Origin of the sequence: Bradyrhizobium sp. ORS 111, from assembly GCF_045571485.1 — a bacterium.
GTDB lineage: Bacteria > Pseudomonadota > Alphaproteobacteria > Rhizobiales > Xanthobacteraceae > Bradyrhizobium.
Window position 1 is genome coordinate 6037536 of record NZ_CP120701.1, and the last position, 230686, is coordinate 6268221.

208 protein-coding genes, 1 tRNA gene, 1 other RNA gene, 10 pseudogenes and 1 riboswitch (2 of these 221 only partly in view) are annotated in these 230686 nt (G+C 61.2%); of the genes and pseudogenes, 62 read left to right on the top strand and 158 right to left on the bottom strand.

The window, feature by feature from the left end:
- From P6U30_RS27775 to P6U30_RS27875, 21 genes are all read right to left on the bottom strand, one after another.
- A protein-coding gene (locus P6U30_RS27775) for a hypothetical protein (RefSeq protein WP_407166039.1) crosses the window boundary here: on the bottom strand, positions 1-760 show its 5' portion. It extends 608 nt beyond the left edge of the window; 760 of the gene's 1368 nt are visible here — the first part of the coding sequence; it begins with the start codon at positions 758-760; its stop codon lies off the left edge, out of view.
- Positions 760-1917, bottom strand: coding sequence for a glycosyltransferase family 4 protein (locus P6U30_RS27780; RefSeq protein ID WP_407166040.1), 1158 nt, complete (start codon positions 1915-1917; stop codon positions 760-762). The genes P6U30_RS27775 and P6U30_RS27780 overlap by 1 nt, the downstream gene beginning before the upstream one ends.
- Complete coding sequence (locus P6U30_RS27785) at positions 1918-3003, bottom strand: glycosyltransferase (protein ID WP_407166041.1); 1086 nt, start codon at positions 3001-3003, stop codon at positions 1918-1920.
- Positions 3000-4298: a glycosyltransferase family 4 protein gene (locus tag P6U30_RS27790; RefSeq protein WP_407166042.1), complete on the bottom strand. Its 1299-nt coding sequence runs from the start codon at positions 4296-4298 to the stop codon at positions 3000-3002. Before P6U30_RS27790 ends, P6U30_RS27785 begins: the two co-directional genes overlap by 4 nt.
- Positions 4299-4464: 166 nt before the next feature.
- Complete coding sequence (locus P6U30_RS27795; protein ID WP_407166043.1) at positions 4465-5652, bottom strand: glycosyltransferase; 1188 nt, start codon at positions 5650-5652, stop codon at positions 4465-4467.
- Positions 5639-6982: a glycosyltransferase gene (locus P6U30_RS27800; RefSeq protein ID WP_407166044.1), complete on the bottom strand. Its 1344-nt coding sequence runs from the start codon at positions 6980-6982 to the stop codon at positions 5639-5641. Before P6U30_RS27800 ends, P6U30_RS27795 begins: the two co-directional genes overlap by 14 nt.
- A 55-nt stretch (positions 6983-7037) precedes the next feature.
- A complete protein-coding gene (locus P6U30_RS27805; RefSeq protein WP_407166045.1) occupies positions 7038-8027 on the bottom strand; it encodes a glycosyltransferase family 2 protein in 990 nt (329 codons plus the stop codon).
- 17 nt (positions 8028-8044) lie between these two features.
- Positions 8045-10225, bottom strand: a complete 2181-nt coding sequence (locus P6U30_RS27810; protein WP_407166046.1) for an NAD-dependent epimerase/dehydratase family protein — start codon at positions 10223-10225, stop codon at positions 8045-8047.
- Positions 10226-10373: 148 nt separating this feature from the next.
- A complete protein-coding gene (locus P6U30_RS27815) occupies positions 10374-11333 on the bottom strand; it encodes a glycosyltransferase family 2 protein (protein WP_407166047.1) in 960 nt (319 codons plus the stop codon).
- A gap of 81 nt (positions 11334-11414) precedes the next feature.
- Positions 11415-12359, bottom strand: coding sequence for a class I SAM-dependent methyltransferase (locus P6U30_RS27820; RefSeq protein WP_407166048.1), 945 nt, complete (start codon positions 12357-12359; stop codon positions 11415-11417).
- A 27-nt stretch (positions 12360-12386) separates the two neighbouring features.
- The gene (locus P6U30_RS27825) at positions 12387-13505 is read right to left on the bottom strand and encodes a glycosyltransferase family 4 protein (RefSeq protein ID WP_407166049.1); all 1119 of its coding nucleotides are present in this window, start codon (positions 13503-13505) and stop codon (positions 12387-12389) included.
- Positions 13506-13606: 101 nt separating this feature from the next.
- A complete protein-coding gene (locus P6U30_RS27830; RefSeq protein WP_407166050.1) occupies positions 13607-14731 on the bottom strand; it encodes a DegT/DnrJ/EryC1/StrS family aminotransferase in 1125 nt (374 codons plus the stop codon).
- A gap of 31 nt (positions 14732-14762) precedes the next feature.
- Positions 14763-15389 (bottom strand): class I SAM-dependent methyltransferase, encoded by a 627-nt coding sequence (locus P6U30_RS27835; RefSeq protein WP_407166051.1) that lies wholly within the window; start codon positions 15387-15389, stop codon positions 14763-14765.
- Positions 15390-15448: 59 nt separating this feature from the next.
- Complete coding sequence (locus P6U30_RS27840; RefSeq protein WP_407166052.1) at positions 15449-16309, bottom strand: sulfotransferase domain-containing protein; 861 nt, start codon at positions 16307-16309, stop codon at positions 15449-15451.
- On the bottom strand, positions 16306-17652 hold the full coding sequence (locus P6U30_RS27845; protein WP_407166053.1) for an ABC transporter ATP-binding protein: 1347 nt from the start codon (positions 17650-17652) through the stop codon (positions 16306-16308). Before P6U30_RS27845 ends, P6U30_RS27840 begins: the two co-directional genes overlap by 4 nt.
- An 8-nt stretch (positions 17653-17660) precedes the next feature.
- Complete coding sequence (locus P6U30_RS27850; protein WP_280978403.1) at positions 17661-18509, bottom strand: ABC transporter permease; 849 nt, start codon at positions 18507-18509, stop codon at positions 17661-17663.
- A 77-nt stretch (positions 18510-18586) separates the two neighbouring features.
- Complete coding sequence (locus P6U30_RS27855; protein ID WP_407166054.1) at positions 18587-19372, bottom strand: FkbM family methyltransferase; 786 nt, start codon at positions 19370-19372, stop codon at positions 18587-18589.
- A gap of 61 nt (positions 19373-19433) precedes the next feature.
- On the bottom strand, positions 19434-20576 hold the full coding sequence (locus P6U30_RS27860; RefSeq protein ID WP_280990764.1) for a glycosyltransferase family 4 protein: 1143 nt from the start codon (positions 20574-20576) through the stop codon (positions 19434-19436).
- Positions 20522-22354 carry an asparagine synthase (glutamine-hydrolyzing) gene (gene asnB / locus P6U30_RS27865; protein WP_407166055.1) on the bottom strand — a complete coding sequence of 611 codons (1833 nt, stop codon included), beginning with the start codon at positions 22352-22354 and terminating at the stop codon, positions 20522-20524. The genes P6U30_RS27860 and asnB overlap by 55 nt, the downstream gene beginning before the upstream one ends.
- A gap of 6 nt (positions 22355-22360) precedes the next feature.
- Positions 22361-23395 carry a UDP-glucuronic acid decarboxylase family protein gene (locus P6U30_RS27870; RefSeq protein WP_407170552.1) on the bottom strand — a complete coding sequence of 345 codons (1035 nt, stop codon included), beginning with the start codon at positions 23393-23395 and terminating at the stop codon, positions 22361-22363.
- Positions 23396-23423: 28 nt separating this feature from the next.
- Positions 23424-24272 (bottom strand): glycosyltransferase family 2 protein, encoded by an 849-nt coding sequence (locus P6U30_RS27875; RefSeq protein ID WP_280978401.1) that lies wholly within the window; start codon positions 24270-24272, stop codon positions 23424-23426.
- A gap of 1118 nt (positions 24273-25390) precedes the next feature.
- On the opposite strand from P6U30_RS27875, the gene P6U30_RS27880 reads away from it, so the two are divergent.
- Both P6U30_RS27880 and P6U30_RS27885 read left to right on the top strand, forming a co-directional pair.
- Entirely contained in the window at positions 25391-26071 is a 681-nt protein-coding gene (locus P6U30_RS27880) for a metallophosphoesterase family protein (RefSeq protein ID WP_407166056.1), read from the top strand.
- Between the two features lie 397 nt (positions 26072-26468).
- Positions 26469-26741, top strand: coding sequence for a hypothetical protein (locus P6U30_RS27885; protein ID WP_407166057.1), 273 nt, complete (start codon positions 26469-26471; stop codon positions 26739-26741).
- Between the two features lie 156 nt (positions 26742-26897).
- Here the strand turns inward: P6U30_RS27885 and P6U30_RS27890 are convergent, their stop codons facing one another.
- From P6U30_RS27890 to P6U30_RS27900, 3 genes are all read right to left on the bottom strand, one after another.
- Entirely contained in the window at positions 26898-27902 is a 1005-nt protein-coding gene (locus P6U30_RS27890; protein ID WP_407166058.1) for a YHYH protein, read from the bottom strand.
- Between the two features lie 253 nt (positions 27903-28155).
- A complete protein-coding gene (locus tag P6U30_RS27895; RefSeq protein WP_280978397.1) occupies positions 28156-28866 on the bottom strand; it encodes a hypothetical protein in 711 nt (236 codons plus the stop codon).
- Between the two features lie 278 nt (positions 28867-29144).
- Entirely contained in the window at positions 29145-29420 is a 276-nt protein-coding gene (locus tag P6U30_RS27900) for a hypothetical protein (protein ID WP_407166059.1), read from the bottom strand.
- A 406-nt stretch (positions 29421-29826) separates the two neighbouring features.
- Between P6U30_RS27900 and P6U30_RS27905 the strand changes: the two genes are divergently transcribed.
- The 4 genes and pseudogenes from P6U30_RS27905 to P6U30_RS27920 form a co-directional block, all read left to right on the top strand.
- Complete coding sequence (locus tag P6U30_RS27905) at positions 29827-31209, top strand: O-antigen ligase family protein (RefSeq protein ID WP_407166060.1); 1383 nt, start codon at positions 29827-29829, stop codon at positions 31207-31209.
- Positions 31210-31437: 228 nt separating this feature from the next.
- On the top strand, positions 31438-31830 hold the full coding sequence (locus P6U30_RS27910; protein WP_407166061.1) for a phage tail protein: 393 nt from the start codon (positions 31438-31440) through the stop codon (positions 31828-31830).
- Positions 31758-32021, top strand: coding sequence for a hypothetical protein (locus P6U30_RS27915; protein ID WP_280978394.1), 264 nt, complete (start codon positions 31758-31760; stop codon positions 32019-32021). The genes P6U30_RS27910 and P6U30_RS27915 overlap by 73 nt, the downstream gene beginning before the upstream one ends.
- Positions 32022-32397: 376 nt before the next feature.
- A pseudogene (locus P6U30_RS27920) lies at positions 32398-32666 on the top strand (IS3 family transposase); the annotation flags it as partial.
- 79 nt (positions 32667-32745) lie between these two features.
- Here the strand turns inward: P6U30_RS27920 and P6U30_RS27925 are convergent.
- The 8 genes from P6U30_RS27925 to galE all read right to left on the bottom strand — a co-directional run bounded on the left by P6U30_RS27925 (position 32746) and on the right by galE (position 44250).
- On the bottom strand, positions 32746-33531 hold the full coding sequence (locus tag P6U30_RS27925; protein ID WP_407166062.1) for an outer membrane protein: 786 nt from the start codon (positions 33529-33531) through the stop codon (positions 32746-32748).
- A 2580-nt stretch (positions 33532-36111) separates the two neighbouring features.
- Positions 36112-37263 carry a glycosyltransferase gene (locus P6U30_RS27930; protein ID WP_407166063.1) on the bottom strand — a complete coding sequence of 384 codons (1152 nt, stop codon included), beginning with the start codon at positions 37261-37263 and terminating at the stop codon, positions 36112-36114.
- Between the two features lie 33 nt (positions 37264-37296).
- Positions 37297-38070, bottom strand: coding sequence for an FkbM family methyltransferase (locus tag P6U30_RS27935; protein WP_407166064.1), 774 nt, complete (start codon positions 38068-38070; stop codon positions 37297-37299).
- Positions 38071-38073: 3 nt separating this feature from the next.
- Positions 38074-38958 (bottom strand): hypothetical protein, encoded by an 885-nt coding sequence (locus P6U30_RS27940; RefSeq protein WP_407166065.1) that lies wholly within the window; start codon positions 38956-38958, stop codon positions 38074-38076.
- Positions 38959-39157: 199 nt separating this feature from the next.
- Positions 39158-39910, bottom strand: a complete 753-nt coding sequence (locus tag P6U30_RS27945) for an ABC transporter ATP-binding protein (protein WP_407166066.1) — start codon at positions 39908-39910, stop codon at positions 39158-39160.
- A gap of 6 nt (positions 39911-39916) precedes the next feature.
- Complete coding sequence (locus P6U30_RS27950; RefSeq protein WP_407166067.1) at positions 39917-40747, bottom strand: ABC transporter permease; 831 nt, start codon at positions 40745-40747, stop codon at positions 39917-39919.
- Positions 40748-42063: 1316 nt separating this feature from the next.
- Positions 42064-43131 carry a glycosyltransferase family 4 protein gene (locus tag P6U30_RS27955; protein WP_407166068.1) on the bottom strand — a complete coding sequence of 356 codons (1068 nt, stop codon included), beginning with the start codon at positions 43129-43131 and terminating at the stop codon, positions 42064-42066.
- A 114-nt stretch (positions 43132-43245) separates the two neighbouring features.
- Positions 43246-44250, bottom strand: coding sequence for a UDP-glucose 4-epimerase GalE (galE, locus tag P6U30_RS27960; protein ID WP_407166069.1), 1005 nt, complete (start codon positions 44248-44250; stop codon positions 43246-43248).
- Positions 44251-44412: 162 nt separating this feature from the next.
- On the opposite strand from galE, the gene P6U30_RS27965 reads away from it, so the two are divergent.
- The gene (locus P6U30_RS27965; protein WP_407166070.1) at positions 44413-44724 is read left to right on the top strand and encodes a hypothetical protein; all 312 of its coding nucleotides are present in this window, start codon (positions 44413-44415) and stop codon (positions 44722-44724) included.
- Positions 44725-44746: 22 nt separating this feature from the next.
- Here the strand turns inward: P6U30_RS27965 and P6U30_RS27970 are convergent, their stop codons facing one another.
- The 3 genes from P6U30_RS27970 to P6U30_RS27980 form a co-directional block, all read right to left on the bottom strand.
- On the bottom strand, positions 44747-45868 hold the full coding sequence (locus P6U30_RS27970; protein ID WP_407166071.1) for a glycosyltransferase: 1122 nt from the start codon (positions 45866-45868) through the stop codon (positions 44747-44749).
- A 118-nt stretch (positions 45869-45986) separates the two neighbouring features.
- Positions 45987-47450, bottom strand: a complete 1464-nt coding sequence (locus tag P6U30_RS27975) for a coproporphyrinogen-III oxidase family protein (protein ID WP_407166072.1) — start codon at positions 47448-47450, stop codon at positions 45987-45989.
- Positions 47451-47497: 47 nt separating this feature from the next.
- Positions 47498-48718, bottom strand: a complete 1221-nt coding sequence (locus P6U30_RS27980) for a radical SAM protein (RefSeq protein ID WP_407166073.1) — start codon at positions 48716-48718, stop codon at positions 47498-47500.
- Between the two features lie 153 nt (positions 48719-48871).
- On the opposite strand from P6U30_RS27980, the gene P6U30_RS27985 reads away from it, so the two are divergent.
- Genes P6U30_RS27985 through P6U30_RS27995 form a run of 3 tightly spaced genes read left to right on the top strand, consistent with a single transcriptional unit; the run spans position 48872 to position 52171 of the window.
- On the top strand, positions 48872-49891 hold the full coding sequence (locus tag P6U30_RS27985; protein WP_407166074.1) for an amino acid ABC transporter substrate-binding protein: 1020 nt from the start codon (positions 48872-48874) through the stop codon (positions 49889-49891).
- Positions 49892-49899: 8 nt separating this feature from the next.
- A complete protein-coding gene (locus P6U30_RS27990) occupies positions 49900-51030 on the top strand; it encodes an ABC transporter permease subunit (protein WP_407166075.1) in 1131 nt (376 codons plus the stop codon).
- 52 nt (positions 51031-51082) lie between these two features.
- On the top strand, positions 51083-52171 hold the full coding sequence (locus P6U30_RS27995) for an amino acid ABC transporter permease (protein ID WP_407166076.1): 1089 nt from the start codon (positions 51083-51085) through the stop codon (positions 52169-52171).
- Here P6U30_RS27995 and P6U30_RS28000 read toward each other — a convergent pair.
- From P6U30_RS28000 to P6U30_RS28025, 6 genes are all read right to left on the bottom strand, one after another.
- A complete protein-coding gene (locus tag P6U30_RS28000) occupies positions 52137-53213 on the bottom strand; it encodes an efflux RND transporter periplasmic adaptor subunit (RefSeq protein ID WP_407166077.1) in 1077 nt (358 codons plus the stop codon). The genes P6U30_RS27995 and P6U30_RS28000 overlap by 35 nt on opposite strands.
- A gap of 131 nt (positions 53214-53344) precedes the next feature.
- Entirely contained in the window at positions 53345-55717 is a 2373-nt protein-coding gene (locus P6U30_RS28005) for an ABC transporter permease (protein ID WP_407166078.1), read from the bottom strand.
- Between the two features lie 7 nt (positions 55718-55724).
- On the bottom strand, positions 55725-56459 hold the full coding sequence (locus P6U30_RS28010) for an ABC transporter ATP-binding protein (RefSeq protein ID WP_280978376.1): 735 nt from the start codon (positions 56457-56459) through the stop codon (positions 55725-55727).
- Between the two features lie 13 nt (positions 56460-56472).
- Positions 56473-57357, bottom strand: coding sequence for a DMT family transporter (locus P6U30_RS28015; protein WP_407166079.1), 885 nt, complete (start codon positions 57355-57357; stop codon positions 56473-56475).
- Between the two features lie 18 nt (positions 57358-57375).
- Positions 57376-58647, bottom strand: coding sequence for a class I SAM-dependent methyltransferase (locus P6U30_RS28020; protein WP_407166080.1), 1272 nt, complete (start codon positions 58645-58647; stop codon positions 57376-57378).
- An 83-nt stretch (positions 58648-58730) separates the two neighbouring features.
- The gene (locus P6U30_RS28025; RefSeq protein ID WP_407166081.1) at positions 58731-59480 is read right to left on the bottom strand and encodes a hypothetical protein; all 750 of its coding nucleotides are present in this window, start codon (positions 59478-59480) and stop codon (positions 58731-58733) included.
- A gap of 382 nt (positions 59481-59862) precedes the next feature.
- On the opposite strand from P6U30_RS28025, the gene P6U30_RS28030 reads away from it, so the two are divergent.
- Positions 59863-60462: a hypothetical protein gene (locus P6U30_RS28030; RefSeq protein ID WP_407166082.1), complete on the top strand. Its 600-nt coding sequence runs from the start codon at positions 59863-59865 to the stop codon at positions 60460-60462.
- A 38-nt stretch (positions 60463-60500) separates the two neighbouring features.
- Positions 60501-61613: a glycosyltransferase family 4 protein gene (locus P6U30_RS28035; RefSeq protein ID WP_407166083.1), complete on the top strand. Its 1113-nt coding sequence runs from the start codon at positions 60501-60503 to the stop codon at positions 61611-61613.
- A gap of 80 nt (positions 61614-61693) precedes the next feature.
- Here the strand turns inward: P6U30_RS28035 and P6U30_RS28040 are convergent, their stop codons facing one another.
- Positions 61694-61927, bottom strand: a complete 234-nt coding sequence (locus P6U30_RS28040) for a hypothetical protein (RefSeq protein WP_280978606.1) — start codon at positions 61925-61927, stop codon at positions 61694-61696.
- A gap of 199 nt (positions 61928-62126) precedes the next feature.
- Here P6U30_RS28040 and P6U30_RS28045 point away from each other — a divergent pair, with 199 nt between their 5' ends.
- Positions 62127-63554 (top strand): TolC family outer membrane protein, encoded by a 1428-nt coding sequence (locus tag P6U30_RS28045; RefSeq protein ID WP_407166084.1) that lies wholly within the window; start codon positions 62127-62129, stop codon positions 63552-63554.
- Positions 63555-63961: 407 nt separating this feature from the next.
- Positions 63962-64243 carry a hypothetical protein gene (locus P6U30_RS28050; RefSeq protein WP_280978604.1) on the top strand — a complete coding sequence of 94 codons (282 nt, stop codon included), beginning with the start codon at positions 63962-63964 and terminating at the stop codon, positions 64241-64243.
- A 255-nt stretch (positions 64244-64498) separates the two neighbouring features.
- Here P6U30_RS28050 and P6U30_RS28055 read toward each other — a convergent pair whose 3' ends face one another.
- Positions 64499-64708 (bottom strand): hypothetical protein, encoded by a 210-nt coding sequence (locus P6U30_RS28055; RefSeq protein WP_407166085.1) that lies wholly within the window; start codon positions 64706-64708, stop codon positions 64499-64501.
- Positions 64709-65301: 593 nt separating this feature from the next.
- Between P6U30_RS28055 and P6U30_RS28060 the strand changes: the two genes are divergently transcribed.
- Both P6U30_RS28060 and P6U30_RS28065 read left to right on the top strand, forming a co-directional pair.
- On the top strand, positions 65302-65697 hold the full coding sequence (locus P6U30_RS28060) for a helix-turn-helix domain-containing protein (RefSeq protein WP_280978602.1): 396 nt from the start codon (positions 65302-65304) through the stop codon (positions 65695-65697).
- Positions 65694-65891, top strand: coding sequence for a hypothetical protein (locus P6U30_RS28065; protein WP_280978601.1), 198 nt, complete (start codon positions 65694-65696; stop codon positions 65889-65891). The genes P6U30_RS28060 and P6U30_RS28065 overlap by 4 nt, the downstream gene beginning before the upstream one ends.
- A 980-nt stretch (positions 65892-66871) precedes the next feature.
- Here the strand turns inward: P6U30_RS28065 and P6U30_RS28070 are convergent.
- The gene (locus P6U30_RS28070) at positions 66872-67042 is read right to left on the bottom strand and encodes a hypothetical protein (RefSeq protein ID WP_407166086.1); all 171 of its coding nucleotides are present in this window, start codon (positions 67040-67042) and stop codon (positions 66872-66874) included.
- Positions 67043-67403: 361 nt separating this feature from the next.
- Positions 67404-67703, bottom strand: coding sequence for an integration host factor subunit beta (locus P6U30_RS28075; RefSeq protein WP_407166087.1), 300 nt, complete (start codon positions 67701-67703; stop codon positions 67404-67406).
- Between the two features lie 415 nt (positions 67704-68118).
- On the opposite strand from P6U30_RS28075, the gene P6U30_RS28080 reads away from it, so the two are divergent.
- The 4 genes from P6U30_RS28080 (at position 68119) to P6U30_RS28095 (ending at position 71324) form a co-directional block, all read left to right on the top strand.
- A complete protein-coding gene (locus P6U30_RS28080) occupies positions 68119-69261 on the top strand; it encodes a hypothetical protein (protein ID WP_407166088.1) in 1143 nt (380 codons plus the stop codon).
- A 135-nt stretch (positions 69262-69396) separates the two neighbouring features.
- Positions 69397-69783 carry a TadE/TadG family type IV pilus assembly protein gene (locus P6U30_RS28085; RefSeq protein ID WP_407166089.1) on the top strand — a complete coding sequence of 129 codons (387 nt, stop codon included), beginning with the start codon at positions 69397-69399 and terminating at the stop codon, positions 69781-69783.
- Positions 69780-70163, top strand: a complete 384-nt coding sequence (locus P6U30_RS28090) for a TadE/TadG family type IV pilus assembly protein (protein WP_407166090.1) — start codon at positions 69780-69782, stop codon at positions 70161-70163. Before P6U30_RS28085 ends, P6U30_RS28090 begins: the two co-directional genes overlap by 4 nt.
- A 765-nt stretch (positions 70164-70928) precedes the next feature.
- Positions 70929-71324: a helix-turn-helix domain-containing protein gene (locus P6U30_RS28095; protein ID WP_280978595.1), complete on the top strand. Its 396-nt coding sequence runs from the start codon at positions 70929-70931 to the stop codon at positions 71322-71324.
- Between the two features lie 110 nt (positions 71325-71434).
- Here P6U30_RS28095 and P6U30_RS28100 read toward each other — a convergent pair.
- Positions 71435-71687: pseudogene (locus P6U30_RS28100) on the bottom strand (transposase); the annotation flags it as partial.
- Between P6U30_RS28100 and P6U30_RS28105 the strand changes: the two are divergent.
- The gene (locus tag P6U30_RS28105; RefSeq protein ID WP_407170676.1) at positions 71578-72120 is read left to right on the top strand and encodes a hypothetical protein; all 543 of its coding nucleotides are present in this window, start codon (positions 71578-71580) and stop codon (positions 72118-72120) included. The pseudogene P6U30_RS28100 and the gene P6U30_RS28105 sit on opposite strands and share 110 nt — an antisense overlap.
- Here P6U30_RS28105 and P6U30_RS28110 read toward each other — a convergent pair whose 3' ends face one another.
- On the bottom strand, positions 72121-72294 hold the full coding sequence (locus P6U30_RS28110) for a hypothetical protein (protein ID WP_407166091.1): 174 nt from the start codon (positions 72292-72294) through the stop codon (positions 72121-72123).
- Positions 72295-72342: 48 nt separating this feature from the next.
- Here P6U30_RS28110 and P6U30_RS28115 point away from each other — a divergent pair, with 48 nt between their 5' ends.
- On the top strand, positions 72343-72549 hold the full coding sequence (locus P6U30_RS28115) for a hypothetical protein (protein WP_407166092.1): 207 nt from the start codon (positions 72343-72345) through the stop codon (positions 72547-72549).
- Positions 72550-72839: 290 nt separating this feature from the next.
- Here P6U30_RS28115 and P6U30_RS28120 read toward each other — a convergent pair whose 3' ends face one another.
- Complete coding sequence (locus P6U30_RS28120) at positions 72840-75311, bottom strand: putative bifunctional diguanylate cyclase/phosphodiesterase (RefSeq protein ID WP_407166093.1); 2472 nt, start codon at positions 75309-75311, stop codon at positions 72840-72842.
- 588 nt (positions 75312-75899) lie between these two features.
- Between P6U30_RS28120 and P6U30_RS28125 the strand changes: the two are divergent.
- Positions 75900-76346: pseudogene (locus P6U30_RS28125) on the top strand (response regulator); the annotation flags it as partial.
- Positions 76347-76543: 197 nt separating this feature from the next.
- Here the strand turns inward: P6U30_RS28125 and P6U30_RS28130 are convergent.
- From P6U30_RS28130 to P6U30_RS28145, 4 genes and pseudogenes are all read right to left on the bottom strand, one after another.
- A protein-coding gene (locus P6U30_RS28130; protein ID WP_407166094.1) for an IS630 family transposase occupies positions 76544-77486 on the bottom strand; the annotation gives its coding sequence in 2 pieces (ribosomal slippage) (positions 76544-77146 and positions 77148-77486; 942 coding nt in all).
- Positions 77487-78058: 572 nt separating this feature from the next.
- Positions 78059-79234, bottom strand: a complete 1176-nt coding sequence (locus P6U30_RS28135) for an 8-amino-7-oxononanoate synthase (RefSeq protein ID WP_407166095.1) — start codon at positions 79232-79234, stop codon at positions 78059-78061.
- A gap of 88 nt (positions 79235-79322) precedes the next feature.
- Positions 79323-79433, bottom strand: a pseudogene (locus P6U30_RS28140) (aspartate 1-decarboxylase); the annotation flags it as partial.
- A gap of 249 nt (positions 79434-79682) precedes the next feature.
- Positions 79683-80273 carry an NYN domain-containing protein gene (locus P6U30_RS28145; protein WP_407166096.1) on the bottom strand — a complete coding sequence of 197 codons (591 nt, stop codon included), beginning with the start codon at positions 80271-80273 and terminating at the stop codon, positions 79683-79685.
- A gap of 397 nt (positions 80274-80670) precedes the next feature.
- On the opposite strand from P6U30_RS28145, the gene P6U30_RS28150 reads away from it, so the two are divergent.
- On the top strand, positions 80671-81024 hold the full coding sequence (locus P6U30_RS28150) for a tripartite tricarboxylate transporter substrate-binding protein (protein WP_407166097.1): 354 nt from the start codon (positions 80671-80673) through the stop codon (positions 81022-81024).
- A 679-nt stretch (positions 81025-81703) separates the two neighbouring features.
- Here the strand turns inward: P6U30_RS28150 and P6U30_RS28155 are convergent.
- A complete protein-coding gene (locus P6U30_RS28155) occupies positions 81704-82963 on the bottom strand; it encodes a Glu/Leu/Phe/Val family dehydrogenase (protein WP_407166098.1) in 1260 nt (419 codons plus the stop codon).
- A 610-nt stretch (positions 82964-83573) separates the two neighbouring features.
- Here P6U30_RS28155 and P6U30_RS28160 point away from each other — a divergent pair.
- A complete protein-coding gene (locus P6U30_RS28160; protein WP_407166099.1) occupies positions 83574-85280 on the top strand; it encodes an MFS transporter in 1707 nt (568 codons plus the stop codon).
- Here P6U30_RS28160 and P6U30_RS28165 read toward each other — a convergent pair.
- From P6U30_RS28165 to P6U30_RS28180, 4 genes are all read right to left on the bottom strand, one after another.
- The gene (locus tag P6U30_RS28165) at positions 85257-85415 is read right to left on the bottom strand and encodes a hypothetical protein (RefSeq protein WP_407166100.1); all 159 of its coding nucleotides are present in this window, start codon (positions 85413-85415) and stop codon (positions 85257-85259) included. The genes P6U30_RS28160 and P6U30_RS28165 overlap by 24 nt on opposite strands.
- A gap of 1494 nt (positions 85416-86909) precedes the next feature.
- Positions 86910-87749, bottom strand: coding sequence for an ABC transporter ATP-binding protein (locus tag P6U30_RS28170; RefSeq protein ID WP_407166101.1), 840 nt, complete (start codon positions 87747-87749; stop codon positions 86910-86912).
- Positions 87746-88546 carry an ABC transporter permease gene (locus P6U30_RS28175; protein WP_407166102.1) on the bottom strand — a complete coding sequence of 267 codons (801 nt, stop codon included), beginning with the start codon at positions 88544-88546 and terminating at the stop codon, positions 87746-87748. The genes P6U30_RS28170 and P6U30_RS28175 overlap by 4 nt, the downstream gene beginning before the upstream one ends.
- Positions 88546-89907: an ABC transporter substrate-binding protein gene (locus P6U30_RS28180; RefSeq protein ID WP_407170553.1), complete on the bottom strand. Its 1362-nt coding sequence runs from the start codon at positions 89905-89907 to the stop codon at positions 88546-88548. The genes P6U30_RS28175 and P6U30_RS28180 overlap by 1 nt, the downstream gene beginning before the upstream one ends.
- Before the next feature lie 380 nt (positions 89908-90287).
- On the opposite strand from P6U30_RS28180, the gene P6U30_RS28185 reads away from it, so the two are divergent.
- A complete protein-coding gene (locus P6U30_RS28185; protein ID WP_407166103.1) occupies positions 90288-91124 on the top strand; it encodes a Crp/Fnr family transcriptional regulator in 837 nt (278 codons plus the stop codon).
- Here P6U30_RS28185 and P6U30_RS28190 read toward each other — a convergent pair.
- From P6U30_RS28190 to P6U30_RS28205, 4 genes are read right to left on the bottom strand one after another with little or no spacing between them, the layout of a single operon-like run.
- A complete protein-coding gene (locus P6U30_RS28190) occupies positions 91114-92085 on the bottom strand; it encodes a HEAT repeat domain-containing protein (RefSeq protein WP_407166104.1) in 972 nt (323 codons plus the stop codon). The two genes, P6U30_RS28185 and P6U30_RS28190, sit on opposite strands and share 11 nt — an antisense overlap.
- Position 92086: 1 nt before the next feature.
- Complete coding sequence (locus P6U30_RS28195) at positions 92087-92320, bottom strand: ferredoxin family protein (protein ID WP_291711105.1); 234 nt, start codon at positions 92318-92320, stop codon at positions 92087-92089.
- Positions 92321-92334: 14 nt separating this feature from the next.
- Positions 92335-94071 carry a fumarate reductase/succinate dehydrogenase flavoprotein subunit gene (locus P6U30_RS28200; protein WP_407166105.1) on the bottom strand — a complete coding sequence of 579 codons (1737 nt, stop codon included), beginning with the start codon at positions 94069-94071 and terminating at the stop codon, positions 92335-92337.
- Positions 94072-94080: 9 nt separating this feature from the next.
- Positions 94081-94326, bottom strand: a complete 246-nt coding sequence (locus P6U30_RS28205) for a gamma-butyrobetaine hydroxylase-like domain-containing protein (protein WP_407166106.1) — start codon at positions 94324-94326, stop codon at positions 94081-94083.
- A 1066-nt stretch (positions 94327-95392) separates the two neighbouring features.
- Here P6U30_RS28205 and P6U30_RS28210 point away from each other — a divergent pair.
- Both P6U30_RS28210 and P6U30_RS28215 read left to right on the top strand, forming a co-directional pair.
- Complete coding sequence (locus P6U30_RS28210) at positions 95393-97126, top strand: GMC family oxidoreductase (protein WP_407166107.1); 1734 nt, start codon at positions 95393-95395, stop codon at positions 97124-97126.
- Positions 97127-97137: 11 nt separating this feature from the next.
- Positions 97138-97359 (top strand): hypothetical protein, encoded by a 222-nt coding sequence (locus P6U30_RS28215; RefSeq protein ID WP_407166108.1) that lies wholly within the window; start codon positions 97138-97140, stop codon positions 97357-97359.
- Here the strand turns inward: P6U30_RS28215 and P6U30_RS28220 are convergent.
- Positions 97319-98224: a LysR family transcriptional regulator gene (locus P6U30_RS28220; protein ID WP_407166109.1), complete on the bottom strand. Its 906-nt coding sequence runs from the start codon at positions 98222-98224 to the stop codon at positions 97319-97321. The two genes, P6U30_RS28215 and P6U30_RS28220, sit on opposite strands and share 41 nt — an antisense overlap.
- Before the next feature lie 578 nt (positions 98225-98802).
- On the opposite strand from P6U30_RS28220, the pseudogene phnK reads away from it, so the two are divergent.
- The 3 genes and pseudogenes from phnK to P6U30_RS28235 form a co-directional block, all read left to right on the top strand.
- A pseudogene (gene phnK, locus P6U30_RS28225) lies at positions 98803-98953 on the top strand (phosphonate C-P lyase system protein PhnK); the annotation flags it as partial.
- Positions 98954-99124: 171 nt separating this feature from the next.
- On the top strand, positions 99125-99292 hold the full coding sequence (locus P6U30_RS28230) for a hypothetical protein (RefSeq protein ID WP_407166110.1): 168 nt from the start codon (positions 99125-99127) through the stop codon (positions 99290-99292).
- A 325-nt stretch (positions 99293-99617) separates the two neighbouring features.
- Entirely contained in the window at positions 99618-100529 is a 912-nt protein-coding gene (locus P6U30_RS28235; protein WP_407170554.1) for a LysR substrate-binding domain-containing protein, read from the top strand.
- On the opposite strand, the gene P6U30_RS28240 is transcribed toward P6U30_RS28235, so the two are convergent.
- On the bottom strand, positions 100493-100912 hold the full coding sequence (locus P6U30_RS28240) for a DUF2274 domain-containing protein (protein WP_407166111.1): 420 nt from the start codon (positions 100910-100912) through the stop codon (positions 100493-100495). The two genes, P6U30_RS28235 and P6U30_RS28240, sit on opposite strands and share 37 nt — an antisense overlap.
- A gap of 857 nt (positions 100913-101769) precedes the next feature.
- Here P6U30_RS28240 and P6U30_RS28245 point away from each other — a divergent pair.
- Entirely contained in the window at positions 101770-102105 is a 336-nt protein-coding gene (locus P6U30_RS28245; RefSeq protein ID WP_407166112.1) for a hypothetical protein, read from the top strand.
- Here P6U30_RS28245 and P6U30_RS28250 read toward each other — a convergent pair.
- The 11 genes from P6U30_RS28250 to trbB are packed head-to-tail and all read right to left on the bottom strand — an operon-like array spanning position 102069 to position 111789.
- Entirely contained in the window at positions 102069-102326 is a 258-nt protein-coding gene (locus P6U30_RS28250; protein WP_407166113.1) for a DUF2274 domain-containing protein, read from the bottom strand. The two genes, P6U30_RS28245 and P6U30_RS28250, sit on opposite strands and share 37 nt — an antisense overlap.
- On the bottom strand, positions 102323-103531 hold the full coding sequence (locus P6U30_RS28255; protein WP_407166114.1) for a TrbI/VirB10 family protein: 1209 nt from the start codon (positions 103529-103531) through the stop codon (positions 102323-102325). Before P6U30_RS28255 ends, P6U30_RS28250 begins: the two co-directional genes overlap by 4 nt.
- Positions 103522-104601 (bottom strand): P-type conjugative transfer protein TrbG, encoded by a 1080-nt coding sequence (trbG, locus tag P6U30_RS28260; protein ID WP_407166115.1) that lies wholly within the window; start codon positions 104599-104601, stop codon positions 103522-103524. The genes P6U30_RS28255 and trbG overlap by 10 nt, the downstream gene beginning before the upstream one ends.
- Positions 104598-105287, bottom strand: a complete 690-nt coding sequence (gene trbF / locus P6U30_RS28265; RefSeq protein ID WP_407166116.1) for a conjugal transfer protein TrbF — start codon at positions 105285-105287, stop codon at positions 104598-104600. The genes trbG and trbF overlap by 4 nt, the downstream gene beginning before the upstream one ends.
- A gap of 3 nt (positions 105288-105290) precedes the next feature.
- The gene (gene trbL / locus P6U30_RS28270; protein ID WP_407166117.1) at positions 105291-106652 is read right to left on the bottom strand and encodes a P-type conjugative transfer protein TrbL; all 1362 of its coding nucleotides are present in this window, start codon (positions 106650-106652) and stop codon (positions 105291-105293) included.
- Entirely contained in the window at positions 106649-106969 is a 321-nt protein-coding gene (gene trbK-alt / locus P6U30_RS28275) for a putative entry exclusion protein TrbK-alt (RefSeq protein ID WP_407166118.1), read from the bottom strand. The genes trbL and trbK-alt overlap by 4 nt, the downstream gene beginning before the upstream one ends.
- A gap of 10 nt (positions 106970-106979) precedes the next feature.
- On the bottom strand, positions 106980-107735 hold the full coding sequence (gene trbJ, locus P6U30_RS28280) for a P-type conjugative transfer protein TrbJ (protein ID WP_407166119.1): 756 nt from the start codon (positions 107733-107735) through the stop codon (positions 106980-106982).
- The gene (gene trbE, locus P6U30_RS28285) at positions 107732-110170 is read right to left on the bottom strand and encodes a conjugal transfer protein TrbE (protein WP_407166120.1); all 2439 of its coding nucleotides are present in this window, start codon (positions 110168-110170) and stop codon (positions 107732-107734) included. Before trbE ends, trbJ begins: the two co-directional genes overlap by 4 nt.
- Positions 110171-110177: 7 nt before the next feature.
- A complete protein-coding gene (locus tag P6U30_RS28290; protein ID WP_407166121.1) occupies positions 110178-110453 on the bottom strand; it encodes a VirB3 family type IV secretion system protein in 276 nt (91 codons plus the stop codon).
- Positions 110453-110794 carry a TrbC/VirB2 family protein gene (locus P6U30_RS28295; RefSeq protein ID WP_407166122.1) on the bottom strand — a complete coding sequence of 114 codons (342 nt, stop codon included), beginning with the start codon at positions 110792-110794 and terminating at the stop codon, positions 110453-110455. The genes P6U30_RS28290 and P6U30_RS28295 overlap by 1 nt, the downstream gene beginning before the upstream one ends.
- The gene (gene trbB / locus P6U30_RS28300; protein WP_407166123.1) at positions 110791-111789 is read right to left on the bottom strand and encodes a P-type conjugative transfer ATPase TrbB; all 999 of its coding nucleotides are present in this window, start codon (positions 111787-111789) and stop codon (positions 110791-110793) included. The genes P6U30_RS28295 and trbB overlap by 4 nt, the downstream gene beginning before the upstream one ends.
- A 1149-nt stretch (positions 111790-112938) precedes the next feature.
- On the opposite strand from trbB, the gene P6U30_RS28305 reads away from it, so the two are divergent.
- A complete protein-coding gene (locus tag P6U30_RS28305; RefSeq protein WP_407166124.1) occupies positions 112939-113295 on the top strand; it encodes a hypothetical protein in 357 nt (118 codons plus the stop codon).
- A gap of 73 nt (positions 113296-113368) precedes the next feature.
- Here the strand turns inward: P6U30_RS28305 and ltrA (P6U30_RS28310) are convergent, their stop codons facing one another.
- On the bottom strand, positions 113369-114400 hold the full coding sequence (gene ltrA / locus P6U30_RS28310; protein ID WP_407166125.1) for a group II intron reverse transcriptase/maturase: 1032 nt from the start codon (positions 114398-114400) through the stop codon (positions 113369-113371).
- A 17-nt stretch (positions 114401-114417) separates the two neighbouring features.
- Here ltrA (P6U30_RS28310) and P6U30_RS28315 point away from each other — a divergent pair, with 17 nt between their 5' ends.
- The 3 genes from P6U30_RS28315 to P6U30_RS28325 all read left to right on the top strand — a co-directional run bounded on the left by P6U30_RS28315 (position 114418) and on the right by P6U30_RS28325 (position 117261).
- Entirely contained in the window at positions 114418-114684 is a 267-nt protein-coding gene (locus P6U30_RS28315; RefSeq protein WP_407166126.1) for a DUF5372 family protein, read from the top strand.
- A 59-nt stretch (positions 114685-114743) separates the two neighbouring features.
- On the top strand, positions 114744-115082 hold the full coding sequence (locus P6U30_RS28320; RefSeq protein WP_376960332.1) for a DUF6788 family protein: 339 nt from the start codon (positions 114744-114746) through the stop codon (positions 115080-115082).
- Between the two features lie 115 nt (positions 115083-115197).
- Entirely contained in the window at positions 115198-117261 is a 2064-nt protein-coding gene (locus tag P6U30_RS28325; protein WP_253624530.1) for a recombinase family protein, read from the top strand.
- A gap of 18 nt (positions 117262-117279) precedes the next feature.
- Here P6U30_RS28325 and P6U30_RS28330 read toward each other — a convergent pair.
- The 6 genes and pseudogenes from P6U30_RS28330 to P6U30_RS28355 form a co-directional block, all read right to left on the bottom strand.
- Positions 117280-117525: pseudogene (locus tag P6U30_RS28330) on the bottom strand (group II intron reverse transcriptase/maturase); the annotation flags it as partial.
- Between the two features lie 518 nt (positions 117526-118043).
- Positions 118044-118985 (bottom strand): reverse transcriptase domain-containing protein, encoded by a 942-nt coding sequence (locus P6U30_RS28335; RefSeq protein WP_407166127.1) that lies wholly within the window; start codon positions 118983-118985, stop codon positions 118044-118046.
- A 292-nt stretch (positions 118986-119277) separates the two neighbouring features.
- Positions 119278-120540, bottom strand: coding sequence for a group II intron reverse transcriptase/maturase (ltrA, locus tag P6U30_RS28340; RefSeq protein ID WP_407166128.1), 1263 nt, complete (start codon positions 120538-120540; stop codon positions 119278-119280).
- 766 nt (positions 120541-121306) lie between these two features.
- Positions 121307-121645: a hypothetical protein gene (locus P6U30_RS28345; RefSeq protein ID WP_407166129.1), complete on the bottom strand. Its 339-nt coding sequence runs from the start codon at positions 121643-121645 to the stop codon at positions 121307-121309.
- Between the two features lie 200 nt (positions 121646-121845).
- Complete coding sequence (locus P6U30_RS28350) at positions 121846-122919, bottom strand: ribonucleotide-diphosphate reductase subunit beta (protein ID WP_407166130.1); 1074 nt, start codon at positions 122917-122919, stop codon at positions 121846-121848.
- Positions 122910-124838 carry a ribonucleoside-diphosphate reductase subunit alpha gene (locus P6U30_RS28355; RefSeq protein ID WP_407166131.1) on the bottom strand — a complete coding sequence of 643 codons (1929 nt, stop codon included), beginning with the start codon at positions 124836-124838 and terminating at the stop codon, positions 122910-122912. The genes P6U30_RS28350 and P6U30_RS28355 overlap by 10 nt, the downstream gene beginning before the upstream one ends.
- Before the next feature lie 102 nt (positions 124839-124940).
- A riboswitch (cobalamin riboswitch) is annotated at positions 124941-125153 on the bottom strand.
- Positions 125154-125267: 114 nt separating this feature from the next.
- On the opposite strand from P6U30_RS28355, the pseudogene P6U30_RS28360 reads away from it, so the two are divergent.
- Positions 125268-126007 (top strand): annotated as a pseudogene (locus P6U30_RS28360) (IS6 family transposase); the annotation flags it as partial.
- Positions 126008-126213: 206 nt separating this feature from the next.
- Here the strand turns inward: P6U30_RS28360 and P6U30_RS28365 are convergent.
- The 15 genes from P6U30_RS28365 to P6U30_RS28435 form a co-directional block, all read right to left on the bottom strand.
- Entirely contained in the window at positions 126214-127152 is a 939-nt protein-coding gene (locus P6U30_RS28365; protein ID WP_407166132.1) for a class I SAM-dependent methyltransferase, read from the bottom strand.
- A gap of 786 nt (positions 127153-127938) precedes the next feature.
- Positions 127939-128370 carry a CopG family transcriptional regulator gene (locus P6U30_RS28370; RefSeq protein ID WP_407166133.1) on the bottom strand — a complete coding sequence of 144 codons (432 nt, stop codon included), beginning with the start codon at positions 128368-128370 and terminating at the stop codon, positions 127939-127941.
- 7 nt (positions 128371-128377) lie between these two features.
- On the bottom strand, positions 128378-130360 hold the full coding sequence (locus P6U30_RS28375; RefSeq protein ID WP_407166134.1) for a conjugal transfer protein TraG: 1983 nt from the start codon (positions 130358-130360) through the stop codon (positions 128378-128380).
- A 41-nt stretch (positions 130361-130401) separates the two neighbouring features.
- Positions 130402-132141, bottom strand: a complete 1740-nt coding sequence (locus P6U30_RS28380) for a relaxase/mobilization nuclease domain-containing protein (protein WP_407166135.1) — start codon at positions 132139-132141, stop codon at positions 130402-130404.
- A 354-nt stretch (positions 132142-132495) separates the two neighbouring features.
- On the bottom strand, positions 132496-133404 hold the full coding sequence (locus P6U30_RS28385; RefSeq protein WP_407166136.1) for a lytic transglycosylase domain-containing protein: 909 nt from the start codon (positions 133402-133404) through the stop codon (positions 132496-132498).
- 4 nt (positions 133405-133408) lie between these two features.
- Positions 133409-133744 carry a DUF736 domain-containing protein gene (locus P6U30_RS28390; protein ID WP_407166137.1) on the bottom strand — a complete coding sequence of 112 codons (336 nt, stop codon included), beginning with the start codon at positions 133742-133744 and terminating at the stop codon, positions 133409-133411.
- Positions 133745-133779: 35 nt separating this feature from the next.
- Positions 133780-134325, bottom strand: a complete 546-nt coding sequence (locus P6U30_RS28395; RefSeq protein WP_407166138.1) for a S26 family signal peptidase — start codon at positions 134323-134325, stop codon at positions 133780-133782.
- On the bottom strand, positions 134322-134840 hold the full coding sequence (locus P6U30_RS28400) for a DUF2840 domain-containing protein (RefSeq protein ID WP_407166139.1): 519 nt from the start codon (positions 134838-134840) through the stop codon (positions 134322-134324). Before P6U30_RS28400 ends, P6U30_RS28395 begins: the two co-directional genes overlap by 4 nt.
- Positions 134827-135090 carry a hypothetical protein gene (locus tag P6U30_RS28405; RefSeq protein WP_253639143.1) on the bottom strand — a complete coding sequence of 88 codons (264 nt, stop codon included), beginning with the start codon at positions 135088-135090 and terminating at the stop codon, positions 134827-134829. Before P6U30_RS28405 ends, P6U30_RS28400 begins: the two co-directional genes overlap by 14 nt.
- Positions 135087-135725 (bottom strand): ParA family partition ATPase, encoded by a 639-nt coding sequence (parA, locus tag P6U30_RS28410; protein WP_407166140.1) that lies wholly within the window; start codon positions 135723-135725, stop codon positions 135087-135089. The genes P6U30_RS28405 and parA overlap by 4 nt, the downstream gene beginning before the upstream one ends.
- A complete protein-coding gene (locus P6U30_RS28415; protein WP_407166141.1) occupies positions 135722-136807 on the bottom strand; it encodes a replication initiator protein A in 1086 nt (361 codons plus the stop codon). The genes parA and P6U30_RS28415 overlap by 4 nt, the downstream gene beginning before the upstream one ends.
- A 13-nt stretch (positions 136808-136820) precedes the next feature.
- Positions 136821-137072 (bottom strand): AlpA family transcriptional regulator, encoded by a 252-nt coding sequence (locus P6U30_RS28420; RefSeq protein ID WP_253639140.1) that lies wholly within the window; start codon positions 137070-137072, stop codon positions 136821-136823.
- A gap of 207 nt (positions 137073-137279) precedes the next feature.
- Positions 137280-137795: a DUF2285 domain-containing protein gene (locus P6U30_RS28425; protein ID WP_407166142.1), complete on the bottom strand. Its 516-nt coding sequence runs from the start codon at positions 137793-137795 to the stop codon at positions 137280-137282.
- 61 nt (positions 137796-137856) lie between these two features.
- Entirely contained in the window at positions 137857-138066 is a 210-nt protein-coding gene (locus tag P6U30_RS28430) for a transcriptional regulator domain-containing protein (RefSeq protein WP_253639138.1), read from the bottom strand.
- A gap of 133 nt (positions 138067-138199) precedes the next feature.
- The gene (locus P6U30_RS28435) at positions 138200-138463 is read right to left on the bottom strand and encodes a DNA -binding domain-containing protein (RefSeq protein WP_310882653.1); all 264 of its coding nucleotides are present in this window, start codon (positions 138461-138463) and stop codon (positions 138200-138202) included.
- A gap of 217 nt (positions 138464-138680) precedes the next feature.
- Between P6U30_RS28435 and P6U30_RS28440 the strand changes: the two genes are divergently transcribed.
- Positions 138681-138914 (top strand): helix-turn-helix domain-containing protein, encoded by a 234-nt coding sequence (locus P6U30_RS28440; RefSeq protein WP_253639136.1) that lies wholly within the window; start codon positions 138681-138683, stop codon positions 138912-138914.
- Positions 138915-139069: 155 nt separating this feature from the next.
- A complete protein-coding gene (locus tag P6U30_RS28445) occupies positions 139070-139483 on the top strand; it encodes a hypothetical protein (RefSeq protein ID WP_407166143.1) in 414 nt (137 codons plus the stop codon).
- Positions 139484-139597: 114 nt separating this feature from the next.
- Here P6U30_RS28445 and P6U30_RS28450 read toward each other — a convergent pair whose 3' ends face one another.
- Positions 139598-139924, bottom strand: a complete 327-nt coding sequence (locus tag P6U30_RS28450; protein WP_407166144.1) for a DUF736 domain-containing protein — start codon at positions 139922-139924, stop codon at positions 139598-139600.
- 602 nt (positions 139925-140526) lie between these two features.
- On the opposite strand from P6U30_RS28450, the gene P6U30_RS28455 reads away from it, so the two are divergent.
- Positions 140527-142770, top strand: coding sequence for a hypothetical protein (locus tag P6U30_RS28455; RefSeq protein ID WP_407166145.1), 2244 nt, complete (start codon positions 140527-140529; stop codon positions 142768-142770).
- A 3-nt stretch (positions 142771-142773) separates the two neighbouring features.
- Here the strand turns inward: P6U30_RS28455 and P6U30_RS28460 are convergent.
- A pseudogene (locus P6U30_RS28460) lies at positions 142774-143127 on the bottom strand (hypothetical protein); the annotation flags it as partial.
- 154 nt (positions 143128-143281) lie between these two features.
- On the opposite strand from P6U30_RS28460, the gene P6U30_RS28465 reads away from it, so the two are divergent.
- The 3 genes and pseudogenes from P6U30_RS28465 to P6U30_RS28475 all read left to right on the top strand — a co-directional run.
- A complete protein-coding gene (locus P6U30_RS28465; protein ID WP_407166146.1) occupies positions 143282-144373 on the top strand; it encodes a type II asparaginase in 1092 nt (363 codons plus the stop codon).
- 92 nt (positions 144374-144465) lie between these two features.
- A pseudogene (locus P6U30_RS28470) lies at positions 144466-144794 on the top strand (IS3 family transposase); the annotation flags it as partial.
- Positions 144764-145549, top strand: a pseudogene (locus tag P6U30_RS28475) (DUF3422 family protein); the annotation flags it as partial. The pseudogenes P6U30_RS28470 and P6U30_RS28475, both read left to right, overlap by 31 nt.
- A gap of 131 nt (positions 145550-145680) precedes the next feature.
- Here the strand turns inward: P6U30_RS28475 and P6U30_RS28480 are convergent.
- Positions 145681-146007, bottom strand: coding sequence for a DUF736 domain-containing protein (locus P6U30_RS28480; RefSeq protein WP_407166144.1), 327 nt, complete (start codon positions 146005-146007; stop codon positions 145681-145683).
- 593 nt (positions 146008-146600) lie between these two features.
- Positions 146601-147038, bottom strand: coding sequence for a hypothetical protein (locus tag P6U30_RS28485; RefSeq protein WP_407166147.1), 438 nt, complete (start codon positions 147036-147038; stop codon positions 146601-146603).
- A 607-nt stretch (positions 147039-147645) separates the two neighbouring features.
- Between P6U30_RS28485 and P6U30_RS28490 the strand changes: the two genes are divergently transcribed.
- Positions 147646-149427, top strand: a complete 1782-nt coding sequence (locus P6U30_RS28490) for an outer membrane beta-barrel protein (RefSeq protein ID WP_407166148.1) — start codon at positions 147646-147648, stop codon at positions 149425-149427.
- 783 nt (positions 149428-150210) lie between these two features.
- Here P6U30_RS28490 and P6U30_RS28495 read toward each other — a convergent pair.
- The 7 genes from P6U30_RS28495 to P6U30_RS28525 form a co-directional block, all read right to left on the bottom strand.
- A complete protein-coding gene (locus tag P6U30_RS28495; RefSeq protein WP_407166149.1) occupies positions 150211-151140 on the bottom strand; it encodes a DUF2493 domain-containing protein in 930 nt (309 codons plus the stop codon).
- Between the two features lie 325 nt (positions 151141-151465).
- Positions 151466-152524 (bottom strand): toprim domain-containing protein, encoded by a 1059-nt coding sequence (locus tag P6U30_RS28500; RefSeq protein ID WP_407166150.1) that lies wholly within the window; start codon positions 152522-152524, stop codon positions 151466-151468.
- Entirely contained in the window at positions 152524-156498 is a 3975-nt protein-coding gene (locus P6U30_RS28505; RefSeq protein ID WP_407166151.1) for a strawberry notch-like NTP hydrolase domain-containing protein, read from the bottom strand. Before P6U30_RS28505 ends, P6U30_RS28500 begins: the two co-directional genes overlap by 1 nt.
- A 275-nt stretch (positions 156499-156773) precedes the next feature.
- Entirely contained in the window at positions 156774-157187 is a 414-nt protein-coding gene (locus tag P6U30_RS28510; protein ID WP_407166152.1) for a hypothetical protein, read from the bottom strand.
- A gap of 102 nt (positions 157188-157289) precedes the next feature.
- The gene (locus P6U30_RS28515) at positions 157290-159434 is read right to left on the bottom strand and encodes a ParB/RepB/Spo0J family partition protein (RefSeq protein WP_407166153.1); all 2145 of its coding nucleotides are present in this window, start codon (positions 159432-159434) and stop codon (positions 157290-157292) included.
- Positions 159435-159540: 106 nt separating this feature from the next.
- Positions 159541-159930, bottom strand: coding sequence for a DUF2958 domain-containing protein (locus P6U30_RS28520; protein ID WP_407166154.1), 390 nt, complete (start codon positions 159928-159930; stop codon positions 159541-159543).
- Positions 159927-160877: an ArdC family protein gene (locus P6U30_RS28525; protein ID WP_407166155.1), complete on the bottom strand. Its 951-nt coding sequence runs from the start codon at positions 160875-160877 to the stop codon at positions 159927-159929. The genes P6U30_RS28520 and P6U30_RS28525 overlap by 4 nt, the downstream gene beginning before the upstream one ends.
- Before the next feature lie 1825 nt (positions 160878-162702).
- Here P6U30_RS28525 and P6U30_RS28530 point away from each other — a divergent pair.
- Positions 162703-163689 (top strand): hypothetical protein, encoded by a 987-nt coding sequence (locus P6U30_RS28530; RefSeq protein WP_407166156.1) that lies wholly within the window; start codon positions 162703-162705, stop codon positions 163687-163689.
- 355 nt (positions 163690-164044) lie between these two features.
- Here P6U30_RS28530 and P6U30_RS28535 read toward each other — a convergent pair.
- The 16 genes from P6U30_RS28535 to P6U30_RS28610 all read right to left on the bottom strand — a co-directional run bounded on the left by P6U30_RS28535 (position 164045) and on the right by P6U30_RS28610 (position 181471).
- Positions 164045-164120 (bottom strand) — tRNA-Lys (locus tag P6U30_RS28535).
- 173 nt (positions 164121-164293) lie between these two features.
- Positions 164294-164884: a Spy/CpxP family protein refolding chaperone gene (locus P6U30_RS28540; RefSeq protein ID WP_407166157.1), complete on the bottom strand. Its 591-nt coding sequence runs from the start codon at positions 164882-164884 to the stop codon at positions 164294-164296.
- A gap of 218 nt (positions 164885-165102) precedes the next feature.
- Positions 165103-166392 (bottom strand): TRAP transporter large permease, encoded by a 1290-nt coding sequence (locus P6U30_RS28545; protein WP_407166158.1) that lies wholly within the window; start codon positions 166390-166392, stop codon positions 165103-165105.
- The gene (locus tag P6U30_RS28550) at positions 166392-166964 is read right to left on the bottom strand and encodes a TRAP transporter small permease (RefSeq protein ID WP_407147867.1); all 573 of its coding nucleotides are present in this window, start codon (positions 166962-166964) and stop codon (positions 166392-166394) included. Before P6U30_RS28550 ends, P6U30_RS28545 begins: the two co-directional genes overlap by 1 nt.
- Positions 166965-167254: 290 nt before the next feature.
- Positions 167255-168259 carry a TRAP transporter substrate-binding protein gene (locus tag P6U30_RS28555; protein ID WP_407147868.1) on the bottom strand — a complete coding sequence of 335 codons (1005 nt, stop codon included), beginning with the start codon at positions 168257-168259 and terminating at the stop codon, positions 167255-167257.
- Positions 168260-170347: 2088 nt separating this feature from the next.
- The gene (locus P6U30_RS28560; RefSeq protein ID WP_407147873.1) at positions 170348-170527 is read right to left on the bottom strand and encodes a hypothetical protein; all 180 of its coding nucleotides are present in this window, start codon (positions 170525-170527) and stop codon (positions 170348-170350) included.
- A 252-nt stretch (positions 170528-170779) separates the two neighbouring features.
- On the bottom strand, positions 170780-171028 hold the full coding sequence (locus P6U30_RS28565; protein ID WP_407166159.1) for a hypothetical protein: 249 nt from the start codon (positions 171026-171028) through the stop codon (positions 170780-170782).
- Between the two features lie 306 nt (positions 171029-171334).
- Positions 171335-172294: a LysR family transcriptional regulator gene (locus tag P6U30_RS28570; RefSeq protein WP_407166160.1), complete on the bottom strand. Its 960-nt coding sequence runs from the start codon at positions 172292-172294 to the stop codon at positions 171335-171337.
- A gap of 385 nt (positions 172295-172679) precedes the next feature.
- Positions 172680-174242, bottom strand: coding sequence for a 2-isopropylmalate synthase (locus P6U30_RS28575; protein ID WP_407166161.1), 1563 nt, complete (start codon positions 174240-174242; stop codon positions 172680-172682).
- Between the two features lie 652 nt (positions 174243-174894).
- Positions 174895-175839 (bottom strand): polyphosphate kinase 2 family protein, encoded by a 945-nt coding sequence (locus P6U30_RS28580; protein WP_407166162.1) that lies wholly within the window; start codon positions 175837-175839, stop codon positions 174895-174897.
- Positions 175805-176800, bottom strand: coding sequence for a branched-chain amino acid ABC transporter permease (locus P6U30_RS28585; RefSeq protein ID WP_407170555.1), 996 nt, complete (start codon positions 176798-176800; stop codon positions 175805-175807). Before P6U30_RS28585 ends, P6U30_RS28580 begins: the two co-directional genes overlap by 35 nt.
- 11 nt (positions 176801-176811) lie before the next feature.
- A complete protein-coding gene (locus P6U30_RS28590) occupies positions 176812-177693 on the bottom strand; it encodes a branched-chain amino acid ABC transporter permease (protein ID WP_407166163.1) in 882 nt (293 codons plus the stop codon).
- Positions 177694-177886: 193 nt separating this feature from the next.
- Positions 177887-178591 carry an ABC transporter ATP-binding protein gene (locus tag P6U30_RS28595; RefSeq protein WP_407166164.1) on the bottom strand — a complete coding sequence of 235 codons (705 nt, stop codon included), beginning with the start codon at positions 178589-178591 and terminating at the stop codon, positions 177887-177889.
- A 5-nt stretch (positions 178592-178596) separates the two neighbouring features.
- On the bottom strand, positions 178597-179370 hold the full coding sequence (locus P6U30_RS28600) for an ABC transporter ATP-binding protein (RefSeq protein WP_407166165.1): 774 nt from the start codon (positions 179368-179370) through the stop codon (positions 178597-178599).
- A 271-nt stretch (positions 179371-179641) separates the two neighbouring features.
- Positions 179642-180343, bottom strand: a complete 702-nt coding sequence (locus tag P6U30_RS28605; RefSeq protein ID WP_407166166.1) for an NUDIX hydrolase — start codon at positions 180341-180343, stop codon at positions 179642-179644.
- A 99-nt stretch (positions 180344-180442) separates the two neighbouring features.
- Complete coding sequence (locus tag P6U30_RS28610; protein WP_407166167.1) at positions 180443-181471, bottom strand: ABC transporter substrate-binding protein; 1029 nt, start codon at positions 181469-181471, stop codon at positions 180443-180445.
- A gap of 264 nt (positions 181472-181735) precedes the next feature.
- On the opposite strand from P6U30_RS28610, the gene P6U30_RS28615 reads away from it, so the two are divergent.
- Positions 181736-182185: a cupin domain-containing protein gene (locus P6U30_RS28615; RefSeq protein WP_407166168.1), complete on the top strand. Its 450-nt coding sequence runs from the start codon at positions 181736-181738 to the stop codon at positions 182183-182185.
- 222 nt (positions 182186-182407) lie between these two features.
- Here the strand turns inward: P6U30_RS28615 and P6U30_RS28620 are convergent, their stop codons facing one another.
- Together P6U30_RS28620 and P6U30_RS28625 are read right to left on the bottom strand one after the other, a co-directional pair.
- Positions 182408-183133: an SDR family oxidoreductase gene (locus tag P6U30_RS28620; protein ID WP_407166169.1), complete on the bottom strand. Its 726-nt coding sequence runs from the start codon at positions 183131-183133 to the stop codon at positions 182408-182410.
- A gap of 13 nt (positions 183134-183146) precedes the next feature.
- Positions 183147-184028 carry an SDR family oxidoreductase gene (locus P6U30_RS28625; protein WP_407166170.1) on the bottom strand — a complete coding sequence of 294 codons (882 nt, stop codon included), beginning with the start codon at positions 184026-184028 and terminating at the stop codon, positions 183147-183149.
- Positions 184029-184121: 93 nt separating this feature from the next.
- On the opposite strand from P6U30_RS28625, the gene P6U30_RS28630 reads away from it, so the two are divergent.
- Positions 184122-184970, top strand: a complete 849-nt coding sequence (locus tag P6U30_RS28630) for a helix-turn-helix transcriptional regulator (protein ID WP_407166171.1) — start codon at positions 184122-184124, stop codon at positions 184968-184970.
- Between the two features lie 52 nt (positions 184971-185022).
- Here the strand turns inward: P6U30_RS28630 and P6U30_RS28635 are convergent, their stop codons facing one another.
- Both P6U30_RS28635 and P6U30_RS28640 read right to left on the bottom strand, forming a co-directional pair.
- Complete coding sequence (locus P6U30_RS28635) at positions 185023-185811, bottom strand: ABC transporter permease (protein WP_407166172.1); 789 nt, start codon at positions 185809-185811, stop codon at positions 185023-185025.
- A complete protein-coding gene (locus tag P6U30_RS28640; RefSeq protein ID WP_407170556.1) occupies positions 185811-186632 on the bottom strand; it encodes an ABC transporter ATP-binding protein in 822 nt (273 codons plus the stop codon). Before P6U30_RS28640 ends, P6U30_RS28635 begins: the two co-directional genes overlap by 1 nt.
- A 186-nt stretch (positions 186633-186818) precedes the next feature.
- Here P6U30_RS28640 and P6U30_RS28645 point away from each other — a divergent pair, with 186 nt between their 5' ends.
- Complete coding sequence (locus P6U30_RS28645; RefSeq protein ID WP_407166173.1) at positions 186819-187742, top strand: 2-dehydropantoate 2-reductase; 924 nt, start codon at positions 186819-186821, stop codon at positions 187740-187742.
- A gap of 97 nt (positions 187743-187839) precedes the next feature.
- On the opposite strand, the gene P6U30_RS28650 is transcribed toward P6U30_RS28645, so the two are convergent.
- The 3 genes from P6U30_RS28650 to P6U30_RS28660 form a co-directional block, all read right to left on the bottom strand.
- A complete protein-coding gene (locus P6U30_RS28650) occupies positions 187840-188781 on the bottom strand; it encodes an IS110 family transposase (protein WP_407166174.1) in 942 nt (313 codons plus the stop codon).
- Positions 188782-189084: 303 nt separating this feature from the next.
- Positions 189085-190005, bottom strand: a complete 921-nt coding sequence (gene prpB / locus P6U30_RS28655) for a methylisocitrate lyase (RefSeq protein WP_407166175.1) — start codon at positions 190003-190005, stop codon at positions 189085-189087.
- Between the two features lie 116 nt (positions 190006-190121).
- Positions 190122-190940 (bottom strand): IclR family transcriptional regulator, encoded by an 819-nt coding sequence (locus P6U30_RS28660; protein ID WP_407166176.1) that lies wholly within the window; start codon positions 190938-190940, stop codon positions 190122-190124.
- 133 nt (positions 190941-191073) lie between these two features.
- Between P6U30_RS28660 and P6U30_RS28665 the strand changes: the two genes are divergently transcribed.
- The 7 genes from P6U30_RS28665 to P6U30_RS28695 are packed head-to-tail and all read left to right on the top strand — an operon-like array spanning position 191074 to position 197001.
- Positions 191074-192315, top strand: coding sequence for an ABC transporter substrate-binding protein (locus P6U30_RS28665; RefSeq protein WP_407166177.1), 1242 nt, complete (start codon positions 191074-191076; stop codon positions 192313-192315).
- A 58-nt stretch (positions 192316-192373) separates the two neighbouring features.
- Complete coding sequence (locus tag P6U30_RS28670) at positions 192374-193726, top strand: aromatic ring-hydroxylating oxygenase subunit alpha (RefSeq protein WP_407166178.1); 1353 nt, start codon at positions 192374-192376, stop codon at positions 193724-193726.
- Positions 193723-194529, top strand: coding sequence for an SDR family NAD(P)-dependent oxidoreductase (locus tag P6U30_RS28675; protein ID WP_407166179.1), 807 nt, complete (start codon positions 193723-193725; stop codon positions 194527-194529). Before P6U30_RS28670 ends, P6U30_RS28675 begins: the two co-directional genes overlap by 4 nt.
- A 30-nt stretch (positions 194530-194559) precedes the next feature.
- Positions 194560-195153, top strand: coding sequence for a 3-phenylpropionate/cinnamic acid dioxygenase subunit beta (locus P6U30_RS28680; protein WP_407147893.1), 594 nt, complete (start codon positions 194560-194562; stop codon positions 195151-195153).
- A 16-nt stretch (positions 195154-195169) separates the two neighbouring features.
- The gene (locus P6U30_RS28685; RefSeq protein ID WP_407166180.1) at positions 195170-195364 is read left to right on the top strand and encodes a hypothetical protein; all 195 of its coding nucleotides are present in this window, start codon (positions 195170-195172) and stop codon (positions 195362-195364) included.
- A 23-nt stretch (positions 195365-195387) separates the two neighbouring features.
- Entirely contained in the window at positions 195388-195783 is a 396-nt protein-coding gene (locus P6U30_RS28690; protein ID WP_407166181.1) for a hypothetical protein, read from the top strand.
- Positions 195784-195798: 15 nt separating this feature from the next.
- Positions 195799-197001: an FAD-dependent monooxygenase gene (locus tag P6U30_RS28695; protein WP_407166182.1), complete on the top strand. Its 1203-nt coding sequence runs from the start codon at positions 195799-195801 to the stop codon at positions 196999-197001.
- Between the two features lie 37 nt (positions 197002-197038).
- Here the strand turns inward: P6U30_RS28695 and P6U30_RS28700 are convergent, their stop codons facing one another.
- The 3 genes from P6U30_RS28700 to P6U30_RS28710 form a co-directional block, all read right to left on the bottom strand.
- Entirely contained in the window at positions 197039-197308 is a 270-nt protein-coding gene (locus tag P6U30_RS28700; RefSeq protein ID WP_407166183.1) for a DUF3551 domain-containing protein, read from the bottom strand.
- 138 nt (positions 197309-197446) lie between these two features.
- Positions 197447-198115, bottom strand: coding sequence for a hypothetical protein (locus P6U30_RS28705; protein WP_407166184.1), 669 nt, complete (start codon positions 198113-198115; stop codon positions 197447-197449).
- Positions 198116-198270: 155 nt separating this feature from the next.
- Positions 198271-199107: a metal-dependent phosphohydrolase gene (locus P6U30_RS28710; protein WP_407166185.1), complete on the bottom strand. Its 837-nt coding sequence runs from the start codon at positions 199105-199107 to the stop codon at positions 198271-198273.
- 228 nt (positions 199108-199335) lie between these two features.
- Between P6U30_RS28710 and P6U30_RS28715 the strand changes: the two genes are divergently transcribed.
- The 3 genes from P6U30_RS28715 to P6U30_RS28725 all read left to right on the top strand — a co-directional run bounded on the left by P6U30_RS28715 (position 199336) and on the right by P6U30_RS28725 (position 202052).
- Positions 199336-199551, top strand: a complete 216-nt coding sequence (locus P6U30_RS28715; RefSeq protein WP_407166186.1) for a hypothetical protein — start codon at positions 199336-199338, stop codon at positions 199549-199551.
- A gap of 156 nt (positions 199552-199707) precedes the next feature.
- Complete coding sequence (locus P6U30_RS28720) at positions 199708-200496, top strand: ATP-binding cassette domain-containing protein (RefSeq protein ID WP_407166187.1); 789 nt, start codon at positions 199708-199710, stop codon at positions 200494-200496.
- Positions 200493-202052: an ABC transporter permease/substrate-binding protein gene (locus tag P6U30_RS28725; RefSeq protein ID WP_407166188.1), complete on the top strand. Its 1560-nt coding sequence runs from the start codon at positions 200493-200495 to the stop codon at positions 202050-202052. Before P6U30_RS28720 ends, P6U30_RS28725 begins: the two co-directional genes overlap by 4 nt.
- A gap of 14 nt (positions 202053-202066) precedes the next feature.
- Here P6U30_RS28725 and P6U30_RS28730 read toward each other — a convergent pair whose 3' ends face one another.
- The 5 genes from P6U30_RS28730 to P6U30_RS28750 form a co-directional block, all read right to left on the bottom strand.
- Positions 202067-203029: an ABC transporter permease gene (locus tag P6U30_RS28730; protein ID WP_407166189.1), complete on the bottom strand. Its 963-nt coding sequence runs from the start codon at positions 203027-203029 to the stop codon at positions 202067-202069.
- Positions 203019-204005: an ABC transporter ATP-binding protein gene (locus P6U30_RS28735; RefSeq protein ID WP_407166190.1), complete on the bottom strand. Its 987-nt coding sequence runs from the start codon at positions 204003-204005 to the stop codon at positions 203019-203021. Before P6U30_RS28735 ends, P6U30_RS28730 begins: the two co-directional genes overlap by 11 nt.
- The gene (locus P6U30_RS28740; RefSeq protein ID WP_407166191.1) at positions 204002-205168 is read right to left on the bottom strand and encodes an NEW3 domain-containing protein; all 1167 of its coding nucleotides are present in this window, start codon (positions 205166-205168) and stop codon (positions 204002-204004) included. The genes P6U30_RS28735 and P6U30_RS28740 overlap by 4 nt, the downstream gene beginning before the upstream one ends.
- Positions 205169-205425: 257 nt before the next feature.
- Positions 205426-207138, bottom strand: a complete 1713-nt coding sequence (locus P6U30_RS28745) for a sulfatase-like hydrolase/transferase (RefSeq protein ID WP_407166192.1) — start codon at positions 207136-207138, stop codon at positions 205426-205428.
- 298 nt (positions 207139-207436) lie between these two features.
- Positions 207437-207670, bottom strand: coding sequence for a hypothetical protein (locus P6U30_RS28750; RefSeq protein WP_407166193.1), 234 nt, complete (start codon positions 207668-207670; stop codon positions 207437-207439).
- A gap of 267 nt (positions 207671-207937) precedes the next feature.
- Here P6U30_RS28750 and P6U30_RS28755 point away from each other — a divergent pair, with 267 nt between their 5' ends.
- A complete protein-coding gene (locus P6U30_RS28755) occupies positions 207938-208981 on the top strand; it encodes an adenylate/guanylate cyclase domain-containing protein (RefSeq protein ID WP_407166194.1) in 1044 nt (347 codons plus the stop codon).
- Positions 208982-209154: 173 nt separating this feature from the next.
- A complete protein-coding gene (locus P6U30_RS28760; RefSeq protein WP_407166195.1) occupies positions 209155-210261 on the top strand; it encodes a DUF2336 domain-containing protein in 1107 nt (368 codons plus the stop codon).
- A 185-nt stretch (positions 210262-210446) separates the two neighbouring features.
- Here the strand turns inward: P6U30_RS28760 and ilvC are convergent, their stop codons facing one another.
- The 8 genes from ilvC to miaA all read right to left on the bottom strand — a co-directional run bounded on the left by ilvC (position 210447) and on the right by miaA (position 218730).
- On the bottom strand, positions 210447-211466 hold the full coding sequence (ilvC, locus tag P6U30_RS28765) for a ketol-acid reductoisomerase (RefSeq protein ID WP_280976383.1): 1020 nt from the start codon (positions 211464-211466) through the stop codon (positions 210447-210449).
- Positions 211467-211619: 153 nt separating this feature from the next.
- A complete protein-coding gene (locus P6U30_RS28770; RefSeq protein WP_407166196.1) occupies positions 211620-212228 on the bottom strand; it encodes a LysE family translocator in 609 nt (202 codons plus the stop codon).
- Positions 212229-212235: 7 nt separating this feature from the next.
- Complete coding sequence (locus P6U30_RS28775; protein ID WP_407166197.1) at positions 212236-213129, bottom strand: EamA family transporter; 894 nt, start codon at positions 213127-213129, stop codon at positions 212236-212238.
- A 43-nt stretch (positions 213130-213172) separates the two neighbouring features.
- Complete coding sequence (locus tag P6U30_RS28780) at positions 213173-213868, bottom strand: class I SAM-dependent methyltransferase (protein ID WP_407166198.1); 696 nt, start codon at positions 213866-213868, stop codon at positions 213173-213175.
- A gap of 3 nt (positions 213869-213871) precedes the next feature.
- On the bottom strand, positions 213872-214414 hold the full coding sequence (gene ilvN, locus P6U30_RS28785) for an acetolactate synthase small subunit (protein ID WP_407147913.1): 543 nt from the start codon (positions 214412-214414) through the stop codon (positions 213872-213874).
- Between the two features lie 136 nt (positions 214415-214550).
- Positions 214551-215534 carry a threonine dehydratase gene (locus tag P6U30_RS28790; protein WP_407166199.1) on the bottom strand — a complete coding sequence of 328 codons (984 nt, stop codon included), beginning with the start codon at positions 215532-215534 and terminating at the stop codon, positions 214551-214553.
- 153 nt (positions 215535-215687) lie between these two features.
- Positions 215688-217463, bottom strand: coding sequence for an acetolactate synthase 3 large subunit (locus P6U30_RS28795; RefSeq protein WP_407166200.1), 1776 nt, complete (start codon positions 217461-217463; stop codon positions 215688-215690).
- Positions 217464-217800: 337 nt separating this feature from the next.
- Entirely contained in the window at positions 217801-218730 is a 930-nt protein-coding gene (miaA, locus tag P6U30_RS28800) for a tRNA (adenosine(37)-N6)-dimethylallyltransferase MiaA (RefSeq protein WP_407170557.1), read from the bottom strand.
- Between miaA and serB the strand changes: the two genes are divergently transcribed.
- Entirely contained in the window at positions 218729-219634 is a 906-nt protein-coding gene (gene serB, locus P6U30_RS28805) for a phosphoserine phosphatase SerB (protein ID WP_407166201.1), read from the top strand. The genes miaA and serB overlap by 2 nt on opposite strands.
- Positions 219635-219776: 142 nt before the next feature.
- Here the strand turns inward: serB and P6U30_RS28810 are convergent, their stop codons facing one another.
- The 12 genes from P6U30_RS28810 to P6U30_RS28865 form a co-directional block, all read right to left on the bottom strand.
- Positions 219777-221273, bottom strand: coding sequence for a Do family serine endopeptidase (locus P6U30_RS28810; RefSeq protein ID WP_407166202.1), 1497 nt, complete (start codon positions 221271-221273; stop codon positions 219777-219779).
- A 242-nt stretch (positions 221274-221515) separates the two neighbouring features.
- Positions 221516-221716, bottom strand: a complete 201-nt coding sequence (locus tag P6U30_RS28815) for a DUF2065 domain-containing protein (RefSeq protein WP_407147918.1) — start codon at positions 221714-221716, stop codon at positions 221516-221518.
- Positions 221717-221793: 77 nt separating this feature from the next.
- Positions 221794-222696, bottom strand: a complete 903-nt coding sequence (hflC, locus tag P6U30_RS28820; RefSeq protein ID WP_407166203.1) for a protease modulator HflC — start codon at positions 222694-222696, stop codon at positions 221794-221796.
- Complete coding sequence (hflK, locus tag P6U30_RS28825) at positions 222693-223832, bottom strand: FtsH protease activity modulator HflK (RefSeq protein ID WP_407147920.1); 1140 nt, start codon at positions 223830-223832, stop codon at positions 222693-222695. Before hflK ends, hflC begins: the two co-directional genes overlap by 4 nt.
- A 145-nt stretch (positions 223833-223977) precedes the next feature.
- Positions 223978-224490, bottom strand: a complete 513-nt coding sequence (locus tag P6U30_RS28830; RefSeq protein WP_407166204.1) for a dihydrofolate reductase — start codon at positions 224488-224490, stop codon at positions 223978-223980.
- Positions 224490-224975 (bottom strand): GNAT family N-acetyltransferase, encoded by a 486-nt coding sequence (locus P6U30_RS28835; protein WP_407166205.1) that lies wholly within the window; start codon positions 224973-224975, stop codon positions 224490-224492. The genes P6U30_RS28830 and P6U30_RS28835 overlap by 1 nt, the downstream gene beginning before the upstream one ends.
- Before the next feature lie 8 nt (positions 224976-224983).
- Complete coding sequence (locus P6U30_RS28840; protein WP_407166206.1) at positions 224984-225778, bottom strand: thymidylate synthase; 795 nt, start codon at positions 225776-225778, stop codon at positions 224984-224986.
- Between the two features lie 173 nt (positions 225779-225951).
- Positions 225952-226932 (bottom strand): tripartite tricarboxylate transporter substrate-binding protein, encoded by a 981-nt coding sequence (locus P6U30_RS28845; protein ID WP_407166207.1) that lies wholly within the window; start codon positions 226930-226932, stop codon positions 225952-225954.
- Positions 226933-227064: 132 nt separating this feature from the next.
- A complete protein-coding gene (locus P6U30_RS28850; protein ID WP_407147925.1) occupies positions 227065-228579 on the bottom strand; it encodes a tripartite tricarboxylate transporter permease in 1515 nt (504 codons plus the stop codon).
- A 7-nt stretch (positions 228580-228586) separates the two neighbouring features.
- The gene (locus tag P6U30_RS28855; protein WP_407166208.1) at positions 228587-229087 is read right to left on the bottom strand and encodes a tripartite tricarboxylate transporter TctB family protein; all 501 of its coding nucleotides are present in this window, start codon (positions 229085-229087) and stop codon (positions 228587-228589) included.
- A gap of 84 nt (positions 229088-229171) precedes the next feature.
- Positions 229172-229705: a chromate transporter gene (locus P6U30_RS28860; RefSeq protein ID WP_407166209.1), complete on the bottom strand. Its 534-nt coding sequence runs from the start codon at positions 229703-229705 to the stop codon at positions 229172-229174.
- Positions 229702-230313 (bottom strand): chromate transporter, encoded by a 612-nt coding sequence (locus tag P6U30_RS28865; protein ID WP_407166210.1) that lies wholly within the window; start codon positions 230311-230313, stop codon positions 229702-229704. The genes P6U30_RS28860 and P6U30_RS28865 overlap by 4 nt, the downstream gene beginning before the upstream one ends.
- A 77-nt stretch (positions 230314-230390) precedes the next feature.
- On the opposite strand from P6U30_RS28865, the gene ssrA reads away from it, so the two are divergent.
- Positions 230391-230686, top strand: a transfer-messenger RNA (tmRNA) gene (gene ssrA, locus P6U30_RS28870); it runs 59 nt beyond the window's last position.

Here is a 230686-nt window from a genome sequence, read left to right on the forward strand (position 1 = left end):
GGTGCGATGCTTGCTGAAATCGATCGAGAACACTCGACTGCCTGTACCACATGACTTCGCGCAGCGCGTCGCGCCCGCCCATGTAGGTTACGAACAGCGACAAGGCCAGAAAGATGACGATCGGCGTGGCAAGGTAAATCCATAGTCGCCGTCGGCTGACGACGTATAGAAATGCCAGAACCGACAGCACCCAGGATACGCCGAAACTCAAGAATCCGTTGCTTATCAACGTTGTTGCCGGCAACAGCGGCAGAAGCGCTAGCGTCCGCGAGGCGCGGCGATTATCGTTGGCAATAGCAGAGCTGTAGAGACGCAGCCAAAACCCGATGACCAGCAGCGAGGTAAAGGTGGAGACGACCGCGGTTGATGAAGGGAGGTACGTAGATATCGGGATCACGACCAGATACGCCACGGCGCCGATCAATATCGACCGCCATCCCAGTTGTTCGAGGCTTTCGGCGAGCCCACCCCGGGCCGAATGCAGCCAGCTCCGCATACCGGGAGCGATAAGCCGAGCCGCAATCGCGCCACAGACGAACGCTCCCGCTCCTTCCACAGTCAGTTCGAACCCGAGTTGGGTCGTCTCTCGGTCCGACAGGAGGTCTACTGATCCAAGAAATGGCAATACGCCCGGGACATGAATCAGCGACAGCCCGAGAAAGTAAGAGAGCGTCAGCGCACCGCCGCGGCCTGGTGGACCTACTGCGATCGCGACCAGGGCAACCAAAAGAAACAGCCAAACGATCAGCAATTCGGCCATTACCGGGCGCCCAAGGCCAGACGCGTCAGCTCGTTGCTATACCGCAAACCGTAAGCGCGCCAGCTCAGCGTCTTTCGGTCATCTTCGCTGGGTAGCGGTGGCATCTCGCCAAGCCGCAGTCGATCCCGCCAAGCGGCTATGGCATTGGCGAGAGCGCTCACATCGCCAGCCGGCACTACAACAATGCGAGCCGCCAGCGACTTAGCATGAGCGAGATCGGCTCCACCCGTTCGGTCCGTGCAGATTATGGGCAAACCGCTCGCCAGTGCCTGCGACAATACCATGCCGAAACCATCCTGGCGTGACGCCAGAACAAAAATGTCGGCTCCCGCGTAGAAGTGTCTTACTGCTGGCTGGTTCACGGCATCGACATGAACGAATTGATCTGAGTTGTCCGGAAAGCTCACGTCGCCGATCGTACCAACGTGCGTTAGGCGCACCCCGGGGACTTGGACGATAGCCTTCACCAGCAGGTCGCACCCTTTCTGAAGCGACCATGTGCCTACATAAAGCACCGAAACCGGATCACCGGGTGACTTCCGCGTCCGTAGCGGAAACATATCCAAGTCTACCCCATAGGGATTGAGAAACAGCTTTGAATGGGCTGCTTTATCCGCTCTGAAGCTTTCCGCAACTTGGCCGGAGGGGACTGCGATCCGATCCGCCAACCGATAGCCTGCAAGCTCTCGCTGAACGGCGTGGCGGCTCGGCTGCTCGGCGCCAGGAAGCGCGGCGAGAATCTCAGCCTGCGAAAGGATATGGCGGCTGCCGCGTTCAAGCCATATGCGTGCGCCGTAGCGCTGCTTCGCAAAGCGGGCAGCCTCCAGATAGATGCCCGACATACAGATAAAGATGTCGCATGGCTGCAGCCGCAAGATCGTCGCGTAGTTCAGCAGCTTATAAAGCGATGCCTCGCGCAGTGGCGGAAGCAGCCGGGGCATGCGCAGTTGCCACACAACTGCGGGAAGCGCGAAGGGCAGAAGAGAAACATGACACTCGTCCGGAAGTCCGAACGCGCGCGCGCGGCCGCGCGGGACGTATGAATAGAAATGGACGAGATGGCCAAGCGCATGCAATTCTCGCGCAAGATCGAGAACGTGAAATCGGCCCGCCGTCGCGATCGCGATTCTAAGCCGCTTCATTGCGGGTTCTTTCATTCAGGGCGCCGTTTCCCAGCCGCGACCTGCAGCCGCGAGCATGGTGAGCAACCGATCGCGATAGGTATGCCCGCCGTCGTGAATGAGCTTGCACACGGCTGCTGACATCCGCCGGCGCTCCGCGGCGTCATCCAGAAGGGACCACGCGCACCAGGCGGCATCGGCCGGGGTGCGGAAATAGCGAACTGCCTCACCGTCAGCGCCGAACAACTCGCGGTGTTCGGCGGTATCCTCGACAAGCATGCAGCCGCCTATTGCCGCGATCTCGAAGCTGCGCATGACGTGGCCGTCGCGGTTAGCGCGCCGTACGAGGCAGAGATTGACCCTAGCCGCCGCAGTCAGCGCACACACGACCTCCGGCGGTTGGTGGCCGAGCGCATATGCCCGCATTGCAGCACAGCGCTCCCAATAACCACCCACCAGCGCAACGCCTGGGCAGAGCGCCGCAAACTCGCTCATGAAGGCGATGCGGTCGCGGTCGGCACCGCCGACAAACAGCACGTCGACGGAGTGAGCGCTGGTTTCCGTTGCCGGCGGCCTGAATAGCTCATCGTCATAGGCAAACGGCAGGTACCGTACGTCACGACAGCCGATGCGTCGCAAGCACTCAATATTCGATGTCCGTGTCGTAAAGACGAGGTCGTATTCCGGCAACGCGCGCAGATACCAATTCGAGCGCATCGCCGAGTTCCAGGGATCGTCGGTCGAGTAGTTGATGCAGAGTGTGCCCGCGGTCCTTAAGCGGCGAACCACCGGCGCGGTCAACGGCGCCGCGCCGGTGGCGATCAGAACCGGGGGGCGTGTATCCCTACACTGCTTTATCGTCTCGGCGCCAAACCGGTTCAGCCGCGGCGGCCTGCGGTCCGCGAGCCGCCATAGAGCGGCTCGCAAGAAGCGATTGCCACGCATCGCTTCCCGCATGTCGAGGGCCACAGCCGGAATTTTAAGTTTCGCCGCTGCACGGATCAGGCTTGCGCCAATATGGGTTCCATCGAACGCTCCAACGATCGCCAGGCTTGTTCCCGCAACAGCATGAGTCGACACCGGCGATAACCGATTCAGAGTAGGCACATGATGAGCAGTCATGTGGCCCATGCAGCCGGCGCCGCGATACGCGTCAGCGCTTGTCGCAACCCAACTTCGCACTCTGCGTAACTCCATCGTGAGATCAGGCGTTTGCTCGCTCGTCCCATGAGCCGGCGCATTTCAGCGTTAGCGATCAGCGGCATCAGTGCATCGGCCAGTCCAGTAATGTCGCCGGCAGCAAAAGTACGCCCATTAACACCATTGCGGACCAGATCTCGCGCGCAGCCGATCTCAGATGAGGCGACGATTGGCATACCTGCGCACATCGCTTCGTTGACCGCCAATCCCCAAGGCTCGTTCTCGGAGGGCAGAACGAAGATGTCGCTGGCCGCGTAGTAGCGCGGCAGAGCCGCTTGGTTCACGAACCCCGCAAAATGGATGTTGTCGAGGGACAACGTCTGGGCCAAGAAGCGTAATTCCGTTTCCATCTCGCCTGAGCCGATCATCAGGAGATGAAAATCGGCCTTCTCGTCCCTTAATCGGGACGCTGCGCGAAGCAGGTCATCGGGACGCTTTCTGTGCTGAAACTTCGCGGCGAAAAGAACCACCGGACGATCGTCAGTAACGCCAAACCCTGCGCGCAGTTCTGCGCGCTCCACAGTCGACAAATGTGAGGCAGCGATGAAACGATCATTATCGACCGTATAGGGCATCGTGAAGATGCAGCGCTCGGGCACGCCCATAGCGCGATAAAAGTCATGGTTAGCCGAGCCGATCGCCAAAACCCCATCGAACCAGCGATAACAGGCCCCGATCACGGGTCTGCGCAGCATGTTTTTGACCCTGGAGCGACGCAACCCTAAATGGGTTTCACTGCGCATGAAAACCGGAATGCGTGCAGCTCTTGCGGCCGCCGCCGCTATCAGCGTGGCGACGGGGGTGTGGCCGTGGACGATCACGGCGCTGAAACCTCCGCTGCGCACCTCGCGCCACAACTCGGGCACAACCATCGACAAGAAGCCAGTCGGCGCGCCACGCCGGTCAGCGCCGGGGACAAACCTGACATTATAACCCGTAAGCAGATCGATATCCCATTTGACGGTGTGCGCGAACCCATCATCGACAGCTCCTCGGATCGAGTAGTCTGACAGATAAATGGCCGAAACCGTAAAATCCTCTGACTGATTCAGATAGGCATAGAGGGGCGCGAAATACTGGATTGGGTGAGTATTGATGAACGCGACTCTAAGTTTCTTTCTCGCTCCTGTTGGATGTTTAAATTCCAGCGCATCGAATGAGCCGTCTCGGTGGCGTCGGATTCTCGAAAAGGGTGGTTGGTCGGGCGGGCCGCTCATTTCGCAATCCACCGGATTCGATCTCGAATAGGGAATAGTAAGGCTAAGGCAGAAGAACAATGCAAGGCGGCCCTGGCCGACATCTGATTATTCTGGCTAGCTCGGAAAATCGCCACAGTCGAACCTATCGCCACAGTCGAACCTGATGCGACAAACTGCTTGCTGGTCAAAGGTTCTGGCTCGCTCGGCCGGATAAAGCTGCGAGCAGCGAGGAAAATTCGGTATCATAATTCCATGCCTGCTCGATCATCGAGCGCCCGCGCATCCCCATCGCCTGCCGCTCGACAGGATGATCAATAAACCATTGAAGTGCCGATCCGATCGATTGCGGATCTGTGGGATCGCAGCCGAGGCCATATCCGCGCGTGATGAACATCGCTCGCCAGTCCGGAAGGTCCGAGACGAGCAGTGCCAAGCCCGCCGCCATGTAATCGTAAGGCTTGTTGGAAGCGCCGGTCATGTGGCGCAGGTTAAGGTCGCTGTGGTCATGGGGCACAAGGGCAAGACCGATCTGCGCTTGCGCGGCGGCAGCGAGGATATCCGACCGAGTGGGAAGCTCGCCAGCGTAGTCAATGACCGGCTCGATGCCGCGCACGCGTCCCTGCTCGATCAGATGCCGCACATAGCCCGGCGCACCAGGAGCTTCATAGCCGACCAGGCGTAGCCGGGCGCGTCCAGCCAGCTGCCGCACGGAATCGATGACGGCCTTCGGCAGTCGATCCGGGGTAATGCTGCCGTGATAGTAGAGAAGAAGTGGCGTGTCTGGAGGCGCCGGTGTAATCGACGGCAATTCGCTCCGACGCGGCACGTTCCACACGACCCGCAGCTGATCATCGGCACAGCCGAGGTCGTTCTGGGCGATGCGCGCCCGTGCCTCGTTCGGGAAAACCACAAGCGCTGCTCGCCGTGCCGCAGCGGCGCGGAGTCGCGCCACCCAGGGAGGAAGCGTACCCGGCGCCGGGCTGTCATGTTCGTGATACACGAGCCGCGCGTTGGCGAGCCTTGCTGCGAGCAGTCCCGGTCCCGCACCAAGGACATCGGATGCGTAGACGACATCGGGTTGCAGCTGGAGCGCGAGACATGCCGCCTTGGCAGCGTAGGCGGCATACGACCGCTTGTTCATGACATGGGACGGTCGCGGCGAGATTGCATACGCGGAGATCCGCCGATGACGCGGTAATGTCAATGTGCTCCCGGCGATCGGCGCTGACAGAAAGACGACCTCCCATCCTGCCTCGGCCAAAAGGCTCGCTGCGTGGATCAACGGCGGATAAGCGGCTGGCTCGGTAGCCTGGACGAACAACGCCCGAGGCGCCGCACGACCATTCCATCGCAGCAGATCAGCCTTCTGCATGGCCCAGCAATTGACGATAGAGCCGTGACATCTCTTGCGCCACGTCGTCCATGCTGCGCGGCGGCCGGATGCCGCCGCGTAGCGATGCGACGCGTTGGGGCGCTTCGGCAAGCGCTGCTATTGTGCCGGCCCAGGCAGCGGGGTCCTCCGGCGACACCAGGATGCCGTCGCGCCCCTCGCTCACAAGCTCGGCGATGCCGCCGCGCCGGGCGCCCAGGACAGGTGTGCCGGCGTCGAAGGCCTCGAGCACGACAAGCGGGCCGGTTTCGAGCCAGCGTGAAGGCACCCCAACGAGATCACAGCGTCGCATGCTTTCGCCGACCGCATCAGGCGGCAGCGCGGGTCGGAAGGCGATGCGTGAGTCATGCGCCGCAAGTTGCTGTAAGCGGCGAAAGTAGGCCTCCGATCCAGGCTGGCGTATCCCGTAGATGTCGAGCCGCGCGGGCGCGTGCGGGATAAGCCGCAGTGCGTCGATCAGAATGTCGAGGCCCTTCGTGGAATCGACGCGACCAAAGAAACCGAGGTGAAGCGGTCGCGGGCCCTGGCTACGCCTCCGATCGGGTTCTACCGGCACCGGCAAGTGACTGGGCCGAGACAGTCCTTGCCGGCACAAGACGAGCTTTTCGTCGGGCGCACCATTGAGCCGCAGCGCCTCCTGCACCCAGACACAGACCGCCACGATCAGATCGGCCTTGCGCATCAGTTCTGTGAAACGGTGATGGAGAGCGCCGATCAGGGAAGGCATCCGCAGCACGGTAAATATGTTTCCGGCAAACCCGGCTCGGCCAAGTTGGCAGCCGATTGCAGGCGGCATATGCGCGATCATGTCCCGAACCAGCGGTCCGACGCCGTGTCTTTGCAACACGCAAGCGGTGCACCGGCGCCGTTCCAGTCTGCCGTCGCATGGTGATCGCCCCAGCCGGATCATCGTGCCACGGGCGCAGCTGACCGTCGGGCTGTGATAGGTGAACACGACCTTGGCGCCAGCCTCATGCGAGATATCCACCAGCTGCTCGGACACGCCCGCCGTGTGCGCATGCAGGTGCACGATCTTTGGCTTGAGGCGCGCGATCAGATCTCGAAATGACTCGGCGACGCGATGATCGGGGCGGCCATAAGCGTGCTCGAGCTGAGGGAGGGACTCGCCAGCAAGCCGATAAACCCGGATCCCGTCGTGGTCGTAAGCAAAGTCGCGTTCCGCTGGCGCTGCGACGGCGCTCTCCATGCCCTCATGCCGAAGCGCCGCGGCCAGACCTGCTACATAGATCTCAGTACCGCCGGCAGCATCTGGGAAATAGGTGTAGGGCACGTGGAGGACGTCGATCGGCACCGCCGCATCCAGGCCCGGTTCCGTTGGCTGTGTGAAGCTCGACACCCGAAATCCGCTAGCTCGTTCGACGCTCTTGCAGGCTCAGTCGCGATCGATCGAGCCTTCGCAAGGTGCGCCGCTGTCTCGTCCACAACTCGGCCAGCCGCACCGCCTTGGGCTGCCCCGCAACTGCTGACATCAGCTCCAATATTCGATTGCGCCGGGAGATAGGCAAATCCGCCGCACGTAAAGCGATGAGCGCGCGCCGGAACGCCGGATCGCCCGCGCGGAAAAGGCCATGCGCCACTCCATTGTAGATGTCGCAAAGCGCCATGCGCTGCTTGGACGTGAGCGGCGCGCGGGCCCGCCAGAGCACCTCGATCTGTTGGCCGTTCAACAGGCAGTCGCGCCAGAACCGCGCCGGATCGCGTCGGGACAGGCTCTCTGGCATCACGCGATAGCGTGCGCCCACATGGGGGGAATGGACAAAGCGCGCCCCCTGATGGGCGGCGTCGAAGAGGAAGCGGGCATCCTGGATCACCGGAAGATCGTTCCGGAGGCCGCCAATCTTCTCGACCAGCTCGCGGCGATACATCAGCGCTGCGGTGGTCGCCCAGAAACTCGTGGCGCAAGCGATCTCGGCATCGGCGGCGAGGGCATCCATATCCGCCGTCCTCATCTTGGTATCGGTTTCGGTTCCCTCCCGGACGACGAACTCTTGCCAGTCGCAGACGACGACGTCGGCCGCGACCGAAGCGAGCGCATCGAATCGCTTTTGCAATGTTCCCGCCGTCAAAAGATCGTCCGCGTCCAGGAAGACTATCCAGTCGCCGGCCGTCTCACGGATCCCGCGATTGCGCGCCGCTGAAACGCCGTGATTGGGACCAGTCAGCACGCGGATATCGGATTGGTATCGGCGGGCGATCGCGAGCGACGCATCTGTGGATCCATCGTCGACGGCAATGATCTCGCAATCCACCCCGGTTTGCGCAATGGCGCTCCGTATCGATTCCTCCAGGACCGGCCCCGGGTTGAAGAAAGGAATGATGATAGAGACTCGCCTCATGGCTGCCTCGGCCGCGATCAGTGATCGGAGTCCCGATAGACGTCCGCGTCGCGGAGCCATGCCAGCGTCTTTTCGCGAGCTGCTTCGAGCGGGACTCTCGGTCGCCAGCCGAGGACGGTCTCGGCGCGTTTCGCCGCAAAGCGCACGCGGCTGCAATTATAAACGTCGCTCAGCCACGACGGAGGGCACCCTTCCCCTCCTCCCGTCAAGCTCGCATTGGCGGATGGGGCCTGCGCAGTGGTGCGATTAAAGCGCACGTCCAGTCCGCTTGACTCGGCGATGCCATGGAGCGCCTTCACGAGCCTGCTGCGTTTCAACACCCGTCTGACTTCGGGGCTTTTGACCATTGCGCGAACCGCATCCACGGCCGAAAAGGCGGGGCCGTGATCCTGGATGGCGTCGAGTTCGGCCTTCGTATACGCGGGTATCTTGCGCTGAAGCGGAGCGAGGAAGGGTTCGAGGAATTCGCGCCAGGAAATGACGCCGTCATTGACGATGAAACGCTTGCCAGCGCAGGATGGATTTTCGGCGCCGAGAATAATCGCGTCGACGAGATTTTCGACAAAGATATAGTTGCACAGTCCCGTGCCTCCGTTGATCCAGCAGAACTGGCCCTGTCGGGCGAGCTCGACGGGTAACGAAGTGTAGGCGGCTCCACCCGGCCCAAACACGCAGGTCGGATTGAGCACGATGATCCTAGTTTTTCCCGACGTCTCGGCGCGCTTCAAACACCAGCGCTCCATTCTGGCTTTGCTGAGCCCGTATTCGCCGCCATAGGGCCGATACGGACAGTCTTCATCGACTGTCTCCAAGTTCGCTGGAAACCCAAAGACATACATCGTGCTCAAGACGACGACGGCCTCGACGCCGCGAGCGATCGCGGCATTCACCACATTCTCGGTTCCGCGAATGGTCACGTCAGAGGCATTGCGGCCATCGCGACCATAAGCGAGATGAAATACGACCCGCGCTCCTGCCACCGCTGCCTCGACCTCTTCCTTGCAGAGGAGATTCGGTGCAACGATCTCGACCGGGTATCGTGCGACATTCGCGCAAGAACCCGGCGAGCGGGCGGCTACGCGTATCGCGCCTTGCCGGCTAGAGTGTAGTCGTTCGAGAAGGTGTCCGCCGATGAATCCCGTTGCCCCCGTGATCAGGCAATCTGCCTCGGTCTTCACACCATTGGCACTTTGACCACGCGGCCGCAGCGTGCGCCGCTGGTATGCCCACTCGATGAGACGGGTCGTCGCTTCCGCATCTCTGATGTCGGCGATTTCCGAGGATTGACCACCAATAGCGCGGTCAAGGTCGATCAGCATTTCGCAAAAGCTGCCATGGAAATTCAACGGCCAGTCACTTTTTGAGAACGGCGCTTGCAAGGCAATCCGGCGCGGCTTTCCATGAGGATGCGGCTCGACTAGGACTTCCGCCTCGTCGCTCTTCCTGATGCGGATGGTTGCTTTTTCGCAGTCGATCGCCACTTCGGCCGTTGATCCGCCTAATCGCGACAGATCCATGCAGATCGCAACGTCGCCCGCCCGTAGTTCATACCTGCACGCCGCTTCTACTCCGCCTCGCCAATCGTCTTCATATCTCACCGGCTCCATGGTCTGAACAATGCTCAACAAGAAATCCAGGTAGTGCGATCCCATATCCGCCAGCACTCCGCCGCCGGCTGGCTCAAAGAAGCTGAATGACGTGGGCCGCCAGCGGAACGGACCTCTGTCGATAATCCGAACCTTTCGCGGGCACCCCAGCTCCCCTGTGCGGACAAGCTCTCTTGCGGTCATGAGAGAGGGCAAATAACGCCGGGACATTGCTACCTTCACCAGCCTCTCGCGCTCGACCGCAGCCGATGCGAGGCGACCGCAATCCGCCGCCGACAAGGCAACCGGCTTTTCGCAGAGAACGTGAAAACCACGTTCGAGCGCCCATAACGATGCCTCGACATGGTGTGCGTTCGGCAGGGCGACGATCGCCGCTGTGTCTCTCTGCGAAAACGAATGAAGGTCGACCAAGCTGACATACGGGCGGCATTCGCAGTGAACTTCGGGAAAACTCTGCCGCAAGAGCCGCGTGTTTTCCGCGCTCATGTCGACGACTGTCGTCGAACCGAGCGCTCCCAGACGAGCTAAGGCGGGGGCGTAGTATTCCATAACGACCGCGCCTGCACCGAGGATCACGAAGTTGGATCTCATTGGCTTCCCAGCTGGCAGCATATCATCCCGCTGTTCATTCCGAGCAGCCTGGCAATGTACCGAGGGATCAACCCGAGTCACTGGCTCCCCACTTTCTTGCAGGTCCCGGCGAGCACAGTTCCTCTGTCGACGGCAGTGCCGCCCGCATCTACAACGAGGCGCGTTGCCATTTTTGAATCCCCGCTTTCCGCTCGACGCGGATAAGTCTATCTGGTCGCACTCCAAATAATCTTGGACAAGTCAGAATGAACGCTGCAGCAGCGTGCCGAAATCGCGTCCTTAGCAGGCGTTTCACGAATCCGCGGCCGATACGATATTCATTCTGCAGAATCTGCTGTTCAGCAGCTTTGCGAGCGTCAAATTGAAAGGTCCGCTGATTCGAATACGTCTTCATCTTCGATAAGAGAGCCTCGCAAAGGACGATTTTTCGTGCTTTGCGCAGCGCCGTGCAATGGAATGCGACGTCAAAATTGTAGCTCAATCTCTGATCGAGAGGAGTGGCCCGTTCCAGGAGATAACGGCTGAAGAAAGTCGAGTCTTGAGGAAAATACGGATAGTTAGCAAGGTACCCGATCCAGTTCATTGCCCACCAGTTTTCCGCAAACTGATAGCCGTTTTCGATGTCGTCGAGCGCCCGCACGCCGGAGATCAAATCGACGTTGTCTTCCAGCAGAGCAACTTCGGCGACGACACGCAATGCGAGGGGGAGCAGGCTATCGTCCGAGTTCAACCAGTTGACATAACTCCCGGATACCAAGGCAAGACCCTTGTTGATGGCGTGCGCCTGGCCCTCATCCCTTTCGCTGGTCCAGCGTGTGAGCCATGGTTCATATTTCTTCAGGATTTCTACACTGTGGTCGGTGGAACCACCGTCGATGACAATATACTCAAGGTTCGGATATCCTTGCAGAAGGACCGACCGGATCGTCTCCTCGAGAAAATGGCCGTAGTTGTAGTTGGGTGTTACGATAGAGATCCGCGGCCACGCCGAGCCGTCGGGTCGGGTCTCCGGTAATGGCGAGGTCTCGACGGTCCACGGCCAACCCGTTCTGTTCGGGGGCGGGCAAGGAAGTTCTGCAAGCGTGGGGCACCTCATCGCTTCGACCATTCGCGAGCCACGGGAGCGCCTGGGGCTACCATCTGAAGTCAATCGGCTGGCAACGGGCATTGGCAACAGAATTGCATCCGCTTAAAGCGCTTGCTTCATCGCCTCGTCGAGGTGACGAGCCGTCTGCTGGCCTCGCAACTGGTCCAGTACAATCGACGACGCCTGGACGTGGTCGCGCAACGTAAGGCTTTCACGTTGCTGTGTTCTCGTCATCCCGCCCCAGGCGCGCCTGGCGCAGCGGACAAACCGCGTCAGCGGTAATCCGACGAAAGAGACGGATCGTGCGCGAAGGGTCGTCGCTTCGATCATTGATATCGGGTCGCCACGTGGTGCCAAAACGTGCCAGCTTCCGCCGAGCGAGGAGTAGCTCAGGGACAACCGTCCCGCCAGCACCTGCAGGCTTTTCTGCGTGAAGAAACTAACGTGCTGACCCTCCTCGAGGGCGAAGTACCACCAGTTGCTCGGCTTCGGCCTCTCCTCCGGACAAAGTTCTGTCGTGAAGATAATGCAGCGGCTCCACTCCAGCATCTCGCTGACGCTGCGCCGCGGATCGGGCAGATGCTCAAAGACCTCTATCGCAGTCAACGCGCGGTAAGCTGGAAACGCCTTTTGGTCGGCTACGCAAAACGTCGCAAACAGATTAGCGGCGACAGGCTCGTATAAATGGAAGTGATAGCCCTTGTCCCGCATCAGACGGACAAGCAGCCCGTGTGCGCCACCGAAATCGACGAACAAGTCGGAACGAGTGGTGACTTTTCCGAGCAGCCTTGCGAGGAGCTCTGCGACGTCGAGGTTGCGCGAAACAGAACCGACATCCAGCGATGTTTCGGGAGCCGCGTAAGCTTCTTCCAGCCAATAGACCGGGTCAATGAACACGAACCCGCAGCTGTTACAGCTGAACAGTTGAGACGGATGGCGACCGCGGACGATCACCTCGGCATAGGCATCTGCGCGCTCTCCGCAAATCTTGCAAGCTCCTCTAGCGTCCGCCATTGTCTTCAGTCGTTGCGTCCAAACCTCGGTCACGCCGAGTTTCCGGCAGGACTAGCCGAATCAGCGAGCACCCCAGCAACGGCGGATACGGGCAAACCTGTCCAGGCTCGCGACGATCCCCTTTGCGTAGTCGTCCCAGTGCGCCCGTGTCGCGTGCCGCCGTCCGGCGGCGACCAAGGCATTCCTGACCTCGGCGTCCCGAAGCGAGATGATGGCATCGGCGAGGGCTTGCTCGTCGGTAGGCGGATGCAAGAGCGCTGCGTTTCCCAACTGTTCGGAAGCGCCCGGAATTGCCGAAGCCACGACCGGGCACCCTAGTGCAAAGGCTTCCATCGGAGGCAGTCCTTCCGGCCCACAAAACGTCGGGTAAACTAGACAGAAAGCGTTTTTATAGAGCTGAATCAATTCCGCTTGCTCAACGAAGCCGGTGAACAACGTCTTCTCAGCGAGGCCGAGGCGGCGCGCGTAATCGTCGACGTGTTGCCGGTTCCCCTTGTCCCCGCCCGAAAAGACCACACCGAGGTCCCAGCCGGTTTGTTGCCGAATCAACCGGCAGGCCTCAAGGACGACGACATGATTCTTGTGCGGCCAAAACTGCGCCGGATAAAACAGGTACTCACCTTTGACGCCGAGTCTGCGGACGACGTCCGAATCAGGCGGGACGTCCGCCGCGGCTAGCGCAAGTTCGGGCGCGGGCGATGACAGGACTTCGATGCGGTTGGAGGGAACCTGATAGAAATACTCGATCTGTCGTCGCCCCTCCTCCGTTCCGACGTAGATCACACTGGCGCGGCGCAGCATGCTGGAAGTCCCGTCATCGCGCCTTTCCCACTCCCCGCCGGAACTGATTTCAGGGAACCATGGATTCAGTCGGTACTGCAGATCCCATAGGACAACGCCGTAGGGAATGTCTCCGATGAAGTCGGCATAGGGAGCGAGGCGCACCAGGAACTCGATTCCCTCGCGCAGATACAAGCGTTCGTCCACGCGGTGGGAACCCGACCCGCGCAGGAGCCAACCGGCCAGCTTTCTCGCCCGAGACGGAAGAAGGCTGACGATCCGCTCGTCCAGGTTCATAACGCTCGAGCGTTTAGCGTCGATGTCGATTGCGGGCGCGTCCCGGGCAAGCTCGGCGATGATGTGGTTGCTGCGCTGATGACAGATGACGAATTCGTGCAAGGTTGACCCTTGTTGCCGCAGCAACGCGGCAAGAACCTCCCGGACGAACGTATACCCGCCGCCAGCGGTCGGGGTCGCGTCTTTTGCAATGAGCCCAACCCTCATCCTTCCGCAATCACCTCAACCGCTCTGTTTCGGAGTAACAGCTGTGTCAGCCTACGCGCGATGTAGGTTATCTCGTCGTTGGTTAAAGCGGGAAAACTCGGCAAACTGATGCCACGCCGCGATATCTCTTCCGCGATCGGGAAGTGCTGCTCCCGATAATACATCGGCATTTCATGAGCGCAGGCGAAAACAGGCCGCGTCTCGATGCCAGCGCCGGCCAACGCCTCCATCGTGCAATCGCGATCCACGTCCGCCGGCAACAGGACGCTCATCAGCCATTCGCCGCTGCATGCCTCTGAATGCAGTTGCTGCATGGTCACTCGGCTATCGGCAAGGGCCTGCCGATAACGCTGGGCGACCGCTCTCTTTCGCGTCACGGTCGCCGGCAGACGCTCGATCTGGGCCAACCCCAAGGCAGCGCAGATGTTCGTCATTCGATAATTGAAACCGAGCTCAATGTGCCAATAACGCCGGGTTGGTGACTGGCCATGATTGCAGACGAGACGGAGCCTCTCGGCCAGGCTCGCCTTCCGCGTGACGACCATACCACCTTCGCCGGTCGTCAGCGTCTTGTTTCCATAGAAACTAAAGCAGGCGACATCGCCAAAATTGCCGACATGTTGACCAGCGAAAGTCGATCCTAAGGCCTCGGCGCAGTCCTCGATAACCATCAGGTTATGCTGACGGGCTATCTCGCCGATGGTGTGCATGTCACAAACGGCACCATACAGGTGCACCGCCATGACTGCCTTCGTCTTGGACGTGACCCGACGACGTATGTCAGCGGGATCCAGCTCCCAATCACCATGATTGACTTCTGCAAAGACCGGTATGGCACCGGTTTGCTTGATCGTGTTGACCGAGGCAATGTAAGTTAACGTTGGAACGATGACTTCATCCCCGGGGCCGATCCCGAGGCAGTGCAGCGCGAGGTGCAGCGCGGTGGTGCCGTTGTTTACCGAAACCGCATACGGCACGCCGACATAGTCCGCGAACGCGTTCTCGAAACGCGCCTTGAAATCGCCTCGCGATGATATCCATGCGGTATCGATGCACTCCAGCACATATTGACGCTCTTTGCCGGACAAATCAGGCTGGTATAGAGGTATTAATGGACGCATCGACGCCCAGCCAGAGAATTAGCTTTGGTATTCACGTTGCGTTACTGCAAATCATCCACTTGCCCAATGAGAGGTCATCGGACCATGTCGAGTCGCGAATCTCGACCTGCGCATAGACCGACAGAAACTTTGCCTTCCACCAAGCCAAACTATTGTTTTGGACCGTCTGAAACGTACTAATCCAACCCATATCGTGGCTGCGCCGACTGACGGGAATTTGATGAAATGTCGGCCCTGCAACAACGCGTCGGCACTCCCTCAACACCCCGACTATTTCCTCGTCAGTCAGATAGTGCAGCATGCCGATCGTGTAGCCCCACGCAAATGACTGGTCGGCAAACGGCATCGACGTCGCTTTGGCGACGGCGAGGCGATTGGTTGGCACACCTCTCTGCATCGCACGTCTGACCAGCTTGTCAGAGAGATCGAAGCCATAAACCTCCAAACGGGGAAATCGCGCCAGGCGGCTCATGGCGACTCCTACGCCACAGCCAACATCCAGAACTCGCCCGCTGCCCCCCTCCAGGAGAGTCAGAATTTCGTCCCATGCATCTTCGGCTGCCCAGACTTCGAGCAAGTCGGCAAATTCGTCATTCCAGAAGATCCCCGTGTTGCGGCACGACGCATCGATCTGCTGAGGCGCCGGTTTCCGACGCAACCGGTGTCTCAGGCGCCTGATGGGATCGAGTAGCGATGACGGCATTCTGCCGACCAAACTCATATCACGAAACCCGGACCACGCTCATAATCGGGTTTACCGTGGCATTCGTAGCCGAGGCGCTCCGTGATCGGCCGCGCCGTATCGAGAATTCTGGCACGCAAGACATCGCTTATAAGGCAACGCGGTTCGCGGTCTTCTCTCCTTCTGACAAACTCGAAACCGGAAAGGGCTGGATGGCCGGCATTGAAGCGTTGCTCATCCGCCGCCATCGCGGTGAGGTTCGACCGTTCCGTGGCCGTAGAGATGATGTCATCACTTACGTCGATTCCCCACAACTCATAGAGCTCACGGAGGCAGCGGCTCGGTTGCGTCAGGAAGTCCTCATACCGGATTAGCCGAAAGGATATTTCCGGTCTCGCTTTGTCCAACCACCCGGCAGTATGGCGAACCCAGGCATTGATGCCGAGATGCTCATCTTCGACCATATCTTCGATGCTGCCAGTAAACTGGTTAAGGGCAGTGGAATAGACGTAGTATGACGCCATGACGTGAATCGGATGGCGAACCAGCAGCAGTACCTTTGTGTAGCCTGGGTGATAGCCGCTATGACTTTTTATCACGCGAAACCCAGGTGCCGCCGTTGTGGCGTTGCTAAGGTTGCGATTTGTATGGATATCAGGGATTAGATCGCTGATATTAAAAAGCGTGGCCCGCCTTTGCTGCTCACCCGAGAGCAACAGGTTTACATTCGCCAGTAAGAAGCTGAGCCACGTCACACCCGATTTCGGAAATGCAACGAGATAGAGATCACTGCCAACCGGATTCATTGGCATGGTCGCGGCGAGTCGATCGCGATCCTTGTCGACGGCACCGTGTCTGCGCAAACGTGCCAATGCGCGGGTTACGAGATGTTTCATCTTGCTGGCGCTCCGTTGCATTCGGCCGCTTCCACTGGGCGCGCCGCACTCTCCAAGTCTTGCGACCGGACGACCCATTGCAGGCGCGGACAGACCGCACCCGGCCAGCCCTCGGCAGAGTAAGTGCCTCCCTCGTTGCCTACGCCATCGATCGCAAATCGACCGACATCCACAGGATGAAGGAGGACGCGTTGACCGGGAATGCCCGCCCACACGCGAATGAAATAACTCGTTCGGTTCAGCAATCCCCCGGGAATCCGGCAGATCGACTCGTAGGTCCCGGGCAGGTAAGCCTCAGCGCCACGGGCCGTCTGGTCGATCGAGGCGAAGGCTGTCTCGCCATTGGAAGTCTCCAGCTGGATGCCTACGCGTGCCCCGGTCAATTGCGTGTTATGAGAATAGACTAAACTGATGCTCAGCTCTTCATCCGGCGCGAAAATTGGTCCGGTCGATCGTGTCCCGCGGACCTCGACAGACAACAGGACGAACTCGTCGCCCTTCTGACCTCGACTTCCGTCGATTGACCACTTTGTTGCATTGCCGCTAGAGGCGACACGCCGCAGATAGAGAGCAACCGCAGAGGCCGGTGCCCCATCAAAGGTGATTTCGCCCCTCTCCATCAGCAGGCATCGATCGCACAACCTCGAAATCGCCGTCATATTATGACTAACAAACAGAATGGTGCGGCCCCCGCCGGCAACTTCTGACATTTTGCCAAGGCATTTCTTTTGAAATTCGGCGTCGCCCACGGCCAGCACCTCGTCCACGACGAGGATTTCGGGCTCGACGTGGGCGGCAACCGCAAAAGCGAGACGGACATACATGCCGCTCGAATAACGTTTGACGGGGGTGTCAAGGAATCGTTCGACTTCTGCGAAGGCGACGATCTCGTCGAATTTGCGCCTGATCTCCGCCCGCGTCATGCCGAGGATGGCGCCGTTCAAATAGATGTTCTCCCGGCCCGTCAGCTCCGGGTGAAAGCCGGTGCCGACCTCGAGCAGGCTTGCGACCCGCCCCTTGATGACCACGCGGCCGTCACTTGGCTCAGTGATGCGCGATAGGACTTTGAGCAGCGTCGACTTGCCGGCACCGTTTCGACCTATGATGCCCAAGACCTCGCCGCGCTTGACCTCGAAGCTCACGCCCCTGAGCGCCCAGAACTCCTCCACGGCGCCGGCGACGACGAGCTCCTGCCCGCGCAACAGGCTGGCGGTCTTCCGCCACGCCTTCTTGGCGCCGCTTGTGAGGACATCTCGCAAGGCCACATAGCGTTCACGCTCGGCTTCACCACCGATCACGTATTTCTTCCCGAGTCCTTCGGCGCTGATCGCGAACTTGGTCATGGCTTTAATCAGATTACATCCGCGAAGCGCGACTCGGCGGCTCGAAAATAGATGATGCCGACCCAGAGAAAGAAGACGATCGCGCCCGTGCCGATCAACAAACCGGAAAGATTAAGCGGGCTGTTCGCGCCCAAGAGGCACCACCGAAAGCCGTCGATCGTGCCGACCATCGGATTGAGGCTGTACCATAGGCGCCATTTGTCCGGAACGACGGCACTCGTGAAGCCGACGGGCGAGATGTACAGGCCGAATTGCACGACAAAGGGAACGATGTAGCGGAAGTCGCGATATTTCACGGTGAGCGCAGCCATGAGTAGCGACGGTCCGAGGCTCGCCAGAGACGCCGCCACCACGAGCAGAGGCAGGAACAGTATTCGCCAGGTGGGCCAGAACCCGAACCAGATCATCAGCCCGGCGAGCATCGCCAGATTGACGGCGAGATCGACCAGGGCGGCGACAAGCGTCGCCGACGGAATGATGATGCGCGGAAAATAGACCTTGCCCACCAAACTAGCGTTCGTAACAAGGCTGTTCGAAGCGTCGCTGAGCACGGTCGAGAACAAGAACCACGGCAGCATCCCACCGAAAACCATGATCGGATAGGGCGCATCCCCGGCGCTCGGCAGCTTTGCGAGCCGCCCGAAGACGATCGTGAACACGACCATGGTCAGGAACGGACGAATGACGGCCCAGGCGACACCAATGACGGTCTGCTTGTAACGGACCGATACGTCGCGCCATGCGAGGATCGCGAAGAGCTCGCGATAATACCAGAGGTCTCGCCAATAGTGCCGCTCGGCGCGGCCGGGCTCCAGGATGATACCGGAGTGGCGGTCAGTACCAGCGGCTTCAGTCATGCCGTGCCGAACTTTGTGTCGGATTCACAAAAGATCTCGGCCCGTGCGCCCAGGATGTCCGCAGATGCACAAATGGGTCAACTGCAGGATTGTGTGCGGACCGCGGTCGCCATCGCACGGCCGTTGAGGATATCGAACCCTCGACCCATCAAGAGGCGACGGAACTGCGATATTGAAAACGGCGAATGTAGTTCGGCGATTATGCAATCGACTCTGTCGAGCCAAGCCATGGGGCCTGAAAAGAGGTCAGCTTCAGCCCCCTCTATATCGATCTTGAGCAGGTCTACCCTTCTCTCGGGCGCATACCGTGCAAGTAGGTCATCCATCGAAATTGCCTTCACATACAGGCCCCCATCCCGAGAAATGCCGCGCCCCCACGTTGGACCTGTATCGTTAAATGCAATGTTGCCGCTCTCACTTGTCACCGCCGCCTCGACTACAACGGCATCCGCCAGAGGGGTGAGGTTGCGACGCAATAGATCGGCATTGACCGGCGATGGCTCAACGCAAATGAAACGAGCCTCGGGCGCTCGCGTCGCCAAGTACAACGTGGCCAGCCCAATGTTAGCGCCCAGATCCACAACGGTTCTCAACCTGGATGACGGAAAGGGCGGGGCGTAGCATCCCGAACCAAAGACCTCCGCCAAGACAAAAAAGTCACCACCTCTTGTCCGCAACCAAATATCGTGTGCTTGTCCAATCAGATTGACGGAGTACAGGCGTGGGGCTGACGGATCTACTACTCTAAATGCATTTGACAGATGAAAGCCGAGCGTGGCGCTTGTCAGACGTAGCTTGTCAGACCATCTGCGCCCCACGGAGCAGACAAAAGCTATCTCGCGCACATACTCAGTGACGTTCATCTACGGCCGAGTGAACAGGTCTCACAACACGACCACTCATGTCGGGACAAATAACTGCGCATCATGTGTACGCCACTCTATCCGACATGATACGGCTCATGAGTCCTCTTACCCGGGCATCGAACACTTCTCGGCCAAAGCGTGCCCGGGTGGCGCGCGCGAGACCGTCGGCGTCGCGCCTTGCGGCGAGTGCGGCCAAAATCGCCGCGGCGAGACCGCCCTGCTCGGCGACAACGCCGAGCTCGCCCTCTGCGAGCGCATCGACTGCGCCTCCAATGCCAAATCCCAGCGCTGGCGTGCCGCTGGCCGTTGCCTCGATGAATACGATCCCAAAGCCCTCGCCGGTTGAGGGCATCACGAGAACGTCGGCGGCCTGATAGGCCTCGGCGAGGGTTTGGACCTCGACCGCGCCAAGAAACCTGGTGCGATCAGCCACGCCCAGTTCAATCGCGCGATTCTCGAGCCAGTTGCGATCGTCGCCGTCGCCGATCACGACATAGACCGGATCCTGGCCCTGCGCGGCGAGGGCTCCCAACGAAGACATCACCTGCTCGCGGCCCTTGTAGCGCTCGGTTGCCGCAATCCGCCCAGCTGATAGTAGAATTTGCTTCCCGTGGAGGCCGTATTTCTCGCGAAATCGACCTCCGTCACCCGGCCGAAACACATCGCGGACGGTGTTCGGAACGACTAAGACACGCTCGGGCGGAAGGGCCGCCCAGTTCAAGACGCTAGCCCGTGTGTGACGGGAGACGCACAGCACAAGGTCTGCACGCTCGACCGATAGGCGCCGCATGGGCGAAGGCCGCGACCACACCTCTATGCCGTGAGTCTGAACGATGAACCTGGCTTTAGCCAAGCGCGCGACCGCGTAGCCGAGCGGCGCCAAATGGATATGCCCACAGAACACAACGTCAGGCCTTTGCCGAAGGGCAGCGCGCAGGACCGCGATTGAATAGCGCAAGCGACCTGAGTTGGCTTGCGTCTGTTGGATGGAGAGCGGCGTTTCCACCGCGGCAAGTGCCTGCCGGTGCAACGCGAAGACCGAGACGCCGTCTGCCGCAACAGCCGTAAGGAAATCTCGGTTGTACTGCGCAATCCCGCCAAGGCCGCCGAACGCATCAGTGACCAGCGCCAGTATTCTGCAGTCGCTCACGCGGCAACCGCCTCGCCGTTTAGGACTCTGGCCAAAACCAGACGGGACCACTCCCGGGAGGCCAGGCCTTTCACGTTCGCAGCACTGCGGTCCGCAGCCGCCTCGACCCACCGTCCGGTGGGAACGACAAACCCCGTCTTTGCCCGCGCGACGACGCTTTTCGGCAGGGGCGTTGTAGGCGCACTCGCCAGCGCCGTCTTACCTTCGCCCGGTCCGAGCGCGGCTAGAGCTGGGGAAAGCGTCCGCAACAGATCGAAATCGACCAGAGGAACGCGAACCTCGACGCTATGGGCCATGCCGGCCCAGTCAGCATCGCGCAAAAGCTGGTTGCGCATGTAATGGGCCGCCTCCAGCGCGCGGACGCGTCCGCAGTCGCTCAGAGGATCGGGCATCAGGGATCGGGCGAGGCTAGAGAGTGGCCTTAGCCGCCGCAAGCCCTCGCGAACCAGATCCCGATCGAGAATGGACGACAGCTCCTCGGGCAGATAGAGGCCGCGGCGAAGGAGATATGCCCCCGGCCAGGAGTTGGCGTACCGGAACATTCCCAGCGCCTTGGGTCGTCGCCGGGCGAATTGAGGGGCGATGGCCTGGATCAGCATGCCGGCCAAGACCCCAAAGCCAGGAAGCGCGGCTAGCGGTCCATAATATCTGCGCCAGCGCGGCAGATCGCGGAAGCTGGGGTAGCCGGCAAGTAGTTCGTCCCCGCCAATGCCCGACAGCGCCACTTTGAGCCCCGCTTCGCGAGCCGATTTGGCGACAAACCACATGTTGACGCCATCGATAGAGGGTTGATCCATGGCTTCCAGGAGGCACGCAAGGTCCGCTCGGAACTCCGCCTCGCTGACACGTCGTATCAGATGCTGCGCACCGTATTGCGCTGACACATCCGCGGCAATGGGCACCTCATCTTCGCTTGTTCCTGCGAACTCGTCGAAACCAAGGGTAATGGCTCGCACTCTGGTATGTCCGGCATCACGCATAAGACCAAGGAGCGCGCCGGAATCAATGCCGGCGGAAAGGAAAAGACCTACCTCCACATCGCCTGCGAGATGCGCGCGGACGCTGTCGAGCACACCGGTGCGGATGAGATCGCGCAGTTCGGCGCGCGGCGCCGGTCGCGCTGCCCCTTCGGCGAGCACCGCCGCCAAGTTCGCGAACGGCTTGGGCTCGTGTGGTCCAAGCCAATCAACCCATTGTGTGTGGCCCGCCGGCAAAGCGCGGACGTCTCGATAAAGCGTGAAAGGTTCCGGCACGCTGCCAAAGAGGTGAAAACCCACAACACCGGCTGGCTCGGGGTCCCGCGAGATTCGCCCACCTGCGAGCAGCGCCTTGACCTGTGAAGCGAAACGGAATGTCCAACCATCGTCCGCCGTGTAGAGCGGTTTGATCCCGTATGGATCGCGGGCAAGAAACAGCCTCTGTCTGACCTCGTCCCAGATCGCGAAGGCGAACATGCCGCGAAGCCGATGCACCATTGCGGCCCCGTGCCGCGCGTAAAGATGCAGGAGAATCTCAGTGTCGCCGCTCGTACGCAAGCGGACCCCGTCACGTTCGAGCTCCGCGCGCAGTTGCCGGCAATTATAGAGCTCGCCATTGAAGCTTACGACCGTCGCTCGGTCCGCACTCATCATCGGCTGTGCGGCGCCCTCGGAAAGGTCCTGGATCGCAAGGCGCCGGTTAGCGAAGCCAAAGCGGCGGTCGTTGCTCCACCAAACACCGGCTCCGTCGGGGCCACGAGCCCGCATCGAATCGCGGGTTGCAAGCAACTCTGCCTCAGCCGGCACGCTTGCAGCAGCGTGATAAGCGAATATTCCGTTGATGCCGCACACCTGCGGTCAGGTTCCTTGGCGTATGCCCATCGCGGTTGGCAACGCGGGCCGGTATGACCAGTCATTGAGGTCATCGGCGCCCCTTTCGGTCAGGACAGCCCGGAAGTACGCAATCGTCCGGGGCAGTCCTTGAGCTAGGCTCGTCTTTGGCAACCAGTCGAGCTTAGTCCGCGCAAGGGTAATATCGGGACAGCGCTGACGTGGGTCATCGGCGGGAAGCGGGGCCGAGGTCAGGCCCGCCCTGGTCCCGGTCAATTCAATCACCCTCTCGGCGAGCTCGCGGATGGCAAATTCCTCCGGATTGCCGAGATTGACCGGCCCCGTGAAGTCGCCTGGGCTCTCCATCAGCTTCACCAGCCCGTCGATCAAGTCTTCGACATAGCAGAATGACCTGGTCTGGTTGCCGGTCCCGTAGATCGTTATCGGCTCACCCTTCAGAGCCTGCATGACAAAATTCGACACCACCCGGCCGTCCGCTGGATGCATGCGAGGCCCATAGGTGTTGAAGATGCGAGCGACCTTGATCTCTAGATCATGCTGGCGGTGGTAATCGAAAAACAGGGTCTCGGCGCACCGCTTGCCCTCGTCGTAACAAGACCGCAAGCCGATTGGATTGACCCGGCCCCAATAGTTTTCGGCCTGCGGATGGACTTCTGGGTCGCCATAGACCTCGCTCGTAGACGCCTGCAAGATGCGGCAGCGCAGCCGTTTGGCAAGACCCAGCATGTTGATCGCGCCGTGGACCGAGGTCTTGGTCGTCTGGACGGGATCGTGCTGGTAATGGATCGGCGAGGCCGGACAGGCGAGGTTATAGATCTCGTCGACCTCAACGTAGAGCGGGAAGGTCACATCATGGCGGATGAACTCGAAGCGAGGGTGGCTGCAAAGGTGATCGATGTTCTGCTTGGTTCCCGTGAAGAGATTGTCGACGCACAGAACATCGTGGCCGTCGGCGATAAGCCGATCGATGAGATGTGAGCCAAGGAATCCGGCACCGCCGGTTACCAAGATGCGTTTGCGGCTATCGTAGAGTCGAGTCATGGGCTTTTTCGATTGCAGGATCGCCACGTCATCGTTTTCCGTCATTCGCTCGCATGAACCCATCGCGCGCGGTTCTTGTGCCGCCGGACCGCATTGGCATGGTGGCGATCCGATCGCGCGGCGGCACGTGGCCGACGAGAAAGAACTGCGTGATCTTGCGGAGAGGCTTGGCGATCAGTGCGTAGTCCACAATCCCCGTCCCAAGCCACTTCCGCCGAGAGGCGAGCGCCTCCAAATTGTGGCTAACGTAATTCCACATACTCGCTGTACTGCATCCGCCATGGAGCATATCGACGAGAACGCGGTTGATGGGGCGCGCGGTAAACTTCGAGAGCTCGAAAGCCCGCAGCATGTAGTCGTAATCGGACGCGATCGCGTAGCTGAGATCAAACGTGCCGACCGTCTCAGCAACTTCTCGCCGGCAATAGAATGTCGGATGCGCCGGCATCCAACCACGGCGGAAGGCTCCCTTGCGGTAGGGAGCAGTCCGCCAACGCCGGCTCACTTCTCGCCGGTCGTGATCCAACACGAAATCGAGATGTCCGAAGACCATATCGACCTCGCCGAGCCCCTCTGCAATTGCCGCCAAGGCGACTTCGTCACTGAACCGATTATCTGAGTTGAGGAACCCGATCGCGTCGCCGGCAAAGAGAGCAAGCCCCTTGTTCATGCCGTCATACAGCCCGCGGTCCGGCTCGGAGACCACACGAAGATTAGGCGCCCGAAGAGATTCGACCACCTGAAGAGTCCCGTCCGTCGAGCCGCCGTCGACGATGATCAGCTCCTTGTCGGCATGCGTTTGGCAGAGGAAGGACTCCACCGCATGACCGATGGTCACGACGGAGTTGAGACTCACCATGACGACCGAGATCTTCATCTCGCCCGGCTGAAACGCCCCCCTGCAGCCGCTGAATTCGTTATTGCGCGCCGAAGTCGTTCAAGATGGCGCGAACAGGCGAGCGGCGATCAAGAGCGGAACAGTCGCATGATATCAACCCACGAGCACCCAATTTGCATTCGTCCAATGCGCAGCCATCAAGGCGTCCGGTTACACGGCAGATCAGAAGGTCGATCATTAATGGCCATCACACGAATCGTTCAAAAGAGAGCATCGATTGAACTTAAGAACCTGATTTCACGACGATGATGCAGCACACGAGCAATGCGCTTACCGCACTTTGACCTATCACAATAAAGGACGGCGTCGATTTAAAGAGTTCGGGCCGCGGTCGCTAACTAGACTGCCAATCAGGCGGGTCTCAGATTTGGGGACGCTACCGCACTCAAGGTGAAGCATCACTCCACCTAAGCTAAACTCTCGGTCCAAGAATCTGGACAAACGCACTATCGAGATTTGCAAGTGATAGCAAGAGCAGAATCGACCAAAGGCAAAGGACTCATCAACACAGAACTGCATCCGAGTAGAAGGAGCATCTGAATAGAATGACCTGTGATAATGCGCCCGGTCGCAAATGCTGCCATTAGCGCGAACGCTGCGCTCAAAATGTCCACGACTTTGCGGGGCAATCAAACTAACGTCAGCTTCCAGTCAGCGTCATATGAGAAAATTGATTCTCATCTTATGGGGTGTAGGTAGACGGCTGACATGGTTCGGTACCCGGCATCCAGAGAGCATTTACGGCTTCGCTGTGCCGCGGTTGACGGGCTATCGCGATGTGAGTGGCGCGCTTCTTTGAACGCTGTCGTATTCGCCCTGCTCATCTGCTTTTCACATCGACGAGCGCACTCCACCATCACTCTCTCGTTCATGCACTGGACACACGATTCGAGCAGAGGCTCTGACGCGAAAATGATGGCGTCATCGCCAGTGACCGAAGCTCGGGCACTAAACATCTTGCTATGATCGGTTCGACGCGAACTCTCTGGCGGCGCATCAATGGCACTTTCGGTATCCTCAGGCGGCCCATACAGAGCGAGATGCCTCAGAGACCGAGCGATTTATGTGCCTCACTTACAGATAATGTCCGACTCTATGTGATTGGCGATATCCATGGCCGCTCCGACTTGCTTGACAAGATCGCTGATCTCATCAAACGAGATCTTGCCGAATACCCTGTCGCCGATGCGCTGACGGTTACATTGGGGGACTACGTTGACCGAGGGCCCGACTCCCGAGGTGTCATCGACCGGCTCGCGCAACACATGTTTCCGACTCCCTACATCGCGCTAAAGGGCAACCATGAAGAGATGTTCCAGGCGTTCCTGCTTGATCCGGTGATCGGCGCCGGGTGGCGACATTGGGGAGGACTTGAGACCATTAAGTCGTACGGCGTGGCGGCTGCTCCGCTGATGATCGGAAAGCGCGTCGAGAAGGCATCAGAGGCACTCCGAGCAGCGGTTCCAGAAAAGCATCTTGAGTTCCTCTCATCGTTGAAACTGTCGATCTCTGTCGGCAGATATTTTCTGTGTCACGCCGGCGTACGACCAGGTGTCCCGCTCGAGAAACAACGGTCGACGGATCTACTTTGGATTCGGGACGAGTTTCTCGGAAGCAAAATGGACTTTGGCAAGATCGTCGTTCACGGGCATACGCCCGTCGAGCAAATCGAGATACTACCCAATCGAATCAATGTGGATACAGGCGCGTTTGCGACCGGTCGCCTGAGCTGCCTTGTGCTGGATCGCGAAGCAAGTAGATGCCTTCTGGCGAACTAAGAGCAGTGGCCTTGGCCTGACCATAGAAGCGGTAGCGCCACTCGGGCAATGGGCAATGTTCTCTCTCAGGCCGAGTTTGAGAGGTGACAATGCCGAGACGGAAGCAAGGGAAGCGAACAAGTGTGAAGGACCTCGATCGATCCTGAGGCTGACATATGAGCAAGGCCTGTTCGTTGCGGCCCATCTCGGAACGCTGCAGATCAGCAAGACCTCGGTGCCACCTACCAGCTGCGGGGACGTGAAGCCGCTCAAGCTGGCCGCTGCCGCCGATTTACGGATTTACGAGAGCGAGGCGGCGTTGCAATGGGCCCTGTTCCGGCGGCTCGGCGGCCGCCCCAGGGACTTGAGCGAGCCTGAGTGGCGCAGGTAGCCGCAGGAGCTGAAACGCAAGTGCCGCGTGACGCTGACGCTGCTGTGGCAGGAGTACCGCACGGCGCATCCCGAGGGTCATGGCTATAGGTTCTGCGAGAGGTTTGCCGCCTACCAGCACCTGGCGAACCCGACCTTCCGCCACCGCCCTGCGCCCGACGCGGTCATGCAGATCGATTATGCCGGCCGCACGGTGGAGGTGATCGATCCACACGACCCGATTGCAGAGGCGCTCAGCCTTACGGACCTTGTTTGCCTCAGGCGCCCCCCGCGCGCCAAGCCGCCGATAGTTGCTGTATGATCCGCTAAAGCGATCTTCTTGTGCTTCCTGCATTGCAGGCGAAGGAGCTGCCGCTTTATATGATGGCACTCTAGGCGAACGTTTTGCGAGAGGCTGCGAGACAAAGACGAGGGACGTTCGCCAGCGTTCCCTTCACCCGCTTTCGAGTCGCCCCGATCATTTATGCCGAAGATCCCACAACCATTTCATAAACCTCCCGAAATAGGAGGACGGCGTGATCGGTACTCTCGTGGGTATCCCTCGAAAGCAGCCAATGGTGTATGGATAGTCTCGGGTGAGCACATAATGATACATGTTCACCTCCTTCCCGTCCCACTGGATCAAAGATGTTTTGCCATGACACTCGTCCAGGTCGTCAGTGGTAAGCTCCCGGCCATCTGCGTCGTAAGGACTAAATATTCCAAAACCATCCAGGGCATAGCCAACAAGAGCATTCCTCTCCCGAATGTGGGGAATGCAGTCCGATAACGAGTGATAGTGATAGGCTCCCCCTGGCCTGGGATGCCCGCTACAAACATCCTGCACCTCATGTGCAGGCGCATCGTGACCTTGCACGTCAAGTGCGCTGTAGAACGAGACCCCATTCAAAGAAAATCCCACCATCGCGATCGAAACACACGATGGCGATGGCGCCTCGGTAGGGTTTAGCGGCACCGAGAACGATGTCGACTGCGGTCTGATTGGATTTGGGTTGGTGTCGATAGCGTATGCTGGGTCACTACGCTTAATCGGGAATATCCCCGTAGGTTCATTTAAAGGCAGCTCGTTCCCGGCAAATACTCGCAAGTTACCTTCGACAGTGATCCGATACACTGCTTGTGGCCAGTAAACCTCGCCCTGAACTGAGAGCTTCTGCGTTGCATCCCAGGTAGAGCCGTGAATCCAGGGACCGAAGACATGAGCTCCCAGCGTACCCGAGTAACTCTTTTGATTGCACGGGAATACAAAACCCTTCTTTGGACTGTTGCTGTATTTCTTGTCCCCGAGCGGTAGCTGCGTCGGCTCGATACTTGACGATTGCTCTGTCCAAATGCTCGGGGCACGGCTATCAGCCCGCGAGGTGACGGGCGACAACAACGCTATCAGCCCAAACGCGCCAGCCGCAACGCGGCTGCGCACAGTTCGTGGACGGCTCAAGGCAATATTCACATTGCGAACCATAGTTGGATCGGCGCGGATAGACCAACTACATCAGAGATCACTTCCGAAGTGACAACGCGATCTGACGATTGATTTCCCTCCACCCGAAGTGAGGCGGCACGAACCGCAGCCTCGTTCACCCGATATCGAACGGGACGAAAGCGAACCCCTCAGTCACAAGGCCGCATTTGAAATGACATCGCGTCGCGATGTTCTTCCTTGAGATGTCCATGCAAAGCTTGCCGATGATACCGGTTAATACCGCCGGGCCGAGCTATTTTTGAGTGCGGTTCATATCGATCGATACCTTTGAAACCCACGCACCCGGAGCATCCATGGAGAAGGCTTGCCGATCGGCCTTTGTTTGAATACTAACGAGGGCAGCAACCGTATTGCCCTCTATCCTTGCCTCAACGTTGCCTGCGTTGTTCTTGCCTACAATCTTGCCACCCTGTCGATACTCCCGTTCGAACCAGTTTCCGGACAGCTCGTCGCCGTTCTGTTCGATGTTGGCCTGCAAGTTCAGCTTGTACGCATCGCTGGCACAAAGCAGAGCGAGATCTAACGAGCGGTGCGGCTTTTTGACGGTGTAGGTCGCCCTACAACGTATCCGTTCTCTCGGACCGTCAATCGGCTTCATTGATCCTGTCCCGGTCCACACACCAGCAAGACCATCCAGATCATTAGCGTATACTGAGGTGGGCAGCAAAAGTAGAACCGAAATAGCCAAAGGTGCGAGAAAGCCAAGCTTCATTTTCCAATGCTCCAGCAACAGCTCAACCAGCCTGACCCAAAGTCCCTGCAACCGAAAGCTGCAACCTCTTGTGATCCGATCAGGCATCGAATTCGCGATCAGTAGTTCTCCCGCCCGCGTCCAGGTCGGATAGAACGAGCGAAAAAGGTCTGCGGAAGGGCGACCTTGCTTGCTCGGCTTCGCTCCACATTTCCGGCAAGTGCTCTGCTCTCGAATCTGCAAAATAGACATTAGCGTTCTCAACTTGAGCCGCCGGTTTGACGTAATGAGCATAGCACTATGGACGGAGAGGCCCCTCCTCCCCCGCTTGCGAGAGCGCTGCGCACGGTTAGAAGCGTTTGGCTAAGTAGCACTCGTGCCAAGTATTAACAACGGGTCTCTTCTGGAGCGACCCGCCCACCGACGCACGTCCTGGCCGCGTGCAGTTTGTTGCGCAATATTGCGCCCGAGTATCCGGGAAGCCCGTCTCAGCGATCAGCCGTGAACTGAGCATCTTCCAAAATCCGAATTCACCAAGGTTCAACACGAGGTGGCTGGCCGGGTTGTTCCACGATACGAAAGCTCCGACTACTGCTTGCATTTTCACAATCAACGCGATCGAGTGCGCCTCGATAGTCATTGCCAACTTGGCGATAGGTAAGCGGCGTTAGGCAATCAAAGCCGGCAGCTTGAATTCTATTCCGAAGATCTATTTGCAACTGGACATTCTGAGATAAATCAATCATTTCTCCACGTGCCGCGCCAATCGCCGCCAACCCAAGTAGGACTGTCAGAGATTTTTTCACTCGATTAATCCCCTTTATTGCTGAAGACAGCCATCATCGTACCTGCCATTTGACGTATCTCATAACGACCGTCGTCGCCTCCACGTGCGGAGCTCACAATCGAACGGTGGCCGGCTGACCACTTCGCTCAGGGTGTGGCGCATTCATCTGCTCGCGAACGCCCCCATATGTGATTCTCCTTCTTCAAGCACCCGGTCCCGTCTTTCGAGCTCTATTCTTGTCGCGACACGACTGCTCTGCAACTGTGTCCTAGTCGTGCCACAACTGTGCGATTCGTACATCGCCGACGTCGATCAGGGTCTCGGCGTCGGGCTACGTTCGCGGCTTCCAAGGCCTTGCCGCGTCGAATTGAAATAGGTTAGCAAGGCACCCTGCGCCAATCTCGCGCCAACCTGATAGCCCAACGATGACTGAGGACCGCCCCGACCTTGCCGGCACTTTGCTATCGCCGCGCAGCCTTTTGAACGACCCGCTTTTCGAGCGTATGCATTTATGGCTCTTTGTCTGGAGCGGCCCGCAAGAGCCGCGAGCGCGCGAGCTTCGACAGGTATTCGTCGACATCCTACTCGTCGTGTTCGGTGCCGCCCTTCCCTGGTCGACGACTGTCGCAAGCGTGCTGTCAGTTGCCCTCGTTATCGCGATTCCCCCAATATTGACCGCTCGCGCCGTCGTTGCGGGACTGCGGCGACCGCCGCTACTCCTGCCTATCGTGTTCTTCGCACTCGCCGCGATAGGAACAATCTGGGCTTCTGACGTATCCTGGTGGGAGCGGTTGCACGCGCTGGATAAGACGTCGAAGCTGCTTCTTATTCCATTAGTATTCTTGCATTTCCAAACGTCGCCTCGGCCTGGTTGGACCTTTGTATCCTTTGGGCTCTCGAATTCACTTCTCCTAGCTCTTTCGTTCTCCGTTTATGCATCCCCTGCACTTGCTCGCTATATCGAGCCGCACGCCCTCGGCGTACCCGTAAAAAACTACATTGATCAAAGCCAGGGATTTGCCTTCCTCGCGGTGACCATCGGCGGTTTAGCCACGGAAGCACTTCGTCGGGCAATGTTCGGTAGAACCATTGTACTCTACTTCTCTAGCGCCGCTTTCCTCGCGAACCTTGCTTTCGTCAACGTTGCGCGAAGCGCGTTCTTATATGTTCCGATCATGCTTCTTCTGTTCGCATGGCGCTATGTACGGGGCTGGCGCCTTCTATCTGTGCTCGCGATTTTCGTCATCATCGGCCTGGTATCACTTGCAAGCGCGCCTAACCTTCAGAGGAAGATAGCAAGAATACCTGGAGATCTGACGGCCTATCGAGCGAATTCACTGACGGTCGGTGATGATCCAGCCTCGGGAGCCCAGAGACTGGTATTTTGGCGAAGCTCGTTTGTTTTCGTTCGCTCTGCGCCGTTACTTGGACACGGAACAGGATCGACAAGAAGACTGTTTGAAGCTGAGGCGAACGGCAGAACCGGCCTTGATTCGCTTGTTGTTTCCAATCCGCACAACCAAACACTATCGGTCGCGATTCAATGGGGGCTCGTTGGCTGTCTTGCGCTCTATGCGATGTGGGCAGTTCATTTGTGGCTCTTCCGACAAGGTGTACGATCGGCTAGCGCACCATTTCTTGCGTGGATTGGCTTGGTGGCAGTTGTTCAGAACATCGCGAGTTCGATTTTTAACTCCCATCTTCAAGACTTCTATCCCGGATGGTTGTATGTACTGGCAGTAGGAATAGCCGGCGGGGCATTGCATCGATCGGAAATTGCCGGCAGCGCAGATCACAGAACTAGGTAGGATATGGCTCTGGCCTTGGGCATCCAAATTGAGCCCGTTCCTAGACGTGACTCTTGTCGACCCGAAGCAATGCGCGCCAGAAGGAATTCTGTTCATTTTGGCATTGCGGGTGGTCCGCTAGACTATGAGGGGATTGTTAGAAAGCACAACCCCGCTGAGATCGCCTACCAGGCGCGCCGTGGCGACCGCCTGCAATGAGTCAAACGTTCGTCCGGATTGATGCCAGCTATGTTGAATCGACGTATCTTCCTTGGAGCGCTTGCCGCGCTCTTGTCCCCGCTGCCATTGCAAGCCCAGGAGAAGCCCGGATTGATTGTTCTGGGACCTGGAGTCTCAGGTGAGATTCTGAACTACTGGCACTCTTATGTGGGAAAGTCGCTTGAGGGCTGGTTGGTCTGCAATGGCGCAGAAGTTGATCGCGCGGTCTATCGCGAGCTTTTTACCCAACTCGGTTCACGTGCCGGACCAGGCAACGAAACGACTACGTTCAATTTGCCGACGTTGCCGTTGGAGGATAGAAACGGCAAGGTGGTGAGAGGAACGGCAATATGTCCTTCGTGGGAGTTTGGGTCACCGGCGGGATCAATCATGCCATTCAAGCTAGACCCAACAGGCAACTGACATTTGCGGGAATTTCAACTGGCGTAATTGTCGACGGCGAAATGGATGTGCCGTTGGGCCAGCACATTAGCATCGATGTGACGCAAGGCGACGCCCCCCGGGTAGAGATGGTGGGCCTTGCATTGAGCGATGATGTCTCCGTCGAGCACGTTGAGACCGGCAAAATGCATAACGCTGGTCGTCGTGGGTGACACCCTCGATGTAGCCGAACCCGAGAGAAGATTAGGCGCCAGGCCGTTACGCCGGGCCACCAACTAGACCGTCTCGCCCGGCTCGACAGTCTCCTCGATAATCCGCAGCACCGCAGCCTCGCCTCTGTCGACCAACGCGTCGCTCGGCGGAGCCATATGCCATCGCGACCGGCTTTCCGTAGAAATATCTGTTGCCTCAAATCCTCGCACACCGATCGAACCTGTCGCGGAAATGCCCCCTGCGGGCACACCAAGAGCGAACTATACGAACGCAAGTGCAGCTTTAATATCGGGCGACGATACGAAGTGTACGATTACGAACGTAATTGGAGCACGTTTGCAGAGCGCGCACACATTCCGTTTCGCACAATGCATCGGCGGCATGGACGTTTTCCGAGGCGAACGGCTGAAGGCTTTGGAAGAGGAGAACGCGAAGCTGAAGAAGCTTCTGACTGATGCAGGCAGAGGACCTGTCGGAACGGCGGGCCTGCTCGACCGTGGGCGCGCGGATCGGAAGATGATACATTATCGTCCCAGCCGCGCTCCGGACAGGCGCTGCGCGGCCGGTTGCGAGATCTCGCCAACGAGCGGCGGCTCGGTTACCGCCGGCCGTTCGTCCTGCTGCGGCGGGAGGACGAGCCATCAAGACGCGCCGGACACTCGTGGGCTATCGTTAACCGCTCGCAATCTAGCCTGTCGACAGAGGGCATGGGTCACAGCTAGCCTAGCGCCCTCCACCCCAGCGATAGTTGAGGCCAATGGTAACGAGGTTTACGGCGCCAAAATCGTGGGACCACGTGGGCGTCGCGACGTTGGGCGACGGTGCCAGCCGGACAATGTTTGCAGTATTCGCCAGATCAACAAACATATACTCGGCCTTTGCGCTCCAACGGTCATTGATTGCCCATTCAATGCCTCCCCCAGCCGTCCAACTGTTGATGTCGCGGCTTGCGCTCCCAGCGATTCCGGGCACTGGCGGTGTGACCGTGCTCACAACTTCAGTGAATCCAGCACCGCCTTTGACGTAGAAGAGGACCTGCTTCCAAGCATACCCAGCGCGACCGGTTATCATTGCGTACCAGTTACCAATCTTCGTACTGGACACGATAGCCGTATTGAATTTTTCAGGCCCGCTTCCGGTGAGGCGTAGAGATCCGCCGTTTCCTTCGAGTCCAACTACAACGGGCGATCCGACTATCTGCAGATTGCAACCTAGTGTGCCGCCGGCGACAAATCCGCTCTGGAGTGGATATGTCGCGACATCGCCCGGCTCTTCTACATCCGTTAGGCCTACGTGTCGCGCCCATGCGCCCCCAATGCTGCCCCCGGCATAGCAACCGCTCCAATCGAACGTGGTGAGCTGAGCCTTTGGCAGCGCTTTCGTCATCAGATCTGCGGCCGCAATCTCACCAGGGCACAGCAGTGCTGATATAAATGACGCAGCTATGATTTTCTTCATGTACTGTATCTCCCCCGCCTCAAACGCGAGGAAAACCGTATCATGAAACATGTTGCGAAGTACACCTCGAGGTTCAATTTGTTACGACGCGTCTCCGTCAACGATCACAGATCAACGCAGTGTTCGTGCTGCATCTGCGGTACGATTGAATAAGCGAAGCGATTCTCGAACCGAGGTTCGATTCGATTCGTCCTGTCTGGACCAGGGAGGAGCATGCGGATCGTACGGTACGAAACGTACTGAAATACTGCATCAAGGGCAGCGATTATTGCTTTGTAATCGACCTAGCACCTGACATTTTTTTAAGACCATTTTGGAGCGAGGGTGCGGCCTGGGATGCTCAACACTTGAGGTGTAGGCACATCTTGGACTATGGATGCGACTGCGGAAACGTCTTGCGGCATTTGTTCGATTGCAGGGCATTCTCGGCGTCTACTGCGAAGGTGCCATTGAAGTATGGTTGCGGGTCGCCCCCACCGCTACACCTTCCTACAAATTGCACCGCAGCGTTATCGTCAGCTTCGCTCGCGTCGTCCAGGACTGCGACACTTACTTGAGCGACAACAACCATGAGCACGACTTTCCTCAATCACCTTCTGCACCATTGTCCTCTCCTCGAGTTTGATGGTCGCGGGGCCGCCGCACGAAACCTCTTGCCCAGGAGAAACATAGCCAAACTCAGAATCCATCGCGTCCGGTTCATTGCCCATTCATCGGGGTCAGCGCAGCATTTCCAGGCTCACCCTTTTCTTGGAGTTGTTAAATGAGACGTAGCCTTGTGTTGGTCGTAGCCGGGTGTGCGCTCGTCGCATCAGCCGCCGCAGCCCAACCATTCCCTCCGCCGCCAGGTCCCGGCTTCGGCTTTGGACCGCCGCCGCCGCCACCTCCACCACCCGTATTCGTCGGACCTGGTTCCGCCTATGGAGATTGCTACTACGTGCGGCGGCGCGTGTGGACCGACTACGGTTGGCGATACCGAAGGCTTCGCGTTTGCGAGTGAGATCTAAGTGACCCTGAATGAGGGATCAACGAATACAGGCCCGTTGGGCAAACGACGGGCCTTTTTTGTCTTCTGGAGAGCGCGGATAGGCCGCGGCTTCAGCTTGCGCGGCGTTTGACGCCTGACACACCGTCCCAAATGGGACGCACGCCAAACCGCTCCTTTCCAAGCCAGCGGCGCGATCTCATGGCATCGTCGAGGATCGCGATGGCCGCGGCTTCATCCGCATCACCAGCCAGCTCACTGTGGCAACTTGGCTCGAGGTTATTGGTGAGCCACCGTCGGCGACATCGTCCTGGATCGTATCGCCCACAACGCGCATATCAGATCGAGCTCGACGGCCCGTCGATGGGCACGATCAAAGCCTACGAGGAGTGACTGGCGCCAGCCGCGGCCACAACGCCAGCCACTGGCAAGCCGCCCACGAGAGCAAAAATATGAGGCGCATCACCAGCCCGTCGACCGCCCCGCGCCCGTGGGTCATCAAGGGCCACGCGCGCTGTTGCGTGGCCGTGGGGCACTCCGCGGCGCGCGGGGTCCCTCCTGGTGACTAAGGGAGATCGAGAAATGCACCTGACGGGCACCACCGCACTGGTCGCGATGGATCGGAACGGGTGATCGCAATCCGTCATAGCGAGGGGCCGCGATTGTCGGAATACGCACGTCAGCCCCTCACTTCACATGACACTTTAGTCTGGGCCAACCGCCATAGCGGTGCTCCATCACGCCTGCAGCCGTGTATTAGGTAGGGGCCGCGGGAGCTCCAAACACTGGAGGCATTCGCTTCACCCAATTTGCCGTGCGGCAGCGGCGGAATCAAAGGATCATTCTTCTTCGTCAAATCGGTATTGGCTAATCATCCATTTCGTTGCGAGCGCTGCCAGCGCGAGGAGAATCACTGCTGCAACAGCAACCATAAGGAATTCTCGTTCTCGGTCTGAGTCTTTCCCTGACATGTCGATCGCCAAATTGAGAAGTGAGGTTTTTGGCTCACCACGAGCACGCGCAACTTACTTCCTCGCCGCGCACGCACCACGGGACCATTCCCGGTCGAAAGATGTCCAGCCAGTATATCCACGACCAGCGCGCGTGTCGCGGGCGCGACTTAGTCCGAATCGTACGGACTGACGGTAATCATCCGGGATTGAGGTTGCGCTAGATGACCGTCACCACTGTCCACCAACCCACAGCAATGGCAGAGCTGACGTGAGGCGATGACCAGATGACGAAAACGCAGATAAAATCCAGATTCCTGATCCAGGAGGAATGGAACGCAATCGAGGCGGATGTCCTTGAATGGATAAAGAAGGATGATTGGTTAGCCCGCTTTGTTTCCAGGTTGAAGGCGCTTCTCGTTGGAACGTATCGGTGAAATGCAACCCCGCTTCGACCGGACACCAGCGTTAGCCGGAGGAACCAACTAGACCGGGAACCGCGGTCGTCAAACGCAAGTGGTGAAACAATGGTCGCCATTGGAGCAACGACAAGTGCAAATCACACTTGCTCACGCCAGCAAGCCGTCCGTCTCGAAGGATATGGGCCCCTCACAGGGCGCCACAATGACACTGTAATTGAACAGCTGGCTCTCCTGGGTTCTTCTCGATCTGACAGGCCACCTCACTTGTTCGGGACTATGGCCAGCTTGGCGCTTCGCTACGGCGTCCCAGAACGCCTTCTTTGACATGCAAGCCTTCAATCAGTTCATGCCATCTGTTCAGCACAACGGAAGAACTAAACCTTTGGCGAACATCTTCAAGAGCCGCGTCGCTCATTCGACCCCGAAGGTTCGCATCCTTGATCAAAGCAGCGACAGCTTCGCCGAACGCGAAACTGTCATTTCTTATGAGATAGCCATCTATCCCATCGCGGACAATTTCCTTGGGGCCGGTCGGACAGTCAAACGACACAATGGGAAGTCCGTACGCTTTGGCTTCAATCAGCACCATTGGCAAGCCTTCCATTCGCGAGCCAAGCACGTAGACCGATGCCCTTCTATACCAATCCTCGATCCGGTTGGTCGCCGGATGGAATTCGACGCGTCCTTCCAACTGCAGAAGCTTTATTAGGGTGGCGACGTAATCCAAGTAACCCCAGTCGACGTATCCCTTCTCACCTCCGCCTACTACCACAAGCTTCCAGTCGGGATGATCGATTAACGTCTGTTTCAATGCCCAGAGCAGACGATCGACGCCTTTGCGCGCATCCAAATGTCCGACCGTCAGCAATATCTTCTGCCGATCTTGCGCATTGAGAACAGGAGTGGCGTCGATATAGTTTGGGATGACTTCGGCGTGCTTGGCTATCTTTGCAAGAAGCGGAAGGTCTTCGCGGGTCAGTCCAACGATTGCATCCAGCCTGGGGTACGAGACAGAACGAATGAAGCGCCACGACGGAGTGGCCTGCGAATATGAGATATGCTCGCAACCAACCCGCTTGACCGAGGATGGAAGCGCGAAAGCCGCCACAGTCGCCATGTCGTACCACAGCGCCAACACGGTATCGATTCTTAGTTCACGAACACGACGACGCAGCCTACGTCCCATAGCAACGAGATCAGCTATCAGCCTGCCATGTGATACGCTGTTACGTCGCAACTCCAAGCTTTGAAAATCAAGACCTTCTTCATAGAAGATGGGACTTGCAAGAGGTTCGACTGAAAGCAGCGTCGTTTGGTATCGCTCTCCCAGGTCTCGAACCAATTTGCTTGCAACCCTCTGGATCCCGCCGGCTGCATTCATGTCATTGATCAATACTGCGACGCGGCGACGCGCTGGCAAGGTCATCTGCTTCGGCCACTCATCAACGATGGATTATGACTAGTATCGATCAACGTGCGAGAACGTGACAACCGAGAACGTACTGTGCCACATGTCATAGTGAAATTTCTGCGCAGACAGAACATCAAAGACCTTCTTCATCCCACACCTTCCTATCGTTGGCTGATGGAGCTCGATCATGATTTTTCGTAAACCGGTGAGATCAACGTCATCAAAAAGATCGACTTCACCACCCTCGATATCGACAACCAACATTGTTGGCCGCAACTCATTGAGTCGTCTTTGAAAGGACGTCGTCCGCACCTTGATTGGGGTGCCCAAGAAGCTGTGCGTCCCTGACGCCCAAAAGTCGGGATGTACAAAGAAGTCTGTTTCCCCATCCTCCTTCGCCAATATTTCATTTTGCACGACTGCGCTCACACCGTTGAGGCGATGAGTTAATCTTATCAAGTCGATAAGCCCCGGGTTCGCCTCAACACAATGCACCGCATTACTGTGAGGATTCTTCGCGCAGACCGTTGAAATGAAGCCGCAGCCGGCCCCGATCTCAAGGATAATCTCCCCCTCCTGTATGAGGCCTTCGAGCAGGGCGGCTTCGTGAGCCTCGTAAGTGCCAGCACGGATCGACGCAGCGATCGTCTGCGACGTAATGCCCGGCACGATTGGAATTAGTACGTCGCTGTTTTTGTAACACTCGAGCTGCTCGACCTTGCCCCCATAGAGACACTCAACCAAATGCTTAGCTGCCTGCCGATTGTAAAACGCCTCACCAACGCGTTTGCGCGCGGACCTGATGATCTCATTTGCCTTCATCGTCTATTCCTTGGCTGGATCGACCAGCTGATATTGGAGACTATTCTCGAACCCGTTCACAAGCTCCGGCGAAACGGTTTCGGGCCAGGCAAGAAGGGACGCCAAACGCGCCTTATATTCAGACATCGCTTGGCTCAGCTTTGGATCAACGAACGCCCCCCTAGTTCTTCGATTGACATCGCGCCCGCGCCAAAACTGTTGCTGATAGTCAGACTGCATCGGGATCACCGGGCTTGAAACGTGCTTCACCTTTCGTGCAATCACGCCAATCTGCACCGGCTCTGAATTTACCAACTCGACCCGCCCACCCAGCTCTCGGGGTTCGGCTACGCGAAAGAAAAAGGGGAAGATCCGAAACGGGACAAGATAAATCTCCAGATCGGAGAAGCCGTTCGCAGGAAGATAGCTGAAGAACAGCTCGGGCGAGAATTGGTAGAAGCCATGCCCCATAAAGTTGTTTGCGACCGACATGCTGATGAAGTGGCCACCAACGTCAAGCAAATCGGTGACGTTCTTGATGGCGTTCGGAAAGTGGAAGATGTGCTCCAGCGAGCCAAAATCGACAACCACGGTGTATTTCCGATGAAGCGATTGACTGACTGGCTCATTGAAATCGTGTATAATGCTGGCTCCTTCGTAGTCGGAGGCATCGATGCTGTCGACCAGGGTTGCACCGAGTTTTCTGAAGAGTCCTTCCGAAAAAGGGCCATGCAGGACCCCTGCCTGTTCACCCTCAGTCAACGAAAGTCCAAATCGAACAAACATCGACTGGAGCGTAGCCGCGTCCAGGTAGTGATGTTGGCGTGCGATCGAAATCGTCCGCGAAAAGTTCACTCCCCTCTTTTTTCCCAGGAGGGCAATCTGCAGGCCGTGATATCCGACACCCATTTCACCTACCCTGAACCTTTCATTGACGAGGGAGACAATCCAGTCCTACGATGCTCTTTGCGGACAGCGGACGATTAGGGCAAGGCTGGGCGTGCATGTCCTCCTGAGAGGACCCGTCATCTGCAAGGACAATACTGCCTGACTCGCGCCCCACTCCATTGGCGCAACGCGTGAGGCCCGCACTGCTTTTGCCGCACGATCAACCCGCGCCATTCTTGCCATGGTAGATTGAGAGAATTTCATCGACGGGCCCCACCCCTCTGACCTCACCTTCGGACAGAAGAACAGCTTTGTTGCACAGCTGCTGAATCAAATAGTCGGCATGCGTCGCAATGACCAGAATTTTGGCTCGATCAACCATCTCAGTCATTCGCTTCTGAGCCCGCTCAATGAAGCTTGCGTCGCTCACCCAAATCCATTCGTCCATTAGGAGGATTTCAGGGCTAACGCACGTCGCAACTGAGAAAGCCAGCCTTAGCATCATTCCGCTTGAAAATGTCCGCATCGGCCGATCCAGCTGATCATGGGTCAGACCGCTGAAAGCAACAATATCTTCAGTTCTGGCCCGGATTTCGTCGGGGGTAAGACCGAGAAACAAGCCGCGAAGCATTACGTTGTCCCACCCGGTCGCTTCCCCGTTCATGCCCAGGTACACGTCAAACAGCGTGGAGGTAAAACCGATGCGTTGCACATTGCCGCGAGTCGGCGACATCGCACCCGCAAGCACTCGTAGCATTGTTGTCTTGCCTGCTCCGTTGCCTCCAATAAGGCCAACGCGGTCCCCGTCATCAAACCTGAGATTTATGTCCTTGAGCGCTCCGACACAGGTGACATCTCCTTTCGGACGACGCCCGTTCATTGCAAAGCGGAGCAACGCGTTCTTCAATGATCGATGCCCATAAATTGGATACTCGAGCCATACGCGGTTCAGTTCTATCGAGACGGCACCCATCTTACGTCATACCCAAAACGGCACTCGCGAACGTCGCAAGTGATAAAAGAGACTTGTAACGAGGATCCCACCCGTCGTGATGACGAGAACGACTATCCAGGTTGAGATGGGAGGAGCCTGCCCCAATAGCGGTCCACGCAGAATTTCAAGAAAGTAATAGAAGGGATTGAAGAGAACGACCGCCTTATGGTTGATCAGATCGGAACGCCAAATTACCGGGGTGGCAAGGAATGCAACTTGCAGCACACTGGCCACGATCTGCGGCAAATCACGGAAACGTGCCGAGAGCATACCCAGAAGTGTTGCGCACCATGCAGCATTGAGGAGAAGCAAGAAGAGACCCGGAAGAGCGGCCAGCACGCTCCATCCGACGTGGACAGGAAAGATCAACAAAATGGCAACATAAATTACGAGGTTATGGGCAAAGATAACCAGATTGCGACATACGACCCGCAGCGGAAACATCAGCAGCGGAACGTTCATTTGCCTGATGATCCATTCGCCTTCAATGAAGGTCTGGCATCCTTCCGAAATGCAAGCCTGCATCAAGCCCCATACGAGCAATCCGGCCGTCAGATACGGCATAAAGTCAATGAGGCCAATTCCGAACAGATCACCGTAAACGCCACCCAGCGCAGCTACCGTGAAGCCCATACTCAAGGTCAGCCAGAACGGACCAATGATTGAACGCCGATATCGGAGTAGAACATCCTGCCAGGCGAGGCGGCTCCACAACGGCCATCGGCTAACGGCCTCTCGAAGGTCGCCAACAGTTCCGCGCGCATCGTTGACGTCTGACCGCCAGACTCGATGACGGGCTCGCTGCTCACCACGCAAGCTAACCTCGTTAAGATACGCGCTTACCACCCGCCACCCCTCATGTTGGACATTGCAGCTGCCATCAAAAACGCCGGATATATTTAGCGTCGTAATCTACCTGATGAGACATTCTCAACCAGGACCTCCAACGCGAAATATCGCGCCCGCATCCGCCGTTCGGTTAAGGTTGCAGAAAACTGGATCTCGCTCTGGAGGAGAGCACGTGGCACCCGACAATCCCCCTTGCCCGTGGCCGGCCACTCTCTAGCAGAGCCCCTCAGCGTGCTCAACCCTGCATCGGCGCTGGCGCTCTTGCGCCTTGCATCGTCGGCTGATCCGCCATCCCATATCACGGATCACCCTCGATTGGCGCGCCCGATCGACGTTGAACTAACGTCGCTGAATATGAGACGACGCTGTGGTTTGTGAATCAGTTGGATGATGACCGAGCGGCTCTTGCGGACGCCTATATAAACCGCATCTTGGAGTCGGAGAACCATGACTCTTTGTACGCAGCGTACGATCCGCAATGACCGTGACCACGATCAGACGCGGTGGTAACTGGCGTTCGTCTCTGAGTTTTCATTTGGCCATCATGGAATCTTTTAGAGGACCAAATCATGCCTTTTGCTATCAATGCGGCCGGACCCGCTGGGGCATTTGCATTTCCACCTGCAAGCGCGCAAGACGCTTTTAATAGAATCCTAAAACTTGAGGCCCAGGGTTTCAAAAGCATCGTCATAAAGGACGAGCACGGCAGGGTCATCAGTCGCGATCAACTGGAAGCGCTCAGCCGACAGACTCCTCCAGCGTGAGGCAACGTCTGTCGACGGAGCGGCTGGCCAATTGCCCTGAACGCTTAGAGATTGCCGTCAGCGCGACGAGCGGTTGAAATTCTCCGCTTGTTTCGACTGTACGCATAAGCACAGAGCCATGCTGAAAGCACGGGCGGAAGTGCGGCCGTGCCGGCAATTAGCCAATGGGTGGATACATTGTGCAAGAAGCGCTTGTCGAAGTCCTCCCAACAGGGAGTCCATGCATCGCCTTGCGCCTGGAAGACCCGAGCATATGCTACCAAGCACGCGTCGATCTGAGCGTTCGTGAGCTGGGCTGCTCTTCTAACTGCCCACCCGTTGGCAAAACAACCGGCCAAGACCATCCACGCGGCGGATAGAGCGAACGCGACCCTCATGGCTTTTTCATCCTGTTCCAGCCCCCCGACATAACCTCGGTGATCCGAAGGAGCACCAACTACGTTCGGCGATCTCGGCCGCTGCTCTCTTCATCCTTCCGCGAGCGCCAGCTTTGAGGAAGAGGCGCCGCCGTGCAACGGGTCATCGAGGTGGCATCTCGCGAATGGCGCGCGATGCTGCCAAAATGGCATCTACTGCACGAGAAGTGCTGAACGCGTCTGCCGCGGAAGCTAGCGCTCCTGACGAGCACCGCGCGTAAAGATCTTCGTCTGAAATTAGTTTGGCGATCGATTCGGCAACGGCTTCGGGCGTCACGGCGCGTGCTAGCAATCCATTGTGGCCTGAGAGAACCTGCTCGGTAATGCCTCCAACAGGCGTCGCCACAGCAGGTAGTCCTGCGGCGAACCCGGACATGAGCACGCCCGACTGGCTTGCCTCAATGTAAGGCAGCACAAGGATATCCGCCTCCTCCAGTACGGAAGGGACATCCTCTTCCGGAACCCATCCTTGCTTGATGGTGACCGACGGATCGTCGGCCAGCCAAGCCAGGGCGGGAGACTCTCCCTGTCCGAGGATTTGCAAAGTAACGGAAAACTGCTGCTGCAGAAGCCTGTAGGCCTGAGAGAAGAGTTCGAGCCCCTTGTATTGACGAATGCGTCCAAAGAAAAGCAAACGCCAAGGGCGCGATTGCGGTGCTGTTCGAGGAACTCGCGGGCCCCGAAACTGCGGTGCCGGCAAGGGCATAAAGAATGTTCGCTCTGTGGGATAGTGATAGTGGCGGCGCATCGTCTCGGCGACGGCCTGGCTCATCACCACGATGCCGTCGGTTGCCCGAAGCTCGAGGTTGAAGTGGATGTGCCAAAACGGAAGGGGGTCACCAGGATGCGGCAGCGCGTCGTGAACCACCAATACTACCCGTCTCTTCTGCCGCCGAAGGGCCGAAAACACCAACGGACCGAACGGGTGACGCATAACCGCGAACACGACATCGACATCGTTTAGTCGAACGAACCGAAGAAACTCGCGCATCTGCCTGGACAGACGAACAAGCGCAGCAACCACTCCGAGTCGGCTTGAAAATGTGTCAACGTGATAACCACACGCAGATGCGGCTTCGCTCTCGGCGAAATTCTCCCCATCTCGAGAGAGGGACACCGTCAATCGGACATCGTCGCGTTTGGACAGGCAGCGAATGAGGTCCTGCGTCATCCGCACTGGAAATCCACGCCGCCCCCAATACCACAGCATGAGATTGATTGGATGCAACACCGCGGCTTAAGACTCCAGAGAAGCTTGTTGGTCGACTGCGAAGGCGTCAGCCAACTAGTGATACCCCATCGGGTTCTTTCTTTGCCATCTCCAGTGGTCTCTGCACATTGCATGGAGATCTCGCTCGGCCTTCCAGCCCAGTAAGACCTGAGCCTTTCGCGGATGCGAATAGCTGATTGCAACGTCCCCAGGACGACGGCTGCCGACAATAAACGGAATTTTTCGGCCCGAGATCTCCTCGAATGTCTTAATCACCTCAAGAACACTGTGACCGCGCCCAGCTCCGAGATTTACCTCAAGCAAGCCCGAACCAGTCGTATGCGCGACCGCCCGAACATGAGCCACAGCCAAGTCCACAACATGCAGGTAGTCCCTCACTCCCGTTCCATCAGGGGTCGGATAATCATCCCCCCACACGGTAACTCGTTCGTGTCGTCCGACCGCCGCCTGGGCAACAAAGGGAAGCAGATTGGCGGGAATGCCTGATGGATCATCTCCGATCATGCCGCTTTCATGAGCTCCGACCGGGTTGAAGTACCGCAGAATCGCAACGCCCCAGCGCGGATCAGCTTCGATCTGGGCGCGCAAGATATCTTCGACCAGCAATTTGGTCCGCCCATACGGATTGACGGGGATCAGAGGATGTTCTTCCGTCAGCGGCAGGAATTGTGGCTCGCCATAGACCGTGGCCGACGAACTGAATACAATCCGGCGGACGCCGCTGGCTTGCATCTCAGTGAACAGATTGACGGATCCGACCAGATTGGTCTGGTAATATGCGAGAGGATGCAGCATTGATTCCGCTACACTCTTCAGGCCTGCCAAGTGGATCACGCAGTCGATCGGATAACACTGAAAGACTTTCCCGAGAGTCGCACGATCACAGATGTCCCCTCGCACAAAGTTCAGCGAACCTCGCGCGATTTTCTCAACGCGCTGCAAGCCCTCGATGCTGCTGTTGATCAGGTTGTCGAGCACAACGACAGAGTAGCCAGCATTCAGCAACTCGAGGCACACGTGACATCCAATATAGCCGGCACCTCCAGTGACAAGAATCATCTCTTACTCATAGTTTAACGTATTGTGGAGCTGGGGCCGGAATCGCCCAACCAAAAGGATTAGATAACTTGAAGCAGCTTGCTTTTGTCTTTCTCATGGTCAACTTTATTTCAACATCCCCTATACCTCCGACATGTAAGGAAGCGAGCGAGTAGGCAAGCGATGGTACCTGAGGACGATCCACAGCTTCACGAATTTATTGACGACTGCTGCGAACTCAAGCTGCAGGCGGACGATGTCGAAAGCCTGCACCTCGACAGGCCGGATATTTTACTCGAACTACGGTCGGCGCAGGATGCATACGGTGTATTCTACGCCGCCAAGGGACGCGAATGGGACATCTGGTGCCACCCGGATGACTGGGACAATCCAGGCGGTGTCGCATTTGCGCGCAGACATCCTATCGATGCAGCTCGCCAACTCCTTAAGCGCAGCTGGCGTGCGGATTTCGGCTTTAGCGCTGACGAAGATTAAGACGAGCGCAGACTCACCGACGTCACGCGCTGCGCTCGGCGCTCAATGCCTCCCGGGATCGCCAAAGTGCGCTTGCTTGCAGAAAATACGCAGGGACAAGACGGGTTCGCCATCTGGAAAGGTCCGTGGCCGCCGCTATAAGTGCATCCATCCTCCTGCCGCTTCTAGCCAGCGAAATCTGATGCCGTACGCAGGCGAGCGCGAGTCTGTTGCGCAGGTAAGGCGAGCCGTGCGCTCCCGCCTTGGCGCAGGCCCGGTCGAGATATCGGGCGCCCGATCTGCGGTTCGTTCCGCCATTGTCTGCAAGCAAGCAGGCGGTCAAGCCCCTGACCTCGTCCACCGCGGCCGGGCCAGCTGGTCCGAATGCGGACCGCCAACTCCCGTATGATGTGATCGCCGCGAGGTGATCGACACCAGAGCGACTGAGGAGCCGGTGCCCAACGCTGGCGATCGCAGCCATCCTCGCCTGGCGCAGCTGGTTTCGGACGCTGACCTGCTCTGTGTGACTACGGTACAACAGGAACGGACCCGGCAAATTGTCAAGCTTGCTGACCCGACGCAATCGCAGCCAAAGTTCGTAGTCTTCCGCTCCATCAAACCCAACCCGGTATCCACCCAGCTTCCGAATTGCGGCCAGCCGCATCATCACCGTGGGGTGAATGATGGCACAGCTGACATCCAGAGCTCGGTATAGACGCGCACTGCCCACTGGGGTGCGCAACCTGCGCACCACCTTCCCATCCTCATCAATCAGCATCGCTTGAGTTCCTAAGGCGGCGACGTCGGGATGCCTTCGTAGGAAGGCCAATTGAGCGGCAAAACGGTTCGGCAGGGATATGTCGTCGGCATCCATCCGCGCGACGAACTCCCCGCACGCCTCGCGCAAGCCAGTATTTAGGGCTGCGACGATGCCACGCCCGCTGTTGCGCAGAATGCGGATATTGCGTGCGGTCGAGTTCAATTCACGGATGACGGTCTCAGCATGATGCGTCAATCCATCATCGACGCAGATAATCTCCAGGCGCGTTTCGCACTGCCGATACACGCTTTTGAGTGCGTCTTCGAGAAACCGGCCATCTCCCCGCACCGGCATCACTACAGACACCGTTGGCAACGCGTCACGCCTTCTCGGGGCTAATTCCACCTCACATTCTCCCTGGGCCGTGCCTACCGAGGTGACAGCGTAGCGCCTGAACCCTGGCCGCATCACGAACAAAAGCGGCCGATGACATGCCCGCCGTGTCACTTCGGGATGCGTCGACCTACACTGCCGCTTCAAGCTGCGAGCCGAAGATCTCTGCGTGGTTGAGAGGATGAAGAGGACCCGGCGCATAGTCGTCCGGCGCAAATGGCAGATGATGCGGCTCGAAGAACTGCTGCACGATCTCATCGGCAAAGAAGCAGCCCAGCGTAGTGAGTGTCAGCCCCCATTTGGTATTCGCAACGAGTCCTTCCTCCTTGAGCAGATTGAACTTGTCCGCAAATACGCCGTCCAGCTCGCGGCCGGTCACCCGTCTGAAGTCACGTTCCCGGATCGTGCGATTTTTGAGCGGAAGAATCACGGCCCAACGGATCAGATCTTCCTTGCTCCTGACCAGCCCGCGATTGACGGGCAGCTGCCCGGACTCGATCTTCGCGTAATATTCGTCGAAGTCCGCCGTGTTGAGCACGAAGCGGTCGCGCAGGCTGCTGAATGCGCTCAGTCCGAATCCTACTTCATCGACCAGGCGGCAGCACTGATTGTGCGCATAATGCGAGTAGTGCTCCGGATGACGCGTGAAAACGCGACGAAGGATCTGCTCGCGATAACCATGCCGCGCGAGAATTTCGATCGCCAGCTGCTTCATGACGATGGCGTCCTCGTTGGTCGGCACTGGCTGACGCTTCTTCTCGAGCACCTGCTTGATCGGACCTTGATAGTCGCCATAGGCCTCGACCTTTAGTCGATATAGTTGAATTTCCTCTACATCGAGCTGGCACGCCTCTTCTACCACCTCCGCCCAATTCTCGAGCGTTTGTCCCGGATAGCCGAAGATAAATTCAATATTCACCTGGAAGCCGGCCTTCTTCGTCGCCTCGATGGCTAACAACGCCTCCTCACGCCCGTGATGGCGATTCATGAGGCGAAGGACTTCGGGATTGAGCGACTGAATGCCAATCGTCAGCCGATGCACACCGTAGTCCCGCATCATGCTGAGGCGTTCGGCTCCGTCGGGACCGATGAGCGTATTGGGATCCACGTCGTAGCTGAACTGCGTGCTCGACGAGAGATCAACGCGCTTGTTGAATGAATCGAGGAATCGTCTGAGCTGCGCGGGAGTGAGGAAAGTCGGCGTACCTCCGCCGACCAGGATCGAGCGAGGCTTGATCCGATCCACGCCCAGCCTACGGAGATAGAGATCCATCTCCTTCTCGAGCGCGGTGAGATAGCGGTCTTTCTCCTCGATCATCTTCGGACCGAGCTTCAGCGGATAGTGACAGAATGTACAGCGTGTCTTGCAGAAGGGGATGTGCGCATACACGTCCAGCCGCCCGTCATCGGGCATGACATAGTCGGCGAACATCTCATCTTCAGTGATCGGCGCATATTTCGTTATCGGTGGGTAGTGCACGCCGCTCGGTGAAAAATCCGCGCCCTTTGCCACGATTCCCAGATCTCGCAAGCGATTAAGATCGTCTAAACGGTTGCGCGAACGCGCAATGAGCTCATTCAATCCTGCAATCATGACTTTCCTCACCTCTATAATCGCGACGCAGCGGGAGACTGACCGTATCAGCTCGCGCGACCACTCATGTCACCTTGCATGCGCCTTGATGCAGCGCCGTTCGCACTTCGTGCAATTCCAGACTCCGCGAACATCGTCCGAGGCTTTAAATCAAGGGGCAAGCCGGTCTGTTGAGACACCAACCGTGCTTTTTCGTATCGGACAAGATATCCATCCTGCCGCTTTTCCGCGCCGCGCGCGTATAGCCCATACTGATCTTCAATCTCGGACGGCGTAAACTGAACTGTAATTCCGTTGGCGCCGGCATCGATTCCCAGTGCCTGTCCTGACTTTCGCAACCCCTCGGGTCGCAACAATTGCGGACTGTCCAGATTGCTGGTTGATGGGATTCGCGCAAACGGGAAACAATGGCGCAAAAGCGCAAGGAAGCGCAGGGTCCGTTCAAATAACCCCGTTTCCGTGACCTGCAGCTCTGGCGGCAAATCGTGAGAGGAGGTGAAGGGAGCCGAGCTGGCCATTCGAGAGCTATCGATTCGTCCAAGGAACAGAAGATCGCGAGCCGCGTCTTCGATCGTCTGCCCCGGCAGGCCCATAATATTTCCCGACCCGATGTACATGCCGGATTGACGCGCGAGCAGCATGTGATGGACGCGCTTCGCAAGTGGCTCCTCACGCAGCTTCAAGTGCAATTCGGGGTTCGCCGTCTCATGCTTGATCAGATAGCCGCTTGCGCCAGCGGCGCGAAGCCGCTCGTAAACATCCAAGCGGTGGCTTCCGAGGTTCAGAATGATGTGCCAGTCTGAATGTCGAGCAAGAATCCGATGGAGAGCATCCAGCACCGGCTCGATGATGGTCGTATCCTCACCTGATTGCAGGAACAGCTGCCGGAATCCAAGCGCGTAGGCAGCCTCGCTGGCTTCAACGATCTTGTCCGCACTTGCCTTGGTCGTCGGAAGCTCATGCGAGTTGTCGCGGCGCATCGGACAGAACCCGCAATTGACACGGCACCTGTTGCTCAGGTCGACGACCGCTCGAAGATCAATTTTCGCGCCGACATGACGGTCGCGAATTTGTCTAGCGGAGAAGAATAGCTCCTCATCGAAGCGACCATCAGATGTCAAAATAGCTGAAATAATCCGTACCGCATCGCTCTCGATCGACACGGTCTCCGGAGTCGGCACCATCAGTGGGTTCTGATCACATCCCTCGGCTTGCCACCGAATGATTAGCGTCGACCAACTGCTTCGAAATTCGTCGAGAAGATGCATTAGCACCTGTCCATCAATACAGATGACGCCCTATCAAATGAGTCTTTTCAGCACAAGATTGGTGTGGCGATCGGTACGTTACGTACTAATTTTATGGTTCAATTGTTCTGGCCGGCCGTGGTTAACACGAGGCTGGTGTGGCGAAGGTGCATTATGGTTCAGTTCTTTTGGTTGGCCGTGGTGTTTGCATTGTCTGGTCTTGCAGGAACAGCCGCGGCTCAACAAACGCTGGATCAGGTTCACAAGCGCGGCCGGCTAGAATGCGGGGTTTCGCCTATCGCACCCGGCTTTTCATACCTTGACAGCCAGGGCCGCCGGCGCGGGTTTGATGTCGACCTCTGCCGAGCTGTCGCGGCGGCGATTTTTGCCGACGACACCAAGGTGGATTTCGTGCCGCTCGACACGAACATCCGATACGAGGCGCTGCGATCGACGCGGGTTGACGTGCTGGTCGCGCAAGCAACCTGGACCTTTACCCGAGATACGCGGCTCGGCTTGGATTTCGGACCCGTCGTGTTTCATGATGGTCAGGGCATCATGGCACGATCAGATTTGGCCGCTGCAGATGATATCAATGCCCTCGCTGGCGCGGCAGTTTGCCTCCTCCCTGGGACGACGAGCGAGCAAAATCTCGAAGATTACTTACGGACCCGATCCCTCAAATACGAGCCGGTCGTCTTCCAAAACGCCGACGAGTGGAGAAATGCTTTCCTGTCGGGCCGCTGCGATGCAGTGTCGGCCGACAGGTCCATTCTGGTATCGGTGCGTGCAATGGCGAATGAACCTGAGAAGTTCGCAATTCTGAGCAAAACGATTTCGAAGGAGCCCTTGGCCCCCGTCGTTCGAGCGAACGATTCAAGCTGGCGCGACATTATCAGCTGGGTCGTGTTTGCCCTACTCGCAGCCGAGGAGAAAGGCATCACCACCGAGAACCTGCAGGATCATGCTCACAGCTCTGATCCAGAAACCCGTCGACTGCTCGGCGAGACCGGCACTTTTGGATCGATGTTGTCCCTGTCCGACCGATGGGCCTTCAATGTTCTCAGACTGGTCGGCAACTACGGTCAGATTTTTGATCGTCATTTTGGGCCGGGCTCCACAATGCCTCTGCCACGGGGTCCCAACAAGCTGACGCGAGATGGCGGCTACCTCTATGCACCGCCGTTCCGGTAAGGCAGATCGTGGCTAATACCTCGCCGGCGGCAGCACCACGCAATTGCACCCGGCGACAAGCCTTCGTCAGACGTGCACTGCTGGTACCGGCGGGCCTTTTATGTGTCTGGCTGATCTGGACGAGGATCCCGACGCGGGCTCCATTTGATGACTTGTCCTTCCTGGGTACGCAAGCGGGTTTTCTGATCGGACAATCGCTTATCGAATACCGGCCCACCGATACCATCGCGTGGGCGCTGACCGTGGGCCTCACAAATACATTGCTGGTATCTGCGCTAAGCCTCATGGCGGCGACTGTCCTGGGGTTCTTGGCAGGCGTGGCTCAAATGTCAGACAATCCCGCAATTCGGTTGCTGGCCACTTCTTACGTCGGATTGCTCCGCAGCGTACCTCTCCTGTTGTGGTTGTTTTTCTGGTACTCACTCTTGCTAGTGCAGCTCCCTCCTGCACGGAGCGCCGTAGAACTGCTGCCTCACCTTTTCCTCAGCAACGAGGGAATTTCGTTTCCCTCGATCAACTCTGGCTGGGGCCTCGCAATGCTTGCCGCGGGGATGAGCAGCATCGTGCTGGCCTTGGCGATTCGACGCGTCGCAGCGGCTCCTGCTTCGGCGAAACGACTGCTCGTCGCAATCGGCATTGCCGCAGTTCTCACGGCGTGTTTCCAGCCGGATTTCACAGTCGTTTTTCCAACCAAAACCAAGTTTCGGATCGAGGGTGGCCTGCGAGTGACAACGGAATTCGCCGCGCTGCTGCTCGGCCTATCGCTATCTGCTTCTTCTGCCATCGCAGAAATTGTTCGGGCAGGATTTCGAGCCGTTCCGCCGGGGCAGGTGGACGCCTCACGAGCGCTCGGCCTCAGCTGGGTCCAGAGCATGCGGCTCGTGATTCTACCGCAGGCGATTAAGGCGATCACGCCGCCCCTAACGAACACTTATGCAAGCTTAGCGAAGGCCTCGTCGCTAGCCGTTGCTATCGGCTTTCCCGATCTCGTCATGGTCGCAAACACGATCATCAACCAGACCGGGCGGGCGCTCGAATGCACGGCCATCTATACGTTGAGCTATCTTCTGATCTCCCTTGGCATTTCATCACTAACGCAAAATCTAGTTGGGCAACGTGACTGGACCAGCCGGGTCTAATACCATGGATAGGTTGCGACCACTGCGGCCCTTTGCTCACCGGCCTGGCGCCATGACGAACTATTGGAAGACCCTGCTCGGATCGCCGTTCCGAGCGTCGTGCACAATTTTCGTTTGCTGGATCATTTGGACGCTCGCCGGCCTGGCGTTCGACTGGCTCGTACTTGACGCCACAACCTCGGGAGGACCTGAGACCTGCAAGGCGTCCAGAGGCGCATGCTGGCCCTTCATTGTTGAGAAAATTCGTTTCATGGTGTTTGGCGTCTATCCATTTGACCAGCAGTGGCGCGCGCTTACTGCCATGTCGATCTTCCTTGCCGGTTGCTGCATTTCCATGATGCCATGCTTCTGGGGGAGAAGGCTGCTTCTACTGATTCCGGCCGTGTTTGCAGCGGTCTTCATTCTCCTCCGCGGCGGGCTCTTGGGGCTCCCCTATGTTCCGGCCGAGCGGTGGAGCGGCCTGCCGCTCACGCTTCTGTTGTCGGTCGCAACCTTCAGCACCGCCCTACCGCTAGGCATCCTCCTCGCACTCGCGCGATGCTCAAGTATCCGCGTGGTGCAAACCGTGAGCACCGCATTGGTCGAATGCATCCGAGGCATTCCACTCATTTCACTTCTGTTTATGACTTCAGTCATGTCGCCGATGCTGATGCCTGGCTGGACTGCGAACAACGCCTTCTTGATGGCCCAGATTCCAATCACGATCTTCATTGCTGGATATATCGCGGAGACGGTCAGAGGCGGCCTGATTGCAATCCCGCTGACGCAAGTCGAGGCGGCCGCCTCACTCGGGCTAAACTACTGGCAAACGACGTTTCTCGTCGTCCTGCCGCAGGCCATCACGTCAGTCATCGGCCCGCTTGTGGCGTTGTTCATCGCGTTCTTTCAGGACACAACCCTGGTCGGAATGGTCGGACTGCTGGACTTCCTGTCGACGATCAGGTCCGCACTCCAGGACCCGAGATGGCAAGGCATCGCAACTGTTGAAGGATACCTCTTTGCCGGTTTCATCTACCTCACATTTTCAGTCGGACTGGGCATCTATGGCCGCTTCCTGGAACGGATTGTCGGTCGTGGCGGGAGCAAGGTCCGAGAGACCGAACCTACTATGAACGCAATTTCACCGGTACCCCCGCGGTGATGCGATCGCTTGGATGAAGAATCACCGTCTCGCCCTCTTTGACGCCGTCTAACACCTCCGCCTCAGCCTCGTTGAGATGACCGACCTCAACGTGGACCAGATTGGCCAGACCGCTTTTTACAACATAGCATGCCCATCTGTTCCCATCGCGGAAAAGCCCTCCAAGCGGGACCTTCAACACGCTTTCAGCGGTCCACACGACAATTTTGGCGCTGATGCGATACCCGGTACCGAGATGTTGCAACTGCTCCGGCGGATCAAGGAAGTCGAGGAGGACTCTAACCCTCTGCTCTTCAATTCCCAATGCGGAAATTTTGGTGAAGCCTGCCGGCTCCACCCGCCGCACCCTCGCGCTCAGCCTCTTACCGCCCCAGCCTTCCAGCGTGGCCGAGGCCCCCTCTTCAACCTTCACTGCATCTTCTGAGAGCATCTCGAGCATCACCTCAAGATTCGCAGTATCGCCGAGCTGGACGATCGGCATCCCCGGGCTGACGATCACCTCGCTCTCTTTCAGCACGTTGAGGACACGACCATTGATCGGCGACCGAACTTCAAGATTGGGGACCATGGTCGGCCCCTCGACTGCACCAGGTCCGGAGAGGGAGGCGCGAGCAAGTTCAACCTCCGACATGCGCTGCTTCACAACGTTTTCGGCCACTTGGACCGCCGCCTCCCGCATCTTCGCGTCGCGTTCAGTCTGCTGCAGACTCTTGTCCGCTACTGCGCCGATGCGTGAAAGCTCCCGGTTTCTCTCATTCTCGCGCTGAGCGAATTCATTGTCGGCCTTGGCGCGCGCAAGATCGGCCGTAGCGAGGTCTTGGGCAGCCTCTGCCGCATGCACCTTCGCCTCGAGCTCGGCATTGGAGCGAGAGTCATGGAGCTGAGGTTGAGGTGGTTCGATCGTGAAGATCACCGTCTGGTTGGCAACGACACGATCGCCCGCCTTCAAGGCAATGCGCAGCAGCTTTCCCGCAATGGGCGCCACCAGCTCGTACGGCTCCTTGACGCGCGTCTTTCCTTCCGCCGAAACGGTGACGATCATCTTTCCGCGCGATACTGGGGCGCCGTCGACCGAAATTGGATCCGGCGCGAACAGGATGGCTAGCAGCACAATACATACCGTCGCTGCAGCAACAGACACCAAGCCCCGGAGACGACGCGAACGCATTTTCTCTAGTCTCTCGTTTTTAGTATGCTGATAAGATCGAGTCCAAATACCCGCCGAACGACGACCAGACTGGAGAGAATGACCGTGGCCAGGACAGTCACAATTGTGTAGCCGAAGCTATTCCACTCGACCCATAAAGGCAGCCGGAACATCTCGTTCGACGCGCCGGCGGTGAGCTTCCAGCCCAGCCAATATCCTATGGCGGCTCCAAGGGGAACGGCAGCGAAAGTCAGTAGGGCGAGTTCTCCAAACAAGATGTAGGACACCTGCAGCCGGGAGAAGCCAAGCATCCGCATTGTGGCCAGCTCACGGCTTCGCTCGGCAAGCGAGATCCGGGCGTTATTGTAGACAATGCCGAAGGCAATGATAGCTGCGAACACGACGTTCAGAAGTGTCATCCGGGTTGTTTGCTGCATCATGCGGCGCATTGCCTGAAGCTGCGCCGTATGCGAGACCACGCCAGTCACAGAGGGAACATTCTTCAAGGCGTCGAACAGATTGTAAGCTTGGGTCGGATCGAGCCGCAGGTTGACGCCTGTGAGAACGTCACCGTCTGCCATGATCCGATTCAACTGATGGATGTTCATGTGTAGAACGAAGAAGGTAAGGCCGACATAACTTTCAGCCACCGCCACGATCGGAAGATGAACCAGCGGACGACGTCCTTCCAGAAACTGCACGTCCAGAAAATCGCCGACGCCAGCGCCTAGCCAGCTCGCCATCGAACTCGATACAACGATCCCGCTGCTGGGGATCGCCAGGGCTTCTAGATCTTTCAGGACCGGACGGCTCAGCTGGTTTACCGCCTCCTTGCCAATCACGGTGATCCTGCGTCTCCTCTTCCCGAAGCTGATGTTTGCAAGCGTTGCGCGGAACGGCTCGACGCGCAAAACCCCCGGTTCGTGCTCGATTGCAACGATAGACGCATAGCGCGGACGGACCTGTGCGAAGGCGACGGTCAGGTCTTGTCGTTCCGCCATGAAGAAATGCACCTGGACCATGTGCTTGGCGGAATCGAAGACCGCCATCGGCGCAATCAGGATTGCGGTTGCCAGCGCAATGCCAAGTGATGTCATCAGCGACCGAGCCGGCCAGCGAATGACGTGTCGCAATATCATGCGCGTTGGCTGATCGTTGATCAGGCGCAGGCCAAGCATTTCAAGAATTGTCCGCCTGTATACCGGCGGCGGCGGAGCACGCATCGCCACCGCCGGAGGCAGTCGTACCGCGCTATGGAGGCTTCCGAACGCTCCAATCACCGCAGCCGCCAGTTGGATTACGATTGCGGCGGCAAAAACCGTCGGCGTCAGCGAATACTCAAGGAAAGGAAAGTGATAGTTGGCGGCAAACAGCCGGGTAACGGCGCGGCCGAGCTGCGCGCCGCCGGCGAGCCCGGCGCAAATCCCGACTCCGACGATGACAAGGACTAGCTTCATGTAGTGCCACGCAATCGTACGGTTTCGGTAACCAAACGCCTTGAGCACGCCAATATGCTCGCGCTCAGTCTCGACATGACGCATCATCAGCATATGGAGCAGAAAGGCGACGACGCCGAGGAATAGCGGTGCGGCTATCTCGGTTGTCGTGCGCAACTGCTCAATGTCGCCGTTCAGCGTCGCATGTGAAACATGGTCCTTTCTGGCGTAGGCTCCGACCCCGCCGAAGCGCTGCAGCAGCCAATCCACCTTGTTGATGACATCGTCGATGGAGACAGTGGGCAGGACGGAAAGACTTACGTCGTTCGCCGCCTCACGCAGATCGAAAGCTGCCGCGAGCGCATCCCGATCCATCCACATGACACCGAATCGTCTGTCGTCCGGCACCATCGCGCCCGGCACGCCAAAGAAGATATATTCGGGAGAGAGAGCGGTCCCAACGAGTTTCAGCTCTTTTCTGTGACCCTTGATCGTCGCAGAGAAGTGAGAGCCCAGATGGAGACCATTTGCTTCCGCGAAGGGTTCGATCATCACAACTTCGTCGGCCGATCCGGGACGGACCAGTCGGCCTTTGCGGATATAGATGTTATTGAGCGTCGCCTCACCCTCCCGGGGCGCCGAGATCAGCAAGCTGTTGATCGGCTCGCGCATCCCCCCTACGTCCACGACGACGTTGAAGACGATGCGGGTGGTGACCTGCTTCACCCCGGGAATGCGGACCAGCTCGTTCGCTACGGATTCCGGCGCGCGCCGCACATTGGCAAAGATGTCGGCAAACTTGAAGCGCTCATAGTAAGCCGACTGCGTCTTCTCCAGCGACAGCAGCGTTCCGAGCAGAGTGATGAAGGCTGTCGTTCCCGCAGCGGTCACCAGCGCGATGGCCAGCGCCTGCCCGCGCATGCGCCAAAGATCGCGTATGAGCTTACGGTTGAGGCCTCTCATGACCCTATCACCACGACAGGTCCGAGGGCTGCTTTCTCCTGGCGTTCGTCCTGATATTCACGATGCAGCCGTCGGCAAAGTGCACCACCCGGTCCGCCATATCGCCGATGGCCGCGTTATGAGTAATCAGCACGGTCGTTGTCCCGACCGCCCGACTCGCGCGTTCGAGTGCTTCGAGAACCACTACACCGGTCTTGCTGTCCAGCGCGCCGGTTGGTTCGTCGCACAACAACACGTCGGGCCTCTTGGCGATCGCCCGTGCCACTGCGACGCGCTGCTGCTCACCGCCAGAAAGTTCAGCCGGAAAATGGTCCATCCGATGCGTTAGCCCCACCAGGCCGAGCGCTTCCGCCGCCGGGAGCGGCCTGCGTGCGATGTCGGTGGCCAGCATAACGTTCTCGCTCGCGGTGAGGCTTGGGATCAGGTTATAGAACTGGAAGACGAAACCAATTCGTTCCCTCCGGTACTCAGTGCGCTTCGACTCGGTAAATTGGGTCAGATCATCCCCGCGAAAGAAGATGTCCCCGCTGGTCGGGATGTCGAGGCCGCCAAGGATGTTCAAGAAGGTTGACTTGCCGCTTCCCGACGGCCCAAGCAGCACGATGAACTCCCCTTCGGTCAGTTCGAGATCGACCCCGCGCAACGCATGCACCTCGCCGGCCTCGGTCTGGTACGTCTTAACCAGCTTCCTGGCGACAAACGTCGATCCACGATCGTTTGGCGAGACCGCGTGCTCGACCACCTGCTTTCTCCCCTTACCCGGCCCAGGGCCGAAGCATGATAACGATACCAGACACTGCCAGGCAGCTCCCTGCCACAGCGATCGGCTTGATCGTCTCCCTCAAGAAGATCGCCGCGAGCGGGATCACAAATAGAGGTTCGGTTGATCCGAGCGTGTTGGCGATGGTGACATCCAGAGTCTTCATCGCAAATAGCGAAAGCCAGAACCCTCCGAAGGTGATGACCATGACCGAAAGCAGAAAAAACGCTGCGAACCTAGGATGGCAGAGTGGCTTAAGGGATAGAAAAGCCCCTTTCTGCGCAAGAACAAAAAACAATATTCCAACGGTCCCCGCGAACATCCTGACAAACGCGGCCTGCACGCTTTCCATTGTCGAAAGGGCCTCCTTGGCGATAATCGTCGCCAACGACATGCATATGACCGCACCCACGCCACAGGCTATGCCGATCATTCGCGAATTTGAGCCCTCTGAGATCTGAGCGCAAAGGACGAGAGCCACGCCAGCCACGATTGCAGCTATTCCCACCCAATCCAGTGAACTTGGCATCTCGTGAAGCCAGACCACCGCAAGCATTAGGGTGACGACCTGGCCGAGCGTAAGAAGCACCACAACGGCGTGCGCACCAAGGTTGTCGAGAGCCTTGAAGAATAAGGTGTCACCGACAGCGATGCCAAGAACACCACTGAGGATAAGCATCGACAGGCTCGATACATCCACGGGAGCAGACTGGAGATACAGGACTGACAGTCCGAGAATGACAGTGCCTACAGCACCTTTCGCCAAAGTCAGCGCGGCAGGCGGAAGCTGATCACCCAACTTCTTGAAGAGGATTGACCCCAATGCCCAGCTCGCAGCTGAGATAAGCGCCGCCGCTGCACCTATCAATCGTTGGTCCACGCTCGTCTCGTTTTGGTCCTAGGTGCGATGATGTCGCGCGTGAGCAGACTTCCGCTTCTTGGGCGGCGAGATCTTCTCTGTAGGCTTGGGCGTGGCGCTTTCCGCACCCGGGTTTTTTGGGTCTTGCGCCACCTGCGCCTTCTTGACCTTGAACACCAGCAGATAGCGCTGTGGAATGTACTGATCCTCTTTCACCAGCTCGAAGCCATAGTTCAGCATCTGACCTATGATCAGCTCCCTTGCAACATACGGCCCGTGATAGGGAAGCACGCCAGGAGGGACCAGGCCATTGTCGACCAGAAACAGTCGGCCGTTGTCCGTTAGAGACTCCTTGATGCTTGCGATGAAGCTGTCCCGTTCCGGCTTGGTCGACATCGCATACATGTTGTGATAGAGCGAGCAAAGAAAGATGGCATCGACCTTGGTCTGGATTCCGGCAAGTCCAACTGATTTGCCGTCTGTTTCCACCGTGAACACGTTGTTGACGGCCATCGCCTTTTTCGCCTGCTCGATATAGCGCAGGTGATCGGCATTCATTTCTATCGCGTAGACACGCCCTGCAGATCCTGCCAATTTGGCGAACCGGAACGAGAAGTACCCGGGCCCACTCCCTACGTCAGCAATCTTTTCGCCGGGCTTTACGTCGAGACGCTTCAGCAGCTCGCTGCTCCGCTCCCAGCTTTCGCGGCGCGGATTCTCGAACAGGATTGTGTCCTCGAGCCAGACCTTGCGGTCTTGGCCAGCCTTAGTCTCCTCGTCGCCGATTTCCCGCAGGCGATATTTTCGGAAAAGATATTCCTTCAGGACCGCAAAGTTGTCACCGCCATAAACGTGAAAAAAGAATGCAACCTGGGGATCGCGAAGAAAGCTCGGCCTCTTGGCGGGATCGGCCGCGATATAGTCGGCGAACCATTGGAGAGCCGAGTATTCGCCGCCATAGTTTTCCCGCGGGATGATCTGATCATAGATGCTGCTCGCCTTAACCGCGTCTTCATGAGCCTTGACCTCGTCAGGCTCCTCCAACGCATTCAGTAGCAGCGTGGCGGCCTGACGGCCTTCAGCCGTTATTGCAAAGGAGTCGTTACTTCCCACGTGCACGAGTGACACGTCGGAATTGATCGGCACGTTGATGGTGACGGTTTGTGTGGTCGAACCGACTTGTGGTGGCGGCGAAGGCGGCAGCGGACCTGGATCACCAACCTTCGGGCCAGCCTGAGCATGTGCCGGCCACGGCGAGGCGTACAACAGCACCAGAATGCTCAGGCCCACGAACACCGCTCGTCGATTCATTCAAGCTACTCCGAAAGAACAAGCTACGACTGACCGGCACCGGATAGCCGGGTCTATGGTGGGCCATAGCTTCTGTTGACACATTAATTGCACTCGGGGGGCATCGGAGCAGTCAGCTTAAGCTTTTTGCCAATCAACCGGGTGAACATATCCTTCTGGGTCGATTCCAGCAGCGCCAGGATCTGCTGATCGGCCTGGACCCGAATCGCTTCTACCCGTCGACGATTGTCGACCATCGTGGTGCAATAACTGGCACCCGGCGGCGCCGCGACAAATGCACGCTTCATTTGCGCTGAACGCGTCTCGCATGCCCGGCCGATTGCTTCCTGCTGGAAGCGGTTCAACTTGAGCTGCTCCGCAACGGCTTGATCGATCACGGCGAGGCAGGGCCCTTCCAGCTGCAGCATGATCTGCTGCAGGCGGCCTAGTTGGGCAGGAGTCAGTTCGCGAGCTATCATTCCGCGTGTGTCGCGCACGTGACGCTCGACCGCGGCACGCTGAGCTTCGGGGCTCACACCAGGCTTGGCGACCGAGAGCTCCTGAAGCGTTGTGCGAAAATTCCGAGAAGCACGATTGAGCCTAGCGATTTGATCTCTCGTCAGCCCCAGGTCAGCCTGGACTTCCTCGCTGTTCTCAAGGAGCTGGAACGGATCGGCACCCGGCATTTGGGATCCCGGAACGGGCATCGAGGAATCCGGCAGCCCGAATTCGGGCCTCGGCAAAATCTGTCGCGCGGGCGGACTCTGACCAAGCCGCTCCTGCGCAACGCACTCTACGCCGAACAGGAGGACACCACCAAGCAGCACTATTGTACGAAACGAACGAAGTTTCATTTGCGATAGAAATCCAAACTTGCGTCGCTGTGAGCGCACGCAAGCCAGCGCTATACAACATAGAGCAGCTTATCACTAGACCAGGCAGCACAACTGTACGAAACGAGCGAAGTTTTATTTGCGACGGAAATCAACACTTGCGTCGCCGTGTGCGCACGCAGCGCTAAACGACATTGAAGCCGCTTGTCTCTAGACCAGCTGAATGAAAGTGAGGTATTGGAGCGGAGGTGAAGACGTACAGTTTTGTGCAAGAGCCGCCGTCGGCTTTGATGGCTCTGTGTTGAGCGATTGATATGAATTCTCTGCCAGTGCCCATCGAAGGATTGATACCGTCGCGCGGTCGAGGTCGCTGACCGGTTCAAGCTAGGTTCGGAAAACTCTGATGAAATGCGGACTTCAAATCCTGCTGCTTTCCTTTTCGATCTCTTGCGTACACTTGCCGGCGGCCGCGGAGGAGCAGCTTGTCTTGCGCGGAGCTATCGAAAAGCAAAATGGGCCAGTCTTCGTCCTGAAGACACACTACGGTGCGCAAGCGAAGTTTACGCTCGGCGTTTCCTCCCAACTCGTCGCGGTCGAGCCAGGGTCATTTGAAATCATCAAGCCCGGAACGATGCTACGGGTCGTTGAAAGTGCGAGTGGATCACGAGGTCTCTCAGAACTGCAGGTGCTTTCGCAAGCCGTGCAAAAGGCAGTCCAAAGTCGTTCCGGCGGTCTTCTTTGGTCTGACAGCAGCAACATTGGGATCGTGAGCGATGTAAGCTCATCGGCAGACGGCTACAGGATCTCCATCAAAGACGGCTCACATGAAAGGAGCATTCTGGCACCCACCCGTACGCCGGTGGTGATGTTCGATCACGGAAAGACTGCTGACGTGAACGTCGGAACCGCGGTGGTCGCAGCGGACGGGAAAAAAAAGCCTGAGGGTCTCGTTGAGATCGACCTCCTAATCTACGGCCGCGATGGTGCAGTCCCCAATTTGTGACCAACTGTCCGCGGCCCCCTCCCCGCTCGAGTGATCGATTGAGAAAGCTGCTCTTCCTTGCGAGCGAGGATTGGTTCTTCGCCCGTCATTTTCTGCCAATGGCTCGCAAGGTCCGTACTGTTGGCTTCGAAGTCGCAGTAGCGGCCCGCATAACGGATCACGGGACCGAAATTGCAAATGAAGGACTACGCGTAGTCCCTATCGATTTCAACCGAGGACACTTCCAATCTCTGGTGCCACTACATGCTGTCAAGCAGTTGATCCAGACTATTCGACAAGAGAGACCCGATGTCATTCATTGTATCGGGCTCCCTCTTGTCGTCCTTGGGGGCATAGCAGCAAGGCTTGCCGGCGTTAAAGCGCTGGTGTTGGCTCCGACCGGATTAGGGCATCTCTGGACCGCTGATAGTAAGCGCGCAACACTTCTTCGACCATTCGTTAGAGTCTTGGTAGGACGCACCCTAAATGGCAAGACCACGCACTACGTCTTTGAAAACCATGAGGACCACAAAGAGTTCGGCCTTACGGCCAGGAATTCGAGCCTTACGTTTGTTAGTGGAGCTGGCACAGACCCGACGGTGTTTTGTTGGACTGACGAGCCTTCGTCTCCTCCGGTCAAGGTGGCCGTCGTTAGCCGAATGCTTCGCAGCAAAGGCATTGTCGAGACCGTCCAGGCAGTCAGATTGGCGATTTCGCGGGGAGTCAATCTGGAGCTTCATCTCTTTGGCGCACCGGACCCTTCGAATCCAACAAGCTTATCGACCGAAGAGCTTCAGCAACTCTCAAGCGTCGATGGCGTCTGGTGGCACGGCTACTCCACTGACATTCCTGGGGTCTGGCGCGATCACCATATCGCGATGTTGCTCTCACATCGGGAAGGGCTTCCCAACAGCCTCGTTGAAGCGGCCGCTTGCGGGAGACCGATCGTTACCTGCGACGTTGTGGGCTGCCGCGAAGTCGTTCGCAACGGTGTCGACGGATTCTTGGTTTCGAAGAACGAAATCACGGAAGCGGCGGATAGACTCGCTGAACTTGCAAGAAGCAGTGAACTCCGGAGGCGAATGGGGGCTGAGGCCCGCGGCCGCTTTCTGAATGAGTTTACGGTCGAAAAAGTAAGCGAAACGATTGCATCGCTGTACCGGAAGCTGTAGCAGCCCGTTTCAGCTGAGGCTGAGGCAGACCTATGCTTGGCCCGATCAAGGCCGACCCACGAGGGCACAACCTCGCTTCTTCAAGGCCTTCCGCTTCGGTTCCAGGACTCGCCAGCATCCGTTATGCCGATTGCGCCGTTAGCTGCCACTGAAACGAAGCCCTGGGTTACCAACTCGTCAACAGATTGATTTTTTTCACTCCCATCTTCAAAGAGGTAGAACAAGCGGCTCGCGGCGAGATACTCGCCCGCGCGATAGCTTTCGGTTCGGAGATGATCCATTATCTTTCGAGCACCTTCACTCAATTCTACCATCGAGGCCCCATCTGCAAACTACGTTCTAAATTTGAAAGACTAACTTCGATGCTTACACCAAACGACGTCCACCTTCCACGTTTTCCCGCATCAGACTCGCTTCCAGGGTTTAAATTGCGTTTGTTGGGCGTCGCCGGCTTGTATGCTAGGTCTTTGCTTCATTCGCCGGGCGTCCCAGTCTAATTTGCCAGGCAGCTAGATGAAATCCGGGCTGAAAGTTAGCATTCTTCTCGTCCTGATGTTGTCGGGCCATCCATCTGCGTCAGCCGAGACCTTGGAAGGCGCTCTCGGAAGAGCTTACGAGAACAATCCTCAACTCAACGCGGAACGAGCGGCGGTGAGGCAAGCGGATGAAAATGTCGCACAGGCGCTTTCTGGTTACCGGCCTACCATTTCCGGAACGGCTACCTTAGGAACTCAGTACACCGACACCACGGTTGTTGTGCCGCAGCCCGATGCAACACCATCTGGACCATCAAGGAATTCCGCCGGCGCGAACCAAACCGCCACCTTTCGCGGTCGAACCACCCCCAGAGGCGGGAGCCTGAACGTTTCGCAAAATCTTTTCGATGGCTATCAAACCGGAAACCGGACGCGGGCTGCCGACGTGCAAGTCCTCGCGGCGCGAGAAAGCATGCGAGCTGTCGAGCAATCGGTGCTTCTGTCAGCTGTCATCGCCTACATGGACTACTTGAAGGACGCGGCGTTAATCAAAGTGCAGGAGAGCAATGTTCGGGTCCTTGCTCGAACGCTGACAGACGGACGTGGCCGATTCAAGAACGGTGACATCACAAGGACCCAGCTCTGGCAAATCGAGGCCCAGCTGGCCTCGGGCGAAGCCAGCTTGCACGAAGCGCGGGCATCGCTCATGGCCGCGGAAGCAAACTATCGACGCGTGATCGGTGTCGAGCCTTCGGACCTGTCTGCGGGCAAGCCTGCAGACCATTTCCTTCCCGACAGTCTTCAGGTAGCGTTAGAACAAAGCCTGACCAGAAATCCAATGGTGGGTGCCGCAAGCTACGGCGTGGATGTTGCAGTCCTTCAAATCCGGATCGCTGAAGGCGGGCTGTTTCCGACGTTAGTACTCCAGGGGAGCGTCCAGGCATTTGAGGATCAGAACATTCTGACCCCAAGACTGTTCGCCGGTACGGTCGCACTAGGTCTCACCCTGCCGCTGTACCAGGGCGGGAAAGAGTATTCGGCCATCAGACAGAAAAAGGAAGCTGCCGTTCAACAACGCTTCTCCCTTGACGAGGTACGCGATCAAGTGCGCGCCAACGTTACGCAATTTTGGGGGCAGCTCGACGCGAGCCGATCGAGAACAGAAGCCGCCGAGCGACAGGTCAGAGCAGCAGAAAGCGCGTTGGACGGCGTAAATGGAGAGGCACGAGCAGGCCAGGCAACAACGTTGGATGTATTGAATGCCCAGCAAGCTCTCGTGACCGCGAGAATCAGCCTTGTTTCCGCGCAGCGCGATCGGGTCGTTACCTCCTACAATCTATTGGCGGCTGTCGGAGGACTGTCGGCAGCTGCACTTAAGCTGCCCGTGCAAGTGTACGATCCATCGGTCCATTACCACCAAGTGCGAGATAGCTGGTTCGGATTGCGGACAACTTCGGGCCAGTAGACCTGCGCCAGCCTCGACGATCCACTTCCTAAGACTTGCAGCTTCGCTCACGATATACGCGTCGCAGTTGTAACGAAGGTGAGGCCAGTCGACAAAGTAACTATCCGTCGGTGGCGCGGATCTTTTCGTTGCACGGCGCGACGTCGACGGGCTGCTGTTACGGCACCACGTCTCTCATGGGTGGCCTATTGGCCTATCTCAAGTTGGTCTCTCGCGTATGGCCCGACCAATCAGGATGACGAAGTCTCACCTTGTCGCCGCAGCCCAAATGCGCATTCAAGGGCACACTTGCACCATTGTCAGGATGCTAGCTTGCTCAAATGATGGCGGATCCACTTCTTCGTGCTCACTTCTTGCCCTCGCCTTCCAGCTGAGGTTAGATCAGACAGCCCAGCGGAGGCACACGTATGGACGCCGAGGTCAAGACTCGAACCGTTACGCTGGATGTCAGAGGAGATGCTACGTTCAACGACAGCCAGCTGCCTAAAGGCCTATACACCGGGACAGAGGTGCAACTCGGCATCCCGATGGCAGGTGAAGAGGTTCGCTGGACTAATCCTGAATATAAGCTTGGTCTTACGGCCGATCAAATGCGAGATGCCGGCATTCCGGTTGAGGAAAATTTGGTTTCGATGACTGAAGATGTGAGTAAATTCGTTACCTCAGGGGCGATCATCGTTCGACCGTGATTATGGGAGCGCCCCCAGTCGGTGCATGAATTCGCACGCCCGATCCATCTAGTTACCATTCCCTTAATCCGACGAACCCAGGATCGGGGGCTCTCCGGCGAGCAGATGCGCCGCGCATCACTCGGAATAAGAACACGCACTTCGTACGTAACGAGCGAGACGTCCCGCAGGGTGCGCTGTCGGAGTCACAACAGTTGCAAATGAGCTGCACCCGGACGAGAAGATGTCACACTTCAATCCGCTCCTCCGCTCGACTCAATCTGTCCGCCGGAACCTAACGAGCTTCAGGTAGGGCGGGACTCTTCTGCCCGATAGTGCCTCCGGCTCCTGCGGCAACTCGTCCGACGCCACCATGTCGCGCAGCGCTTCGAGTTCGGATTCGGTGACCTTGTGAAGCTCCATCCGACGCTCAAAGACAGCGAACGCCAGCAGCGTTGCAGTCTGGTCGCTGCGTCCATCAAACATAGCTGACACTCTTCCTGCGTCGTTTCATGTGCCCTCTCCACCATAGTTCGCCAGCTGCGGCCAGAGGCGAGCACGTTCCCAATGAACCAGACCTCTTGGCCAATTGTCCAGCAGCAACGCGAACGCTTGACCCCACACTAGCCTCACACTTTCGCTGAATACAATCGACCAAGCGGGCACCAAACGACCCGTCTAACCTCCCATTACACCAGCTAAGTCACGACGGACGTAATACATTGATGTCCCGTCGGAATACGAGAACGCGACTGTGCAGCTGGTAAGCATGCGCGCAAAATCCCCTGAGGAGGCCAACCCGTGGCAGTTGTGGTTATGTCAATATTTTGCCAAATGTAGAGGGTGGGGTCTCGCCCGGAGAAACGGCTTGGCGCGATCGACTTTTGGTAGTCGGCAGCGACGGTATCATGGCTGTTTTCAACGCGCAAATGCATCTGGATGCCATCCCGCGATCTTCCATCGATTACTGTGGTTCTCGACCAACTGACGATCCACGCGAACGTTAACGTAGCACATCACGGAAGAACCTCTGAGCGAGCGGCTTGGGGGATTCCCGATTTGAAGGACGGATCACCAGAATGAATAGATCAGTAGCAAAGAAGATGAAACAGCGCAGTGCCGGCAAATCCGACATCGAGTTGGGGAAGCGAATTCGCCTGCGGCGTGTGGAACAGAAGATTTCCCAGACCGCACTCGGCGACAAGCTCGGCGTCAGCTTCCAGCAGGTCCAGAAGTACGAGAGGGGTGTCAACCGCGTGGGCGCAGCCCGCCTTCAGCAGATCGCGACCGCGCTCGATGTGCCGATCGCTTTCTTCTACGACGGCAACAACAGGGAGCGCGAGGTCGATAGCCTTCTGTTCCTCGACAGCGCCTTCAGCCTGCGGTTGCTGCGCGCCTACAGCAAGATCAAGGATCAGACCGTGCAACGTCAGCTGGTGTCCTTAATGGAGTCGATTACCGCCAACGAGGATTGAGCAGCGGCACCAGCCAGGTCGCGGCCGCGCTCGACCAGCCCGAGCGGATCGACCAGTACCCGGGCGCCGCACCACACGATCTGCCGATTGGGATCGGGACAGTATTAAAGCGCTGCCATGGCGGATCGCGGCGCTTTTTCTTCCCGACATCCGACGAGAAAATTAAACTCCTTTACCACATAGAACCATCTTGACGCGCGAGTTGCGTGAAAGGATGCCAGATCGGTAACGTCGTCTTTGGCCATCGCGCCCCGCACTCATCGCGGCGGAATAAAGACTCTGCACCGCGGCCTGCAGTGTGTCCGGCGTGAGAGGAACCACCCCACGAGAACGACGCATCGCCCCCGAGGTCCTGTGACCGCCGTTTCAAGCATGCTTCCCGCTGCGACGCTTTTCAGCGAGACGAGACCCGTCTCCCCCCCACAAGCCGTTCTGGGCTGCGCGGATAGTAGAGCTGACCCTGGAAGGAGGTTGCTGAAGCCGTTCTGCTGAGCGTCGATGACTCGTTTCGGCCGCCGATAGAGCCGAGAGCAGGCAAAGAGGCCCCTGCCGACCCCAACAGCGTGGGCAAGTACTCGGGAGCTTTCGTGTCGCTGTGGCTCTCGTGGACAACGCAACGATTGCTATCTTCGTATCGGCCAAGACGCAGCGACTAACACTATGACGATGGAGATAACAATCACTGTCCAGTTGTAGAGACCCCAAAGGGGGAATTCCTCGAATAGCCAGTTGCTCATCTGAGAGCGCCTTTTTCTAAAATAGACGAAAAGGTCATTTCGGCACAATCAGACATCACGCTTAGGCCGACCTAACGGCTTTCAAAACACTTAGAAGGCCAAAAAGTGAGAGAGGTCCAAGTCACAGGAATGGTTGGAGTTGACGGTGGCGTCGTTTCCGAGGTGATTAGCCTCAAATCATCCGGCGTTGGAGCGCCGGATCCAGAAGTCGCCGATCTGACTTATGCTCGATTGTCCGTATTGGCGCGTCCAACCGCTGCGCAACGGTTCTGACAACTAGACACTCCGCCGCAAAGATTAGGGAAGCCGCCAGTGGGCTGCCTGCTCTGCCAACATTTGCAGCGCCGCCTGCCCCGACCGGGGAGTCGGGACGAGCCTGATATAATATCCGCCCACCCGGCGGGGCAATCCAATCGGCAGCGCCGGCGGATCGAAAATCAGTTCTGCTTCTTCGCGGGCGCGGCGGGGTTGGCGTTCGGCTTCGCATGCTTCTTGTGGTGAGTCTTGTGGTGGACCTTGGTCATTGAGGCGTCGGTGGCATTCGCGGCCAGCGCGAGCGCCGCAAGAATCGAAATTGCGAGCAAGGCGACGGGAATCGTCTTTAGCATGATCGTCTCCTTGAAAAATTGATCTGGAGGTCGCCGGCCGGATGCCCGGGCTCTCGATCGTGCCGGGCACGCTAGAGTGCGCGCCTGAACCGGAAATGAACGGAACCCGTAACTCGGGTTCGGGATAATGCATCTCACGCGGCACCGCACGAATCGTACTAAGTTTTTATCGTCTGTCGCATGTAGCTTGACGCGCGCCTTTTGCGAGGGAGAATTGCTATCGGCTGCGTGGCGCCGGACGTGAGATCTTTGTCGGACACCTAACCTCGCCAAGGAGTTGGTTTGCCGCGGCGCTGTTTGGCTCCAGAACCAGGCTGCGTGCGCGCGGCAAGCCCTCCCTAAACGACCTCGGGTGAGGTGGTTATCGTCTCCCATTTCGGGTCCTACGATTCAGCCGCTCGTGCATTTCCTTGCTGGCCTTGAAGAACGGAAGACGCTTTTGGTCGATTTGCACGCTCTCGCCCGTTCCTGGGTTGCGGCTCGTACGAGCCTGCCGATGCTTGACCGAAAATCCTCCGAAGCCACGCAACTCAACCCGGTCGCCGCACGCAAGTGCGTCGACGATCTCGTCGAGGATTGCGCTCACGATTTTTTCCACGTCGCGCAGATGAGAATGCTGGTTGCGGTCGGCGATACGCTGAACGAGCTCGGACCTGATCATCGACACCGGTGTCCACGAAAGTTTTTGCGCGCCCGCTATGTTGACAGATTGCGTTCGTTATCGGTGCGCAAAATTTTGTACGGAACGGACTGATGCGTGCACCTTCTGCAACTCGCACTCAAATCGTGCCGCAACAGTACTCGATACTGCCGATTTTCTATAGTCGCCTACACCGAAGTTTAAGGCGTCCGGCGCAGACCCGTCGCGCGTGGAATCCATGTAGATTGAGGCAGGTGTCGCGATGAGTCGCTGGGAGGACCGCCGCAGTCGGATGCTGACGGCGTTCGCATATTGCAACGCGTTCTTTCTTGCGCCAAAGGCGCTACGGCACAAGTGCCTGCTTCAACGCTTTGCGCGCGATCCGTCGGGCAACTACGTGATCGCGGTTGCGTTGGTGATGCCTGTGCTCGTCGGAATGGCCGGCCTCGGCACGGAGGTCGGGTGGTGGCTCTACAAGCACAAGAACATGCAGAGCGCGGCGGATTCCGGGGCCGTGAGCGCAGCAACCGCGGGATCCAACCTCATTGCGCAGGCCAACTCGGTAACGGCGTCCTATGGCTACGCCAATGGGACCAGTGGCGTCACGGTCACGGTGAACCAGCCGCCTTCCAGCGGCAAATTCACCTCGACCCCACAGGCGGTGGAGGTCATCGTCAGCCAATCGCAACCGCGGCTGCTTTCCGCGCTGTTTCAGAGTGGTCCAGTTCTCATTACGGCGCGGGCGGTGGCGATACCGAATTCCGGCACCGGCTGCGTGCTTGCGCTCGACCCCACGGCCAGCTCAGCCGTGTCGGTAGGCGGCAGCAGCAACCTGAACCTAATCGGCTGCAATCTTTATAGCGACTCCAACGCCACTCCCTCGCTGAACGTCAATGGCGTCGCGACGATCTCCGCCAATCAGGTCGGAGTGGTCGGCACGGTCTCCGGCACGAGCAACATCACGGCGACCAATGGCATCCGGACCGGCATGTGGCCGGTCTCCGATCCCTATGCGAATGTCTCGCTCACCATGCCGACTTACTGCGACTACAACAACAAGATCCAGGTGAAGGGGACCACCACACTCAACCCCGGCGTCTATTGCGGCGATATCAGCGCTAACGCCGGAGCCACCCTGACACTGAATCCCGGCGTCTACTACTTCAACGGGGCGAACCTATCGGTCGCGGGCAACGCAACCATCACCGGCAGCGGCGTGACGCTCGTCTTCACCGGCTCTGGCAACAACTGGGGCTCTGCCACGATCGGCAGCAACGCGAACGTTACCTTGACGGCTCCGACCTCAGGCGCGACCCAGGGCATCGTGATGTACGGCGATCGCAAGATGCCGGTGGGCACGGCGTTTTCGCTGGAGGGCGGCGGCACCCAGAATTTCGGCGGCGCAATCGATTTGCCGAAGGCGGCCCTGAAGTTCGCCGGCGGCAACGGCACGACGACCTCGTGCACGCAGATCATCGCGGACACGATTACCGTCACCGGCAGCTCGAATATTCAAGTCAATTGCGCGGCCCTGGGCTCCAGCGCGATCGGCGTCCAAACCGCACAGCTGGCCGAATAGATGGCGGGTGTTGAAATGACAGCAAGCCCCCCTCCCCCTCATCACTATTCTCGGCGGCTGATATCCGGCCTGGTCTGCCGCTCCCTCCGTCACGCAGCGCGCGATACGCGTGGTGCCGCTGCAATCGAATTCGGCGTGCTTGTACCAATCCTGGCACTCATGGTGATTGCGATCGCCGACATCGGTTTCGGCGTCTACCGCAAGATGCAGGTCGAAGACGCCGCCCAGGCCGGCGCGGAGTGGGCTATCAGGAACGGCTTTGATACCAATGGGATCTCGAACGCGGTGACCAGCGCGACGAGCGCGTCAATTGTTGTGTCACCGTCTCCCGTGCAATTTTGTGGCTGTGCGACGGGCTCGAGCGTCAGTACCGTATCGTGCGGCACGCTATGTTCCGGAGGGACGAAGGCCGGCACGTACGCGATGGTCTCGGCACAGCTAACGTACAGCACGACCCTGAACTACGGGGCCGTACCCAGCACATATACCTTTGTTGCACAATCCACGGTGAGGCTGCAGTGAGGCTCTCCGACATATGGCGCGATCAGCGCGGGACGTCGGCGGTCGAATTCGCGCTGATTGCCCCTGTGTTCTTCCTGTTCGTCTTTGGGATTATCGCGTGTGGACTGTTGTTCTGGACGCAGATTGGTTTGCAGCATGGTGTCGAGATGGCAGCGCGATGCGCCAGCATCAACACCACGGTCTGTCCTAATAGCAATCCGAGCGCCATCACCAACTATGCCATGCAACAGGCTCTGGGCTTGAGCCTGCCGGCCTCAACATTCACTTACAGCACGCCTGCCTGTGGAAATCAGGTCAGCGCCACCTATACCTTCACATTTCCGAGCATCTTGAACCTCAACCCGCTCACGCTGACGGCGCAAGCTTGTTTTCCCGCTTGACAGTCCCCAAAGTGTGAATGCCGGATATAAAGTCTCCGAACGTGCCGTTTGGACATTCTTCACGATATGACCGATGCCGTAGCCAACAAGGGACCCGGCGGACGAGGCGAGCACGCAGGTTGTGGTTAGCGAGAAGCTTCGGGCCGTCACGAGCACGGTGATAATGCGAAATGTGGATCCCACTTCGTCCGGCTTCGGAAATCTGTTGGCGAAAAGTTCAGTCGAGCGCCGATCCTCCTTCGCAACGAGGGGATAGAAAGTACGTCAAAGGATGTCCGGATCGTACCCGAGCCTGAGAGAGGCAAGGGACAGGCCATCACATTCGTTTTTATCGAGCTTCAGACAGGGCGAAAACGGCCTAGCCGACGGCGCTTCCGGCTCCGACCCTCGTTCGACACTATCATGTCATACAGCCTCAGTCCCGTAGGAATACGAGAATGAGGCTCTGCCGCCAGTAAGCATGCGCGCAAAATCCGTGGAGACTCCAACCGTGGTAGTTGTGGTGGTGTCAATATTTTGTCAAATGCGGAGCGCGAGGTGTTGAGAGGCGCTTTGGCCCGATCGATTTTAGGTAGTCAACAGCATCGTTATCATGGGTGCCTCCAGCGCGCAAATGCGTCTGGATACCATTCCCCGCGATCTTTTGGATTACCATGGTTCTTACGACGAACTGACGATCCAGACGAACTGTAACGCGGTACATCATGGACACCCCCTGACCTAGCCGGTCTCGGGGATTCCCGATTTGAAGGACAGGTCACCAGAATGAGCAGATCAGCAGCAAAGAAGATGAAACAGCGCAGTGCCGGCAAATCCGACATCGAGTTGGGCAAGCGCATTCGTCTCCGGCGTGTGGAACAGAAGCTTTCCCAGGCCGACCTCGGCGACAAGCTCGGCGTCAGCTTCCAGCAGGTCCAGAAGTACGAGAAGGGCGTCAACCGCGTCGGCGCTGCCCGTCTTCAGCAGATCGCCACCGCGCTCGATGTCCCCGTCACATTTTTCTACGATGGCGACAACAAGGCGCGCGAGGTCGACAGCCTGCTGTTCCTCGACAGCGCCTTCAGCCTGCGGTTGCTGCGCGCCTACAGCAGTATCAAGGACCAGGCCGTTCAACGTCAGCTTGTGTCCTTGATGGAAACGATTGCCGCCAACGAAGATTGAGCGGCGTATCCAAGCCGCTGTCATCGCAGATGGCGGCGCTTCTTCTCGTCAGATCGGGAATTTTTAGCCGCAACCTCCGCTGGAGCTCGTCGATCGAAGATGCGCTGTCAAACGTCTTTTTTGGCTCCACGGCTAAACACCCGAAAGAAACTGTTGCACTCTCCGAACGCTTCCGGCAGGTCGCGAGGCGCTCCAGTGCGGACAATCCAGAGCACCCCCTCCACAACCATGCGATTGGCCGGTCGAACCGCGCTTGTCCGAACCGCCGATGATCAGACCCGCGATGCGGTCCCATTGCTTATCCCTCATAACGAGCCAATCGCGTACACCCAAGGCTGCCTCCCCAAAGAGCGGCCTTGACATCCATTCGCGGTTGCTGCCGGCGCGCAGCGCTCCGGCATGCGCTCGATCGTCGGCGACTTCTTGTTCGGCAGCTCGATCGGCGCGGCCTCTCAGCAGTGGCGAATCTCTTGGGCTTTCGGGACAGATCGACGATCTGGCCGCGCTCATTCACGCCGGCGGCCGCACCAAGGAAGGCATGTTCAGCGGGTCTGCGATGTGCGAGCGCGCGCCGACACTCTTGAAGATGGTCCGCACCAACGCGTCCTACATGAACCTTTGGTTCAGTCATTGGCTCACCGACACGTTAGTCTGGCACCACCTGCAGGACTGGATCAATCCCGGCTACCTGGAGCGCAGTGAGCAACGGCAGAAAGATCTGGAGGGCACACACTTCATGCTAGTGCCCGGCAAGGTCGATCGGTGGATAACCGGGCGCAGGGCTAGTCCGCTCTGATCATTTTACGCAGCTGAAGCGAAAGACGTACCGCTCGCCGCCGGTGATAACTCGTCGCTCGACGAGCTCTTTGTCGGCGAGCTGAGCGTTCGCCCGAAAGCGCTGCCAGTGGGCCTGTACAGCATCCGCGGTGCCCTGGCAGGCCTTCTCAAAGGCGCACCAGGCGCTGTCCATTCGTCTCCCGACTGCTCGGACGATTCCACGCGCGGATGGTTTCTCCACATGGCAATCACCGATCGCCGCAGCGTCTCGATCGACCCGACTTCCACCTTCGTCAAAGCGCCCGTGCGGGTCGTTGCGACCGGCAGCATCGCGCTCTCCGGGCTGCAGACGATCGACGGCGTTGCGCTCAACGCCGTCGATCGGGTGCAGGTTGTAGGGCAATCGGATCACCACCAATGGCTTCTACACATTGATCCCGAGGTTTAGCGATCGCGTCGGCCAATGAAACCATCTCGCCCGCACCAAATGGATGGCCGAAGATGGTTACGGACGTCCCGATGGAGAATTGCCAAGCCTGAATTGATCAATCAACCACAGGCATGGAACAATCGTACTTCTCGCCCGAATGAGTTCCCTTGGCTGATCGGAAGATTTCATACCCGAGAAATAACACGCGGTTTTCCCCGCAACCGCCTCGGAGCAGCTTTTCCCGCGTCAGTTGATTTGCCATCAGACAATCTTCGCGCACTGGGCGACGCGCATAGCCACGCAAAGAGTCACGCAGCGTTCGACGGCCTAACCCCAAAACGAAGCAACAGCTGCTCCACTTCGGCGGCCGGCTTGGCGGCGCCGAACAGGAATCCCTGCACCTCGTTGCAACCCTCGGCGCGGAGCCGGTCGAGCTGATCAGCGGTCTCCACTCCTTCCGCGATCGTCGTGATGTTGAGTCTGCGGGCGAGGCCCGCGATGGCGCCCACGATAGCCACGCAGTCGGAACGTTCAGCGAGATCCTTCACAAAAGACCGGTCGATCTTGATCTTGTCGAACGGAAAGCTGCGCAAATAGCTCAAGCTCGAGTAGCCAGTGCCGAAATCGTCTAGGGAGATGGCAACCCCGAGCTCGCGCAGTTGGTGCAGGATCGCGAGATTGGCCTCGGTCTCCGCCAGAAACACCGATTCGGTGATTTCGAGCTCGAGCCGCTTAGGCGACAGGCCCGAATTACCAAGGGCCGAGATTACCACCTGCACCAGGTTACGGCTGCGGAACTGCACGGGCGAGAGGTTGACCGCGACCTTGATCGCATCCGGCCATTTCACCGCCTCATTGCAGGCTTCGCGTAACACCCACTCACCGAGTGGTGTGATCAACCCGATGTCTTCGGCAACGGGAATGAACTCCGCCGGCGAGATGATACCTTTCTCCGGATGCCGCCAGCGCACGAGCGCCTCGAAGCCGGAGATCTGATCGGTCAAGATATCGACCAGGGGCTGGTAGTGCAATTCGAACTCACCATGGACAAAGGCGCGGCGTAGGTCCAGCTCCATCTCCCGGCGCTTCTGCGCCTGGAGATCCATCTCGCGCTCGAAGAACCGATGCTCGCCGCGGCCTTCCTGCTTCGCCCGGTAGAGAGCCATGTCTGCGTTACGCATCAATTCTTCGCTGGTCGCCCCGTCTGCTGGCGAGAGCGCGATGCCGATTGAGGCGCCGATCACCACCTCGTTGCCGTCGATTTCGTAGGGCGTGCTCAAAGTATGAATCAGCCCGACAGCAAACTCGCTCGCCTCGTTGGGCGAGGTGTCGGCGCCAAGGATCACCGCAAATTCGTCGCCGCCGAGCCGCGCGGCAAGGTTATTGCCGGCCACCCTCGAGCGTAGGCGTTCGGCTACCTGCCGCAGCACGCGATCGCCCGCGGGATGGCCAAATGAGTCGTTCACGTTCTTGAACAGGTCGAGATCGATGCAGAGCACGGCGACACGCTTGCCCGCAACGTCGCCGGCGTCCAGTGCCTCTTTTAGACGCTCCTGGCAGAACGCGCGGTTGGCCAGATCGGTCAACCCATCATGGTGCGCCATATAGGCGATGCGGGCCTCGGCCTTGCACCGTTCAGTGATGTCGACCACCGCAACGAGATAGGCGTCACCAACTTGAAATGAGAGGCGTCGCCCGAACGTGAGAACCTGTATCTCGCTGCCATCGGCTTTCACATGGCGCCAGTGCCGCTCTGACTGGTAGGTATCGCCGATATCCTGCAGCGCCTGACTATGACTGCCCCACTCGTCCTGTGGCCAGATGTCGTAGACTTTCATTTGCAGGAAGGTCTCGCGAGTGTAGCCGTAGTGCTGCACCGCCGCATCGTTGACATGCAGAAACGCCATCGTCGCCGGATCGAACACCCACATTGGCATCGGATTGCTATCAAACAGCAGCCGGAATGAGGCCTCTCGTCGCTTCAAGGGTGTGACGTCGGAAATTACCAGCGAAAGGATGTTGCCGAAGGAAGTCATGCCAAACCGCAGGGTGCGATCATCGCTATCGATCTCGAACTGGTCCGGCTGGTTGTCCGCGATCGCGGCGCACAGTCGCGTCACTACTGATTCCGAACAGAGCAGATGATCTCCATTGCTGAGCCGCTGCCACTGCAGGCTTTGTTCTGCCACCTTCAGCAATCTCGCCGCGGCCTGGTTATGATGCACGATCTGAAAATCGGACGGCCGGCCCGTCGCATCGCGAATGGGCGACAGTGAGATCACGCCGTCATCGGTCGCGGAAAAGATTGCATCGAGGAGATTGTATTGCGCGCCGCGCTCGTTGACAAACGCGCCAACCAGCGTGCCGCCCCAGCGCGACAATGTCGGCAGCGCCAGCACGTCATAGGTTCGCACCATGCCGTCGCGCACGCAATGGACGGTCGCGAGCGCGGGACGTTTGCTGGCAGTCGCGTTGGAGGCTGCTTCGTTCAGGACGGTGGCGCAATCCGGCGGCAGCGCCTGCATCGGAATGTCCCAACGCTCATCGCCCAGCCACTTCTGCGCATAGCGGCCCGTGCGCGCGATGGTGACCCCATCGTTCTCGCACTTGAGCAGCACGATGTGATCGGCGAGCCGCCCGAGGCTGCCCAGCAACACGTCTTCATAGAGGGGAAGGTGTCCGCCGGGCTTGAGCGCGGCTTGCCACCTGCGTCGCAGGACGGGCACGTCCTCGAACATTTCTGGATTTATATTCTCGGCTTGCTGCTTGGCAGCACCCATGACATGCCCCCGAAACCCACGCTTTCTGTGAGACCCAAGCTTTCGGCCCGGCGCTATGACGCAGATCGGCTTAATTCGATGTAAAGATTAGACGTGCGCTGCAGCGAATCGGGAATTCCGGCAAGTTTAAGTAAGCTGATGGTTAGCGCAGGACTCAACGTACGAAACGTACATTCTCAGCCGGCGAACCGTTACGTCGTGATTAGGAACATGCCTGCAGGCCGCGCTTATTCGTCCGTCCCGCACAAAATTTGCACGTCGATAACAAGCGCAATCTGTCATATAACGATGCGAGTGGCGGATCTGCCTGCATCGCCGTCCGTCACCGAACGGCGCTCTCAATCCGAAGTGTGCGCAACTCCGAGCGATGGCTGTCGTCACTCTCAAACTGAGACCAAGTGCAGGGAGTAGGCATAGAACTTGTCGCTGGCCGATTTGCATCAGTTACGTGTCAACCTTCGCGTGAGCGGTAGGACGAGCACTTTCAACCAGGAACGCGTCCTGAGCGTCCATCACTGGACTGACAATCTCTTCAGCTTCACCACCACGCGGGATCCGACGTTCCGCTTCCGCAGCGGCGAATTTACCATGATCGGGCTCGAGGTCGACGGGAAGCCGCTGCTGCGTGCCTACAACCTCGCCAGCGCCCATTACGAGGATCGACTTGAATTTCTCTCGATCAAGGTACCTGACGGTCCCTTAAGCTCGCGCCTGCAGTGCCTGACCAGCGGTCACCTTTCCGAGCGGGGCTTTACCGTTGATGAAGTAAGCGGGGGCGACGACGCAACGGCTGCAACAGCCGTGAGCTCGTACGATGCGATTATACTCGATCTTGGGCTTCCTGATGCAAATGGCCTGGAATTGCTTGCACGGCTCAGCAGGGCCGCGTCGAAATGGACACCCGTCATCGTCGTCAGTGCGCGCGATGGTGTGGAAGATCGGGTTCGGACGTTAGACGCTGGGGCCGATGATTATCTCGTCAAGCCGTTCGATCTCATCGAGCTAGACGCACGACTGCGAGCACTACTGCGGAGGCTCGACACTGATCGTAAGAGGGCCGAAAGATGCCACTGACGAGCGGAAAGCCAATCGGTTATGACCCAAGATCGATGGTGTACAGATTCACCATGTTCGATGGCAACAGGTGCGTTGATTGCGATATCAGCAATGCCGCGTTGTCCGCTTTGGGAGAGATGTGGGCAGATCCTAGAGCATTTTCCACATGATGTGGATCACTTGGTGTACCCAGCATGTCTAAAATAATTGGCACACATCTGCGGCGCAAACGACTTGACGAGCTTGCCGATGAGTTTGAGCAGGGCTTGGACCGTGCGGATGGCGCCTTTGCGCAGCGCTGCCTTCAACCGGGAGAAGGCCTGCTCAATTGGATTGAGGTCGGGCGAGTAGGCCGGCAGATAGCGCACGCGGGCGCCGACAGCCTCGATCGCCTCGCGGACGCCGGCGATCTTGTGAGTGCGCAAGTTGTCCATGAAGACGATGTCGCCCTTGCGCAAGGTCGGCGCGAGGACCTGCTCGACATAAGCCAGGAACGATGGCCCATCCATCGCACCGTCGATGACATAGGGCGCTGTGAGGCCGTCGATACGCAGCGCGGCAACAAGCGTCAGCGTCTTCCAGTGACCGTGGGGCACGCCAGAGACGAGGCGCTCACCGCGAGGAGACCGTCCATAGTGCCGGACCATCTTCGTCGTGACTGCGGTCTCGTCGATAAAGACGAGGCGCGGCGCCCGCAGCTTGGGCTGCTCGGCTTTCAGCGCGGCGCGCTCGGCAGCAATGTCAGGCCGATCCTGCTCGGCTGCGTGCAGTGTTTTTTTTGAAGGTGATGTCGTGACGGTCGAAGAAGCGCCAGATCGAACCGATGCCGGCCTTTTGCTTTCTCTCAGAGCGCAGACGCACGCGGATTTCCTCGAGCGTCAGGTCCGGCTCCGTGGCGATCAACTCGATCAGCCATTGCTTGTGTTGCTCCAACGGCGAGCGGCTGTGCCCGGTTCCGGGCTTGGCGGCGACGTTTCCGGTCTTCCTCCAGCGATCCATCCATCGGATCGTGGTCGAAGCGCCGAGATTGAGAATGCGCGCCGCCTCGCGTGCGCTTTCGCCGGACTCGACAAGCTCAATCGCACGCACCCTGAGGTCCTTCGAGTATCCCTTCGCCATCGCGTGCCCCCGCGTGTTGCCTCAGGAGACACCGAATCTGATTTGCGGGTCCAAGGGAATCCCCCGTGACCGCTCCGATTCATATCAACTGGAAACCGCTCTAGGCTCACTCACGAGGCAGTCTTTCGGAGCCATCGCAAACTGATCGAGGGAGTCGCGTCAGACCAATACAGGGGCGATTTGGGACCGGTTAGGATTTTCGCCAAGCATCTTCCTTCGATGAGGGTGCGGGACGGCAGATCAACCAAGCGACCACGTAGCCGTCGTCTTTCGGGTTCCTGATATTTTCGAGCAAATACCGATTACCGATTTAACTTGACTCTTTCGTTAGGCGGCGGCCGTGCGCCTTCGTCGAGCGCGCCGCCGGGCTGGCGGCCGACGCCTTCGGCGTGTCTACAGTAGGCATCGCCCGGGCATTCGATCCCCGAGCTGATGATCCTAGCCCGGATGCTCACTCTGATAGAGAGGTAGAGCGGTTCCGACGCCGCGGCCGAGTGGCGACGTCAATCCATGTCGATGAGTGCGCCGATCAGCGAGCTTTGCGGACCGTTTGGCCGATCCCGGTATCCGGGTCAGTGACCAGACCCGCGGCCCTCACCGCGCGTCGCCCCCGTCTCTTCGACCAACGCATCAAGCATGTGGGATACATCCGCTTCCGTGACGTTGAGCGTCAGGGAAATTCGCAACCGCGCCGTTCCCTTGGGCACGGTGGGTGGCCGGATTCCGCGGATGTCAAAGCCACGCGCTTGCAGTGCGGAAGCGAGCCGCATCGCACGCGCATTGTCGCCGACAATGTAAGGAATGATCTGTGAGTTCGAAGGGCTCGGACGGCCGCATGCAACAAGTTCCCGATGCGTGAAGGCTACCAAATTTTCCAGATGGCGCTGTCGCTCAGGCTCCTCCTGCAGGATTATGAGAGCCTCCCGCACGGCGACGGCTGTCAAGGGTGACGGCGCGGTCGCGAAGATGAAGGGCCGACAGCGATTGACCATGAAATCGCGCAGCACACCGGAAGCAGTGACGAGTGCGCCGGCCGCGCCCAGCGCTTTACCGCAGGTGTGAACAACCAAGAGGTTCTCGTGCCCATCGTAGGGCGCGGTGAGTCCCCGTCCCTGTTTGCCGTAAACGCCTGTGGCATGGGCCTCATCCACGACCAGGAACGCTTCGTACCGGTCCGCCATAGCGACCAACTCTCCGAGTGGTGCGAAATCGCCATCCATGCTGTAGAGACTTTCGACCACGATCCAGATGCGCCCCGTTCCGCCTTTCGCGCGCCAATCGCGAATTGTGCTTTCGACCGACTCGGGGTCGTTGTGGGCGCTTATGCGAAAATCGGCCCGGCCCGCTCGCGCGCCTTCGTGAATGCTCGCGTGCACGAGCGAATCGAGAACAAGCAGATCGCCCCGCTGCGGCAGCGTCGTCAAGACGGCAAAATTTGCAACATAACCGCCGCCGAAGAAGAGCGCCGTCTCCGCCCCGAAGAACCTTGCAGCCTCTGCTTCGAGACTTTCGTGCTCCTCACAATTGCCGCGCAGAAGCCGCGACCCGCCGGCTCCGATCGGTGTGCCCGCCTCGAGCGCGGCCACGACAGCCCTTTTCATGCGCGGGGCGCTCGCCAGTCCCAGATAATCGTTTGATGAAAAATCGATGCCAGCGCGCGGTTTGAGGCTGCGCAGCCGGTCGTCATCTTCTAAGGCGCGCAGGGCGGCAACATAATCGGTCATTTTGGCCGCGTGGGTCGAGTTCATCGTTCACTCCTTGGTCGCCATCTACCGGGCGCAATTCCATTGGCCGCCAAATAAAAACAAACAGGGTCCAACATCAGCGTTTTCGGTCTCAGCCTGGCAAGATGCGATTTTCTCGATCAACCAGCACAACGTGTGGCCTGAACGTTCTTGCTTCCGTCTCGTCAAACGCGGCATATGCAACGATGATCACTTTGTCTCCACGAAGTTCGCAGAAGTGCCACGCTGCTCACTCATCCGAAGTGAAGAGAATCCCCCGTCAGAAATCGACCAATGCCGTACAATACAGACAATGCCATCATCACAGCGTAGAGATAGCCCGCAAGTTGAAACCAGAAAGCACCGTCACGGTCGAGCATGCGCGCTGAACCCAAGTATCACGAGAAGGGAACGTGCTGGAGAATGAGCAGCACCAAACGGCGCGTTGCCTGCACGAAATAGCTGCCATTCATCATTCTGCGATGGATTCTGTGCTGGCTGACTTACGCCGCTTGCCGGCACTCAGTTTGGGACCTAACCGTTCGGACGAAGCGCGCCCGAGCTTCAACTCCGCCAGGTCAATAAATTCGTCCGCCTGCCGCCGAAGTTCGTCGGCTACCATCGGCATCGGTGTAGCGATGGTCGAAATTACGGTGACACGAACGCCGCGGCGCTGTACCGCCTCGACCACGGAACGGAAGTCGCCGTCGCCGGAGAACAGGATGATCTGGTCGACGTGCTCAGCGAGTTCCATGGCATCAACCGCGAGCTCGATGTCCATATTGCCTTTCACCTTGCGGCGCCCGCTGCTGTCCGCGAATTCCTTGGCCGGCTTGGTGACAACCGCGTAACCGTTATAGTCGAGCCAATCGAGGAGCGGCCCGACCACCAAATATTCCTGATCCTCGATAATCGGCGTGTAATAGAACGCTCGCAGCACTGTTCCGCGGCGCTGAAACTCCCCGAGCAGGCGCTTGTAGTCGATCTCGAAGCCGAGCGTCTTGGCAGTTGCGTGGAGATTGGGCCCATCGATGAAGAGCGCGATCTTGGCATAGGGTGACATGCTTCAATTCGCGCTCTTCATCTGTCGTCTCCGATGCTTCAGGGAGACTGCTACGGCAGTCTGCTATGATCGGCGTGTCTATACCTCAGCCCCGCTGGGCTGCGTTCCGACGAACACAGTACGTAACGAACGGACAATCTCCTTTCTCGCCTGAGTGTGTCTTCTCGGCGTCACCCGATTAATCAACCCAGATGTCGGGGTTAGTCAAAATTACTGGGTCGCTAGCGGATTCTGTTTGACTGGCTCGCACTCATTCACCATGTGCAGCTTACGCGCTAGTTATCGGAGAGTCCGATCGTTGGCCTTTTTGCTCGGTTCTGGGGGAGACTGAGCCGCCTGTACCCAGCAATCACGGGACCGGCGGCAATGCGCCCGGCCGGCGGATTCCCTGTCGTTCGTGCGCAGCGGTGCGATCCGAGCCTATGCGGTCACAGCAAAGACGCGCCTTGCCGCCGCGCCGGAGCTTCCGACGACGGATGAGGCTGGTCTACCGGACTTCCATGTTTCGGTCTGGCACGGCCTTTGGCTTCCCAAGGGGACGCCGGCGCCCATCGTGACCAAGCTCAATGCCGCTGTGACGACCACGCTCGCCGACCAGACGGTGCGCGAGCGCTTGGCCGAGCTCGGCCAAGACATCGCGTCGCAGGACCAGCAAACGCCGGAAGCGCTCAGGGCCAAGCAAAAAGCCGAGATCGAAAATGGCGGCCGATCGTCGAGGCTGAGCACATCAAGGCGGAATGACAGTCTCTGACTGTCTCCGCAAAACCACTACGAGGTCCAAACCTTTCGCTTAGTGTCACGTGTGTAGCCCCAGCCTGTGGCAGATCCGTGCGTTATTTGATGAACGTCGGCCTCAGGACGTTCGTGATGCCGATTCCCGCGACCGCCTGCTTCCCGTGAAGCCTAGCCCGCGGGACGGGACGCTCTGCGGGGGCGAGTATCCCATGCTCGTTGGTCCGTTCTGTGCAAATCGAAATGCGGCGTCCGGCACTCCGATTATGTCGAAGCGCATCGTCTCAAGGGAAATAGCAGCGCCAGCGGCAGCGCAGCCGGGGCCGAGCCCGACTGGTTATGGCGCCGATTGCCCATGCGTACGGCTTTTCACGAGGTCGGCGTTGACCGCTAGCGCCAGGAATTGCCTGGAAGACCGTTGAGTGCGCGGCAGATCGTAGCTCCTGCGGCGAGCACTTCGTCCAGCTCTGACTCGTGTTCGATCGCTGCTCGTCGACCCGCCGGAGCCGGCGCGTGTGCGGGAGAGTAACTTCAGGCCCGCTGCTGAACCAGTTTTGCGCGTTTCGAGCCACTGTGCCCTTTGGAGGCAACGTGTCGGCTCTACGACACCTGGTTCATCGCTCTTTTCCAGCGAGCAAGCTTATGTCGAACATGATTATCGAACCAGTAGGTGTCGAAGGGAACGTGCTTGAGCATGGCTACGGGAACAGCCCACGCGTCTCCTTTGCACCGCGTACCCGCTCCACGCCGATGGCCATAGCGGCGGTGCGGTTGAAGACCTCGTCCCGCTTGCTTCGCGATAATACGCGCTCAAACGCTCGATCCAGAACCTGATATTCCCGCCGCATGACCTCTTCCTCCTCCCAGAACAGTCGCTGAAGGTCCTGCACCCATTCGAAGTAGCTAACTACGACACCTCCTGAGTTGCACACAATGTCCGGGATCACGAAGATCTCGTTCTGACGCTTTTCGAGGACTCGATCGGCCTCTGGCGTGGTCGGACCATTGGCGCCCTCGGCAAGTATCCGGCAGCGCAGTTCACCAGCGATCTTGCCATTTATGACTCGTTCCACCGCGGCCGGAACAAGTACGTCGCAAGGCAACGTGAGCATCTCCATGGAATCCAAAGCAAGCTCGCTGGAATAGCCGTTCAAGCTGCCTCGCGAGGCTGCATACCTGACCAACTCGGGGATATCGAGGCCCGCAGGCCGATAGAGCGCACCGGTGTGATCGCTGACCGCGATCACTTTGACTCCCATATTGTGCAGCTCGAGTGCGGCAATCGAACCGACATTTCCGAATCCTTGTACAACCGCGGTTGCGCCATCGAGACGGATCTCACGCTCATCTGCAGCACGATGGACCAAATGAGCAACACCGCGCCCCGTGGCTTCACGACGTCCTAATGTCCCGCCGGCGCTGACGGGCTTTCCTGTCACGATTTCCGTGACCGTTTGTCCCTGATACATGGAGTAGGTATCCATGAACCAAGCCATGACCTGCTCATTGGTCCCCATGTCGGGCGCCATCACGTCCGTGTGGGGCCCGACGAACGGGATCATCTCCTGCATATATCGACGCGAAAGCACCTCGAGTTCGCGCTTGGACAAGCTTGACGGATCGACGTTGATTCCTCCCTTTGCGCCGCCATACGGCAGTCCGACCAGTGCGCACTTCCAGCTCATCCAGATGGCCAGTGCCGCGACTTCGCCGAGATCAACGCTCGCGGCGAACCGCGTACCACCTTTCGTGGGGCCAAGCGTCAGATGATGCTGCACACGATAGCCCTCGAAGACCGCCGTCGTGCCGTCATCGCGGTGGATCGGACAAGAGACTGTGACCGCGCGCTTCGGCATCAGGAGCCGGGCTCTCGCGTCCTGCGGTATGCCTAGATAATCTGCGATGACTTCGAATTGCTTCACGGCCATGTCAAAGACTGGCCCACGGTATGCCGTCACGTTCACGTCCCTAGGGTGAAGATTATATGCGGGGTCAAGTGGCGGCGTCGGTATTGCAGTTGTCGAATACGTTCATTCCACCCTGCGATAGACCCGCTCTCTGATGGAGTTCATTCTCGCCCATCCGTCGCCCGAGATTGCGATGAACCCCAGTGTGCCACACTGTCACGAAATCACTCGGCACGCGACAATAATCTCCGCGAATCGCTGCACACTTGTGTGAGATATCGATAAGTCCCGACGGCAGTGTCGAGTCCTTCGCAGCGAGAGCGCAATTCACCGTGCATTTCGCGGTACAGAGCATTCCGGCGCGCTCGTAGAGGCGCACAATTGTCCGCTCCGGACAAAACATGCATCTGACAGCGAGCACAGTCTATCAACAGAACCAAGCAAGCGGCACGCATGACCGAACAGGTGTGAGGCAGGTTTAAGGTTTAAGTCATTCGATTGTTAGCGCGTCTATGGCGAGGAGCAGTAGACCATCGCTTGATCAAACGATCGAAGCATCGCGAAGTTCGCGACCACGCTAGGCGTTCAACGCGATATCACGTCGGGAACATCCGTGTGATCCGCACCAGAATCAAATCATGGTAGATCATCACGAGCCGATATGACCGATTCAGCCAAAGTCCAGATGCGTAGCGCCGACGGCATCACGGCGCCGCTGCGGCACGCGACCTTCCGGCGCATCTGGCTTGCGAGCCTCCTCTCCAATCTCGGTATCTTGATTCAAGGTGTCGGTGCAGCCTGGGCGATGACACAGGTGACGTCCTCGGCTGACAAGGTCGCGCTGGTGCAGACCGCGCTGTTGCTGCCTGTGATGCTGATTTCGATGCCGGCTGGCGCGATCGCTGATATGTATGACCGCCGCATCGTGGCGCTGGTCTCGCTTGGCATCGCGTTTGCGGGCGCAGCCGGTCTGACGGTGGTCGCCTGGCGCGGCCTGGCGACACCGAATCTCTTGCTCATGCTCTGTTTCGTTGTCGGCAGCGGCATGGCGCTGATGGGACCGGCTTGGCAATCGTCGGTTAGCGAACAGGTGCCATCGGAAGCGCAGCTGCCTGCGGCCGTCGCGCTGAACGGCATCAGCTACAATATCGCGCGGAGCGTAGGTCCGGCGATCGGCGGGGTCGTGGTGGCGACTGCCGGCGCGGTGGCCGCATTCGCACTGAACACATTGCTCTATCTACCGCTGATGGTTGCACTGTTCTCTTGGAAACGCATCAGCGCGCCCTCACGCCTGCCGCCCGAAAGATTAAGCCGCGCGATAGTCTCAGGCGTGCGCTACATCAGCAATTCGCCATCGATCAAGATCGTGTTGGTCCGCACTCTGGTGACCGGCGTCGGCGGCGGCGCGATCACCGCCCTGATGCCGCTGGTGGCACGCGATCTCCTGCATGGCGAAGCCCAGACCTACGGCATTATGCTCGGCGCCTTTGGCCTTGGAGCGGTGGTCGGCGCACTGAACATCACCGAACTGCGCAAGCGGATGAGCGGCGAGGCCGCGATTCGCGCCTGCACCCTGTCCATGGGCGCGGCGGTCGCCGCGGTCGCGCTCAGCCGCCAACCTGTATTGACCGCGGCAGCACTCGTCTTGGCGGGGGCGGTGTGGATGATGGCGTGGGCCGTGTTCAATATTGGAGTGCAGCTGTCGGCACCGCGCTGGGTGGCCGGACGCTCACTTGCAGCCTATCAGGCGGCGAGTTCAGGCGGTATCGCCGTCGGCAGCTGGGGCTGGGGTCATCTCACCGACGCGGCCGGGGTCGAAACTGCGCTCTTGGTGTCGGCCGCCCTGATGGTCGCCTCACCACTCGTCGGCCGTTGGCTGCCCATGCCTCGCGTCGGCGCGCGGGGTGAAGAGGCTGAGGTGCTCGCCGATCCCGAGGTACGGCTCGCCTTGACCGGACGCAGCGGGCCGCTCGTTGTCGAGATCGAATACCGGGTTGCACAGGAGAATGCCCGTGCGTTTCACAATGTCATGCAGGACGTGCAATTGTCTCGCCAGCGCAACGGCGCCTATGGCTGGTCGATCGCGCGCGACATCGCCGACCCCGAGTTGTGGACCGAGCGTTATCACTGCCCGACGTGGTTCGACTATTTGCGCTGGCGCAACCGCTCGACCCAGTCGGAACGTGCACTAGACCAGCGGGCACTTCACTTCCACATCGGCCCTGCGCCGGTACGCGTTCGCCGCATGCTGGAGAGGCCGTTCGGATCGGTACGCTGGAAGGACGACACGCCCGACCACCCGACTGTCGAAATGCTGCCCGAGGTCGCAAGCGGAGCAAAGACGCTACGCAGCCGGCCGACCAGGTGACCCAACTTGCTGAAAGGGGTCGTCCGAAAAGCCGCAACCATCCAAATAACAGAAGTCTGATTTCCAGCAGGTTGCGCGCCGATTGGCGAATCGTGCGACAGATCCAACGCCGATCGTGACCGCTACTGCATTCATGCCAAACGACCGGGCAACTAATAGATGACCTAGCTCATGAACGACGAGGGCCGTCGCTGCGCATCAGTGCTCAACCTGCGCCCCCAATCGAGTTAAGAAAGTCCGCCTAGCACCGCGAATCTGTAATTTACCCTATCATTACGACAATCAATGGGGGCGTGGGCTGCGGAATATCGCCCGTTCGCGTAAATCAGCCCCAGTCGTAAGGCCGAAAACAATGAGGTCGCCCTCAAGGATCGTGGGTCGCGAATTGCGAGGTTGCACGGCGAGTTCCAGGGTGGTCAGCCGGCTACGAGCGCAAGGCTCATTATTTCTGTTGAAATTCGCAAAACTCAATTCATTCTTCGTCGCGCCGTATATCTACGAGGTGCGCCCCAATAACGCGGAGAAAATGCGATATACCATGGAAGGAGCGGGAATAGTGCAATCAGAATCGGCTAATGGTCTGATTGCAAAGCGCAAGGCAGCGAACTCCCGCTCTCTCTTCCTGGATGTCATCGAGGGTGTTTCATGCGCAATCATGACCTTGTCTCCGGCAGTCTCCTCGCGCTAACCGCGACCAGCCTCGCACTACTCTGTTCGAGCCTGCTCGTCTTTGCCTTCATCTAAAACGAACGCACTGGTTGCGTTTCGCGTGTTATGGAGGTGGCTATGCCGTCGAGCACCACTGAGACGCTCTACGAGCTCTAAACGCGACAAGGATTTAACGCTATCGTTATCCGCCTGAAGCCGAGAACGTTGTGCTGCACGTCTCGCCCGGGGTCGGAATTGCAAACACAGCTCCCATAGCTGTGCATGTCTTTCGATTCGTCGACGTGGATGAGGGCATGCGGATCGTCCTCGAAAGGGTCGCGGGTAGGCTGCTGAGCGATCGCTTCCGGGTCGGCTGACCGCGTGACCTCTGGGATGGCAGCGCAAGCCTGAAGCGCCCCAGTGGTGGTCATGAAGGCCGCTCGTAAGGCCACTTGAGCTCTTCACTGAACACGACGTCATATTCTCGCTGGCCGCGCGGCAATCAGGATGGAAGCATCCCAGCCAGATTGTCCCACGACATCTCGCAATCTTGAGCAGGACACGGCCTGGGCGCTGTTCGTCCGCAGAGACGCCATCACACTCTGGTACACCTAGGGCCGCATGCAAACCGAATTTCGAGGGCCCCATGGATCTCTATGCCATAACCAGCCATGAACGACCTGTGACGTCTATGTCGACGGCTATCATCAGGAGAGCGTCAGATGCGCAGCCAAGTCTTTGAAGACCATCTTTATGGCTCGCGCGTTGGTCAAAAGGAATATGCCATTTATCACAATGGTCCCAGGGGCGCCGGCAAAGCGCAGGCGATGTAAAACACCGAGCAAGCAGTTCGACGCCGTCCCGATGCTCCGCATCAGGCAGCCTGACGCCGGAAATTACAGCGCTTCTGGTTGGACTGACCGTGACATATTTCTGCGATCGTTCGCGCCGGCATACCATGCTTTGCCGTCCTGACGCGAGCTAGCCAGCCATCCCGAGGGGGCTTAGACGTGGCAGCGAAGCAGCGTTATCCGGGCGCCGTAGGAGCGCGAGCACGTGTCGCTTCAGACGCACGAACTCGCTCTCTGTGACAAGCTCGGCGTGCCGCGGCCGCCCAAATGGCAGGCGAATCTCATCGATCACCCGTCCCGGTCTCGCGCTCATGACGATGAGCCGATCGGCCAGGAACAGCGCTTCCTCGATATCGTGAGTGACAAACATGGTCGTCGTCGGAATCCTGGTCCAGATGTCAAGCAGCACCTCCTGCATCAGGCAGCGTGTTTGGGCATCGAGCGCGCCGAACGGCTCGTCCATCAACAGAACCCGCGGCTGATTGATGAGAACCCGCGCGATCTCGACCCGCTGCTGCATGCCGCCGGAGAGCTGCGCGGGATAAAAGTGCTCGAAACCCTCCAGACCGACGAGTCTGAGGATGTCATCCGCGGCACGGCGTCGCTCAGCCTTGCCGACACCGCGCATCTTCGGACCGAAGGCAACATTGTCCCAGACCCGTTTCCAGGGAAACAGCGTGTGCTGCTGAAAAACGATCCCCCGATCCGGGCTCGGACCGAGGATCGGTTGCCCGTCCACCGTCACCTTGCCTCGTGTCACCTGCAAATGCCCAGCCAGTGCGCCGAGCAAGGTCGATTTGCCGCAGCCGGACGGACCGAGAATGCAGACGAGCTCAGCCGGGGCGACCGTAAAGTCGAGATCGCATACCGCCTCAAGAGCATCCTTGCCCTCTCCAAGAGAGATTGAGAGCTGGCTGACGTCGATCCATCCCACCGTATGCGCTGCAGTATCCGACACCCGAAGGTTCATCGCGCAAGCTCCGCGTGCCGCCAGGGCATCAAATATCGTCCCACCGCCGTCAACAGCCAGCTGCTGCCCATGCCGAGCAGACCGATGACCAGCATGCCGACGATGATATCGGCATAGTTCTGCAGCGTATAAGCCTCCCATGTGTAGTAACCGATGCCGAATTGGCCAGAGATCATCTCCGCCGTGACGAGGCAGAACCAGGACGTCCCCATACCGATGGCAAGGCCTGTGACGATGCTTGGCGCTGCGCCCGGCAGAATGATTTCCCATAGGATCGCGGCCGGCCGCCCTCCAAGGCTGCGTGCGGAGGCAACTAGCCTGCGGTCGATATTGGCGACGCCGTGCACCGTGTTCAGGATGATCGGAAACAGCGCGCCAACAAAGGTGATGAAAATCATCGACAATTCGGACGATGGGAAGATCAGAATTGACAACGGTATCCACGCGACCGCCGGAATCGGCCTTAGCAGTTCAAGCGGCGGCAGCAAGAGATCGCCGGCGGCGCGCGAGCGGCCGATCGCAACGCCAAGGACTATTCCGAATGCCACCGCGGCCCCATACCCCGCGAACACCCGCCACAGGCTGCTCGTGATATGCGCGAGGAGTTTTGGCGACTTCGCGAGCGCGATCGCCGACTGCACAACCTCCGTCGGCGGCGGCACGTTGCGGAAGGTGGCGATGCCGAGATTGACGTGCAGCACGGAGGCGAGCTGCCAGAGCGCAATGCAGGCTGCGATCGAAAGACCGCGTACCAGCCAGCGCAGCACGAACCGATCCTTGCCGAGTTTTGAGACCATTACCTGCTCGCTATGACTGCATCGCGCGCGCCGGCGTAGTCAAGGACTTGTCCGCCATGCTTCGTCGACCACTTCTCGGCACGATCCTTGAGCAGGAACGCACTGAGCCCTCCGTCTCGTGAGCGCACAAACCAGGCCTGGCTTGCGAAAAGTTTGATGCCGCTCTCGCGATCCTGGGCATAGACCACGCGGATCGTCTTGCCCTCCTTCTCCAACGCCGCCACCGCCCTCAAGGCACTTTCCGGCGAGCTGTACTGACGAACCTGAGGCTCATCCCTGACCCAGATCTGCGCCACCCGGCTGACATCTGTGATAGCGGCCCCCGTTGTCGCATCTTTCGCCTTGAGCGCAAGCTGGCCATAGTCCTTGAGCTGTGTCTCATAGTCGCGGCCGGATTGCGCAAACGCGGCACGGATGAATTTGTCGGTCACGAACTGGTCGACGTCGAGATCACTATCGGTGCGCTTGAGGTGCTTCAACGTCTCGATCGACGTCGCAACCGCTTGCCGGTATTCCGGCTTCCAAGTGAGGTCACGAGTCTGCAACCCGAGCGGCCCATGGAAGAGGTAAACGACCTCGGCCTCGATACCTGTCACTTTCTCGATCAACTCGCTGTATTTCTCGGGATCTTCTGCGATCAAGCGGTCCGCCTCGAGCGCGGCCCGCAAATAGGCGGTGACGATCTCCGGATACTTTTGCGCATAGTCGTCATCCACCAAAGCGCCGTGAAACGTCGGCGCCCCCGCTTGCGAGCCGTCAAAGATCTTGCGAGCAAAGCCACGCCACGGAAACAGCTCCGCAAATGGTACAAAGTCCGCATGCGCCTCGGTCTTGTTCGCCTGCAAGGCGGGCCCGGCGACCTCGGGGGCCTGGGTAATGATATTGACGTCGGTTTCCGGATCCCATCCTTGCGCTTCGATAGCGCGGAGCAGCATTCCATGGGACGTCGAGGCGAACGGAACGGAGATCGTCTTGCCCTTCAGATCCGCGATCGACTCTGCCGGTGAATTTAACGGCACCACGATGCCATTTCCGCTGCCTTTGGTGCTGCCCGACAACACGCCGATGAAGAGGCTGCGCCGGCCGGCTTTCCGGAAGGCCACCCCGTTCAGCGAGCCCGGGAAGTCCGCCATCGCTCCAAAATCAAGCTTTCCGGCCACCATTTCGTTGGTCAGCGGCGCACCGCTCGTAAAGTTCTTCCACTGGATGTCGTAGGTGACGTCCTTGTATTTCCCGTCATGTGGCAGGAATTGCTCCAAGAGCTTCAACTGGCGGATCAGAAGGCCGCCGGTTGCGCAATTGATCGTCGTATCCTGCGTCCCGACAGCAACGCGAATGGTTTCGGCATGCGAAATGCCCATGCCGCCAATCGCCACCAGGGCGACCGCGGCGGTCAGTGTGACAAGTTTTAACGAGATCATTGGCCCCCTCTTCCGCTTGCTGATGGCGGGCAGATGACCGCCAGCAAATCCGGCACCAACTATTGAGCCGACTTCGTGCACGCCGAAGCAATTACTTGCGTTGCGACTTGCTCCGTTCGCGCCATCTCAATTCTGTCGCAATGCGCGAATGGGAACCGCCAAATATTTTCTCACTGCGCAGCTATGAGAAAATGAATCGTTCGCTCACCAACACACATTGGACATCACTTTGCTAAGTGCATTCCACGTCAATCAAAGAGATGGACTTTGTGTTTGCCTGCCTCTTAGCTTGGTGCGAATCGCAAGGCGAACCGCTGGCAATGACCATACTGAAGGACGCATCCGAAGTTGACACCCAGGAGCTGATCGCGCGCGCTGGCGCCGCAGTCCAGCTTGGCTGGCCCAGACATCGGGCTGTCGCCACGTCCGATCGTCGGCTCGCCGCCACCGACACTGCACTCTTCCTGAGTGAGAGCATTGAGGGGCTTAACGTCGGCGCCCATTTCCTTGATCGCTTGTCGGCCGTCGAAACGACACAGGTGCTCGCTGCCGGCCGAACCGTGTCCGTCCCACAAGGAGAGATGGTGTTCAGCCAAGGCGAACATCATGACGGAATTTTCATCATCAGACGCGGCCAGGTCCGGGTCTACTACACTGCCCCCTCCGGCCGGGAGATCACTTTGGCCTATTGGACCCCCGGACATTTCATCGGAGGGCCGGAGATCTCGGGCTTCGCTGTGCACATGTGGTCCGGCGTGGCCATTGAGGACTGCGAGATCGCCGCATTGTCCCGCCTTACCTTGCAAAAGCTCCTTGTGCAGATGCCAACTTTCGCACTGGCCATGATCGATGGGTTGATCGCCAAGGGCAAGTGCTACTCCTCGATGGCGCAGATGTTGGGCACGCGCTCCGTGATCGAGCGGTTGGCGCAATATCTTTTGAATCTTGCGGAACTCTACGGAATTGCGGATGGCAACACTGTCCTGATCAACCGCAAGGTCACCCACGACCAGATCGCCGCAATGGTCGGCTCGACGCGCCAATGGGTCACGATGATGTTGAAGCGTTTTCAGACCAAGCACATCATCAGCATCGAGGGCAACGTCATCCGTATCAAGCGGCTTGATCAGCTCAAGAGGATCCTGTTTAAGGATTAGCGCGCGCCTCGATCTGTTGGAGCGCCCAGCTTACGGTCTTCCTGACGTCTGGATCATTGTCGCGCGCGCTTGCGACCAGCGCGTCGCGCGCTGAGGGATCGGCGATCTCGCCAAGCGCGGCGGCAGCGTCCTTGCGGAGCGACGGGAGTTCGTCATCGAGGAAATGAACGATGGCGCCCACCGCTCCCCGAACCCGGAGTTTGCCCAAACTTTGCAGAGCTTTCTGACGAACCTGCCAATAGCTGTCGTTCAACGCAACAGTGAGTCCCGCCGCTACGGAGGCCTGACCGATCCGTCCGATCGTCTCGGCGGCGACTGCCCTTACCTGCCATTCAGGGTCCGACAGCGCGTCGGCAGCCGCCTGGGCCGCAGCCTCGTTCCGAGCAAATGACAGGGCATCAACCGCAGCAAGCCTGACATCGGGATGCCTGTCATTGGTCGCATGGACGAGAGAAGGCAGCGCATCTGTGAGCTTGAGATAGCCGATCACGCCGACCGCCTGCGCGCGCACGGCAGGGTCGTCGTCATCGAGTGCGGCCACGGCCGGCCCGAGCGATGCGCTGACTTGAAGTGCTTTCAAAGCGCGAAGAATCGCGGCCCGCGCGAAGCTGGACGAATGATCCAACAGGGGCAGCAGGATGGCGCTTGCCGCGGGGTCGCGGAGCTCAGCCAAACTGTCCGCAGCCGCCTGCGCGACGCCAGTTTCGGGATCGACAAGAATGCCAGTCAGCACCTTGGCCACGTCGAGGCCATCAAAATCTCCCAACGCACGAGCGGCCTGCAGCCTGACCCCGGCATCGGCGTCACCCGCCGCTCGCGCCAGCAGAGGCACGGCTTCATCCGTCGACGTCTCCACGAGTTCGATGACCGCAAGACGGCGGACCGATGGGTCGGGGCTTTGCAGCCGTTCCGAGATTTCATCGAGATCACCGAAGGCCTCGAATGGCTCGAATGCGGTCATGTCAACGCAACAGATAGGGAATGTTGACGGTCACGGCGCCGGTTGGACAATCGGCCTCGCAGGGCATGCAGTACCAGCATTCGTCATACTTCATGTAGGCCTTGCCGGTGAGATCGCTGATCCTGAGCACATCGAGCGGACAGACCTCGACGCAAACCGTGCAGCCTTTGTCAGCGATGCATTTGGCCTCATCGACGACGACCGGCACGGTTGTAGGCGTATGAGCAATCGGCATATGGAGTCCATATTTTATGCGTGCTGGCGAATGCGCTGGCGGCCGTAAGCCGAACGCTCGGATTCGTCGATCGGGACGATATAGGGTGCGATCGCCCGCTTCTCCGCGGTCATGCACCCGTTCTGCTTGCGCAGGATGGTGTGGCAAAGCCATTCGCCGTCATTCTTCTCGGGATAGTCGACGCGGTGGTGGTAGAGGCCCCAGCGGCTCTCGGTGCGGAACAGGGAGGCGAACGCCGCCATCTCGGCGCAATCGAGAATCGAGGCGACCTCCAGCGAGCGCATCAATTCGTGCGCATCGCGTGCCACCATGGCATTTTCCATATCGTCGCGGATTTCGGCAAATCGAGCCTGCCCGAGCCTCATCTTCGCCGTGACCTTCGGCGGCTGAAGATAGTCGTTCACGAAGCGTCGCGTCTTGTATTCGAGCTGGTTCGGCGGAATCCCGTCCTCCCGCTTCGTCGGCGCCAGCACACGATCACGTTCCTGTGCGACGTCGCCAGGGTCATAGTTGGGAAGATCGATATCGGCCGCAAACTCGGCGGCGTGCTCACCGGCAACCGCGCCGTTGGTAAAGGCGCCGAGCATGTAGTTATGCGGTACACTCGCCATATCGCCGGCCGCATAGAGTCCTGGCACCGTGGTTCGCGCGAACTCGTCGACATAGACGCCGGATGCGCTATGGCCTGAGCAGAAGCCGATCTCGGAAATATGCATCTCGATCATGCGCTGGCGGTAATTGGTGCCGCGGTTTTCGTGGAAACGACCGCGTGAGGGCCGCTCGACATGATGCAAGATCCCCTCGATCTTGCCGATGGTGTCGCTATGCAAATGATTGAGCTTCAAAAACACGGGACCCTTGCCCGATTGCAGCTCGTCATAGAACTCCTGCATCATCTGGCCGGACCAGTAGTCGCATTCGATGAAGCGGTTGCCGCCGCTATTGGTCGTGTAGGCTCCGAACGGACCGGCCACGTAAGCACAAGCGGGGCCATTGTAATCCTTGATCAGCGGATTGATCTGGTAGCATTCGAGATTCGCGAGCCCGGCTGCGGCGTGATAGGCCATCGCATAGCCATCGCCGGAATTGGTGGCATTTTCGTATGTGCCCCAGAGGTAGCCGGACTGCGGAAGGCCAAGCCGTCCCGCCGCGCCGGCGCAGAGAATTACGGTCTTCGCACGCAGCACGAGGAATTCTGCGCTACGCGTTGAGACCGCAATGGCGCCCGCAATCTCGCCGTCGCGCCCTGTCAGCAGGCGCGTTGCCATGTACCGATTGGAGATCAGCACCTTCTCGCGGCGCAACTGCCGGTACAGTGCCTTTTTGACGGTATCGCCATTCGGCATCGGCAACACGTAAGAGCCGAGGTGATGCACCTTCTTGACGTCGAACTCGCCGTTTTCGTTCTTCTGGAACTTGATGCCGAAGCGATCGAGTTCCTGGATGATATCGAAGCAGCGTGAGGCGTATTTGTAAACTGGCGCCTGGTCGCAGATGCCGTCGTTGGCGATTGTGATTTCCCTGGTGTATTGCTCGGGCGTCGCGTAGCCCGGAACCACCGCGTTGTTGAGGCCGTCCATACCCATTGCGATTGCACCCGAGCGCTTGACGTTGGCCTTTTCCAGCAAGACGACGCGCGCCGCGGGATTCCTCCGCTTGGCCTTGTACGCCGCCATCGGTCCCGCCGTCCCGCCGCCGATCACCAGAACGTCGCAGGCCACTTCAGCCAGGCCGTCATTAATCTCGTCCATCTCGCGACCTCAGGCTGGCTGCCGTTCTGCGAGCTCACGCAGATAGGACCAAGGATAGATGCCTCGTTTGTGCCCATCAGAGAATGACAGCCGCAGTGCGTAATTCCCGATCGGCTCGATGGCCGCGACATGGAGTTGCGGGGGAATCATGAGCTCGATGCCGTCAACCTGGCGGCGGATTTCGCTGGCCGCACGGCTGGCGCGGCGCAGCGTTTCCGCACTGAGCAGGCGCGTGCCGCAATCCGGCCAGGTCAACGCCAGCGCCGTGGAATCATGACGTAGTTCGACTTCGACTGGTTGCACATTTGCCTCGCACGATCCTCGCGACGGCTTTTACGCCGATCCAGGCGGCCCGCGCCCGCAATAAATTGCTTTCGTGTTGCGTAAGCGCGGAAGCGATCGGCTCGCCGAAACGCTGGGTGTTCATTTGTCTGAGTTCTTTGTTCAGCCAACCAGGGGGCGCGACGACACCCAAGACCTTGCCTAAAGGCCGCAAACCAGCGAATCGACGATCCAAGAAAGAATAACACTGCTCGCGCAAAACGACTTTATGCCCACGGGACCGACAGGGGCACAGCGCGCAAATCACAGAATTCGACCGCATCGATGCAGCGGCAGCGTGCGGCTTTCGGCCCTGAAAATGATGCCCGCCCGAAAACGCGCGCCGGGCACACCGCCGAGGTACGAGCTTGCATAACCGACTTAGGTCGCGCTCAACGTCCTTTCGCGGCCCGCGGAACCGGCGGCCGTCCTCAGTTCGATTCTCATGGCGGCATCCGCTGCCATGGCCTTGCCTAAGGCCTGCGAGGCACTTGTACTGCAGTCCGTATCTTCGTTCTGCTGTCTCAGCCTCCCTGCCCGGACGACGCCGACCAGTGGTGTCCATAAGGCCCGGTTTTTGGATGCAAGCATCTTCGGCGGCCATCCGCCAGTCAATCCCACCCCAAGGAAGTTTCCCCATAGGCTTCCCCTATGACCGACCCAAAAGTCCCTATTTGTCAGTACGGGCACCGCGCGTTACTCGTTAGCGGTTTTGCGGAGACCAGAGCCGATGCTCGACGAAGAGCTTCAGCACGAGATGGTGGCGCGGCGTCGGAGGATGCCTGGGCGACCACTGGCACGCCACAGGCCGCCAAGAGCTCGATCAACACGCTCCAGAACTTTCAATAGAGATCCTTCCAGTTGTGCCTCTTGGCAAGTCCTTTTCACCGATCGCTTCAGGAAGAGCCTCGAGGGTTTCCTCAATACGCCGATGCCGGTGTTCTGGAACGTCGAGAAATGATTGCGACGAAGGCCGACCGATCGTTCGTGCGGTAAGACCATGGCACAAACCGGTCCCGTTTACGATTATCTGATCATTGGCGGCGGCTCCGCCGGTGCCGTCGTCGCGTCGCGGCTGAGCGAGGTCCACGGCCTTCGCACTCTCCTCATCGAGGCTGGATCCAGCTTCGATGAGGAGACACTTCCTCCACACGTTAGGTCACCCTACCCGGCCCGCGCGTACTTCGACAAACATCTCACCTGGGAAGGTTTGACGGTTAGGCTTACGGAAAAGGCTCGGCGCTCGAACCGGCCAAAAACTCCCTATGAACAGGCTCGAGGCTTGGGTGGCGGTTCGCTGATCAACGGCATCGGATCGAACCGCGGATCACCGGACGACTACAATCAATGGCGGGACGCCGGCGCCAGCGGATGGGGCTGGGACGACGTCCTGCCCTATTTTCGTAAACTCGAAACGGAGGCGATATATTCAAGCGATGGTGCCCTGCATGGGACCGACGGACCCTGGCCCATCACTCATATCGATCCGGCAAGCTTCACTGGCTTTACCCGCGCGATCCACGATGCTCTGTCATCGTTTGGATATCAGAGGAGACAAGATCAGAACGGCATCTGGCAGGACGGCATCTACCCGACCGCCGTCAACCTTGATAGCTCCGGCTATCGCGCAACGACCGCAACGACCTATCTGCGCGACGAAGTGAGACGAAGGCCGCAGCTTGAGATCCGCTGTAATACGGTTGCGACGCGACTCATCGCTTCGGATGGCGCGGTGACGGGAGCGGAATTTATGGATGAAGGCGGAAACCTTCAGATCGTGCGCGCTCACGAGACGATCCTCTGTGCCGGTGCGCTCCAAACGCCGACACTCCTCTTGCGTTCAGGGATTGGTCCAGGGGCAGATCTGGTCAATCTTGGCTTTACAGTCACGGTCGATCGGCCCGGCGTCGGTCGAAACCTGATGGAACATCCCTCAGTCGGTGTTACGGCGCTCCTCTCTCCGGAAGCGCGTCTGCCGGCCGGCGAGAATTACCACATTCAAAGCCTGCTTCGATGGACGTCCGCTCTCGACGGCACTCCCGCCGGCGACATGCACACCGGCATCGTCGCCCGCGCAGGCTGGCATGCTGTCGGCGGTCAGCTTGCCAACCTGTTCTCATGGGTCAACAAGTCGTATTCCACGGGCCACGTGCGGCTGCGGTCCGCCGACCGCCGAACGCCGGCTCAGATTGAGTTTAAGATGCTTTCGGACGTCCGAGATCTACGCCGTCTGGCCGACGCATTTCGGCTGTCCGCCAGAGCTGTGACGCACCCAAGGCTTGCGAACGTCGTCTGGGCTGCCGTGCCCTCAACTTTCTCGGCACGAATAAAGAAGCTGTTAGCTCCCAGTCTGCGAAATCGCATGATCACCGATTTTGCAGCGCCTTTGATCGATCGAAGCGATCTTGTTCGTCGACAGCTGGCGCGCATCATCCAAGGGGATACGCCATCACTGGCTCAGCTCTTGAATGATGATCACGCGCTGGACGAATTCCTCACGCATAACGTTGGCGGTGTCTGGCATCCCTGCGGAACCGCTCGAATGGGATCACCTGACGACCGAATGGCGGTGACCGCTTCCGATGGCCGCGTATACGGCGTCAATGGACTAATCGTTTGTGACGCGTCGCTGATGCCGACGATCCCCTGCGCCAATATCAACGTACCGGTCCTGATGATGGCAGAGAAGATCGCCGACAGTCTCAAGGCTTCATACAAGAGGAGACTGATCTGATCGTTCAAATCGTGCGTCGACTGGTTTCAGCTGCTCCCGTTCCCGCTCTCGTTGGATTCATCGTCTTTTCGATCTTCTATGTGGTGCCAGGTGATCCTGCGGTTGTCATTGCCGGCGATCGCGCCAGCTCCGAGGATAAACGCCCCGCCAACCGCCTCGATCTTGGTGTGTACCTACCACTCGACAATGCTCCTATGGCATTTCGCGGGAAGACACCTGGGCAAGTTCTGTGAATTTCGAGGCCAGCAAGGACAATGTCGGAGTAAGATTTCTTCCTTTCTTGACGAGGAGCTGTAGGGGGATGAGAGGCGCGCCACGCAGCCCAACAGAAACGATCTCCGGAAAAAACACTTGAAGATCACAGAATGGATCGACGATCGCAACTCCCTCACCCGATCTCACCAGATGCCAAGCCTGCGCAATTTGCTCGACTTCGATTGCCGGGTTGAATAGAAAGCCATGCTCCCCAAAAAAGGTATCGATTCGCTTGCGGAGTTGAAGATACGGAAAGTAGCCGACAAAGCGCTCCTTTCGCAAATCTCTCACAGATACGGACTTTCTTTGGGCGAGTGGATGTGACTTCGTGCAAATGAAGCGCGCTGCTGCCGTTGTTAGGGTGATGATCTCCACGTTTGAATAGCTTTCTGCAAGAAAGCTAATGGCAGCATCAATCGATCCAGAACTCACTTTATTCGCGCTCTCCACCCTGCGCTCCACCACAATTTGCAACTTCAGCTTGGGCTCGAGCGAATGGAGAAACGAGATTATTTTCGGCGCGAGCGATAGCGATAATGAATAGGTACATCCCAAAATAAGAGTCACATCGCGATCTGATCGAAGCGATTCGATGACCCGATTGACTTTCGTAACCTGATGAAACACCGCATCGATATCGTCTATGAGACGCGATGCATTTGGCGTCGGTCTCAATCGGCCTTTATCGCGCACGAAAAATTGCAGACCACAACGAGCCTCGGCATTGCGAATGATTTCGCTGATTGACGGCTGCGAGATATTCAGCGCCTTCGCCGCTCCCGTAATCGAGCCTTCTCTCATGACAGCACGGAAAATCTCCATCTGCCGGAGATTCATGACCATCGACTTGCAATCCTGGAATTGACCGGTGCCCGCTTCTCCCTATGTTGTCTCAAGCGAGGGATGAAAACAAGATTTCAGGTGAGTTCAAGGAAGCCAGGGTCCGGTTCCTCACGGACCAGCGAGACTGCGACCAAAACAGAATCTGCAGTCGCGCTCCGTCTATCGACGGCCCAAGAATGGCAAGATTTCCTCCTTCATGACGATTTTTGTCGAAGCAACAGATTGAAACCCGGCCCGACCTCAAAAATGTATTCCCTTTGCTGGATGGCCTTCATCGCGACCTCTTCGAGAGATCGTCGAGATGAGTTGTCATACGCGTCATCGCTGCTCTAAAAAAGCTCCGCAGCTGATGTTGAGTCACTAGCTCGCTACTGTGGGAGCAATACGTAAATCTTGAGGGGCTAAACGGTTCGCGGTTTGAGGGCGTGCTTCGCAGATCAATCCCCCCGGAAGTTTCCCCATAGGTTTCTCCTATGACCGACTCAAAAGTCCCTATTTGTCAGTCGGAGCACCGCTCGTTACTCGTTCTTAACAGTCTTATAGAGACCAGGTGCATGGCGGAAGGCGCTTATAACCTGCATGATATCGGCGTGGCGCGTCTTCTCGCCGATCGCCTAATGGTAATGCAGCGCGGGTGGATGATGGAGGAGGAGGCTCACTGACCATGTGCTCGACGATCCCCATTACTCCTATACGCAACTACTCGTCTCATCCGTGATGCAGGTCTAAGAAAAGGCCATTGATGATGACTATCCTCGTCAGCGTTCGCAGCCTCTCAGAGAGGCTCACGCTCCATACCCAAGACGGCGCAGAAATCGACGTGTTCGACGACGTCTCACTTAACGTGCGATCAGGCGAGCGCGTCTGTCTGCAGGCCCCTCTGGGATCGGCAAGTCGACGTTGCTGCGTTCGCTGTATGCCACTTACAAACCGCGAGCAGGCAGGATCCTGGTCGATCATGACGGCAGCATGGTCGATCTGCTCGACGTCGGGCCATGGGAAGCGACAGCCAATTCTTGCACGTCAGTCTACGAGTGTCGACGCTGGATGCGGAACTCGCGATTGTGAACAGAATCCCCAGAGAGCCGGCGCGCGCTTCCGCCTGCGCATCTCGCGGCAGGCGGCAGGAGTCCTCAACATTCGCTAAGCCAATCTCACCCGGCCTCTCCGGGTCGCCGAACAGCAACTCAGCGCGGAGGTGTCATTGGGCACCAAAGGATGGCACGCATTCGAGCGATAGCGCCTTTCAGCATCCAATCGCAGCCTCAAGGATCGTGCCTCGAGCCTCGCGGCTGAATTGAAGAACGTACTGGAGCAACGCACGCAAACGGAGTGCCCCATTCAAGAGGAAATTTTGTCACCGGCAACTCGCCACAGTGCTTCGACCGTGCCTGTGGAATTTCGTGACCTACGCTGGGCGATCGCCGCGTCCCAGCACCGAAGCCTACGCCAAGCGGCTGGGACGCTCCGAATCAAGCAGCCGACTCTTAGTCGCCGGCTGCGGGATCTCGAATACAAATTGGGCGTCACTCTGTTCGAGCGGACAAACGGCGGCACGCGACCGACCATCGAGGGACAGGAATTCCTCGATGCTGCCCGGCGCATCGTGGATGAAACGGAAGCGATCGCTGCTCGCCTCAAAACCCACTCGCGCGGCGAGAGCGGCCGATTGACCATCGGCGTCCACGCCTCATTCTCGGCCGGCAATCTCCGGGCGACTCTCCTCGACCACCGGCGCCGCTTCCCCGATGTCGACAGGCAACTGGTCGACGGATCGAGAGACTATCTAATGTCCGACCTCGCCAGTTCCGCGATAGACGTCGCCTTCGTGGCCGAACCCACTCCAAGATGGAGCGACAGGTCGCTGTTGCTCTGGAGCGAACGTGTTGTCGTTGCTCTCCCCCAGACCCATCCGCTGACGGCGCGTGATGTGATTCACTGGAGCGAACTTAGGGAGGAAGCGCTTCTGTCGTCACAGCACGGCCCGGCACCGGAACTGCTAAAGCTTCTCATCAGCAAGATGGGAGGTTCCGAACCGTGTCGGCTGCTCTACCATGATGTGGCGCTCGACCGGCTTCTCACCTTGGTCGGCGCGGATTGGGGTGTCCTGCTGACATTGGAAGGCGCGACCGGCGCTGCGTATCAGGGAGTGACCTTCCGCGAGGTGCATGATGCCGAGGGTCCAACGCGGCTGAGCTTCCGCGCTTATTGGCGGCAGGACAACTGCAACCCATCGCTGCGTCCGTTCCTCGACATGCTTCGCGAACGCTATCCGGATCTTTCCGCTACCCCAGGGACAGGCTGAGGAGCATTCCGCCGTGCCTTCGCAAAGGCCCGATCCGTCGCCATGAAACGCTCGATCATCGGCGCGAGCAATTTGGCGGGCTCGATCGGACTCGTCGCGCCTCCGGTACGCTTCAGAATCTCGGCGTAGGCTTTGAGATCCTTGAGGACCGCCGCCGGTGTTCTGCAATCCGCGTCCCGTCGACGGCGGCGATCACCGAGCGCATATCGCGCCAGTATTTGGTCATTGATGCTAACCGTCGAAAACTGAAATTCAGGAAACGCCTTTGTAACTGCCGCCGCCAGCGCCGCTATGCCAATTCCGGCCGGAAGACGTGCGACAACCGCCTCGATCGATGCAGGATCGGGCAGTTGCACTGGGATATTCTCTGGGGCTTCGGCCATGCCTTGATCCTACCATTATGGTCTGTCGAGTGTTGCCGGCTTTCCTGGAACGGCCCCTCTATTCGTTGGTCGGAACTCAAGCACGGGAGTGTTGGCACCGGCTTTTGTCAATGTCGATCGAGCGGCAGCCGAACGGCCTGAAGCTGATCAATACTGACGCGCTGTGATCGCCGAACTTCCCTATGCCCCGCCATTTCTCCGGCTTTCCTCGAGGAGCGCAGATTGTTTGTTGGATTTAATCGCGAAGGGGCATCTCTTTGCATAAATCAGGATTGAGTTATCCCTATACCGACAATGTCGGCGAGACACTCCGAGTTTGGGAGGAACGTCGCCAAGGACGTACACATTCGAGGCAAACTCGTGCTCCAGATGGAGGGCCGAGCAGATCTCGAGCCCATTTATGGGCGGGTGTGGCTCTGTAGCCAGTAGCGTTACATCCAGATATATCGACCGGAGGCGAGGAATGCGCAACAGCTCGCATAGTTCTCACCGTCATCCAGTAAGGTGCTGCGCGATTTGCGGCGGAAAGTTCGGGCTAATCCGTCATTACTACTGGCGAACGGCTCTTTGCTCAAAGAAATGCGTAGACCGCTTCAAGGCGCGTCAAGAGGCCTACCACAAATGGCTTCGCTGGTTGCATGCCGCTTAGAGTCGACACCTTGTAGAGTCGTATGAGCCGACCGGCTCGAGGCAGTATATTAGGGTAGTTTTAGTTATTGAGGGTTGGGTCGATTACCCTTGTCTCGGCCCGTGATTGCTCCACGAGATGGAGCGAACGTCTGGTCGTCGCTCTTCCCGAGAACCACCCCGCTGACAGGACGTGATGTGGTTCACTGGGGCCAACTGAAGGGCTTTTGTTGTCAGAGCACGGCCCGGGACCGGAATTCCACAAGCTACTCATCAGCAAAATGGGAAGTTCCGACTCGTGCCCGCTGCTTCGCCATGATGTGGCGCTAGACCGGCTTCTCACCTTGGTTGAAGCGGGTTGGGGCGTCCTGCTGGCATTGGAAGGCGCGACGGGCGCTGCCTATCCGGGTGTCACCTTCCACGAGGTGCATGATGCTGAGGGGCCCGCGCGGCTGAGCTTCCGCGCCTATTGGCGCCACAGCAACTGCAATCCATCGCTGCGTCCATTCCTCGACCTGCTTCGCGAGCGCTATCCGGATCTTTCCACTGACCCAGGTGCGGGCTGAGCAGCATTTCGGCGTGCCTTCGCGAAGGCCCGGTCGGTCGCCATGAAACGTTCAATCATCGGCGCGATCAATTTGGCAGGCTCGGCCGGCGTCGTCGCGCCTCCGCTGCGCGTGAGAATCTCGGCGTAGCTTTTGAGATCCCTGAAGACGGTCGCCGGCAGCTCGATCGTGAGCTTGACCGGTTTGTCGTCTTCGAGTGGTCCAAGCTTGAGCTTTGTCACGGTCTTCCTCCCTTCGCGTAGGGTGCCAGCACCAAGTCGCGCGTGACGATCACCCGGACTGGGAAACCTGGCCGGATGGTCAGCGTCGGCTGGATATTGAGCTGGCGCTGCACGATCTGCTGGCCGGTCTGGCTGATACTGTTGGACGCACCGCTGCGGATCGCTTGAACAAGGTTGTTCTCATTCTGGCTCGTACCCGCCTCGGCTCCGACGCTGAGCATGGTCGAGAGAACGGCGGCCTTGAACAGCATGCCCCAATGGTTGTCGACCTCGTCCTCGAGCCCAGCATAACCACCGCTGTCGGCGCCGGGCTGGCGCTCCAAGACGATCGAGTTGCCATCCGGCATGATGATCCGGGTCCAGACCAGGAGGATTCTGCTCTGGCCGAACGCGACGGAGCTGTCATACTGGCCGATTAGCTTCGCACCCTGGGGGATCAGAAGATATTTGCCGGACGGGCTGTCGTAGACCGCCTCCGTGATCTGGGCGGTGACTTGGCCGGGCAGATCGGAGCGAATGCCGGTGATGAGCGCAGCGGGGATCACCGTACCCGCCTGCACAACATAAGGCGAGACCTTGGCCTCGAGCCGGTCCGGACTTACCGTGCGCTTGTCCGTCGACGCATTGAGGAAGGCCGATTTGCGGTCCTGCATGTTCTGGGCCGATCCAGCGTCGACGGGTGGTGTCGCGGCCGGCAGCGTCGCTGCTCCGGTCGCCGAATTCGGGATGATTTGGCTGACGCTCTGCGGTTGCTGAACGGTCTGGGCAAAGAGCCGGCTGACGCGCGCCGCTTCGATCTCCTGCGCTCTGTGCTGGGTCTCCGGATCAGGCGTCGTTGTGGAGACGATGGTGCTCGGTGCAGCGCCAGCATTAAGGATCGGCTTGCCGAGATCGCCGGGCAGCGGTGGTCCGAGCGGCGGCGCCTGCCGCGGCAGACCAGTATAATCCTTCGGCAAGGCGGCGAGGCCCTCGGCCGAAGGGCTATTCTGGGTGCTGAGCAACTCTTGGCCGGCTTGCTGCTTGTTGCGGGTTTGCAGGGCGTAGCCTAGCGCTCCGGCGACCGCGAGGGCAGACACCGCGCCGAGGCCGATCAGGATCTTGCGCGAAAGGCGTGTGACAGGTGGCCGCTCGCCTCGGAGCCGAAAATCCGGCGGCGCGACGGGTGGGATGTCGCTTTGACGTTCGTCTTCGCCGCCTACCGCCATGAGCGCGGCCTCCCGTCGGTGCGGACAATGCGCACGCGCCGCTCGCTGTCCTTGTCGCCAAGACGCAATTCGGCGGCGGCGAACAGGCGGTCGACAATGTAGTAGTTGCGGTTCACGCGGTAGTTCACCAGCTCGGAGCCGCCGGCTGGTCCAATGACGAACAGCGGCGGCATTTCGCCCTGGACGATCCCGCTGGGGAATTCGATGTAGACCTTATTCCCGTCGTCGAACGCGCGCAGCGGACGCCAGGCCGGATCATCGCCCTCGATCGCGTAGCGGAAGTTGATCGAGGCAAGATCGACGCCGGCCGCGATTGGCGCTGCGGCCTCAGCCGTTGCGTTCTGCTGTCGAAGCGCGATGAGTTGGTCCTCCGGATACTGCCAAGAGACCGAGGCCATATAGGTCTTCTCCGTCGAGCGCAGCTCGAGGAGATAAGTCCGCCGGTCGGTGTTGATGACGAGATTGGTAACGAGTTCCGGCCGCGTCGGTTTGACCAGGATGTGGATCTTCTTGGTCGCGCCCGCGCCGCTCTCGGTATCGCCAATGATCCAGCGTACGGTGTCGCCGGCGGCGACCGGTCCGGAGCCTGTGAGTTGCTCGCCCTCCTGGAGGGCGACATCGGTGATCTGGCCGGGTGCCGTATAGACCTGGTAGAGGGCTCCACCCGAGAACGGATAGACCTGGACCGCGTTGATGAAGCCGTTACGGACCGGCTGCACCCGTGCCGCGGCATTGGCCTGTTTGACGCGCATCTTCGGATCAGTGGCTTCCGGGACGCGTTTGCCGGCGGCGAGCGGTTTCAGCTGCCCGGGCAGCGGCAGCGGCTTGGGCAATTCCACGATCTTGACGGGCGGCGGCGGATCGGCAGTGAGCGTTGCCGGCTCAGCGCTGTCGTAGTTGATGTCGGGCGGGATGAAATTGTGTGCGCAGCCGCCGAGTGTCGAGACAGACATCAGCAACGCCGCAAGTGCGGATTTACGGAAGCACGTATCGCTGTCTTTGCGGTTTTGGCGAGCGATGGAGAGATGCGAAGCCGGACCGCCGGCGATTGAGGAAAACGGCGGGGTCATTGTCCCAGCTCCTTCGACCAGTTGATGGCGTTGACGTAGATGCCGAGCGGATTCTTGCGGAGCCGATCGGCGTCGGTGGGCGGCTGAATGGCGATGGTGAGGATGGCGGTCCAACGGGTGGTGCCGGCGAGCGCTCCGTCCTGATAGCGGTGCTCGACCCAGGCCACGCGAAAACTGTCAAGCGAGGCGCGGATGACGCTGGAGACGTCGATTGCGACCTGCTGCTTTCCGAGACTGGCGAAGGGGTCATTGGCACGGGCGTAATCATTCAGCGCCATAGCCCCCGCCGTGGTCGTGAAATCGTAGGCGTTGAGCCAATTCTGCCGCACGATGATCGGATCGGCCGGAAGCGAGCGCACCATCGCGACGAAGTGGGCGAGATACCAGGCAATCTGCGGGTCGCTTGGCCTGTAGTCGGCAACAGCCGGCGCCACTGCTTGTGCCTCGCCGAGCTTGTCGACCTGCACCACCCATGGAACGACGGTGCCGTGCGTGGATTGCCAGACGAGCCCGCCGGCGAGGCCGCAGCTAAGGATCAGCGAACCGAACGCCATCAGCCGCCAGTTCTTCGCCTGCACGCGGGCGGAGCCGATGCGATCGTCCCAAACCTGGGCCGCACGCTGATAGGGGGTTTCGGGTTCGGGCGTGCGGCCGTAGCGGACCGACGATCGCCGAAAGACTGACATTCTCTATGCTCCTTCCGAGAGGTCGACGGAGTGGCCGCCGCCATGGCTGTCGCCGGATTTGACGGCCTGCGCGGCAGTCTGCGCGCCGTGAACGACCGCCTGATTGCGCTTGACGCGCTGGGCCCAGGCGGGCGGACCGCTGTCGCTCTCCGCTTGTGAGGCAGATCCATCGTTTGCACCCTCACCGCGCTCAATGGTCCCCATGGTCGAGGAGCCACCGGTATTTGCGACTCTGGACCGGGCGCCTGATGCGAAGCTCTCGGTCATTGACCCCGCTGCTTGCGCAGCGGCACGTCTGACGGGAGCGGCCGCTGCGCTAGCAGCCGCGCGACCGGCGCCGCCGAGACCGGAGGCGACGCCGCCAGCGCCGGACTGGCTCGCTGACGCGAGGCTGTAAGCGGTGGACATGCCGCCCGCCATCGCCGCACCACCACGCGCAGCCGCAGCAGTGCCGGAGGCAGCTGCCATTGCTCCCCGCCCCGCAACCCCAAACGCCGCGCCTCCCGCCATCGCTGTGCCGGCGACAGCGAGACCCGTGCCGACGGCAGCGCCTGCACCAAGCTGCGGCGCTCCTGAGACGAGACCAGTCGCGATACCGGGTCCGAAGATACCGAGGCCGAGCATGGCCAGTGCTGCGAGCACAACCGAGAGCGCCTGCTCGATCGTCGGCTGGCCTCCGCCGTAGGCTGTGGTGAACTGGGAAAAGAGACCGGTGCCGATGCCGACGATGACGGCGAGCACCATCACCTTGACGCCTGAGGCAACGACATTGCCGAGCACCTTCTCTGCGAGGAAGGCGGTCTTGTTAAACAGCGCAAAGGGAATGAGGATGAAGCCGGCAAGCGTCGTCAGTTTGAACTCGATCAGCGTGACGAACAGCTGCACCGCCAGAATGAAGAAGGCGATCAGCACCACAAGCCAGGACACCATCAGCACGGCGATCTGGACGAAGTTCGCAAAGAAGCTGGTGAAGCCCATCATCTGGCTAGCGGCATCGAGCAGCGGCTGCCCGGCATCGAGGCCAACCTGTGCAAGCCGGCCGGGCCGCAGGAAATCCGCCGTCGAAATCGACGAGCCGCCGGCCTTCAGGCCAAGGCCGGCGAAGCTGTTGAAGATGACGCCGGAGAGATTGTTGAAGTTGGTGATGATGAAGGCGAAGAACCCGATATAGAGCGTCTTCTTCACCAGCCGCTGGAGAATGTCTTCGTCTGCGCCCCAGGCCCAGAACAAGCCGGCCAAGGTGATATCGACGACAATCAGCGTCGAGGCGAGATAAGTGACCTCGCCTTTGATTAGGCCAAAGCCTGAATCGATGTAGGTGGTGAAGGTATTGAGGAAGGTGTCGATGACGCCCACGTTGTTCATCGCTTATCTCCTTCCGCACCGTTCGTCGTCGACGGTGTGGCCGGCGCGGCCTGCGGCAGAAGTGGCCGCGCCGGCCTGCCGAAGAAGCGCGCGCGGTTTTCCTCCCAGACCGCCTGGCAGTGCGGATCTTCGGCATCCTGGGGTCCGAGCGCGCGGCAGCGGCGCAGCTCGGGCGACAGATCGTCGGGCGTGGAGACAGAGGAAGCGTCGGATACGGGCCGCTCCGCTGGACGCCGATGGATGGCATGCAGCGCGGCGAGGAAAATCACAAACACGATGATCATCGCGCCTGCGCGAAGGATATCCGAGCGCTCCATGATGCGTGCCTCAGTTGCCGCTGAACATGGTGACGTTGCCGGGCTGATAACCGCTGCGCGTCGCGAAGATCTTGTATTGCTGCTGGCCCTGCGACTCGGTCGCGGTCACACGCGCCTGTTCCAGCGCGTCCGCCCGTCCCTTCGCGGCGAGAACCGCGACAAGGTCGGACAACTGCTGGGATTGCAGCGCGAGGAGCTGGTTGCCGGCTTGAGCCGCTTGGAGCGCGCCGCTCGCGGACTGGCTAGCGGTGACAAGTGACGTCATCGCGCTTGAATTGGTCGAGATATTGCCGACGACGCCGGCCTGGACCTTCAGCGAGTCTTCGAAGGCGCCAACCGAGTTCTGCCAACGATTTTGAGCCGCGGCGAACATCGTCGCATTGGAGCCCGTGCCCGCCGCGGTGCCATATGTGCTGGAATAGGCGGTCTGGATACCCTGAACATTGAAGGCGATATTTTGCGCCTGGCTCAGCAGCGATTGGGTCCGAGCGATGGTCGACTGGAGCTGAGCTAGCGTCGACATCGGCAGGCTCGCGAGGTTCTTTCCCTGGTTCACCAGGCTCTGGGCCTGATTGGTCAGCATCTGGATCTGATTGTTGATCTGCTGCAGCTCGCGCGCCGCAGTCAGCACGTTCTGGCTGAAGTTGCTGGGGTCATAGACGAACACCTGCGCAGAGGGCCGCGTCGTCAAAAGCGGCGAGATCGACAAAGCGAGCGACACGGCGCTCGCGGCCATTAAGCCACAGCGCGTCTTGCGGTCGGTCATGATTGCACCTCCAGGTTTGTCAAGTCAGGGATGAGATCGGCGGCCCAAAGCAGCCCCTGATCGGCGAGCCAGGCCGGCGTAAAGCCTTCACGGCCGTGCTCGGCGAGCAGCCGTTCGATCGCGGCATGATCGGCTTTTGAGGATGCCGCGCAGAAGGCGAGCGCGATCGGGCCGAGCCCCAGCTCGAACAGCCGGTTGCCGCGTCGCGATTGGCAGTAGTAATCCCGCTTCGGCGTCGCGCGCGCGATGATCTCGATCTGGCGATTGTTCAGACCGAAGCGCCGATAGATCGCCGTGAGCTGCGGCTCGATCGCGCGCTCGTTCGGCAGGAAGATGCGCGTCGGGCAGCTTTCGACGATCGCGGGCGCGATGTTGCTGCCATCGATGTCTGAGAGCGATTGCGTGGCGAAGACGACGGAGGCGTTCTTCTTCCGCAACGTCTTCAGCCATTCGCGAAGCTGCTGGGCGAAGGCTGGATCGTCGAGGACGAGCCAGCCCTCGTCGATGATGAGGAGCGTCGGCCGGCCGTCGAGTCGGCCCTCGATGCGATGGAAGAGGTAGGTGAGGACGGCGGGTGCCGCGCCGGCTCCGACCAGCCCCTCGGTTTCGAAAGCCTGAACTGACGCGAAGCCGAGCTGCTCAACCTCAGCGTCGAGCAGCCGGCCAGACGGGCCACCGACGCAATAGGGTTGCAGCGCCTGCTTGAGCGCGGTCGATTGCAGCAGGACGGTCAGGCCGGTGATCGTCCGCTCCTCGACCGGCGAGGACGCCAGCGACGTCAATGCCGACCAGACATGCTCCTTCGCGGTCGGATCGATGGTGACGCCTTCCTTGGCGAGGATCGCGGTCACCCATTCGGCAGCCCAGGCGCGCTCCGCGGCATCGCCGATCCGCGCAAGCGGTTGAAGCGAGACGGAGTCCTCGGCACCGTTCGACAGACTTCCGCCGAGGTCGTGCCAGTCGCCGCCCATGGCCAGCGCCGCGGTGCGGATCGAGCCGCCGAAATCGAAGGCAAATATCTGGCTTTTGCGGTAGCGGCGGAACTGGATCGCCATCAGCGCCAGCAGCACGGACTTCCCTGCGCCGGTCGGGCCGACGATCAGGGTGTGGCCGACGTCACCGACATGCAGCGAGAAACGAAACGGTGTCGAGCCTTCAGTCTTGCCAAAGAACAGCGGCGCGCCACGGAAATGCTCGTCGCGCGCCGGCCCCGCCCAGACCGCCGAAAGCGGAATCATGTGGGCCAGGTTCAATGTGGAGAGCGGCGGCTGGCGAACGTTGGCGTAGGCGTGGCCCGGCAGCGAGCCGAGCCAGGCTTCGAGCGCATTCACTCCTTCCGGCATGCAAGTGAAGTCGCGCCCCTGGATCACCTTTTCCACGAGACGAAGCTTCTCAGTGGCGCGGCCGGGGTCCTCATCCCAGACAGTGACGGTCGCGGTGACGTAGGCCTGACCGACATCATCGGTCCCGAGTTCCTGCAAGGCGAGATCGGCGTCAGTGGCCTTGTTGGCTGCGTCGCTATCGACCAGGGTCGAGGCCTCGTTGGTCATCACCTCCTTGACAATGGCGGCGATCGACTTTCGTTTGGCGAACCACTGGCGGCGGATCCTGGTCAGCAGCTTCACCGCCTCGGTCTTGTCGAGGAGGATCGCGCGTGTCGACCACCGGTAGGGAAAGGCAAGCCGGTTGAGCTCGTCGAGGATTCCGGGATGGGTCGCGGTCGGAAAGCCGACCACAGTGAGCGTACGGAGGTGGTGGCTACCGAGACGTGGCTCGAGGCCGCCGGCGAGCGGTTCGTCCGCGAGCAACGCATCGAGATGCATCGGCGTCTCCGGGACGCGGACGCGCTGCTGCCGGGTCGAGATCGTCGAATGCAGGTAGGTCAGCGTGTCGCCGTCATCCAGCCACGCCACCTCGGGCATGAACCCTTCGACCAGCTGCAGGACGCGGTTGGTCCGATCGACGAAGCCGCGCAGCAATTCGTAGGGATCGATGCCGTTCTGCGCACGCCCCTCATAGAGCCAGCCCTCGATGCGCGAGGCGTCCTCGGCCGGTGGGAGCCAGACGAAGGTCAGGAAATAGCGGCTCTCGAAATGTGCCCCAGCCTCCTCGAAAGCATCCCGCCGCTCCAGATCAACCAGCGCCGATGCGGCATCCGGAAAGGCGCTATAGGGATAAGTCTGGGCGGCGCTGCGCTGGGCTTCGACGAAGATCGCCCAGCCTGAGCCGAGGCGGCGCAACGCGTTGTTAAGGCGGGCCGTCACACCGACCAACTCCGCAGGCGTCGCGCTGTCGAGATCCGGACCACGGAAGCGCGCCGTCCGCTGGAACGATCCGTCCTTGTTGAGGACCACACCGCGTTCGACCAAAGCGGCCCACGGCAGAAAGTCGGGAAGACCGGCGGCCCGGTTGCGATACTCGGTGAGGTTCAGCATGGCAGCCTCATGTGGCGAGGTATGGCGGATAGCGGAGGTGACGGCGAACGACGTCCACGAATTGCGGATCGCGCTTGGCCGCCCAGACGGCCGCGACGTGGCCCACGGCCCAGATCAATGCGCCGGGAATCCAGAGCCGGAGCCCGAGTGCGATGGCAGCCGCCAACGTGCCGTTGGCGATCGCGACGCTGCGCGGAGCGCCGCCCATCAGGATGGGCTCGGTGAGCGCGCGATGAACCGGCGCGAAGAAGCCCGGCACCTCTGGATCGGCAACCGCAGCCATCAGACCAGCGCCCCACCCGAGAAGCTGAAGAACGTCAGGAAGAAGCTCGAGGCGGCGAAGGCGATCGACAGACCGAAGACGATCTGGATCAGCCGGCGGAAGCCGCCGGCCGTGTCGCCGAACGCAAGCGTCAGGCCGGTCACGGTGATGATGATGACCGAGATGATCTTGGCGACCGGACCCTGCACCGACTCCAGGATCTGGTTGAGCGGCGTCTCCCAGGGCATCGAGGACCCAGAGGCGTAGGCCGCGGGCGCGAACGCGATGGAGATCAGAGCAATCGCCGCGGCATCGGTGAAGCGGCGTCGAACGCGACGGACCGCGGAAGGCAGTTGGATCATGACGGGTCTCCGGGAAGCGAGGTTTCGCCGCCCGCCCCGGCGGACTGGACACGGTAATCGCCGGTGGCGGGATCGAGGCCGGCGACGAGAGCAAGTTCAGCGAGGCGGCGTTCGCTGCCACGGCCGCGCAGCACCGCGACGACATCAATCGTCTCGGCGATCAGCGCCTTGGGAACGGTGAGGACGGCCTCCTGGATCAGCTGTTCGAGGCGACGGAGCGCGCCCAGTGCCGTGCCCGCGTGAATCGTTCCGATCCCCCCGGGGTGGCCGGTCCCCCAGGCTTTGAGGAGTTCCAAGGCCTCGCTGCCCCGCACCTCGCCGACCGGAATGCGGTCGGGGCGCAAACGCAGCGAGGATCGGACCAGATCGGACAGGGATGCGACGCCGTCCTTGGTGCGCAGCGCGACCAGATTCGGAGCGCGGCACTGCAGCTCGCGGGTGTCCTCGATCAGCACCACGCGATCGGTGGTGCCGGCGATTTCGGCGAGCAGTGCGTTGGTGAGCGTGGTCTTGCCGGTCGAGGTGCCGCCAGCGACCAGGATGTTCTTGCGCGAAGCGACGGCCGTTCGGAGCGCTGTCGCTTGACCGGCGGTCATCGTGCCGGCGGCGACGTAGTTATCGAGCGTGAACACCGCGACGGCGGGCTTGCGGATCGCAAAGGCCGGCGCCGCAACGACGGGCGGGAGAAGTCCTTCGAACCTCTCTCCCGTCTCGGGAAGCTCGGCCGAGACCCGCGGCCTCTCGGCATGCACCTCAGCGCCGACATGGTGCGCGACTAGGCGCACGATCCGCTCGCCATCGGCGGCGGACATCGTGCGTCCGCTATCTTCCAGGCCACCTGACAGCCGGTCGATCCAGAGCCGGCCATCGGGGTTGAGCATCACCTCGACGATTGAGGGGTCCTCGAGGAACGTCGCAATCGCCGGGCCAAGGGCTGTGCGCAGCATGCGCGCGCCACGCGAAAAGGCTTCCGAATGGATTGAAGTGACCGCCACGTTCGCCCCCGTCGAGCGCCAATCGCAGAAATGCGATCGGCGACGGGGATGAATAGAAGAGGCAGGGAATGGGTTAGTTCAACAAGTATTCAGACGTCGTAGGGAGCCAGCGTAGAGCAGAGAGAAAATACTTGCTGTATGGAATGTGATATCCTAACCGGCATGCGGGCTAGGTTGCTACTTGATCGCTTTTTTAGAATGGGGATGGACGAATCTAGTCCTGCATTTACAGGCTGGTTTTCGGCCCGTTCGGAGCTGAAGCACCTGTACGATTGGACTGCGAACGGATTAGTTGCAGGAAGCATATCAACCGCGGGCAAGAAGCTGATGAAGCGCTCACCTCTGAGTCGCTGAAAAGATCAGACCATCTAATGCACGCGCGCACTCGGGGGGAGTCGCACTGCCCAGCTCGACGCGAGGCCGACGGCCCATCCGGATTCGTCGGGTATCAGCGTGGCATTGATCGATCGAACGGGCCTCATCTAAAGCCCTTTCTGAAAAGAAAATCATGTGTTTCGCGCCGACCCGGCGACGTCGATCTTCGTGTAGAAGTTCGGACATCCGCGCCTTAAGCCAGACACAGCTGAAGACCCATCGCTCGCTTCGACCACAGGTCCCAACCAGCTGCGGCTATAGATCCAGGCACAGTTGAATTTGAGCTGAGCATGAGGTTATCGTTTGCCCTGTTGGGCGGCTGATCCGTCGTTCGCTTTTCCGGCATCTCCCGTCAGTGCTCCCGCGGTTCTCGCGCTTGCGAATGACGGTCTCATATCCCTCGGGGTTAACCTCCTTCAGGCGGTCTTCCTTCCCCGCCGTACGATCGGGTCGGCATTCACATCGTAACTTTCGAGGCGTGCTCAGGCATCGCGGTAGGGACGGCCATTGCTGGCCGCCCCCCGCACAGATCCGGACTCGCCCAACTAAGGCATCCGGCTCCTACCTTGGGTGTTTGACGTCAAAGCGTATGTCTGGCCAAGGATGAAGGATGCGCGGCGGGGGAAGCCAGTCACTGACCAACTTCGCCATGCGCTCCCATGTGAATCCGTCTCGCTGGCTGCGCCGCCGAAGCGTTCGTCGCCAGAGGTCGGTCACGCAACGTCGGAACGCCGAGAGCGCCCGGCTATTGGTTGGGACCGCATAATAGGCGAAGTGGCCAGTCACTACCTGGCTCAACCACTTTCCCTGTTCGGGTATCGGCTGGTGCATTCGACGCTGCAACTCTACCTTGATGTCCTTCAACTTACGCCGCATGCGGTCGCGTCGGGTCTTCCGTTGAAGCACGAAAGTGCCGCGGCGCGATCGTCCACAGATGAAAGTGAAGCCCAAGAAGGTGAACGTTTCTGGCTTTCCAAGCCCACGCCTCTTTCGATCGGTCGTTGCAAAGCGGCCGAACTCAATCAGGCGCGTTTTGGCCGGGTGAAGCGACAGCGCAAATTCCCCAAGCCTGTCACGCATTGCATCGAGGAAACGCTGTGCGTCGTCCTTATGCTCGAAACCGATCACTAGTCGAGTCGCCCGGGGGAGTTTCACCCCCAGGCGCTCACAGATCCGGACGTGAACGTCTCCGCTCATCCGGCTCTTACCGTCCAGCCGCCGTCTTGTGCAGCATCGGCCAATGGGCCAACAGCGTGGGGGTGCGGCACGCAATGTCCCGTACCCAGTGCTCTGCCCGTCTTCGATGTCGCCGCAGACGTTTGTATTTCGACATCGCCCATCGCGCGAGACATCGGTCGAGATGGCGTAGTGTCGGATAAAGCGCCGACTTGTAGTACCGACCATAGTAGTTCATCCAGCCTCGAATGATCGGGTTGAACATCCTCGCCAGGTCGTCGATCCTCTTATCCACCCGGCAGCGTAGTTGCCAGGCACGGATTTCCTGTCGGATTGCCTTCGTCGCGGCATTGCTGACACCGGGGCTGAAGTTGACGAAGTGCTTTCCCCAACGATTCTTCGACCGACGGGCACGGAACGTGTAGCCCAAAAAGTCGAATTTCTGTTCAGGATAATCACCTCGCCGGTCGTCATCCTTACAATAGACTATCTTCGTCTTGTTCGGATGAAGCTCCAGTCCGCATTCGGCAAAGCGCTTCGCAAGCGCCTCCTTCAGTTCTTGTGCCTGCCGCTCACTGTCGCAATGGCAGAGAATATCATCGGCATAACGCTCGAACGGGATGCTCGGATGATTTCTTCGCATCCACATGTCGAACGTATAGTGGAGAAAGAGATTCGCCATCAGCGGTGATACCACCGAGCCCTGCGGCGTGCCCTTCTCTCGGGGTTCAAGGGTGCCGTCTTCCAGTTGAACGGGAGCTTTAAGCCACCGTTCAATGTACAACAACACCCAGGCGCAGTCCGTGTGCTTCCGAATCGCCTTGAGCAAAAGTTCATGCGATATCGAGTCAAAATAGGCCCGAATGTCGAGATCGAGCACGAAGGGATGCCGCCAGCATCGCTGGCGAGCAACCCCAACGGCATCGAGCGCCGATTTTCCGGGTCGATATCCGAACGAGTCTGGATGAAAGTGCTTCTCCAAATCCGGCTCCAGATATCCTTTGACGACCGCCTGAGCAACGCGATCCGACACCGTAGGCACGGTTACGTCGAACTGCACTTCAACCCCGTCAGGATTTGGGTTCGGCTGAGATAACCCATCCCTTCCATGTACTTCGTGGTCAGCGATTTGCTGTCCTCAAGGTCAGAAAGGTCTCTGGCGTAGAGACTTTGAGCCTGCGCCACGCCGAGATCGGATCGCTTGCTGTCCCACGCGACTGGACGGACTGGGCGCTTCCCGGTGATCGGAGCGAGCCTATCAATGGCCAGCAGCCGTTGCTCATCGACGCCCTTGGTCTGCTTGCGCTCGCCGAATTCGCCTCTTCGTTGAAGCTCAAGAAATGAGGCTTGACCAATGACTCAGCTTCTGAATCACTCGGACATCAATTCGATTCGGTCCGCAAATGAAGAAGCCTTCTTCCGCGGCCCTGCGAAAGCGCCGCCACCAGCTCTTGCGTGCCCTGCCGCCGATCGAGCAGATTGTGCGCGGGTCGCTCATCGAGACCTACAAGCGCTGCGGCCGACCCAGCTGCCACTGCGTCGACGGACCGGGACACGGCCCCAAGCGTTACCTGTCCACAATCGCTCGAACCGGCGAACGCCCGCGGCTCGGCTATGTGCCGAATGGCGCGTATCCTCAGGTGGCCGAGTTTCTCGCCAACTACCGCAAACTCCAGGAGATGCTCAACGAGATTTGCGCGATCAATGCCGAGCTTCTGCGTCGCCGCGAAAGTCTCGATTAGATGGATCCGGCGGTCGCAGCCCTCGACTTTGCCGAGGCGGGCGCCATCATCGCCAACATGATCGACTCCTATCTCGCTGCAGGCGCTCCGCCGCCCGATGTGGAAGGACCCGATCATGATCAATCCCAAGATTGCCGATCATCATCTCGCGCGGCAGGCCTGCATCTACATCCGTCAGTCGACGATGGGGCAAGTCCGCTTCAATCAAGAGAGCACAGAGCGCCAGTACAACTTAGCGGACCAAGCGAGGTCGCTCGGGTGGACTCCGGAGCAGATCCGGATCCTCGACCGGGATCTCGGTCACTCCGGCGAGCAGGCGACCAATCGCGACGACTTCAAGACGCTGGTCAGCGATGTGGCAATGGGCCAAGTCGGCGCGATCTTCTCTCTGGAAGCCTCGCGCCTGGCCCGCTCGAACAAGGATTGGCATCGCTTGCTGGAGCTGTGCGCGGTGACACGCACATTGGTGTTCGACGGCGATGGCTGCTACAATCCGGCGGACTTCAACGACAGCCTTGTGCTTGGCATGAAGGGTACGTTTGCTCAGGCAGAGCTGCACATCATTCGCGCGCGCCTCCACGGAGGCAAACTCAACAAGGCGCAGAAAGGTGAATTGCACTTCCCTCTGCCGGTCGGTTTGGTATTCGACGGCGATAGGATCACCCTCGACCCCGATCAGGAAGTGCAAGGCGCGGTTCGAACAGTCTTCGAACTATTTGAACAAGAGAGCAGCGCCTACGGCGTAGTTAAACGGTTCAATGAACTCGGCCTTGTCTTTCCACGCCGAGCCTATGGCGGCGTCTGGGACGGCAAGCTGATCTGGGGACGACTTACGCATTCACGCGTGCTCGGTGTTCTTGCCAATCCTTCTTACGCCGGCACTTACGTGTTTGGCCGATATCAATCTTGTAAGCAGGTTGGTCCTACCGGTGAGATCCAAACTCAGTTGCGCCGCATGCCACAAGATGAGTGGCGTGTTGTCATTCCCGATCACCATGCTGGTTATATTACCTGGGATCGATTCCTTACCAACCGCGAACACTTGGCGGCGAACAGGACCAATAGCGAAGTTATCGCCGGCCCCGCTCGAGAGGGACTTTGTTTGCTGCAAGGTTTATTGCTTTGTGGCGCTTGCGGACGGCGTCTAAATGTGCGCTACGCCGGCAATGGCGGTCTTTACCCGATCTATGAATGCAATTGGAGGCGTCGGGAGGCACTGGCGCCGCAGCACTGCATGTCTCTGCCATCAAAACCGCTTGATCACGCCATTGCAGAGCGCCTGTTGACCGCCGTCACGCCACTGACGGTTAAACTGGCGTTGCAAGCGCTGACAAGCTTGGAGGAGCGCGATAGGTCAATTGCTGCGCAATGGCAACGAAGGATAGACCGGGCCCGTTATGATTGTGACTTGGCAGAACGACGCTATGAAGAAGCAGACCCCAGCAATCGGTTGGTTGCCAGTACGCTCGAGAAGCGCTGGAACGATGCAATGGAGCGGCTTCTCGAGCTCGAGACTGAATTGGCCAATTTTGAGCGCCAGAACCTGCGTAGCATCACAACCGAACAGAGGCAGCAAATACTGCAGCTTGGCAGGGACTTCCCCCGACTGTGGAAGGCTTCAAGCACTTCAGCTCGTGACCGCAAGCGCATGCTCCGCCTGTTGATACGCGACATCACCGTCGCTAAGGGTCCAGAGCCCAAACTGCTGCGATTGCAAATTCGCTGGCAAGGTGGGGCTACTGAGACAATTGAGGTCCGGCAGCGGCCGAACCGCCCCGAAGCAGTTCGTTATCCCGAAGAGTTCGTTGCCAAAATCCGCGCGCTGGCGGAACTACATGATGATCATGAGATCGTCGCGCAACTCAAAAGCAATGGTCAGACAAGCTCGACCGGCAGGCCGTTCACCGTCAGCATGATTCGATGGATCCGCTACAAGCATCGTATCACTGGCCGATCTCTTCCCGCCGGAACGTTGAACGTCAGCCAGGTTTGTGAGAGATTTGGCGTCAGCCTGTGGGTCGTCCATTACTGGATCGAACGTGGTATAGTCTCGGCGCTGCAACGCAAGCCGAATGCGCCATATGCAATCACCATCGACGATTGCGTCGACCGGCGTCTCCGAAAATGGGTTGCGACTTCAAGCCATCTTCACCCACCATCCCCAACGCAAACTGTATGAGGTGTATTATGCCCGGCGCGTCGGAATTCCTAGCGGCCTCTTCCCGCCGTCGCGCTTGTCGATCTGCACACGCTTGACCGGCGGTGGAAAGTAGCTGCCCGAAGACATTCGATTCCAGAGCTTGTACAGATTGCTCTGCAAGTCTGCCTCGAACACCTCGATCGACTGCTCGTCCACACCGGCTGCGCCCCGATTTGCTTTAACCCGTTTGTACGCCTCCCAAACCCAGCGCTTGGGGATGTCATACGGCTTTGCTTGACCCAAAAGAGTCCTCCCGTTTCCGGTTGTTCTTCCAATCAAGCGGGACAGTGCCGTGCCTTCGCTCCGCCACCATTACAGTGCCTTCGTCACTACTACACACGGCTCCGTCCCTGCATCGCGCATTGGTACTCAGACTCTTGTGGGGCTTCCACTTGAACCATTCCCTTGGCATCGCGATACAGGTTCCCACGTTCCGCACAGAAGCCTGAACCGAGGTCACGCCACCTCGCCTGCCGGACGCCGCCTGAGCCGTAAACAGGTATCGCTCAGACTGATCCCAAGATAACGACTACCCCTTGGTTTTGACGTCTTCCCTACGCTTTCGACAGTTCATCGGTGGTTCGCTTGCGCTCGTCTCCTCGATCCTTACCTGACAGAGTCTCGCTCTGCCTTTTCCGGTCTCGCTCACCACCTCGACCATTGGGCCGAAGCAGCAGCCGGTGGTTTGAACCCTGATCCTGCAACCCGAGTTCGAGGGGCCAACCCCCATCTTCTGTGCAGCAAGGCTGCTCAAAGGTGCTCTACATCACACCTCCTTCGCGCCGTCGTGGCGCACGATCGTCGGCATAACGCACGACGATCATGTTGCCCCGGGCTTCTTGCCGTCTCCAGCGTTCGGCCCAGAGATCGAAGCAGTAATGCATGTAGACATTGGCCAGGAGCGGTGAAATTACCGAACCTTGGCCCGTCCCCCTGTCATCGACTGTTACGACTCCGTCTTCAAGTATACCCGCCTTGAGCCACTTCTGGATGAGGCGGACGATGCGCTTGTCGCCGATCCTATGTTCTAGGAAGCGGGTGAGCCATTCCTGACTAACAGCTCCAAAGAAGTTTTGGATGTCGGCGTCAAGTATCCAGTTCACCTTCTTTATTTTGATCGCTGTCGAAAGTGCATCCAACGCATCGTGCGGTCCCCGTCTGGGTCGGAACCCATAGGAGAAACCGACGAAGTCGACTTCGTAGATCGCGTTGAGCACCAAGACGGTTGCGCCCTGGACGATTTTGTCTTCCAAGGCGGCGATCGCCAGTGGCCGCTGCTTTCCATCCGCCTTCGGGATATACGTCCGGCGAGACGGTTGCGGCCGGTAGGCTCCTCGATGGACCCGTCCGTGCAGATCCTCGAGCCTGAGCTCAAGATCCGACTCGTAATCCTGCCACGTGACGCCATCCACCCCGGGGGCGGCTTTGCGCTTCAGCGCGTAGAATGCCGTCTTCAGGGTATCGACATTGATGTGGTGGAGAAGCGCGGTGAACCGCTCCTTCTTTCTTTGCCTTGCTGCTTGTCGTACGCGGTCCAGCGCCTGGGTCACGCGAATCCGACTCTGCGCCCGGTGCGTGCTTTGCTGGCCCACGTTCCCCTTGGTCCCCGGCCTTGGCTCCACCGGCTCCGCAGCCGGTTGCCCGGCCTTGTTCGTCGGCTTCGTCGCTACTATGCCGGAGTCAGACTTCTCTGGATCGTGCATCAGCGGCTACGGCTCCTCGCCTTCCCGCCACGGACCATCGGCCCGGAAGGCCTATGGCCGATCCAAAGATCTCCCGGTTCCCGCACAAGGAGCGTCCGTACATGCCAGGGTCTCAGACCACGCCGAGCTCGGCGGGCACTCGCAATATCGCGCCTGCCGATTTTGCCTTCCGTCAAGTGAACAACGTCGGCACTCGGATTTATAACGGTTTCGCGGGCGAGTAGGCCGGCGGAATCTCACCGCCGGCCTCTCTCAGATCCCAGCGTGAGGGTCTCCCCTCACTGGGCTCCCATCAGGCCAACGAGCCGCGTAGTCCGAGTTTCCAGTGTGCGAAAAGGTCACTCCATTCTCGAGATAATCGAGCGATGATCTTTCCTGCTCGGGTCTTCTGTCCCTTAAAGCGCTTGAACTTCCGCATCAGCCACGCCCGGAGCGTCTGATCGACGAATGCCAGAAATGGGCCCAGAGCCGAGCGCGTGTATCGTCCGTAATAGGCAATCCACCCTCGAAGGAGCGGATTGATCTCACGGGCGATGTCTGCCAGCGACACCTGGGTTCTTTGGCGGATGTCCAAGTCCCGAATCGCCGAACGCATAGACTTCAACGCTGACGGGCTGACCGCTGGGAGAAAATTACAGAACACTTGCTTGCTCCGTGTATTTTCTGCCCGGCGGGGGTGAAAGCGATACCCGAGAAAGTCGAAGCTGACGTTCGGATATTCGCTTCGTCGGTTGCTGTCTTTGCAGTAGACGATCTTGCTCTTGGTGGGATGCATCTCCAGCCCGCACTCCATGAGCCGAACCTGAAGATCGGCCCTTAGGGCCATCGCTTCCTGCTCAGTCCGGCAGTGGACTAGGCCGTCATCTGCATAGCGGCACCATGGGAGGTCAGGGTGTTTCCGTGTCATCCAGAGGTCGAAACAATAGTGCAGGAAAAGATTGGAGAGAACCGGACTAACAACGCCCCCTTGAGGGGTACCGCGAGTTCGCTCGATCAACACTCCGTCCTTTTCCATGGGTACCTTGAGCCATCTTTCGATGTAGAGCAGAACCCATTTGCACGTTACATGCTTTCGAACCGCTTTGAGCAAAAGATCGTGCGGGATGTTGTCGAATAGTCCTTTGATATCGAATTCAAGAACCCAATCATACTTCCAGCACCGCTCGCGCGTAACACCCACGGCTTCCAGGGCCGATTTCTTCGGTCTGTAACCATAGGAGTCTGGAAGAAAAATTGGATCAAGAATCGGTTCAAGGTACTGCGCAACAACCATCTGCGCGATGCGATCGCTGACGGTCGGAATACCCAGAATCCTTTCGCCATCTCCCCCCTTTTTCGGAATAGAGACTGCACGCACTGACGGAGGAAAGTAGCTGCCCGAGCTCATCCGATTCCAGATCTTATAAAGGTTGCCCTTCAGATCTTTATCAAACTCCCCGAGCGTCTGCCCGTCCACGCCAGCCGCACCACGTTTGGATTTAACCGCTTTATAAGCCCGAACCACACTTCTCTTATCGATGCTAAACGGCTTGTCTGTCGTGATCGTCGTATTCATCCTGTCTCCAGTTGGTCCATGATCACAACCGTCCTGATCCGACCCCTTTGCTCCGGCCCCATTACAGAGCCTTCGAAGCTCTTACGAGTCGGTCCGCCCCAGACCTTGGCATCGGTACTCTCGCCTCGCGATTTTGGTCGCTTCAGCTTCTTCCTTGGCATCCAAAGTCTGGTTCCTGCAGTTCCACGCGAAAGCCTGCATCCGCTTCACGCCCCCTCTACGCCGGTTGCTGCCTACCCAGTAGTCAGGTTGCCGATAGGCTTATCCCAGAAGATTGAGCCGCTTCTGGTTTTAGCAACGTCCACCAGCTTTCGACGCGTCATCGAGGGTTCATTTTCATTCGTCTCGCGAACGCTCACCTGCCCGAATTTCTCTTCGGACTTTTGATCCAACGCTCACGACCACACCTTTTGAGCGCAGCCGCTTGGACTGGTTTGGGGCCCGCGCCTGAACGCCGATCCCGGAGGGCCCACCCCCATCTTTTCGCGCAGCTTACGCACATGGCTAGGCGTTCATCTCGAACTCTCCTTTTCTATGCTGCTGCAGCACACGCTCAATGGCTGGCCTATACGCTCCCCCACCGACGCTTCGCCGACGTCCTCACGGACGCCTGCGCACGGATCAGGGGCGACGTGGATTGCTACTCCTTCATCGCAGTGGACTTTCACCACATACTCCTTGCCGGTTTCTCCCGGCGCACTCACTCACGTTACGGCCCGCTGGATTGCTCGGCCGCCCAAGACGACCTTCGTCGTGAGGCTTCCGTCTATCCGATTGCTCGTCCAAACCGCTCGTCAGCTACCAGATCAATCGACAATTCTCTGGGTGGATCTTTCTCAGCTGGCAATACGCGCCGTCGGGGCGCACCAAACGGCTTTACATAGGCGGGCGTAATTAGTCGAACTTCGTGGCCAAGCTGGGCGCGCTGACGGCCCCAGTGATGCGCTCCACCACATGCCTCCAGCGCTATCGTGCAACTCGGCTGGGCCGCGAAGAAATCCAGCAGCTTTCCTCGGCTAATCCGCATGCTGAACGCGCTCATCCGCTCCGTGGGCGTAAAAACGTGCTTGGCGATATCCAGACCGATTATGATAACCTCTGACACGGACGCCTCCCCTTAAGTGGAGCTCAACACCTCCGCTTTGGCACATCGATGCCGTCTGCGGCGCCCACTCCATCATAATTTCGAGCGGCGTCGATCATGCCGCTTGGTGTCCGCTGTACCCCAGAGAGCAGCAGCAGAGCGGACTTCCGCGAACGTCCGAGATGCACACGAGCTGACGCACCAACCGCTGCTCGGGTTGCCTATATACGGCCGAAAACCGCCCACACCCCATCTTCGCCGTCCCAGCTGCCGCGGCTCGCCGCCTTGGAGTACTCCGTGGCACGCTGCTCGAAGAAATTGGCGTGCTCGACGCCATTGAGAATCTCGACGAGCCACGGCAGCGGATGCGCCTTGAGCTGGGTGAATCCGCCCTCCTTGGCCTCAAAGAAGCCGAAGACCGGGGCAATCCGGAGCTGGCTAAGTCGCCAGTCAGCCACATAGCGGACGTAGGCGTGGATCTGCTCAGGCAGCATGCCCTCGATCTTGCCGAGGCCGAAGGCGAGATCGACGAAGTTCTCCTCCAGCTTCACCATGGTCTTTGCGACGTCGACGATGTCATCGCGGACGGAGCGCGTCACCGCGCCGGTTTCACTGTGCCATTCGTGAAATAGCTTGATGATGCCCTCGCAGTGGAGACTCTCGTCGCGCACTGACCAGCTTACGATTTGTCCCATGCCATTCATCTTGTTATGACGCGGGAAGTTGAGCAGCATGGCGAAGCTCGCGAACAACGCCATGCCTTCGGTGAAGGCGCCGAACATCGCCAGGGTGCGGGCGACATCAGCCACGGTGTCGACGCCGAACTCGTGCATGTATTCCGCCTTGGCGCGCATCTCCGCATAGCCGCGGAACGCCTCGAACTCGGTCTTTGGCATGCCGAGCGTCTTGAGCAGAAGCGCATAGGCGTCGATGTGGACCGTCTCCATGTTGGTGAAGGCGGCCATCATCATCTGGACGGTGAGTGGCTGGAAGATCGGGATGTAGCGCTTGAGATAGTTGTCGCCGACCTCGATGTCCGACTGAGTGAAGAAACGGAAGATCTGGGTGAGCAGCGCGCGCTCGTTGGCCGTGACGCGGTCCGACGCCCAGTCCTTGAGGTCGGCGCCGAGCGGCACCTCCTCGCCCATCCAGTGGGTCTGCTGCTGGCGCTTCCAGAACTCGTAAGCCCAGGCGTAGCGATCGACGTCATAGCTGCCGGTCGAGTCAAGCAGGCCGACCCGCCCCTTGCCGATCAGCGTGCGCGGATCGACGGACGAGAGATCGATCACTGACATGCGAGGCACTCCTCATAGTCGGTGCGCTGCGGCGGTGCAACCTTGTCGCCGTCGGCGATCTTGCCGGCGAACGCCGCGCGCGAGATCGATTTTGAGCGGCAGTAATAGAGGCTCTTCACCCCGCGCTCCCATGCCGTCCAGTGCAGCATGTGGAGGTCCCACTTATCGACGTCGGCCGGCAGATAGAGGTTGATCGACTGGCTCTGGCAGATGAACGCGGCACGGTCGGCGGCAAGCTCGACGATCCAGCGCTGATCGATCTCGAAGGCGGTGCGAAAGATCGCTTTCTCGTGCTCCGACAGGATGTCGAGATGGGCGACCGAACCCTCGTGCGCGATGATCGACTGCCAGGTCGCCGAGGTATCGGCGCCCTTGGCGGTCAGCACCTTGGCGAGATGCGGATTACGCACCGAGATGGCGCCCGACAACGTCTTGTGGGTGTAGATGTTGGCCGGGATCGGCTCGATGCAGGCGCTGGTGCCGCCGCAGATGATGCTGATCGAGGCGGTCGGCGCGATCGCGATCTTGTGGCTGAAGCGCGCCATCACGCCGCGTTCCATGGCATCCGGGCACGGGCCACGCTCACGAGCGAGCGCCACGGACGCCGCGTCGGCATCGCGACGGATTTTTCGGAACATGTTCAGATTGAACGACTTGGCCAAGACACTCTCCATCGGAATGCCCTTGGCCTGGAGAAACGAGTGGAAGCCCATGACGCCGAGGCCGACTGAGCGCTCGCGCAGGGCGGCGTAGCGGGCACGCTTCATGCCGCCCGGTGCCACCGTGATGAAGCGGGTGAGCACGTTATCGAGGAAGCGCATGACGTCCTCGATGAAGCCGGGCTCCTCATTCCACTGGTCCCAGGTCTCGAGGTTGAGCGACGACAGGCAGCACACCGCGGTGCGCTCCTCGTCGCGATGATCGATACCGGTCGGCAGCGTAATCTCGCTGCATAGGTTGGAGGTCGAGACCTTGAGGCCGAGCTCGCGCTGGTGCTTGGGGAGCGCGCGGTTCACGGTGTCGATGAACAAGAGATAAGGCTCGCCGGTCTGCAGCCGGTTCTCAAGGATGCGTTGCCACAGCTGGCGGGCGTCGATCTCGCGGATGACCTCGTTAGTCTTCGGGCTCCGCAGAGCGAACGCGGTGCCGGCGCCTACGGCACGCATGAACTCGTCGGTGACGTTGATGCCGTGATGGAGGTTAAGGCTCTTGCGGTTGAAGTCGCCGGACGCCTTGCGGATCTCGAGGAACTCCTCGATCTCGGGATGGTGGATATCGAGATAGACCGCCGCCGAGCCGCGCCGCAACGAGCCCTGGCTGATCGCCAGCGTCAGGCCGTCCATGACGTGGATGAAGGGGATGATGCCTGAGGTGACGCCGCCCTTCACCTTCTCGCCGATCGAGCGAACATTGCCCCAGTAGGTGCCGATGCCGCCACCGTTGGAGGCAAGCCAGACATTCTCGTTCCAGGTGCCGACGATGCCTTCGAGCGAGTCCGACACCGAATTAAGGAAGCACGAAATAGGCAGGCCACGCGTGCTGCCGCCATTCGAGAGCACTGGCGTCGCCGGCATGAACCACAGCCGGGACATTGCATCATAAAGACGCTGAGCATGGGCAACATCGTCCGCAAACGCGCACGATACCCGCGCAAACATGTCTTGGATGCCTTCGCCGGGGAGCAGATAACGGTCGGTCAGGGTCAGCTTGCCGAACGATGTCAGGAGATTGTCGCGCGACCGATCAAGGGCGAGGTCAGACGGCTTTGGAGACGCCGCAAGGGGCCGAGGCAGCGGAGCCAGCGATGGAGGCGGAACAGACAGCTGAAGCGCGGCAGGCTTTGCCTGCGCTCGCGGCGGCCGCACACTGGACAGTGCAAGGAGATGACCCTGCTGATCGAAATCGTAAGACGGCGACATCGGCAACCCCGCGATGTTTGGCGCTGGGGGCCGCGGACGACTTGCAAGGAGACCGGGCAAATGTCCCCGGCTGCAAGCGACCTACCGGGGCACCCCGCCCGAGGACGTTCGTTCTGTCGCGGCAGGTCTCCTGGCTCGCGGGTCGCTGCGGCTGTCGGCCTTCCCGGCGCTGTCGCCAGTGACCATGATGACAACCGCTCGTCGCTTACAGTTGCGGGGGCAGCCTCGGAATAGCCATTGCCGGCGCACCGGGTTCCCTCTTAGCTTCCATCCTACGAGATATAGGAATGAAAGACCGTGACAGGTCTACATATAGGCGCGACTCGCCGAGGTTCGTCAAGCCTTGTGCTGAGGGAGATCAAGATTCAGAAGGCAAAAGGGCACCGTCAAGTTAACGAATTGGAGCGGCCGAGGCGGTAAACAACCGGCATGCCAACCGTCCGGGACCCCTCTTTATCGCCGCCATTGCTTCCCATCGGAAGCGATCAGGCTATGCCGTTTGGTCGTATTAGCTTGCGCATGGTCGAGGAAATGCTGGCGGCGTGTGGCATTGGCGTGACCTATGAAACCGTGGGCCAGTGGGGAAGGAAATTCGGCAAAGCGTTCTCCGATCGGATTCGCCAGCGCGCTCCCGCTCGCGGCGGCAAATGGCATCTGGACGAAATCGTTATCTCGCTCGCGGGCGAACAACATTGGCTCTGGCGCGCTGTCGACCAGAATGGCTTCGTCTCGACGCCTTTCCAGCGCTGAAGAGACTCGCGCGCCGCGCAGCAGTTCATGAAGAAGCTCTTGAAATCCGCCGGCACGCCGCCGCGCGTGATGATCACGGACAAGCTCCGTTCGTACGGCGCTGCGAGGGGGAAGCTGGGCTTTCACGTCGAACATCGTCAGCACAAAGCTCCCAACAATCGGGCCGAGAATTCTCATCAGGCCGACGTGGCGACGCGAGCGGATCATGAAGCGTTTCAAATCGTCCCGCCAAGCTCAACGGTTTCTGTCAGTTCACGATCAGGTCGCGAAGCTTTTCAACATCCCCTATCCCGGAGCCGTCGCTGCCGACTTCCGTCGTGCTTCGCGCGAGCGAGCCTTTGCGACTTGGCGCGAGATCTCCACGACAAGCGCTATCGCCGAATCTCGAACCTCTGAGAATCCCCTTCTTCGGCTCCGCGTCGATTAAGTTGACGATGCCCAGCCTCGATCTCGACATATGGCACGGAAACAGATGGATTCGAAATCGGCAAAGCTGTCATGAGCACGGCTTCTCTCTAGCCTGCCGACCGGACCGAACGTAACCATGCAGGGAGCGAGGGCGTGATCCACTTAGGTGCACAGATCCCTGGATCACACCCACGGCTATCTTCGGAAAGCGAACCTGTCACGGCTCCAGCGCGACCTGCAAGCCCTTGCTGCCCTCAACATGAACATAACGGGGCCCGATCGGCCGACCCCTGCCGCTGGCGACGGTGACAATGTCTTCCAGAGGCATGGCGCGCGCATCCGCCTCAGGGCGGGACAAGATCAGATCGGCGTGAAACAGCCCTTCTGATTCAAGACCGGTAGCATCGACGCCAAGAGCCGCCAAGCTGGCCAAACAACTTTCAAACTCGTCAGCATCGCGAAAGCGACGCTGGATAAACGTCGCGCCCGCAAGACGTTCTGTCACAAGGCCACGCCTCGCGAACGTCGTGGCCAAGGAATCAAATGGGAACATTCGTAGGACGAAGGAGATGATCCAAAGACGCTGATCTGTCGCATCGAGAATTTTGCTGAACGTTTTCTCGGTAACGTAGCCGATGCAACCCGTCGACATGATAACATCCGTGGAGCGGATAATGCGCGCGCTGTCCGTCGATAGCGCCTCCTTTTCAAGGTCAGCGACAATGCCCTGCTCCAGGAGACCAACATCCGTTGCATAGCTGATCGCCGGTGCCGACATATCGAGGCCGATAAACCGCGCCAAACCGACATCAGGCCAAGCTGCATAAAAATTTCGATCGAGATGCACCAGTGTCTCAGAACTGATCGCCCTCATCTCGCGCCGGGCGTAGCGGTGACGCAAGCCCCCGAAGGTCAGTGGAAACCGATGCACCGCTGCGTTGATGCCGTATGAACAGCCAACATCAAGCACGACCGGCTTAAGGCCGGTTGCCGAAGCTTTCGCTGCCAGAATTTGGCGCACAACCGGCTCAGCCACGTCCGGGATCATATAATCCAAGTCTCCCAGGACAGAGAAATATGCCCTTGGATCATCCAAAGCATAAATATCATCGAAGATAGCTTTAGACCGATTGATACGCGAAAAATCTGTTCGCAACCCAATGTCTCCCATTTCGTTTTGCAAGCCACTCGACGGCTGTTGCCTTCAAGTACTCGATGCCTTATCGCAGAGATTGGCCGAGGCATAAACCCCATCGCGCGCTTTTTCAGGCTCGCTTCGTGAAACAGAGGGCAACCTCTTTATTGCAGAGCACGAGAAGATGAAGTGGCTCCAAAAGCAGACACGAGATTCTTCGGCATTTAAGTGGTGGCGTTGAGGGCTTCTTGAATGTCGAATGGCAGCCATTGTAATGACCACAAATTGAGCGCGAACGGCTAGCTCCCGTCCTCGGACGCGACACGCTTGCGAAGCCATCCAAGATGCGCGTGCGGGGTCGAAGGGACCCGGCGCGCGCCAGGCGCGGACTGCCGGCATGACGCCGCAAGAGTTGAGCGATAGCCTCCGGATTGGGTGGACACGCAACCTTCGAATGTGGCAGCGCCGCTCCGGTTCAAAACGCAAATGCCGGTGTCTTCCATAGAGATTCCAAACCAACGTACTGGTTCATGGAGTTGCTCCCTTTCGTCAATCTGCTGGGCTCGATCCTACCGAACTTCGTGTCTTCGAGGAGCCGTCAGCGGCGATTACGACATGTGAACAAGCCTCTAGGCGATTGAGCGGGAGTCTATCGAAAAGGATGCATCCGCATGCGTTGAGGAGATCGGCTGCGCACTATCGGTTCTCGCGCTGGAAATGCTTGCGATGCACGGTCTTGAATCGCCACCGCGGTTGGATTTTCGCCTACCCGGCTAGCGATCATCGGCCTATTAGGCGAGCTGCCCCTCACGTCGGCTCGCGCTCCTGATTATCCTCCAGTATCTCCTGCCGCAGCTTTGGACCTTGACTGAGCCGTCGCCCGAGCGCCGCGACGAAATTGTCGTAGCGCGCGGCCGCCTGCGCCCTCGCCGCCTTTGCAGCCGGCTCGGGGAGTGGTGGTGTCGTCGTCAGCCAGAAGCGAACGAACAACGCCAGGGTCTCGACCGAGATCCCCATGTCGCGTTCGAGCCGCGCGATGCGGCGATCGACCTGATCAAGTCGCTTGGCAACGGCAGCCTCCCGCCGTTCGTCTGCGTCCGGCGACAGGAAGGACGCGATCGCGGCTTCGGCGATGAGCGACATCGACTGCTCGCGCCGGGCGGCATAGGCCGACAGCGTCTTCATGACGTCTGGATCGAGATAGACCGATATCTGGGCTTTCTTCTTCGGCGAGGTCATGCTTGCCTCATAATCCGAGATCGTCGCCGGGATCGAGTGATGCTTGGCGCGCGACGCCCTGCATCATGTCGTTCATGCGCCTGATTCGCGGAGCGTCTTCATCGAGCTCGTCGGCAAAATCGGGCGCGAACTCGTTGTCGATCGGTTCCTTCCTCTCCACGGTGTCCCGATCCAGTTCCGGCTGCTGCCGGCGGTCAGCCGTCTTCGGATCCTCTACGTCGGCCTGGTCGTCCGTCGACGCCGGCGGTGCCTTGGGTCGAGGCGGCAGTGGCCGTGAACTCCAATCGTCCGGCCGGTTGTTGTTGAGCTTGGTCGGCGTCGGCGGTGCCAGGATGCGCTCCTGGAAACGGCTGTCCTCGTAATAGCGCGCCTTCTTGGCGCGGATCGGATGCAGACCCGACATCATGACGATCTCGTCTGATGGGGGGAGCTGCATCATCTCGCCAGGCGTCAGCAGCGGCCGGGCGGTCTCTGACCGCGACACCATGAGGTGGCCGAGCCAAGGGGCCAGCCGGCTGCCGGCATAGTTCTTCATCGCCTTCATCTCGGTCGCCATGCCCAATGCGTCGGACACCCGCTTCGCCGTCCTTTCGTCGTTGGTCGCGAAGCTGACCCGAACGTGACAGTTGTCGAGGATGGAGTTGTTTGGCCCATAGGCCTTCTCGATCTGGTTCAGCGACTGGGCGATCAGAAAGCTCTTGATGCCGTAACCAGCCATGAAGGCGAGCGCCGACTCAAAGAAATCGAGCCGGCCGAGGGCCGGGAACTCGTCGAGCATCAGGAGGAGCCGGCGGCGCCCGGCCTTGGCCTGGAGATCCTCGGTCAGGCGGCGGCCGATCTGGTTGAGGATCAGCCGGATCAACGGCTTGGTGCGGTTAATGTCCGATGGCGGTACGACGAGGTAGAGCGTGGTCGCTCGATCTCCGCCGACGATGTCACCAATCCGCCAGTCGCAGCGGCGCGTCACCTCGGCCACCACGGGATCTCGGTAGAGGCCGAGGAACGACATCGCGGTGCTCAGGACACCGGAGCGCTCGTTGCCAGACTTGTTCAGCAGTTCGCGCGCGGCGGAGGCAACGACCGGATGGACGCCGGCCTCGCCGAGATGCGCGGTCCGCATCATCGCGGCAAGCGTCGATTCGATCGGCCGCTTGGGATCGGATAGGAAGGCCGCGACGCCGGCAAGCGTCTTGTCCTCCTCGGCATAGAGGACATGGAGAATCGCGCCAACCAGGAGCGCGTGACTGGTCTTCTCCCAGTGGTTTCGCTTCTCGAGGCTGCCTTCGGGATCGACGAGGATGTCGGCAATGTTCTGGACATCGCGCACCTCCCGCTCGCCGTGCCTAACCTCCAGCAACGGGTTGTAGGCTGACGACTTCGCATTGGTCGGATCGAATAAAAGGACGCGGCCATGCCGCGCTCGGAAGCCCGCGGTGAGCTGCCAGTTCTCGCCCTTGATGTCGTGCACGATTGCGGATCCCGGCCAGGTCAGCAGCGAGGGGATGACGAGGCCGACGCCCTTGCCGCTCCGGGTCGGCGCAAAGCACAGAACATGCTCCGGTCCGTCATGACGGAGATAGGTGCGCTCGAACCGGCCGAGGACCACGCCATCAGGCCCAAGCAGACCAGCCTGCCCGATTTCCTTCGCCTCAGCCCACCGTGCCGAGCCATAGGTCTCGGCATTATTCGCTTCGCGGGCGCGCCAGACCGACATGCCGATCGCGACGGCCGCGGCGATGATGCCGCCGGAGGCTGCGATATAGGCGCCCTCGATGAAGATATGCGGCGCATAAGCATCGTAGGCGAACCACCACCAGAAGAAGGCGGGTGGAAGATAAAACGGAAAATTGAGCAGTTCGAACCAGGGTCGCCCGAGTTGAGCTTGGAAGCCGAGCCGCCAGGCCGTCCATTCCGTCGCGGTCCAGATCGTCAGAAGGACGATCGCTAGGACAGTGATGACTTGACCCCAGAGTATCTTGGTCGCGGACATGGCGGCCGGCCTTTCCTCAAATTCGGTGATGGAGGAATTGTTCACAGACCGATTCCCCGGCTGCGCCCAAAACCCCAATCGACGCCGCCATCGTCGCGGGCGATGCCGGAGACATGTCGACCGAGCTGCCTTTCGAGTGAGGGCGTCCAAGGCACGAGCTGGAAGCCGAGACCGTCGTCGATCATCGCGAAGCGGCCAGAGGCGAGCGCGAAGCGCTGTCGATAGGTTCCAGTGACATGTTCGCCGGCGCCCGACGGGTTGAACGGCTGGCCCGTCTCGGCGGCGAGCTTCTGGCCGAGCGCCTCTAACTCCCGGCGGCGCAGTGTGCCGACGAGGTTCTTCGCGAACACCACTCCACGCGCTTGGCGCTCGCCGAGACCTTGCTCGACAAGCTGTTCGGCCCGCCGTTCCATGGCTTCACGGACCTCGCCGCCGAAACCGGCCTGGCCAAGCGCCACCGGATCACGGGCGACCGCCTGACGGTCGAGCCATGTCGCGCCACTTGCGGTCACCTGCGCTTCGATCGAGAGATCGGAGCGGACGGCCAGCGCCACGCGACGCTTCCCTCGCGCGTCATCGAATTTGCGGAGCTCGACAATCGAGCCTGGGGTGCTGTCGCCGGCGGCGTCGAGGTCGGGGAGGCTGATGTGGTGGGTACGGCCATCGACGCCGTCGACCACGGCGTAGGCGGTCGCCTTGAGTTCGTCATCGAGACCACGGTCGACGAGGCGTCCGATGACGGGGACGTCGAGGCTTTCGCCTGATAGCACGTAGCTCGCGGTCGCGCGCTCGATGCCGCGTTCGGTCAGGCTTCGGTGAATACGCTTGATGATGTCGCCGCGCTCGCCGAGTTCGCGCAACGTTGTCTCGGCGCCCTCGTCCATGACCCATTGGCCTGGCCCGAGTTGATGAGCAAGGCCAAGGCTCTCCAGGCGACGCAGCCGGCCGACTTTCAGCGCGTGGAACTGATCGGGCCGCTCCGCCGGATCGGGCGCAAGGTCGATCACGCCGTGGCAACCTGCGTCGCGAACAAGCTGGCGATCGAGCTGTGTCCAGCGCTCGGCTTCGACCTGGCTCTCGAGCGAACGGCGAATGTCGAGATCAGAGCGCGGTCCAAGTTCTTGTGTGACCAGGTCCTGCGCGCGGGCGCGCATTCCTTCCTTGATGTAGTCGCGGGAGATGACGAGGTCCTGACCATTCTCTGCGATGCCGCGCACGAGGATGTGGATGTGCGGGTACTGCGTATTCCAGTGATCGACGGCAACCCAGTCGAGCCTAGTGCCGAGGTCCACTTCCATCCGGCTGACGAGCTCGCGCGCGAAGCCCTTGAGGTCCGTCATATCGACCGCGTCCTCCGGTGAGACGATGAACCGGAAATGGTGCCGGTCATTCCGGCAGCGCTCACCGAACGCCTTGGGATTGGTATCATCGCTCTCAGGACCGAACAGCCGGGCCTTTTCTCCGTCCCGGGTGACGCCCTCGCGCCGGAGATAGCCGAGGTGCGCGGCGAGCGGCGCTGAGTGCGCCGTATGACGGACGACGCGGGTCTTGACCGTCACCAGACGCGAGCGGCCCGTGAGCAGACGGTTCGCCCGTTCACTGGCGAGCCGGCCGCGGCCGAAACGCGAATGACGATGGCTGGTGAGATGGCCGGCCCGCGAAACGACGCCGCCAGCGCGCTGAGCGGCGGCAAGCGCCTGGGCGATGAAAGGCTTGGCCCGCTGGCTCCTTGAGGAGCGGATGCGGCCAGGTCGAGGCTGAAATTCCTTCTCCTCAGCCATCGCCCGCGTCCACAGTGTGCAAAAGATAGAGTCCTTGCAATGAGTTGATCGTAAGGCGCACATTGCGCGCCGAAGCCGCACATTGCCGGATCGGCAGAAAACAAGAGCAACAACAACCGACCGACCGAGCCGCACATTGCGGCCTTTTATCTGGCCCTCGTTCGGTCGTTGTCTGCTCGTCTCTCTCGCCTGCTCTTTCGTCTTCGCAGGGACGCGCTAAGGCACGCCTGAGCACGAATTCGCAACCGATCGCGGTGGCAAGCCGCCATCGCACAGCGGATATCCAGATGTCCGCAACACGGGTGCCTGCAGGCATGCGTCGATCTCGACGCTGATGTTGATGATGCCGTGCAGTCATTGCGATCGTCCCGTTGTCGAGAGCGCGACGAACAGGCCTTCTGATTGCGGCGCAATCGCAGAGAGATCATGCACGGGAACTGCAGCCGACTTGTCGTGCGCCGGTCGATCGACTGTCGCTCGCGCGACAGACGACGGCCCGTTAACGTGGTCGAAAAAGAGCGGCGCCCGCGTCCAGGATGAACGAGAAGAGGCCGCGAGGAGAAGATGTCCTGGTGCCTTCTCCGCGTCGACAAAAGGGACGATGGCCGCGACGTAGGCGACGGTCTCGGCCGGCAGCGGACGATGTCTATCGCGAAACTCCTCGTAGCGGCCCGGCCCTGCATTGTAGGCTGCAAGGAATCCCGGCGAGCCGTAGCGGTCGTGCAGCTCGCGAAGGAAGGCGGCACCAGCGAGGATGTTGTCACGGGGATCGAAGGGATCGCGCCCGAGACCGTAACGAGCGCGCATGTCCGCCCAGGTCTTGGGCATCAGTTGCATCAAGCCGAGCGCGTCTTTCGGTGACACCGCGCGCCGCTCGCCATGGCTCTCGATGCGCATGACGGCGTGTAGCCATGCTGGCGGAATGCCAAAGCGCTGCGCAGCTTCCGCCACCAAAGTAACATAGCGATCGTTCGTCGGTTGACCGCGCGCCGACGCTTTCTCTGCTGACACTGCCGGCATTGATCCGCCAATCACCAGTAGGCCGGTAAGGAGGAGAACGGCAAAGCCCGCCGTGGCTGCGCCATCACGGCGAGGCGTCGTGCTGCCTACCGGCGGTGCGCGCGGACCGCCGGTTTGACCACCGCTATGCGCGGCGGCCGGCCGACGGTTGCGCGAAACGGAGAGATGAGACGGCTTTGCCGCGAACAAAGGGATGGAGCTTCGATGCGCCTTGTCGGCGGCACGCGTGACGGGACCCTGCATGCAATCAATCCCGCTCGGCGCGCTGGGGTTGACGATTCCAGTTCAGCGTCCAAGCCGATTTGTCGTCGGCCGACTGGAAGAGATTGGCGCGGATCGACCGCGGCAGCGTTGGGTCGTCGATGATGAGCGAAACGTACTCGCCGGCCTTTTCTCCGGTCCGTTTCCAGCCCGCGCCGATCTCCGGGCCATCGGCATCGCCGAGGCGGATGCGGTAGTCCGGCGCGTTCTCGGCATCCGAGGATCCGGCTGGAGTGAGGATGAGAATCCGCTCGAAGGAAAGCGTTTGAATGCGCCCGGTGAAGCCGGACTTGTCGCGGGTGAACTGACCGATTTGCGCCATGGGAAACCTCCTTGGTTGGCGGGTTGAGAAGCGGGTTAGTGGGTGGCGGCACGCCAGACGAAACGACCGTCGGCGGCCTCATCGGTCCAAAGCGGGACCGCGCGCGCGACGATCGCGGTGACGGGGAGCGAGCCGAAATAGCGGCCGTCCAGGCTGTCCGGGACGGTCGGGTTCATGAGGAAGACCTCACCCGCCTGGAGAGTGGTGCAACCGCCCCAATGTGGCAGCGGTCGGCCAAGATGGTCGCGATCGTGTGCGGCACCGACATCGACCGCATCGACGGTGATGGCATCGCCGGACCGGCACACAGTCTGCCCGGGCAGTGCCATCACATGCTTGAGCAACGGCATACCTTTCGGAAGAAACCCGCCATCGGCGAGATATTTTGCGATCGGCTCCGGGAGCCGCACCAGGACCAGTTCGAGAGCGTGCAGCCTTCCAACCGGTTGTAGTGCATAGAGCCCCGTCGGGGTGCTTGCGGTGGCGTTCCAAACCAGGCGCGGCGTAGGCTGAAAGAACGCCAGGCCAGCGGTGGCAAGCGCAGCAATGTACGTCAGCAGGACGTAACCAGCGCGGGTCATGGCGTGACGCTCCGGCGCTTGAGCCAGGCCACATGCTGCTCGCGCGTGTAGGCGCGCGGCACGTGGTCGGCGGCGAGACGGTTGTGCAGATGCCGCCAGTAATCGGGCGCAGCATCGGCCGGATTGATGGCGAGCGCCTCAATGGCATCAACCGCCTGCAATACGCGCTCGACCTTCGGCCAGCTATCGACGCGCAGCAGGATTTCGCCGCCGGGCCGGACGAATGGCAGCGTCTGGTAGCGCTGGCCCGCCTCCACGGCGCGCACGATGTCCATGCGCGATACCACGGTGCCATAGTCGTTCGATGCCCAGCGAACGAAGCCGAAAATGCTTCCGGGCGCAAAACTTGAAACACTGCGGCGGCGATCGAGAATCTTCTCCTCGGCCCGATGACCGAAGCGCAGCCAATGCTCTATCCTCTTCTCGATCCAGGTCAGCTCGACATGGGTGAGCGCAACGCTCCGCCGATGCGAGGGCGGCACGGCACGCGGCGGCAAGGCCTCATTGTCGTTCATGACGGCTCTCCGGTCTCAGTGGGAATTCTCGCGCCAGCAATTCGCGCAGCATGTCGGCGACGGTGACGCCGCGTTGGAATGCGGCGACCTTGATGCGGCCGCGCAGCGCCGGCGAGACGTCGATTGTCAGGCGCGCGGTCAATGCTGCTGTGTTATCTGTGCGACGCCGCGACGCATCGCTGGCCTTGATCCAGCCTTCGGCATCGCCAGGTCGCGACGCGAAGCCGCGCTTGGAGGAGCGCCCGCTCATGGCGCGAGCCTCGCGACTTCGGCGCCGAGCGCGGTTATCTCGCCGGATGCTGTGCTCTGCTCCGCAAGCTCGAAGACGAGCCGACCCGACTGCGCGGCGTCGGCGAAGACGACACGCTGTCCGATCGTGGTGGCGAGCACTGGCGGATCGTGATCGGCGAGCGTCTCCGCTGTCGCGCGGGCGATGCCTGTGCGCGTATCGCAGCGATTGAGCACGAAGCGAGCGGCGAGCTTCGGATGGTAGATGCGAGCCTCGCGCAGCAAAGCCAGCATCTCCGCCGACGCCCAGCCGTCGAATGGCGACGGCTGCACAGGAATCAGCACCAGGTCAGCGGCCAGCAGCGCCGATCGTATCAATCGGGCGACGCGCGGCGGCCCGTCAATGACGACATGATCGGCAGTGCGCGCGATCTCAGGCGCCTCGCGATGGAGTGTATCCCGCGCGAGGCCAATGACGCCGAATAGCGGCGAGACGTTCTCCCGCGCCCGCTGCTGCGACCAGTCCAATGCCGAGCCTTGGGGGTCGGCATCGAGCAGCGTTACACGCTTTCCGCGGAGCGCCCATTCGCCGGCGAGGTGCAGCGCGAGCGTCGTCTTGCCAACGCCGCCTTTCTGGTTGAGCAGTGCGACAATCATCGCTTGCCTCCCGCCTTGTGACCGAGAAGCGGCAACGATTGTTGGCTTGGGGGCGCGGTTGACGACGGCTCAGCGCTCGCGTCGGCGTTATCCGCATGACGCACGGGCCCACTACAACAGTTAGATTCCAGGTTAGAATCTAAGTTAGATTCTAATGCATGCGTGCGAAGTCCCGATGGGGCTGCGTGCGGAGTCCCGACAAGGATTGCGTGCGAAGTCCCGAGCTCGTCCACAGCGCCATCCACAGGGGCGGTGGACAACTTCGCCGGCAGAATGCGCAGCAGCTCACGGCGGCCCTCGCGTTCGACGTACAAGCTGTAGCCGGGGAGTGGTTGGCGTGCTGCGATAAGCCGGATCTGCCGCGCGAAATCGGAGGCCCGCACCAGGCTGCCGGACTTCTTGTGGAGGTGCACGATCTCAAACAGCCATCCTCGTGGCTGTCGTCCGGCATGCTTGCGCGCGACGCGGTAGAGCCAGCGCTCGATCCCGCCGGTCAGGCGGAAGTAGGCCGGATCGATTGCAAGGACGAGGGAGCGATCGATGACGCCGTGGTAGAACCAGTCGGGAAGGACAAATTCCATGCCTTCCACGCGACCGTCGCGCCTTGCGCATTCCTCCCATTCATTGATCCAGGAGAATTGGTGGCGTCGCCAATGCTCGCCCTGCCGGATGGTGGTGCGGATGACGGTCGCCTGCAGACGGGCCAGTGCCCCCTTCAAGAGCTTGTAATCCCGCGCCCCGGTCTGTCGGCCGACCGCGATCAGAAGCTGGTAGGGCGTGAAGCGCAGGAAGCGCGAGGTCTTCAGACCAAGGTTCTCGGCCTCGACAATCTGGCTCGCCGCCCAAATCAGCACGTCGGCGTCCCAAATGGTCGCCATACCGTGCTCAGGGACTGCATGGACTTCGACGCGTACATCGCCGGCCTGGTAGAGGATCGGCCGGGTGCGCCTCGCCTTGGCAAGCGAGAAGAATGGCCGCTCCATCAGGTCGCGCTGATCGCGCGGGCTGGCGTCACCAGTGGCGACAACGAACGGATCGAGCTTGCTTCGCTCGCTGGGCGTGATGAGGCGTCGCGTCAGCATGGCGAGCGTTGCCTTAGCGATGCGCGTGGCCGGCTGCGCGGGCCTCGACGTAGCGAGGATCCGAGGTCGAGCTGCAAGCAGCCTGATCTGCCCAGGCTTCTAGATCGCCAACGGCGTAGACAACGCGGCCTCCGAGCTTGCGGAACGTCGGGCCGTTGCCATGGCAGCGGTATTTCTCAAGGGTGCGCGGCGAGAGGCCAAGGAGGCGCGCCGCCTCAGGGGTGCGCACGTAGCGCGTGGTGAGCTGCGCGGTCCGGTCGAGCATGGGAGATCTCCGTCTTGCCTCGAAGCGCCGCGGCCAAGTCGCGGCTTGTCGGGGCCAGAGTGGCGGAGAGTTCAGGCGTTGGGGGTGGACGAAAATTTTTGCAGATGCGTGTCCCCCCACGGTCGCAGCCAGGCGAACCGGGGCGTGACCAGCGGAGCGCGGGGAAGCGTCATCACGGCGCATTGCGTGGAGCGATCGAAGGGCCGGTCAGAGGCCGCGCAGGAGTTTCAGATAACCGCGCTCGACCAGGGCGATCGAATCATGGATGAGGCGGTTCGCAGCACGGCGCGCATGCGAATCCTTCCACTCGACCGAACGACGCTGGGCGTGGTCGGAGGCGAGCACCTTCGCTGCGACGTCTCGGGGGCTGCCCCCAGATTCATGCACGTCGAAGGCGTGAAGGAGCTGAATCAATCGCCGCTTCTTAAAGGGCGTCAGCCGCAGAGCCGCTGGAAGAAGGCCCAGATGCTGGCCGCCAAGATGGCGCACGAAGTATAGCGCGACGTCGAGCCGCAGCTCGGCCATGCCGTCAAGCGGCAGAAGCACAGCAGGACGTCGTGCGGCCTGCTCGTCTTGCAAGCGGACATGAAGTTCACCCGATCCGTCCGCAATCACCAGTTCGCGACCGTCAACATCCGTCCGCTCGACGAGCGGCAGTCCGAAGGCATTGTGATCGATCGAATGGATGGTTTTGAAGCCCGACGGCGCAGGTTCCAGGATCACGGTTCCAGGTGATGCCTCGGGCAGCCATATGGTTGGTTCGGGCCCAACCGGAGAGGCTGGGTCATGGGCGAAATCGCAACCCCCAACGACGTGCGAGACTGGAACGGACGGTCTCGGGATCAACGCCGTCGCGCGCGATCTGCCGCTGTGTGCGGGCGAAATCGCGGCGATATTCAGCATTGCGGCGCAGGAACTCAAGCGCGAAGCCCGGACGCTCGAGCCGCTTCAGGCGCTCAATCGTCTCCGGCGAGCGCCAATACTGTGTGGGCATGGGTGTCCTCCTGCTTCTTCTTGTTCTGTCCTCCTGAAGGAGGGACACACCACGATCAGGAAAGACGGCCTGGCAAACTAGACCCATAGGTTGCATCACCTACGACCACAATTTGTCTGACGGCTAGCCCCGGTTACTGCATTCGCGGGTCCAACAGATGCCGGTATCCGGCTTTCGTCATCCATCGGGCGCGCGCGAGGTGGCTCTCATGGACGATTTTGGCGCGCTCGGGTTCTCGGGCGGGATCGAGACGGAAGATCACCTGCACCACCTCACGCCAGTCGGCCCCCTCTTCTTCAGCCATCAATAATTGAACATAGATCGCGAGGTGTTGCTCATCATAGGCGTTCACACGGTCGGTCTGTGGCGGCCGGTCCTGAAACGGCAATTCGTTCATTGCAATCGTCCCCTCAAAATCGAACTAACGTCAGACATCCACTTGCCGTGGAACTTGGCAAGCCGCGAAATGCCGCGTCGCGATGCGCAGACCGCATCACGGTGCTCCCCAGAGACGGCTAACTGGCCCCAGACAGAGCCCATGAATAATATTGCGTCATACGAATCGGAACGATCGTTCCTGGAACGATTGTTCCGATGTGAGTTCCCTTGTCGCCATGGATCTCAAGGAGGTCATGGCGGTCAATCTGCGTCGGATCCGTCATGTGAAGAAGATGTCGCAGGAAGAATTGGCCGATAGCGCCGGACTAAGCGTCCGCTACGTCGGCTCAATCGAACGCGCCGACGTGTCGGCCAGCGTGACGGTGCTGGGTCGGATCGCGAAGGCGCTGGGCGTCGAAGCAAGCGACCTGATTAAGCGGACGACGGTTCATTCTACTCGCGGTCGATGATTGGTACGTTTGTGCCAGGCTGCGGCACCAGCGCGTTGGAAATCACCTAAACGTGGTAGATGATCGGCTTTGGGCGTAAATCTGCTCTGGCCCGACGGTTGTTGCTCTATTCGAAGGACCGAAGGGGTGATGGTTGGCAGAGCGGAGCCTGTGCTATGACGACGCTATACGAGCACTTGCCAGACGACATCCGCGAAGTGGTGGATGCCTACGTTGCGGAACTCAGGCCCCAACCTTGGCCAATTCGCTTCCGCGCACTAGTTGATCTGCTCCAAGAAAAGTTGGACACCAACGCCGAGACGGAGCGCTGGCGTCTGATTCAAGAATGGACGGGCATCGTGACGGCGACGTTGGAGCATTTGCCGCCCCACAGTTCGGTCGTCGAATGCCTGGGGCTGATGAGCATAAGTTTCAACGACCAATGGCGCGCTCAGGCGCTCGGCCAGATCGACCGAGACCCAACGGTGTTAGACCGTCTCATAACAATCTGTCCCGACTGGGATGACATCGTCGATAGCGTGGCGGAGGCCCATCAAAGACGGCCGATGAAACCGGCTCGCGGGCGCTGACCGGCATCTCTTACGCCCTCTGCTTGCGGCGGCACAGCCGACGAGGTGCCTTCGCAATTCTCGAGCGCGGTGATGCCCCGCCCGGACCAGCCGGGCGGGGCATCGTGGCTCGGGTCAGTCGCCGTTGCGACGGCTGGGACGGGACCAGATCAAGCTGAAGCCCTCCCCTTCCTCGTCGGCGAAGAGGTTGGCGAAGATCGGAGCGGTGAAGCTCGGATCGTCGAGCTTGAGGCTCAGATAATCGCGGCCCTCGTTGGAGCGCTTGGACCAGCCGGCCCCGATCTCAACTCGGCCGACATAGACCCGGTGGCTCGGTGCGTTCTCGCCGGAGCGGTTGGTTTCGGGGACGATCCGGACGTTCCTGGCCTGGAGCGAGAGGGTGACGATCTCGCCGGTGAGCTCGTTGTTGCCGGCCTTCTTGAAGGTGCCAATGGTCGCCATAGTAGTTCTCCTTGATCTCTGTTTTCCGAGCCCGCACCTTGCGGCCTCGATGGTGATCGACAGGCCGGAGGCGACCGACGGCGCACCCCGAAGGGGCCTGACAGCAAAGGAGCAACTTTCTTGGCTCGCGCGAGGAATGACGGCGCAGCCGGCAGGGGAAGAAAGTTGTGACGCCGCTGTTGCGCCTTAGGCGGTCGAGGCGTCAGCCGTCCTTCGGGCAGATCAATCAATCGAAGAGGCCGTTTCGTGCGCTCGATCCAAACAGAGCATCAAGGACAACGCGGCGACGCCGAGTCCCGCCGAGAAGCCGGCCCAACGATTCTGTGGTGATTGGCTCTTTGTGCTGCCAGGCGCAGATTTCCGATTCCGCGATCACTGCCTCGGCCCTGCGCCCCGCTCACAATAGTCGCCGGCCGCATCTGTGATCCGCCGCGATTTGGTCGATCGCTCACAACAATCGCCACGCATCTACCTCCCTGCGACAATCGGTCAAGCCGCGACGCTTGGTCGGAGCGACCGCTACGAGCCATGGCCACGTCAGGTTCTCGAAAGCTTGTCCACAGTAGGATACCTGCTCAGGTAGTTTTGAACGAGAGGCGAGCGTGGACCCGCAAGACTTTAATGTACCAGCTTCGTCGCAGGTGCAGCAGGCCGTCTCGGAAGAGCCCCAGGCCGGGCAAGACGCCTTTGAGCAGCACTTGGCCGAGGCAAGCCAAGCCGCTCCCGTCGCCAGCAGGGACCCCGCCTATCCCAATCTGCCCACAGAAGACCAGAGCCTTATCAAGAGCGTGATTACTCAATATGCGGCTCAGAAAAAGCCAACACCTGGAACGGTTAGACACTATACGCAGGTACTTCATCGACTGGTGAATGATCTCCGCGCGCGCGGCCAAACGACCGATCTAGCGGACCACGAGTCCCTGCTCAAATACGCAAATACTTATTTTCCGAACGACTCAAATATTAAGGCGGGACTGAGCGTCCTTGGTGCGTATTATGACATTGACTCCAACTACCCCTATCTGTCTCCGGAAGACCGGAGCCTTATCGGTAGAATGATTACTCAATATGCGGCTCAGAAAAACGTACAACCTGCAACGGCTACATATTATTCTACGGCACTTCGTCGACTGGCGAATGATGTCCGCGCGCGCGGCCATACAATCGATCTAGCGGACTACAAGTCCCTGCTCGATCACGCAAATACTTACTTCCCGAAAGACGAACATATGAAGAGAGGCCTAAGCGTCCTTTGTGCGTATCATGGCCTTGACCCCGCCTATCCAAATCTGTCCACAGAGGACCGAAACCTTATCGATAGCGTGATTACTCAATATGCAGCTCAGAAAAGCCCAAAACCTGAAACGGTAAAACGTTATACTCGGGCGCTTCGTCAACTGGCGAATGATCTCCGCGGTCGCGGCCAAACGACCGATTTAGCGGACCACAAGTCCCTGCTCGAATACGCAAATACTTATTTTCCGAAAGACGGGCATATGAGGTCAGCGGTAGGAGTCCTTCGTGACTGTTATGCCCCCGATTCTGACGCCGCTCCTTCGAGAGCAGCGAAGAGACTGAGGACGCCGAACGATCTGGAAGAGGTTGTGGCATACCGACAACCAAGTGCAAACGTCGCCTCAGAAGGAAGTAGCGCAGCACCGCAGGTTGCCTCAACAGGCGTCATAATCCGAGGGCAGTCGGACAAGCGGCCTTTTTATTTCGAGGATGCTGCCGCCGTCTTGGGGCTTGAGCAGGCCCTTATCCGGGGCGGCATGACCTCCAAATCGGCAAGGCAGCTTGGAAACGGCCTTGTTGGCTTTAGCCGTTGGCTGTTCGAAAACAACAGGCCGAGCATTGTAGCTCGGCTGGACCGCAAGTCGCTGAGCGACGATGAGGCCCTGTTCAAGTACCCCGGAGGGACTGATGCCAATCTCCTCAAAGCTTTGGAATATTTCCACACCTTTCGGACGACGGGAATGGTCGTGCCCACGCAACCTGGCCGCGCGAGCGCTAAGCTTAAGGCTTCCCACCAGAACGTGGCCCTCAATCCCGAAAGCGCGGCCCCGATGGAACCGCTGCGCATCGACGACGCCGCTGCGCAGCACAGCGCGTCGGACGAAGCGAGTACTCGACTAGAGGAACTTCAGGAAGAACAGGACGGTCAAGCCGCGCCGACGGCTTTCATTCGGGCGCAAGCCGCATTCCATCCAGAGCAGCTCCCTCAGGGGGAGCTTCGGCGAGTGCTGGATCATCTAGATGATGAAGCCATGCCGTCGGCAGTCTCGGTCGCTTCGGAAGAGCTTCAGCGTCTGGAACAGCAGATGCATGCCGAGTTTCTCGGACCAGGATATCCTGCTCTGTCGTTTTCCATCGATCCGGAAGAGTTTACTTTGGATCGCGAGCTGTTCTCTCCGGAGGAGCTTCGGCGACTGCTTGATGACGAACCTGCAGAGGAGCTTCAGCTTCTGGAAAAACAGTTGCATGACGAGCTTCATGGACTAGGAGACAATCATCTTGCTCTGCCGCTTTCCATCGATCCGGAAGAGTTTACTTCGGATCGCGAGCTGTTCTCTCTAGAGGAGCTTCTGCGACCGCTTGATGACGAGCCCGCAGAGGAGCTTCAGGAATGGCGAGATGATCACTTCGCCCCGTCGGCTTTCGCGCAAGCCGCATTGCATTCAGAGCAGTTCTCTCAAGGGGAGCTTCGGCGAGTGCTGGATCATCTGGATGATGAAGGCGTGCCGTCGGCGGCCTCCGTCGCTTTAGAGGAGCTTCAGCATCTGGAAAAACAGTTGCATGACGACCTTCACGGACTAGGAGACAATCATCGTGCTACGTCGGTTTAGCCTGTAACCGGCGACGGTGGCGGGTGCGACGTAAAAGATGATGACCAAGAGCCGGAGCCAAGTCCATGTCACGAGGGCGAGCGCGAGCTGGTCGATGCCGAAGTTTGCGGCGGCAGCGACGAGGGCTACAGCGATGCCGCCCAGAGCGCCGGCTCCCGTGTGGAAGGCCCAAAGACCAATCGTTACGCCGGCGAAGACGGGCAACGCGAAGACTGCAAGCGTGAAGAGCAGCCACGCGAAAAAGCCTATGACGAGGGTGCGAAGGTGATCATGGCGGTGGGCTCCGTGAGTTCATAGGTCTGACGGTTGCGCCTTTCACCACCACCAAGGCGCGAGCGAGAGTTTAGCCGCAAATATAGGTCCCCCGGCTCAGTCGTCATCCGCGGCTCTTGCCCCAAACCGGACCATCCGAAAGCGCCGCCACCCTAGACAGGGGGCCTCGTCGGAAGGATCATGTAACGCTGAGCGAAACGGGGCGCATCAACGAGCATTTCAGGAAAGGGAGGTCAGGATGTGGCAACTTCGAGTGCGTGATCACATATTGGCGACAATGGGCGTGCTCTTCGTGCTGCTCTTCAGTCTTGCAGCCGCGAACGCAAGGGGCCCCGGTCTGCCTAACGTCATGGTTCTGGCAACCGGTGGCACGATCGCCGGCTCCGGAGCGAGCAGCACCACCGTGGTCGGTTACACCGCAGCCACGGTGGGCATAGAGACCCTCCTGAACGCCGTCCCCGAACTGAAAACGGTGGCCAACATCAAGGGCGAGCAGGTTTTCCAGATCGCCAGCGAGAACATGAACAATGACTACTGGCTCAAGCTTTCAAAGCGCGTCAACGCGCTCCTCGCGCAGGACGACGTGGATGGAATTGTGATCACGCACGGTACTGATACGATCGAGGAAACCAGCTATTTTTTGAACCTTGTCGTCAAGAGCAAAAAGCCGGTCGTCATCGTCGGCGCGATGCGGCCATCGACAGCGATCAGCGCGGATGGGCCGATCAACCTCTTTAATGCCGTGATCCTCGCAGGCAGTGAAGAGGCGGTCGGCAAGGGCGTGCTCGTTGCTCTCAACGATCAGATCAACGCGGCTCGCGACGTCACCAAGAACAACACCTCGACGGCAGACACCTTCCGCACACCGGAGCTCGGCTTTCTCGGCTACATGCAGGGAAACAAGCCGTACTTCTATCGTCAATCGACGCGCCGGCACACGGCGGACTCCGAGTTTGACGTGTCTAACCTCGATGCCCTGCCGCAAGTCGATATTGTCTACGGCTACGCCAACATGAACCGGGTCGCGATAGATGCTTTTGTCGCCGCCGGAGCCAAGGGGATCGTGCATGCCGGCGTGGGTGACGGCAGTCTTGCCCGGCCCGCGGTCGAGCCGGCTCTCGACGAGGCCCACAAGAAGGGGGTCGTGATCGTTCGGAGCAGCCGCGTCGGGAACGGCATCGTCGCGCGCAATGGGGAAGCCAAGGACGACGAACACGACTTCGTCGTCTCGGATACGCTCAATCCTCAAAAGGCGCGTATCTTGCTGATGCTGGCGCTGACCAAGACGACCGACACCAAGGAGATCCAACGGATGTTCTACACTTATTAGGTGTTTAGTCCCAAGCTTTGATGGTGCATTCTTGTCGCACGATTCGAAAGATGCGCTATGGGACAGGTTTTACACGGCTGCGCCACCGCGACACCGTCCAACGCTACCATTACGATCGACACGATCAGCTCGAAGTCCACCTTGCCGACTTCATCACCGCCTACAACTACGCTCGGCGGCTGAAGACCTGAAGGGCCTCACACCCTACGAATACATCTGCAAATGCTGGACTTCCCAGCCAGAACGATTCAAACTCAACCCGCTCCAGCAAATGCCGGGACTAAACACTCGCCGAATCTGGGAACGAGGTCCTGATCAAGGACCTTGCCGGCAGGGTCCTCGACACGGCGAGAGCGGCACAGGCGTTGCCGCCTCAGGCTTCCGCGCACCACGAAAATCCTCGTCTGCGACCTCGGGTTGACGTCGCACGATCTCGGCGCGCTGGTGCAACGGCTCCTGGAAATCGAGACCTACCGTCCATTGGCGCTGCTTGGCCTGTCGGCGGCCCTTGAGCTTGCACCATCTGTTGATCGGATCGACCGCCGTCTTGTTGAGGCACTCGAGAAAATGCAAAGCGGTGAAGGGCTGCAGTTCAACAACCATCTGCTTGCCGAGCTGACGGCGCTAGCCGCATCTTTCGAAAGAGGCGCGACCGGCAGCCTGTTTCGCTTCGGCGCCAGCAGGGCCTATAACGAGCTGGTCCAATCGCGACTGTCCATCATTGAAGGCAACGATGTCTCGGGCTATCCGACCTGGTCGTCGTTTCTGGCGCGCCGCATGGCGCCGGCGATGCGAACCTGCGCGACTGTGGAGGATCGTCAGGCGACTCTGTCGGTCAAGCTCGTACGTGCCGCCGATCTGTTGCGAACTCGGGTCGACGTCGAAATCGAACGACAGAATCGTGACCTGTTGCAGGCCATCAACGAGCGCGCGAGACAGCAACTTCGGCTGCAGTGCACGGTCGAAGGATTGTCGGTCGGGGCAATAGGATATTATGTGGTCAGCCTGTTTAGCTATCTTGCCAAGGGCGCGCATGATGTCGGACTGCGCGTAGAGCCCTCGTTCCTGACCGCAGCCTTCGTGCCGATCGCGGTCGGCGTGATCTGGCTGGTGAGTTACAATGTCCGAAAGCGACACCTCAAGCACGACGACGCGCCCTCGGTTACTCGCGACTAAAGCTCCTTCAGGAATCGGTGCGGCCGTCTTGCGAAGCTCGCATGGTCGTGGTGCGACGCTGCCGCAAGATCGCGGCCGGCTCTTGGGTAATGCCCCGCCCGGACCAGCCGGGCGGGGCATCGTGGCTCGGGTCAGTCGCCGTTGCGACGGCTGGGACGGGACCAGATCAAGCTGAAGCCCTCCCCTTCCTCGTCGGCGAAGAGGTTGGCGAAGATCGGAGCGGTGAAGCTCGGATCGTCGAGCTTGAGGCTCAGATAATCGCGGCCCTCGTTGGAGCGCTTGGACCAGCCGGCCCCGATCTCAACTCGGCCGACATAGACCCGGTGGCTCGGTGCGTTCTCGCCGGAGCGGTTGGTTTCGGGGACGATCCGGACGTTCCTGGCCTGGAGCGAGAGGGTGACGATCTCGCCGGTGAGCTCGTTGTTGCCGGCCTTCTTGAAGGTGCCAATGGTCGCCATAGTAGTTCTCCTTGATCTCTGTTTTCCGAGCCCGCACCTTGCGGCCTCGATGGTGATCGACAGGCCGGAGGCGACCGACGGCGCACCCCGAAGGGGCCTGACAGCAAAGGAGCAACTTTCTTGGCTCGCGCGAGGAATGACGGCGCAGCCGGCAGGGGAAGAAAGTTGTGACGCCGCTGTTGCGCCTTAGGCGGTCGAGGCGTCAGCCGTCCTTCGGGCAGATCAATCAATCGAAGAGGCCGTTGGTGCGCTCGGGCCTAAAAAACTGACGTCAAGGAGAATGTGGCGATTTCGAACCGCACCGAGAGGCCGGCACCTGAGTTCGATGGTGACACGCGCCCTCTCCCTTCAGCAGCGGACGGATTTGGCGTCGTGATTACGCGTCGGCCGCGCGGCCCGTTCACATTTATTGTCGGCCGTATCCTTGAGATGCGACCGCTTGGCCCATGCCTCCATGATCACCGTGACGAATCCGGGACGCAAGCTCGACGATCGGACCTTCAACGGCCGGCCCGCTCTCGTTCGAATTTCGACGATGAGGACCGCCAGAATTGCGGATATCTGGTCCAGTCCCGCCCGTCGACGCGACGCCTTCAGTGAACGCTACCATTGCCCGGCAGGTCCGGTGCGGCCATTCCAGTGAAGCGGATGAACGCCGTGATGCTGACGGCAATGGCGCCCACGACAGCAAATATCGTCTGCCAGATTGGTGAAGGCACCGCCATCAGGGCGATTCCATATGTGACGCTATAGCCCGCGACGGTAGCGGGCGCGACGTAGAGAAGGATGATCAGGAGCTGAACCCAAGCCCATGGCGCGAGAGCGAGCGCAAGCCGGGCGACGCCGAAGGTTAGTCCGCCTGCCACGAGGCCAATTGCGACGCCTCCGAGCAAGCCGGCACCGGTATGGAAACCCAACATGGCGATCGTCATGCCAACGAAAACCGGGAGCGCAGAGGCAGCAAGCATGAACACCAGCCAACAGAACAAGCCGATGACGAGGATAATGAGTGGTGGTCCGAGGATGATCATGGCGGTGGGCTCCGTGAGATAGAAGTCTGACGGCTGCGCCTTCCACCACCACCACGGCGCGCGCGACACTATAGCAGGAAACGCAGCGACCGGATCGTCACAAATCCAGTTGCGCGATTTCTTGTTATTAGCGCCGGCTTGCGCTCAAAGGGCTCGCGCAATCGTCATTTGACCCTTTGTGATCTTCAACTGGGCGCCCGCCGTTTGAAATCACCTAGCGCAATCAGTTTCAGGAAAGTCCTGTGTTCTTCTCCATTTCAGCTGCCACTCCATCGTCTGTGTTGCTCTTGAGCATCCGGGGTCACAATAGCTACCACTCCCAAGCCCTGGTTGTTTTCCGTTTGGCGGCGCTTTAGCGCGCAACTATTCCCACGCAATTATAAACGTTGCGTATTGGATCTGCCCTCGCACATGTCAGGCTATGGAGAGACTGTCGGAAGCTCAGATTGTCAAATTTGAGACATCGTCGGCAAGTTGACGCAACAAACTCTTCCGAAGACCCCGCAAAGCATACGAATTCAGTTCGGCACGCGGTTTGCTTCATTCTGGAAATCATCACCAATCGTAGTGCGGTGATCTTCGGGACGGACCTGGCGCGCGTTACCGCGTGTCTGGTCTGCTCCGACGATTTGTCGTGCGGCGCATACTTGAGGAGCCGGGTCGTGAACTGGGAAGTGCAGGGCAAACTTTGATGCGATGTAGAATTATTTTTTGTGGTGCGACAACAATTGCGCTCGTCGCAAGCAGCGCAGCGAAGCCGGCCGACCTTGAGCCACAACTTAAACTGCCACAGGCGGTGTGGAACTGGTCTGGAGGCTATATTGGCGGGCACACCGGCGGTGGGTACGGCCGCACCTCCTTCAGCAATCCATACGGTCCATCAATCTATGGCGGCATCGTCGATACCCCGGCGTTCCTTGCAGGTGGCCAGATCGGTTACAACTGGCAGAACAACCGCTGGGTGTTTGGCATCGAGCTGGATGCCAGCGGTGCTGTCTCCGACGGCACAAACACATGCCTCGCCCCTTCGGGCTTAGTCGTGAGCGCAAATTGCAAGGCAGGTCCGAGCCTCTTTGCCACCGGGACCGGTCGCGTCGGTTACGCCTTTGGCGCGCTCGGACACACGCTAGCCTATCTCAAGGCAGGCCTAGCCTGGCAAAACAATCGGGGCGATGTCGTCAACAACTTTGAAGGCGACTGGCCACAGGAGAAAACCCATTTCGACTATGACCGGGTCGGTGGCATCATCGGGCTGGGCGTCGAGCAAGCCCTAACGCCTGCATGGTCGGTGAACGTCGAATATGACTATCTGCATTTTGGCGGGCCGAGTGTCGCGACGGCTTCGACAACGCAGTTTCCTCCGTTTGCGATTCTGCCGGCGAGCACAACCAGCCTGACCAGCAATTATCACATCGGAAAGATTGGGCTGAACTACCACTTTGGTGCGGACCCAGGGGCCGCACAATGGTCCAATGCGCCGCTGTACGCGAAGTCAGCAAGCAGCGTACGACCCATTTCCTACGCGCCCGGCTGGTCCTTCGAAGGCGGCTCCCGGCTCTGGCTCAGCCGGGGACGATTCCAACGGGACCACAGCGGCGTCCCCTATGGCGGGCCGCAGGAGCCCAGCATGCTCGTATCGAGGCTCACTTATCACGGACTGGACGGACTTTCGGGAGAGTTATTCGGCCGTGTTGACAGTCCCTGGGGAGGGTTCCTGAAGAGCAATATTGGCCTCGCGCAGTTCAACAAAGGAAACATGAACGATGAAGATTGGCCCGGCTCGTATCTCAACACGGTATCAGGGCAAGCAAACGGAAGGTTCACATATTACACGGCCGACGTCGGTTACGATCTCCTGCGCGGCACCGACTACAAGGTCGGCGGATTTATGGGTTGGACCTACTACGGCCAGACCTCGGACACGACTGGATGCTCGGAGATGGTCAATCCCCTACATTCATGTCTTACGCCGGGCGACAACAGGGTGGTCGGCGCCGAGGATACTCAATGGAACGCGCCTCGAATCGGCCTGAGCGCCGAAACCATGCTGACGGAGCGCTGGCGCCTGAACGCTGATGTCGCTTACCTGCCCTGGACCGATTTCATCGGGCGGGACAATCACCTCCTGCGCCGCGCGACCACCTTTGCGGAACAACACGGCAATGGTGGCGGCGGAGTCCAGCTCGAAGGCATACTGTCCTACTTCATCACGGATAACATCAGCGTCGGCGTTGGTGGCCGCTATTGGGCCATGTGGACCAATAAGGACGCCGAGTCTATTTCTTGCGGCAATGGCTGCTTCGAACACTCGCCCTCATTTGCGAAGTACAGCATGGAGCGCTGGGGTACGTTCTTTCAGGCCTCTTACAAGTTCGACTCAAAGAGTTGATCTTGGCCGGCTCGAGACTACTTCTCGAGCCATCCAGGCCTGCTCGTAAGCGTCGGCGCCAAACAGGACGCCGACGTCATAGGTAATGATGGTGAAGCACCTCGGAATCGAGCAGAGCTCAGCTTGCTTGCAAAGAATAAGTGCCAGCCGGTGCGAGCCCCACACGCCTGTCGAGTCCCTTCCGGCCCCCGAAAGCCTCAGCGCCGACACGCTTGCGCCCACCCACCCGGCCTTCCTTGAGGATTTTCCAACCTCCTTCGATCGTCTCATGAGAATAGAAGCAACGTCAGCGCTTTCACTTCGCTCTTGAACAATAGTTTCAATGCAAGCGTCCTCAAGTTGAGGAAACGCGGCGACGTTTCAGGTTGGCTCGGAAATGAGAAGCTGCGCGCGATCGCGTGTTCGTGCACTCAACAAACCACCGACGTATGGTAATTATTCCGAAGCGCCTGCCTCGCGTGCAGCCAGCAACAGTTCATTGCGGTACGAGAAGGCACCATAGAATTTAACATACCTCGCCAGACCAACGAGATCAGCGCGACATTCAAGAATGGACGCCGCAGAGGTCACATTGTTCAAAAACCTCATGCGAACTAGCAGTCGATCGTCGCGGCCGGATGTACGCCGTCGCATCACGAGCCCTGGCTTTCATGCCAGGGTCTTTCGTCCGATCCGAGCGAACCCGGTGCAGGCTGCGGCGAACGCGCCCGGGCCGCGGTGGTCGCACGATCAGCGGCATCGAGTGAGCGGAGTGCTCCTGGTCATTAGAATTTGCGGCAGCGCTCACGCGCCGCCGAATTTCCAGACCGGGATGCCTAACTTCTTGGCCTTGTCGGCGAGGTTGTCCTGGATGCCGGTGCCGGGGAAGTGCAGCACTCCGATGGGAAGCGTCTCCAGCATCGCGTCGTTGCGTTTGAACGGAGCAGCCTTGGCGTGCATCGTCCAGTCGGGCTTGAAGGCGATCTGCGGGACCTTGCGGTTGTCGGCCCATTTGGCGGCGATCAGCTCGGCCCCCTTGGGCGAACCGCCGTGCAGCAGCACCATGTCCGGATGCTTGGCGTGCACCTGGTCAAGTTTGGTCCAGATCAACCGGTGATCATTGAAGTCGAGCCCACCGGTCAGCACCACCTTCGGTCCTGCAGGCAGAAGCACCTGATCGTCAGCGCGCTTCTTCGCGGCCAGGAAATCGCGGCTGTCGATCATCGCGGAGGTCAGATTGCGATGGTTGACCTTGGATCCGTTGCGCGGCCGCCAAGTCGAGTGGGTGTGGCGTTCGAACTCATCGGCGGCCTGGTCGCGCATCAGCTCGAAGGCGCCTCGTCGCTCGATCAGCGTCTGCCCTTCTGCCGTCAGTCGCTCCAGCTCGACGGATTTGACCTCGCTGCCGTCCTGCTCCCGCTGCGAGCGCTGCTGCGCCAGCTCGTTGTCGTCGAGTTCGCGTTCGATCCTGTCGGTGGCGCGGTGGAAGACGTTCACGGTCGACCAGAGCAGGTCTTCGAGGTCGGGCTCAAGACGGGTATCGGACAGTGCCACCACCAGGGCATCGAAGATGTCGGCGATGCTGCCGGCGAGGACTCGCGCTTCGGGGAGCCGCCGCGGATCGGGCTCATCGTGGAAGGGACGGTAGCCATAGAGCTGAACTTCCTGGAGGACCTGGTCGGTCGGGGATGAGCTGTGGTGCGGCTCGAAATCGTTGTCGTGGTCGGTGGTCATTGCGGTTTTCCCTCGTCGGATCGACCGCGCCCGTCGCGGCCTTCATGGCGACGAAGGCGGCAGGCGGAACGGACTTGCATCCGCAGCGCGAGCTGCGGGCCGAAGCCTTGGCGGAGGACCGAAGGAGGCCGACTATTTTGCCTCGCGATGTAAAGGCGGCTCTGCCGCCGACGGAAAATAGTCGGTCCACGAGGTTGCCGGTCCGGGCCGTTTGCCGCCCGATCGCCCTCTTAAGAAGGCCGTGGGGCGGTCCTCTCCGCCGCGGAGGGAAGCATGACCAGCGGCCTCCCGGTAACGAAGCGGCCGCGCCCCCTCCCCGTTCCGGCTATGTCACCAGCTCCATAAAGCGCGCGACGTCCTGCGCCGCGATCTGCACGCGGCTCGCGGCCCGAAGGGCGTCAAATCCGAGCAGGCGAAGATCCTCGTTGAAGTCGCCAAGCCGTGGCGAGATCACGATCGCCTCGATTCCGGCCTCCTGCGCCCGATTGATCAAGGTCGCCATGGCGCCGTCGCCGGCAGGATCGTCGTCGCGAGCGATGTAGAGCCGGCGGAGCGTGTCCGGGAAGAGGATGGCGGACAGATGCGCCGCCGACAGGGCTGCGACCATCGGCATGGTCGGCAGGACGCTGCGGACAGACAGCATCGTCTCGATGCCCTCGCCAGCCGCCATGACGTCGCCAGCTACGCCAAATCGGACGGCGTGACCGAGCAGGTCGCCCATCGCCCGTTTCGGCGTGTCGATCCGCGCCTTGCCGAGCGTCGTCTCGCTGAAGCCATCGGGGTCAAGCCAGGTGCGATGCGCGCCGGTCAGGTGGCCGGAGAGATCCGTGACGGCGGCGATCATCGCCGGCCAGGTCTCGGTCGCGCTGTGGTCATCGGGCCGGTAGTAGCAACGCGGGTGAAAGCGCAGACTTCCGGTTTCGTGCAAAGCCGTAATGCCGCGATTGCGGAGATACGCTTCGACGAGTGTGCCCATGATCGACTGGGACATGCCGAAGAGTCGCCGCGCCGCCTCGGGCGATCCGAGGGGCACGGGCGATTTTCTCGACCGGTGATTCGGCTCAGGCTCTAGTTCTGGACGCGGCAAACTTAGAAAGCGTCGTGCTTCAGTGACGACATCGCGGAAGCCTACGAGACCGCAGCTCTCGCGGATCACGTCGAGGAGATCGCCATGTTCGGCCGAGGCGGCATCGGTCCATTTGCCCGCGGGTCCCTTCACCGATTCCTTGAGTCGCACGAACATTGAGCGACCAGGCGTATTGCGGACGTCGCCTACCATCCAATAGCGGCCCTGCCGCCGCCCGTTGGACAGATAGTGGCGGCACACCGCCTCGGCGTCACGCGCGAGACGGCGGGCCAGGTCGGAGGCGCTATCGGTAGCCATCAGGCGGCCTCCCGCTCGCCGATGCGCACGACCGGATAATGGTCGATCACCTTCGCCAATACCCCGGCGCCGGTCGCGTCTGTCGGCACGAACATGCGCAGCTTCCACGAGATGATCTCGCTGAAGAGGCCGTAGGCGCGCAGCCGGTCACGCATCGTGTCGGTGAAGCCGGACAGCTCGATGCGATGGGCGCCCATCACGCGGACACGACGGAGGTGCAGGTCCTCGGCCAGGTCGATGACGGTGCGCCCCTCCAACAACGCCGAGAACGTTTCCTGTGGCGTCAGGCTGCATGTTTCGGTCGCGCAAGCATTCGCCGCCCAGGCCGGCGAGACCCTACGACCGATAATGCGCTCGCCTTCGTCGGTCTGAAGCCGATAGACCCGGGTCGACTCGTTCGGCAGCTGCTTCCAAATCGGCAGCAGCAAGCCGGCAACGATGTGGAGGATGCTCTTGGCGAACTCGGGCACGTCGACGACTTCGCCGTTCCATGCCACTGCGAATGTCTGGCGATCCGTAGGCTGCCAGTGGCTCTCGTCCATCATTTTCATTGAAGCATGATGGTGCTCCATGGGGCGGATCAGCCGCACGCGACGTTCGATCTCGCCGTCATCGAGCATGAAGCTCGGCGCCGGAGTCTGCACCGCGGCGCGCCCCGAGCGCTCGTTGACCAGCAGTACCGCCTGACCATCGGTGAGATAATCGAGCGCTTGATCCAGCGGCATAGGGCGATTGCGCCGGCGCTCGGTGATGGTGAGCAGCCGGGTTTCTGCGCCGGTCGCGGGGTGGGTGTAGATCGGGCGCCGATCGGTGACGATGAAGCTCTCGGCCTGCAGCGTCTCCAGGCCGATGTCGTAGACGCCGCTGGCGATGGCGCCCTCGACCTTGGCGTTCAGCAATTGCTCGAAAGCGGTGAACAACAGGCCCTGCAGGTCGATGGTGAGCGCGAGCAGCCGGTTCAGAAACGTGGTGATCGGCGGCAGCTCGTCCTTGATGCCGTTCGCATCCGTGAGCTTCATGCCCGTGGCGCCCTCGAACATTTCGAGCGAGCAGCCTTCGACCTTGCCGCGCACGAGCAGCAAATAGAGCTGGCGCAGCGCATCGCGGGCATAGTGGCTCTCAAGATTGTCCTCTGGCCGAAACAGACCCTGCCCACCGGTCTGGCGCTGGCCGCGCGTGATGGCCCCCAGCGTGTCGAGGCGTCGCGCAATAGTCGAGAGGAACCGCTTCTCCGCCTTCACGTCGGTCGCGATGGGGCGAAACAGAGGTGGCTGCGCCTGGTTGGTACGGTTGGTTCGACCGAGCCCCTGGATTGCGGCATCGGCCTTCCAACCCGGCTCGAGCAAATAATGAACGCGAAGCCGGTGATTTCGCGCCGATAGCTCGGCGTGGTAGCTGCGGCCCGTTCCGCCGGCCTCCGAGAAGACAAGGATGCGCTTCACGTCATCCATGAAGGCGGCGGTCTCGACGAGATTAGCGGGGGCTGAACGATTCTCGACGGCAAGGCGGTCACCGCTGCGCACCACCCGCCGCGAACGTCCGGTCACTTCGGCCACAATATCCGTGCCGAACCGCTGCACGATCTGGTCGAGTGCGCCGGGAACAGGCGGAAGCGACGCGAGCCGTTCGACCAGCTCATTGCGGCGGGCAACGGCCTCCCGGCTCTCGACGGGCTGACCGTCGCGGAAGACGGGCCGGGACGAGAGATTGCCCTCGCTGTCGGTGAAGGGCTCATAGAGCTGCACCGGGAAGGAATGGGCGAGGTAATCGAGCACGTACTCGCGCGGCGTGATGTCGACGCGCACGTCGTTCCATTCTTCGGTCGAGATCTCGGCAAGCCGCCGTTCCATCAGCGCCTCGCCGGTCGACACGATCTGGATGACGGCGGCATGGCCCTCGGCCAGGTCCCGCTCGATCGAGCGGACCAGGGTCGGCGTCTTCATGCTGGTGAGCAGATGGCCGAAGAAGCGCTGCTTGGCGGATTCGAAGGCCGAGCGCGCGGCTGACTTGGCCTGGCGATTGAGCGTGCCGGTTTCGCCAGTGATGTTGGCGGCCCGCATCGCCGCGTCGAGGTGATTGTGGATGACGCTGAAGGCGCCGGCGTAGGCGTCGTAGATGCGCCGCTGCTCATCGGTGAGCTGGTGCTCGACGGGCTCGTATTCGACCCCGTCGTAGGAAAGCGAGCGAGCGGTGTAGAGGCCGAGCGAGCGAAGATCGCGGGAGAGCACCTCCATCGCGGCGACGCCGCCCTCCTCGATTGCCTCGACAAGCTCGGCGCGGGTGGCGAACGGGAAATCCTCGCCGCCCCAGAGCCCGAGGCGCTGAGCATAGGCGAGATTGTGGACCGTGGTGGCGCCCGTCGCCGAGACATAGACGACGCGGGCATTGGGCAGCGCATGCTGCAGGCGCAAGCCAGCACGTCCTTGCTGCGAGGGTGCGACATCGCCGCGCTCGCCCTTGCCGCCACCGGCATTTTGCATGGCAGGGCTCTCGTCGAAAATGATGACGCCCTCGAAGTCGGAGCCCAACCATTGAACAATCTGCCGGACGCGCGAAAGCTTCTCGCCGCGGTCGTCGAACCGCAGCGTAGCGTAGGTTAAAAATAGGATACCTTCCGCCAACCGGATCTCCCGTCCTTGAGGGAAGCGCGAGAGCGGCGTAACCAGCAGACGCTCCATGCCGAGCGCCGACCAGTCGCGCTGCGCGTCCTCGAGCAGTTTGTCGGACTTCGAGATCCAGACTGCCTTGCGCCGGCCCTGCAGCCAGTTGTCGAGAATGATGCCGGCAGACTGGCGGCCCTTGCCGGCGCCGGTGCCATCGCCGAGCATGAAGCCTCGACGGAAGCGGACAGCGTTCGGCGCATCGTCGCGGGCGGCCGTGACGAGGTCGAAGGTCTCGTCAACCGTCCAGGCGCCGGCGAGATAATTACCATGCGCCTCGCCGGCATAGATCACCGTCTCGAGTTGGGCGTCGGACAGGATGCCGTCGCCGATGAAGTTCGCTGGCAGGCGCGGCCGATAGCTTGGCTTCGGCGGCGCGACCGAGGCCATCGCGGCCGACTGCACCAGCTTGGTCGGGTGCGTCTGCGCGCCGGGGATCCAGATCGATTGGAGCCGGTATTCCTCGTAGATCGCATCGCTAAGGCGCGCGCCCTCGGGCGGCGTCCAATCGAATGTCTCATAGGCGAGGTCGACGGCTTCGGGATCGGCGACGGAGACCTTGGCCGAATGTGCGGTGGCTCGTGCGAGATAGCCCCGCACGGTACGAGGCGCGGACGAGGTTGACACCGGAAGCGTGCCAGTCGAGGCGACTGGCAAGCGAGCCGGAACATGTTCGCCGATCCAACGGAGCAGCGTCGCGACATCGGGCGCCAATCCCGGCGACTCGGGGAACGCGCGCGGGTCATCGGCCGGCGCCTTGTCGATGATCGTGAGGCGCGTCTCGATCGTGGTGCCGTGCTTGGCATAGACCGCGCCGGCGATCTCGGCGAGGATGGCAAGCAGTCCGGTGCCTGCGGACGGCTCCAGCACGCGATCCGCCGCCGTAATGGCGGCCGCGGTCAGCGCAGCCAGCCCGAGCGGAATCGGCGTCGAGAATTGCTGGAAAGCCTCGCTCTCGGCGGAGCGGCGTGTGTGGGTCGGCAGAAGCCCTGCGATCTTGCCCAAAGCGGAAAGTCGTGAAGCCGTAGAATCGGCTTTGCGGAAAAGCGCCTTTCCGTATTTGCGCAGAAACAGAACGATGGCGACCTCGCAAGCGTCATAGGCCATCTTCCAATCCCACGCGCCCGTCGCATCGGACGCGCCGAAGGCCACTTCCATCGCGGCGCGCAAGATTGCGGTGTCGGTGCGTCGGCCACGCTCGAGATGCGGAAGGAGCTGCTCCGCCGCAGCGATGATGACGCTGGCGCCCTCGAGCGCGCGAACAGGCGAGGTCGGCGCGGCCTGATCGGCCGCGATCGGAGAAAGGTCATTCATGAAAGGAGCCTTAAGGAGAGCGGGAACGGGCGAGCCGGCCGGCGCTCTCTCTCGGACCGTACCGGCTCAACCTCGTTCCGGCCGACCTCTCCCTCTCAGCATCAAGGCCGTGCCCGACATGAGAAACGGCGCCCCACCGGTAGCGGCGCGCCGCGCACAGAGCGTTCGTCAGTATCCGAACTGCCAAGATGGCCAGGCTTGGCCGTCGTCAGCGTCGGCCACCACTTCCGCGAGGTAGCTCGCATCGCCTTCGACGACGGTGACGATGTATTTCGTCATGACGCAGCCCCCTCGATCGGATCGTTTTCGCCCGCGAGAATGGCCTCGGCCTTTGCGATGGCAGCGTCCGCCCGTCGGCGCCAAAGCTCGACATCCGCTGAGCCGTCATCACGGACGTGGGCGAGAATCTTGAGCAGACCGAGCAACAATTCGAAATGGCCCGCCTTGCGCTGGACCTGCTCGTCAAAACGTGACGAGATCGGCAGGGCTCGGCCGATATAGGCCGCGTCGCGGCCTTCCCAGACGCCCGTGACAAAGGTGTCGCCGGACGTTTCGACGTCCGACCTGTTGTCATCCCAGCCCTCGTCGGCAATCGCGAGATCGCAGGCTTGGTCGAGGGTTTCGGCGTCGTAAGTTCGCTGCCGATAGATCGGCAGGCGATAGGTCGTCTCGATGGTGAAGAGGGGCACGAGAGCCTCCATAATTAGAAAAGCCCGGCAGGAGCCGGGCTTTTGGGGTGGATTGGCAGTGAAAGAGACGCGGGACGGCGGATACCGGCCCGCGTGCTCGAGCTATTCGGCCGCGATCATGTGCGGCTCGTCCGCATCATCGGCCGGTGACTCCTCGTCGTCGCCGGCGAGGAATTCCGGCAGCGCCTCTCTATCGCCCTCGGGCTCCGTGGCGTCGACGGTCGCCGTCTGGTCGACGCCGGCCATGCGCAGAGGCTCGGGCAGCCAGCCGGTCTCGGCCAGGAGCCGTTCGGCCTCCTTGGCCATGTCGCCTTTCTTCAGATGATCGATGAGCTGGGCGGCTCGCTTGCCGGCACCCTCGCGCACCGCCTCAAGGATGCGGCGCTTCGGCACCCGGCCGAGATAACTCTCGACGGTGGGACGCCAGCCGGCTTCCACCATGTCGAGATCAACGGCGCTTGCAATGCGATCGGCGTCGGCAATGCGCTGCTCGACCGTGTGCGGCGTGGCGCCGCCGCCGTAGCGGTCGCCCTTCTCGTAGAGAGCGTTTACGCCGAACGAGGCGCAGTGCGCAAAGAGCGCCGCCTGCTCGTCGCCCGTCAGAGCGGTAAGCCAGTCCCAGAGATCGGTTCTGTCCTTGGGCAAGCGCTCCTCCCATGTCTTGTGGCGCGCGTCGATCGCCTTGGCTGCCGGCGTGTCCTTCAGCCCCTGCGCCTGCACCGGGAAGCTGGCGCTACGCACGGAGATCTCCATCGCCGTTCCATAGGAGGAATACCGGGAGAAGACGTCGAGGCAGAATTTGTGCAGCACCGCCTGGAAGGCGACCGAAGGCGTGATCGCCAGCTTGTCGCGTAGCGCCAGCGTCCGCTCCGCCGTGAGCTCGGTCAGCAGGCGGTCCGGCAGCGGCTTCACCGCATCGTCATCCTCGTCCTCGGGCTCGGCGACTTGGCCGCCAATAGTAATGACCGCGCGCTGGACAACCGCCGCTGACGGTTGGGCGCCGTCCACGGCCACGGTAGCGGGTTCGCCATCGCTGTTCTGCTCCGGCTCAGCCACGGGCACTTCGTCCTCGGGCCGGATGTAGCCGCGATCGACCAAGAGCGTACCTTCGGCATCGATGCCGACGAACACGCCCGCGCGGGCGATGTCGGCCGGCTGATAGATGACGGGGCGATCGTCGAAAGCGGCGAGAGCCGTCTCGATTTCGCCAAGTCGCCGGTCGACCTCGTCGGGCAGCTCATCCGCGCCGTCGTAATCGGCCTCGAGCCTGGCATATTCGGCCTTGAGAGCCTCGATGGTCCCCTGCTCCTCGGCCGAAAGATCGGCAGCCATGCCGTCCAGTTCGCACAAGCCGCGAGTATGGCCGTAGGGGAAGTCAATGGCGACCTCGATCCACTTCCAACCTTCGGCGGCAATCGTTTCCGCCTCTGTCTTCAGGTTCTCAGCGACCAGACGGTCGAGCAGAGCGACGTCCTCAAGCCAACCGCCGTCGTCGGACTGGAACAGGTCGCGCAGCACACCGCCACCGGCCGCCTCGTAGGCGTCGAGGCCAACAAACACGGCGCGCCGGTCGGATGCGCGCACCGTCTTCTCCGTCAGCATACGGCGGATCTGATAGGGTTCTTTCTGCCAAGAGTCGGAGATGGCCTGCCAGAGCTGCTCCTGGCGACCTTGATCTGCAGTGACGGTGAAGGCCATCAACTGCTCAAGCGACATGCCATCGTCGGCATAGACGTCGAGCAGTGCGGGCGAGACGGAGGCGAGGCGCAGGCGCTGCTTCACGACGTTGACCGAGGTGAAGAAGGCAGCGGCGATGTCCTCCTCGCTCTTACCCTTCTCGCGCAGAGCCTCGAAGGCGCGGAATTGGTCGAGCGGGTGCAGCGATGCGCGCTGGACGTTCTCGGCGAGCGAATCGTCCTCGGCGAGAATGTCAGTCGCCGGATCGCGTACGACGCAAGGCACCGGCGCAGTCTTGGCCAGGCGCTTCTGCTTCACCAGCAGCTGCAACGCCCGATAACGGCGCCCGCCGGCCGGGATCTCGAACATGCCGGTCTCGGCGCCGTCCGCGTCGAGGACCGGCCGGACATTGAGGCTTTGGAGCAAGGTACGCCGGGCGATGTCCTCGGCCAGTTCCTCGATGGAGAGGCCGGCCTTCACACGCCGGACGTTCGACTGGCTGAGCACCAGCTTGTTGAAGGGAATGTCGCGCGAGGACGACAGGGTGATTTTCTGAACCGCAGTAGCCATCGAGATGGTCTCCGCGGCGGGCGACCGAGAGCCTCTCTCTCGACCTCCAACCCGCCGCGAAAGCCGGCGCAGCCCTCTCCCTCTCTTTTCCGGCGCCCTCACAAAGTCACGGCGAAGACGCGCGCCGGTTGTTCTCACGTTTGGCTCGCGCCGCGGTGTAGAGCACGCGCTCTGCCGCCCGAATACTGCCGGTCCGCCGCGCGGCTTCGACCCAGACCGAGATCGGAACCATGCCCTCGAAGAGAAGATCGCGCTCGATTCCCATGCCGAGCGGCAGACGGACGGCCGTCATCTCCGCCAGGCTGAACGACCCCAGTTCGGGTTCGCCGAGATCAGCCAGGCCGAACAGGGTGTCGCCGTCGGCATCGAGCTCGGTCGCAAGCCAGACTCCCGCACCGAGCGGATTGAAGAATTTGACGACGGGCACGTGGTCGGTGTCAGGCTCACGGCCGTTGGCGAGTAGGCGTTCGCGCAGTTCGGGGGTCAGGAGGATCATGCCGCCCTCCTGTCCATGCCGGGCAAGGCCTGGTCGTCAGCTGGCAGGAAGCCGAGAATCCAATCGGCCGCCTTACTCGCTTGGGAGGCGGCGCGGACAACGGCGCGATTGTCCTCGCGCAGCACCTCGAGCCAGGAGCCGATGTAGTCGGCATGCCGGACGGTCGGCACGATGCCAAGCGAGGCGCAGCAGAAAGCGGCATTCATTTCTGCAATTAGCTCTTCGAATGCATACTTCTTGGTGCCGAAGCTGCCGCTAAGATCCCGACCGAGCCGCGAAGCATGGCCGGTGGCGTGTCCAAGTTCGTGCAGGGCTGTGCGATGCCAGTTGATCGGCTCGAAGTAGGCGTGCGGCGGCGGCACCATGACGAAGTCCGAGCCCGGTGCGTAGAAGGCGCGATTGCCGCCGATCCGAAAATCGATACCAGTGGCCCGGATCAGCGCCTCGACCCGGGGCTCGATCAGGCCAGGCGGAGGCGGTGGCGCGATGGTCGCCACGTCCTCGGGCAGGCCCTCGCACTGCGCCGCATTGAACACGGTGAAGCGTTTCAGGAACGGGATCGTGGCGGCTTCTTCGCCACTCTCGCGTGCGCGCCTCTTCTCATCGTCTGGCACGAAACGGTCGGCGTATACGACGGTCGTGCCGTGTTCACCCTTGCGAACATTGCCGCCGAGCGAGAGCGCCTGGCGAAACGTAAGCCAGCTCTGGCCGGGATAGCCATGAGCGATGACGGCGCCCCAGAGAATCAGGATGTTGATGCCGGAATATTGTCGGCCGGTGGCGGCGTTCTTCGGCACAGCGAGCGGCGCTTTCGCTGCAGCCGTTGCCCAAGGCTGGACCCAAGGCACGCGGCCGGCCTCCAGCTCGCCGATGATCTTGTCGGTGATCTCATCAAAGAGGCTCGCCCGGTTGGAGCCGGCGCGAGCGGATCTGGTCGTTCTGGACATCGCGGATCTCCGCGACGGGCGCCGGAGGCCTCTCCTCCAGCCTGCAACCCGTCACGACAAATCGCGTCCGCACTCTGACTCTAAGGGGCGTTGCGGGGACCTCCCCGCAGAAGGGGTCGGCCAAGACCAAAGGCTCGGGCGCAGGGGAAGGCTTTCCCCTCAAATCCGCAGAGCCGCAAATGCGCAAGACTAAGCGGCTCGCCATGGGCGATGACAAGGGTAGGATTCTCGTCGCCTTGAGTTGCGTAGCGGTAGGCAACCGATCGGGCGTTCTTTTGAGCTGAAGGCTCTCAACTTAAGCCGGTTCGGTAGGCGTCACCCGTCAACCGCAGCGCAGAAATGAAAGGACGAAACTGCAACACCAACTCCAGATCGGCCTCTTACCTCTTTGGCTCAGCGTAGAATCGCAACGCTGGATTTGTACTCCATGGAACTCAGCTTCATTTTGAAGCAAGCCAAAGCGCTTGCGATGATAGTTAACTCTTCCTCCACGGCGTGAAACAAATTGCAGCTCCTAAAGGGTGATCACGAAAATGTTCTTCGTACGCTCGACTTTGCGTTTTCCCGATCGGCTACGCTTGGCATCTCGGATGCCGCGCACAACAGCGATGCAACACGTTGATATCGCTCGACACTCTCTCTTGCATTGCGGCCGCAACTTGTCATCTTTGTCACGATGCAGAGCGATCCGCGGACAGGGCGATCTTCAAATTATGTGACTGAAGGTCGAGACTCAACCGCACTAGTCGCACCAGAAACAGCGCGAACAAGCCATCACGAGCGAGATGGAACCCAAACGAAAACGCCGTAGATCAACGAAAGCGATGGATATGCTGCCGCGCATAATGGTCTGGTTGCAGGTTCGCATAGAGGCGGCGTGCGAATGCACAACGTGGTCGCGGCCTTATCCGTTTGTACGTACCGAACGGTCCACATAAGATGATGGCGCCCTATTCTTCGACCGAGGTTGCAATTGCGATAGGCGTCTCACTGGACACCTTCTATCGCACGCGTCAAATCCGGCACGAGCGCGACGGCTTGCCAGCGCCGATCAGCGAACGTGGGCCGCTTAAATGGGAACGTACTGGCTTTGAGGCCTGGCTGACTCGGCATCATCCTATGCGACCGAAGACGATCGCTGGTGACGCATTCGCCGCACCGCCGGCAGCGAGCGATGAAGAACATCGCGAGCGGCTGAGAATGGCCTATGGGGATCATGGCGCTTGACATTCAAGGTCGCGCTAGATTCCAATGGTGCCCTCTCACTTCGGCACCGAGACTTTCAATGGCCGATCCGAAATTTCCATACGTGAAGTGGCGTGACGGCCGTCCGCGCTCGTCGCATGGCGCTTACGCCAGGGCGCTCGGCTTTGTCGATACCGACCTGCGTCATCCGCCCCACGACGAAAAGGGCCGCCCGGTCGGCGCGTGGTTCAATCTCCAGGAGGCGTCCGATTTTTCCGACAGACGACGATCGGAAATCGATGCGGCGCGCCGCGCTGGTAAGCTGCCGAAAAAGATTACGGTCCGCAAGCGCACCACGATCGAGGATCTTCTAGACGATTGGAGCAAATCGGCCGAGTTCAAGGTGCTTTCGGCCGCGTCGCAATCCTCATATCGCAAGTGCATCTCCGCCATCCTATACCGGCCGCAGACGCGCGAAGCCGCTGCGAAGATGCGTGCCGAGATCCGCGCCGCCAAACTGCTAGGCGTAGCCGAACCCGCGCGCGAACTGGAGGCGATTGCGACCGCCACACCATCCTCAATCGGCAAACCGGAGCTTCGAGCGTTCTACAATTATGCGAAATCGGTCCGTGGCCATCATATGGCGCTGTCGATGATCGCGACGCTATCAGCTGCACTCACCTGGGGCCAGGAAAGCGTCCTATGGCGCCTTGGGCCCAACCCGCGAGAGGGAATGGAATTCGATCATCCGGACGGCCGCATCGTGCTGGTCGCAATGCCGGAATTTTCCGCCTGGGTTGCCGCAGCGGATGCAATTGAACGCTCGTCGATCGGCGACAGTTTCTATCTCGCGCTGTTCACTGGACAACGCCAGACAGACCGCTTGATCATGCGCAATGAAAGCGACGTCGAGGGACGGCACACGTTTCGGCAGAGCAAGACTGGCGAACTCGTCGACATCAAGGAAGCACCACAACTCACCATACGGCTGAATGCGGCGCGCGCGCGGGTGAAGGCACTCAAGCTGCGGCTTCAGCTTGAGATGGTACCGGTCGAGTTGGTCGTCAACGAGGACAATGGCGAGCCTTATGATGAGAGCACCTACCGGCATTGGGTGTCGACCGCGCGTGCCGTCGCCGTGTTCGGCTTCCTCGCACGTGATACCCCACGACAGGCAATCGTCCGCGCGGAGCGACTGACCGCCGAGTTGACCAGGATCGTCGACAGGCTCTTTGCGACTTTCCCGCTCGACGAAGAGAACAAGGCACGGCGAGCCCGCGCGGTCGATCAGCGCGCGCATGCGCTGGCGCAATGGCTGGATGCGCAGACGGCGCGCGACAGCAATGGCGATCAAGCAGCATGGCGGCTAAAGCCGTGCCAATCGCTCATGTTCGTCAATGGCGCTGGCGAACTTGACCAGAAACACGATCAAGATCTGCGCGACACTTGCGTTATGCTGCTCGATCGTGCCGGCTGCGATTTGCTGACCATTTGCGACATCACCGGCCATTCGTACCGAAGTGCACAAACTATCGTAAAGCATTACCGCGCCCGCAATGTAGATCGCGCCGACGCCGGCATCGACCGGCTCGAATTGCAGGTACGCAAGGAAGGGATGAAGGGCTAATCGCCAAAGGCCCGACGGCTTGCAAGGTTGAAGCTGTCGTGATGATGACGAACGTCATCCAGTTGATGGCCTTTCGAGCCCCCGCCAACGCCTGGCCACACGGCCGGCTATTGGCTCCAGCACACCGCCAGCACATTCGACTCGCGCGGTGTTCCGCTTCGTCTTAGCGGCGAAGTACGGACAATTCCCCTGTCTATTTTGGCGGTTACGTGCAGACCGGGTTCCATCGAAAAACATTCAGAGAACTCGATTCGTCGCACGGCGTGCGACGAACGACCACAAAAAGCGTCGCACGAGACCCGTTTTGTTCTCGACCGATATCCCGCGAAGGTCTTGGAAAATAAGGATTTTCCTGTGGTGGGCGCACCAGGGCTCGAACCTGGGACCCGCTGATTAAGAGTCAGCTGCTCTACCAACTGAGCTATGCGCCCGGAACTTGTCCGGAAGTGACCCTCGCAAGAGAGCCGCCGTTTAGCAAAGCGAACCCGGGATGTCCAGCAAGCCAGAGCGAGTTTTCCCGACTTTTGGTAATTTGCTCCGACCGGCCAAAGCCGCCGGAATCCGGCGGCTTTTCCGTGGCTTGGCGTGGACGCCGCGACCGCGATCAGAGCCGGCCCGACTGTTCCTGGTCCGGACCGTCGTCGTGGTCATATCGGTCGTGATCATCGCCACGGCCGCCATGTTCCCAGCGATCCATGCCGCGCTCGAAGCGGTGGCGGCGCCAGCCCTCGGCCCCGAAGCCATGCCCTTCCATATGGGTGAGCATGGTCAGCCGCCGCTTCTGGTTGTCGTCGAGCGTCTTGTAGAGCGGATCGGCGGCGTCGGCGATCTTCTTTAGCGACGTCGCGGTCGCCGCCATGTTGTCGGCCCGCGCACGCAGGCGCGCCACCGGGTTATCCGGCGCCTGCGCGGAATCGGCATCGTTCTTGTCCGAGGTCATCCGCGCATTGGCGCGATCGATCCGCATCTTGGCGAAATCGCGCACCGCGGCTTCGACCGGCGGCCACAGCTTCTCCTGATCGGCGTTGAGCTTCAGCCCGGCGTGGACGGCGGCGATGCGCGCGTCGAGGAAGGCCGCGCGGTCCTCGGGGCTCATCCGCATCTGACCATGAAACCATGGACGATGCTGGGCATAGACCACGGTCGAACCGGCGATCGTGAGCGCCGCGACGCCGGCGAGCAGAACTTTCTTCATGCGAACCTCCTTTGAAGGTTGCCTGAGGATGGTGCGCCCCGCCTGCGCCTTCAACTTACGGATTGGTCAGAGAGACCTCTGTTACCAAGATGTAATCCGCTTTGTTGCCCGCCAGAAATAGAGAGCCGCGCTGATCCACCGTTTGGTTTCGGTCTGCGTACGAAGTTGTCGGAAGGCCGCGATGCGCCTCGCGCTCACACGGCCTTCCGGCTCGCGGATCAGGGGCCAATCATTCCCAGCAATCGTGGCAGCCACAGCGAGATCTCCGGCACATAGGTGATGAGACCGAGGAACACCAGCATCGCGCACAACCACGGCAGCACCGAGACAGTGATCTCGCTGATGCCCATCTTGGCGATGCTGCTCGCGATGTAGAGATTGAGCCCGACCGGCGGGTGGCACAATCCGACCTCGGTGTTGACGATCATCAGGATGCCCAAATGCACCGGATTGACGCCGAGCTTGGTCGCCAGCGGATACAGAATCGGCGCCATGATCAGGAGGATCGACGACGGATCCATCACGTTGCCGGCGAGCAGCAGGATGACGTTGACCACCAGCAGGAACATCCAAACCGAGAAGTTCTTGTCGATGATCCAGGCCGCCATCTCCTGCGGGATCTGCTCGTGCGTCATCAGGAACGAGAACAGCACCGCGTTGGTGATGATGTAGAGCAGCATCGAGCTCATGCTCGCGGACTGCAGCAGCACCTTCGGCACCTCGGAGAGCTTGAGCTCCTTGTAGACGAACACCGTGATGAAGAAGGCGTAGGTCGCAGCCACCGCGGCCGCCTCGGTCGGCGTGAAGATGCCGCCATAGATACCGCCGAGCACGATCACGATCAGCAGCAGCCCCCAGATGCTCTCGCGGAACGCCTTGAACTGCTGGGCGAACGTCGCCCGCGGCATCCTCGGATAGCCGTTGCGCTGTGCGACGAAGAACGTCACGCCGGCCAGCATCAGCGCGAGCAGGATGCCCGGCACGATGCCGGCCATGAACAGCGCGCCGATCGAGGTGTTGGTGGAGACGCCGTACAGCACCAGGATGATCGAGGGCGGCACCAGGATGCCGAGCGCGCCCGAGGTCGAGATCACGCCGACGCCGAAACGGCGCGGATAGCCGTGATCGACCATCGCCGGCATCATGATCGAACCGATCGCAACCACCGTGGCGACGCTCGAGCCCGAGATCGCTGCGAACATCGCGCAGGCCGCGACGCCGGCAAGCCCCAATCCGCCCGGCAAATGGCCGACCAGCGAAGTCGTGAACGCGATCATGCGCCGCGCGACGCCGCCGCGGGTCAGGAAGGTGCCGGCGAGGATGAAGAACGGGATCGCCATGATGCCGAAATTGTCGAGGCCCGAAAACAGCTTCAGGCCGACGCTCTCGATCGGCACCTCCGTCATCGTGAACAGGAAGGTGAGCACGGTCAGGCCGAGCGAAATCGAGATCGGCATGCCCGTCAGCATCAGGGCAAACAGCAGTCCGAAGATCAGTGCGGCGCTCATCACGCTTCTCCAAGCGCGATCGGCGCGTTCTTGCTGGTCTCCACGCCTTCGACATGCGAGGCGTCATGGTGCGGCAGGTCGCCGGTCCACCAGTAGGTCCAGCACACCTGCAGGAACCGGAAGCACATCAGGTAGGAGCCGAGCGGAATGCAGGCGTAGACGATCCAGCTCGGGATTTCCATGTCCGGCGAGACCTGGTCGGTGTGCATCAGCTCGATGACGAACTTGGCGCCCATCGTGCCGACGATCGCGGTGAACAGCGCGCCGCCGAGCAACCCGAAGGTGATGGTGCGCTTGCGCCAGTAATCGTTGAGGCGGTTGATCAGCACGTCGACGCCGACATGGATGCCGGTGCGCACGCCATAGGCGGCGCCGAACTTGGCCATCCAGATGAACATGTAGATGCAGAGTTCCTGCGACCAGGCGAGATTGATACCGAACAGGTATGGATAGAGGAACGGCACGTCCACCAGGAAGCGGTGCAGGACGGTGACGAAGGTGAGGATCGTCGCGGCGCCCATCAGGCTCGCGATGATGATTTCCTCAAGCCTGTCGAGAATTTTCAGCAGCATTGATCTCCCCAGTCATGGCCGGACACGGCAACCGGCCACGCCCTCATGCCGCGGCCTGATCCGGCCGCGGCGCTCATTAGATTTGCGGGAGGGTTCTCGACTGAGAGGCCCATCCGCGAACTCGTTGCACCTCTCCCGCTTGCGGGGGAGGTCGTATCGCATCGCAGATGCGATACGGGTGGGGGCTCTCTCCAACGGAATGACGCGCGGAGATAGCCCCCACCCCAACCCTCCCCCGCAAGCGGGAGAGGGAGCGCACCGCCTTCCTGGCGGCTATTAGGCGATTCGCCTTAGTTCATCGGGCCGCGGCCCGTTTCCTTCAGGAACTCATCGATCAAGGGCTGGCCGACGCGCGAGGCGACTTCCTTGTAGACCGGCAGCATCGCCTTGCGCATCGCCTCGTTCTGCTCCGGCGTCAGGCTGATGATCTCGGTCTTGCCGGCCTTCTTGATCGCTTCCAGCGCGTCGTCGTTTTCCTTGGCGGACTGGCTGTTACCGAACTCGGTCGCCTCCTTCATCGCCTTGGACAGCTCGTCGCGAATGTCGGCCGGCAGGCCGTCCCAGAACTTCTTGTTCACGATCACGACGTAGCCGATATAGCCGTGGTTGGTTTCGGTGGCGTACTTCTGCACCTCATGCATCTTCTGGGTGTAGATGTTCGACCAAGTGTTCTCCTGGCCGTCGACCACGCCGGTCTGCAGCGCCTGGTAGACGTCCGAGAACGCCATCACCTGCGGGATCGCGCCGAGCGAGCGGAACTGGGCTTCCAGCACCTTCGACGATTGAATGCGGAACTTGAGGCCCTTGTAGTCGGCGGGCGCGACGAGCTTCTTGTTGGCGCTCATCTGCTTGAAGCCGTTGTCCCAGTAAGCGAGGCCGGTCATGCCCTTGGAATCCAGCTTCTTGAGCAACTGTGCGCCGAGCGGGCCGTCGGTCACCTTCCGCAGCGCCTTCAGGTCGGGCAGGATGTAGGGCAGATCGAAAACCTCGAATTCCTTGATGCCGATCGGGCCGAACTTCGAGTTCGACGGCGCCAGCATCTGCACGGCGCCGAGTTGCAGCGCCTCGAGCTCTTCCTTGTCCTTGTAAAGCGTCGAGTTTGGGTAGACCTCAACCTTGACCTTGCCGTTGGTGTACTTCTCGGCGAGTTCCTTGAACTTATCCGCCGCCTTGCCCTTCGGCGTGTCCGAGGCGACCACGTGGCTGAATTTGATGATGATCGGCGATTGGGCCGACGCCGGCCCCACAAAAGTCAGTGCCGCGATCGAAACCGCAGCCAAAATCAGTTTACGCATGTATCCTCCCGCGTAATTGCGGGGCACGAACCGCCGGCCCCGAGACATCCGGCCGCACCATTACAGAGAAGCCGCGGCGAATGCCATTGCCCCTTTAGCAGGGTCTGATTTGCGCGATTGCTGCATTGCAAAATCGCGCAGTGGTATCCACGTCTGCGCCCTGCCGCCAGCGAATGATGACGTGACGTGCAGTCCGCTGTGCCCGGCGGAAGCGCTGCGGTCAATGAGGGGTTCGGAAATGGCGGGTTCGCGCGGCACGAACACTGATGTCGATGCCGGCGATCGTTCTCAGGAATCATTCTGGCGCCAAGACGCTCCGCTTTCAGCCCTGTCGTCCTGAGGCGCTCGCGCAGCGAGCCTCGAAGGATGCATGGCCACAATCGGGCCGTCGTGCTTCGAGACGGCCGCGGAGTTTATCATCGGGCCCCGCTTCGCGCGGACCCGTTGGCGGCCTCCTCAGCATGACGTAGAGGAATTTCTGCGACGACGTTTCCACCGTCATTGCGAGGAGCCAACGGGTCGCGCGAACGCGCGCCCGGCGACAAGCTCCGCAGAGGTTTCGACGGCGAGTTTCTGATTCAACTGTCAAACAGCTTGCTCAGTGTCATCACCCGCGCATGCGGGTGATCCCGTATTCCAGAGACGTCAGCGACCGAAATGAGAGGCCGCGGCTCGCTCCATCGCGTCGTCCCTGCGAAAGCGCGGACCCATACTCCGCAGCTTTTGTTGTTGACGGGACTCGCCGTTCCTGCGGTGCGCAACAGTCAGCATTCGTGGTTATGGGTCCCTGCTTTCGCAGGGACGACAGCGAAGTTTGGAGCGCTCTCACTCATACATCCGCGATCTCGCGACATGTATCGTCCGAGCTTTGCATCTCGTTCCGCCCTCTCTTCAAACAGAGGGCGCAGGGAAAGCCGGGTGCCGATCGCACCCATGGGCCCCGAGCAATGGTAGAAAGCTCGGGGGTAGGACCACTGGTGTAACCGGAGCAAGCCCGGCTTTCCCTGCGCGATGGGTTACGGCTTATACGTGCTCGCCCCGGCGAGACTGGGCTTGGTTGTCACCGTCATCAGCGAGAGAACTTGCCTCTCACTGATAAGACACCTGCCACTAGGGCGTCAGGCCTGCACGACTTCACCGTCCGCCTCATGCGCACTCGTCAGTTGCGCAAGCGGCGTCCACCGCATCTCGACCCGACACTCGTGACGATCGCGAAGCGCCCCTCAAGCGGGTGAGACGGGCTATTCATACACCGAGTTGTATTTCCTGAAAACAGAAATATTTCTCTCGCAAGGGCTTGACGGATTTTTACTGAGTTGCCCGTCGTGTCCAACCGGCAACACGGCTCCAGACGAATGCTGTCCGGCTTGTGAGAAGGCGGCTCTGTCAAGCCCGCAGCGACAGCGACCCTGGAATGATACACAGTCCCCGACGGCAAGTGTCACCGCTGGATTCTCACAACAACCACGTGCAGCTCGGCATACTCAATCGGAGTGTGGTGACCTTGCTTGAGGCAGTGCCCGCCGACGGTAGTCGGCGGGCACTGGAAGCATCACATGGTGTGATGGCGCCTGTGGCTTTTGCGAGAGCTCATTCTTGAGCCGCCCTTCAACTTCGTGTCGTTGGCGGTTGCACCGGGGTTGGCGTATCTGGGGCTGCTGCTCGCGCCCTGGCCGCTCGCGGCTGCTGGAGAGTTTCCACCGCCACCGCCTCCGCTACCAGAGCCTCCGCCTTGAGCGGCGGCAGCAGCAATCGATCCGAAGATAAACGCAGTGGCCAAAGCGACTTTCGCGAATCTCATCGGTGCGTTCCTCCTGTTGAGACCACTGCCAACGGTCGGCGCTGGCAGTCGTTCCTGTGGGAGGGGCGACGTGCGGCCATGGTGTGCCGTGGTGCGGCGGACGCATTTGAGATGGTTACGTCGACCTCAGGTCGCGGTCTCTCTCACCTGGATGCACAAGCAGCGTACAGAGACCGGCGGCTTTGCCGGCCTTCGCAACAACCCACGTGAGTTAAAGCACCTGACGAACCCACCACAGGTGAAGATATGGCTCAACTCCGCAGGTCCGCCGCACTGCGCGGGCAGCCCTACGCCGCAGCGTCGACGCTTGCGATCACGGTCCGCATATCGGTCGCCAGCTCGCGATAGCGTGCGCCCAGCCGCAAATATAGCTCTCGTTTGCCCCCGTCCATCGCCCGGTTAGCGATCAGCTCGCATTCGGCAGCAAGGGTCTCAAATCGTTCCAATTTTGCTTGGAGAGCGGGCATGGCGGGGTCCCTGAACTGTTACTGAGGGGACAACCATCGTACTCACTTCATTACGTCTTCGGCAACATTGTTATGGACTAGAACTAATTAGTTGATCGCGCCACTCGCCGATGACTTTCGCCCGCGAACGTCTGGGATTGATGGATCTGGGTGAAGTGGAACTCCCCTGCCCGGTCCGCAACAAACTCGGCAAAGGAAGGGCCCCGCCTCGGCGGGGCCCTTGTTGCCGGACTGGCCGGAGCAGAGGACGGATTAGTCCTCGTCCTCCCAATGATGACGCCGGATCACGAACCCGCGGTCGTAGTCACGGTCATGATGGTACCAGCCATGATGCCAGCCGCGATCATATTCGTAGAACCGCGCATGGGGGCGATCAAAGCGATCAGCGTAATAGCCACGGTCGCCACCGATATAGACGCCAACGCCGCCCGCATTAGCGATGGTCGGAGCACCGATTACGAGTATCGCTAGCGCCGCGAAAGCGTAAGTGAGGCTCTTCATCTGTCCCTCCTTTCACCGTCTGTCAGCGAGGCAACGGTCGTCATCCGCAGACGTTGCAGGAACTTGATAGAAACTTTCCTGAATAGCTGTTCAGGTTCGGCTTTGAAGCCGCTGCGCGAAGTTGCGACAAGGTTGGCAGCACGCGCCAGAGAGCGATTCTGAAAAATGGAAACCGTATTTCCTTCGCGAGACCCCAGGGCGCATTTGCGGAGTCGACGCCGTCACCAACCTCGTCAGGGGTAACGGGCTGCAGAGCCTAGCAGACAACATCGCATCTGCGCTTCGCTCCCGCAGCCATGCGCCGCTTCACGAGGTCTCCGCTGCGCGCAAATGATCGAGCATCAGGCGGCTGGTCGCAGACAGACGTGCGGCGTCGCGGACGACGATCTTCAGCTCGCGCCGGCCCCACGCATCGCGCAGCGGAATCGCCCGAAGACCCATGCCGGCGCCGACAACATGGAAGGCGCGATCGGGGATCAGCCCAAGCCCCATATTTGCTTGCACCATGCGGCAGACCGCATCGAAGCCCGGCACGTTGATGCGCAGCCGCATCGCCTTGCCGGCCTGGGTCGCTGCATATTGCGAGCGCAGATAGATCGAGCTTGCGGTATGCAGGCCGATGTGATCGTAATCCAGCGTATCGGTGAAGGAGAGGTTTCCGCAGCCGGCGAGCGGATGGTCCGATCGCATCACCACGACCAGATTGTCGTAACGGTAATGAAAAGCTTCGAGGCCGCGGCTGTCCACCTCCGCCGAGCAGATGCCGATCTCGGCTGCGCCCTCCTCGATGCCGCGCACCACTTGCCCGCTCGGCCGCTCCTCTAGGTCGACGCGCAACAGCCCGTGCGCGCCGAAGAAGGCGGAGAGATCCTCTGGCAGGTACTGCACGATCGCCGACAGGTTGGCGAGCATGCGGACATGGCCGCGCACCCCTTGCGCATATTCAGAAAGCTCGACCGCGATCTTCTCGACATTGAGCAACGTGACACGGGCATGATGCAACAGCGCCTCGCCGGCCGGCGTCAGTGCCATGCCCTTGGCGAGACGCGTGAACAGCGTGACGCCGAAGGCGAGCTCGAAATCGTTCATGCGCTTCGACACCGCCGATGCCGCGATGCCCTCGCGCTGCGCGGCGCGGGTCAGGTTCTGCTCGTCGCAGATCGCGATGAAGAGGCGCAGCGTGGTGAGGTCGACCCGGCGCGTGAGCGCGGTCTCCGCCGGGGTCGGGCTGCGCGGAAGGTCTGACACGACGGGGGAGATCGGCATGGGCGGCGTCCTGGGAAAGACGCAGGGTAGCGCTGGAGATGGCGCGGAAGATTCCAAAGCGGCGCGGGTTACGACGGATTGTTGGAATAGGATTCCAGAAATAATCTAATGGCGCTGTTCCCATCCCAATCGCACAGGCCATGGCCGTCGTGTGAGAAGCGACGCGGCGAAGCAATCCATGCATCAGCAAGCGGTGAGATGGATTACTTCCGCCTTCGCCAAGGCTCCGGCGGACAATTCGCTTCGCTCGCAATGACAAAACGTAGTGCGTGCGGGCGCGACGGGTTGCGGCACGGCTGCGCCCAACCCGCCCTGCGTACGAGCTCGAACAAAAACGCGGCGCCGAAGCGCCGCGTTTCGAATGTTGTGTCGATCAGATGTGCCGTCAGCTCGCAGCGGCCGCCGCGGGGACGTCGCGCTGGCGCTTCATCACGATCTTGTTCAGCGCGCCGAGATAGGCCTTGGCCGAGGCAACCAGCGTATCCGGATCGGCGGCGCGCGCGGTCATCGAGCGGCCCTCATGCGCCAGACGCACCGAGACTTCCGCCTGGGCGTCGGTGCCTTCGGTCACCGCGTGCACCTGGTACAGCTCGAGCTTGGCGTCGTGCGGCACCAGGCGCTTGATGCAGTTGAACACGGCGTCGACGGGGCCGTTGCCCTCGGCCTCCTCGATCCTGGTCTGGCCGTCGACGTCGAGCTTCATGGTGGCGCGCTGCGGGCCATGGGTGCCGGCGATCACGGTCAACGAGGTCAGCTTGATGCGGTCGTGCGCGGCGGCGATCTCCTCATCCAGCAGCGCTTCGATGTCCTCGTCGTAGATGTCCTTCTTGCGGTCGGCGAGCGCCTTCATCCGCGTGAAGGCATCCTCGAGCTGGTTGGGGCCGAGCTTGTAGCCCATCTCCTCCAGCTTGTGCACGAAGGCATGGCGGCCGGAATGCTTGCCGAGCACCAGCGAGGACTGCTTCAGGCCGACCATCTCCGGCCGCATGATCTCGTAGGTCGAGGCGTCCTTCAGCACGCCGTCCTGATGGATGCCGCTCTCATGGGCGAAGGCGTTACGGCCGACGATCGCCTTGTTGTATTGGACGGGGAACGAGGTCGCGGCCGAGACCAGCTTGGACGCACGGGTGAGCTGCGTGGTGTCGATCTTGTTCCAGTACGGAAACTTGTCGTTCCGCACATTGATCGCCATCACGATCTCTTCCAGCGCAGCGTTGCCGGCACGCTCGCCGATGCCGTTGACGGTGCACTCGACCTGGCGAGCGCCGCCGACGATGCCGGCCAGCGAATTCGCGACCGCCATGCCGAGATCGTTGTGACAGTGAACCGAGAACACCGCCTTGTCCGAGTTCGGCACGCGCTCGATCAGCGTCTTCATGAAGTGGGTGTATTCCTCCGGCACCGTGTAGCCGACGGTATCGGGGATGTTCACCGTGGTGGCGCCGGCCTTGATCACGGCTTCCACGATGCGGCAGAGGAAATCCATCTCGCTGCGGGTGCCGTCCTCAGCCGACCATTCGACGTCATCGATCTGGTTGCGGGCGCGCGCCACCATGGCGACCGAGGTCTCGATCACCTGCTCCGGGGTCTTGTTCAGCTTGACGCGCATGTGCAGCGGCGAGGTCGCGATCACGGTGTGGACACGGCCGCGCCTGGCGAACTTGACCGCTTCGGCGCAACGGTCGATGTCGGCCGGATGCGCACGCGACAAGCCGGCGATCACGGCATTCTTGGAGCGGCGGGCGATCTCGCTGACCGCCTGGAAATCGCCTTCCGAGGTGATCGGGAAGCCGGCTTCGATGACGTCGACCCCCATGTCATCCAGGAGCTCGGCCACCTCGAGCTTCTCCTCGAAGGTCATGGTGGCGCCGGGGCACTGCTCGCCGTCGCGCAAGGTGGTGTCAAAAATGATGACGCGGTCCTTCTCGGACTTGTTCACGGTGGCCATGTCAGAAATTCCTTTAAGCTTGTGCGCCCGTCATGTTGCGGGGGCGCGTCAGGGTCCGGTGATCTCGTACAAACCCCTGAGTGCCCAGGCGCAGACGCCCAGCCGGCCCTCAGGGGCAGGTAAGAAGAAGGCCGCCAATAAGCAGGGTGGGCAGCGCAGCCGGGATCGCGGCGGTACGGGCGGCAAACGCCACCTCCCCCGAAATCCCATCAATTTGGCCGCGAATCAGCATTGCCAGACCCTTTAGAAGCGCCAGATCCTCGGTCAAAACCGTTGACAGTCGGTTGCCGGGCAGCGCCGTGCGGGTGTTTCTAGACGATTATGGCAAGCGGCCGCAATGGGGAAAGATGGTCAGGCGGGCTGACCTAATGGGCGCGCGGGGTAAGCACGCCGCCGCACGTCAGGGACGCACCGGCGGTAGGGTTCCCTCCCCCCTTGCGGGGGAGGGCTAGGGAGAGGGGCGGCCGCACGACCTGTCCAGTCCACACCCGACGCGCGCTGCATTGCGATAGCAACATTCCCATCGATCATCTCGCCCGCGGCTCACCCCTCTCCCCGCCCCTCCCCCGCAAGGGGGGAGGGAGCCTGACTGACGTGCTCACCTCACGCAAGCAGCGGCCGACGCTCTGACCTCCGTTCGAGCAAACAGCGACTACTTCTTCGCAACCGGCTTCGCCTTCGCCGGGCCGCCCTTGCCTTCCGCCTCCAGCGCGTCGCGGATGCGCCTGAACTCGCTCAGGTCGGCCTTGTCGACTTCGGGGAATTTCAGATCGAGCCGATCGAGTGCGGCGACGATGGTCGAGCCGATCACGACGCGGGCGAACCATTTGTGGTCGGCGGGCACGATGTGCCACGGCGCATCCTTGCTCGCGGTGTGGTGGATCATGTCCTGGTAGGCCGCCTGATATCTCGCCCACAGCGCGCGCTGCGAGACGTCGGCCATCGAGAACTTCCAGTTCTTGGCCGGCTCCTCGAGCCGGGCAAGGAAGCGCTGGCGCTGCTCTTCCCTGGAGACGTTCAGGAAGAACTTCAGGATCACCGTGCCGTTGCGCGACAGATAGCGCTCGATCGCGGAAATATCCTCGAAGCGCTCGCGCCAGATGCGCTTGGTCACCAGGCGCTTCGGGATCTTCTGCTTGCCGAGCACCTCCGGGTGCACGCGCACCACCAGGCATTCCTCGTAGTAGGAGCGATTGAAGATGCCGATGCGGCCGCGCTCCGGCAGCGCGACCATTGCGCGCCACATGAAGTCGTGATCGAGCTCCTTGGTCGAGGGCTGCTTGAAGGACGACACCTCACAGCCCTGTGGATTGACGCCCTCGAACACACTCTTGATCGCGGAGTCCTTGCCGGCGGCGTCCATGCCCTGGAAGATCAGGAGCAGCGACCAGCGGTCCTGCGCATAGAGCTTCTCCTGAAAGTCGCTGAGCCGCTTGCGGTTGGCCTCGATGATCTTGCCGCCGGCGTCCTTGTCGATGCCACCCCTGTCGGCGGTCGGATACGACTTCAGGTGGAATTGGCCCGCACCGTCGAACCGGAACGGTGCGACATAGGGCTTCAGTTCATCGGCGAGCGACGCGGACGGTTTCTTGCTCATGAGCTCTCGGTGGCTTGCGGGGCGACTTGATCCAGTCGATCACGCTACCAAGAATGCCCTTGGGCAGGAAGATGATGAACAGCACCAACAGCACGCCGTAGACGAGGTTGTCCCAGCCCACCGCGCTCGCTCCGAAACTGATGCGCAACACTTCCGCGAGCAGAATGGTGATGATAGCGCCGACCGTCGGCCCGAGCGCGACATAGACGCCGCCGACGATCGCGGCGAACACCATCTGCAGCGAGACGGCGATGCCGCTGACCGTGTCGGGCGAGATGAACATCTGATACTGGCAATACAGCGCGCCCGCGAGCGCGGTCATCAGTGCGCTGATCAGCGTGATCTTAAGCTTCTCGGCCGTGACGTTGACGCCGGCCGCGGCGGCCGCGTCCTCGTCCTCCGAGATCGCCTCCATGGCGTGACGGCCCATGCTGCGGTCGATCCGGTGCCAGATCACGATGCCGGCGAGCCAGACCGCGAGCGCGATCAGGTACCAGGTCGTCTTGTCGTCGAATTGCAGCGCAAGCAATCCCTTGCCACTCGGGGCGCGCTGCGGCGTGTAGCCGAGCGAGCCGCCGGTATAGTCGCGGGTTGCTGTGATGACCTGCAGCACGATGCCGGCCAGCGCCAGGGTCACCAGCACGAAATAATGGCCGGTGATGCGGAAGCGGAAGCAGGGATAGGCGACGACCAGCGCGAGCACGCCCGCCGCCAGCATGCTGAGTGGAATGCCGATCCAGGGCGACAGCCCAAACTCGTTCCACAGCAGCGCCGTGACATAGGCGCCGGTCCCCATGAAGCCGCCGTGGCCGAGCGACACCAGGCCGAAGCGGCCCATGATCGACCACGACGTGTAGGCGAACGACCAGATCAGGATCAGCACCAGGATGTGCAAGTGATAGGGGTCGCTGTGCACAAAAGGCACCGCCACCAGCACGGTAAGCCCGACGATCCACGCCATGATCCGCCGGTTCACGAGCGCCTCGCGAGCAGGCCCGCAGGCCGGATGAACATCATCACGATGAAGAAGGCGAACGCCAGCACGTAACCCCATTCGAGATCGGAGAACAGGCCGCCGAGCGAGATGATCTCGGCGAATAGGAACGAAGCAATGAAGCCGCCGATGAAATTGCCGAGCCCTCCGAGCACACAGATCAGGAAGGTGATCGGCCCGAACGACAGCCCGACGAAGGGATGCACGTCGTATTGCAGCACGAGCAGGCACGCGGCGAGGCCGGCCAGCCCGCCGCCGATTGCCGAGGTGACCAGATAGATGCGCTTCGCATCGACGCCCATCAGCGGCATGATCTGGCGGTCCTGCGCGATGGCGCGGATCGCGGTGCCGGTGAAGGTGCGGGTCAGGAACAGATAGACGCCGATCATGCCGAGCAGCGCTGCGGCAAAGGACAGCAGCCGCGCGTAGCTGAAATTCATGTCGCCGAGCGACAGCACCGGCAGGCGGATGCCGAGGTTCTTGAAGTCGATGCCGAAGGCGACGGTGGCAAAGCTCTGCAGGATGAACAGAACGCCGCCGGTCGCCAGGAGCTGGTTGATCGGCGGCGAGGTCAGCAAGGGCGCGATGACGAGGTAGTGCAGCGCCGCACCGAGCAGCGCGACCAGCATGATGACCAGCGGCGCGGCAACCCAGTATGACAGGCCGAAATACTGCACCAGGTAATACATACCGTACATGCCGATCATCACGAGCTCGGCATAGCAGATCCAGGTGACATCAATGACGCCGAAGATCAGGTTCAGGCCGAGCGCGAGCAGCGCCAGCACGCCGCCGAGCAGGATGCCGTTGATGACGGCCTCGAGAAAGTAGATGTCGAAGATGTCGAGGAAGGATTGCATGGCTGCCGCCTTAGACCGTGACGTCGTCATCGAGCTGAATTAGCGACCGTCATCCTGAGGTGCGCGCTCTTGCCCGCCTCGAAGGATGCACGGCCCGTCTGTGGCCGTTTCATCCTTCGAGGCTCGCTACGCTCGCACCTCAGGATGACGGGGAAGTGTGTGAGCGCGGCTGCGCGATCTGCTTTCATCACCGTCACACTCCCAGATACGCCTGCTTGATGGTGTCGCTCGCCGCGAGTTCCGCCGACGTGCCAGCGACACGGATCGTGCCGGCCTCCAGCAGGTAGGCGCGGTCGACCACGCGCAGCACCTGCTGCACGTTCTGTTCGACGATCAGCACCGTGAGCCCGCTGGCGCGGATCCGTCTCACCAGCTCGAACACCTGTTGCACCACGACCGGCGCGAGGCCTGCGGAGGGCTCGTCGAGCAGCAGCAGCTTCGGGTTCGACATCAGAGCGCGGCCGATCGCGCACATCTGCTGCTCGCCGCCGGACATGGTTCCGGCCATCTGGTGGCGGCGCTCCTTCATGCGCGGGAACAGCTCGAACACGAAGTCGAGCCGCTCGGCGTAATGGGCGCGTGCGCCGGGCATATAGGCGCCCATCTTCAGATTGTCGGCGACGCTGAGCCGCGGGAACAGCCGGCGGTTCTCCGGCACATGGGCTATGCCGAGGCTGACGATGCGATGCGGAGGCGTCGCCACGACGTCGGTGCCCTGCATCGTGATGCGGCCCCTGACGGGGCGAATCAAACCTGAGATCACGCGCATCAGCGTCGTCTTGCCGGCGCCGTTCGGGCCGATCACGCCGACCGCTTCGCCCGCCTTGACGTCGAGACTGACGTCGAACAGCGCCTGGAAGCTGCCATAGCCCGCGTCGATCGATCTGAGCTCGAGCATGCCGGTCACGCCTCGATCCGGCGGCGCGCCTGCGCGGCCGCAGCCGCCGCAAGGCTCGCATCGGCATCGGTGCCGAGATAGACCTCGATCACCCTGGCATTGCCTGCGACATCGGCCGGCAGGCCTTCGGCGATCTTCTCGCCGTGATCGAGCACCATCACGCGATCGACGACGCGCATCAGGACGCCCATGATGTGCTCGACCCAGATGATGGTGATGCCGAGCTCGTCGCGGATCCGGCGCAGCATGTCGGCGGCCTGGTCCATCTCGGCTTCGTCGAGGCCGCCGAGGCTTTCGTCGGCGAGCAGCAGCTTCGGCCCGGTAGCGAGCGCTTTCGCCAGTTCAAGCTTCTTCAACCCGGCGGCGCCCAGGCCCTCGACGCGGGCATGGCGGTCGGTCGGCAGGCCGACCATCGCGAGCGCGCGTTCGGCCGCCTCCTCCGCCCGGGCGCGGCTGTGGCGGCCCTGGCCGTAGAAGCCCGCGAGCGCCACGTTCTCGAAAATGCTGAGCCGGTGAAATGGTCGCGGGATCTGGAAGGTGCGGCCGACGCCGCTGACGATGATCCGATGCGGAGCGAGCCCTGCGATCTCGCGGCCGTCGAACAGGATCGAGCCTGCGGTCGGCGGCAGGGTGCCCGACAGCATGTTGAAGATCGTGCTCTTGCCCGAGCCGTTCGGGCCGATCAGGCCGAGGATCTCGCCCCGCTCGACGCGGAACGACACGTTGTTGACGGCGCGAAAGCCGCCAAACCGCTTGACGAGACCTTCGACGGCGAGCACGGCGGTCCCTTTCGAACTGCGGTCTAGGTCTGATGAGAGGTCATGCCGGCCGGCCGCAGCGCGGTCGCGCGCCGCATCCGCAACGTGGCACCGGCGTACGACGCCGCCGGCGGCCTGCGTGGCGCCTTCATGACCCGCATGAATCCCTCCTGGAGATTGTGCACCGCGTTTTTGTTTCACCTATCACACGGGGACCACGCGATGATGTCAAGCGCCATGGCCGCGTCAGCGCGGCGCAGTTCCTCTAGCACTTGGTTGCAGGCGCGCGGCGCTAGGCCGCAAGCTGTGCTTCGATGAAAGCCGTGACGAAGCGCGGCATCGCGGCGCCGAGATCGGCGCGGCTGCGCACCAGGTGGATCGCGACGAGCTCCGGATCGTGCTGCCGCGCCAGATTGGCCTCAAGCCGATGGCGCAACGCCTCGCCGGACATGTCGACGCGCAGGATGCGGACCATCGCAAGCGCTGGCCCGGTGTAGACGCAGTACCAGTCCGCATCCGCACGGCAGTCTGCGGCGGAAAGGCCGGTCTCCTCCTCGAGCTCCCGCATCACGCTGCCGGCGATGTCGACGCTGTCCTGCTTGATGTCGTTGAGGTCCGGCGTACCGGACGGAAAGTAGATCCGCCCGGGATTGGCGGTGTGCTGGCCCATCTCGCCGAGCACGAAGGCGCCGTCGCTCGCCAGCAGCGCGCCCATGCCGAAGCCGTTGAAGATCTCCCCGTCGGGGAAACCCCAGTCGCGCCAGGCGAGGAAGCTCGCGAAATCTGTCTCGAAGTAATTGGCGCTGAGACGCCCGCCCGCAAACACGGGGTCGCGGCCGAGCAGCACGCGGCCGTTCCACAGGCTCGGCTTCGCGCGCTGCTGGGCGGCGAAATGCGCGTCGATCTCGGCGCGCCGCGCGTCGGCGAACGGCCAGGGTCGATTCCGCAACGTCAGGTCGAGCGTGGTGACGCGATGAATGACCGGAGACTGCATGTCGTTCACCGCACCCTGATTCCCTTGGCAGCATGGTCCCGCCGGAAAGCCGCTACACGCCTTGTGCGACAGCAGCTCCCCGGTTCCTGACCAAGCTCCCTACTTCGCGTTCATTCCTGTCGTTTTCTTGACCTGCTCGACAAATTTGTTGGTGTAGGTCTTGGTCACGTCGACGCCGGCCTTTGCCACGTCGGGCGAACCCACGCTGAATACCGCAAGCACCGCCTCCGCGCCCTTCGGATCCATCTTGCCGGTTTCCGAATACATCGGGATCGTGTTCTTCAGCGCGGCGAGATAGAGATCCTTGTTCTTGCCGACGATCTCGTCCGGCATCTTGGCCATGATCTCCTCGGCCGAATGCGAATGGATCCAGGACAGCGTCGCCATGATGGCGTTGGTCAGCGCCTGCGCCTCCTTCTCGTGGCCGTTCACCCAGACCGCGGTCGAATAGAGCGCACCGCCCGGATATTCGCCGCCGAACACCGCGAGCGTGTCGTGCTGCGTGCGGGTGTCGCTCAGGATCTTGAGGTCGGGATGGCTGCCCTGCAGCACGGTGACGGAAGGATCGAGCATCACGGCGGCATCGATCTGGCCCTGCTCCATCGCGGCCACCGCGGTGGCGCCGAGGCCGACACCGATCACCGACGTGCCCATCGGGTCGAGGCCATTCTTCTTCAGCATGTACTTCAGGAAGAAATCGGTCGAGGAGCCCGGCGCGCTAACGCCGACCTTCTTGCCGGCGAGATCCTTGATCGAATTGATTTCGCCGGTGTGCTTCGGCGAGACCACCAGCACGAGGCCGGGATAGCGGTCATAGACCACGAAGGCCTGCAGCTCCTGCTTCTTGGCCGCGAGGTTGACGCAATGGTCGAAATAGCCGGAGACGACATCGGCGCTGCCGCCGAGCACCGCTTTCAGCGCATCCGAGCCGCCCTTGAGATCGACCAGTTCGACCGAAAGCCCCGCCTTGTCATATTCGCCGAGTTGCTTGGCGAGCACCGTCGGCAGATAGCACAGGCAGGCGCCGCCGCCGACCGCGATGGTGATCTTGCTTTGCGCAGCGGCAAGGCCCGTGCTCATCACGAGCGCCAGCAACACACCCGCGACCTTGCCAAACATCGTCCTCATGACGTCCTCCACTCGAAATTTGGCGGCAAGATAGTGCAGCGCGGCTGGCTTGAGAAGGCGACTTTCCGCTAAAGCGCGATGAGATTGGTCCCGATCTCATCGCGCTTTGGCGTTTTGTTTGAGCATGATCTCTGCGCAAGCGCGTTCCGCGCTTGTCGCGAAGAAAAACCGCCACACACTTTTCCGGATCATGCTTTAACTGGTCAAGCCTGCGCAGGCAGGCATAGCATTTGCTTCACAACAAGAACCTTTGGGAGGCTTTTGATGAATCGCATTGCCACGACAGTCTCGCTTGTCGCCGGCTTCGCCGCCGGTTGCGGCGTCTCGCATCTGCTGTGGCCGGCGCTCGCCGCCAATGTGATCACCGCGCAGATCATCCACACCGGCGAGATGGAAGGTGATCAGCTCGGCGCCGCCAACAAGGTCGGCTTCCGCTCCAAGATGTTCGTCTCCGCTGACGGCGCCACCGTCTCGATCCAGGACGGCAACGTGCCGAAGCACATGCATCCCAACACCAACGAGATCCAATATGTCCTCGAAGGCACCGGCACGATCTGGCTCGGCGACAAGGAAGTCACGGTGAAGCCGGGCGACCTCGTCGTGATCCCGAACGGCACCCCACAGGGCGGCAACAAGCCGCAGGGCCGCCCGATCAAGGCGATCGCGATCAAGACGCCGCCGCAGGCGCCCGACGACGTCAAGCTGTTGGATTGAGGACCTCTTGGTCGTCGTTCCGGGATGGTCCGAAGGACCAGACCCGGAATCTCGAGATTCCGGGTTCGCGCTCCGCGCGCCCCGGAATGACAAACAGCTCGTTGCGGCTCGTAGGGTGGGCAAAGGCGCGAAGCGCCGTGCCCACCATCCAAGCCCTACTCGCGATGGTGGGCACGCTTGCGCTTTGCCCACCCTACTCGCCGTCGTTGACGGCGGAGTACATCACACCAGCAGGCCACCGCCATCCACCGCAAGCGTCTGCCCGGTGACGTAGCCGTTCAGCATCAAATAGAGATAGGCGGTGGCGGCCTCGTTCGGCGATGCGGCGCGCGGCAATGGCAAGCCCTGCACATAGCCGCGCACCATCTCCTCCGGCATCCGTTTGACGGGCTCGGTGAGAATGAGCCCCGGGCACACCGCATTGACGCGCACCGGCGCGAGATCGACAGCGAGGCCGCGGGCGAGGCCCTCCATCGCCGCGGCGGACGCGGTCACGAATGGCATCCGCTGTCTCGGGCGATGCGCCAGCATGCCGCTGGTCAGCGTGATCGAGCCGTCGGGAGCGATCACGCTGCTGCCGTGCTTGACCGCAGCGAGTGAGCCCCAGAAGCGGACCGCCATGCCATCGCGCGCGGCGACCAGATCGAGATCGCGGGTCGCGGCAATCCTCGTGGTGCTCCAGTCGCCGGCCGTGATCGCGAGGTGATCGAAGCGGCCGACCTGATCGAAGAAGCGCGACACCATGGCTTCGTCGCGGACATCGAGGGTGAAGCCCGACGATCCCGGCAGCCGCGCGACCGCCGCATCGACATTGGCCGCGTTGCTGGAGGCGATCACCACCTCCGCGCCCCGCTCCTGCGCCAGCGCGGCGACGGCGAAGCCGATCCCCGACGATCCTCCGATTACGATCACCCGTTTGCCGGCGAGCGACATCATGGCGTCTGTCATGGCCCGCTCTCCGTTACTGCGCGAAATAAGCGGGATGGTCGATATCAGCGATCAGCCCGGGCTCTCGCGGCTGCCAGTCGAGCCGCGACCTGGTCCGCGCGCTCGAGGTCGGCACGTCGAAGCTCGCGAACCGGCCGAACCAGCCGAAATGCTCAGGTGGTTTCGACACCAGCGGCACGTCGAGCCGCCGCGCGATCACCGCGGCGATCTCCTTGAACGGCACGCCCTCGTCGGCCACGGCATGGAACGGACCACCTTCAGTGCCGCGCTCGAGCACGAGCCGGTAGACCCGCGCCGCATCGAGCCGGTGCACGCCCGGCCAGCGGTTGAGCCCCTCGCCGATATAGGCGGAAACGCCGGTCTCGCGCGCAATGGCGATCAGGCGCGGCACGAAGCCGTGATCGCCATGGCCATGCACCGAGGGCGGCAGCCGGACCGCAGTGGCGGGCACGCCGCGCGCAGCGACCGCCGCCGTGGTCGCTTCGGAGGCGCGCGGATAGGATTCGGAGACCGGAGTCGGCGGATCGTCCTCGGTCGCGACACGGCCCTGCGCCACCCGTGCGACGCCGGACGTCGTGATCAGCGGACGCTTCGAGCCTTCGAGCACGGCGCCGAGCGTCTCGATGGCGCGGCGGTCGTCCGCGCAATTCTGGGCGAACCGCGAAAAGTCGTGGTTGAAGGCGCAATGGATCACCGCATCCGACTGCGCCGCGCCGCGCTGGAGGCTCTCCAGATCCTCCAGCGTCCCGCGATGCGGTTCGGCGCCGGCTGCAACCAGGGCGTCCGCGCCAGCCTCCGAGCGGGTCATGCCGAGCACCTGATGGCCGGCGGCGATCAGCTCTTTGGTGACGGCCGAGCCGACCCAGCCGGTGGCTCCAGTGACAAACACGCGCATGAGCAAAGTCTCCAGGTTTCACTGGAGACAAATCTCCCCATGCGAGCTATTCTGGTAAAGTAGTGATCGTATCATGGTATAATAGCTAACAGGATGAGCGAGCCCCTCACGCAAGAGAACCTGCTCGGGACCTATCTGAAGGACCGCCGCAGCAAGCTCGACCCGGCGACGTTCGGATTTCCTCCGGAGCGGCGCCGCACGCCGGGCCTGCGCCGTGAGGAGGTGGCGCAGCGCGCCAATATCAGCGCCACCTGGTACACCTGGCTGGAGCAAGGCCGCGGCGGCGCGCCCTCGGCCGACGTGCTCGACCGCATCGCGCGTGCGCTGATGCTGACCGAGGTCGAACGCGAGCATCTGTTCCTGCTCGGCCTCGGCCGCGCGCCCGAGGTGCGGTACCAGAAAAGCGAAGGCGTGACGCCGCGGCTGCAACGCGTGCTCGACGCGCTGGAGCCGCTTCCCGCCGTCGTCAGGACCGCGACATGGGACATCGTCGGCTGGAACAGGGCCGCGACCGTGATGCTGACGGACTACGGATCGCTGCCGCCGCGCGAGCGCAACATACTGCGCTTCATGTTCCTCGACCCGCGCGTCCGCGCCGCGCAGCACGACTGGGAGAGCGTGGCGCGCTTCGTGGTCGGAGCGTTCAGGGTGGATGCGGCACGCGCGGGCGCTGCAGCGGCGGTGCAGCCGTTCGTCGACGAGCTGTGCCGGCTGAGCCCGGAGTTCGCCGCGCTGTGGCGCGACAACGAGGTCCGCCACCGTGGCGAAGGCGTCAAGCAGCTCCAGCATCCGATCCTCGGCGAGATCAGGTTCGAATATTCGGCGTTCGCGGTCGACGGCCGATCCGATCTCAGCATGGTGGTCTACAACCCGATCGAGCCCGAGGTTGCGGACAAGATCCGGAAGCTGATGGACGCGGCGCCGACGCACGAACCCGCGTGATCCGGTATTGCCGGCGATAGATTGCATCGCTCCGCCCGCAACGCCGATTAACCTACTGCCTGGCGCTCCCGACGGTCGGCCGCCAGACCAGCAGCCGCTTCTCGACGACGGTCACGCCCATGTCGATCAGGATGACGAACGCCGACAGCACGAACATGCCGGCGAACACGCCCGCGACGTCGAACACGCCTTCGGCCTGCTGGATCAGATAGCCGAGGCCGGCCGCGGCACCGAGATATTCGCCGACGACGGCGCCGACCACGGCAAAGCCGACCGAGGTGTGCAGGGAGGAGAACATCCAGGACAGCGCCGAGGGCCAATAGACATGCCGCATCAACTGCCGCTCGTTCATGCCGAGCATGCGGGCATTGTCGAGCACGGTGGTCGAGACTTCCTTGACGCCCTGATAGACGTTGAAGAACACGATGAAGAACACCAGCGTCACGCCGAGCGCGACCTTGGACCAGACGCCGAGCCCGAACCACAACGCGAAGATCGGCGCCAGCACTACGCGCGGCAGCGCGTTGACCATCTTCACATAGGGATCGAACACCGCGGCGGTGCGCGGCTGCCGCGCGAACCAGAAGCCGACCACGATGCCACCGGCCGAGCCGATCACGAAGGCGAGGATCGATTCCCACAAGGTGATTGCGAGATGCTTCCAGATCACACCGGTCGAGAACCATTTGACGATCTGGCTGAACACGTCGACCGGGTTGGAGAAGAAGAACGGCGGCAGCAGAATCTTGCCGAATACCGGCACGGTCGAGAAGAGCTGCCACAGCACCAGCACGACAACGGCGACCAGCACCTGCAGCGCCAACAACGTCAGGCGCGACATCAGGCGGCTCCCGCCTGCGAGGACTGCACGTAACCCTTCATTACCTCGTCCTTCAGCACGCTCCAGATCTCCCGGTGCAGGGCGTGAAAATCCTTCTCCATGCGGATCTCTGAAATGTCGCGCGGCCGTGGCAGCGCGATGCGCCAGTCGCCGATGATCCGGGCCGAAGGGCCGGCCGACATGATCACGACGCGGTCGGCCAGCGCGATCGCTTCCTCGAGATCGTGGGTGACGAACAGCACCGCCTTGCGATCGGCGTTCCACAGTTCCAACAGCAGATTGCCCATGATCTGCCGGGTCTGCGCGTCGAGCGGACCGAACGGTTCGTCCATCAAAAGAATCTTCGGATCGCGGATCAGGACCTGCGCGAGGCCGACCCGCTTGCGCTGGCCGCCGGACAGCATGTGCGGATAGCGTCCCGCGAAGGCGCCGAGGCCGACCGACTCAAGCCATGTCTGCGCACGCGTCAGCGCTTCGGTGCGCGGCGTGCCCCTGATCTCGAGCCCGATCGCGACGTTGTCGATTGCGGTCTTCCAGGGGAACAGCGCATCGGCCTGAAACAGGTAGCCGGCGTCGCGGTTCAGGCCGGCAAGCGGCTTGTCGAAGATTCGCGCGGTACCCGACGCCGGCCGCAACAGACCGGCCGCGACGTTCAGCAGCGTCGATTTCCCGCACCCGGTCGGCCCGACAATGGCGACGAACTCGCCATGTGCCACTGCAAGGTTTGCCTTCTCGACCGCGGTATAGACCCGTCCACCCGCCAACCGAAACGCCACCGTCGCGTTGTCAAGCGCGACCGCCGTCGGCCCTGTCTTCTCCACCACGTTGCCTCCCGAACTCCGCAGCATGGCTTAGCGATTCAGGCCGGCAAGTTCAACGCAGGAAGGTGGCTTAGACGGCCGTTGCCGCTGGGTCGGCGCGGTTCTCAGGACAAGCGGGTTGAGAATTGGCCCGATATCGTCGAGGCTATCGGTCCGCCACCGAAGCGGACCAGTAGGAGACAGATCATGCGGATTGCAGTCGTTGGCGCCGGCGGCGTCGGGGGTGGCTTTGGCGCGGCGCTCGCCCATGCCGGAGCCGACGTCACCTTCATCGCGCGCGGCGCCCATCTCGCGGCCATGCGGAGCGAAGGGCTGAAGGTCCAGGGCGGCCGCGGTGAAACTCACCTGGTGCCGACGCGGGCGACCGACGATCCCGCCAGCGTCGGGCCCGTCGATGTCGTGCTGTTCTGCGTCAAGCTGTGGGACGTTGAAAGCGCCGGCGAGCATATCAAGCCGATGGTCGGTCCCGAGACAGCGGTCATCCCGCTGCAGAATGGGATCGACGCGCCGGAGCGGCTGATCCCGATCCTCGGGCGGAAGGCGGTGATGGGCGGCGTCGCGCAGATCAGCGCGTCGATCATCAAGCCCGGCGTGATCAATCAGGTCGGCACCTTCATGCGCATGATCTTCGGCGAGCTCGACGGCAGCATCACGCCGCGCGGCAAGGCGTTTCTGGAGCTCTGCCTGAAGGCCGGCTTCGATGCGACGCTGAGCGAAGAGATCATCACCGAGCTCTGGATGAAGTTCATCCTGCTCACCAGCAACGCCGGCATGACGGCCGTCACAAGGCAACCGATCGGCAGACTGCGCGACGATCCCGATCTGCGCCAGCTGTTCGTGTCGACCTGCCGGGAAACCATCGCCGTCGGCCGCGCCCACGGCATCAAGCTGCCTCCCGACGCACTCGAGAAGGCGCTCGACTTCATCGGCCATGCGCCGCCGGCGATGAAGGCGTCGATGGCGCTCGATCTCGAGCGCGGCAACCGGCTCGAATTGCCCTGGCTGAACGGCAAGGTCGTCGAGCTCGGCCGCAAGCTCGACGTAGCGACGCCGACGCACGACTTCCTCTATGCGGTGCTGAAACCCTATGCGATGGGCACGCCGGCCTAAAGCATGATGAGACGAGAGCAATCAGTGCGGCAGGGGATTCACCTCTCCCATTGGGAGAGGTCGCGCCGACGGCGCGGGTGAGCGACTATCTGGATTGTCAAGTTGCATTGGGATAAGCGGCACGCGCATCGCGTGCTTTGGCGTTGAGGCGGACCAGGAGCTTGCGGGCGAGCGCAATGCGCACGACCATTTTCTCCTTGCCAGCCTTGAGCAGCCGGTCGCGGAACTCGCCGAGGCTGTTGTCGTAGCGGGCGGCGATGGCCGCGACGAGGAAGAGGATGGAGCGGACGCCGGCGCGGCCGCCGCGGGTGGGTCGCTTACCCTTGCGCTTGCCACTGTCATTGGCGATCGGGGCGAGACCGGCAAGCTTGGCAATGGCCTTGTTGGACACCGTGCCGATCTCCGGCAGCTCGGCATGGAGGCGGGCGACGGTCCGTCCGGCAACGCCCTTCATCTCGCGCCAGGTCTCGGCGAGCTTTGCCCACAGCGGGTCGTCATCGATCATCGAAGCGATCTCCCCTTCGAGCGAGAGGGATTGGCGCTTCAGCAGGACGATCACCTCGTCAATGCTCGCACGCATCTCGCCGTTGTCGAACATGCTGGCGCGGCGCTGCTTCTGGACGGTCAGATCGTCGGTGACCTGTCTGAGCCTTGTCACCAGGGCCTTCAGCCGCTGCTGGGCTTCGCTTGGCAGCGGGGTCGCTGCCAAGTTCTTGGCATGGGCGAAGCGGGCAATCACCGAGGAATCGATCCGGTCGGTCTTCTCCAGAATGCCCATCGCCTCGGCATAGCGCCGGACGCTGCGGGGATTGGTCAGCGCGCAACTGATCCCCTCCTCCCAGAGCCCGACGAACACCCCTCGCTCGTAACCGCCACTGGCCTCCATCACCGCCAACGTGACGGCGTGCTCGCGACAGAACGCGGCCAGCTTGGCAATGCCTGCGGCATCATTATCGAAGCTCGCAAACCGTTGTCCGGGTTCGATACAGGCATCGAGCCTGGCCTTCGAAACGTCCACTCCACAAATCGTCTTCTTCACGGTAACCTGCCTTGTCCATGCGATCGGAACTCAAGCGACTGTTCGGTCGTGCGTGACATGGCGAAGATCCCAGAGCTCACCCACGGTTGTAGCCGGAGGGGCAAACGGGCGACATCGCCACGCGCTTTGGCCGGTGGCCACCGGCCAAAGCGCAAGTCGCTTCCATCGCACAAATCATGGCCGTGCAGATACAAGGGGTTGCGCTCTCGCATGGAGCCGAGTCCCCTCACCCGATTTGCACTGGACGATGCTCCGCATCGCCACGCGCAAATCGACCTCTCCCCGCTGGGGAGAGGTAAAGAATCAGCGCTGCGGCATGGCTTCGGGCAGGACAGTGGCGACGATCGAGGCATCCAGCGCCTCGTAATCGGACAGCCCGATGGTCGCGTAGAGCTCGGCGCGGGTCTGCATCTTGTCGATCATGTTCTGCGTGCCGCCGTCGCGCGCGATCGCGGCATAGAGCTGCTCCTGCGCCTTGTTGGCGACCCGCAGCGCGGACACCGGCCAGATCACCATCGCGTAGCCCATCGCCTCGAACTCGGCAGCGGTGAAGAATGGTGTCCTGCCGAACTCGGTCATGTTGGCGAGCAGCGGCGTACCCAGCATCCGCTCCGCGAAGGCGCGGAACATCTCGGCGCTATCGAGCGCCTCGGGAAAGATCGCGTCGGCGCCGGCTTCCATGTAGAGCTTGGCGCGCGCCACCGCGCCATCGATGCCCTCGCTTGCGGCCGCATCGGTGCGGGCGACCACCACGAGATCGCGGCGCGCCTTTGCCGCGGCCGCGACCTTGGCCGCCATGTCGTGGGCATCGGCGAGCTTCTTGTCGTTCAAATGTCCGCACTTCTTCGGAAGAAGTTGGTCCTCCAGATGCACTGCGCCGGCGCCCGCCTCCTCGAACACGCGCACCATGTGCATCACGTTGAGCGCCTCGCCATAGCCGGTGTCGCCGTCGACCAGGACCGGCAGGCCCGATGCTCGCGCGACTTGGCGCACGAAGAATGCGACGTCGTCGACGGTGATGATGCCGAGGTCAGGCAAGCCCATCGACGCCGTCATCGCCGCGCCCGACAGATAGACCGCCTTGAATCCGGCAGCCTTCGCCTGCAGCGCGGCCATGCCATTATGCGTGCCCGGCAGCCGTAAGATGCCCTGCTCGCGCAGCAAGGCACGAAACCTGCGGCCTGCGCTTTCAGTGGGACGATCGCCAGCAACAAGATACGGCATGGTGGCCTCCAATTCGGCTTTCGCGGTCCCATCAACCATCGCGATTGGACCGACGATAGCAACTTCCAGACAGCGCACCCAGCCGCCGAGCACCGGGCTGCCGAGCGGGATCGGCATCAATCAGGGCGCGCGCGTTTCGTTGCGGCCGGCTGGCCGTCCTGAAATCCCAGCAAGGCGGAAATCTGCCGTCCCGCCTCGCGCACCAGCTTTGAATAGTCGAGCAGTTTCTGTTCGTCGATGCGCGCGCTCGGCCCGTAAAGACCGATCGAGCCGACGACGCTGCCGCGGTGATCGAAGCACGGCGCGGACACCGCAACGGCACCGGCGAAGATCTCGCTGTGGCTCATCGCATAGCCGTGTCGCCGCGCGAATTTCAGAGCTTCCTCGAGTTCGGTGCGCTCGACGCTCTTCCTGATGGTGGAGAGAAGCTCCGCCTGCCGTTCCGGCTCCATGAAGGCCAGCATGGCCTTGCCCGTCGACCCCTGCGTCAGACTCAGGCTATCGCCGACGCCGCGGCTGATCGAGAGCACGTGACGGCTCTCGCATTCGAGAATGCAGATGCCGCGATCCTCCTGCACCCGGAACAGCGCGGCGGTCTCGCCGGTCGCCTCGCGCAAGCCTTCGACGATCGGGCGCGCGGTTGCCACGATATCAAGTCCCTTTAGCCAGACATGCGAGAGCTTCATCACGCCATGGGCGAGGCGGAAGCGCTGCGGCTCGCCTTCGGCCTGGATGAGGTCGCGTTGCGCCAGCGTCTGCAACAGACGGTACAGCGTCGGCCGGCTCAGCCCGACGCGCTTCTGGATCTCGAGCACACTCAGCGCCGGCTGATCGGGCGTGAAGCATTGCAGGATCGCGATCGCACGGTCCACCGCCCGCACGCCTGACGCCCCCTGCTCCGCGTCCCGGGTCTCCGCCTTGGGTCTCTTTGTCATCCATCACATCCGCGATTCCGGCAGGGGCGCACTGCGCGCCGCGCGGCTTGACCGATTTGCCGTCGCCGATAGTATCACAGAATATGAGAATGATGTCCATCAGATGGACACACATTTTTGGGGAGGACCGAAATTGCTTCAGACAGTTCGTCCGCATCGACGGCCCCCGGCTTGGGCGGCATTAACGATCGCCACATGGCTGCTTTCGACGCCGCTGGCACATGCCGCGCCCGATGGCTCGGGCATCTCGGACGGCGTGGTGCGCATTGCGGTATTGGGTGACTATGGCAGCGGCCGCGATCTCGGCGGCCCGGGCTCGGTGACCGCCGCAAAGCTTGCGGCGGAGGATTTTCACAGCAAGGTTCTGGGCAAGCCGATCGAAATCATCTCGGCCGATCATCAGAACAAACCGGATGTCGCGGTCGGGATCGCGCGGCAATGGTTCGACGTCGACCATGTCGACGCCGTCACCGACCTTGCGGTGAGTTCCGTCGGTCTCGCCGTCGCCGGGCTTGCGACGCAGAGCAACCGGACGGCGCTGGTATCGGGCGCTGCGACATCGGAACTGACCGGCGACAAATGCTCGCCCGTCGTCACGCACTGGGCGGACGATACCTACGCGCTGTCGGCCGGTCTCGTCGGTGAACTCAGCCACCGCGTCGGCAAGGATTGGTTCTTTGTCGCGGTCGACTATTCGTTCGGCACTGCGATGGTGAAAGACGCCTCGCGAGCGGTCACCGATGCGGGCGGTAAGGTGCTGGGCGCGGTGCGATATCCCTTCAACACCACCGACTTCTCGTCCTTCCTGCTCGCGGCGCAGAACTCAAGCGCCAAGGTCGTGGCGCTGGCCGGTACCGGCGCGGACACCGTCAATGCAGTGAAACAGACCCACGAGTTCGGCCTGCAACAGGGCGGGCAGACCATCGTCGGTATGCTGACTTTCATTTCCGACGTCCATTCGATCGGACTAAAGGACGCACAGGGCATGTACGTCGCATCCCAATACTATTGGGATGACGACGACGGCACCCGCGCGTTTGCCAAGCGGTTCTTTGCGATCGAAAAGCGTGAGCCCACCAAATTGCAAGCGGCGACCTATGCCGCCGTACGTCATTATCTGAAGGCGATCGAGGCCGGCGGCACCGACGAGGCGAAAGCTGTCAATGCCGAAATGCGCAAGCTGCCGGTCGATTTCTTCGGTCGCCCCGCGCATGTCCGCAATGACGGCCGCGTCATCTACGACCTCTCGCTCTATCGCGTGAAGAAGCCGGACGAGAGCAAGCATCCCTGGGACTACTACCAGAAGATCTCGGTCATTCCCGGCAGCAACGCATTCCGTCCCGAGAACGCGGGCGGCTGCAAGCTCAGCAACTAGGAACCCAACCTCATCCGCCACGACGCGCCGTCGCCCAATGCAACATAAGGAGGAGCCGATGTCCTTGCGGAACGATTTCGAGAAGCTTGTTGACGTCAAGAACGGCTTCATCAGCCGCGAGATCTTCGTGGACGCCGATATCTACCGGCAGGAGCTCGACAAGGTCTTCACCCGAGCCTGGCTCCTGGTCGGTCACGAGAGCCTGGTCCCGAATCCCGGCGACTTCTACACGTCACGCATGGGCGAGGAATCCGTCATCCTCTGTCGCGATAAGAAAGGCGAGATCCACGTCTTCCTCAACTCGTGCCGGCACCGCGGCATGAAAGTGTGCCGCTACGAGCAGGGCAACACGTCGTTGTTCACCTGCCCATACCATAGCTGGACGTATACGACGGACGGCAAGCTGCAGGGTGTTCCGCTGCACCGGACACTCTATGACGGCGTGCTCGACCGCGAGGCCAACTCACTGGTCTCGGTGGCGAAGCTCTGCAACTACAAGGGCTCGATCTGGGCGACATGGGACAAGGACGCGCCCGACTTCCTCACCTATCTGGGCGACGCCAAGATCCATCTCGACCAGGCGCTCGACTGCCGCGACGGCCGCGAAGGCGGCTCGGAGGTGATCGGCGTCCACAAATGGGTGTTCCCTGCCAACTGGAAATTCGCCGCCGAAAATTTCTTAGGCGACACCTACCACAATCCGAGCCACCGCTCGGTCGACCTGATCGGCATCGGGCCGAGCGCGGCCGCCGGCAAGAAAGGCCGCCGCGACGACGAGCTGGAGAAGGCACAACACGTTTGGATCAGTTTCCCGGGCGGGCACGGCGTGCACAGCGCCATTCAGCCGGAGGCCAATGAATACGTCGAGTCCTTCCTCGACAATCCGATCCTCGAACAATATTTCCGGCACTGCTTCGAAGAGCGCAAGCGACGGCTCGGCGAACAGGCGCGCCTATTGCCTTTCGTCGGCACGATCTTCCCCAACACCTCCTACCATGGCCGGCAGCCGCGCGGACTTTGCGCCTGGCATCCGCACAGCCCGACCTCGACCGAAGGCTGGCGCTTCTTCCTGGTCGACAAGGATGCCCCGCAGGAAGCCAAGGATTATCTGCGTCACTACTACATGCGCTACTCCGGTCCGGCCGGCATGACCGAGCAGGACGACATGGAGAACTGGCTCTATGCGACCGCCGCCAGCACCGGGACGATCGCACGGCGCCATCCCTTCAACTATCAGCAATCCATGGGGGCCTACGTCACCGACCACCCGCTGGGCGGCGAGGTCAGCACTCAAGTCACCGAACAGATCGCGCGCGGCTTCTATCGTCGCTGGACCACTTACATGCAAGGCGGCGACTGGAACGAATTGCTCGGGTCGCCCGCGAGCTACAGCAGGCGGGCCGCAGAATGACCGCATCGGGAAAAATCATTCTCGTCAGCGGGGGCACTTTCGGCATTGGCCGCGCGATCACGCTCGGCCTAGCGAGGCGCGGCCATTCGGTCGTGGCATTCGGCCTCGAGGCGCCGCAGGTCTCGAGCACCGCGCAGAACGCCATTCCCGGGCTACGCGAGGAACTTGACCGCGAGGGCCTCTCCGCCGAACTCATGGAAGCTGATGTGTCTGATGCGGACGACGTCGCTCGCGTGATCGAGCGGGCGCTGGCGCGCTTCGGCCGCATCGACGGCGTCGTCAACAATGCCGCGATCGGTCCGCTCGGAACGGTGCTCGATACCGATGAGGCGCTGTTCGATCGCATCATCGCCGTCAATCTCAAGGGCCCATACCTGACGAGCCGCGCCGCGATCCCGCATATGATCGCGCAAGGCGGCGGCTCGATCGTCAACATCGGATCCGGCGCCGGCTGGGGCAAGCCGAACATGGCGGTCTACAGCGCGAGCAAGGGCGGCGTCGTGGCGCTGAGCGCGGCGATGGCCTACGATTTCTTCCATCAGCGGATCCGCGTGAACACAGTCATCCCCGGAGGCGGCGGCATCGTCAGCGGAATGAGCCTCGGCCGCGTCGGCGGCGATGCGAACCGCTTCGGCAAGGGCGCACCGGGCACGGCCGCAGGCCGCACCGCCACCGGCGATGACATCGCCAACGTCGTCGCCTTCCTGCTGTCGTCGGAAGCCGAGACGCTGTCTGGGACCGTGATCGACGTCGGCTGCTTTGCGCAGCAGGGCGGACCGGTGCCGTCCAAGCCGGCGCTCTGACGACGCGCCATGCCTGATGAGGAGATGCCAATGACAACGACTGTTCAGGACGCGCAGCCGGCCGCCCCGGCATCCAACGCGGCGATCGAACGCTCCGCGGCCTACTACCGGCTGAAAGCCGATGTTGAGGATTTCTACTACCATGAGGCCGACCTGATCGACGACCGGCGCTTTCGCGACTGGCTCGATCTCCTGGCCGAGGACATCAGCTATTTCATGCCGATCCGGCGCAACGTGAAGTTCGGCCAGCAGGCCGCACGCGAGAACACCAGGCGCGGCGAAGGCATGAGCTGGTTCGACGAGGACAAGTGGACGCTGACCAAGCGGGTCGAGCAGATCCTGACCGGCGTGCACTACGCCGAAGAGCCGCTGTCGCGGATCACGCATATGGTCAGCAATGTGCAGATCAAAGGCGCACGACCGGATCTCGACGCAGCGCGCGAGCTTGACGTCACCAGCCGCTTTCTCGTGTATCAAAACCGCGTCGAGTACGAGACCTACACCTTCGTCGGCCGCCGCAACGACACCCTTCGCCTGACCGATGCCGGTTGGAAGATCGCAAGGCGCGAGATATTACTTGAACAGAACATCCTGATGGCCAAGAATCTGACCACGTTCTTCTGAGCAAGGCCGCCGCGCAATGATGGATGTCAGGACGATCAAGGTGGGGACACACCTGAAATTGCAGGAGGGCGTCATCGCCGAGGTGATCGAGAACATGGGCGACGGCGAGTGGTTGCAGGTCCGGTGCCTGCAATCCCCTGCCCGGCCCGACGAGGTCGGCACGGTCGAGCTGTGCCACGCCCAGGACATCTTCAAGGTGCTCAACCAGTAGTTCCGACGTTTGGACCAGCGAACATGCTGCGATTTGAATACATGCCGAGCGACTTCCATCCGCTGTTCCTGTTCCTCGGCGAAGGCACCGACCTCGCCGCACTGGCAAGGCTGTTGCGTGGATTTGCCGAGGACCCGCAAGCCGTCACCGTGGCGGAGCGGATTCCCGGGGCCGTCTCGCGAGACGAACTGGTTCTGGTGCCCGCCGACGATGAATTCGGAATGCGCGCCCTCGGGGGCCGCTTCGCCTGGAAGCTGACGAGCTGGCAGGCAGAGCGGATCGCCGAGCGGATCGAATTGCTGGCGCCGCGGAACAACAAGTCCGGCTCGGAGATCCTCGAGATCGGCAGCGAGGGTGAAATCCCGGTCAAGGTATCGCGCGGCGAATTCACCGACGACTTCCTGATCACGCGCAGGTAGCGGCGGGCCTTTCGCGTGAGTGCACCGCGCAAGCCGCCGAAGGTTCTGATCGCCGGTGCCGGAATCGGCGGGCTGGTGGCGGGATTGTCGCTGCTGCAGCGTGGCATCGAGGTCGAGATCTTCGAGCAGGCGTCCGAGCTGCGCGAGCTCGGCGCCGGAGTCCAGCTCAGCGCCAACGGCACCCGCGTCCTGATCGCGCTCGGCCTCGAGCAGGAGATGCAGGCGATTGCCTGCGAGGCTTCGGGCAAGGAGATCAGGCTGTTCAGCACCGGGCGGACCTGGAAGCTATTCGACCTCGGCGCCTCCTCGCGCGCGATCTATGGTGCGCCCTACTGGATGTTGCATCGCGGCGATTTGCATCGCGTGCTGGTCGAAGCGTTCAACGCGCAGGCACCGGGCCGGCTGCATCTCGACCGTCGCTGCGCCGGCTTTGACGAGGATGGCGACGGCATCTGGCTTCGGCTTGCGAATGGCGAGCGGCGTCACGGCGATATCGTGGTCGGCGCCGACGGCGTGCATTCCGAAGTCCGCCGGCAGATCGGCGGCGATGCAAAGCCGTTCTTTTCGGGCGTGGCGGCTTGGCGCGGCCTGGTGCCGATGGCGCGGCTGCCGGCGAGCCAGCGGCGCGACGTTGGTACCAATTGGGTCGGCCCCGGCGGCCATGTCATCACCTATCCGGTGCGCCGCGGCGAAATTCTGAACTTCGTCGGTATCTTCGAAGGCGCGAGTTGGTCGGTCGAATCGTGGACCGAACGCGGCACGCGCGAGGCCTGTCGCGCGGCCTTCGCCGGATGGAACGCGGAAATCCACGCCATCATCGAAAACCTCGATGTGCCCTACAAATGGGCGCTGCTGGGACGCGATCCGCTCGATCGCTTTGTCGCGGGGCGCGCCTGCGTCATCGGCGATGCCGCACATCCGACGCTTCCCTTCCTGGCCCAGGGCGCCAACATGGCGATCGAGGATGGCATGGTGCTGGCGCGCTGCCTTGAACGCTTTCCGCCCACCGAGGCGCTGCAGCGTTATCAAGCCGCGCGGCTGACGCGGACGAACACGATCGTGGTGAAATCGGCCGAGAACGCCAAGCGCTTTCACAATCCGGCGCTCGCAGACGCCCGAGGCGCCGACGCTTATGTCTCGCGCGAATGGCAGCCCGACCGGGTCCGCGAACGCTACGATTGGCTCTTCACATATGACGCGCTGACCGCGCCGGTCTGACTGCGACCGTTCGCTGCACTTGCTCGACGGTGCTGCGCTAATGAAGGGGATGGTGTCCGCGGCGTGCCCGTCGCTTTGGCGGCGCCGGCGGCGCGTAAAACGGGTTCTCCGAGCACATCGCCGATCGCCCCGACGCCGTCGCCTGGCACTGCGGGATCGATGTGAAACTGCAATCGATGTAGTCGGCGGTCAACCGTCCGCCATAGACGTGCATGCACACCGGATAGTTCGGATCGTAAGCCTGTGCGAAGGCGGGGCCGGCAAGACAAACCCCACAGACGGCAATCGCATAGAGTTTCAGGCGCATCGAATTCCCCTTGCTGCTCGGACCGTTTCTTCACAACTGCCCGAGTTAGTCAACAGGCGAACGGCTAAAGTTCAAAGCGTGACGCCGTACACCGCGGGCAACACTGCCTCGAGGATCGCCGAAGCGTGGCCGAGCTCATTATTGCTGATCGCCGGCCGGCTTGCCGTCGTCCTCGCCGAGGCAGCGGATGATGAAGGCGGTGGTATCGCGCGGCAGGACCCCGGCTGCGCGAGCCTTGAGGCGGCACTCGAGCTGCGCGATCTGGCGCGCGCGCTGCCGCTCGCTCGGCAGCGACGACTGTCGCAACCGGCGCAGCGTCATCGGCGAGCCGTCGGATTCGAAGCTCAGCTCGTATCTCTTGCCGCCGCGGTCGGTGGCGGCGCAGGTGATGCTGGAGACCTGTCGCGTGACGAAGCTTCCGACCTGGCGGCACGAGCCGGTCGACATTTCCACCAGCGGCACCGGCAAGCCGTCGACCCGCGGCCGGTCGCTCGACTTCAGCAGCATGCGATCGACCGCGAGCTCGAACAGATTGTCCTGCGTCCGCGCCGCGCTCTCGCCGGAGAACGAGACGATATGGCTCTTGTCCGTGGGATCGTCGAGCACGACGACGAATTCGGAACGGCCGCGCAGGGTGTGGAAATAAGCCACCGCCTTGCAGGTGTAGCTGCGTCCGGCAATGTTGACGTTGCGGCAGGTGCCGGACATCAACGCGTACAGATCGACATCGTAGACCGGACCGGCCGCGGCGAGTGCAGGCCAACAGGCGATCGCGATAGCAATCAGCCGCGCGAAAAGGGATGTCATGCTGGATCGATCGAAAATGCGGCCGGCAGGCAGGTCCATGGCGCAGCGTCGCCGATTTGCACCATCAGTGCAACCGGCGAAAACGAGCACAAATGTGGACGTGGCAAGCGAACTGAGGCGAAATCGGCCCGCCAGCCGCCGATCTGGCTGCATGATCAGATTTGCGGGCCGGACAGCGTGACCTCGCGCTCGGCGCGGAAGATATTGCTGTAGAGATTGGCGATCCACTGCCGGCCGCTTGCGGTCATGTTGAGGCTGTTGATGGCGCCCTGGATGTGCGGGGCCACCATGCTCCAGTAGAACTGGGGATAGTGATCCACGATATCGGCCGGCGATTCATAGCCGAGCTGGCGATTCATCCCGACCTCCTCGAACTCATGAAAGAGCGCGTTGGCCTTCCTGATATAGTTGGGATCGCCGAGCTGACCGATGAAATCGGCGGCGCGCACGATCGCCGCCTCGTCGTCATATTCCTGGCCTTCGAGCGCCGGAAAGCGGGTCCCCTCGATGTTGCGCGCGATCCGCTCGCGATCGATTGGAATGACGGCCGCGAGGCGGTCGAGAACGTAGAGCTTCGAGCGGTCGACATGGTAGGGCATTAGCCCCGCATCCGACGACCCCCGGGGCAGTGTTACCTTCTTGCCGCTCGCATCGATCACGTAACCGTCCGGTCCATCGCCCTTCAGCAGGCCGCGGACATAGCCGATGTCGTGGGTCAGGCAGGCGATGATCGTATGCGTGTAGTCCTCGGCGGTGACGTGAGTGTGCAACGCGCGGCCGCGGATGATGTCATGACCGGCGAGCGTCACGAGCATCGTGTGCTCGACATTGTGATAGAGCGCATCGCTGTTGCCGATGCATTCCAGCGCGATGCGGGCCGCGGCGGGGAGGAGCTCGCCGAAGCGCGCCTGCGCGGCCCCGAACGTGCGGCTCACATGCGCGGCAAGAAACTTCTCCAGAGCGCGTGCTGCCAACTCAGGCAACGTCATCATCGATGTAGCCCCCGACCACGCAACGTTCCTCGCCGGCCCCGATCTCGCGTCGTAGTTGGGTGAGAAGTATAGCGTATCCGCAGGCGGGCGGCTATGCGCCGCCTGATGTCGCAACCGCTTCGCGCGTACTTTCCCGGTCTTGCTCATCGCGATGCCGCAGGCGCCGATAGTGGCATGAACCCTGCATAAACCGGCTCAGACCGGGTTATCCCACCGATAAGGGCCGCCATGCTCGTCACGCTCGTCGCCATCCTCTGCAATGCCCAACTTTGCATGGAAAAGGTCGTCACCACCAGTGACCAATCCGGCATCACCATGAGCGCCTGCGCAGTCAATGCACAGATCGGCATCGCCGATTGGCTTGCCAACGGCCCGTATCACGCGTGGCGCCTGCAAAGCTATAAGTGCATTATGGGCAAATACGTGCCCAAGAATGAAGTGTGATGTACTCACAGGTCCACTGAGCCCGACCTGATTCGCGGTGACATTGAACCGGGAAAGACCGCCCTGTTCTCGGGCGGCGCGGCTGTCCGAGGCGTGAGTCAAAGCCCTCTTTGGGTTATCACTGTCATTGACGACAATGAGACCTGAGGTCCTCGGATGCCTGCAACGCAGCTGATCGCCTACGCGCATGTCGGCAAGAGTTTTGACGGCGGCCGGGTGATGGCCGTCGACGACGTCTCCCTCGATGTGGCCGAGGGTGAATTCCTTGCGGTCGTCGGCAGCTCCGGCTCGGGCAAGAGTACGCTGCTCAGGCTTGCCAACCGGCTGATCGAGGCCGACCGCGGCCGGATCGCGGTCGATGGCGAGGACGTCAGCGACGTGGATCCGATCCTGCTGCGCCGCCGCATCGGCTATGTCTTCCAGAGCGGCGCATTGTTTCCGCACCTGACCGTCGCGGACAATATCGGCATCACGCCGAGGCTGCTGGGCTGGCCCGCGGCGGACATCGCGGCGCGAGTCGACGAACTGCTCGACCTCGTGCGGCTCGACCGCGCGCAATATCGCAACCGGTTGCCGCATGAACTTTCCGGCGGCCAGCGCCAGCGCGTCGGCGTGGCGCGCGCGCTCGCGGCGAAGCCGCGCATCGTGCTGATGGACGAGCCGTTCGGCTCGCTCGATCCCCTCACCCGCGATGCGCTGGGTGAGGATTACCGCTCCCTGCATCGCAAGCTTGGCCTGACCACGATCATGATCACCCACGACATCACAGAGGCGATCCTGCTCGCTGATCGTGTCGCGGTGATGCGGGCCGGCCGGATGCTCGCGCAGGGCACGCCCACGGAGCTTTCGGCCAGCACCGACGCCTATGTCGGCGAGCTCCTGCATACGCCGCGGCGGCAGGCCGAGCGGCTGGGCGCGCTGCTGCCGCGGGACGGCGCGGCATGAGCCTGCTTGCCGATCCGCGCTGGAGCGAGGCGCTTGCACATCTGCCGGACTATCTTGGCAACCACGTGCGGGTCAGCGTCGCCGCGCTCGCGCTCGGGCTCATTGTCAGCCTGCCGCTGGCGATTGCCGCTCGCCGCCGGCCGGTGCTGCGCGGCGCGTTGCTCGGGCTCGCCAGCGTCGTGCAGACCGTGCCGGGTCTCGCCTTGCTCGCGCTGTTCTATCCGCTGCTGCTCGCCCTCGCCTCGCTCACCGCCGGATGGCTCGGCTTCAGCTTTTCTGCCTTCGGCTTCCTGCCGGCGGTGCTGGCGCTCGCGCTGTATTCGATGCTGCCGGTGCTGCGCAATACCATCACGGGTCTGTCCGGCGTCGATCCGGAGATCCTGGAGGCGGCACAGGGTGTCGGCATGACGGAGCGACAATCGCTGCTGATGGTCGAGCTGCCGCTCGCGCTGCCGGTGATGATGGCCGGGATCCGCACCGCGGCGGTATGGGTGATCGGCACCGCGACGCTGTCGACGCCGATCGGCCAGACCAGCCTCGGCAACTACATCTTCGCAGGATTGCAGACCCAGAACTGGGTATTCGTGCTGTTCGGCTGCGTGGCCGCGGCGGTGCTTGCGCTCGCCGTCGACCAGTTGCTTGCGCTGATCGAAAACGGACTGCGCAACCGCAGCCGGGCGCGGACCGGGCTCGGCGGCCTCGGGATTGCGGCGCTGATCGCGGCGACCCTGGTGCCGGCGATCGCGAGGCCGCATGCGGGCTACGTCGTCGGCGCCAAGACCTTCACCGAGCAATATGTGCTTTCGGCGCTGATCGCCGAGCAGTTGCGGGCGACCGGGCTGCCGGCCACAACGCGCGCCGGCCTCGGCTCCAACGTGATCTTCGATGCGCTCACGGCGGGCGACATCGACGTCTATGTCGATTATTCCGGCACGCTGTGGGCCAACCAGTTCCACCATAGCGACATCAGGCCACCGGCCGAGCTGCTGGCCGCGCTCAAGGCCACGCTGGCGGCGCAGAACATCACGCTGCTCGGCGAGCTCGGTTTCGAGAATGCCTATGCGCTGGTGATGCCGCGCAAGCGCGCCGCCGCACTCGGCATCCACTCGATCTCGGACCTCGTGGCGCGGGCGCCCGCCATGTCGATCGCCGGCGACTATGAATTCTTCTCGCGGCCGGAATGGGCCGGCATCCAGAAAGCCTATGGGCTGTCGTTCCGCGCCCAGCGGCAGATGCAGCCGGACTTCATGTATGCTGCGGTTGGGTCCGGCGAGGTCGACGTGATCGCAGGCTACACCAGCGATGGCCTGATCGCGAAGTACGATCTGGTCACGCTCGAGGACGACAGGCATGCTATCCCGCCCTATGACGCAATCGTGCTGCTGTCGCCAAAGCGGCGCGACGACGAGACGCTGAAATCCGCGCTGCAACCGCTGCTCGGCCGGATCGACATTGCTGAGATGCGAGAGGCCAACCTGCGTGCGTCCGGCAACGATGCCTCATCGTCGCCCGACGCGGTGGCGCGCTGGCTGAGGGAGAAGATCAGGGCACGCTGAGCGTTTCGTCCTCGTTAGGCACGAACCTCTTGCCGCTGGAACAGGATGTAACCCGCCACGAACAGCACGATGGTGCAGGCGATCAGCCCCACGGTCTGCGGCCAGGCAATCATCACGCTCTCGCCGAAGGGCAGCGGCGCGCCCATCACGGCACCGCGCAACTGATCGAGGAACACCGGGCCGAGCGTGCGTGTCGTCGGCGACAGCACCGCGAGCATCGCCTCCCCGAACAGATCGTTCGGCGAGAACCGCTGCAGGAGCTGGGTCCAGATCGCGGTGTCCGGCGTGTCGAGGCCGAGCGCGGCGAAACGCGGATCGGGCGGCGCGATCATCTGCGCGAAGGCCGGCGCCAGCATCGGCCACAGCACGGTCAGGAACAGCCAGATGCCGAGTGCCACCAAGGCCGCGGTCGCCGGCGAGCGAAACACGATCGAGAGCAGCATGGCGAGCGACAGCCAGACGCCGGCATAGAAGATCGCGATCACCAGGAAGGCGAGCGAGCGCGCGATCTCCTCGCCGCCAGGCGGCACGCCGAGGAAGATCAGGCCGAGCCCGATCACCATCAGCCACAGCGCCGTCAGGCTGATCGCGATGGTGGCAAGACCGGCGAGATATTTGCCGAGCAGCAGCGCATCCCGATAGATCGGCTGCGCCAGGATCCGCGACAGCGTGCGCCGGTTGTGCTCGCTGTTGACCAGGTCGAAGCCGAGCCCGATCGCCATCAGCGGGATCAGGAAGCCGAGGATGGCGACGAAGGACGGCAGCGGCGCACGGCTCACCGTGAACAGGCGCAGCAGTAGGAACGGATCCTCCGCGGTGTTCTGGCGCAGCGCATCGATCGCCTCATAGAGCGCCGCCATCGCGGTGAGCACGATCAGAAGCTCGAGCATCAGCATGCGGACGCTCGAGATGTTGTCCGACAGCTCCTTGATGAAGACGGCGCCGGCGCCCTGGAATGCTGAACCTTCACGCCGCATCACGCACTCCTCCGGACTGCGATGTCTGGAAATAGTGGGCGTAGATCGCTTCGAGGCTCGGCTCGTCGACCGAGAGCCGCCGCAACGCGCCGTTGGCCGCGACCACCGCGCGCGCCGCGTCGGGCCGCACGTCGCGGTCCGCGGTCATGCGGAAACGGTCCTCGGCGATCGTCTCGACATTGCTGACGCCCGGGATCGCCGCGAGCCGCCGGGCGATGCCAGCGCCATCGGCCTCGACCTCGACTACGAAGCCCGCGCCGAGCACCTGCGCCGCGAGCTCGGCCACCGAACCCATCATCACGATCCGCCCGGTGCGGAACAGCGCGACGCGATCGCAGACACGCTGCACCTGATCGAGCATGTGCGACGACAGCAGCACGGTGACGCCTTCGGCCTTCAATTCCCTGATCAGGTCGAGGAATTCGAGCGTCGCCTGCGGATCGAGGCCCGAGGTCGGCTCGTCGAGGATCGCGATCTCGGCGCGCTTGACGATGATCTCGGCAAGCCCGAGCCGCTGCCGCATGCCGCGCGAGAAGGTCGCGACGCGCTTGTTGGCGACATCGAGCAGGCGCACGCGGGTGAGCGCGGCCACGATCCGCTGCGACCGTTCGGCGACCGACAGGCCCATCAGCTTGGCGACATAGGCAAGGTTCTCGACCGCCGTCAGGTGGTCGTAGAACCCGACCGCATCGGGCAGATAGCCGACGCGCCGCTTCACCTGCAGCGGCGAGCGCGCCGGATCGAAGCCGAGCACGCTGACGCGCCCGGCCGAAATCTCGGTGAGGCCGAGCATCATCAGGATGGTCGTGGTCTTGCCGGCGCCGTTCGGACCGAGCAGCCCGAACACCTCGCCCTTGGCGATGTCGAAGTTGATGGCGTCCACGACACTGGTCTTGCCATAGCGCCTGGTGAGATCGCGCGCCGCGATGACGACGTCGGGCGACGCCGCACCGCCTTCGGGTTTCTGCTCGCTCATCGCCGTCCGAACCTTGCAACAGCACCGAGCATCAGCAGCAGCGCGACGCCGATCACACCCGCTCCCGCCATGCCCCACACCGTCGACGTATTGACGGTGACGCGGAACTGGCTCGATGCGGTCTCGCCGCGCGAGGTGGCCCGCATCGAGAGCTGGTAGTCACCGGCGAGCGACTTGTCGCTCGGCGTCACCAGCGCCTGGACCTCGGCATCCTTGCCGGGCACGAGCCGCTCGATGGTGGCAGGCTGGAACGTCACCTTCCAGCCGCTCGGCGCGGTCGCGGCAAGCGCGATGTTCTCGGCCGGGGCGGTGCCGCTGTTGGTGACGACGATCGGGATCGTGCTCTGTTCCGCGGCGACCGCGCGCGCACTCAACAACCCGTCGCGGCCGGAGAGCTGAAGCTGCGGCTGGCCTGCGATATCGAGCGCCACCTCCGTCTGCGCGGATGCATCCTCCGCATTGACCGTCACCTTGACCGGGAAATGCCCGGCATCGACCGCGCTCGGCGGACGGACCTTGAGCTTGATGTCTTTGGATTGGCCGGCCTCGATCGGGATCGAGGACAATTCCTGGGTGCCGTAGGCCTCGGTAAACGAGGTCTCGAAGTTCGCAGGCGCCGCCGCCGCGAAACTTGCCACGATGTTGCGGCCGCTGTCGTTCTTGATTGTCAGCGTATAGTCAAAGTTCGATTTCGGGCTGCCGCGCAGCTCGGGAAGCTTCGATGACACCGACAGCTTCGCCGGCAATTCCTTGGCGAGCGCAACCGCGATCGGCAGCGTCGCCTCGCTGCCCTGCCCTTCGGCCTTGACGGTCAATGTCTGCTCGGCGAGCGAGCTGTTGGCGGGCACGTCGAGCCGAAGCTGCAGCGGCACGCTGGAGTCGGGCGCCGGCATCGCGGCGGCAACCGGCTGGCCGCCGCCGAGCAGCGTCGCGGTCCAGCCGCCCGGCACGCCTTCGACCGAGAGCTTGTAGCGCTGCGGACCGAGGCCGTAGTTCTGAAGACGCAGCGAGATGTTGGAGGTGGTGCCGGGCCTGATGGTGACGGCCGGATAATCCGTCATCATGTAGAGGCCCTTGATGTCGTGGGGCGGCTCTGCGGCGTAGGCTGAAGGAATGACAAATCCGAAGGCGACAACAAGGCGCGCAAGGTCGAGCGCTCGCATGGGCAAACACTCCTGCAAGAGAAGCAAGATTGGCGGGGTTGACGCTGCGCGTTGATGAAGACCGTGGCAGCGGCGCGACCGATCATGGAAACAATCGTGACGAAATCTCGGCGAAGCAATTACAAATGAGTAATGCTGCGTGCGCGCCGGCGCGACCTTCGTCTAACGACGTTCGTCGAGTTCATGCTGCGATCACGAGATCATGAATTCGTCGCACTCGTTGAGGATTCGGCTTCGCACCGACCCGGGCATCGAACTCAAAGTCCTTTGATCATGCCGGCATCGATCAGCAGCCGGTTGAAGCGGCGCGCCTCGGCGCCGCCCTTGCAGGAATAGAACGTGCCGCGGCAGCGGAGCATGATGGCTTTCTGCTCCTCGAACGACGGATCGAGCGGTACCCCGGCGGCCTCCTGGATCACCAACGGTAGATAAGCCGCGTCGATGGTATCCATCACCGCGGCACTCTTCACCGGCTCGAAGTTGATGGCGTCGATCGCGTAATAAGTTGCGTAGTAGCGCGGGTCGTAATCCAGGAGCTTCTTGCCGATGCCGGCTTCGTCGAGCTCTGGGTCAAGTAGTTGCGGCGAGAACTCCGGCTGATGGTCGCCGTAGCGCACGATCAGAAACGGCTGCGCGGGAAACTTCTTCTTGAGCGCCGCCACGAAGCCGGCATAGTCGTTGGCGCTCATCGTCTGCCGGCGCAGATATTCGTCGACGAGCGGCATGTTGCCGGGCCGCTTCCATGACGGCAGCAGGTCGGGACGGAATGTCGTCTCCCACGGGAAATGGTTGGCGGCGAGGTAGACGAAGGTGAACAGCGGTGTACCCAGCGTCTTCTGCTCCGCCATCAGCTTCAACGCCTTGCCGTAAAAGAAGCTGTCGGGCTCGACGTCCTTGGCGTGCAGGTCATGCGCATCGTAGAAGTTCTGGATGCCGGTGGTCGTCTGGAAGCTGCGGGCGCTCATGAAGCCGCCATACGCGGGATAGAGCGAGAGCGTATCGTAGCCGCAGCGGCGCAAGGCGAGCGGCAGACCGCGCTCGACCCGGCCCGACGCGATGCGGGTGACGAAGTAGGCGAAGCGGCCGAACGAGCGCGACGACAATCCCGCGAGCACATTGTACTCGGTGAACCAGCTTGGCCCGCCATTGCTCTCGGCCAGGAACTTCCGCTCGATCCCATCATAGGACTTGAACTGATTGCCATAGCCCGGCGGCACCTTCACGCCGGCAGCCGCGCGAATGTCGAAGCTCGACTCGTCATGGATCATGATGATGTTCGGCCGCCGCCCGGCGGGGTGGCAGGCATCGACCAGCGGTACCTTGAGCTCTTCGCTCGCGGCCGGATCCGATTCCATGAAGCCGTGGGCGATGAAATCGGACACCGACGTCACGCCGGAGCGCGCGAATTTCGACAGATAGCCGTCGTCGTAATAGCCGCGCCAGGCCTCATCGGGCCAGGTGAAGGCATAGGCCGAAAGCACCGCGGTGCAGGCAAGGCAGGCGGCCGCGGCTGGCAGCCGGCGGATGCGGAATGGGTCGAGCCACCACGACGCGTACATCAAAGGCAGCGTGACCAGCCCGGCGCCGACAATCGACCAGCGCAGGTTCGGGAAGATCGTGAGCAGAAACGTCGCGGTGTCGCGGTCGATCACCATCAGGTCGACGAAGTTCGCGGTCATCTGCACCACGTCGTGCTTGAACCGCGACAGCACCACGAGCACCATGACCAGCGCCAGGGATAGCACCGCCGACAGCGCCGGCCTGCGCAGCAGCGCGATGAACAGGAAATTCAGGATCCCCCAGGTGAGCAGGAAGCAGATCCGCGAGCCGAGATCGGTCTCGGTCTGCAGCATCACGATCAGCGCGCCGAGATGCGGCGCGGCGACCGCCATCAGCCGCCAGATGCCAATTGCGACAAGGCCGCCGGCAAGCGCGGCGACAGTGGAATTCTGCTGTGGCGCGGGCGCCATGGGTGAGACGCAATACGACCCCGGCGCAATGCACGGCCTTGGCTGGCGAAGGCCAGGAGGCACACTGCACAGCCGGTACCTGCGCCGTGTCACAAAATCGTAATAGAATTGTCATGAACACGCAATGAATTTGCCCGAGCCGGCGGGCGTCGGTCTGGCGGCGCCTTCGACTTTCGCAGCAGGTCACGCGCCTTGCCAGCAAAACAGATCAATGATCGCGGCGGCTCTCTGGTCTATTAGTTGCATCGCGACGTCCCCGGCGTGATGCAAGCCGGTCAAGCCCGCGCGAGCGCGCTGGTCACGCCAGATGGAACTTGCGGCCAAGCTGGCGATGCACCGACATGACGGCGCGATCGACGTCGCTGATCAGGCTGTCGCCCAGCACCACGCTCGGAATCTCCCAGTTGCGGCCAATCCGGACATGCGGCAACGCGGCGACAGTCGGCACGTGCGCGGTCTCGCATCCGGGATGGGCGCGCAGCGCCTCTTCCGCAAGCAGGGTCAGTTCGTCCTGGCTCTTTGCATCGGTCATGACGACGGGTGGTGACTCCGGAAAGTGGCTCACTGATGGCCAAGGTCTCCCCCAATTCCCCCGCGCGTCCCAATCCGCGGTCTTGGCCTTCCGGCCTTCGACCATCTCGAACGTGCTCCCTCGCAGGACTATCCTCCTCGCCGGCCCGCATGCAGTCGGGCGTACATTGGCGCAGCGGCAGCAAGTCCCGTTCAGGGCCTCTCGCTCCATCACGTAACCGCTGGCCTTCCCGATCGACGCAGGATATCTCAAAGGCCTGGAGGGATCATGCGGCGGCGCACCGTGACGCCTGCGGTCGTTCTGGCCTTGTTTGGCCTGCTCGTCGGCGGGTTGTTTCGCTATGCCCTAGACGACCCAAACGAGGCCTCCGTCGGGAATTATCTGCGCAGCGCCCTTGAGGGCGCCGCCATCACCCTCCTCATCTGGAGCGCACATCTCTATCTGACCTCGCGCGGTGGCCTGTTGCAACGCCTGCCGCTTGCTGTCGAACTCATTGCGCGCTCTGTCATCCTGGCGGTCGTCGTCGCGGTCGCCGCGGTGGTGCTGGAGATCGTTCTGTACGAGCATCGGCTCGGGCCGAACTGGCTTCGCGAAACCTTCCTCAAGATCATCGGCGTCTCCCTGCTGTTGTCGATCCCGATCACGACAATCTACGAGTTGGTTCGCATGATCGGCGGACGCACGCTGCTCAATGTCGCGCTCGGACGCTATCGCCAGCCGATACGCGAGCAGCGCGTATTGCTGTTTCTCGACCTGATCGGTTCGACCACGCTCGCGGAAACCATGGGCGAGCTGCGCGTGCAGGAGCTCCTGACGCGCTTCTTCTTCGACATCGACGAAGCCATCGTCATGCATGGCGGAGAGGTTCACGCCTATGTCGGCGACGAGGTGATCGTGACATGGCCGGTCGTCGCCGGGCAGCCGCCGCATCGCTGTCTCGACTGCGTGTTCGCCATCGAGGATCGCCTAGCCGAGGGCGCCGATCGCTACCGGAAGGAATTCGGCGTGGTGCCGGCGTTTCGCGCCGGGATGCACGCCGGTCCGGTGGTCATCAGCGAATGCGGCGACTCGCGCCGGCAGGTCGCCTATTTCGGCGACACCGTGAACGTCACGGCCCGATTGCAGCAGCATTGCAAGGAGGCCAGCCGCCCGCTGCTGGTGTCGGGCGACTTGCTTGCCCTGCTGCCGCGCCACGACTTCGTCATCGAGCCGCTCGGCGCCACCCGGCTGCGCGGACGCGCCGCGCCGATCGATGTGTTCGCCGTCGTGCGATCATCGTCCGCCGAGACGGCTCGACAGGCCGCATCCTAAAGAAACCATTAAAGCAGGTCCGCGGCGCCTCGAATGTCCGGGACATTGTTCGCCGCCCGTTAAGGATGCAATGCACCTGTATTTGCGCAAGGTTCCAGCTTAACGCCCGCGTAAGTCCGCCTGCTGCATGGTCCGCGCGCAAGTGTCATCCAACAACAACAGGCTGCCGATCAATGGCGCAACAGCCGGCACAATCGATCATTGCCGAACTTGAAGATGCTGTCCGGGACGGAACGACCGCGAAGCGCGTGCAGACGCTGCGGCGGGTCACCGACCTGTTCCTGAACGACGGCGACCGCCTCAACGACGAACAGGTCAAGGTGTTCGACGACGTGCTCTGCCTCCTGGTCGCGCGGGTCGAGACGCGGGCGCGGGCCGAGCTCAGCAAGCGGTTGGCGCCGCTCGATTACGCGCCGTTCGAAGTGATCCAGTACCTGGCCTGGGACGACGACATCAGCGTTGCCGGCGAGGTGTTGACACATTCCAGCCGTCTCAGCCCCGAGGCGCTGCTCGAGATCGCCGGCAGCAAGGGACAAGACCATCTGTTCGCGATCTCGGCGCGTGAGAACCTGCCCGAGCGGGTCACCGATGTGATCATCAACCGTGGCGAAGACCGGGTGATCCGGCGCCTCGCCAAGAATGCCAGCGCGCGGTTCTCCGACGACGGCTATTCCAACATCGTCGCCCGTGCGGAGGGCGATGACGAGCTGATCGAGATCCTCGGCCTGCGCCTCGATCTTCCGGCCAAGCTGCTGCGCGACCTGCTGCGCCGCGCCAAGGATACAGTGCGCGCCCGCCTGCTGGCGATTGCGCCGCCTGCAGTGCGTGACGAAATCCAGAAGGTGCTGAATGACATCGCCCAGGAGGGAGCGGCCGCTCCGCGCCGCAATTACGGCGTGGCCGAAGAGCTGGTCAAGCTGATGAAGCAGTTGAACGAGCTCGACGATGCCGCGGTCTACAACTTCGCCGAAGCCGGCAAGTTCGACGAGGTCACCGTTTCGCTCGCCGTGCTGAACGACATGCCGATCGAGATGATCGAACGGCTGATGCTGGGTCCTCGTTCCGACTTGCTGCTGATCCCCTGCCGGTCCGCACGCCTGAACTGGCCGACGGTCGAAGCCATCCTGCGCAAGCGGCCGATGGCGCATCCGATCGACGAGGTGACACTCAAGGTCGCGGAACGGGATTATCGCCGGTTGTCGATGGAAACCGCGCAGCGCACGGTGCGCTTCTGGCAGCTACACAACAGGCTCGAGAAGCAGCCGATGGCGGTCGGGTAGCCGGCGTTCGATTTTCGCGACGTCACAAACGAAAGGGTGGGCCAGGCGCCGTGCGCTTGCCCACCCTTCTTTTTGGTGCGTCGTTCGTAGGGCGGGCGAAGCGAAGCGCGCCCACCATTTCGCCCTGTGCAAGGAATGGTGGGCACGGCGCGAGGCGCCTTTGCCCACCCGACCTGCTACCGGGCTTAGTTCTTGGTCTTGTCGACCAGCGCGCCCTTCTTGATCCAGGGCATCATGTCGCGCAGCTTGGCACCGACTTCCTCGATCGGATGGGCGGCGAGCTTGGCGCGGGTCGCCTTGAACGAGGTCTGGTTGACCTTGTTCTCCAGCATCCAGTCGCGTGCAAACTTGCCGGACTGGATGTCGTTGAGCACGCGCTTCATCTCCTTCTTGGTTTCGTCGGTGACGATGCGCGGACCGGTGACGTACTCGCCGTATTCGGCGGTGTTGGAGATCGAGTAGTTCATGTTGGCGATGCCGCCTTCATAGATCAGGTCGACGATCAGCTTCACCTCGTGCAGGCACTCGAAGTAGGCCATCTCCGGCGCGTAGCCGGCCTCGACCAGCGTCTCGTAGCCGCCCTTGATCAGCTCGACCAGGCCGCCGCAGAGCACCACCTGCTCGCCGAACAGGTCGGTCTCGCACTCTTCCTTGAAGGTGGTCTCGATGATGCCGGCGCGGCCGCCGCCGATCGCCGAGGCGTAGGAGAGGCCAAGGTCATGCGCGTTGCCCGAGGAATCCTTGGCGATCGCGATCAGGCAGGGCACGCCGCCGCCGCGCTGATATTCCGAGCGCACGGTGTGGCCGGGGCCCTTCGGCGCGATCATCAGCACGTCGAGATCGGGACGCGGATCGAGCAGATTGAAATGCACGTTGAGGCCGTGCGCGAACACGAGAGCGGCGCCCTTCTTCATGTTGTCGTGCAGGTGCTCGCGATAGATGTCGCCCTGCAGCTCGTCCGGGGTCAGCATCATCACGAGGTCGGCCCACTTGGCAGCCTCGGCGACTTCCATCACCTTGAAGCCGGCGTTCTCGGCCTTCTTGGCCGAGGCCGAACCCTTGCGCAGCGCGATCGCCACTTCCTTGACGCCGGAATCCTTCAGGTTCAGCGCGTGGGCGTGACCCTGGCTGCCATAGCCGACGATGGCGACCTTCTTGCCCTTGATCAGGTTCAGGTCGGCATCGCGATCGTAGTAAACTCGCATCTTGGTTTTCCTCGTTTGCAAAAGTGGGCCGAAATCGGCCGATGGATCAGGCTATCGGAAGGACAAACCGCCGGCCGCCCGTGAATTTCCGGCGTTGTCTAGAGCATTTTTCCCGTCAGGGGAAACCCTCATCTCGCATGGCGCGGTGCGGCATCATGCGTCCATGAAGACCGGATAGAGCGAGGCCAGCAGCAGGATGGCCATCACCACGTTGAAGACGCGGATCGCCAGGGGCGAGGTCAGGATCGGCCGTAGCGCGGTGCCGAATAGCGCCCATACGGTGCAGGACACGGTCCCCAGGATCAGGCTCAGGGTGACCTGGATCGCGATGTTCCACGGGAAGGCGGCAATCGCCGCATAGGCCGTGATGGTGCCGATCACCATCACCCAGCCCTTGGCGTTGATCCACTGGAACATGGCCGCGCCCCAGAAGGTCATCGGGCCGCGGCCTGGTTTCGCGTCCTTGTCCGCCGAGGGCGGCTCGGCCATGGCGATCACCGCGGCGAGATAGACCAGGTAGATGACGCCGCCATATTTCAGGATCGTCTGCAGCACCGGATAGGCGATGAAGACAGCGCCGAGCCCGACGCCGACCGCGCCGACCATGAAGGCGAAGCCGACCGTGATGCCGGCGATATGCGGCAGTGTGCGGCGGAAGCCGTAGGTCAGCCCCGACGACAGCAGCATGATGTTGTTCGGGCCCGGGGTGAAAAACATCACCACGGCGAACACGACGAAGGCGAGCATCAACGAGTTCGACATGATCCCCTCACACGACTTCCGGCAGAGGCTTTTTGGGTAAGGTCCTGGGCCGCCGCGACAGCAGCATCACGGCGATGCCGCCGACGACAGTGATCATGCCGGCGAGCCGCAGCGGCCCGAACGTCTCGCCGAACACGATGCTTGAGGCCGCCGACCCGACGAACGGCACCAGCAGCGCGAACGGCACCACCTGCGCCGCCGGATGATCCCGCAGCAGCCGTCCCCAGAGCCAATAGGCGATGCTGGTCGAGATGGCGCCGACAAACAGCATCGAGATGATGCCGCGCGGCGACAGATGCGAGAGCGCCTGCCACGTCGGCTGCGGCCCAAGTGTCAGCAGCGACAGGAGGAACAGCGGCAGCGCCGCGCATAGGCACAGCCAGGCGAACAGGTCGAACATCGGCGCGCCCTGCGCCGGCCGCAGCAGCAGGTTGCCGACCGCAAACGAGATCGGCGAGATCATCAGAATTGCGAACGCCGTGACGCTGAAGTCGTAGCCGACGGTGCCGCAGATCATCAGCAGACCGATCGCGGCGATGGCAATCCCGATCGCCTGCATTCGAGACGGCAATTCGCCGAACAGAAGCGCGGCCAAGCCGATGGTGAACAACGCCTGGCTCTGCACAATCACGCTGGTGAGCCCGACCGGCACGCCATGCGCAATGGCGACGGACTGCGCCAGGAACTGGCCGAGAAACAGCGTGAAGCTGATGCCGATCAGGAGCAGCCACGAGACCTGCCTCGGCTTGGGCAGGAACAGGCACGGTAGCGCCGCGATACCGAAGCGCAGAGCCGTCATCAATTCGGGCGGCAGTTCATCGAGCGCAATCCGGCTTGCGACGAACGCAAGTCCCCAGATCACCGCGACCATGACGGCGATGCCAACATCGGCCGGCTTCATTGTTGTTCTTCTTTTGGTTCGGTTTCGCTCGGTTGGTCGGGATCTAGATCTGTTCGTCCGGCTTCGGCTTGCGCAAGAGATAGGTGCCGTGCAACGGCGCGTGATAATCGGCGGAGACCAGCGTGAAGCCGGTCTCGGTCAGCATCCGCTCCATCACCCAGCCAAAGGTCGAGTATTCGTCGCGCATGTGGGTCATCACGCTGTCACGCTCGAAATCGTGGTTCTTGATCGAGAAATCGGCCCAGCCCTCGACGTCGCGCTCGACGCCGTCGGGCATGCTGACGAACACCATGTCGCGCAGATAAAAGTTCGCGCCTGGCTTCAGCGCGTTGAAGATCCGCGACACCGCGACCGCTTTCCAAAAATCGGGCAAATGATGCAGCGTGAACTCGCTGACGATCAGGTCGTAGGAATTCGGCTGGTAGGCGAAGGACAGCAGTCCGGCCGGCTGGGTGCGGATCCGGGCCTTGCGGTCGCGCGCATAGATTTCGGCGAGCCCGAGCATCGCGGGCGAGATATCGATGGCGTCGACCTCTGCCCCCATCAGCGCCGCCTCGGTCGCCAGCACGCCGTTGCCGCAGCCGATGTCGGCAAGCCGCCAGCCCGGCTTGACGCCGAGCATGGTCAGCGCCTGACGGGCGCGGACATCGCTGTCGTCGCTGACGTCATAGATCGAGGCGACCGCGGTATCGAGGCCGAGCCGCCGCCGTTGCGTGTAGTACCAGTCGCGCGCCAACATGATTCACATCCCTTCCGGCCCGCGCGTGATGGCGGCCACCCCGGTTCGTGACACCTCGATCAGCCCCAGCGGGCGCATCAGGTCGATGAACTGATTGATCTTGGAGGAATTGCCCGTGATCTCGAACACGAAGCTCTCGGTCGTGGCGTCGATCACCCGGGCGCGGAACGCATCCGCCAGCCGCAGCGCCTCGACGCGGTGATCGCCGGTGCCCCTGACCTTGACCATCGCGAGCTCCCGCTCGATCGAGCGGCCCGTCAGCGTCATGTCGACGACGCGATAAACCGGGATCATGCGATCGAGCTGATGCTTGATCTGCTGGATCACCATCGGCGTGCCTGTCGTGACGATCGTGATCCGCGAAAGATGCTTCTGGTTCTCGGTCTCCGACACCGTGAGGCTGTCGATGTTGTAGCCGCGGCCGGAGAACAGGCCGATCACGCGCGCGAGCACGCCGGGCTCGTTCTGCACGAGCACGGACAGCGTGTGCGTCTCGTTGGGATCGTGGCGTTCTTCGAGGAAATAGGCGGATGCGGGCTGGTTCATTGTCGTTCCCTCAATCATTGCTCGTCATGCCCGCGAAAGCGGGTATCCAGTAATCCACCGGCGCCTGCCGCGGCGTACTGGATTGTCCGGTCAAGCCGGACGATGACAGCGGAGTTCTTGGCTGGCGCTCGCATCATCATGCGACCACCCTCCGGGCCGACGGCACATCCGCCATGACCCACTTACCGAACAGATCGAAATCGATGTTGCCGCCGCTCAGGATCAGGCCGACCCGCTTGCCGCTGAGCTTGCCCTTTTCCTGCAGCGCCGCCGCGAGCGCGGCTGCGCCAGCGCCCTCGGCAAGATTGTGGGTGTCGGTCCAGTAGGCGCGGATCGCCTGCCCGACCTCGTCATCGGTGACCTGCACGATGCGGGAGGCGCCCTTGCGGATCAGCGCGAACGCGTCCGCATCCGGAATCCGCGTCGCCATGCCGTCGGCGCGCGTGTTGCTGGTCGCGGTGGTCACGATCTCTCCGGCGGCGAACGACAGCGCGTAGGACGGCGCTTCGGTCGACTGCACGCCGACGATCTCGGTCTTCAGGCCCAGCAGGTCGCGCGCCATGATGCAGCCGCAGATGCCGGAGCCCTGCCCGATCGGCACGTAGAGAATGTCGAGATCGGGCGCAGAACGAAACAGTTCGAGCGCGTAGGTCGCAACGCCGAGCACCAGGTCCGGGTGGAACGACGGCACCATGTGGAGGCCGGCGAACTGCGCGCGGCGCTCGGCCTCTTCGCGCGCGGCCTGAAAGTCCTCGCCATGCTCGACCAGTTCGGCGCCGAACGCGCGCATCGCGCGGTTCTTCTCCACCGAATTGCCCCGTGGCACGTAAATCACCGCCGGTACGCCGTGTTGAGCGGCGGCAAAGGCCAGGCTCTGGCCGTGGTTGCCGCGGGTCGCCGAGATGATGCCGGGCACGCCGGGCCGTTCGCGCTTCAGCCGTTCGAGATAGACCAGCCCGCCACGCACCTTGAAGGCGCCGATCGGCGTGTGGTTCTCATGCTTGACCACGACGCGCGTGCCGAGACGCTCGGCGAGCAGCGGCCAAGCATGCGCCGGCGTCGGCGGCACTGCTGTGCCGACGATCCGATGCGCGCGCTCAAGCTCGTTGAGGTCAAACATCGTGGCTTCCCGTCTATCTTCCCGCTCTCATGTCATCCCCGCGAAGGCGGGGATCCAGTCTTCCAGAGACGTCCGAGATCGATCGAGACGCCGCGGCGTACTGGATCGCCCGATCAAGCCGGGCGATGACAGTGGAATTTTCGGCCAGCATCGTCACACCAGCGCCTTGCCGCCGGCGAACGCGCTCGCGGTGGCGTCGCTGGTCGCCTCCTCCGGCAGCAGCATCTCGTTGTGCGCCTTGCCCGACGGGATCATCGGGAAGCAATTCTCCAATGCCGCGACCCGGCAGTCGAACAGCACCGGGCGCTTGATCGAGATCATCTCCTTGATCGCGCCGTCGAGATCGGACGGCTTGGTCGCCCGCAGGCCGACGCCGCCATAGGCCTCGGCGAGCTTGACGAAATCAGGCAGCGCCTCGGAGTAGGAGTGCGACAGGCGGTTGCCGTGCAGGAGCTGCTGCCACTGCCGCACCATGCCCATGTACTGGTTGTTCAGAATGAAGATCTTGATCGGCAGCTCGTACTGCACCGCCGTCGACATCTCCTGGATCGTCATCTGCACCGAGGCGTCGCCGGCGATGTCGATCACCAGGCTGTCGCGATGCGCCACCTGCACGCCGACCGCGGCCGGCAGACCGTAGCCCATGGTGCCGAGACCGCCGGAGGTCATCCAGCGGTGCGGCTCCTCGAAGCCGAAGAACTGCGCGGCCCACATCTGGTGCTGACCGACCTCGGTCGTGATGTAGGTATCCTTGCCGCGGGTCAGTTCGAACAGGCGCTGGATCGCGTATTGCGGCAGGATGATATCGTTGTTCTTCTTGTAGGACAGCGAGTTGCGCGCGCGCCACAGCGCGATCTGCTGCCACCACGCCTTGATGTCGGGCTTCTTCGCCTCCGCCTTGAACGCCTGCAGGAGGTCGCCAAGCACGTTGGCGGCATCACCGATGATCGGCACGTCGACCCGGATATTCTTGTTGATCGACGACGGATCGATATCGATGTGGATCTTCTTCGATCCCGGCGAGAACGCATCGACGCGGCCGGTTATGCGGTCGTCGAAGCGCGCGCCGACGCACAGCATGACGTCGCAATCATGCATGGTCATGTTGGCTTCGTAGGTGCCGTGCATGCCGAGCATGCCGAGCCAGTTCGGCCCGGAGGCCGGATAGGCTCCCAAGCCCATCAGCGTCGAGGTGATCGGGAAGCCCGTGGTCTCGACCAGTTGTCGCAACAGCTTGGAGGCTTCCGGTCCCGAATTGATCACGCCGCCGCCGCTGTAGATCACCGGACGCTTGGCGGACGCCAGCATCGCGATCGCCTTGCGGATCTGCGTCGCGTCGCCCTTCACCTGCGGCGTATAGGAGACGTGCACATCCGCCTTGCGCGGCGGGTGATAGGTGCCGGTGGCGAACTGCACGTCCTTTGGCACATCGACCAGCACCGGGCCGGGCCGGCCGGAGGTCGCCACGTAGAAGGCTTCGTGGAGCACCTTGGCGAGATCGTTGACGTCGCGCACCAGCCAGTTGTGCTTGGTGGAGGGACGGGTGATGCCGACCGTATCGCACTCCTGGAAGGCATCGTTGCCGATCAGATGCGTCGGCACCTGGCCGGTGATGCAGACCAGCGGGATCGAATCCATCAGCGCGTCGGTCAGCGGCGTCACCATGTTGGTGGCGCCGGGACCCGACGTCACCAGCACCACGCCCGGCTTGCCGGTCGAGCGGGCATAGCCCTCGGCGGCATGGCCGGCGCCCTGCTCGTGGCGCACCAGGATGTGCTCGACCTCGCTCTGTTGGAAGATCTCGTCGTAAATCGGAAGTACCGCGCCACCGGGATAGCCGAAGACATGCTGCACGCCGTGATCGATGAGTGCGCGCACGATCATCGCGGCGCCGGTCATCTGATTGGGATCGTGGCTCTTGTCGGTCATGGTTCGCTCCGGATGCGCTTGATTCTGCGCGACTTTTGTCAGTTCTCGTGATTCTGCTTCAGGAAATAAAAAAGGGCCCGAGAGGCCCCATGCACACCGCCTGTCTTTAGGATGGCCGCTAGCCATCCCCGGCGGTGTGCCTGGGTACGACGGCGATAAGGAGTTTGCTAATAATGTTGCGCACTGGACTGCTCAGGCTTCCCAAAGGTTGCGCGAACATAACGGCCAAAGCCCGAATGTCAAGGCAAGGCAGAAATTTTCGCGATTTCTGCAGTCTAACGGGGTTCCTGTCGCTCCGCGAGTGTTTTTGCGCGGCGAAACACGCATGGCTGATTGGCTAGGAGATCGCCGCAAGCAACCAGTCCCGCGCCGCCTCCGGCCTGATCCAGGCGAATTCCGGAAGCTGGTGGCGGAACCAGGTGAACTGGCGCTTGGCGTAATGGCGCGTGTCGGCCCGGCCGATTTCGGCAGCCTCCTCCAGGCTGATTTCCCCTTTCAGGTGCCGGATCAGCACCGGCACACCATGGGCCTTCATCGCCGGCAACAGCGGATCGAGCCCGCGTGCTGCCAGCGCACCGACCTCCTCGAGCGCGCCGGAATCGAGCATCACGTCGAACCGCGCATCGATCCGGGCATAGAGGGTCTCCCGCTCCGGCGCGAGAAACAGCGCGCGGAATTCATCCGGTGGCAACAGCGGCGGCAGGCCCTCGCGGTGCCAGTCGGGTAGCGGCCGCCCGGTCGCCTCGACCACCTCGAGCGCGCGCGCGATCCGGGTGCGATCGCGCGGCTTCAGTCGCGCGGCGGACAGCGGGTCGCGCTGCGCCAGTTCGGCATGCAGCGCCTCGACGCCGTCACGCTCCAGCCGCGCGCGGACGCTTTCACGCACCGCGGCCGGGATCGGCGGCACCGCCGAGAGCCCCTGCGTCAGAGCCTTGAAATACAAGCCCGAGCCGCCGACGAAGATCGGCAGGCGGCCCTGCGCTCGCACCTCGCCGAGTGCCTTGGCCGCATCGCCGACCCAGGCGCCGGCTGAGAAATTCACGCCGGCATCGACATGGCCGTAGAGCCGGTGCGGAACCTGAGCCTCCTCCTCGGCGGTCGGCCGCGCCGTGATGATCCTGAGGTCGCGATAGACCTGCATGGAGTCGGCATTGATCACGACCCCGCCGGTTTTTTGCGCAAGTTCGAGCGCCAGCGCCGACTTGCCGCTGGCGGTCGGCCCTGCGATAAGCACGGCCCTGTCCAACAATCCCGAATGCGCCTGCATGTCCCTCGTTGCCACGCTGATCTGCAATCCCGCAAGCCCCGCGCTCGACTCCACCATCGTCGACGGCGCGCGGGCCGTGCTGCCCTCTCCGGGCCCGGCGCAGTGGCTGTTCAACGAGGTCGCCGTCGACATTCCCTTCGAGAGCCAGCACACCGGCAAGGACGACATCAAGGCGATCGAAGCCCGCTTGCGCGAGGCGCGCGTCGACCTGCCGATCGACATTGTCGTGCAGCCTCGGATCGCCCGGCGCAAGAAGCTTTTTCTGGCCGACATGGATTCCACCATGATCGGCCAGGAATGCATCGACGAGCTGGCCGATTTCGCCGGGCTGAAGGCCCATGTGGCCGCCATCACCGAGCGCGCGATGCGCGGCGAGATCGAGTTCGAGTCGGCGCTGCGCGAGCGGGTGGCGCTGCTCAAAGGCCTGCCGGTCAGCGTGGTCGACGAGGTGTTGGAGAAGCGCATCACGCTGACACCGGGCGGCCGCGCGCTGGTCGGGACCATGCGCGCGCATGGCGCCTACACCTGCCTGATCTCGGGCGGCTTCACACTGTTCAGCAACGTGGTCGCCGCCAAGGTCGGCTTCCAGGAGAACCGGGCCAATCAGCTTCGGGTCGACGACGGCAAGCTGACCGGCGAGGTCGTCGAACCGATCCTCGGCCGCGCCACCAAGCTCGCCACGCTGGTCGAGCTGATGGAATCCTTCGATCTCGACGACATCGACACGCTGGTGGTCGGCGACGGCGCCAACGATCTCGGCATGATCCAGGCCGCGGGCCTCGGGGTCGCCTATCACGCCAAGCCGGCGGTGGCTGCCGCAGCAGCGGCACGGATCGATCACGGCGATCTCACCGCGCTGCTCTATGCGCAGGGCTATCGCCGCGACGAGTTCGTGGAGGGGTAACCTCTCAATGGCTGTCGTCACCCGCGCAGGCGGGTGACCCAGTATTCCAGAGACGTCTGTCGACGATCGAGAGGCCGCGGCGTGCTGGATCCCCGCCTTCGCGGGGGATGACAGTCAGGAACTGAGGCCGCAGCGCGCCCTCCTACTGCACGCTCAGCGCGACGAAGCGCAGCTCGCCGTCGCCGTTGGAGACGAGCAACAGCACCGACTTCTTGCCGTCCTTCTTCAATTTGTCGATCCGGCTCTTGATGTCGGCGGCGCTCGAGACTGCTTCCTGCGCCACCTCGACGATGACGTCGCCGGCCGACAGACGCTTGTCGGCGGCGTCGGAGGCACCATCAACGCCGGTGATGATGACGCCCTTCACGCTGTCCTTGATCTTGTACTTGCCGCGCAGATCCTTGCTCAGCGATGCCAGGTCGAGGCCCAGCGCCTTCTGCGTCACCGGCTTCTCGGCGGTGTCGTCCTTCGGCTTGGCATTGGCCTGCTGAACCTTCTCGGTGTCCTGGAGGCGGCCGAGGGTGACCTTGTGGGTCTCCTCGTTGCCCTTGCGGATGACGACGACGTCGACCTCCTTGCCGACCGCGGTGTCGGCAACGATCCGGGAGAGATCCTTGGGGTCCTTCACGTCCTTGCCGTCGAACTTGACGACGACGTCGCCCGGCTCGATGCCGGCCGGCTTGGCCGGGCCCTTGTCGTCGATACCTGCGACGAGGGCGCCACGCGCCGGCTTGATGTTGAGGCTGTCGGCGATTTCGTCGGTGACCTGCTGGATCCGCACGCCCAGCCAGCCGCGCCGCAACTCGCCGTATTTCTCGAGCTGGTCGACGACGCCGGCCACCGTCTTCGACGGCACTGCGAAGCCGAGACCGATCGAGCCGCCGGTCGGCGAGATGATCAGCGTGTTGACGCCGATCACTTCGCCATCGAGGTTGAACAGCGGACCGCCGGAATTGCCGCGGTTGATGGCGGCATCGGTCTGGATGTAGCTGTCATACGGCCCCTGGCTGATGTCGCGGTTCTTGGCCGAGACGATGCCCGCGGTCACGGTGCCGCCGAGGCTGAACGGGTTGCCGATCGCGACCACCCAATCGCCGAGGCGGATCTTGTCGCTGTCGCCGAACTTGACCGCGGTGAGCGGCTTTGGCGGCTTGAACCTGAGCACGGCAAGGTCGGTCTTCTTGTCGACGCCGACGATCTCGGCCTTGACCTTGGTGCCGTCATTGAGAATGACGTTGATCTCGTCGGCATCGGCGATGACGTGGTTGTTGGTGACGACGATGCCCGACGTATCGACGATGAATCCGGAGCCGAGCGAGTTGGTCTTGCGCGGTTGGAACTCGCCCCCCTTGTCGCCGCCCTTGCCCGGCGGTCCGCGGCGGTTCTTGAAGAAGTCGTCGAAGAACTCCTCGAACGGCGAGCCCGGCGGCAGTTGCGGCATCGCGCCGCCCTTGGCCTCGATCGTCTGCGAGGTCGAGATGTTGACGACGGCATCGATCACCTTCTCGGCGATGTCGGCGATGCCTTCGGGACCGCGCGCGAACGCCGGCACGGAGCTCAGCATGCATGCAGCACCGATCGAGACCGCAGCCCCCATCAGGCGGAGGCGGCGGCTCAGGGCTGATTTGGCGGCGGTCATGTCGGAATTTCTCCAGGCAAACGGATCAAAATCGTTGGTCACAGACTGCGCCCGAACGGGCGCGCCGCGCAAGCATCTCAGCCTGCCATTTCGGCGAAAACCGGACGCGGCAGGCTCACGATTACGTACAGCCTTGGTTGTCGTTCCAGATGATCCGACAGGTGGGATCGGGGGCCCAGTTGCACCCTTGCGGAGCCTCGAAGTTCCCGGTCCGTTTCGCAGTCAGGAAGGACGATTGACGTTTATCGTCGTACCAGCCAGATCAGAATCAGCCCGCCGACCGCCGAGCCGAGGCCGACGACACGCAGGATGTTATCGGGCGTCTCCAGCGCGCTCTTCATGGCCCGGCGCATCCAGGCCGGACTGGCGGCAAACAGGATGCCTTCGAGCACGAACAGGATTCCCAAGCCGATGAGGAAGTCGCCGAACGCTATTGACCTCATCGGATCGCAGCCTCCCGCTTCATGTTTGTTGTTCTGTGACGGCGGCGACGCGTCGCTCGCATCGCCGCCTTGTGGCGTTATTGTTTCGGAGCGGCGGCCGCCTCAGGCGGCTTGCCATTTGCGCTGCTGAAATACTTGAAGAACTCCGAATCCGGCCGCAACAGGAAACGCGTGTCGCTGGACTTTAGGCCATTCTCATAGGCCGTCATCGAGCGATAGAACGCGAAGAAGTCCTGATCCTTGCTGTAGGCCTCGGCGAACAAGCGGTTGCGCTCGGCGTCGCCGGCGCCGCGCGTCTGCTCGGCGGTCGAATTGGCCTCGGCGATGATCACGGTTGCCTCGCGATCGGCCTTGGAGCGGATCTCCTGCCCCTTCTGCCCGCCCTGCGCGCGGAACTCGGCCGCCTCGCGCTGGCGTTCGGTCTGCATGCGCTGATAGACCGCCTGGCTGTTCTGCTCCGGCAGATCGGCGCGGCGGATGCGCACGTCGACGACCTGGATGCCATAACCGTCGGCTTCCTTGTCGAGCTGATCGCGGATCCGCGACATCAGCCTCTCACGCTCGTCGCGGACCACCGCGATGAAGTTGACCTCACCGAGCACGCGGCGCAGCGACGCGTTCAACAGCGTGGTGAGCTGCAGGTTGGCGGCCTGGATCGAACCCACGCTGGTGTAGAAGCGCAGCGCATCCTTGATGCGGTAACGGGCGAAGGCGTCGACCACCAGCCGCTTCTGGTCCGACGCGATGACTTCCTGCGACGGGTTTTCGAGATCGAGAATACGCTTGTCGATCGAGATGACGCTGTCGGTGAACGGAACCTTGAAGTTCAGACCCGGCTCGGTGACGACGGCCACCGGCCTGCCGAACCGGACCACGAGCGCCTGCTCGGTCTGCTGCACGGTGAACATCGAGCTATAGGCAACAATGATCACGACGAACAGCACGACCAGGGCCGCAATGCCCGCAACGGGGGACCTCATCGCGAACCTCCCTGCTGCTGGCCGGTCGCGGCCGGCGCCGCCGGACGCCGCGTCGTCAGTTCACCCAGGGGAAGATACGGCACGATGTTCTGACCCTTGTCGCCGTCGTAAACCAGCTTGTCGGCGCCACCGAGCACACGCTCCATGGTCTCGAGATAGATGCGTTCGCGCGTCACGTTGGGGGCCTTCTTGTACTCTTCATAGACCTTCAGGAAGCGCGCGCTCTGGCCTCTCGCCTCGGCGACCGCCTGCTCCTTGTAACCTTCGGCGGCCTGAATGATCTGCGCGGCACGGCCGCGCGCCTCGGGCACGACGCGGTTGGCGTAGGTCTGCGCCTCGTTCTGCGCGCGCTCGAGATCGGCGCGCGCCGCCTGCACGTCGCGGAATGAATCGATGACCTGCGCCGGCGGGTCGACCTTCTGCATTTGCACCTGCGCAACCTGGATACCGGCCCCGTAGCTGTCGAGCGTCTTCTGCATCAGCTCCTGCACGGTCGTTTCGGTCTGGGTTCGCGCGCCGGTAAGGATCGGCTGAATCTCGGAGCGGCCGATCACCTCGCGCATCGCGCTCTCGGCCACCGCCTTCACGGTGCCCTCGGGGTTCTGGATGTTGAACAGGAATGCGCCGGCCCCACCCGGCTTGATACGCCACAGCACGGTGAAATCGACGTCGACGATGTTCTCGTCGCCGGTCAGCATCAGGCTCTCCTCCGGCACGTCACGCATGGTGCGGCCGCGCCGGGCGGGATCATCGATCAAGGTCATGCCGATCGAGGTCGTATTCACGCGCAGCGCCTTCGGCAGCAGCACGGTCTCGATCGGATACGGCAGGTGATATCTCAGGCCCGGCTGTGCGTCGCGCACATACTTGCCGAAACGCAGCACGACACCGAGCTCTTCAGACTGGACACGGAAGATGCCGGTCGCGAACCAGATCGCCAGCGCGGCGGCCAGGATCAGCGCGACGCCCACGCCGCTGAAGTGGCCACCGGGCAACCATTGCTGCAACCGGTCCTGACCGCGGCGCAGCAGATCCTCAAGATCCGGCGGCCTCGGCCCGACCGATTGCGGACCCGAGCCCCATGGCCCTTTCGGACCCGAACCCCACGGCCCCCCGCCCTGATTTTTCCACGGCATCAAACATCTCCTCGGCAAGTCCGGACGGGGACGCCCGGGCTCGAATGTCCGGCCCGGTTATAGGGGACCGTCGGGGCCCTTACAACGCAAGCTTCCTGGCGGGACGAGCTATGCCCCGGGGCATAATTGTCAATGCAAACATTGGTTAACCCCGGCCGCGCCGACGATATGTCACATAGGAGAAGTCGGCGCTGTCGTCCGGCCCGGCCGGATGTCGCACACGCGCGACCTCCTCCCACGCCTTCGCGTCAATGATGTCAAGCCGCGTGTCACCTTCGGGCCTGGCATGGACTTCGGTGACCTCAAGGCGGTCGGCGACATCGATCCACTGTGCATAGATCTCGGCGCCGCCGATGATGGCGATCTCAGTGGCCAAACGACGCAGTGCGTCGCCATGGGCAACGGCGCGCGCGTTCTCGAACGATGTCGTCACGACCGCGCCTCGTGCCCGGTAGTTGGCATCGCGCGTCACCACGATATTGGTACGCCCCGGAAGCGGCCTGCGCAGCGATTCAAATGTCTTGCGCCCCATGACGACCGGCTTGTTCAAGGTGATCGCCTTGAAGCGCTGCTGGTCGGATTTCAGCCGCCACGGAATTGCGTTGTCGCGCCCGATCACGCCGTTCTCGGCGACCGCAACGACGAGCACGATCTCCATCAACGCGCTCCCTTCGCCAGCGCCGCGAGCGCCGTGTCCGAGACGCGGCAAATCGTCCATTCGTCCATCAACTCGGCACCGAGTGATTTGTAGAACGCGATCGACGGCGCGTTCCAGTCGAGCACGGCCCATTGCAGCCGCGACCAGCCATGGGCGAGGCATTCCTTGGCAAGGTGCGCAAGCAGCGCCTTGCCGATGCCCTTGCCGCGCAGCGCCGGGCGCACGAACAGATCCTCCAGATAGATGCCGTGGCTGCCGCCGAAGGTGGAGAAGTTGACAAACCAGACCGCAAAGCCGGCGGGCTCGCCGTTCCACGCCGCGATGTCGCAGAACAACCGCGGATTGGGGCCGAACAGCGCGTCGGCAATGTCGGCCTCGCTGGCGCGAACCTCGTGCAGCAACTTTTCGTATTCGGCGAGTTCGCGGACCAAGGAGAAGACCAGTCCGGCCTCATCGGGCCGCGCGCGGCGGATGGCGAGAGACATTCAATGCCTCAAACGGCGACTTCGGCCTTGATGTGCGGATGCGGGTCGTAGCCTTCGAGTGTGAAGTCCTCGTAGCGGAACGCGAAGATGTCCGTCACGTCGGGATTGATCCGCATCGTCGGCAGCGGCCGCGTCGGCCGGGTCAGTTGCAACCGCGCCTGCTCGATATGGTTCGAGTAGAGATGCGCGTCGCCGAGCGAATGCACGAAGTCGCCGGGCTTGAGGCCTGTCACCTGCGCGACCATCATGGTCAGCAGCGCGTAGGAGGCGATGTTGAAGGGCACGCCGAGGAAGACGTCGCCGGAGCGCTGATAGAGCTGGCACGACAATTTGCCATTGGCGACATAGAACTGGAACAGGCAGTGGCACGGCGGCAGCGCCATCTTGTCCACCTCGGCCGGATTCCAGGCGCTGACGATCAGCCGCCGCGAGTCCGGGTTGTGCTTGATCATCTCGATGACGTTGGCAATCTGGTCGATGCTGCGTCCATCCGGCGCGGGCCATGAGCGCCACTGCGAGCCATAGACCGGCCCGAGATCGCCGTTGGCGTCGGCCCATTCGTCCCAGATGGTGACGCCGTTGTCGTTGAGATATTTGATGTTGGTGTCGCCGGCGAGGAACCACAACAGCTCGTGCACAATCGCCTTCAGCGGCAGCCGCTTGGTCGTCAGCATCGGGAAGCCGGCCGACAGGTTGAACCGCATCTGGTGGCCGAAGATCGACAGCGTGCCGGTGCCGGTGCGGTCGTGCTTCTCCGCGCCATCGGCGAGGATGCGTTCGAGCAGATCGTGATACTGGTTCATGGCGTCTGTTTCGGCTTTCGAGGAAGCAGCGAACTTAACGGCCGAAGCCGCCGGCCGACACGCTGATTCGGCCGAATACCCTGATTATACCCCGAAAAGTGAGCACTCCGGGCCAAACGACAAGGGGCGGAACTCACGTCCCGCCCCTGCCCTATCCACTTGATCGCGTTGGCTTAAGTTGCCGGCTTGAGGACCGGCGTCCACTTCGCGATCTCGTTTTTGACGAGGGTCGCGAGCGCTTCCGGCGTGCGATTGGCCGGTGCCGGGATCACGCTGCCGAGTTCCAGTAGCCGCTTGCGGACCGCCTCGTCGTCGAGCGCCTTCGTGGCCGCCGCACTCAGGGTGGCGATGACGAAGGGCGGCGTTCCCTTCGGCGCGAAGATCGCGTTCCACGCTTGGGCCTGGTAGGCCGGAAGGCCGGCTTCCGCCGTGGTCGGCACATTGGGCAGCGACGGGTTGCGCTCGGGCGTTGCGATTGCATAGGCCTTGATGGTGCCGGCATTGATCTGCGGCACCGCATTGACGATCTGGTCGCACATGTAATCGACCTGGCCCGCCACCAGCGCATTCATCGCGGGGCCGGTGCCGTTAAAGGGAACTCCGACCGGCTTGACGTCGAGGATCGAGTTCAACAGCTCGCACGACGCGTGCGAGACCGAGCCGACGCCGGCATGCGCGGCGTTGACCTTCTCGGCGTTGGCTTTCACGTAAGCCACGAACTCCTTGAGGTCCTTCGGCGGAAAATCCTTGCGTGCGAGGATCAGGATCGGCGTGCCGGCGAGCAGCGCGACCGGCTCGAAATCCTTCTCCGGATGATAGGCGAGCTTCGGGTAGAGCGGCACGGAGGCGGCGTGCGTGCCCATGTGTCCGGTGATCACCGTGTAGCCGTCATTGGCGGCGCGCGCGGCGCGCGTGGTCGCGGTGGTGCCGCCGGCGCCGACCACGTTCTCGATGACGATGCTCTGTCCCAATGTCTGCGCCATGTTGGCGGTGACGATGCGCGCGATGACATCGGTCGGACCGCCGGCCGCGAACGGCACGATCATGGTGATGGTGCGCGTCGGATAGTTCTGCGCCGCGGCCGGCGCGGCAACCACGCACAGCGAGCCCAGCGCGGCAAGGCATGCGCCCGCGAACGAGCGAACGGACATCATCTCGAATCCCCCTGGGAACGTCCAAGCAACAAAAATGCCGGCCCAATCGGGCCGGCATTCTCATTTCATGAAGCTGCATCGAAAGTCTACTCGACTTCCGCCTGCGGCGCGCCGACGCAGGCGGACGTGCGATCAGCTCTCCGATTCGACGAACACCTCGTCGCGCTTGGCGCGCAGCGCCGGCAACACCGCAAGCACCAGCAGGCCGCCTGCGATCGCAAGCAGCACCGCCGACAGCGGCCGCGAGATGAACACGCTCCAGTCGCCGCGCGAGATCAGAAGTGCGCGACGCAGGTTCTCCTCCATCAGCGGTCCGAGCACCATGCCGAGCAGCAGCGGCGCCGGCTCGAAATCGTGCTTGATCAGCCAGTAGCCGACCAGGCCGAACACGCCGGCCAGGATGACGTCGACCGGCGCGTTGTTCACGGAGTAGATGCCGATCGAGCAGAAGATCACGATCGACGGGAACATCAGCCGATACGGCACCCGCAGCAGGCGGACCCAGATGCCGACCAGCGGCAGGTTGATGATGATCAGCATGAGATTGCCGATCCACATCGAGGCAATCATGCCCCAGACCAGATCGGGCTGCTTCTGCATCACCTGCGGGCCCGGCACGATGCCGTGAATGGTCATCGCGCCGACCATCAGCGCCATCACCGCATTCGGCGGAATGCCGAGCGTGAGCAGCGGGATGAACGAGGTCTGCGCCGCCGCATTGTTGGCGCTCTCCGGCGCCGCCACGCCTTCGATCGCCCCGCGGCCGAAGCGTGACGGATTCTTCGCGAGCTTCTTCTCCAGCGTATAGGCAGCGAACGAGGCGATCACGGCGCCGCCGCCCGGCAGGATGCCGAGGATCGAGCCGAGTACGGTGCCGCGCAGGATCGCAGGCGTGGAATCCGAGATGTCCTTCCGCGTCGGCATCAAGCCCGTGATCTTCTGCTGCACCAGATTGCGGTTCATCTCGGCGCCGTGGTCGAGGTTGCGGATGATCTCCGCGAAGCCGAACACGCCCATCGCCACCGTCGCAAAGCCGAGGCCGTCGGCAAGCTCGGGAATGTTGAACGCCATGCGCGAGGCGCCGGTCTCGATGTCGGATCCGACCATCGAGAGCAACAGGCCGAACACGATCATCGCGATCGCCTTCAGCACCGAGCCCTTGGCCAGCACCACCGCGAAGATCAGGCCGAGCACCATCAGCGAGAAGTATTCAGCCGGACCGAATGCCAGCGCGAGCTTGGTCAGCGGCGCACCGAGCACGGCAATCAGCACCGTGGCAACGCAGCCGGCGAAGAACGAGCCGATCGCGGCGATCGCGAGCGCCGGGCCGGCGCGGCCCTGCTTGGCCATCTGGTGGCCGTCGAGGGCCGTCACGACGGAGGTCGCTTCACCGGGAATGTTGACCAGGATCGAGGTGGTCGAGCCGCCATATTGGGCGCCGTAATAGATGCCGGCGAGCATGATCAGCGCACCGACCGGCGGCAGGCCGAACGTGATCGGCAGCAGCATCGCGACGGTCGCGATGGTTCCGATGCCCGGCAGCACGCCGACCAGCGTGCCGACCAGCGCACCGATCAGACACATCAGGAGGTTGATCGGCGAGAACGCGACCGCGAAACCGTGTGCGAGATTGGCAAAGAGGTCCATCACGTCCTCACTGGATCAGGAAGCGCGGGAACATCGGCATCGGCAGTCCCAGCACGTAAGGGAAAAGGAGCGCGCAGCCGAGCGTCAGGCACGCGCCGACGACGATGGCCTCGAGCCACCTCGTCTCGTGCGAGCCGAGCGCCGCGATCAGGAAGCTCGAGAAGGCCGAGACGACGAGCCCGAGCGGCCGGATCGCCATCGCGAAGAACAGGATCGACAGCGCGACGAAAAGCGGTCCGCGCCACGAATAGGCTGCGATGGCCGGACCGTCCTTGAGGATTCCCATCACCGCAACGCCGCCCCCGAGCAACAACAGCAGCACCGCGAAGATGCGCGGCGCGGTGCCGGCGCCGAACGAGAAGCCGTGCATGCCTTGGAGATCGCTAGAGGCCCACAGCGCAAACACGGCGAGCGCCATCAAGGCGATGCCGCCGACAAAGTCCTGCGGTCCACGCACCCATTTCGGCAAGATGGAATGGACTGGCGCCCGACTCGGCGTGTCACTCATGATTTCGCTCCCCGGCAGGGTATTCCCGCCCGATCTGATTGGATGGCTTGTGTTGCTGACCCGACGCCTTGCTAGCGATTTTCGTTAGACAACGCCAGCGAAACCAAGAATGCCGCCGGCAAGCAATATCCAGAGCGGATTGACCCGCGTCGCGAAGGCAAGCGTAGCTGCGACAATTGTGATCAGGGCAGCGACCCAACTTTGGTCTGATGTCTGCGCCACGATCAGTCCGCTTGCCGCCATCAGTCCGATCGACAGCGGAACCAGCGCGGCCTGCAGAATCGCGGGCCAGCTTGCATGACGCGAGCGTTCGAGGAAGCGGCTGACACAATAGGCAAGCAGTGCGGTCGGCCCGCACATCGCAACGGTGGCCGCCAATGCGCCTGCGACCCCTGCGACAGAATAGCCTATCAGCGTCACGATCAGCACGTTCGGTCCCGGCGACAATTGCGAGATCGCGAAGACATCGGCGAACTGCTTGTCGGTCATCCAGTGCTGCACGTCGACCGCGGCACGGTGCATTTCCGGAATCGCAGAATTGGCGCCGCCGACTGCAAACAGCGACATCAGGCCGAAGGTCCAGATCAGCGTCGCCGTCGGATTGGGATCTGCGCTCATGCGTTCACCCTGCGGCGCGTCAGGATCGTGATCGCAAGGCTGAGCGGAATCGCGACCAGCAACACGATCTGCATCGGCCATCGCACCAGCCCGATCGCGGTGAACACCGCGGCCATCACGACAAGGCCGACCACGTCGCGCCGCTTGAGCAACGGCATCATCATCTTGAGGACGACGGCGAACAGCAGTCCGACGGCCGCGCAGGACACGCCGGCCAGCGTGCGGCGCAGCGCATCGATCTCGCCGTAGCGCGCGTAGAGCGCGGCGAGCATCGTCGCGATCACGAGCGGCGGGCCGACCAGGCCGGCGAAGGCGGCGAGCCCGCCCGCGATGCCGCGAAACCGCGAGCCGAACACCACCGACAGGTTGACGATGTTCGGACCGGGAAGGAAATGGCAGAGCGCAAAGGTCTCGTTGAATTCCTCCGCCGTCATCCAGCGGTGCTGCTCGACGATGCCCCGCCGGGCCCAGACCAGCACCCCGCCGAAGCCGGCGAGCGACATTTTGGCAAAGGCAAGAAACAGCTCGAGCAGGCCGGGCTCGCTGGGCTGACATGGCAGAGGGGCATCCGGCGCCGGCACGGCGACCGGAGGGGAATTCGGAGGCATGGCCGAAATCTAGAACGGCCTCCGGGCGCCGGCCAACCCCAATCTGGCCGGTTTTCACACCTGAAAGGCCTGAATCGCCTCTGTTTTTCTCCGATCCCGCCGCCTATATTGGGGGTGCCGGTTCGCCGGCTATGGAAATAAATGACCGTCGCAATAAACCATTCGGACCCGGGGGCGGTACCCGGCGCCTCCACCAAAATCCATCATCAGGTGGCTTTTGGCGGGGGCGAAATAGGATCGACGAGGGCGTAAAGGGCGTGTTTTTTCTCGGTATGGTTCCGCCGACATCGGGCCATTGCAATAGTTGCCAACGACAACTTTGCTCCGGTTGCTCAGGCTGCGTAAGGCAGTTTGAAAGACCATCTTAAAGTCC

Coding starts and splice junctions, on each gene's coding strand:
- P6U30_RS28580 (WP_407166162.1), bottom strand. CDS start 175,839: ATGAGCAAGAAACCGTCCGCGTCGCTCGCCGATGAACTGAAGCCCTAT.
- P6U30_RS28810 (WP_407166202.1), bottom strand. CDS start 221,273: ATGACCGCCGCCAAATCAGCCCTGAGCCGCCGCCTCCGCCTGATGGGG.
- P6U30_RS28325 (WP_253624530.1), top strand. CDS start 115,198: ATGATCAATCCCAAGATTGCCGATCATCATCTCGCGCGGCAGGCCTGC.
- P6U30_RS27985 (WP_407166074.1), top strand. CDS start 48,872: ATGGTTCAGTTCTTTTGGTTGGCCGTGGTGTTTGCATTGTCTGGTCTT.
- P6U30_RS28370 (WP_407166133.1), bottom strand. CDS start 128,370: ATGACCTCGCCGAAGAAGAAAGCCCAGATATCGGTCTATCTCGATCCA.
- P6U30_RS27870 (WP_407170552.1), bottom strand. CDS start 23,395: ATGACTCGACTCTACGATAGCCGCAAACGCATCTTGGTAACCGGCGGT.
- P6U30_RS28620 (WP_407166169.1), bottom strand. CDS start 183,133: ATGACAGACGCCATGATGTCGCTCGCCGGCAAACGGGTGATCGTAATC.
- P6U30_RS28025 (WP_407166081.1), bottom strand. CDS start 59,480: ATGAAACTTCGTTCGTTTCGTACAATAGTGCTGCTTGGTGGTGTCCTC.
- galE (WP_407166069.1), bottom strand. CDS start 44,250: ATGATTCTTGTCACTGGAGGTGCCGGCTATATTGGATGTCACGTGTGC.
- P6U30_RS28415 (WP_407166141.1), bottom strand. CDS start 136,807: ATGCTGACGCGACGCCTCATCACGCCCAGCGAGCGAAGCAAGCTCGAT.
- P6U30_RS28170 (WP_407166101.1), bottom strand. CDS start 87,749: ATGAACCTTCGGGTGTCGGATACTGCAGCGCATACGGTGGGATGGATC.
- P6U30_RS28480 (WP_407166144.1), bottom strand. CDS start 146,007: ATGGCGACCATTGGCACCTTCAAGAAGGCCGGCAACAACGAGCTCACC.
- P6U30_RS28055 (WP_407166085.1), bottom strand. CDS start 64,708: ATGTTTGATGGACGCAGCGACCAGACTGCAACGCTGCTGGCGTTCGCT.
- P6U30_RS28545 (WP_407166158.1), bottom strand. CDS start 166,392: ATGAGCGCCGCACTGATCTTCGGACTGCTGTTTGCCCTGATGCTGACG.
- P6U30_RS28630 (WP_407166171.1), top strand. CDS start 184,122: ATGAGCGAGCCCCTCACGCAAGAGAACCTGCTCGGGACCTATCTGAAG.
- P6U30_RS28680 (WP_407147893.1), top strand. CDS start 194,560: ATGACAACGACTGTTCAGGACGCGCAGCCGGCCGCCCCGGCATCCAAC.
- trbF (WP_407166116.1), bottom strand. CDS start 105,287: ATGTCAGTCTTTCGGCGATCGTCGGTCCGCTACGGCCGCACGCCCGAA.
- P6U30_RS28355 (WP_407166131.1), bottom strand. CDS start 124,838: ATGTCGCCGTCTTACGATTTCGATCAGCAGGGTCATCTCCTTGCACTG.
- ltrA (WP_407166128.1), bottom strand. CDS start 120,540: ATGAATACGACGATCACGACAGACAAGCCGTTTAGCATCGATAAGAGA.
- trbK-alt (WP_407166118.1), bottom strand. CDS start 106,969: ATGGAGCGCTCGGATATCCTTCGCGCAGGCGCGATGATCATCGTGTTT.
- P6U30_RS28160 (WP_407166099.1), top strand. CDS start 83,574: ATGACCGATTCAGCCAAAGTCCAGATGCGTAGCGCCGACGGCATCACG.
- P6U30_RS27815 (WP_407166047.1), bottom strand. CDS start 11,333: ATGGTCGAAGCGATGAGGTGCCCCACGCTTGCAGAACTTCCTTGCCCG.
- P6U30_RS27810 (WP_407166046.1), bottom strand. CDS start 10,225: ATGAGATCCAACTTCGTGATCCTCGGTGCAGGCGCGGTCGTTATGGAA.
- P6U30_RS28700 (WP_407166183.1), bottom strand. CDS start 197,308: ATGCGCCTGAAACTCTATGCGATTGCCGTCTGTGGGGTTTGTCTTGCC.
- parA (WP_407166140.1), bottom strand. CDS start 135,725: ATGATTGTCGCACTGCTCAACCAGAAAGGCGGCGTTGGCAAGACGACG.
- P6U30_RS28220 (WP_407166109.1), bottom strand. CDS start 98,224: ATGGTCATGAATCTCCGGCAGATGGAGATTTTCCGTGCTGTCATGAGA.
- P6U30_RS28390 (WP_407166137.1), bottom strand. CDS start 133,744: ATGGCGCAAATCGGTCAGTTCACCCGCGACAAGTCCGGCTTCACCGGG.
- P6U30_RS28790 (WP_407166199.1), bottom strand. CDS start 215,534: ATGTTTGACCTCAACGAGCTTGAGCGCGCGCATCGGATCGTCGGCACA.
- P6U30_RS28320 (WP_376960332.1), top strand. CDS start 114,744: ATGAAGAAGCCTTCTTCCGCGGCCCTGCGAAAGCGCCGCCACCAGCTC.
- P6U30_RS27795 (WP_407166043.1), bottom strand. CDS start 5,652: ATGCAGAAGGCTGATCTGCTGCGATGGAATGGTCGTGCGGCGCCTCGG.
- P6U30_RS28375 (WP_407166134.1), bottom strand. CDS start 130,360: ATGTCCGCGACCAAGATACTCTGGGGTCAAGTCATCACTGTCCTAGCG.
- P6U30_RS28550 (WP_407147867.1), bottom strand. CDS start 166,964: ATGCTGCTGAAAATTCTCGACAGGCTTGAGGAAATCATCATCGCGAGC.
- P6U30_RS28405 (WP_253639143.1), bottom strand. CDS start 135,090: ATGAGCGGGCGCTCCTCCAAGCGCGGCTTCGCGTCGCGACCTGGCGAT.
- P6U30_RS28075 (WP_407166087.1), bottom strand. CDS start 67,703: ATGATCAGGTCCGAGCTCGTTCAGCGTATCGCCGACCGCAACCAGCAT.
- prpB (WP_407166175.1), bottom strand. CDS start 190,005: ATGCCGTATCTTGTTGCTGGCGATCGTCCCACTGAAAGCGCAGGCCGC.
- P6U30_RS28255 (WP_407166114.1), bottom strand. CDS start 103,531: ATGGCGGTAGGCGGCGAAGACGAACGTCAAAGCGACATCCCACCCGTC.
- P6U30_RS28465 (WP_407166146.1), top strand. CDS start 143,282: ATGTGGCAACTTCGAGTGCGTGATCACATATTGGCGACAATGGGCGTG.
- P6U30_RS28530 (WP_407166156.1), top strand. CDS start 162,703: ATGGCGCTGTCGATGATCGCGACGCTATCAGCTGCACTCACCTGGGGC.
- trbE (WP_407166120.1), bottom strand. CDS start 110,170: ATGCTGAACCTCACCGAGTATCGCAACCGGGCCGCCGGTCTTCCCGAC.
- P6U30_RS28565 (WP_407166159.1), bottom strand. CDS start 171,028: ATGAAGAGCCTCACTTACGCTTTCGCGGCGCTAGCGATACTCGTAATC.
- P6U30_RS28755 (WP_407166194.1), top strand. CDS start 207,938: ATGCGGCGGCGCACCGTGACGCCTGCGGTCGTTCTGGCCTTGTTTGGC.
- P6U30_RS27840 (WP_407166052.1), bottom strand. CDS start 16,309: ATGAAACATCTCGTAACCCGCGCATTGGCACGTTTGCGCAGACACGGT.
- P6U30_RS28030 (WP_407166082.1), top strand. CDS start 59,863: ATGAAATGCGGACTTCAAATCCTGCTGCTTTCCTTTTCGATCTCTTGC.
- P6U30_RS28000 (WP_407166077.1), bottom strand. CDS start 53,213: ATGATCGTCACCGTTTCGGCGGAAGGAAAGACGCGCGTCAAGGAGCCG.
- P6U30_RS28850 (WP_407147925.1), bottom strand. CDS start 228,579: ATGGACCTCTTTGCCAATCTCGCACACGGTTTCGCGGTCGCGTTCTCG.
- P6U30_RS28110 (WP_407166091.1), bottom strand. CDS start 72,294: ATGGACAGCGCCTGGTGCGCCTTTGAGAAGGCCTGCCAGGGCACCGCG.
- P6U30_RS28420 (WP_253639140.1), bottom strand. CDS start 137,072: ATGCTCGACCGGACCGCGCAGCTCACCACGCGCTACGTGCGCACCCCT.
- P6U30_RS28195 (WP_291711105.1), bottom strand. CDS start 92,320: ATGCCGATTGCTCATACGCCTACAACCGTGCCGGTCGTCGTCGATGAG.
- P6U30_RS28520 (WP_407166154.1), bottom strand. CDS start 159,930: ATGATCCTCCTGACCCCCGAACTGCGCGAACGCCTACTCGCCAACGGC.
- P6U30_RS28730 (WP_407166189.1), bottom strand. CDS start 203,029: ATGCGGCGTGAAGGTTCAGCATTCCAGGGCGCCGGCGCCGTCTTCATC.
- P6U30_RS28380 (WP_407166135.1), bottom strand. CDS start 132,141: ATGGCTGAGGAGAAGGAATTTCAGCCTCGACCTGGCCGCATCCGCTCC.
- P6U30_RS28760 (WP_407166195.1), top strand. CDS start 209,155: ATGGCGCAACAGCCGGCACAATCGATCATTGCCGAACTTGAAGATGCT.
- P6U30_RS28855 (WP_407166208.1), bottom strand. CDS start 229,087: ATGAGTGACACGCCGAGTCGGGCGCCAGTCCATTCCATCTTGCCGAAA.
- P6U30_RS28200 (WP_407166105.1), bottom strand. CDS start 94,071: ATGGACGAGATTAATGACGGCCTGGCTGAAGTGGCCTGCGACGTTCTG.
- P6U30_RS27805 (WP_407166045.1), bottom strand. CDS start 8,027: ATGAGGCGAGTCTCTATCATCATTCCTTTCTTCAACCCGGGGCCGGTC.
- P6U30_RS28775 (WP_407166197.1), bottom strand. CDS start 213,129: ATGAAGCCGGCCGATGTTGGCATCGCCGTCATGGTCGCGGTGATCTGG.
- P6U30_RS28740 (WP_407166191.1), bottom strand. CDS start 205,168: ATGCGAGCGCTCGACCTTGCGCGCCTTGTTGTCGCCTTCGGATTTGTC.
- P6U30_RS27850 (WP_280978403.1), bottom strand. CDS start 18,509: ATGACTGAAGCCGCTGGTACTGACCGCCACTCCGGTATCATCCTGGAG.
- P6U30_RS28485 (WP_407166147.1), bottom strand. CDS start 147,038: ATGATCATCCTCGGACCACCACTCATTATCCTCGTCATCGGCTTGTTC.
- P6U30_RS28145 (WP_407166096.1), bottom strand. CDS start 80,273: ATGTCACCCTATGCCAAGATCGCGCTCTTCATCGATGGGCCCAATCTC.
- P6U30_RS28050 (WP_280978604.1), top strand. CDS start 63,962: ATGGACGCCGAGGTCAAGACTCGAACCGTTACGCTGGATGTCAGAGGA.
- P6U30_RS28040 (WP_280978606.1), bottom strand. CDS start 61,927: ATGGTAGAATTGAGTGAAGGTGCTCGAAAGATAATGGATCATCTCCGA.
- P6U30_RS28175 (WP_407166102.1), bottom strand. CDS start 88,546: ATGGTCTCAAAACTCGGCAAGGATCGGTTCGTGCTGCGCTGGCTGGTA.
- P6U30_RS28080 (WP_407166088.1), top strand. CDS start 68,119: ATGGCCGGCCTCGGCACGGAGGTCGGGTGGTGGCTCTACAAGCACAAG.
- P6U30_RS27925 (WP_407166062.1), bottom strand. CDS start 33,531: ATGTTTCATGATACGGTTTTCCTCGCGTTTGAGGCGGGGGAGATACAG.
- P6U30_RS28295 (WP_407166122.1), bottom strand. CDS start 110,794: ATGATCCAACTGCCTTCCGCGGTCCGTCGCGTTCGACGCCGCTTCACC.
- P6U30_RS28575 (WP_407166161.1), bottom strand. CDS start 174,242: ATGGCCACCGTGAACAAGTCCGAGAAGGACCGCGTCATCATTTTTGAC.
- serB (WP_407166201.1), top strand. CDS start 218,729: ATGTCCCTCGTTGCCACGCTGATCTGCAATCCCGCAAGCCCCGCGCTC.
- trbL (WP_407166117.1), bottom strand. CDS start 106,652: ATGAACAACGTGGGCGTCATCGACACCTTCCTCAATACCTTCACCACC.
- P6U30_RS28750 (WP_407166193.1), bottom strand. CDS start 207,670: ATGACCGATGCAAAGAGCCAGGACGAACTGACCCTGCTTGCGGAAGAG.
- P6U30_RS28780 (WP_407166198.1), bottom strand. CDS start 213,868: ATGTTGGCGCGCGACTGGTACTACACGCAACGGCGGCGGCTCGGCCTC.
- P6U30_RS27915 (WP_280978394.1), top strand. CDS start 31,758: ATGTCCTTCGTGGGAGTTTGGGTCACCGGCGGGATCAATCATGCCATT.
- P6U30_RS28840 (WP_407166206.1), bottom strand. CDS start 225,778: ATGAACCAGTATCACGATCTGCTCGAACGCATCCTCGCCGATGGCGCG.
- P6U30_RS28185 (WP_407166103.1), top strand. CDS start 90,288: ATGACCATACTGAAGGACGCATCCGAAGTTGACACCCAGGAGCTGATC.
- ilvC (WP_280976383.1), bottom strand. CDS start 211,466: ATGCGAGTTTACTACGATCGCGATGCCGACCTGAACCTGATCAAGGGC.
- P6U30_RS28570 (WP_407166160.1), bottom strand. CDS start 172,294: ATGCCGATCTCCCCCGTCGTGTCAGACCTTCCGCGCAGCCCGACCCCG.
- P6U30_RS28070 (WP_407166086.1), bottom strand. CDS start 67,042: ATGCTAAAGACGATTCCCGTCGCCTTGCTCGCAATTTCGATTCTTGCG.
- P6U30_RS28540 (WP_407166157.1), bottom strand. CDS start 164,884: ATGAAGAAAGTTCTGCTCGCCGGCGTCGCGGCGCTCACGATCGCCGGT.
- P6U30_RS28135 (WP_407166095.1), bottom strand. CDS start 79,234: ATGAACTCGACCCACGCGGCCAAAATGACCGATTATGTTGCCGCCCTG.
- P6U30_RS28685 (WP_407166180.1), top strand. CDS start 195,170: ATGATGGATGTCAGGACGATCAAGGTGGGGACACACCTGAAATTGCAG.
- P6U30_RS28595 (WP_407166164.1), bottom strand. CDS start 178,591: ATGCTCGAGCTCAGATCGATCGACGCGGGCTATGGCAGCTTCCAGGCG.
- P6U30_RS28865 (WP_407166210.1), bottom strand. CDS start 230,313: ATGCCTCCGAATTCCCCTCCGGTCGCCGTGCCGGCGCCGGATGCCCCT.
- P6U30_RS28735 (WP_407166190.1), bottom strand. CDS start 204,005: ATGAGCGAGCAGAAACCCGAAGGCGGTGCGGCGTCGCCCGACGTCGTC.
- P6U30_RS27875 (WP_280978401.1), bottom strand. CDS start 24,272: ATGAAGATCTCGGTCGTCATGGTGAGTCTCAACTCCGTCGTGACCATC.
- P6U30_RS28610 (WP_407166167.1), bottom strand. CDS start 181,471: ATGAGGACGATGTTTGGCAAGGTCGCGGGTGTGTTGCTGGCGCTCGTG.
- miaA (WP_407170557.1), bottom strand. CDS start 218,730: ATGCAGGCGCATTCGGGATTGTTGGACAGGGCCGTGCTTATCGCAGGG.
- P6U30_RS28060 (WP_280978602.1), top strand. CDS start 65,302: ATGAATAGATCAGTAGCAAAGAAGATGAAACAGCGCAGTGCCGGCAAA.
- P6U30_RS28495 (WP_407166149.1), bottom strand. CDS start 151,140: ATGACCACCGACCACGACAACGATTTCGAGCCGCACCACAGCTCATCC.
- P6U30_RS27790 (WP_407166042.1), bottom strand. CDS start 4,298: ATGAGCGGCCCGCCCGACCAACCACCCTTTTCGAGAATCCGACGCCAC.
- P6U30_RS27965 (WP_407166070.1), top strand. CDS start 44,413: ATGGTACCTGAGGACGATCCACAGCTTCACGAATTTATTGACGACTGC.
- P6U30_RS28615 (WP_407166168.1), top strand. CDS start 181,736: ATGAATCGCATTGCCACGACAGTCTCGCTTGTCGCCGGCTTCGCCGCC.
- P6U30_RS27945 (WP_407166066.1), bottom strand. CDS start 39,910: ATGGGTGCCGTCTCGATAGAACTGAACCGCGTATGGCTCGAGTATCCA.
- P6U30_RS28395 (WP_407166138.1), bottom strand. CDS start 134,325: ATGACCCGCGCTGGTTACGTCCTGCTGACGTACATTGCTGCGCTTGCC.
- P6U30_RS28815 (WP_407147918.1), bottom strand. CDS start 221,716: ATGAGGTCAATAGCGTTCGGCGACTTCCTCATCGGCTTGGGAATCCTG.
- P6U30_RS27890 (WP_407166058.1), bottom strand. CDS start 27,902: ATGGTTCGCAATGTGAATATTGCCTTGAGCCGTCCACGAACTGTGCGC.
- P6U30_RS28045 (WP_407166084.1), top strand. CDS start 62,127: ATGAAATCCGGGCTGAAAGTTAGCATTCTTCTCGTCCTGATGTTGTCG.
- P6U30_RS28555 (WP_407147868.1), bottom strand. CDS start 168,259: ATGCGTAAACTGATTTTGGCTGCGGTTTCGATCGCGGCACTGACTTTT.
- P6U30_RS27905 (WP_407166060.1), top strand. CDS start 29,827: ATGACTGAGGACCGCCCCGACCTTGCCGGCACTTTGCTATCGCCGCGC.
- P6U30_RS28350 (WP_407166130.1), bottom strand. CDS start 122,919: ATGTCAGTGATCGATCTCTCGTCCGTCGATCCGCGCACGCTGATCGGC.
- P6U30_RS28725 (WP_407166188.1), top strand. CDS start 200,493: ATGAGCCTGCTTGCCGATCCGCGCTGGAGCGAGGCGCTTGCACATCTG.
- P6U30_RS28835 (WP_407166205.1), bottom strand. CDS start 224,975: ATGTCTCTCGCCATCCGCCGCGCGCGGCCCGATGAGGCCGGACTGGTC.
- trbJ (WP_407166119.1), bottom strand. CDS start 107,735: ATGACCGACCGCAAGACGCGCTGTGGCTTAATGGCCGCGAGCGCCGTG.
- P6U30_RS28690 (WP_407166181.1), top strand. CDS start 195,388: ATGCTGCGATTTGAATACATGCCGAGCGACTTCCATCCGCTGTTCCTG.
- P6U30_RS28290 (WP_407166121.1), bottom strand. CDS start 110,453: ATGGCTGCGGTTGCCGATCCAGAGGTGCCGGGCTTCTTCGCGCCGGTT.
- P6U30_RS27930 (WP_407166063.1), bottom strand. CDS start 37,263: ATGACCTTGCCAGCGCGTCGCCGCGTCGCAGTATTGATCAATGACATG.
- P6U30_RS28830 (WP_407166204.1), bottom strand. CDS start 224,490: ATGGAGATCGTGCTCGTCGTTGCGGTCGCCGAGAACGGCGTGATCGGG.
- P6U30_RS28560 (WP_407147873.1), bottom strand. CDS start 170,527: ATGCCCGCTCTCCAAGCAAAATTGGAACGATTTGAGACCCTTGCTGCC.
- P6U30_RS28515 (WP_407166153.1), bottom strand. CDS start 159,434: ATGGCTACTGCGGTTCAGAAAATCACCCTGTCGTCCTCGCGCGACATT.
- P6U30_RS28525 (WP_407166155.1), bottom strand. CDS start 160,877: ATGTCCAGAACGACCAGATCCGCTCGCGCCGGCTCCAACCGGGCGAGC.
- P6U30_RS27935 (WP_407166064.1), bottom strand. CDS start 38,070: ATGAAGGCAAATGAGATCATCAGGTCCGCGCGCAAACGCGTTGGTGAG.
- P6U30_RS28860 (WP_407166209.1), bottom strand. CDS start 229,705: ATGAGCGCAGATCCCAATCCGACGGCGACGCTGATCTGGACCTTCGGC.
- P6U30_RS27830 (WP_407166050.1), bottom strand. CDS start 14,731: ATGCGTCCATTAATACCTCTATACCAGCCTGATTTGTCCGGCAAAGAG.
- P6U30_RS27780 (WP_407166040.1), bottom strand. CDS start 1,917: ATGAAAGAACCCGCAATGAAGCGGCTTAGAATCGCGATCGCGACGGCG.
- P6U30_RS28795 (WP_407166200.1), bottom strand. CDS start 217,463: ATGACCGACAAGAGCCACGATCCCAATCAGATGACCGGCGCCGCGATG.
- P6U30_RS27895 (WP_280978397.1), bottom strand. CDS start 28,866: ATGTCTATTTTGCAGATTCGAGAGCAGAGCACTTGCCGGAAATGTGGA.
- P6U30_RS28705 (WP_407166184.1), bottom strand. CDS start 198,115: ATGACATCCCTTTTCGCGCGGCTGATTGCTATCGCGATCGCCTGTTGG.
- P6U30_RS27995 (WP_407166076.1), top strand. CDS start 51,083: ATGACGAACTATTGGAAGACCCTGCTCGGATCGCCGTTCCGAGCGTCG.
- P6U30_RS28625 (WP_407166170.1), bottom strand. CDS start 184,028: ATGCGCGTGTTTGTCACTGGAGCCACCGGCTGGGTCGGCTCGGCCGTC.
- P6U30_RS28440 (WP_253639136.1), top strand. CDS start 138,681: ATGGATCTCAAGGAGGTCATGGCGGTCAATCTGCGTCGGATCCGTCAT.
- P6U30_RS28635 (WP_407166172.1), bottom strand. CDS start 185,811: ATGTCGCGCCTGACGTTGTTGGCGCTGCAGGTGCTGGTCGCCGTTGTC.
- P6U30_RS28720 (WP_407166187.1), top strand. CDS start 199,708: ATGCCTGCAACGCAGCTGATCGCCTACGCGCATGTCGGCAAGAGTTTT.
- P6U30_RS27975 (WP_407166072.1), bottom strand. CDS start 47,450: ATGATTGCAGGATTGAATGAGCTCATTGCGCGTTCGCGCAACCGTTTA.
- P6U30_RS28435 (WP_310882653.1), bottom strand. CDS start 138,463: ATGAACGAATTGCCGTTTCAGGACCGGCCGCCACAGACCGACCGTGTG.
- P6U30_RS28590 (WP_407166163.1), bottom strand. CDS start 177,693: ATGCAATCCTTCCTCGACATCTTCGACATCTACTTTCTCGAGGCCGTC.
- P6U30_RS28660 (WP_407166176.1), bottom strand. CDS start 190,940: ATGACAAAGAGACCCAAGGCGGAGACCCGGGACGCGGAGCAGGGGGCG.
- P6U30_RS27980 (WP_407166073.1), bottom strand. CDS start 48,718: ATGCATCTTCTCGACGAATTTCGAAGCAGTTGGTCGACGCTAATCATT.
- P6U30_RS28505 (WP_407166151.1), bottom strand. CDS start 156,498: ATGAATGACCTTTCTCCGATCGCGGCCGATCAGGCCGCGCCGACCTCG.
- P6U30_RS28180 (WP_407170553.1), bottom strand. CDS start 89,907: ATGGGCATTTCGCATGCCGAAACCATTCGCGTTGCTGTCGGGACGCAG.
- P6U30_RS28675 (WP_407166179.1), top strand. CDS start 193,723: ATGACCGCATCGGGAAAAATCATTCTCGTCAGCGGGGGCACTTTCGGC.
- P6U30_RS28335 (WP_407166127.1), bottom strand. CDS start 118,985: ATGCACGATCCAGAGAAGTCTGACTCCGGCATAGTAGCGACGAAGCCG.
- P6U30_RS28020 (WP_407166080.1), bottom strand. CDS start 58,647: ATGAATCGACGAGCGGTGTTCGTGGGCCTGAGCATTCTGGTGCTGTTG.
- P6U30_RS28450 (WP_407166144.1), bottom strand. CDS start 139,924: ATGGCGACCATTGGCACCTTCAAGAAGGCCGGCAACAACGAGCTCACC.
- P6U30_RS28190 (WP_407166104.1), bottom strand. CDS start 92,085: ATGACCGCATTCGAGCCATTCGAGGCCTTCGGTGATCTCGATGAAATC.
- P6U30_RS28115 (WP_407166092.1), top strand. CDS start 72,343: ATGGCAATCACCGATCGCCGCAGCGTCTCGATCGACCCGACTTCCACC.
- P6U30_RS28645 (WP_407166173.1), top strand. CDS start 186,819: ATGCGGATTGCAGTCGTTGGCGCCGGCGGCGTCGGGGGTGGCTTTGGC.
- P6U30_RS27940 (WP_407166065.1), bottom strand. CDS start 38,958: ATGGGTGTCGGATATCACGGCCTGCAGATTGCCCTCCTGGGAAAAAAG.
- P6U30_RS28005 (WP_407166078.1), bottom strand. CDS start 55,717: ATGAGAGGCCTCAACCGTAAGCTCATACGCGATCTTTGGCGCATGCGC.
- trbG (WP_407166115.1), bottom strand. CDS start 104,601: ATGACCCCGCCGTTTTCCTCAATCGCCGGCGGTCCGGCTTCGCATCTC.
- P6U30_RS27910 (WP_407166061.1), top strand. CDS start 31,438: ATGTTGAATCGACGTATCTTCCTTGGAGCGCTTGCCGCGCTCTTGTCC.
- P6U30_RS27855 (WP_407166054.1), bottom strand. CDS start 19,372: ATGAACGTCACTGAGTATGTGCGCGAGATAGCTTTTGTCTGCTCCGTG.
- P6U30_RS27785 (WP_407166041.1), bottom strand. CDS start 3,003: ATGACTGCTCATCATGTGCCTACTCTGAATCGGTTATCGCCGGTGTCG.
- P6U30_RS27955 (WP_407166068.1), bottom strand. CDS start 43,131: ATGACGCAGGACCTCATTCGCTGCCTGTCCAAACGCGACGATGTCCGA.
- hflK (WP_407147920.1), bottom strand. CDS start 223,832: ATGCCGTGGAAAAATCAGGGCGGGGGGCCGTGGGGTTCGGGTCCGAAA.
- P6U30_RS28715 (WP_407166186.1), top strand. CDS start 199,336: ATGCTCGTCACGCTCGTCGCCATCCTCTGCAATGCCCAACTTTGCATG.
- P6U30_RS28500 (WP_407166150.1), bottom strand. CDS start 152,524: ATGGCTACCGATAGCGCCTCCGACCTGGCCCGCCGTCTCGCGCGTGAC.
- P6U30_RS28845 (WP_407166207.1), bottom strand. CDS start 226,932: ATGATGTCCGTTCGCTCGTTCGCGGGCGCATGCCTTGCCGCGCTGGGC.
- P6U30_RS28585 (WP_407170555.1), bottom strand. CDS start 176,800: ATGGCGTGGATCGTCGGGCTTACCGTGCTGGTGGCGGTGCCTTTTGTG.
- P6U30_RS28240 (WP_407166111.1), bottom strand. CDS start 100,912: ATGGCCGAAGCCCCAGAGAATATCCCAGTGCAACTGCCCGATCCTGCA.
- P6U30_RS28430 (WP_253639138.1), bottom strand. CDS start 138,066: ATGCCCACACAGTATTGGCGCTCGCCGGAGACGATTGAGCGCCTGAAG.
- P6U30_RS27845 (WP_407166053.1), bottom strand. CDS start 17,652: ATGACCAAGTTCGCGATCAGCGCCGAAGGACTCGGGAAGAAATACGTG.
- ilvN (WP_407147913.1), bottom strand. CDS start 214,414: ATGAACCAGCCCGCATCCGCCTATTTCCTCGAAGAACGCCACGATCCC.
- P6U30_RS28120 (WP_407166093.1), bottom strand. CDS start 75,311: ATGGGTGCTGCCAAGCAGCAAGCCGAGAATATAAATCCAGAAATGTTC.
- P6U30_RS28210 (WP_407166107.1), top strand. CDS start 95,393: ATGGCACAAACCGGTCCCGTTTACGATTATCTGATCATTGGCGGCGGC.
- P6U30_RS28095 (WP_280978595.1), top strand. CDS start 70,929: ATGAGCAGATCAGCAGCAAAGAAGATGAAACAGCGCAGTGCCGGCAAA.
- P6U30_RS28770 (WP_407166196.1), bottom strand. CDS start 212,228: ATGTCGAACTCGTTGATGCTCGCCTTCGTCGTGTTCGCCGTGGTGATG.
- P6U30_RS28400 (WP_407166139.1), bottom strand. CDS start 134,840: ATGAACGACAATGAGGCCTTGCCGCCGCGTGCCGTGCCGCCCTCGCAT.
- P6U30_RS28385 (WP_407166136.1), bottom strand. CDS start 133,404: ATGCAGGGTCCCGTCACGCGTGCCGCCGACAAGGCGCATCGAAGCTCC.
- P6U30_RS28605 (WP_407166166.1), bottom strand. CDS start 180,343: ATGCAGTCTCCGGTCATTCATCGCGTCACCACGCTCGACCTGACGTTG.
- P6U30_RS28670 (WP_407166178.1), top strand. CDS start 192,374: ATGTCCTTGCGGAACGATTTCGAGAAGCTTGTTGACGTCAAGAACGGC.
- P6U30_RS28165 (WP_407166100.1), bottom strand. CDS start 85,415: ATGAATGCAGTAGCGGTCACGATCGGCGTTGGATCTGTCGCACGATTC.
- hflC (WP_407166203.1), bottom strand. CDS start 222,696: ATGAGGTCCCCCGTTGCGGGCATTGCGGCCCTGGTCGTGCTGTTCGTC.
- P6U30_RS28445 (WP_407166143.1), top strand. CDS start 139,070: ATGACGACGCTATACGAGCACTTGCCAGACGACATCCGCGAAGTGGTG.
- P6U30_RS28710 (WP_407166185.1), bottom strand. CDS start 199,107: ATGATGACGTTGCCTGAGTTGGCAGCACGCGCTCTGGAGAAGTTTCTT.
- P6U30_RS28745 (WP_407166192.1), bottom strand. CDS start 207,138: ATGGCGCCCGCGCCACAGCAGAATTCCACTGTCGCCGCGCTTGCCGGC.